Origin of the sequence: Shewanella sp. LC6, from assembly GCF_006385735.2 — a bacterium.
GTDB lineage: Bacteria > Pseudomonadota > Gammaproteobacteria > Enterobacterales > Shewanellaceae > Shewanella > Shewanella xiamenensis.
This window is the reverse complement of sequence record NZ_CP043902.1, coordinates 2,608,503-2,839,188: the sequence shown is the minus strand read 5'-3', so window position 1 is coordinate 2,839,188 and position 230,686 is coordinate 2,608,503. Positions and strand designations below refer to the sequence as shown.

Below are 230,686 nucleotides of genomic sequence, written 5' to 3'. Positions count from 1 at the left end.
CCGATGCCGCCCATGAGCTAAAAACGCCATTATCTGTGATTAAGTTACATCAACAGGGGTTAGAGGGATTAGTCGCAGATGAACCTGCTCAGCATATCCACCTTGCCGCGATTGATGCTGGTGTTAAGCACATGAGCCATACAGTAGAACAATTATTGTTGCTCGCTCGTGTCGATTCGATTGCCGAGTTGAATGTGCAATCCCATACCTTGTTATCTATGGTGGAGGATACGCTCAACCAACTGATGCCCCTGATCACTGAATATGAGTGGAATATTGACGTGGATGCCGGATTATCCATTATGTGTGACCGTTTTTATATGCTGGTGGTTTTAAAGAATATTATCGAAAATGCTTGTAAATACAGCCCAGTAGAATCTGAAATTAGTATTAGTGCAGCGCAAACCACCACAGGCGTTGAAATAAAGATCGCCGACCGTGGTCAAGGGATGACAAGTGAGCAAATTGCGAATGCCACCGAGCGTTTTTACCGTGTCAATGAAAATGAAGGTATAGGTGCGGGATTGGGATTATCCATTTGTCAGCATATTATTGGCTTACACCAAGGCCAACTAACCATCACTCCCCGTGAAGAGACTGGTTTAGTCGTCAGCCTATTTTTGCCTCGATAGTGTTAAGAGTGTAAGTCAATGAAGTCTCTCTCTGAATCACTTTTTGTATGCTTAGGCTCGCATATTAGCGACTATCACCTAAGATTATTGTCGGTGGCCAGTTTGTAAAACTAACTGATTTTATGTTCATTCTGCGAACTTGGCAGCACTTTATTAGCCTTTGTAACTTTTAAAGATCAATTTGGTATGTTAATTCGAATTTGATATTCTTTAAAGGTATAAGTATATTGCTAAATAGTATTGTGCAAAGGGAGTTAACTGCATCTTTATTTATGAGTTTTTTACTCCTTCTGATATCTTTCGCGATGTGTAACAGTCGGTGTTTTTTTTCGCTCAAACCGCAATAAAAAAATGTCACTGTACATATAAAAAACGTTGATTTCTTAGTTTATTTTTAGGTTACCTATCCTATGGTTAGCTTGTTGCGTTGCCAATCGTTTAAACCTTCTTCACTCATTTGCTCACTGGCGCTTAGCGCGGCGTTCGCCTTTTCGGGCACTGCATTTGCTGATGAGACCAAGCCTGTTGAGAATAAACCTACCACGCCCGTGGTGAGTCCACCCAAGGCAACTGCTCAGCCTGCAAACAAAACGCAAGTAAGATTCACCAAAACAGGCACTTTTGATGGTGAAACTGTGGTGAAATTGGCGCGTAAATTGGCCTCTAAGCCCTATGTCGTGTTAAAAGATCCACTGCCTGCTGGTCTTGCTAAGTTAACCTATGATGAATACCGCGATATTCGTTTTAACCCAGTATCGTCAATTTGGCGCGATCAAGGTTTACCGTTTCAAATGCAAATGTTTCACCGCGGGTTTTATTTTCAAGATTTAATTGAAATTGCCATCGTTGAAGCAAACCAAGCGACCCACTTAGCTTATGAGCCTAAGTATTTCACTGCGGGTGAGGTTATCTCTCAAGCATTACCTAATGATGATATCGGCTACTCAGGGTTTCGTATCCATAACCAATTAAACACTAACGGTATTTTTGACGAGTTGATGGTGTTCCAAGGCGCGAGTTATTTCCGCGCCTTAGGTAAAGGTAACTCTTATGGTTTATCTGCCCGTGGTTTAGCATTAAAAACTGCTGATCCAGAAGGTGAAGAGTTTCCGATTTTTCGCGCTTTTTGGGTTGAACGTCCATCCTACGACAGTAATCTGATCGTGGTACATGCGTTGCTCGATAGCCCGAGTGTTGCAGGTGCATACCGATTCTCGGTACGTCCAGGTGATAACACCCAAATCGACGTTGAAGCGACCTTATTCCCTCGTGTCGAATTAAATAAAGTTGGACTGGCACCTAGCACCAGCATGTTCCTGCATTCATTAAACGGTCGCCACGATACCGATGACTTTAGACCTGAAGTCCATGATTCAGACGGTTTATTGATGTTCAACGGCCGCGGTGAGCACCTATGGCGTCCATTGGCAAATCCACGTCAATTGCAGGTGAGTGCGTTTTCTGATAACTCACCACAAGGCTTTGGTCTTATACAGCGTGAACGTAACTATGCCTCTTATCAGGATCTTGAAGCCCAGTATGAGCGTCGTCCAAGTTTATGGATTGAGCCTGTGGGCAACTGGGGACAAGGTGCGGTTGTTCTGACAGAAATTCCAACAGAATCAGAAATTCATGATAATATTGTGAGCTTCTGGAAGCCGCGTCAGCCTATTCCTGCTGGTAGCGAATATCACTTCGCTTATCGCATGAGCTGGGGCGATGAACCAGTTGCGAAAACCAATTCTGTCGTGGTAAGTCGTACTGCAAGTGGTCGTGCTGACATTGCTAAAGCGACCCCTAGACGTTTGTTTGTCGTTGATTATCATCTAAATGGCGCTATGCCTGATGAGTTACCACTCGCGAAGGTTGAATCTTCTGGTGGAGTAATTTCAAATGTTGTCATCGCGCGTAATGCGGCAAACAATGGTTATCGCCTCGCGTTTGAGTTAGAGCCCGAAGATAAAGACCTTATCGAATTGCGTGCTGAACTCAAGTTCTCTACACCGCGTCAGGTTGAAACCTGGCTCTATCGCTGGACGCTTTAAGGTCCATGACGGAGCAACATAATATGACTGTATCCGAGAATTCGGTACTTGAGACTGAAGTACTCGTGGGTGGTAGCGCTATGCCTAATGAAAGGCCAGGCGCTATGGAGCCCCAAAGTTTAACCCAAATGCCTGAAGGATTTCCACGCCGTAGCACTGTGGCAAATGGAGTCCGTTCACGGGTTTCCCGTCGGGTGTTTGTTGTTGGTGGTGCCTTATTACTATCGGCCTTTGCTATCTATGAAATGGGCGCAGTTTTCAGTATTGGAGGGATTACTCCCCTCGAATATTTGATGTTGGCGTTATTTGCGATTAACTTCTGCTGGATTGCACTGGCGTTTTGTAGTGGTATTGCTGGCTTTTTCCTCCTATTGAAAAAGCCTAAACCAAACGAGCTTGCACAAACTGAGCTGCACACGCGCACTGCGATTTTAATGCCTACTTATAATGAATCTCCTGACCGGGTATTTTCAGCGGTATCTGTGATGGCTGAAGCATTATCGCAAACGGGTCATGGGCATGCGTTTGATTGGTTTATCTTAAGTGATACTACCGATCCTGAAATTGCGCTGTTAGAAGAACAGGCGTTTTTAGTTCTTCGCCAAGAAACCCATAAACATTCTCGTGTTTATTATCGTCGCCGCCGTAAAAACGTCGCACGTAAAGCGGGTAACGTAGCGGACTTTTGTCGTCGTTGGGGCTCGCGTTATGATCACTTGCTGGTCCTGGACGCCGACAGTTTGATGGAGTCATCCACTATCACGGGCTTAGCGCAGCGGATGCAGGCTGATCCTGATGCGGGTCTTATTCAAACGATTCCATCACTGATCAATGGCACCACCTTAATGGCGCGTTTGCAGCAGTTTGCTGCACGCATTTATGGTCCTGTGATCGGTACTGGTCTTGGTTGGTGGGTGCAAAAAGAAGGTAACTTCTGGGGCCATAACGCTATTATCCGGACTGAAGCCTTTATGGGCGCTGCGGGTTTACCTAATCTTAAGGGTAAGCCACCTTTTGGTGGTCATATCCTAAGCCATGACTTTGTTGAAGCTGCATTGATCCGCCGTGCCGGATGGAGTGTGGTCATTGCATACGATTTACCCGGTTCCTACGAGGAATGCCCTCCATCAATTGTTGACTTAGCGGTACGCGATCGTCGTTGGTGTCAGGGTAACTTGCAGCACTCGCGTATTCTGCCAACTAAAGGGTTGCATTGGGTTAGTCGCCTGCACTTAATGACGGGTATTATGGCGTATTTATCTTCGCCATTTTGGTTGTTATTGATTTTAACCGGGTTGATGCTCGCTTTGCAGGCCCACTTTATTCGTCCAGAGTACTTCACCGATCAGTTCTCATTATTCCCAACGTGGCCAATCATGGACTCGGATAGGGCATTGAGACTGTTCTATATCACTATGGTGGTGTTATTTGGACCGAAGATCTTTGGCGTGTTGTTGCTGTTAAAAGATGGCAAATTTGCCCGCAGCGTAGGCGGGCGCATTAAAGCGATGCTTAGTGTGCTATTTGAAGTCATTCTCTCAGCATTGATCGCGCCAATCATGATGTTCATCCACTGCGGTGCGGTAATGTCGATTCTGATGGGACGTGATAGTGGTTGGTCTCCACAGCGCCGTGACGATGGTAGCATGCCTTGGTTAACCCTGATTTATCGCCACCGCTGGCATATGCTGGCGGGCGTCATGTTGGGTTATGCCGCGATTTTGGACTCCTTAACATTGCTCGCGTGGATGAGCCCCGCCTTGATTGGTTTGTGGTTAGCGGTGCCCATTTCGGCTTGGACCGGTTCGATTAAAATTGGGGAGTTTTTCAAACGTATTGGGATCCTCGCCACTCCAGAAGAACGCAGTCCTGCGCCTATTTGTATTAGGGCACAAGAAGCACGTGCGGCTTACCAAGCGCATATCGAACAGCCTTGGACATTAGCGCAATTGCTGAAAGATCCTGCGCTGATGGAGCTTCACTTAGCCATGGTTGATAAACAGCCACTACGTGCCGCCGGAACGCCGATTGAACCAGTTGAAGCCATTGTGCGCGTCAAAGTACATGAAGCACAGTGTCAGCAAAGTGCCTTAGCACTCTTTAATCGCCAGGAAATGGCTTTAGTGCTGGCTAATCCTCTAATGCTGCGGAGTTTGCAAAAACTACCAGAACAGTTTGTGCCAGAGGATCTGGTCTCCTTCTGTTAATTACTTTCTATTACGCTAAATAGTAAAAATGCCACTGATGATCAGTGGCATTTTTGTTTTAGGTCGATAGTGAGCTGCATTTTACGAACAGCTTCAGCTATAGTGATCTTAATACTAATCTCGCTCTGGATAATAAATGTATCGCAAACAATTCGTTGCACGACTTACTGGATTGAATTGACTTGCTATAAGCTCGTTTTTTGCGCGTACATTTTCCTTGTTTTCAGCGCAAAGTGCAGTTTGAGATTAGGCATTTGATTTTTTGCTGTACTGATTGCATTTATCCATCTCTTAACCTACCTAAGTTACTGTTGTCAAAGGGAGATGTCTATGGTGTTTGTGACTCGTTTTGCGCGGTGTTATCTCTTGGGGTGTTGCACATTTCAATGGTATTTAAAAGCGCTGTTGATGGTGCTTACATTCGTTTCGAGTGCACCACAAGCCGCTGAGTCTACCGAATTAACACATGGTTATACAGAGCTAGACATTTCTATTACACAACTACTCGATCAGACATTGTTGCTTGATCTTGCCGATGTCAGTCCGGTATTTCGAGCTAATTATCAAAAACTCAGCCAATGGCAACATCGGCCCTTGAGTACTGATGAACAAGCCGAACTGCTTAAGATGCACCAACAACTTGAACGCTATTGGTATTACCTCGATCAGCAAGCGGAATGTGTTGAACCTTGTATCAGTAAGGTATTTACTCAACAGGACACTCATTACCGAGCTGTGCTCTTTACGCTTAAACAGCTCATGAGGTTAGAGAACATGACTTCATGGGATACGTTAACACAGGAAGAAAAACTAAATCCCGGGCAGCAAAGTCCTTTGATTTTGCCAATTGCAAAGCGACTTTTTGTATTAGGCTTTCTGCCAAATGAACTCACTATCGAATCTGCTGAAGAGGTGAGTAATGGGATGATTTATCGCGATGAACTAGTGATAGCCATTAAGAAATTCCAGCAGCAACACGGCTTACAGGCCGATGGCGTGATAGGGAAACAAACCCTTTTCTGGCTTAACCAATCGCCCCATACTCGGGCTAAGTTACTGGCGAAAAATATGCTGAGACAGTGGATATTGACACCACAGTTACCAGCACGCTACCTACTGGTTAATATTCCAGCATTTGAGCTCCAGTTAGTTGAAGAAGGGAAGGTGACTTTACAGTCTAAAGTGATTGTCGGTAAAGCATCGCGGCCAACGCCTTTATTAAAAAGTCAAATTTCCAGTGTTGTGATGAACCCTGAATGGCGAGTGCCACGCACGATTATTCAACGTGATATCCTGCCGCATATTCGCCATGATGGGCATTATCTTACTGAACGAGAATTTGATGCTTACGATTATGATGGTAAGCGCGCCGAGCATTCTGCAGAACAATGGCAAGTACTCGCTTCATCGCATTTTCCTTATCAGTTGGTGCAACGGCCAGGACCCAAAAATGCCTTAGGCCGCTATAAATTTCATTTCGACAATAGTTTTAGTGTGTATTTGCATGGAACTTCTGAGCCAAGTCTCTTTAAAAAGGCTAACAGAGCTTTATCATCGGGCTGTATTCGGGTCGAGAAGGTTGAAGAATTAGCACGCTGGTTTAAGAGCCATTTAGTCAATGATCAGCGCCTTTGGGATAAGTTAAGTTCAGATATCACCCAATCCCAATGGTTTTCCTTGTCTGATAAGTTGCCCATATTTATTGTCTATTGGACGGTATGGCTTGATGACGCTGGGGAAGTGCAATATCGGAATGACATTTACCAGCAGGAGAGTGAGCTGAGTTATGTGGTTTCGGCAACGATTTTTAACATGCTCTAATTGATTGAACTTTTGAAGGATTTTTTAATCTGATTGTTTGCATGTCGATCAAGACTTGATCTAGATGGCAATTCACGATAATTTGCGTTCTCAGTGTCCAAAAAACAAACAGAAGGTGATGATGTGACCTTACTTTGTCCTGCCCGTAGGCAGTTGTTGTTAGGCCTCAGTGGTGTGGCATTGTGTTCCTTAATTCCTTCCAAAGCGATAGCGAGCCGTTCAACCAAAGGTGTGCGTGAGCTTAGCCTGTATAATCGCCATACGGGTGAATATAACAATGGTAGCTATTGGGTCGATGGCCATTATCAGAATGAAGTGTTGGCCGATTTTAGCCACTTGCTGCGAGATCACCGTCAAAATGTAACAGCACCGATGGATAAACGCTTATTTGATCTGCTTTATACGCTTAAGACGACGTTAAATACTGATAATGAAATCCATGTGATTTCTGGTTACCGCTCACCAAAAACCAATGCGATGTTGGCAGGTAAAAGTGGTGGTGTAGCTAAAAAAAGTTACCATATGCAAGGCATGGCAATGGATATTGCGATCCCTGGGGTCAAATTAAAGACAATCAGAGATGCGGCTTTATCACTTAAGCTAGGAGGCGTAGGCTATTATCCTAAGTCTGGTTTTGTGCACGTTGACTGCGGTCCTGTGCGGCATTGGTAGTTTGTATCTTTTGCTCAGTGTTTAATGAGAGCTGCTGATAAAATTGCAGCTCTAGCGTTTGGATGTCCTGTAAGTAATACTCGAGTAGCGGCAAAAAAACTTGTCCCAGTTTATTCATCTCACGGTGTTGCTGCCAATCACTAACCTGCTTATTCAGACTTTGTGAAAACTTAAATTGCCTTAGTCTTTGGCTCTCAACTGCCGGTGATTCACAGATCTGCATTAGCATGAGTAAACTGCGGTTTTTTTGTTGTGTGCAGGCGAGCAGTTCCAGCAATTTTAACTCTATCGTGGTCTGCTGATAGGGGACAGTTTTAATGAGTGAGACCAGTTCACGGGCTAATTGGCAGGAGAGTCGATTTTCTTGTTGCAATAAATACAGCTCGTGACACATGTTTTACAAGGCTGAAGTGGCAAAATTTGCTCGAGCTTAACAGGCATCGAATGGCTTAAGTGTGATCAAGATCGCGTGTTTTTCGATTCAGATCAAAGGTGTTTCGCCTATGTAACAGCGCTAGAACAAGTTTCCCAATTCAATAAATACTCTTGTTAATTGATAACGATATCCCATTATTACCCCATTGCATTCAGAGTCTGGCTGTTCTTGTACCTGCTGAGTAACTGTGTTAGTATGCGCGCGCTTTATATGAGTCACCATTGGTCGAGAATGGTGATACTTTTTACTCTAAATTTAAGTGAGAAACACATGTCTTACACTATCCCAGCACAAACCCGCACTGAAATAGGGAAAGGTTCGAGCCGCCGCCTACGTCATGCTGGTAAAGTTCCTGCCGTTATTTATGGCGCAGGCAAAGAGCCAGTTTCTATTGTTTTTGATCATAAAGACATCATCAACATTCAAGCTAACGCTGACTTCTATACTTCTGTAGTGACTATCGTATTAGATGGCAAAGAAGTAGGCGTTCGTGCACAAGCTATGCAACGCCACGCGTTCAAGCCAATCATTGAACACGTTGACTTCGTTTACGCTTAATTGCGTAATTGAAGCAAAAAGCGCCTATATGGCGCTTTTTTTTGTGGCTGCTTTTCACTCATCAAACTCTGATGCTTGCAAGTTAAGTGACTTTAACCATCAAACAATTGCTGGTGTTTAATCATTTTGCCTGTGCACAGCGTCAATATCATCATCGGCATGTAGCTCACTATTGTGTCTGCGTTCTAGCCAAGCACTACTTGATATTGAAATTGTAATAGATATCGAGGGATTGCCCTAAGGTACCGGATACGGTTTCAAGATAGAGTTGGGATAACAGGTAATATCTGACAGTCATCTCATATCCAGGATTGAATACGCCAACACCGTATTTGACTATAAGGTTATCACCGATAAAACCACTGATGGCAACGCGGCCCTCATCATTAGTATCGAGTTGCACGTTAGAGAAACCAAATTCTTCGATAATGCCCGCTGCTGTATTTCCAATATTATTAATTGCGCCACCGCCACCAACCTGAGCACTGAGTCCCAGCGCAGCTCCCATCATCAAGGAGTTGTTCTGCTCATTATTGGTACTGTTGAACCCGCTGCCTTTAATAATATAAGACAGAATTTCGGCTTGTTCCTTGGCAGGATTAGAGAAAAGGGTGACCACCGGCCGAGTTGGAGTACCAGTGACGCGCACTCCCGCGACCAGATCTTCGCTCTTAATTTCCCGAATTGCTTCAATATTTAAATTAGGGACAGAAGGTGGGCCTACAAATTGCACTTCACCCGTACGGATTTTCAGCGTTTGCCCCATAAACTTATAGTTGCCTTGTTTGACCTTAATATCTCCAAATAACAGGGGTGGGCGAAACGCCTGTTGCTGAAGTTTTAAGGTTCCCTGTAGCTTACCTTTGAGGCCCATACCATCGATTTTAAGATCGTTGCCAACGTTAATATTCAGGTCGGCCACAATGGCATAGGGGCTGGCTTTAGGTTGCGCGGCGGCAATTGAGTCATTGAAAACGACATCCTCTGACAAGGCTACACCACCCTCAGCCAGTTGCACTATCTTAATATTACCCGAGGGAACATCGACTACCCCTTTGACTTCAAGTTGTTGGCTGCTAAAAGCAATCGTGAGATCGGGCGATACATCTAAGAGTGCGAGTGGTGGTTGGATCACCGCCAGTTTATCGCCTTTGACGGCAAGTTCTCCGCTAAACTGCCCTTGAGGCCAACGCATTTGTCCCGTAATTCGGCCTAAACCATTGCCCATCATCCAGCGACCTTTAAGGGATGCCTGCTGACCGCCAAGATCCATCGACAGATCAATTTTATTGATAAGGGTAGGGTTCGCTGTCAGTGCAAGAGCTCCTTGAGTGAGCGAAACATTACCCGATACTTCGGGGGCATCTAGGGTACCAGCAAAGTTTAATTTGCTAGTCAGTAAGCCTTCTAGGGTATTGAGCTGTGGGAAAAATTCGCCAAGAGGTTGAAGGTTAATTTGTGTGATATTGGCATAACCCGACAACGAGCGGTCAGGCGTCACGTTAACAGTGAGTTCACTTTGCCAGCTTGCCACGTCCTGTGACTCAAAGTTGATAGACGACATTAGTCGTTTGGCATCTAAGTTAGCTTTTAAAGCAAGTTGCTGATATTTAATGGTGACTTCGCGATTTTTGGCGCGTTTGAGTTTGATGCTACCGGGATCGAAGTTAAAATCGACATTCGCCGTGGGTTTTCGCCCTGCGGTCCAAGCAAAGTTTGCCAATAGCGAAGAGCGACCATCCCAATCCATATTGCTTGGTAATACTGGGGCTAAAAGTTTACCAAGATTACCAGCATAACTTAGTTGCACCTCGCCTTTTTTACCTAGCGAGATTTGATTATCTAAACAAATCTTACTGTTAGGGTTGACTAGACAGAAGGGACTGACATTGCCTTTGGTTGTATTTTGATCCCATGCAACAAGGATATCTTTATCTATTTCCCAGCGACCAACAGGAGTTGCCAAGTTAATTTTATTCACTTGAGCTTGTAGTCGAGATTTTTTCATATCGTATTGACTGGTCACGCCAAGCTCGAGCCCCAAATCCCCAGTGGCACTTAGGGTCAGTTTTTGGTTTTGAATATCGCCCTTACTGCCAAAGGTGACGGTATCTAGATTCTGTGAACCGAGTTGTAGCGCCTTAGACTTGAGCGATAGGGCAAATTCGTGTGCATCCAAAGGCTTATAGTAGGCTTTGAGCGTGGATTCCCTCAGCTTAATATTTTGGTGCACCAGATCGACCAGTTGCGCGGTTAACTCAAGCTGTGGATGTTTTTCATCCCCAGTGACATTGATATCGGCCTGCAATTGGCCGCTGGCTTGGGGTAGCCATAAACCAAAGTCGGGGACTTGCAGCTTACCCTTAATGTTCCAGGTTTTGTTGGTTTCTCCCGCTAAAGTTAAGGTGGAACCCAGTACCTTGGCATTGACCCCTTTGGCGCTGATATACAGTTTATCGTTGATACTGACATCGGCGGTGATATCAAATGGATATCCCTGCAAGCTGCCCGACAGTTGAGTGTCCGCTAGAGCAACTTGCCACTGTTTATCTAACAAACGTCCCGTGGTCTGTAATTGTCCAGAGATTAAACTGTTTGGCAGGCTGCTGCTTGCAGTGGCAGGCATCGCCTTATCGGTATTTGTGCTCGGTGTGTTCGTGTCCTTATTTGGCGTTGATTCTGGCATCTGCGCTATTTCTGGCAGGGTGATTTCCTGTAATTTCAGGTTATCGAGCAATACCTTGGCTTTCCAATTGATCGCCTTAGCGTAATCTAGCTCACCAGTCACATCGATCGAACCTAGCTCGCCCTTAGCATTAAACTGCTTAATATCGAGTTTCGCATCTTGATGATGGAGTTCACCGCTAATGGCTAACATTTTATGAAAAGGTGTGGTGACATTTCCTTTGAGTATTGCGGCTTGTTGAGTAAGGGAGCCTTGGCTGTCGAGGTTAAGATCGCTGACGAGATACTCGGCATGTTGCAGTGGCCACTGTGCGCGGGCTTTCTCCAGTTTGACCTTGTAGGGAAGCGTGGGATCTTTCAGGGTCAATTGCCCATTGAGACTAAAATCGACATCTCCTTTTGCAAGGGCTTGAATACCGAGTTGTCCGACACTTTGGCTAAGCGTGAGGCTTAATTGTTGATGTGTCAGCTCCGGCAACTCGGCAACCTGAGTCACATTGGCCTTAACCTCAAGCGCGAGCGGATAGTCCTGTTCGAGGGCGAGTTGGCCCACCACAGAAAGATCTCCATAACTGTGGCCAAGTTGCAGTTTATCAAGGGTTAACTGATACTTGGCAAATTGCCCCTGAAGCTCAATATGGCTAAACAGATCTTCGCGTGGCCCAATCTGCAAACGGCTGTTGTCTAAGCTAAGTTGCTTTACATCCACCGGAAAAGGCATAAACACCTGCGGCAAATGGGCAAGTGCCCATTCCTCTGTAGATGTTTGCTTATCGGCGTTTTTATCAATTTGCTTTTCAGCCTGGGTATTCGCTGGCGTTTGCGCCGTAGCTCCCTTATTAGCAATGGGCTTATCCGCTGAAGCTTTAGCACTTGCTGTCGCCGCTGCAGTTGCAGCTGTCTCGGCTGCCTTGGTGTCAGTGACTTGTGTGCCTGTGATTTGAGTATCTGTGACTTGAATACTTGCGCCTTGAGGATCTGTGGCCTGTGTGTCTAGCACAGGGCTGTCTTCGGTAGGAATTAACACAGCCAAGCCTTCACTGCTAAGCTGCTCAACCGTCAGTCCTTCGGCAAACCAAGTCGCGGCGGTCTGAATATGATTGGCCGAAAAGCGCATCTTATCGACCGCAATATTGATGTTGTTCAGTTCGGCGCTGTCGAGCTTTATCCCAAAGGGCAGAACCAGTTCACTCGGCTCATCATTTTCGGGGGTAACGTCGTCTTCAGTGGAACCTGAGCTTAAGGCCTCGGTATCGATATTGACATCGATTTGGCTCGCCGTTAAAGCATTCACACACAGTTGTTTTTGTAGCAAACAAGTGGGTTGCCACGCCAAATGTAAATTCTTGAGCTCAACGTTAATCCCTTCCATCGACCAACTGGCGTGGGCTAAGGTGAGATCCTTATTTAAGGAGCCTGAGGTGTAGGTGAGCGCCAGATCGGGCACAAATTTATCGGCTAAGCCGACACTGATCCGTGAGCCAATTTCAGTCCCCAGCAGTAATGCCATCATCACCAAGAGAGTTAAGGGGACGTAAACAATAATGCGCGTAAAGAGTTTAAATATTTGCCATAGGCGCAGCTTTAGGGTTTTAGGCGGAACACAAGTTGGGTTTTGTTCCACAGTTTGTGGCTCATGCGTTTGATTTTCATGTTGAGCGGATGTATTGGGCTCATGAATTGGGGGCTGACTCATAATTCTGTCCCCATGGTTAAGTGAATACGCCATGAGCGGTCGATAGTGTCTGTCTCTTTCAAACCTACCCCTAAATCCAACTTAATTGGGCCGATGGGGGATATCCAATGGATACCACCGCCTACGGCGATAACTGGCTCAAACTGATTGTTATCAAAAGCGTTACCCGCATCGACAAAGGTAGCAACCCGCCATGTTGGTGTAACGTAATATTGATATTCCAAACTACCAACCATTAAGTAACGGCCACCGATAACCTCCCGATTGACCTTGCCATCGGCATCGATATAGTCCAGATAAGGGCCTAACTCTTGATAGCCATAGCCGCGAATGGTTTGGTCACCACCTGCAAAGTAACGCAGTGATGGTGGGATCAAGGCTAACTCATTTTCATTGGCAAGGTTGGCGGCGAGATCCATACGCGCCACGATTCTGTGGTTATCAAAAAAGGTGTCAATCCACTTAAATTTTGCCTGCAAGCGGGCAAGGCGTGTTTCTGAGCCTAGATAAGGATCGGCATAATCTAGGCTGTATATTTGCCTAAAACCGGATTTGGGATCGAGGGTGTTATCGCCACGGGTAGTTTTAGAAAAGTTAATCCCCGCAAGGTAAAAACTGGGGCTGTAGTTGATATCTGACTGAGTATATTCTTCACGAATGGCATCGAGGGAATAGCTCATGAGCCATTGATTTTCCAGCCGTTGCTGTCTTAATAGACCGAGTAAATACTTGGTCGCTTCTAGCTGCCCTGTGTTGCGAAAATCACGATTTTCAGGCTCGTAAACTTGTGTAACCCCATATTTATCCCGCAACAATCCTAAACGAATTTTGAGTTGATCGTCTAAGGGATGCGTCAGTGGAATGGTATAAGTGGTTAAAAACTTGGGCCTGTCTGGCGACCACTCCAAACTGGTTTCTTGGGAATGGCCGTATTTATTGATCTGCGGGGTTCGCCAAGTAACACGCACCCTAGGATCGAAGGTCTTATCTGCGCTTTGGCCGATATCACCACCTAAGCCTAATTCGATGGAATGGCTGGCTTTATCGGTCAACTCTACCTTGACGGGCAGTTGATTATCTTTTGCCTGATCGAGCTGTGGGATCACTTTAATATTGGAAAAATAACCCGTATCCAGCAATTGACGGTTAAGGGCGCTGACTCTGCGAGTCGAATAGGCCGCATCTTCCTTAAAGGGGATAAGTTTGGTGAGAATATCCGGCTCTAAGGTATGACCTTCAAAACTGACTTGGCCAAAATGGTAACGTGCGCCAGAGTTAAAATGCAGGCTGATTTGGGCGGTGTTTAAATCGCGGTTGATGTTAATCTGTGATTCTGTAAATTCGCCATCGAAATAGCCTCGCGCGAGGGCGAGCGTCACCAGTTGAGATTTGACATCCGAATATATGCCGTGGTTTAGCGTATCACCGGGCTTAATATTGACCTCAGCAAGCCATTTGTCGAAGGCTCGGTCGTCAAGCATTTCGCCTGAAAAATTAATATCGACCCATTGAATTTTAACCGGTTCACCTGCATTGACCGTAAGCTTGAGTTCCCAAGGACCTTTCTCTTTCTCGACTAAATGTTCCTCCAACTCTCCATGGTAATACCCCATAGACTCGAGGGCGGTGGTAACATTGTCTTCCACATTAAATAAGAAGGCTCGACGCTGCACTTCGGAGTCAGGCATTGCACCTAAGTGGGCGAGAATATTACGTTTCAGGGCTTCGTCGACCCCATTGACTGAAAGCGTTAAAAAGTTATCAGCGGCCATAGTCGCTGATGCCACTAAACTTAGACTCAGTAGCAAATGAAGACGAAAAGATAATGAGGTAATTTGCAAGAATCGCTGCACTTTATAGTCCCTGTGATGTGACTTCATTGTCGCCAGAATAGCGTTAACAGGCAAGGAGATGATTGAAATTAGTCATTGAAATGGTTACAAAGGACGTTACTGTTTAAGGGGATGTAAATAATGAAAATAAAATTAGCCACCTTTAGTTTAATTCTCTCGAGTGCACTTTTTATGTCACAAAATACCCAAGCAAATGAAAAACCTTTTGCCATTGCGATCCACGGTGGCGCAGGCACGATTTCTAAAGCCAATCTCACGCCTGAACTGCGACAAGCCTATAAAGATAAACTAAAAGAAGCCGTCGATAAGGGCTCAAAAATATTAGAACAGGGTGGCGATAGCATACTTGCCGTACAAACAGCCATCAATGTATTGGAAAACAGCCCATTGTTTAACGCCGGTGTCGGTTCGGTTTACACCTATGATGGTGGTCATGAGTTAGATGCCTCTATCATGGATGGTAAAACCATGAATGCAGGCGCTGTGGCAGGTGTACGCCATATTGCTAATCCAATCGATTTAGCTATAGCGGTGATGAATAAGTCCGAGCATGTGATGCTCTCGGGCGCGGGTACTGAGGAGTTTGCCTTGACTCAAGGTTTTACGCTGGTACCTAACAGCCATTTTGATAGCGATGCCCGTTATCAGCAATTACTCGATGCCAGACAAAACTTGCAGGCGGCTGAAAAGTCCGAGCAAATTGCAGGCATTGAGATGAAAGATCTCGATTATAAATTTGGCACCGTTGGCGCAGTCGCTTTAGACAAAAACGGTAACTTAGCGGCGGGGACATCCACCGGCGGCATGACGGCTAAGCGCTTTGGCCGGATCGGGGATTCGCCAGTGATTGGTGCGGGCACTTATGCGGAAAACGGCGTTTGCGCTGTATCTGCAACGGGTCACGGTGAGTTTTTTATTCGCTACCAAGTGGCGGGCGATATCTGCGCCAAGGTGAAATACCAGCAAAAATCCATTATTCAAGCGGCGGATGAAGTGATTAATCAACGTCTTATCACGGCGGGCGGTTCTGGTGGGGTGATTGCGGTTGATCATCGAGGCAATGTTGCTACCCCCTTTAATACTGAGGGGATGTACCGTGCAACCCGCACCAATGGTGAACCCGCACAGGTAATGATTTGGCAGGATCAATAATGTGAGTCACCTGCGATCATCACAAAGAATAAGTGTCGCATAAGCGGCACTTATTATTTGTAAGACATTAGGGTGTGTTGACGTTTCGAGATTAAATGTTGATCGTTCCGGCAGTACGTGCTCGCGAAACGAGGAATGCTGTGTCGTTATTCTACTCAAATGACGAACGGCTCTTATGGCAGGAAGTAAGTCGAACCCTTGAGGAAGCATTTAGCTGGCGTTTCTGCCGCATTATCGTCCGTTTATGTAGAATAACTACACGGACTTTGCCTTGCATAAACGCCCGCCAAATTGCTGCAAAAATAACCCTAAAACGTCAACATACCCTAGGTATATCATGTATTGACAGGGCTGTTACTTTTGAGGTCCATATGCATTTTGATTAGATGCTCTTCCATATCGAAGGTCACCTTAAAGCCTAGGCTTTTAGCAAGACTTGCCATATTGCGGTTTTCAAACATGGTAAAGCCTGTAAGCACAGGGGTGTCATTGGCTTGATAGTATTTAATCAATTTTTCAAGCAGCAGTTTACCTAGCCCAATGCCTTGGTGATCCCCCCGTACCGCCATAGCAAATTCTGCCTCGGTATTATCGGGGTCGATGGAGGCCCTTACCGCGCCTAAGGTAATGTCATCACCGTCCGGTCCTTTGGCCGTAGCGATAAAGGCCATTTCGCGGGCATAATCGATTTGAGTCAATACCGCCATTTCCTCGTGGGTCATTTTCGAGCGTACGCCAAAATAGCGTTTATATCTGTCCTCATCGGAGAGGGAGTTATCAAAGGCCAAATGTTTAGGCTCATCCTCGGGAAGAATGGGGCGAAGCATCACTCTGAGGCCATTTTTTAGCTCGGCAAATTCTTCTAACTCTTTGGGGTAGGGCATGATGGCAAGTCGAGAGGGATTATCCGTATTGGCATCGTGTAGGCGGATATTCACATCGAGCAGGGTAATGTTTTCCCCCGCCGCCAGTACAGGGTTGAGATCCAGCGCCGCAATCTCTGGACAGTCGATAATTATGTGGGATATTTGCGTCAGCATCACGCATAGGGCGTTCATATCAAGCCCTAGTGGCAAATGCCGATCTTTTAACTTATGGGTTTTTAGGGCTTGGATGACCATATAACGGGCCAGTGCCATATTGAGTGGAGGCAAAGCAACCGCCGCATCCTGAGTCGGATCCCATTCTGAGCCGCCTTCACCCAAACAGATGGCTGGGCCAAAGACGGGATCGCTAATCACGGCGACACGGATTTCCTGCGCGCCCGCAGTCAGTGCCATCTTTTGTACTATCATGCCTTCGATAATGGCGTCCGGATTGGCCTGATGTACCCGCTGGGTAATTGCATTCGCGGCATGGCGAATGTCTTCCTCCGAGGTCAGATTAAGCATCACCCCGTGAACATCGGATTTATGCAAAATATTGGGTGATTGCACCTTGAGCGCAAGGGGGTAACCTGCCTCATTGGCTATAGCGACGGCCTCATCAGCATCTTTGACAAACCAAGTGTCGATAGTATTGAGGCCATAGGCGCGCAAAATCGGGCTGGCTTCATGGGTTTCGAGTACCGCTTTACCCTTGGCCTGCGCCGCTTGCAGCAATTTTCGCGCTGTTTGGCTATCGGTCGGAATATTGTCGGGGATCGACTGCGGCACTTCCTGTAGCAGTTTTTGATTGCGACGATATTCCACCATATGCATAAAGGCGCCTACTGCCCCTTCGGGGGTGCGATAGGTGGAGATGCCGCCCTTGGTAAAGCGTTTGCGGGCTTGATAGGCCGAGTCTTCACCGCTCCAGTTGGTGAGGATATTTAAACGGTTTTTCTTCGGATGCGCGTGGATAACTTTAATTAAGGCATCGGCAATCTCGACACTTTCACCAAGGGCTGAGGGCGAATGCAATACTAAAATGGCATCTAATTCCTCACTATCCATTAGGATGGAGAGCGCATTGGCATAGCGGCTAGCATTCGCATCACCGATAATATCCACCGGATTTTGCTTCGACCACGTCGAGGGCAGTACTGCATCAAGCTTAGCAAGCGTGTCTGGGGATAATTCTGCTAATTTCCCGCCGCGGAGGATCAGTTCATCGACGGCTAATACCGCGGGCCCGCCACCATTACTGATAATACCTAATCGCTCTCCCTGCAGTGGATTGGAGTGGGCAAGGCTTTCAACCGCGGCAAAAAGTTCTATTAAATCATTTACCCTCAGCATCCCCGCGCGCCTAAAGGCGGCTTCATACACAGCATCATTACCACCGATACCGCCCGTATGTTGTTTCGCGGCCCGTACGCCTTCGGCGCTGCGGCCCGATTTAATCACTAAAATCGGTTTATTACGCGAGGCTGCTCGGGCAGCAGAGAGAAAATGGCGCTTCTCATTAACTGAGTCGATATACAGCATAATGGCACTGGTACGGCTATCGCGGCCGAGATAATCGAGCAGTTCATCGAAGTTAATATCAGTGGCATCGCCAAGGGAAATAAAAGACGAAAAGCCAATCCCTTTGTTATTTGCCCAATCGAGCACTGTGGTGCATATTGCCGCTGATTGGGATACAAACGCAATTTTGCCGGGTAAGGCACTCGCATGGGCAAGGCTAGCATTGAGTCCTAAGGGCGGTAAAAGCATCCCTAAACTATTAGGACCAAGGATACGCATGCCATAACGTTTGGCATGTTGCATGGCTAGGTCGAGTAAGCTTACACCATCATCGTTGACTTCCTGCGCCATCCCAGAAGCCATAATAATTGCCACTTTACAGCCAAATTGCGCGAGAGTTTCGACAATCGCGGGTACACGGCTAGCACGAGTACAAATCACCGCGAGGTCGGGTTTTATCGGTAAGGCTTCAATGTTGGGATAAGCAAGCACGCCCATTACCGCGCGATATTTGGGCGTAACGGGCATGATGGGCCCAGAAAACCCGCTGGAGAGCAGGTTTTTCATCAGCACATTACCTGCACGTTTCTCGCTATTAGAGGCGCCAATGATGGCAACGGATGTGGGTTTAAATAAGGAATGTAGTGTACGTTGACTCATAAATGATCCCATCCCAGACGAAGACGCTGCCAGTGTAACCTACGCACGTGGGGCTGCACAGTTTTGATTCAGGTATTGCGCGGTAAGTTTATTAGTAAATCATTAAGTTAAATGCGGTAAACATCATATTTTTATCTTTAATGAAACATTTTTAGTAAGAGCGAAATCTCTGACTACAGAAGCGAAAACCTGTGGGCTTTGCGGAGATTTTGGCGGCCAAATGCTACAAGGCTGCAGATGGCAAACGTCTACTCCTTGCCTCTCGTCATCTGAGTCGACGTATTACGAGAGTATAAGCTTGCCAGAGCGAAGATAATCTAATCAAGAAATGTCAACACGCCCTAAACAAAGTAAAAATTTTCCGTATTTGTTTGAAAACCCCTGAATCTCAAACTACTTTTTACACACGGATAAATTATTGTGAAGTGTTTATGAGATACATGGATGGCATCATCGGAGTCTTTGCAATAGCAATAGGTTACTTGGTGGGGTCTATTACCCTTTGGCTCCTCAGTCCGGTGTTGGCGGTTGCCGTGATGTTATGTTGGCAATTTTACCGTCAGCAGCAATCTTCGGTGGTGTTTAGCACCTCTCAAGTAGAACAACGGGATGACGTCGCTCTTGGTTGGCAAACGCATCAACGCTTATACCAAGAGGCGATTGCGACTGTGAGTGAATGTGAAAATAATATCCATAATGTCCTGCGGGTTCAGGAGGATGCGGTTAATTTACTCGGAGATTCTTTTGATGGCTTAGGCCGGCTGATGACTGAGCAAACGGGATTTATCTCTGATCTAGTAAAAAGTACCGATGATGCTGAGATATTTCACTCCGAGCAGATGAAACAATTTGCGAATAATACGTCGCAAACGTTAGAACGCTTTATTCAATCCACCATAGAAATGTCTGCCTCAACAATGGAATTGCTTGAGAAAGTTAACCTTATTTACGAATCCATGCCGCAGGCGATGAAGGCCTTACAGGATATCGATCAAATATCTTCTCAAACAAACTTACTCGCTTTAAATGCCGCGATTGAGGCGGCGCGTGCTGGGGAAGCGGGCAGAGGCTTTGCGGTCGTGGCGGATGAAGTGCGTGCATTGTCTAACCGCAGTTCTGGATTTAGTGAAAGTATTCAAAAACAACTGAGATCCATTCAGAATCAGATTGAACAACTCACCCAGCACTGAAGAATCCCCTGATGATTTACAAATAAATCATCAAATTAGAGTGGAAGCGCATCTTGTTGCATGATCAAATGGTTTCGCTAAAAACTACACTTGGACAACAAGATGCGCGAAGCCAATATCCTACAACATTCTTTACACCAATACTGCCCAGAACTTCACCTAAAACGATTAAACAGCTTGATGCTGGCCTCTAAGGCACTGATTGAATGTAAGACACTGACCTTGACTGAGTTAGGTCGAAATTTACCAACCACGGCCCGAACCAAGCACAACATCAAGCGCATTGATCGTTTGCTCGGCAACACGCATCTGCATCAAGAACGGTTAGCTGTCTACCAATGGCATGCCAGCCTCATCTGTTCTGGTAACCCTATGCCGATTGTGCTCGTCGATTGGTCAGACATCCGAGAGCATAAACGCATCATGGCTCTGCGCGCCTCAATAGCCTTCAATGGCCGCTCTATTACCCTGTATGAGAAGTCCTATCCCCTATCAGAACAATGCTCTAAGGCCTCCCACAACGGTTTTTTAGCGGACTTAGCCAAGATTTTACCTTTGCATGTTACCCCTCTCATCGTGACTGACGCGGGGTTCAAAGTGCCTTGGTACAAAGAGGTTGAGGCGCATGGTTGGTTTTGGCTAAGCCGTATTCGCGGTACAGTTCAATTTGCAGATATTGGCGCTGAAAATTGGCGTGCAGTTCGCAGTACACATGACTTGGCCAACGGTCAAGCGAAGAGCCTGGGTTGTAAGACCTTGACCAAAACTAACCCTATCAATTGCCATCTCACGCTTTATCGTAGCAAACCTAAGGGGCGTACAAATCAGCGTTCAACGAGGACTAATTGCCACCATCCATCGGCAAAAACGTACTCAACATCGGCGAAAGAGCCTTGGGTGTTAGCCAGCAATTTACCACCAGAATCTCGGAGCCCAAAGCAGCTGGTAAACCTGTACGCCAAACGTATGCAAATAGAGGAAACCTTTCGTGACCTCAAAAGCCCGGCATACGGCTTTGGCTTACGCCAAAGTCGTACCAACAGTCCAGAGCGATTCGACATCATCCTACTGATAGCGTTGATGGTTCAATGCCTGTTGTGGCTAGTTGGTTTACACGCACAGCAACAGGGCTGGGATAAGCATTTTCAGGCCAATACCATTGGGCATCGAACGGTACTCTCAACGATTCGCTTGGGATTGGAGGTGCTCAGGCGGCCTGATTATCAAATCACGGAGAAAGAATTGCTGGCGGCCTGGGTATTATTCGCCAATCAGTTGCTCAAATATGGCTATGCTATGGCTGATTTATGAGGGGATCCTTCAGTGTATCGCCAGTAATACAGCTTGTTCGAATAGATATTACCGCATGGATCACTAGACACTTTTTCCCATGACATACTGTAATAGTGCCATGGTCTTATTTAAAAGATGGCACTTATACTGCTATTACCGTAGCAAAATTATGGTTATATGGCTAAATCTATAAAGGTATAAGTGATGCAAGAAGAGAAAATCACTGGTCTCTATTTTGTGGAAGAACAGCAACGTATCTGGATTATCTATACCCTAAGGTATCCAGAACCAATAGATGATGTTGACCTTGAGACATATATGGAGCTGCTTGAGAAAATAAAAAAGACTGATGGAACACGCTATGATTTGTACACCTATCTCCTATCAAAGCAAAACAAGTGCACAGACATTCTCCAATTTCTTAAAACACACACGCACTGAAAATCAACTTTCACAGGAAGATTTATGTTGTTTACTCAGGGAAAAAAGTTGTTTATTTGATGCTTTAGATGCGATTACGATTAGCCGTTGGGAGCGAGGAGTCAATATTCCATCGCTAGCAAAACAGGCAGAAATTGTAGAAATTTTTGGTTCAGAATTATTTGATATTTATCGGCAGGATAAAAGTTTTGTTAGTGAAGGACTCGCCTCGATTAATTTATTTGATTCGAGTGTCGAACGTAGCGAACATCCTTATTATCGTAATAAACCTTATCGTGTCGAATTTATTGATAACCATCATGATAACTTTATGACCTTACTACAGTTGAGCTTGGTGTATGAGAGTAACCCCCGGCTTTGTTTGAATAATTGCCAATTATCGCAACCCTTTTTTTTGGGATTATCGCTCGTTGTTGCATTTAGTTTTGGTGAGCAGATTGTTGGGCATTGTTTATTTTGCCGCACGCACGCTAAGGTCGCGCTCGAATTTATGAATGATGAAGTGGATTTGTTTGAGGTTATTAGCCATAACAGTCAGTCTAGCCCCGATACCTTAATGGTGTTTTCTTCTTTTGGTGTCACACCTCATATTGAAAACTATATGATGTCTGTCTACCTGAATGAAATGGCTTTATGTCGTTCGATAAAGTACTTAAGTTTCAGCATCTGTGATGAATCCTTAAAAAGGAAGCTTTCCCAATTCAAGTTACCTATTTTTAAAATTAGAACCTTAGAAAACAATCATAGATCTATAAAAAATTATTCCTTTTTCGCTAGTAGAACCGAAGTCATGGCTAATCGAAATTTGCTGAAATTATCGGTTATTCCTTCGGCTAAGTCTCAGACAATCGATCCTATTTTCTTTATGCAGCTAGAGACCAATATATGAATATACTCATTATTGATGATCAAAAATTTATCCGAGAAACGCTCAAAGCGGATATCAATAAATGTTTAGCCGAAAATGAAATTAATATTTATGAAGCCAGTAATGGCAATCAAGGGATTGATTTAATTATGGGGTTAAATGTATCACTCGATCTCATCATTATCGATTTGAAGATGGAGCAGGGCGATGGTATTGCTGTCATCAATATGTTGGCGACTGAGCCTCGGTGGATGTCGATTCCGATTGCCGTGATCAGTTCTTCCGATAAACGAACTCTTGAATTGGTAGACTGTATTATTCATACACTCAGGTTAAACCTATTGGGTGTGTTTGCAAAGCCTGTCAATGCCAGTGATATCTTAATGCCATTGCTTACGACCGACACCGAAGATGTGCCTGAGTCAACTACGCATCGTCATCGAGGTCACCGACATGCAAATATCAACGTTCAACAGTTACTTAAGGATGAACAGTTGATCCTCTGTTACCAGCCAAAGATTAATTTAAAAACCCAAGAAATTACTGGTTTTGAGGTGTTGTCTCGTTTATGTGATCGCCACCATGGTTATATTTATCCCGACGTATTTTTGCCTTTAATCAATCAGCAGGGATTAAACAGTATTTTTTCGCGGATGGTGATTTCTCAGGCATTGCAGTGTTGGCTACGCCAGCCTCTACTCACCCCATTTTCATTATCAATCAATATTACGGCAGATGATCTCACCTGTGAGGAATTAATTGAATACATTATCGAGTCTAGTCGTGCTCATACGGGGATTCACTTAATTTTAGAGTTAACTGAATCACAGGAAATCATTAATCAAGATCGAGTTCTTAATTCGATTGCCCGGCTCATTATTAATAATATTGATATTTCACTGGATGATTTTGGTAAAAGCTATTCGACCTATGATCGTCTTGATGCTATTCCTTTTAAAGAAATAAAAATTGATAAAAGTTTTGTCTCCGATATGGATATCAATCATCAACATTATTTAATTGTTGAGTCGACCATTGCCCTAGCGCAAAAGATGCACGTAAAAGTAGTTGCCGAAGGCGTAGAAACAGCCGCTATTGCCGCTATTTTGACAGCCTTAGGTTGTGATGTGGCACAGGGATATTTGTATAGTCCACCCATTGAAGGTCGTTACCTTATTAACTGGATAGGCCATTATCAAAGTGAGTGTTTAATACATGAATAATCATGGGCTTGAACACCAAGTGAAGCAAGCGCTGTCAGTTTTTTTGGCGCAATATCAACAGCCGCAGCAACAAGTGTTAAGGCGAGCTTTACTCATAGAGCTTGAACGCATGAGTCTGCAACTTATGTCACTCAACGCTGAAGAATGTTTTTCTGATCTTAGGCATGAGTTTTTGGGGATGACGAGTTATCTCGCCTTGGATGAGACGTTGTGTGTTTCAAATTTGGCTTCAGTATCGGCTTTTAACACCCAGATCCAATTTTTGTTAAATGCCGTAAAGGAGCAAGATAATGGGGAGTAAATATACTTCAAGCATGTACTTGCTTACCGGGTTATTTATTACGCTGATTATTATTTGCTTAACGCTTGCCCATTCAATTAATGAATTTAAAGCGGTTTATCAAAAAAAAGCTCAGGCAGTATTTTCATCATCCCAAGATATGTTTTTACAACACCGTATTATGTTAGATGCATTGCGATCGTTTTTTAATGCTTCCGCTGCGGTGACCACAAAAGAATTTGAAGTATTTGCTAAGGATTTGCTGAAGATCAAATCTGCTGTTGCCTTCACATTAACCCCTGAACTCGAACTGGCGTATATTTCTGATCCATCCATCTTGCCAGAACTTAAACCATTAACATTAAGTATGATGGACAACGGGAGTTTACACGCCAGGCTAATCAATTATACCCTTTTGACCGTTAAGATTGATGAACCTCAGATGCCTTATTTGATTTATGCCATTTCCCAAAAAAGGATTTTGACGCGTATCGATCAAGAGCAAGATGTATGCATTACGTATCAGTTCGAGCATTCAATTTTACGAAGCGCTTTCTGTGATATCCCAGCTGCAACGGGGATTTGGCGCTTATTTGCCTATTCAGATCGTCAGTTTATTACATTGAACGAATATCAGACCCGTTTCAATTTACAGGTTTATTATCAGGTACCTCGAGCGGAAGTGATTGAGCTTTTCGTTATAATCCTATCGATTGCGCTTCTTGGGCTAGCATTTTCGCTACTATGGTTTTTTAAAGCGAAACATCAACAGCTTATTGAACGCATCGAATGTGAAAATCGTTCGAAATTAGCGGTAATGGCCAGTATTAATCATGAGATCCGCACGCCAATAAATGCGTTGCTTGGTTATAGCCGGATGCTCAAGAAAACTCTTTCAATACCATCCGAGCCAGTGCAGCAGGGCACATCAAAACAGGAGCTAAGCCATATTGTCGATAAAATGATCTGGTCAGCAAATTTGCTTTATTCGGTTGCTGAAAACACATTAAATTACAGTAAGGCTGAAGTTGGAAAACTCACATTAGATCAGCATGCGATTAACCTCAGAGAATATGTTGGTCGCATTCAAGAATACTATCAAGCTTTCAATACTACTTCGGGTAAAACCCTCACGGTGTCGGTGAGTGATAGGTTACCTGACTTGCTTAAGCTTGATGGCACTAAGCTATTCCAACTTGTCACCAATATTATTAATAATGCTTTTAAATACAGTACTGGTGAGCAGGTACACTGTTATATGGATTTGCATCCTTCATTTAATCAAGCTTCAGCTTCACCTATGTTGAGGGTGTTGATCCGTGATTTTGGTGAAGGTATGCCTATGCAAGCAAAGCGGGCGTTAGATAGTCCCTTTATTTATCAATCACTGTCCAGCTCCTATGGTATTTCGGGAATAGGGCTTGGGCTTTATACCTGTAAGCGATTATTGGAGCAGATTGGCGGTAAATTACGGATACGCAGTCAGCAAGGACGAGGAACCACGGTATTAATGCACTTTCCGTGTCAGTTTTATCACCAGAAGCAGGAGCCAATACACCGTTATACCCAGCAACCATTACTATTGGTGGATGATAATCTGTTTAATCTTGAGATTTGCCGTGGAGCGCTCGAGTCCCATTTTGCCCAAATCCACTGTACAGATCAGGCTGAATCGGCGTTAAGGCTATTTAAAACGCTGCGGCCACGATTGGTGATTGTCGATTATCGGTTAAAGGAGACTGACGGATTAGTGTTAATCCAACAAATGCGCCAGCTTATCATTGAGATGGATGATAGTACTTGGGAATGCCAGTATTTTCTGCTTTCAGCCAATGATAGTGATGAGATCCCAGCACTTGGGCGATTTCCCGATGTGGTCTTTATCCAAAAGCCCTTTAGTTTAGAAGTGTTTTTGAGCAAATTAGCGGCAATTACGCCAGTATAGGATGGCTACTGGTTAACACTATAAATGTATTCGGCTTTCACATAGAATGGCCTTTATACATTACTTAATCGACGATTCTAACGGATTGTGCTAATCCATCAGCAATACCACCGTCATGGCCCCGATTATCGCTTTGGGGAGCAAATGACTTTTCTCGACGTGAAACAAACCTTTGGCTTTAGTCATGTGCGTGTAGGGCGTTGGGTTACGCGGGAAGAATCCTTAATTGCCGCTAATTTAGTGTTTGATTCGCTGGCAGACCTTGCCTTTATCCTGCATTTACCGCCCTTAACCTTAGGGCTAAGGCAAACCTTAAGTCTTGCCTTTGGTCATGGCGGGCAAAAGGGGGTGCAGGCCCATTATGCTCCCGCGGCTAGAGAGCTGGCATTAGCAAAAAATGCCGGCGCTGGCGCCTTGGCCCATGAGTTTTGGCATGCGTTTGACCATTATGTGGCGCCTAAGGCGTTTTCGCGAACCACGGGACGTTTTAAGTGCGCCAGTGATCTCTGGCTTGCGGATCTGCCGCTCATTGATCATCCGTTAAATCATCGTTTAGCAGAAATTTTTCGAGTGACATTACTCTCTGAGGACAATCTAGCGCCGAGCGATTATGTACGCCGTGCAATAGCATTAGATAAGCGTTATGGTGCGCAGTATTTTGCTAAACCCACCGAAATGATGGCTCGGGCCTTTGAAGCGTGTATCGAATCCTATCAAGGGATCCAAAATCCGTATTTGGTGTCTGGCACACGTTACTCTGCGCAGGCAAAGGAAGGAGCTTATCCCGATGAATCACATAGACAACGTATCTTTAATGCCTTGATAGCCTACTTTGAGCCATTAGGCATAGCGTTAGGGAAAGTAGGATAAGCGATCAGTGTTAATCGGCGAGTTGCTGCTGGCAGTAGGCAAGTTGGTGGCGAATGGCATCGAGCCATTGTGAGGCGTGGTAATCCATTAAATACCAAGGGCTGAGCTGTGTTTCGGGCTGATGATTAAAAAACAGCGACTCACATGCGATGAGTTTAGCTTTATCCGCACACTGCAACCAAATAGCGCTTGGCGTATGTGCTAACTCGGCTAAATGCTGCCGAACTCCTTGCTTGGTATCCTCATTTACACACTCAATGAGAAGATATTGTCTCAATAAATCCAGTTTGAGAAAGGGATCTTCACTTTCACAGATAAAGTTTACTTGGTGTGTTGCCTCCGTTGTTTGCTCCCAAGGTTTCAGCGTAAATTCAGCCCAGTCTAAGCGATCACAGAGTAGGGCTTTAGCGATTCTTCTTTCCCCTAACCAGTTATGAACCATGCAGGGGAGATGGACTGTCTCGGGCAGTTCAACACTGCGCCGTAAGCTGGGCAGTAGCGACATGCGCTGAACTTGTAGTTGTTGTGCCAAGGTCATCATAAGTACGATCGCTGTTAAGCCCGATGATGGCCAGCAACCGAGAGTTGCAGTGAGATCGGTGGCGACTTGGGTCAATGCCTTGGCCAGTTGCAAACCTTGGGGATGACCTTGAACTTCAAAAGCATATTGCGATTCGGCAAAACCGCCATTGGCAATCGTAACCACATGACCATGGGGCGTGAAATGCTGCGGACATTGCGTACCATTAAAAATAAAGGTGAGACCTTTAGCGGCAGGTTGCCATTCCCCTGACGCATTGCCAATGATGGTGACTTGCTCAAGCTTGAGTTGCTCGGCAAGTGCTTTGAGGGAAATCCTAGGTTGCGGCTTAGCCAATTGACGGTGCATATGCGTATGTGGCTGAGGCGCATCGGCTAAGGGGTGTGAATAGGGCATACTCGCAAGGACTCTCTAAAGCAAAGAGGGCTAGTGTACTGGATCTTCTGTGCTGACTAAAGAATTATTGCCGACAAGCTATCGGTAAAATAATTAATAAAATTTTATAATAACAGTACGTTACACTGTTTTGTTTATCAGTATTACTTATTCACTAATCATCATAAATACAGGTATCTCAGCAAGAAACCTATACCAATTGATCCAGTGTTTCATCTAGACGCGCCTTCGACAGGCTAGGGATATATGTCGATTTGAATCGGTGGTAATCAGCAGCATGCTATAAACATTTTCATTTAAACCTATCTCGCTTCATCCATCCTGAGCGCTGCTTGAGTTGAATATCCAGAGGCTGGCTGTCCCAAAATGTGTGACTCATCTTGTAAATATAGTAGATTACCCATATACCGTATTGATAATAATTCGTATTAACTTTACACTAACAGGATTTTAAAAGAGGTAGGAACAACTCCCCATGGCGAAAATAAGTAATCGCTTCTGGTTTATGTTACACGGCTGGGTATCATTGCCCATCTGGATTTTATTCAGTTTCATCTGCTTAACGGGCACGGTTGCAGTACTTAGTCATGAACTGACTTGGCTGACTAACCCCGCAGCCCGTGCGACCAATCCGAATGAGCTACCCGCGAAACCCGTTGATGAATTAATGCTGGTGGTGGAAAAGGCCTATCCAAATGCACAAGTCATGGGAGCAATGACCTTTGAGCCTTATATAGTCAATGCCATTACTTTTACCGATGCCGATAAGCCTTATGCTATCGCCTATGTGAATCAATATACGGGTGAGCTCCAGCAGATCAACGAAGGCATCACTTTTATCGGCTTTATGCGTTCATTACATGGTTGGCTGTTGTTTCCTTGGCAGGGCGGTTATAGCTTGGGGTATTACCTAGTGTGCTCTATGGCGCTCTTGATGCTTGTCTCATTATTGACAGGGCTCATTGTGTACAAACGCTTTTGGCGCAGCTTTTTGGTGCCTAAATTACGTCTAACGCAAGGAAAGAAGACCTTATTGTCGGATCTGCATAAGTTATCGGGTGTTTGGTCGATTTGGTTTATCGCGATTATGAGCCTCACTGGGCTTTGGTATTTAGTCCAAGCTATCTTCTGGCATGCGGATATTGATATCGAGCCCCATGCACCATTGATTGCTGCCGAGCAAGTGCCGCTAGTACAGGCTGGCGATTCAAAAGTGCCAAGCGCCAATGTCTCTTTTACCGAGGCTTTAAGTTTAGCCAAACAGCGCTTCCCCGATTTTCAACCAAGTTATGTGATGCTGCCTGAGCATCAACGGGATATGTATCATTTAAGCGGCAGCGGCGATCATATTTTTTATGATCAATATTCCTATAATCTCAGCATTAATCCATGGACCGGCGAAATCGCCAGTGTCAGCTCACCAGAAACTATGACAGGCATGCAAACCTTAATGCATATTGCTGATCCGCTGCATTACGGCACCTTGGGAGGGATTTGGACTAAGTTTATTTGGTTCTTTTTTGGTCTGGTGCTTTCTGGGATGTCAATCACTGGTTTTATGATGTGGGGATTGCGCCATGTTCGCGCCTTTAAACAGGCCGAAACCACAGATTTGGCCGCAGATATGATTGGGGAGGCTCGCTAATGGCAAAATCAGTATTTTGGTTAAAGCATAAATACAAGCTCAGTGGCTTGATTTTAATTTTACCCTTAGTGTTTCTCTATCAGTCGCTTAGCCCGAGTTTTCCACCCGCTTGGCCGAGTCAGCAACTAGGGGAGTTTAAGATTGCGCCTATGCCGTTAGATTTAAAGTCGCCCTATAAACACCACGATGATTACGTTAAAGATTTTATGTTGATCTTTGAGCAGGGAGATGTGGCCCATATTCGTCAAGCTTATGCCAATATCGGCCCAGTTGCTCTGCCATTAGAAGCGTTACAAAAAGGTGAAAATGGGGTGTTACATGGCAGCAAACATGGCCAGCATGTGCATGCGATTACGGGCGCTAAGTTAGCGGCAACGGACAGCTTGTGGGTGTCGATTCAAAATTGGCAGGGCGAATGGTTGGTTAGCCAATGGCCCGTGCCCGAGGCGGTGTTAATTCAGTAATAACGCTATAAAATTGTTTGTAGTAAAACCGCCCTCAGGTGCAAACTGTGCCTGAGGGTTATTTTTATCGGGTAGGTTTTACTGCGTAGGATGTGATATGGAATTTACTGAAACAGAACTCGCGTTAATCGCGGCCGCAACACAAAAAGTGCAAATGGCGCAGCGGGTGCGGATGGGGGTGATTATTTTGCTTATCTTAGGCATGCTTACGTTGCTGGCCGGATTTTGGAGTCACTCGTATGCGATTTATATTGCCTTTGCGCTGGTGGTCTTTGCGGTCGCGCTACCTCAGTTTGGCCAAGGGCCCAAATATGAAGAATTGCTAGCCCTATTGCAGCAAAAAGCCGCTCAAGCAAAATGATTAATCTGCATCAAAGTGCTAAGAACGGTGCTAACAACAGCGCGAATAACAAAAGGGCTTTCAGCAAAATATTCTCGAACCTGAAAGTATTCTCTAGCCTAAAAGCCCTTGTTACTTGTTTATTCCGTTAGTTAAAGCGCTTAACGACAGCCATATGGCGCCCTTATTCTTCGGGGTAGACCTTTTCTTTAAATTCGCAAAGATCCTCAATTATACAGCTGCCACAGCGCGGTTTGCGGGCCAGACAGGTATAGCGACCATGCAGAATAAACCAGTGGTGCACATCGACCTTAAATTCAGCGGGAACAACCTTTAACATACGCTCTTCGACTTCGACCACGTTTTTACCGGGGGCGAATTTAGTGCGGTTTGCGAGGCGAAAGATATGGGTGTCGACGGCGATGGTTGGCCATCCAAAGGCGGTATTGAGCACCACGTTGGCGGTTTTGCGGCCGACACCAGGAAGCGACTCTAGCGCTTCTCTGTCCTCTGGGACTTCGCCATTGTATTTTTCAATCAAGATCTCACAGGTTTTAATCACATTGATAGCCTTGTTGTTATACAGGCCAATCGTCTTGATATATTCCTTTAATCCTTCCACGCCTAAGGCATAAATGCTGTGGGCGGTATTGGCCACCGGAAACAGTTTATCGGTCGCCTTATTCACGCTCACATCGGTTGCCTGTGCCGATAACGTTACCGCCACCAGTAATTCAAAGGGACTGGAGAAATTTAGCTCGGTTTCGGGTTTGGGATTGTTTTCACGTAGGCGGGTGAGGATTTGGATGCGTTTTTGTTGATTCATAGTGATCCTTGTCAGTAGTGGGTTTAACGTTAAACCCACTACTTAAGCTGTTATCTCAATGAGGCTTAACTCACTTTGGTGATCCGCGCCCGTGTCACACTAGGCTGCGCTGCTGCTTGTGGCTGGCGCTCTTTAAGCTTTTTATCGACAATATTTTTCAGGGCGATAAGTAGGCCCATTACAATAAAGGCGCCGGGCGGTAACATCGCCAGCAGGAAGGGGGTATCGACTTGCCATACTTGAATGGTTAAAGCCTTTGCCCATGGGCCGAGCAATTGGTCGGCGCCATCAAACAGGGTACCTTGGCCAAGAATTTCCCGCGTAGCCCCAAGCACTGCTAATACTAAGGTAAAGCCTAGTCCCATCATCAAGCCATCGAAGGCCGAGCTAAAAGCATTATTACGCGAAGCAAATGCTTCGGCGCGGCCAATGATAATGCAGTTGGTCACAATCAGCGGTAAGAAGATCCCTAACGACATATACAATCCATAGGCGTAGGCATTGACTAACAGTTGCACCGCTGTCACCAGCGCCGCAATGATCATCACAAACACGGGGATTCGGATTTCCTTCGGAACATAGTCGCGCACTAACGAGACTAAAACGTTTGAGCCAATCAGCACCAGCATTGTCGCGATACCTAGGCCAAGGGCGTTGGTGAGGGTGGCGGTTACGGCCAGCAGTGGGCACAGCCCCAGCAGTTGCACTAACCCTGGGTTATTTTTCCACAGTCCTTGCCACGCAATTTCACGATAATTAGTCATGGTTGGCCTCACAATTCAGTGGTTGGCTGAAAATTTCTGTTTGATGCTGAGTAAAGTACCACACGGCGCGTTTAACGGCTTTCACATAGGCGCGTGGTGTAATTGTCGCGCCAGTGAATTGGTCGAAATCGCCGCCGTCTTTTTGCACCTGCCACTGCTTATCATCTTCAGATGTAAGCACTTTACCCACAAATTTGGTGACCCAATCAGATTTACGTAACTCGATTTTATCCCCGAGGCCCGGGGTTTCTTGGTGGGAAAGCGTACGAACGCCTAATACTTCACCTTGGGTGTTGATACCTACAATCAGCTTAATATTACCGTTGTAACCATCGGGAGCGATGGCTTCTAAGGCGATAGCGACGGGCTTACCCGCAGCAGTGGCGATATAGGCGGGCATGGCATCATCGGTGCCGAGTGCCTCTCTATTTTGTAGCAATGTGCACTGCGCAGTCAGCTCATTGTCATGGAGATCATCGGGGATCAGTTGATGTAAGATGCCCATCAGTTCTTTCTGCTGTTGCAGCTTTATTTCATCAAAGGTCTGTTGATTAACCACAGCCACTAAGCCGGTGCAGAGCAGGGCAAATAGGGCAAGTAGCAGACCATTTTTAATCATTGGGTTATTCAATTTTTTTCCTCAAGAGTCTTTGTTCAAGCTCGCTTGATTCTCTATTTCACAGGTCTAGCCCGCTGAGTGGCCATAGGCACGCGGACGCACATAATAGTCAATAAATGGCGCGCACAGGTTGGCGAGCAATACAGCAAAAGCAAATGCGTCGGGATAACCGCCTTGGGTACGGATGATATATACCAAGACACCGATTAAAGCACCGAAAATCAAACGGCCGCGTGGGCTGGTGGTGGCGGTGACAGGATCGGTCGCAATAAAGAAGGCGGCGAGCATGGTCGCACCCGAAAATAAATGGAACAGCGGACTTGCCTGCATATCGGGTGACAGTAAAAAGCCGATGCTCGATGCCACAAATAATCCCGCCAAGACACCAGTACTGATGTGCCAACGAATGGCTTTTAATTTAAGCAGCACTAACCCGCCAGCGAGATACGCCAAATTGACCCAAAACCAACCTACGCCAGTGCCGCCATCGAATATGCTTTTGGTCATACTTTCAGTGGTGGTGAGCCCTAGTGACAAATCGGTTTTGAGGGTATCGAGCGGCGTTGCCATACTGATACCATCAATCCCTAAACGGAATTGATCCATCCCACCATGGGCACCGAGATTGAAGATAAGTTGCAAGCTATCGATAACACTTGGGGTATTGAGTGCAACGGTACTTGGCGCAATCCAGCTGGTCATCTGTAGTGGAAACGACACCAGTAGCAACACATAGGCAGCCATGGCAGGGTTAAACAGGTTATGGCCTAAGCCGCCATAGAGGTGCTTAACAATAACAATCGCAAAGGCGGTGCCCATCACGATCATCCACCAAGGTGCCAGTGGCGGGATTGCAACCCCAATTAAAATTGCCGTCAGCATGGCGCTGTTATCGCTTAAGCTCGCTTTGATGCTGCGATGACGCAGTTTCATCACCGCTGCTTCACAGCTTAGGGCCACGATAATCGCCAGTAACACTTGAATAAGCGTGCCCCAGCCAAAAAAGGCACATTGCACCACAAGGCCGGGCAACAAGCATAAAATAACCCGTTGCATAACCGTTGAAGTATGCAAGTTACGGGTAACATGGGGTGATGAGGCTATTTTAAACGCCATTGTGATCCCTTTTATCTAATCTTGAGTCACTGATTTTTAAGCTAATCATTTTTAAAGCACTGAGGTTAAAACCCGCAGTGCTATTCATTTGCGTCGCTGATCGCATTCGCTTCTCTGGCCGCTTTTTTGGCTTTCGCACGGGCAACCGCAGCAGCGACCTTGGCTTTCTTCTCATCTTCAGGACTGAGTGGTGCGCTTGGTTCGGTGGCTGAGTCTGATTCATAGCCAGACTCTGGCTTAGCCTCTGTTACTAACTCGGGCTGAACCTCGGCAACCTCACTCGAATCCGCTTGCTGCGCGGCGGCTTTTTTGGCTTTCGCGCGAGCAACCGCAGCAGCGACCTTGGCTTTTTTCTCATCTTCAGGGCTAAGCGGCGCGCTTAGTTCAGCGGCTGAGCCTAATTCATTGCGTGATTCAACGTCAGAGCCTGACTCTTGCTTAGCGTACTCGGGCTGAACTTCGGCCATATCACTCAATTCAGCTTGCTGTGCGGCGGCTTTTTTGGCTTTTGCGCGGGCGACGGCAGCAGCGACTTTGGCTTTTTTGTCATCCGCCTCTGTGCTCGTAGCCGTTTCTGCTACTGGCTGATTCGCATTGACAGTCGCTTCAGTATCGCCATTGGTATCCGAGTCGGCCTTCAATGCCGTTTTTTTCGCTTTGGCACGAGCGATAGCGGCGGCGACTTTATCTTTTTGTGATAAAGACTCGGCTTGAACCGTTGGCTCGCTTGATTCAGAAGAGAATGCTTGCTTTGACGATTCTGCATCATCCGCCCCTTGAGCTGCCTTCTTGGCTTTAGCTCGAGCAATTGCGGCGGCAACAGCCGCTTTACCCTTAGGCGCTTCTGTGTTGCTCGTATCAGCAAAAACGACCTCGACCGTCGCGTTATCGGTTGTGGCTTCTGCCGCTGCTGCCTTTTTGGCCGCAATCCGCGCCATGGCTTCAGTTACAGCATTCTTATCCGTTGAGGTCATGGTCGCTTGGCGACGCGCAGCGGCTTCTTTAGCCTTGGCTTCGCGGGCGAGTTTTTCTTCTTCGAGGCGTTGAATACGCGCCTCGAAGCGCAGTTTGGCGCGCTCGGCTTGATGCTTCTCATCGGCGGCTTGTTTTAGTGCCGATTTAGCGATGCGGTAGTATTCCACCAGTGGAATATCACTGGGACACACATAACTACAGCAACCGCATTCGATACAGTCTTTTAGGTTGTAGCTGGCCGCCTTGTCATATTCTTCGGCTTTTGCATGCCAAAACAGTTGTTGTGGTAGCAAGAGTGCAGGGCAGGCATTGGCACATTCGCCGCAGCGGATACAGGCCTTTTCCTCTGGAGTTATCCCAATCTCTTGACTGCTCGGGACCAAAATACAGTTTGTGCCCTTTAAAATCGGTACTTGGATGGTTGGCAATGCGTGGCCCATCATTGGCCCGCCAATAATCACTTTTTGTTCGGCTTCGGCATTAAATTCAGTTTGCTTGAGCACATGTTCAACGGGCGTGCCTATGGGTAACCAATAGTTGCCAGGTTTACCCACATTTTGCCCGGTAACGGTTACCACACGTTCAATCAGCGGTTTTCCTTGGGTCACGGCTTGATGAATCGCAAAGGCGGTTCCGACGTTATGCACCACAATCCCAAGCTTAGCGGGAATGGCGCCCGAGGGCACTTCACGACCGGTGATGATTTGGATCAGCTGTTTTTCACCGCCAGAGGGATACTTGGTTGGGATCACCGTTACCCGAGTGCTGCCCGCAGGGAGCGTGGATTGACTGACCGCCTGTTGCATCGCCTTTATGGCTTCAGGTTTGTTGTCTTCGATAGCAATCACAATGCGTTTTGGTGACAAAAGGCGATGGATAATCGCAATCCCCGCCAGAATGTCTTGGCTGTATTCGCGCATTAAGCGATCGTCGGCGCTGATATAAGGCTCGCATTCCACGCCGTTGATTATCACTAATTCAATTTCACTGACGGGATTGAGCTTAATGTGGCTTGGGAAGGCGGCGCCACCCATGCCGGCTATCCCTGCACCATGGATTTTGGCAATCATCTCCTGATTGCTGAGCTCAATTGAGCCTGGCGTTAACTCGCACCAGCGGTCTTCACCATCGGCGGCAATCACGCAGGTATTGACCGGCAAGGCTGAGGCGTGGTTACTGGCTCTTGGCTCAATGGCGACCACAGTACCAGAGGTTGGCGCGTGCACGGGCAAATGCCAAATTGAGGTACCTTGAGTTAATGGCGCGCCTTTTAATACTTTGTCACCCACTTTGACTGCAAGGGTGCAGTTTTCGCCTACCTGTGGCACAGGCACAAGGTATTCCTGCGCTAATGGCAGTTGGCTAATCGGTGTAGTGTTGGAGAGGAATTTGACTTCAGGTGGATGAATGCCTCCAGGTGAGCGCCAAAGGGTTCCTTTATCTAATTGATCTAATAAAGTCTGCACCGCTTATCCTCTCTTTTCTTCGTGCGGGGTCTCTTGGATAAGAGTCACGGGAATGGCATTTAAGCGCCAGTTCCAGTTTTTCAGATTTTGGCCTACTGGGATCATATCGATACAGTCAACAGGGCAGGGCTCGACACAGAGATCGCAACCTGTGCAGTCTGCCGTGAGCACGGTATGCATGAGTTTGCCCGCGCCAATAATGGCGTCGACAGGACAGGCCTGAATACATTTAGTGCAGCCAATACATTCATCTTCGCGAATATAGGCGATTTTTTTGACTTGGGACTGAGCCTCGGCGTTGAGCGGCTCTGGCTCGACCCCCATTAAGCTGGCGAGTTTTTCCATGGTCGCAGTGCCGCCGGGCGGGCACTTGTTGACTTTATCGCCATTGGCAATGGCTTCGGCGTAAGGACGACAACCGGGATAACCACATTGACCGCATTGAGTTTGTGGCAGAATCGCTTCGAGTTCATCGACGATAGGATTACCTTCAACCTTAAATTTTAAGGCGGCAAATCCGAGTAATACCCCAAAGAACAATGCCAATAGGGTCAATAAGATAACGGCAATTAACATGGTGGACATCTATTTAACCAATCCTGTAAATCCCATAAAGGCCAATGACATCAGGCCTGCGGTGATCATGGCGATAGCACCGCCTTTAAACGGCATGGGCACATCGGCCGCCGCTAAACGTTCACGCATCGCGGAAAACAGAATTAACACTAAGGAAAAACCCACCGCAGCACCAAAACCATAGATAGCAGATTGAATAAAATCGTGTTTTTCGTTCACGTTTAATAGGGCTACCCCTAATACTGCACAGTTAGTGGTGATCAGCGGCAGATAAATTCCCAGTGCGCGATGTAGGGTTGCACTGGTTTTCTGCACTACCATCTCGGTAAATTGCACTACCACCGCAATCACCAGAATAAAGCTCATGGTACGCAGATAACTGAGATCAAAAGGCAATAATAGGTATTGATTCACTAGGTAACTGAGAATGGATGCCAAGGTCAACACGAAAGTGGTCGCCATAGACATACCGATAGCGGACTCCAGTTTGCTGGAGACCCCCATAAATGGACATAAGCCTAAGAATTTCACTAATACGAAATTGTTGACCAGTACAGTGCTGATCAACAACAGGAGATATTCACTCATCTCAATACTTGTCTAAACGGATCTTGGCCGTATTATCGACTTTTCCGTTTGCATAAACAACATATAGAATGCAGGGTTAACTATCTTTACTGTAAATATGCATGCTTGATTAACCCTGCATTGGTTTAAATTTGATCCGTTAGGGTGATGGCCTGTGGCTGGGCAATGTAATAGCCTTGGAGGCCATCAACGAGAAGTTTTTCGAGGGTTAATTTTTCTTCTTGGCGCTCAACACTGGTCGCAATTACGCGGATACCAATACGTCTGGCAACGTCTACCATCATACGCACAAAGAATTTGTTATTGCTGTCTTCATCGATCGCCGAGGTGTAGCTACCATCAAGCTTAATGTAGTCTGGGCGCACTTCGCTGAAGAATTTGAACGAGGTAAAGCTCATGCCAAAACGCTCAATTGATACCCTCGAACCTACGCTATGCACTTCACGTACAAACTTATAACTCGCCCCTAAATTGGCTTGCATACCGGATTCGTTAATCTCAAATACTAAGCGTGAAGCGATATATTTATGCTTGCCAAGAATATCCTTTAACCAGCCTACAAACAGTTCTTGATGCGCTGAAAAAGCACTGATGTTGATGCCAAAATTGCCGCTAATGGTGGGATTTTCTTTAAGCATTTTTAATGTAGTGATCACCACGAGTTTATCTAATTCTGTGCTCATTCCATGGCGCTCCGCCATGGCAATGACTGTGGTGGTCGGTAAAAACTTCCCTTCACTATTGTAGAAGCGTGCCAGCAACTCGCGATAAACCTCGACATCGTTACGGCAAGGTTGAATCGGTTGTTGGAAAAATTTAAGCGCTTGGCGGGTGATTAGGTCATTGATTGCCAGTTTCCAACGGTCGTCACCAAATTGCTGATCCGCATTGAGTTTCTCTTGAATATGATAACTATTAGGACCAAGGGTTTGCGCTATGCTGACGGCCGTATCTGCAAGGGATAGCAAATTGACGGGATCTGTCCCTTGTTGGTATGGGACAAGCCCGATATGTGCCGCGGATTCTGCTTTGATCATCTGTTGATATTCATCAAGGAAAATTTTCAGTTGATCTAAAAACTTAGGTCCATCCTTTAACACTAAATCGGGCAAAAAAATCGCAAAATCGGCACTGGAAACGCGGTAGCACTCTGCATCGGGATATTTTGAACAGGCTTTACGAATGCAATTAGCCACATTCGATAAATAATCGTCACCCGCTGAGCGCCCTTGAAGTTGGTTGATATGAGCTAGCTCAGTCGCCTTAACCATGGCCATTAATCCGAGTTGAGGAATCGCACGATTGTTAATACTTTCTAACTTGGAGGTAAAACGAGGACGACTGCCAAACCCCGTAATGGGATCTTGATAAGCCACTTTATGCAGTTTCTGGTTTTCCTGTGTGAGGCTATCGACTCGTGATTTTAACGTTGTTCGGCATTCCTCAAGCGCTAATCTGACGGGGGTCATTTCGCCATTCAGTCTAGAAGACTCTATGGCTGAAAAACTCAACTCCGGAACATGCATAATATAATCGGCAGCATAACGGATAGAAGATTTTAATTTATTGATAAGTAATAAAAAAACAACAACTAATACAATGTAAGCTAGCAGCAATGAGAATCCTAGCTGCTGGGTATTGGCAATGGCGTTTTCGATGGCTTGGTTAACACTTAACTTAACTTGTAACCGACCCGCAGGCAGCTTTTGTGTATGTGACAAATCTAAGGAAAATAACCCAGCAAGTGGGTGAGCCATTTGGACGTTGAGTTCACCTTGAGTGTAATTAAGTTGCCCATCAGTATCATCAATATATTGAAAAAATTGCAGAGGGTAATGTTCGGAGAGGCGTTGGTAAAGTTCGCTACCATTACCTTGCCACTGGTCAAAGTTGACCATGTATTGTTTGAAATTATTGAGTTCCTGCTGTTGTTCTGCCTGCAACTGGTGATTTTCGCTTTGATAAATCCAACCAAAAAGGCCTAAAAAGATCAGCAACAAAAAAATGGGATACGATTTAGACATCGCCATAAAATTCGCTCTCAATATGTCAAAGTATTTGCAATAAGATATTGCATGAGATTTGAAATAACACCGTTATCTGCGTGATGATACACGGTATTTTGGTTAACAAACTGCTCACAGTGTAACCGTATTTAAGGCAAAACAGAAATGAAAAGCGTGATCTATAAGCGTTAGATGTAGGATAAAAAACAGATGAAGTGAAATAAAATGGCTCCCCTGACTGGACTTGAACCAGTGACATACGGATTAACAGTCCGCCGTTCTACCGACTGAACTACAGGGGAGTAGAGGGTGCGATATTACTATCGACTTTGGATATTACGTTAAAATGGCTCCCCTGACTGGACTTGAACCAGTGACATACGGATTAACAGTCCGCCGTTCTACCGACTGAACTACAGGGGAGTAGAGGGTGCGATATTACTATCGACTTTGGATATTACGTTAAAATGGCTCCCCTGACTGGACTTGAACCAGTGACATACGGATTAACAGTCCGCCGTTCTACCGACTGAACTACAGGGGAATCGTTTTAACGTATCAGCTTGCTAACTAAGTGGCTCCCCTGACTGGACTTGAACCAGTGACATACGGATTAACAGTCCGCCGTTCTACCGACTGAACTACAGGGGAAACGTTAGTTATCTAACTGTATTCTCATTGATTTTCAATGATTAAAGAGTGGCTCCCCTGACTGGACTTGAACCAGTGACATACGGATTAACAGTCCGCCGTTCTACCGACTGAACTACAGGGGAATCGCTTTAATCGTCTCGATGACTCGTTGAGAACGGAGCGCATAGTAAAACGCTCTGTTGGAGGAGTCAACTCGAGTTACTAAAAAAAGTGTAATTATGCTGTTAAGTGCTCATCTAATGTGCATCATGGTGTAGAAATCAGCATTTTGATGAAGAAATAACTTAACTTTTCGCAAGATAGCGCTGTTCGGTACCATAAAATTTGCAATGAAAAGTGCTTAAAGGCTGGCTCATATCTTCAATTGCTTAAAGATCCGTCGCTTGAGCATCAAAATCACTACGGCATTGAATAAATACACGAAAGTGCAAAATTGGCTGAATGTTTACAGGAACTAATAGCAAACAAAGTCAATGCGGATGCCGGCAGATGCGAACCCTTACTCAGAAAAGATTTTGCCCGCATAGATAATCGCTTATCCCGTTAAAATATTGATGATGCTATTTGGGCTGAGTCTATTGCGTGAGTGGTAAGCACTGACGTTTAGGCGAATAGAGCCACAACTCGAGCATTATCCTCTTTCTAGTCACTAGATGAGCGCCGTTAAACATCAAGATGACCATTTGATTGCAGCAAAGTGAAACTTTTTGACTACGGCGTTTTAGTGCTCAAACTGACGATAAAACGCACTGAAATTCAGGATTAATGCCAAATTAATACACAAGGAGGGACTTTCATCTGCTTACAAAATTGCAACTTAAATTTATGCTAAAAAAGATAAGGCTTGCAATTGTCAACTATATGAAATTTAAGGATTAATATTTTTATCGCCAAAATAGTGCAATTTAAGTCCATCGCCCGCGCACCAAGGGTTTGCCGCTTGTTTTAAGTCGCAACTCACAGGGTTATCCACAGAATTTGTTGATAAGTCGAAATAAGCGAGAAACCATGCGGGATTGAGGAGTATTTTTCATCCCTAACATTGGGGATAAATGGTTTGTAATTTAATTACATTTGATAAAAGTTACTACTTGTTACATTGGCGTTTATGTTCAGTGTAGGCTGATTATAAGATAACTGCTGGAGCTTAATCTGTCTCTTGATTAGAATGGTTCGACTAACCACAAGGATATGTAGCGCGTGTCAGAATCTGTTTTTCAGCTTGAATCCCAATTTGCCCCCGCAGGTGACCAGCCCACAGCCATCGCTAAATTGGTTGATGGCCTCGAATCTGGCCTTGCTTGTCAAACCCTATTAGGGGTGACGGGCTCTGGTAAGACGTTCACCATTGCCAATGTGATTGCCAAGCTTGGGCGACCGACCATTATTATGGCGCCAAACAAGACTCTCGCCGCACAGTTATATGGTGAGATGAAAGAGTTTTTCCCCAATAATGCGGTGGAATATTTTGTCTCCTATTACGATTACTATCAGCCCGAGGCGTATGTCCCCGCATCCAATACCTTTATAGAAAAAGATGCCTCGGTAAACGCCCATATTGAACAAATGCGGCTCTCGGCAACCAAAGCCCTGCTGGAACGCAAGGATGTGGTGCTGATTGCCTCGGTATCGGCGATTTATGGTCTTGGCGATCCTGACTCTTACCTAAAGATGCTATTGCACCTGCGCCAGGGCGATACCATGGGACAGCGGGACATTCTTAAGCGCTTGAGTGAATTGCAATACACCCGCAATGATATCGAGTTGCAGCGCGGTACCTTTCGTGTTCGCGGCGAAGTGATTGATATTTTCCCAGCCGATTCAGACCGCTACGCGATTCGGGTGGAGCTATTTGACGATGAAATTGAACGCTTAAGCGAGTTTGATCCGTTAACTGGGCAGATTGTTAAACGTATCGCCCGCACCACAGTGTATCCTAAGACCCACTATGTGACGCCGCGGGAAAAGATCCTTGAAGCCACCGAGTTGATTAAACAAGAGCTGCGTGAGCGCAAACAATATCTGCTCGACAATAATAAGTTGATTGAGGCGCAGCGCATCCACGAGCGGGTGCAATATGATATCGAGATGATGGTGGAGCTAGGCTATTGCTCCGGCATTGAAAACTACTCCCGTTATTTATCAGGACGCGCCCCCGGCGAGGGGCCGCCAACGCTGCTCGATTACTTACCCGCTGATGGTTTATTGGTTATCGACGAATCCCATGTCACCGTGCCACAAATTGGTGCCATGTATAAGGGTGACCGTTCCCGTAAAACCACCTTGGTGGAATATGGCTTTCGTTTGCCCTCGGCGTTGGATAACCGGCCGCTGAAGTTTGAAGAGTTTGAGCAGTTAATGCCGCAGACGATTTATGTGTCGGCGACGCCAAACCCCTATGAATTGGAGAAGAGTGGCGGCGAGATTGTTGAACAAGTTGTTCGGCCCACAGGATTGCTCGACCCTGAGCTTGAGGTGCGCCCCGTTGGTATTCAAGTGGACGATTTGCTCTCTGAGGTCGCTAAACGGGTTGCGGTAAACGAGCGGGTGTTAGTCACCACGTTAACTAAACGTATGTCGGAGGATTTAACTGAATACCTCGACGAACATGGTGTCAAAGTCCGCTACTTACACTCAGATATCGATACCGTAGAGAGGGTGGAGATCATCCGCGATCTGCGCCTCGGTAAGTTTGATGTGCTGGTCGGCATCAATTTGCTGCGCGAAGGCTTAGATATGCCGGAAGTCTCGCTCGTCTGTATTTTGGATGCAGATAAGGAAGGCTTTTTACGTTCGGAGCGTTCGCTTATCCAGACCATTGGTCGCGCCGCGCGTAACGTTAATGGCAAGGTGATCCTCTATGCCGATCGCATCACCAACTCGATGGCAAAGGCGATGGGCGAAACCGAGCGCCGCCGTGAGAAACAGCGAGCCTACAACCTTGAGCATGGCATTGTGCCAAAAGGCGTGGTCAAGCGTATTACCGATGTGATGGATGTGGACGATGGCAGAGAGTCTGAAAAGGGTTATGGTCAAGCATCCCTTGGCAGAGTCGCTGAGCCTAAAGCCAAACGTTATCATGCAGATGCTGCGCAGCTGAGCCATGATATCGACAAGCTCGAGAAGCAAATGCATGAACATGCGCGTAACTTGGAGTTTGAACAGGCGGCGGCCTTGCGTGATGAGGTGAAACGCTTAAGGGAATTACTGATCAGCGCATAAATGAGTTTCTCGCCTAAGCAAGGCGTTGAGACTCGAAGCTGTGATGCTAACGTTCTGCCACTAAGGTGTTTTACTGAATAAAAAGCCGCTAACACAATGTGTTTAGCGGCTTTTTATTGGATTAGATCATCAAAGAAGAATCGAGACTTTATGCTTTTTCTTTGGTTAGCATCGTGCGTGGGAGCATAAAGAATAAGAGCGCGCAGATTAATCCGCAGATCAAACCAACTAAATGCGCCTCGGTCGCCACCCGCGCGCCGATCATTGCGGTTACATCATCACTGGCGCCATAGAACTGCTCATGGCCGACTTTGACTATCACCCCGAGCAGCAGCAAATAACCAGAGTACATTTTGCGGCGAATATCCTGCACTGCGCCATAGGCAAATAGGCCATGTAACATGCCGCTCAGCCCCACATAGCCTAATAATTGCGGATAGCCCAGATACAAGCCAATGCCTTCAAATAGGCAAAGTAGGATAAACAGCGCGGCTAATCCCTTAAGCTGGTAATGAAAGTGGTGCAAAAACAGCACTACCCATAATCCTGCGAGGTTCATCAGCAGGTGCCAATGATTGGTATGTAGCAGATTGCCTGTGATCAGGCGCCACCACTGGCCGTCACTGATATCGCTGCGTCGATAGGCGAGCAAGTTATCTATGCTCGGGGTAAAAAGTCCCGTAACATACAAGAGCGCGCAGAGCAGACTGACGATAAGCGCCAGCCAATAGGGGCCGAGTTTTGTTAACGTCACCAGTCTCACGCCTGCGGTTTACCCGTTTCAGTTGCCTTGTCGAGCGAGGCCATCACTGCGGATTTGTTTTGCAGATAATCCTCTAAGCCTCGTTTACGAAGATGGCAGGCTGGGCAGTCACCGCAACCATCGCCAATAATGCCGTTATAACAGGTCAGAGTATGGTGGCGAACTAAATCGAGCTGCTGATATTTATCGGCTAATGCCCAGGTTTGGGCTTTGTTGAGCCACATAAGCGGAGTGATGATGTTAAGTTTTTTATCCATGCCTTGCACCAGTGCCGATTCCATCGCGCGGACAAAGTCGTGGCGACAGTCGGGATAACCCGAAAAATCGGTTTCGCAGACACCGGTAATAATCGCCTCTGCCCCTAATTGGTAGGCGTAGATCCCCGCTAGGGTTAAAAACAGAATATTACGCCCAGGCACAAAGGTATTGGGCAGGCCGTTTTCCATCAACTCGTGGGATACGGGGATCGCATCCCGGGTGAGGGCTGAAATGGCTAACTCATTGAGTAAGCTCACATCCATCACTTTATGGCTAGTGATCTTTAAGCGCTTGGCGAGGGATTTGGCCACGTCAATTTCTTCACGGTGACGTTGACCATAATCGAAGGTGATCCCATGGACTTCATCATACTGTGTTAAGGCTTGAATAAGACAAGTCGTTGAGTCTTGTCCGCCACTGAAAACCACTACCACCTTTGAAACTGATGCTGCTGACATAGGATCCACTTAAATTGACACATAAAATAGGGCGTAAGTGTAACTCAGGCGCTAGGGCTTGCAAACTCTTTGCTGGCGCGTGGCGACGGGTATATCGCTCTTGGTATCACTCTGTCTGAGGCGGTAAAAACTTGCAGCTACAGCTAAAATCCTCTATAACTGCCGCCCCAGAAAAACGGAACGCAAGCATGAATTACCCAGTCAACGAAGTCTTTGAAACCATTCAAGGTGAAGGTGTCTTTACCGGAGTGCCCGCCATTTTTGTGCGTTTACAGGGTTGCCCTGTGGGATGTGCTTGGTGTGATACCAAACAGACTTGGGATCTGCTTGAGGAAAATAAGGTGTCACCCGAACAAGTGATTACCGTCGATGGCTCCGTGGGTCGCTGGGCAAACCATACGGCGAAGAGTCTTATCGAGGCGTTCAACGCTAAGGGATACACGGCGCGCCATGTGGTGATCACAGGTGGTGAACCTTGTATGTATGATTTGAATGAATTAACCCTCACGCTCCACGCTGCCGGCTTTGCCACTCAAATCGAGACCAGCGGCACCTTTGAGGTGAAGTGCGATGCTGATACCTGGGTGACTGTCTCGCCCAAGATCAATATGAGAGGTGGTTATAAGGTGTTAGCGCAGGCCTTGACCCGCGCCAACGAAATAAAGCATCCGATAGCGACCGAACATCATATCGACGAACTCGATGAGTTACTCAAAGGGATTGATGTGTCAGCGAAAACTATTTGTTTGCAACCGATCAGCCAAAAACCAAGGGCGACGGAATTAGCCATGAAGGTGTGTATTGCCCGCAACTGGCGTTTATCGATTCAGACCCATAAGTACTTAAATATCGATTAATCGCCACTTAGTGCTGTGCACTCTTCTTTAACGCTCCGAAAGGGGCGTTATTTATCAGCAAAATCTATGAATTAAAGACAATAGTTTTAACTAAGCGATAAAAATAATTTTGTATAAGGTGGAGTGCTAGAAAGAAAACTTAGGGAATAAAGCGGTATATAGCGTGAGATGAGAAAGAAGTGGTGGAGGGAGAAGGATTCGAACCTTCGAAGGCGGAGCCGTCAGATTTACAGTCTGATCCCTTTGGCCACTCGGGAACCCCTCCACATATTTTCTTCCGACTTTTAAGTTGCGCTTAAAAATCATCTTAAATCTTGGCCAGATTTAAGGGTAAAGCAAGTTTACAGCAGACTAACGATTGACGAACAACAGAAGATAAAAGTGGTGGAGGGAGAAGGATTCGAACCTTCGAAGGCGGAGCCGTCAGATTTACAGTCTGATCCCTTTGGCCACTCGGGAACCCCTCCACGAGTATCTTTTATAGCATCACTAATTGTTAGTGCAAATGGTGGAGGGAGAAGGATTCGAACCTTCGAAGGCGGAGCCGTCAGATTTACAGTCTGATCCCTTTGGCCACTCGGGAACCCCTCCTCAATTGCGGCCGCCATAGTAGTCAGAAACCTTAGGCATGTAAAGTCTAAATATGAAAATTTTCCTAAAGTTCTTGTTCAACTGGTCGATTAACTGACAACGAGTTGTTTTAGCGATGTTTTTTTATGCAAATCGATGTTCCTTTAATCAATGAAGCCCAAATTGGCTCCCGCTTAAATGCGGCAATCGAACACAACAGGCGAGGTGAGTTTGCCCTGTTGCTGTCGCTATTGTCTGCTGACGCGAGGGACATGGCGCAGTTTCAATGGCAAAAAGAACTCGATACTGCCGAAAAACTACAACGTCAGTTTGAATTACCACCAAAACAAACGTTAGTGGCGGATTTATCCTCAGACAATCATATTATCGACAATAGCGCCGTGTTTATGCAGCAAGGGGCAAGAGCATTTCAATTGCAACAGGCCTTGCGACCGGAAGCGTTAGTGATCCGAGGTGGTGAACCCATCGCCATGGCCGAAGCCTTAAGTAACTGTGAGTTTACAACTCGCTTGCGTCAGCGGGGGCAATTGCCATCTCCTCAAGTTGAAATCATGCACTTTGCCGATCAACTGGCGATCCAACGTAATTTGATCCCACGCTTAGCCAGTGCTTAGTGCTACTGAGGCTATTTATTATCAAAGGTATTATTTCGGGTAATAAGCGTGAGCAATACCAGAGTCTCTCTCATCATCATTCCCTATAATTAGTCGTTAGTGATATTAATGTTGAGTCGCTTATGTTGAGTTTTTAACATGAGACCATTAGAGAGGATAACCCTATGAAAGGTATCATTGCAGGACAAACCCCCACAGTAAACGACACATGTACCGATTGCGGCAGCTTTGTCGACATAGGCGCAGTGATTGATGAACAAGATACTGTACTTGAGTTGCAGTTTACGGGTGGCGAGGCGGAAAATGAGGCGGCAAAGATGGTTGAGCGTGCCCAGACACGTTTTCGACACACGCAAGCGAGCGTTACTCGAGGTGAAACGGGTGTGACGCTCAAACTGGTATTTGATGTCAGTGTCGAAAAAATGATTTTCCAGTTAGAGAATGGTCTATAGCGCAACCCCTGTGATACAAGTCGAGGTTAATTTGTAATAAAGTGTGGCCGATGTTGCTGTTTTAAATGTAGATCGTGTAATCTGCGTCAACAAAAACAATGATAAATCGGCTCCATTAACACTCCTATCTTTGGTGTGTTAGTCGCAGCATTATCGTTTTACCCAACACGAAGTTTTGTAGGGATCAGAGTGAAGCGACGTCAGCATCAACACTTATTAGAGTCTTTAGTCCATTCTACGGCAAAGCAGCAGGGTGATTTCACTAAGACGGCAGAGTTAGCGACAGAGCTACTGTGTCAGAATTTAGCGGTCTCCTTGGTGTCGGTGTGGATTTTTTCTGCCGAGCAAAACACCCAATCTCTCGTCGCCCAGTTTGGGGCGATGGCGCTGCAGGACATCTACCGTCCTAAACTGCTGCAAACGGTGCCGCGTTATTTAAATGAACTAAAAAATCACAGACATATAGATGCTGGTAATACGCTTATTGACCCGCGGTTGACCGAATTAGTCGATAGTTATTTTATTCCACGCCAAATTTTATCTAGTCTCGAAGTTGGCATCCGTATCAATGGCCATCTTGAGGGCGTGCTCTGCATTGAGCGCGCGCAGCTCACACACCATTGGCACGATAGTGAAATTCATCTGGCTTGCCAAATGGCCGATCAATTAGCCCTCACTCTTGCTACCAAACATGCTTACGATAAAGAAGAACGTCTCAGCCTTTTTCGCTGCGCCATAGAACAATCTCGTCAAATGACTATGTTGATTAACTTGCACACTGAAAAAGTGGAGTACGTTAACCAAGCCCATCAGGATATTAGTGGTATTTCTCGGAGCAGGAGCGTTGGCACTAATTTACGTGATTTAACTTTTTTCAAACAGCACAATGCGTTAGCTGAGCAGACCTTAGCAAAAATTTTCAGAGGTGAACTGGCAAAAGGTGAAGTGCAATTTAATCGTGCTGATGGTAGTCGTTATTGGCTGAAATATGTTGTGAGCCAATTTATCACCGATAGAGGCAATCATTACGCTTTAGTGTCGGGTGAAGAAAGTACGGATGAGCATAACTACAAAGCGGAGTTGGAACGTCTGGCGTGGCGTTGTAGCTTGACTGGACTGAACAATCGCAGTCACTTTAATCGAGTGCTCGAGCGAACAACACATGGGCTACTGTTGCTAGTCGATTTAGTCGCCTTTAAGCGTTTTAACGATACTTATGGTCATGAAAATGGCGACAGCCTGTTGATTGAGATTGGCCGGCGCTTAAAGCATTTTTCAGACATCAACAAAGCGACTGAAATCGCTCGTGTCGGTAGTGATGAGTTTGCGGTATTACTGACCGACGACAACGCAGTTTATGATCTGGACTATATCAGCACCCGCTTATACCAGCATTTAGCCATGCCGATATTAATTGGCCGTGAACAAGTGGAACCTAAACCCGCACTGGCCGTGGTTGATATTGCGTCGGTGGCAAATTTATTTGCACCACTGACCTGCGCCGATATTGCAGTGCAATATGCGAAGAAGAAAAAGGGCACAGCAATTCAAGTCTTTAACAGTACATTGCTGAGTGCGTTTAAGGAAGATGCGCAAATTGAACGCGATTTGCATAGTGCTATTCGCGGTCGACAATTTGAGCTTTATTACCAGCCCTTAAGGGATCTCGAACAGCAAACTTATATCGGTGCCGAAGCGCTTATTCGTTGGCATCATCCCAAAAGAGGCGTGCTATATCCCGGCGCGTTTATTGATATTGCCGAGCAATCGGGGATGATCAATGCGATAGGCAGTTGGGTATTAGAGGCGGCCTGTCGGCAATTGAATATTTGGCAGCATCACAATGCCGATCTTAGCATGCATGTTAACGTGTCTGCGCGGCAGTTTTTTAGTGGTAATTTGTATGAACAAGTATGGCAACTCTTAACCCGTTATCGTTTAAAGCCCAAAACCTTAATTTTAGAAATTACAGAGACGGAACTCATGGGCGATATTCGCCATGCGACCTTATTGTGTCAGGAGTTGGCTGAACTGGGGGTAGGCTTGGCTATCGATGATTTTGGGACGGGTTACAGCTCGATGCGCTACCTTAAACAGTTTCCTATCAGTAAGTTAAAAATCGATCGCTCGTTTATTTCAGATTTGACGATTAGCCGCGAAAGCCAAGAAATCGTCTCGGCCATTATTGCGATGGCGAGTGCGCTCAATATTTCCTTGACCGCAGAAGGGGTAGAAACCGTTGAGCAGGAGGCGTTTTTAGCCAAGAGTTTGTGTCATCAGGCACAGGGATATTTATACAGTCCAGCTCTGCGAGAACCCGAGTTTGCGCAGTTTTTGCTGGCCGCGAAACAATCGAGTTTTATCGCCCACTAAACCAGATGTTCGTATTGGTGTGATGAAAAAATAAAGGCAATCAATTGATTGCCTTTATTTTATGAGTCGATACTTTCATCAACAACTATCGTGTTAAGCAGCACTGTTTAAATTTCTTACCACTCTGGCAAACACAGGGATCGTTGCGCCTAGGGCGTTTGGCCTGCATTTGTTGTCCTTGGGTATAGTACCAACGGCCCTGTTCAAATATAAACTCAGATCGTTCATAGATTGCATCAATCTCACCCGCGAGTTTATACCAAGCTTTGAAGGTCACATTGCCGCGTTGAGTACCATCGGGATAGATTTTTTCATTCGCAGCTAAGACCTCAAGCCCTAACCAATGTGGATGTGGGCCTTGCTGTAGTTGTTCGAAGGTTAAGCCATCGAGAAAGTCTACATGGTGAGTTTTAATAATGTAATCAAAATTTTTCAACACAAATGCGCAGTAGCGTGAACGCATTAGTTGTTCGGGACTGGTGGCCACTTGAGTCCCTGAATCAACATTAAGGTGCAAAGTTTCACAACAGTGCTGATAAGGTTTTTGGCTGCAACAGGGACAATAGGCTTCTGGTGTCATGAGTGTAACTTGCTCAATAATAAAGATTATTACTTTGGTTTTTTACTGTCAGGTAATGGCGGAAACTGACGGCCATAGTAAAGATTTGGCACAGGCTTCGCATTCAAATAAAAACTAGGCTCGGCTCGATTGTTCATATCAAGGGTGACATTCCAGCGGTGCTGGGTGTCTTTTTGTGTGCCAATGACGAACTTGCCTGCAAATTCACTCACGGGTTCGCCAGTCTCTTCGGCGGGATAAAAACGCACTAAATAATAGCCAGTGTCGAACGCGCTGTTGCCTGATAATTTGCGGTTTAGCACCCGAAAGTCGATATCGATACGGGCCTTTTTGGTTCGGATTTTATCAAAAAAGCGCTGATAAATAGCGACAATATTATCACGGCCATAATAAATTTCTTTACTTTGACTTTCTGACAGATAACTTGCGTCTTTAGCATAAATCTCGGCAGTGACGTCGTGATTAAGTTCATTAAATGCTTGAGTAAACAAAGGATAATTCGCATTTATCAATTGATCTGTTGTCATGCTGGTCTTGGCTTTTGAGGGGGTCGCAAAACTCGGCAGCGACAATAGGCATATCAGGGCTAGCAGCAAAAATCTCATTACATTATTCTAATCAAGCATTCATGGCGCCACTATAATGGAGGCGCCCGCTGAACTAAAGGGGTGAATGTTTACAAAGTGTGTTTCTGTTGTAAAAGTGCACACTGAGTGTGAAGAGTGGAGGAGCTTGCCATGCTGGATAATGAATCGGCACTATTTTTTGAAGAAATGGCGGGAGTTGTGCCACTTAAAGGTGATGTCAAGGTGGTGAATTTACAACCTAAGGCATTAACGGATGAGCAAATTCAGCGCCGTGATGCGCTGCAACGTGAGGCTTATTTAGCTTGTATGCCGCTGGATTTAAGCTTGATCCCGGTTATGGCACCCGATGATATAGCCAGTTTTAAGCGTGAAGGGGTTCAGGGGGCTGTTTTTAAGCGCTTAAGGCTGGGGCAGTACAGTATTAAAATGGAGTTAGATGTGCATGCCTACCGTTTGAGTCAGGCCAGAGATGCGTTACTCAATTATTTGTTAGCGGCGCAGGCCCATGGTGAACGTTGTGTGATGCTCATTCATGGTAAAGGCCATAACAGTAAACCCGTGGCTGGATTGCTTAAATCAGCGGTATGTCACTGGTTATCTCAGCTTGATATGGTACTTGCCTACCATTCTGCGAAAACCGAGCAGGGCGGCACGGGCGCCTTATATGTGATGTTGACTAAATCCGAGCAGCTTAAGATTGAGAATAAAGAAGCAAATCGTAAGGGAATGGGTTGGCGTTAATGGATTTGCGAACGCATTGATTTCTCTGATTGTCGCGAGCGTTAGACGTTAATACTGGAGCTTAAAAAAATGCCCAACATCGTTGTAATGCCGATCAGTTAAGACAGATCGCTTGACGATCTCGCTGAAAAGATCAAAATCCGATGACCTCATGTCATCGGATTTTTTATGCAACTCTCAGAAGCACTCGCCCGTACTCATATTACCCGCCTAACCGAATTCACCTGCTTAGCAGATGTGTTAGAACCTGAGTTAATTCAATCTTGCCTAGACTCTCAGGGCGTTGCGACGTTAAGACGGCGTAAATTGCCGATGGACGCGATGATTTGGGCCGTTATCGGAATGGCTTTGTTCCGAGGGGAGTCTGTTCGGTCACTCATCAACAAACTCGACATTGTTTTGCCGCAAGAGATTGATTATGTTGCACGCAGCGCCGTGACTCAGGCACGTAAACGATTGGGCAGTGAGGTTATTAGAGAAGTATTTAACCGCAGCGCCAATACCTGGCACGCGAGAGCTGAACATCCTCATTGGTGCGGTCTTAACTTGTATGGTGTTGACGGTGTCGTGTGGCGGACACCCGATAGTGTCCAAAATCAAGCCGCCTTTGCGCGTACCGCCAACGCTTCAGGCGAAGCGGCTTATCCGCAAATTCGCATGGTTTGCTTGATGGAATTAAGCAGCCATTTGTTGGTCAACAGCGCCTTTGATTCGGTTGCCGAAAATGAAATGAACTTAGCGTCCCAGCTCATTCCTAGCATTCCCAATCACAGCCTAACCCTATTTGACCGAGGATTTTACTCGCTCGGCCTGCTGCACGCTTGGCAGCAAGCGCAACCTGATAGCCACTGGTTGTTGCCATTGAAGAAAGGCACTCAATATGAAGTAGTGCGAACGCTGGGGAAACATGACCAGTGGGTGAAACTCACCACGACACCTCAAGCCAGAAAGAAATGGCCGCAGCTCCCAGATACCCTTGAAGCGCGTTTATTGACTAAGACAGTGAAAGGTAAGTCAGTCGCCATTTTGACCTCGTTGACAGACCCGATGCGTTACCCCAGCGAAGACATCGTCGACTTATATGCCCATCGATGGGAAATCGAACTGGGCTACAGAGAGATGAAACAACATCTACTGGAGAGTCGTTTTACGCTCCGCAGTCAACTACCGGAGCTGGTGACTCAAGAGTTATGGGGCGTGCTACTGGCCTATAATCTCATTAGATATAAGATGTTGCTGATGGCTAAAAGCTTGCCATCGGTCCATCCCAATCAACTGAGTTTTCGGGATGCGGCGAGTTATATCATCTTCAAGTTGACACAACTGTCATCACAAACACCGGGGAATGTCCCGAGAGACGTATTGGATATAGAACGAAATGCACGGCAATTTAAGCTGGATGGTAAACGGGAAAGGGCATATCCACGAGTTCTTAAAATGAGCAAAAACAAGTTTCCGGTTAGACCAAAGAAAAATGCCGTTCACTCTTAAGTGAACGGCATTACAACATCGTTGGGCATTTTTATCGGTTTAGTTTAAGGCGTGGATATGACTCGCACCTGAGGCTTAATTACCAGCCACATTGACGATTCGCAGCTTTGTTCTGCTCATCAAGCCAGATTTTAAGCGGCGCAAAATAATCGAGCACGGCGTTCGCATCCATCATTTCCGTTCCTGTGACTTCTTTTAAGGCAACGGGCCAAGGTTGGCTTGCACCAAGCGCTAACATTTTATTGAGTTTTTCTCCTGCCGCTTGATTGCCGTAAATACTGCATCGATGCACTGGGCCCTTGTCTCCAGCCGTTTCACACAGCGCCTTATGGAACTGGAATTGCAGAATATGTGCGAGGAAATAGCGGGTATAAGGCACATTACCGGGCACATGGTATTTTGCACCTGGGTCAAAATCGGCTTCGCTGCGATCAGTCGGGGCCTTAACGCCTTGGTATTTTTCTCTTAATTCCCACCAGGCTTGGTTATATTGCGCAGGGGTAATTTCGCCACTAAATACCTTCCAACGCCATTGGTCGATCATCAAACCAAAGGGGAGAAAGGCGATTTTATCCAGAGCTTGTTTAAGCAGTAAGCCAATATCCTTCGAAGCATCGGGCACGTCTTCGAGCAAGCCAATCTGTTTTAGATAGCTCGGGGTGATAGATAGTGCAATCGTGTCACCAATAGCCTCATGGAAACCATCATTGGCACTGTTTTTAAACAGGAAAGGCTGCTGTTTATAGGCACGTTGATAGAAGTTGTGTCCAAGTTCGTGGTGAATGACGGTGAAGTCTTCAGCGGTTTTCTGGATACACATCTTGATGCGGATATCATCGAGGTTATCCAGATCCCACGCGGAAGCGTGACACACTACGTCGCGATCTTTGGGTTGTAAGAATAAAGAGCGGCTCCAAAAACTTTCTGGCAGCGGCGCAAAGCCCAAAGAGGTGAAAAAGCTTTCGGCTTGTTTCACCATTTTCTGCTCATCGTAGCCTTTCTGCTCAAGTAGCTCGGTCACATCATAGCCTGGATCGGCATCATTCGGGGCGACGAGATCGTACACATTCCCCCATTGCTGCGCCCACATATTCCCTAGCAAATGTGCCGGAATCGGGCCTGTTTTCGGCGCAATGGCATCACCGTATTCGTTATTCAGCTCGCCGCGAACATAACAATGCAGGGATTCGTAGAGGGGTTTAACTTGTCCCCATAAACGGTCTAATTCCTGTGAAAATTCATCGGGTTTCATATCGTATTGGCTGCGCCATAACTCGGACAGATTCGCGTAGCCTAAGTCTTTTGCGCCTTCGTTAGCGAGTTCAACTTCACGTTGAAATAGCGGACGCATTGGTTTTGCAATTTCACGCCAGCCTTTCCACGCTTCAAGTAATTTAGCTGGATCCCGCGATTCCGCCATCAGGGTAGACAGTTCAGGTTGCGTCATACATTTGCCATCGGCGAAGCAATATTTGCCTTTACCGTAGAGCCCATTGAGTTCGGAGCTAATTTGCGCTAGCTCAGCATTTTTGGCGGGATCCAGCGGCGCCGGTAACACAAGTGCACTGCGCAGAATATTCAGTTTGCGCGCATTGGCGGGATCGAGTTCCACATTGGCATACTTTGCGGCTTCAGTGGCAAACTTAACGGAAGCGGCGCTGACTTTTTCACCCACGGCGGCCGATAATGCTGCGGTATCTTCGGTAATAAAGTTGCTGTAAATCCATTCGGCACGATTCGCTTCGATGGATAACTGCGCCATTTGCGCTTCCGCATCTTGTATAAAGGCAATGGCCTGGGCTTTATCGGGCGCATTTTTGTTAGCTGTAGTAGCATCGGCCTTGCTTTGTGCATCATTACAGGCGCTTAAGCCTAAGGTTAGCGCAATGGTGAGCGCGAGTGTCGTGGGATGATTTAATCGAATAGTCATGTATTGCAATCCGCTGTTGTTTTTGTGTTGCACATTCTACCTAAGTGGATTGTATTTTGAATAAAACTTGATGGCTTTTGGCTCTTTTTTGCAATCACTGTGATTGGCTTGTTAAGCCTCGTTGTTGTGACGCAGCTTATTTGGTCATTTTTCGTTTGACAATGACCATACCAATGTTTAATTTAAACGAGTGTTTTAAATTAATTCAAGGTCACGGAATGGCAAGTCGATCTGATACAAAAACAAGAATACTTGATGCTGCAGAGAAACTCTTTGCCGAAAGAGGTTTTTCTGAGACGTCATTACGACTTATCACTAGCAAGGCAGAGGTCAATTTAGCGTCGGTGAATTATCACTTTGGCTCTAAAAAAGAGTTAATCCGTGCAGTGTTAGCCCGCTATTTAGACGTTTTTATGCCCGCAGCATCGACGGCTATAAAACGTTTACATACTGCATCCTCTCAGGCTTCGCTAGAGGATATTTTATCGGCGTTAGTCGATCCGTTATTGGATTTAAATGACTTGCGCACGGAAGGTACCACGATTTTCCTACAGCTACTTGGACGAGGCTATATCGAAAGCCAAGGGCATCTGCGCTGGTTTATCACCACCCACTATGGACAACATCTAGATACCTTTGTGAAGGCGGTGTCGGCTAGTGCTCCCCATATTCCTCAGGCAGAAATGTTTTGGCGCTTACACTTTACCCTCGGCACAATCGTTTTCACTATGGCTTCAGCTGACGCCTTAAACGATATTGCTGCGGCCGAATTTGGCGAGCACAACGATATTGAAGCCGTGATCCGTAAAGTGATCCCCTACATGGCCGCGGGCGTATCTGTTCCCGTAGCTTCTTAATAAAAAGGTCTTGATTATGTTGACGATTATAATTATTGCCCTGATAGCTGTTATTGCGCTGTTTGCAGTAAAAAGCCTCAGAATGCAATTTATCACCCAGCCAGTTTTCCATTTTTTCAAAAAAGTGTTACCGCCATTATCCGATACTGAGCGCGAAGCGATGGAAGCGGGCGATGTATGGTGGGAAGGGGAATTATTCCGCGGTAACCCGAACTGGAACACGCTGCACAGCTACGGCAAGCCAACGCTGACGGCAGAAGAGAAGGACTTTATTGATAATCAGGTCATGACGGCCCTGACAATGATCGATGATTTTGACATTGTCCATAATCGTAAAGATTTGCCGCCAGAGCTGTGGGATTATTTCAAAAAAGAAGGCTTCTTTGCGCTGATCATTCCGAAAAAATTTGGTGGTAAAGCGTTTTCGGCTTATGCCAATTCGACGATTGTGAGCAAGTTAGCTAGTCGTAGCGTGAGTGCTGCGGTAACTGTGATGGTACCTAACTCATTAGGCCCTGGTGAATTATTAACTCACTATGGCACTGAAGAGCAAAAGGAACGTTGGTTACCTGCATTATCGAAAGGCGATGAAATACCTTGCTTTGCGTTAACAGGCCCAGAAGCAGGCAGTGACGCGGGCGCAATCCCTGATGTGGGCATTGTGTGCCGTGGTGAGTTTAACGGCGAAGAGGTATTAGGCCTTAAATTAACCTGGAATAAGCGTTATATCACCTTAGCACCTGTTGCAACGGTATTGGGTTTAGCCTTCCAGATGCGCGATCCTGACGGTCTATTAGGTGATAAAAAGAATCTTGGTATTACCTGCGCGTTGATCCCAACGGATCATCCTGGCGTGGTGATTGGTCGCCGTCATAATCCGCTTAATATGGCGTTTATGAATGGTACAACCCAGGGCGATGAAGTCTTTATTCCGCTCGATTGGATCATTGGCGGTCCAGAATTTGCGGGCAGAGGCTGGCGCATGCTGGTTGAATGCTTATCAGCGGGTCGCGGTATTTCTCTGCCAGCGCTGGCAACTGCTTCAGGCCATATGGCAACCAAAACCACCACAGCGTACAGTTATGTGCGCCACCAATTTGGCATGGCGATTGGTCAGTTTGAAGGGGTGCAAGAAGCCCTTGCTCGCATTATTGCCAATACCTACCAGCTAGAAGCTGCACGTCGTTTAACCACCACAGGCATTGACCTTAAAGTCAAACCCTCAGTGGTGACAGCTATTGCGAAGTTCCACATGACCGAACTTGGCCGAGCTGTTATGAATGATGCGATGGATATTCAGTCGGGTAAGGGGATCCAATTAGGACCTAAAAACTACCTCGGCCATCCTTATATGTCGAATCCAATTTCGATCACCGTAGAAGGCGCGAATATTCTTACCCGCTCGTTAATGATCTTTGGTCAAGGCGCAACCCGTTGTCATCCTTACGTTCTGGCCGAAATGGAAGCGGCAGCTATGGAAAATCAGCACGAGGCGCTTGCGCGTTTTGACTCGTTGCTAATGGGTCATATGGGGTATGCGACGCGTAACGCGTTCAGTGCATTATTTAGTGCCTTAACTGCGAGTCGTTTTGGTAGCGCCCCCGTAAGTGGCGAAACCAAACAGTACTACAAAGATATGTCTCGTTTGTCTTCGGCGCTGGCCTTTATGACGGACATTTCAATGTTGATTATGGGCGGCGATTTAAAACGCAAGGAAATGTTGTCTGCACGGATGGGCGATGTATTGAGTCAGTTGTACTTAGGCTCTGCAACGCTAAAACTATTTGAAGACAATGGTCGCCAACAGGATGATTTACCTGCGGTACGTTATGTAATGGCTAATCGCTTGCACTTAGCGGCGAAAGCACTAGAGGACGTGATCCGCAACTTCCCCAATCGTCCAGTTGCTTGGTTATTGCGAGCACTCATTTTCCCGATCGGCAATCATTTTAATGCGCCGAGCGATAAAATGGCGACTGAGCTTGTCTCTGGCATGTTAAAACCAAGTCCTGCCCGCGAGCGCATTACCTTCCTTTGTCCTGAGTTTGAAGGCGATGTGGGTGGTATTGCTGAAGTAGAACAAGCGTTTGTAGCACAGTATGCCTGTAAAGAGATTTACAAAAAGCTCAAAAAAGCACAGCGCAGCGGTGAGTTACCTGCAAAAGTACCAAACTTGGTTCTATTTGCTAAAGCGTTAGAGCAGGGCACGATTAATAGCGAAGAACATCAAACACTATTGCATGCGGATAAGTTACGTTTAGCCGCTATCAATGTGAATGATTTTGAAGCCTTATAATCTGATTTGCTAGCACGACTACAATAGTTTCTCACCGTTACAAGAGATAAAAAAACCACCTCAACTGAGGTGGTTTTTGTTTTTAAGTTTAATGACTTTTAGCCTAACTTTTTCGTCTAACGAAAGCCAATCAGCAAAGATTAAGCGACGATTAGCACTTTACAAGTGTTCGTGCCACCGATGGTTTCCATCGCATCACCTTTGGTCATTAACACTAAGTCACCGCTGTGCAAGTAACCCGCTTTGGTTAATGATTCCAACGCTTTTTGCGCGAGCTCATCGGCTGGATAGATCGTTGAGTCGAAGTAAATCGGTAATACACCACGGTACAGAGCCATCTTCGCCAGTGTTGTGTCATGGCGAGATAGGCCAAGGATTGGTAAAGATGAACTGATACGCGACATCAGTTTAGGTGTTGCACCTGATTCTGTTAAAGCAATAATCGCTTTAACACCTTCTAGGTGGTTTGCCGCATACATAGTCGATAGGGCGATGGTTTCTTCAACTGAAGTGAAACGTGCATCCAATCTGTGTTTAGAGACTTTCACACTTGGGTGAGATTCTGCACCAACACACACATTCGCCATTGCTTTAACCGTTTCTTCAGGGAAGTCACCGGCAGCGGTTTCGGCTGATAACATCACGGCGTCTGTACCATCAAGCACGGCGTTTGCCACGTCCATCACTTCTGCACGGGTTGGCATTGGGCTTGAGATCATTGACTCCATCATTTGGGTCGCAGTGATGACGATTTTATTGAGCTGACGTGAACGGGCGATGAGTTTCTTTTGCACTGCCACAAGTGCAGCATCACCAATCTCAACCCCTAAATCTCCACGGGCAACCATGACAACGTCAGAGGCTAAAATCACATCATCCATTGCTTCATCGCTAGCAACCGCTTCTGCACGTTCAACTTTCGCGACGATCAGTGCATTGCTACCAGCCTGCTGTGCTAAAGAACGTGCGTATTCTAAATCGGCACCGCTACGTGGGAAGGAAACGGCTAGATAATCCACTTGGATCATCGCTGCGGTGAGAATGTCAGCCTTGTCTTTTTCGGTCAGTGCCGCAGCGGACAAACCACCACCTTGCTTGTTGATCCCTTTATTGTTTGATAAAGGACCAGCAACCGTTACCGTCGTATGGACTTTACGACCTTCGACGCGCTCAACACGTAGTTGGACACGGCCGTCATCGAGCATCAGGATGTCGCCAACATTCACATCATCAGGTAATTGCTTATAGTCGATACCGACTTGATTCTCATCGCCTTCACCTTTGGGGAGTTCAGCATCAAGAATATAAGCTTGGCCTAATTTCAGTTGGACTTTCTTGTTGTCTTTAAAGGTAGAAACACGGATTTTAGGACCTTGTAGGTCACCTAAAATCGCTACATGTACACCTAATTCTTTTGCAATTTCGCGAGCTTGAGTCGCGCGTTTGAGATGATCTTCGGGGGAGCCGTGGGAGAAGTTAAGACGAACAACGTTTGCACCTGCCGCGATAATGCGGCGTAAGTTATCGTCACGGTCAGTGGCGGGGCCCAGGGTGGTGACGATTTTGGTTCTGCGGAACATAAGATACTCCGTTAAAGTTAAAAAAATCTTGTGACTATATTAGCATGCAATTCCAAATTATGTAGTAAAGTTACAATCAAATTGATCTGAAGTTATGTTTTAAAATTGTGAGGTATCGCTGAAATTTGCTTTAAAAAAGGCTAGACGTAGGGTTTGCGCTAGCCTTTTTAAAGATAGGAAGTGAATTACAGTATCGGATCTTTATTGATACGAGACTCTTTCAACACTTCTTTTACCCGTTTTAAATTATCACGAAAACGAGGGCCGCGGCGTAGGGTAAAACCCGTCGCCAATACATCTATAGTCACCAATTGCGCTAAACGCGAGGCCATAGGTAAATACATATCTGTATCTTCTGGCACCTCCATCGTCACAGGCAGTGTACATTCCATCGATAACGGCGAGTTACGAGCCGTAATACCAATAACGGCAGCGCCGTTTTCTCTTGCTAAACGTGCTATTTCAATCAATGACTTAGTGCGGCCTGTGTGGGAAATTAAAACCACAACATCGCCTTCATTGCTGTTGATACAGCTCATGCGTTGCATCAGAACATCGTCAAAACAGATGACAGGCACATTAAAACGGAAAAATTTATTTTGTGCGTCATGGGCGACTGAGGCTGATGCTCCTAAGCCAAAGAATGAAATTGTCTTGGCCTGAGTCAGAATATCAACGGCTTTATTGATGGCCGCTACGTCTAAACTTTGACGTGCTGTATCTAAGGAAGCCATTGAAGATTCGAATATTTTTGTTGTGTATGATTCGGGAGAATCATCTTCTTCCACATGGCGACTCACATAAGGCGTGCCGTTTGCGAGACTTTGTGCCAGATGTAACTTAAAATCAGGAAAGCCTTTAGTATCTAAGCGGCGACAGAAACGGTTCACAGTAGGTTCACTGACATCTGCCATCTTAGCGAGTGTGGCGATACTGGAGTGAATAGCTGTTTGCGGAGAGGCTAAGATGACCTCTGCAACCTTGCGTTCTGACTTACTAAAATGGGTGAGGCTTTTTTGAACCTTTTCTAGGGTATTCATACGCGTATGTCCGCTAAATTGAGTATGTAATTTTATTTTTTTTTGTTTAGTGCCACAGATCAGCTTGACGATCCCACTAATCAAGATTGCTTAAGTAAGTTTTACGTCGGTTTTTGAAATAAGAATTTACTATCATCAGTAATTTAAGCACAAAAATCATATCAGATTTATGCCTTAGGTGCCTAGTTAGCTAGAATGTTAATATTGATAAAAAGAGATGCATTTAACAAATTCTGTTGTTATATTACAACAAAAGTGTGGATTCCTTCATTAGCATGAAGGGACACGACATACAAAGGAGAGCGTAACGCAATGGGCAAAACATCATCAGGCGCCAAAGCTTGTGACTTCGTACTCTTTGGTACTAAAGGCGACTTGGCAAGACGCAAGTTGTTACCTTCTTTATACCAGTTAGATAAGGCTGAACTTCTCGACAAAGATACTAAGGTGATCGGTGTCGCAAAAGATGAATTTAGTCAGGATGAGTTTAGAGAGCTAGTCATTCTTGCGTTAAACACCTTCGTCAAAGAACCCCTCTGCGAAGAAACGCTTAACCGATTCGTGTCCCGTTGTCATTATGTCGGCACTAATTTTACTGATTCAGCAGGTTACAGCGCCTTCCATGAATTGCTCAAACCAGAAGAGCGTGTCATGGTCAGTTACTTTGCCACTCCACCGTCGATTTTTGGGGATATCTGCCGCTGTTTACATGAACAAAATCTGATCCACAGCGACTCGCGCGTCGTTCTCGAAAAACCCATTGGCTCTGATCTCGCATCTTCCCGTGTGATTAACGATCAAGTTTCTGCCTACTTTAAAGAAAGCCAAGTCTACCGTATCGACCATTATCTCGGTAAAGAGACCGTTCAAAACTTAATTGCGCTGCGTTTTGCTAACTCCTTATTTGCCTCTAAATGGGATAACCGGACCATTGACCATGTCCAGATCACGGTTGCCGAAGAAGTGGGTATTGAAGGCCGTTGGGGTTACTTCGATAAAGCTGGTCAAATGCGCGATATGATCCAAAACCACTTACTGCAAGTGTTGACGCTGGTTGCGATGGATCCACCTGTTAACTTAGATGCTGACAGTATCCGCGATGAAAAGGTGAAAGTACTGAAGTCGCTGCGGCCGATTAATGCTGACAATGTGTATGAAAACACCGTCCGTGGTCAGTACAGTGCTGGCTTCCTCAAGGGCAGTCCAGTGCCTGGTTATTTAGAGGAAGAAGGGGCGAACGTACACTCGCATACTGAAACCTTTGTGGCGCTGCGTGTCGACATTGATAACTGGCGTTGGGCTGGCGTGCCGTTCTATCTGCGCAGCGGTAAGCGCATGCCGTTTAAGAGTTCTGAAATTGTGGTGTATTTTAAAAATCCACCGCATAACTTGTATCGCTCTAGCTACCGTAACTTGCCACCTAACAAGTTAACCATCCGTCTGCAACCACACGAAGGGGTTGAGATCCAGATGATGAACAAGGTGCCAGGGTTAGAGCAAAAACAACGTTTGCAAACCACCAAACTCGACTTGAGTTTCTCTGATACTTTCAAAAACGAGCGCATTGCCGATGCCTACGAGCGTTTATTGCTTGAAGCCATGCTCGGTAATCAAGCCTTGTTCGTTCGCCGAGACGAAGTGGAGCAAGCTTGGACATGGGTTGATGGCATCATCCAAGCATGGGAACAGAGCAATGAAAAACCGAAACCTTATCCTGCGGGCACTTGGGGCCCCGTGGCTTCCGTCGCGCTGATCACCAAAGACGGTCGTTCGTGGGATGAATAGGGGGCTTTGATGATTAAAGAAACCGTATTTAAATCCTTTGATACACCTGCTGCGCTCGAGCAACAGTTAGCGAATAAGATCGCTAGCCAGTTACAAGAGGCGGTGGATGCCCGTGGTAAGGCGAGTTTAGTGGTCTCTGGCGGCTCAACGCCGCTGAAACTGTTTGAGCTACTTAGCATGAAATCTATCGACTGGAGTGATGTTTACATTACGCTTGCCGATGAGCGTTGGGTCGATGTCGAAGATAGCGCCTCTAACGAACGTTTAGTGCGCGAGCATTTATTGCAAAACCGCGCGGCCAATGCCAAGTTCCGTGGATTGAAGAATATGTTTTCCACCGCCGAAGCGGGCGCAGATATGACCGCCGAGTTGCTGTCTAACTTCCCGCGTCCCTTCGATGTGGTGGTGCTCGGGATGGGCAACGATGGTCACACTTGCTCATGGTTCCCTTGCAGTGCTGAGTTAAACGATGCCTTAACTACTCAAGCTTTGTGCGTGGCAACCAATCCCACCACGGCGCCCCATGGTCGGATCACATTATCTAAGAATGCGATCCTCAATAGCCGTCAGATTTATCTGCATTTGGTTGGGGAACAGAAATTATCCGTATATCGTCAAGCCTTAGAAAATGATGATGTTAATGCTATGCCTATCAGAGCCGTATTAGCGCAGCGTAAAACGCCCGTTGACGTGTTCTGGAGCGCTTAAGGAGTCACTCTCATGCACTCAGTCGTTCAATCTGTTACCGACAGAATTATTGCCCGTAGCAAAGCATCACGTGAAGCATACCTTGCTGCATTAAACGATGCCCGTAACCATGGCGTACACCGTAGCTCGTTAAGCTGCGGTAACTTAGCCCATGGTTTTGCGGCTTGTAACCCCGATGATAAAAACGCATTACGTCAATTGACGAAGGCCAATATCGGGATTATTACTGCATTCAACGATATGTTGTCAGCACATCAACCCTATGAAACGTATCCTGATTTATTGAAAAAGGCCTGTCAGGAAGTGGGTAGTGTTGCGCAGGTGGCCGGTGGTGTTCCCGCCATGTGTGACGGCGTGACTCAAGGGCAACCTGGGATGGAGCTGAGCTTACTGAGTCGTGAAGTGATTGCCATGGCAACCGCGGTTGGCTTATCCCACAATATGTTCGATGGCGCCTTACTCCTTGGTATTTGCGACAAAATCGTGCCCGGTTTATTGATTGGTGCGTTAAGTTTTGGCCATTTACCTATGCTGTTTGTGCCAGCAGGCCCGATGAAATCGGGTATTCCTAACAAGGAAAAAGCCCGTATTCGTCAGCAATTTGCCCAAGGTAAGGTCGATAGAGCACAACTACTCGAAGCGGAAGCCCAGTCTTACCACAGTGCGGGTACTTGTACCTTTTATGGTACGGCTAACTCGAACCAACTTATGCTCGAAGTGATGGGGCTGCAATTGCCAGGTTCATCTTTTGTGAATCCAGACGATCCACTGCGTGAAGCGTTAAACAAAATGGCGGCGAAGCAGGTTTGTCGTTTAACCGAACTGGGCACTCAATACACGCCTATTGGTGAAGTTGTTAACGAAAAATCGATAGTGAACGGCATTGTTGCACTGCTGGCGACTGGTGGTTCAACAAACTTAACCATGCATATCGTGGCGGCGGCGCGTGCGGCCGGCATTATCGTCAACTGGGATGATTTTTCTGAATTATCCGATGCGGTGCCATTGCTGGCTCGGGTTTATCCAAACGGTCACGCGGACATTAACCATTTCCACGCCGCGGGCGGGATGGCTTTCCTTATCAAGGAATTACTCGATGCGGGCTTACTGCACGAGGATGTCAACACAGTTGCAGGTTTTGGTCTACGTCGTTACACCCAAGAGCCCAAATTACTCGATGGCGAACTGCGCTGGGTCGATGGTCCAACCGTCAGCTTAGATACCGAAGTATTAACCTCTGTCGCTACGCCTTTCCAAAACAACGGTGGTTTAAAACTACTCAAGGGCAACTTAGGCCGCGCGGTGATAAAAGTGTCTGCCGTTCAACCGCAGCATAGAGTGGTGGAAGCGCCCGCTGTGGTGATTGACGATCAAAACAAACTCGATGCGTTATTTAAATCCGGCGCATTAGACCGAGATTGTGTGGTGGTGGTGAAAGGCCAAGGGCCGAAAGCCAACGGTATGCCAGAGCTGCATAAACTAACGCCGCTTCTAGGTTCACTACAGGATAAAGGCTTTAAAGTGGCGCTGATGACCGACGGTCGTATGTCGGGCGCATCGGGCAAAGTACCCGCAGCAATTCATTTAACCCCAGAAGCGATTGATGGTGGGTTAATTGCAAAGGTACAAGATGGCGATTTAATTCGTGTTGATGCACTGACCGGCGAGCTGAGTTTATTAGTCTCAGACACCGTGCTTGCAGCCAGAACTGCCGCTGAAATTGATTTACGCCATTCTCGTTATGGCATGGGTCGTGAGTTATTTGGGGCACTGCGTTCAAACTTAAGCAGTCCAGAAACCGGTGCGCGTAGTACTAGCGCCATCGATGAACTTTACTAATACAAAGGAAGAATAACGCAATGCTTGAGAATAACTGGTCATTACAACCACAAGATATTTTTAAACGCAGCCCTATTGTTCCTGTTATGGTGATTAACAAGATTGAACATGCGGTGCCATTAGCCAAAGCACTGGTCGCCGGTGGGATTAGCGTGTTAGAAGTGACATTGCGCACGCCGTGTGCTCTTGAAGCGATCACCAAAATCGCTAAGGAAGTACCAGAGGCGCTAGTCGGCGCTGGGACTATTTTAAATGAAGCCCAGCTTGAGCAAGCGATTGCTGCGGGCGCGCAATTTATTATCACCCCTGGTGCAACAGTTGAACTGCTCAAAGCGGGGATGCAAGGCCCGGTGCCGTTAATTCCTGGCGTTGCCAGCATCTCCGAAGTGATGACGGGTATGGCGCTTGGTTACACCCACTTTAAGTTCTTCCCTGCTGAAGCGTCTGGTGGCGTGGATGCACTCAAGGCTTTCTCTGGCCCGTTAGCTGATATCCGCTTCTGCCCGACAGGTGGTATTACCCCGAGCAGCTATAAAGATTACTTAGCGCTGAAAAATGTGGATTGTATTGGTGGCAGTTGGATTGCGCCTACTGATGCGATGGAGCAGGGCGATTGGGATCGTATCACTCAGCTCTGTAAAGAGGCGATTGGCGGACTTTAATCCGCTATTTCACGGATTAATTCGCGAACAAAAAACCACCTTTTCGGTGGTTTTTTATTACTAAATCAAAAGGCTACATTTCTTTACTCAACTCCACGTTTGAGCCAGCCTTAGGGCTAAAGAGTTGTTGATAGAGCCGTCCGGCAAACTCGTCCGTCATCCCTGATATATAATCGGCTAAGACTCTGTGACTGTTTAGACCCTGTTGTTCGCTTGCGCGCCACCGCTCTTGAGTGTTAAGCGGTAACAGGCGCTCGGGATCGGAGGCAAATGCTTCAAATAACCCCATCACAATTTGTTGCCCTTTGTATTCGAGCATTTGGATCTCGGGTTTACGGATAACATATTTATACACTAGCTGTTTTAATACATTGAGCGCATGGGCAAAGTCGGGTTCAAGGCTGGCATTAAACCGCAGCAACGGTTCCTCGAAAGCCGGATCGTCATTGATGATAATGGCGGTGACAAAGCCATTCACTAAGGTACCTATGGCATCTTTACGCAGATGATGCTCGTGGGAGAACAGTTTAGTACCGATATCGGCCAATTCTTGGCGGATCCAGAGATCATTACTGTGCTCAAATGTTGGCGCCACATCTTGCTGCCATTGTGAGGCCGTCACAATCCCCATGACGATGGCATCTTCAAGATCATGTACTGCATAGGCAATATCGTCCGCCAGCTCCATGATGGAGCAATCGAAGGATTTATATTGGGTACGCAGGTGCGGGTAGTTGGGCTGAACACTTGGTTGGACTGAGGTAAAGCGAGTTCTATCTGCCGCAGATAATGGCTCAAGCACCCAGTCGAAGATGTCATTATCATCGTCGAATATGCCTTTAACTGGCGGCCATTGTGACGGTTTAAGTTGTCTGTGGTTGGTGATTTCAGGATGATTGCCTGCGACAAACAGGTGCGATTGTGGTGCGGGATATTTTAAAATTCCTAACATGGTTCTGCGACACAGATTCATCCCAAAATCTAAGGTGTAGGGCTCGAGTTTAGAGAGAATACGAAATGTCTGGCCATTGCCTTCAAAGCCTCCGTGGTGGCGCATCATATAGTTAAGGGCAACTTCACCACCATGACCAAAGGGCGGATGGCCAATATCATGGGCAAGGCATAATGATTCCAGCAAACTCATTGAGTCTAATAAGGGCTTATGCTCGGGATATTTACGACTTAGCTGAGCGGCGATCCCCGTGCCGATTTGTGAGACCTCTAGTGAGTGGGTTAAGCGCGTGCGATAGAAGTCATTCATCCCCACGCCAAGCACTTGGGTTTTTGCTTGCAGTCGACGAAATGCAGCAGAGTGGAGGATCCGCGCCCTGTCCCTTTGGTATGGGCTGCGATGATCATTACGTCTTTGTTTATCTTCACCATGGCGGCGTTCTTGCCAAACACTTGAGGTCATATGCATTCCTAGCGGGAGTGGTACATCAGAGCATCTTGTTTATTTCGTCTAAATTCAAGGTAAAACTGGGCACAAAGCAATCCATAAAATATTTCACGGCAGGATTAGGGTTGGACTCGAGCATGGCTTCGAGGCGTTTTCGTGCGGTGTTAAATTCAGTATTGCCAGCGCGATTTTCCTCTAAACACTTCAGGTAAGCACACAGGGTATCGGCTGATTTAACTATGGCTTTGTAGATTGGATCGGCGTTATCGCTGATAAACAGGCTGCGATAATCCTCTTTAAATTCATCGGGTACCATATCGAGCATGCGCTGCTCGGCAATGGCTTCAATTTTTTTATACTCGGCTTCAATTTCTTTATTGAAATACTTCACCGGGGTGGGTAAATCGCCAGTTAAGATCTCACTGGCATCATGGAATATGGCCAAACTGGTTGCTTGATGGGCATCGAGAGTCGTGCCAAATTTCTTATTACTGATGATGACTAAGGCGTGTGCCACCATGGCGACTTGCAGAGAGTGTTCCTGAACGTTTTCGGTGCGCACGTTGTACATTAAAGGCCAGCGCTGGATGAGTTTCATGCGGGCAAGGTGGGCAAATAAATGACTCATAAGGCTCCTTTAAATGAAGGCTAAAAGGCGCGTCACTCGACTCTGAAGATAAGTGAAAAGCAAAGTGCAAGTACGGCTATTGAGCGTAAGCCTAACACTTATCGCAAGGATAAGTGAGTGAAATAATGGTAGGATTTACAGAACAAATACAAAAATAAAGCGATCTTGTTGATCGCTTTATTGCCTAGGTTTGCTAAGTAAGCGTGATGCTTAAACCCATTTATTGTTTATAGGCTTCTAAGAAGTTACCAAATTCAGTTAATGCCTTCGTTAGATCTTCTTTATAGGGTAAAAACACCACACGGAGATGATCAGGTTCCGGCCAATTAAAGGCCGTGCCGTGCACTAATAGGATTTTTTTATCCCTTAATAAATCGAGTACTAGGCGCTCATCATCCCTGAGATTGAACTTTTTCATATCCAATTTGGGGAAAGCATAGAGTGCGCCCTTAGGCTTTTTCACGCTCACGCCTGGGATTTGATTCAACAGCTCGTAACAGGCGTCTCTTTGGACTGTGAGGCGGCCATTAGGCAGTATCAGCTCGTTAATACTTTGATAGCCACCGAGTGCGGTTTGAATCGCATGTTGATTGGGCACGTTGGCACACAGGCGCATCGAGGAGAGCATCTCTAACCCTTCGATATAACTCTTTGCAGCCTTAAGATTACCAGACAACATCATCCAACCAACACGAAAGCCCGCAGCGCGATAAGCCTTAGATAGCCCATTGAAGGTAACCGTTAAAATATCGTCCGACAGACTAGCCGCAGGAATATGCTTGGCTTCGTCGTATAAAATTTTGTCGTAAATTTCATCAGCAAATAAAATCAGGTTGTGTTCACGGCAAAGCTCGATAACTTGTAGCAGTAATTCTTTGCTGTAAACCGCACCCGTAGGATTATTCGGGTTGATTAGTACAATACCACGGGTGCGAGAAGATATTTTGCTCTTAATATCATCAAGATCGGGAAACCAATCCGCTTCTTCATCACAGCGATAATGTACGGCTTTACCGCCGGCTAAGTTAGCGGCGGCGGTCCACAGTGGGTAATCGGGTGAAGGGATCAGTACTTCATCAGCGGTGTTCAATAAGCCCTGCATGGCCATCATGATCAGTTCTGACACGCCGTTACCAATATAGACATCTTCGATATCAACGCCATAGATACCCTGCGCTTGATAATGCTGCACGATCGCCTTGCGGGCTGAGAATAATCCTTTTGATTCACAGTAGCCCTGGGCACTCGGGAGATTAAGGATCACATCGCGCACAATTTCTTCGGGTGCTTCAAAACCGAAGGGAGCAGGGTTACCAATATTGAGTTTGAGGATCCTGTGGCCTTCGTCTTCTAAACGTCTGGCTTCCTTGTGAACTGGGCCGCGGATGTCGTAGCAAACAGTATCCAGCTTATTGGATTTGATGATAGGGCGCATTTACACCTCGAAACATGCAGTTAATTTTGGCTTAAGTTTGTGCACCATAACGAAATTATCAGGTTTAAGGAAGGGGCATTGAGCACAAATATCATGTTTTTTTTATTAAACGTACTAGTTAAATATGCTTTAACCTGGCATTAAATAAATTTATACAAGTTATATGTGCCGTTATTGTGTCTAATTTTGAATTTTTATACTGCATCTTGTTATGGGGTTAGCCTTTGTACCTATCAATTAGGCTGCATTGGCTCATGCACTCTGTTTTACTACAACCGCATTACCCTAGGGGCAAGATGTTAGTAAAAATGTTAATCAGTGTTTGCTTAACTGCTGATTTATCACAGTTGATTTAAGTTAATGTCGCATTATCCTGCATTCGGTAATTTTTCGATATTTAGGCAGATTAACTGAATGCTTATTAAGCATTTAGGTTGAAATAAAAAATTCATCACACTCTAGTTATTTTGTTTAAAATCAAGTTGATAAATCGTTTTTTAATTCAAGATGAAAAATTATTTAGCGCTAGCATAAATTTATAGTTGACTCGATATTCGATGCGCTTTATTTTCTGCGCGATGTTTTCGGCAGGGCACCTAAGATAACAAGCTTTTAGCAGGTTTTATCAGCGGAGTTAGTCATCATGAAGCAGCAATATTGGCGTCCGTTATCGAGGTGATTTCAGGCGCTGTTCTAAAAACTTTTGCCTTTTAGGCGACTTATTTAGAGGACCTAAGTGCATGTCTGAACCGACAGCGTTAAGTCTTATTCCACCTTTGGTGGTATTGGTGTTGGCCATTTGGTTACGCCGCCCCATTTTATCTTTGATCATTGGTGCGGTAACGGGTTTTTTGTTACTTGATCCAACGCAAGTTTTAAATAATTTTGCAAGTACTTCATTAAAAGTCATGGCCGATGAAACTATCGGTTGGTTGATTTTGGTGTGTGGCTGTTTTGGTGCCTTAATTGCGCTGTTAGTACGTACTGGCGGTGCTTTGGCATTTGGTCGAAATGCATTGAAATTTGCAAAAGGGCCAAGATCTTCCCTGTTTATGACCTTTATTCTGGGGATTGTGATTTTTATTGATGACTATCTGAATGCGCTAACTGTGGGTGAAACCATGAAGCGTGTAACGGATAAGTTTAAAGTCTCCCGCGAAATGCTGGCTTATGTGGTGGATTCCACAGCGGCTCCTGTGTGTGTATTAGTGCCGCTCTCCACGTGGGCGGTGTTTTTTGGTGGCTTACTGGTCGATAACGGGGTGGCCGCTGAAGGTCAGGGCATTAGCGTCTACATGCAAGCTATACCCTATATGCTTTATGCTTGGTTAGCCGTCGCGATGGTATTACTGGTTGCATTGGGCGTGGTACCTGCTATTGGCCCGATGAAAAAAGCCGAGCTGCGCGCAGCAAAAGGCGAGCCCGCTGAAGCGCAAGTCGATTTAGACCAAGTGCAAACCTCTGATGAATATGCCATCGCGGCAATTGAAGAAGAGTTTAAGCATGCTGACAATCAAGGCAAATTGCATAACTTTTTAGTGCCAATTTTATTACTGGTTGCTTTTACCGTTTATTTTGATATCGACGTGTGGAAAGGATTATTAGCGACGCTGGTTATCACGCTCCCTTACTATGCAGTTCAGCGTTTGATGCCTCTCTCAGAAATGATGGATCAAATGATTGATGGTTTTAAGAGCATGTTGCCAGCTATTGGTACTGTCATTGCGGCATTTGTGTTTAAAGATGTGTGTGATGCGCTATTACTGCCACAGTACGTGATTGAATCTTTAAGCCCATTTATGACGCCTAAGCTGCTACCTGCCGTGGTATTCCTATCAATGGCGATTTTGGCCTTTGCGACGGGTTCTAGTTGGGGAATTTTTGCAGTAACTATCCCAATTGTGATGCCACTGGCGCAATCGGTGGGTGCGGATATTCCATTAGTGATTGGTGCGCTGTTGTCGGCTTCTTCTTTTGGTAGCCAAGCGTGTTTCTACTCTGATTCAACCGTTTTAGCTGCCCAAGGCTCGGGTTGTAACTTAGTAAGCCATGCTGTGACTCAGCTACCTTATGCGCTAATTGCCGCGGTTATTGCATTCTTTGGCTTTATCCTGATTGCTTAATACGTGACTTAATACATAAAAAACCAGCTTCGGCTGGTTTTTTTATGCGCGAATGTTAATTGTAGCTTTGTGCTAACCGCTAGTTTATGGATGAATCACTTGAGTTCGTTTGTTACAAAATCTGAAGTAGGATTTAAAGGGATGGTAAGAAATGCAAAAAGGCGCCGATGCGCCTTTTTGTGAGGGGAGATCAAGATGAATGTTAATCTTAGTCTATTTGGACTGATTCGAAGACTTATCTGGATTTTGCGTTTCGTTACCATCGGCTTCGTGTGGAGGCTGAGTCATGTCGGATTTTAGTTGTTTCTCTTTATCGTGCTGACCAAACTGTGGCAGTTTGAATTTGGCACTGTATTTCAGTGCGGCAAGATTGCTGGCAATCACACCTACCACCAAAATTATAATGATCCACACTTCTAAGCTCGACATAACAACTCCTTATTGAGCAACACCCTGATTAATCAACGGCTAAACGCTGCTCACACTTACGAATATCTTCTGGCGTGTCAACTTCGATTGAGTCGAAGGCACTGATAGCGACTTTGATCTTATGGCCATGTTCTAGGGCGCGTAGCTGCTCTAACTTTTCAAGATCTTCGAGGCGGCCTAATGGTAGGGCTGCAAAGGCTTGCACAAATCTGCGTGTGTAAGCATACACGCCTAAGTGCTTGTAAACTGGATAATCTTTGGTATCGCGACCGAAGGGAATACGCGCGCGGGAGAAATACAGCGCGTAATAGTCGTTATCGAACACCATCTTCACATGCATAGGATCGTCAAGTTCGGCCTTGTTGACAATTTCATAGCCGAGGGTCGCCATTTCAAACTCGCCTGGGTGACGTTCGAAGAGGCTGATCACTTGCTCGATGGAAGTCGGGTCGATTAGGGGTTGGTCGCCCTGAAGGTTGATGACCAGATCGTCATCCTTTAAACCTAATTGGTTAATCGCATCATTGATACGGTCTGTGCCCGATGCCGCATCAGGGCTGGTCATGACCACTTTGCCGCCAAAACCTTCAACAGCGCTTTTAATACGCTCATCATCGGTTGCAACGTAAATATTGGTGAGGCCTTTGGCTAACGACGCGCGTTCATACACGTGTTGGATCATCGGCTTGCCGTTAATCGGGGCTAAGGGCTTGCCCGGGAAGCGGCTTGAACCATAACGCGCCGGGATTAACAGAGTCACATTCATTAAATTATCCTACTTTATCAGAGATATGCAGTGTAGATAGACAAAAGGGCTCACAATGAGCCCTTGTCATCTGCTTGAGAGCTTAAATGCGACGGAACAGAGCAGTCAACATTTCGTCAGTGACTTTCTCTTCCCATGTTGGGCCGTACACGTTTGCCCATAATGGACCCATGCTCTTAGTCACGGCAACCATTTTCGCGATGGTTTCATCTGGCAGATCTTTACAGATGTTCTTCGGCAGAGTGATGTTGTGTTTCTTCATCATCTGACGGAACTCTGCCACACCTTCTGGGTAGAATTCTTCTAACACGTCAAAGGCGATACAGTTACCGATACCATGGTGGTAGCCGAGGATGTAAGACAGACCATAGGATACCGCGTGGCATGCACCTACTTGGCTGTAAGCGATACTCATACCGCCCATAAATGACGCCATCATCAGCTTGTCGTCTTTTTCTGGGTGATCTTCTAAGTACACTTGGCGGCAAAGCTCCATGGCTTTTTCGGCATAGGCTTTAGAGAATTCGTTTAAGAAGGTACCTTCTAAGGATTCCACACAGTGGATATAGCAATCCATACCGGTGTAGAACCACTGGTCAGTTTCAACGCCATCGATTAACTCTGAGTCCATGATGATTTGGTCGAACACTGTATAATCTGAGTTCAGACCCAGTTTACGCACTGGACCACACAATACCGCTGTGCGTGATGCTTCAGCACCGGTACCAGAAATTGTTGGAATACCAATGTGGTGTACCGCTGGTTTTTTGATTAAATCCCAACCTTGGTACATGGCTGAGCCGCCTGGATTGGTCAGCATTAGTGATACCGCTTTCGCTACGTCCATGGTTGAACCGCCACCTAAACCGACGACGCTCACTGGCAGTTTGCTATTGAAAGCTTGCACTTGTTCGGTCAGGGCATCGATTTGAATCGTGCTTGGCTCTTCATCAACGTTAACCCAAATCAGTAAGTCTTGGGCTTTGACTGGGATGCGTGCTTCGAGTGGTTTGCCTTGGTGAACGTCATCGACTAAAAATACCACGTAGTCATCGTCGGTTTTACGCTGGGCAGCTAAGACGTCGTCTAACTGAGCGAAAGAGCCACGACCGAAGATCATCTTTTCAACTACTTTAAAATTTTTAAAACTCATTGCAAAAACTCCCGTTTAATTATTGGGCAAATGCTTTCTTAATGTTTTCAATACGCTCGGCAATCTGAGCATCGGTCCAAGACAATTTAATGAGCATAGAAATAGTGCGGCTCATAATGGCATCAGATTTCGGCACAGAAATTTGAGTATAGTCAGGTCGGTCGGCGATTAATGTGATTGGTAACGCAGCAGGGGCCTTAAGCTCCTGAATGTGTTTCCAGTTTTTCAGATAATGCCAGTTGTTCACGTACCAGTAGAAGCAGCCATCTACACCATTTGCAGCTAATTTCTTGCTGATTTCTTGGGTACGGGCTTCTGTTGGTAACATAAAGCTTAAGAAGCCAGCTGAATCACCCTCTGGATCGGGGATTTCGCGGAAGCTGACTTCAGGAATGCTCGCCATAGCTTCTTTAATGGCTTTTTTGTTTTTACGTTGAATGTCGATAATGGTATCGAGTTTACGTAACTGGGCTAACCCTAAGGCCGCATTCATTTCAGAGATACGGAAATTCAGACCCATAATCGGGTGTGACTCGGCGCCACGGTCTTTACCAATATGGTCATGGCCGTGATCGGAGAACTGGTGGGCGTTATCGTAAATTTCGGTATTATTGGTGATCACCGCGCCGCCTTCACCACAGGTGATGGTTTTAACAGAATCGAAAGAGTAACAACCTACATCACCGATAGTACCAAGGGCTTGGCCCTTGTAGCTGCCGCCAATGGCTTGGCAAGCATCTTCTAACAATACTAAGTTGTGCTTTTTACAAATGGCTTTGATTTCGTCCATCTTGGCCATAGAGCCACACATGTGTACTAAGTTTACCGCTTTAGTACGTGGAGTAATTGCCGCTTCAATGCCTTCTGGTGATAAACACAGGGTTTCGTCGATTTCGGCAAAAATCGGTACTGCACCGGCCATGAAAATCGCTTCTACAGACGCTACGAAGGTAAAAGGTGGCACGATAACTTCATCGCCAGCGCCAATGCCCGCGGCCATCATCGCCGTTTGCAGCGCGGCGGTACCGCTTGATAACAGATGAGCATGCTTAACATTCATTTTCTCGCAGAGCAGTTGCTCCATATCGCGAGTCTTCCAGCGATCATTACGCATATGGTCGAAGTTATAACGGAAGGTAAAGCCGTGCTCCATCACATCGGCAACTTCTTGTTTTTCTTCTGGACCAAATAATTCAAAACCGGGCATGGAAGGTATCTCCTTAGAATTTGTGGCGCATGGTCGCGCTGCAATTAACTGGCGGATTATAACTGGGCTAAAGATCCCTTGCGATGTTTTCTTGATGAAAATAAGGTCATGTTGAGATTTCGCGCTTAGTTTTTGCTCACTTAGCAAGACTAGATGAATGAAATGATAAATGTTGTCTAACGCGATGAAGTGAAATGGTCTCCTTGAGATAGATTTGGGTCATTCCTCGTAAATGAATAGCGAGTCTTTGCCTTTAGGGCGTAAAACCAAAAACCTGCACAGTGGCAGGTTTTTGTGGCGTCAGTTGGGCCGTTAATGGCACATCATACGACGAAAGACTTACACGACTTGTGCACGGTCTACCGTAACATCAAGATCCGTTAATAGACCATTATCGATACCGTAAATCCACCCATGGACAGCCAGTTCTTGGCCGCGAGACCAGGCTTCTTGCACGATAGTACTGCTGGTCACATTGGAAACCTGTTCAATCACATTGAGCTCACACAGGCGATCAAAACGTTTGGCTTCATCCATTTGCATTAATTCATCATGATGTAGGCGATAGACATCGCGCAAATGGCCGAGCCAGTTATCGATAAGTCCAAGGCGCTGATTACCCATTGCGGCACGTACACCACCGCAGCCGTAGTGACCGACGACCATAATATGTTTCACTTTAAGCACATCGATGGCGTATTGCAGTACTGACAGGCAGTTAAGATCGGTATGGATCACCATGTTGGCAATATTGCGGTGAACAAAGACTTCGCCAGGCATTAAATCGATGATTTGGTTAGAAGGGACTCGGCTGTCTGAACAACCAATCCAGAGATACTCAGGGTTTTGCTGTTTTGCCAGTTGTTCAAAAAAATCAGGGTGTTCTTGACTGATGCGTCCGGCCCAACGGCGGTTATTATCGAATAAGGGTTTGAGTAGTTTCATTTTAACCTATTGTTTTATAGACATATTAAAATGTCTTTTGCCCTAAATGATGCAAGCCGCATCTTTTTTGCGATTGAGTATACCAGCAAAATCGTGGCCTCTGGTCTATCCAATTAAGTTTAAACTCAGGTTTGAACGTGACTTAATTCCATCAACAGTTAAATAATTTTGTCTAATGCTTTGAATTTTTGGACAAAATTTATTTAGCCTGCGCCTAAGAGCTCAATGTTACTGTTGGCAAAAGAGGGAACACGGGAATGAATGGGTAAATCTGTTATTGCGCATGGCGCAATCACGCAGAACTTTTCGTTAAACTTAGACCGGGTTTGTATATATCTATATGATTTAAATGCTTAATGTAAAAATTCGATGCCTTCTTATTGAAAGAAGGCATCAATAGGTACAATCAGGTTAATCCCTAAAACTTACCTACAACTTTGACATTGGGCGTCACTTCTGCTGCATCCACAAAGCCGATCATATTTGGATTGGCGGCGACGAGAGTAAGAATCTCAGCACTGGATTCGACCACTTTAGGCGGTTGTCCTTGTCCAGAAAATACGAGTTTTGACCAATAGGCTTTTAACTGACTTTCTGTTTTATTGAGGATTTGTTTTACAAAGGCTTCCCTGACAGGTGAGCCTTCCGCTTGATCGAGTGCGACAATCGTGCCTCCTGTCGAAAAGGTTTTAAGCTTTCCCGAATAAATTCTTGAAATATCGGCAGCTGATATCTCTGAACTGTTCGAAGGGTGAACGATTACGGCGATTTCCGCTTGAGCCCATTGACTGAGCAATAGGAGTGCACACAAGCTGATTGGCTTGACGATGTATTTAGCAATGTGAGGTAAATTCATAAATGACTCCTTAGAAAACAAGATCAACAGCCATGCTTAAGAGTTGTTCGTCGGAGGTCGGCTTATCATTACTGTAATTGGTGTATTCCAGTTTTAGCGCCGCAGAGGGATGAAAATCCCAGCGGGTTCCGATGATGTAATAGGAACTATCCTCTTGTTGTGCTTCTAATGCGGCTTTCGTTCCCATCACTAATGGCGCGAGAGCTGCTTGATTGGCCGGTGGTAGGGCGTTGTAGACAGGCAACATTGCATCATAGGCATCATATTGTGGGTCACCTTTATCAATGCCATAGGTTAAATGAAAGGTAAAATCATGGTAACGAACACCCGCTGAAACAAAGGCAGAATCTTGAATATTAAAACTGCTAGGGTCGACATCTATTCGGGTGTATTCCGCTAATATAAACCACTTTCCTGCGTCATATTTCACGTTAGCGCCAATAAGTAAGGCACTATCCTCTATCGCTAATAAGTCATTTACAACTTGATCATCGAATAAACCTGTTTGGGAAATGGCTTCACCCAAACTAAGTAGTGCTGGCAGTTCATATGAGAAATCCGTGACTATCCCCACATTTAAACCGTACTCAAATCCAGCGGTGCTAAAATTGAAGTTCATAATATGGCCCTTGGCGGAAAAGGGCGCTGGGGGCGTTGATGAACCGACAGGCGCATAGTCAGATACCGATGTCGTAATATATTTATAGGTTAAGCCAACTTCAGTATTGCCCCATAAATCTGAATAAACTAAACCAACGCCTTCGCCAGAATTAAAGGGGAGCGAATAGACTCCCCTTGGTGGCGTTATCCAATGGTAGGCATAGCCAACATCGATATAATCGGAATATTTGTAAAGATTAAATCGTTGTCTTCCAGCCATTAGCATCAACTTATCGCTAATGTCATAGGAAATATAAGCCCACTCAAACTCTGCACTATAATCGTCACTGCCACGGGAGAGGACTTGTGCGGTTGCGCGTAAGCCGCTCCCTAAATCTGCAGCAAATTGTAATGCGACTTTGGAGTCATTATTAAAGTCGATTTCTTTATCATAACCGTAGTAACTTTTATCATCGGATAAACTTGAGCCAGCAACAATGGAGGCAAAGCCGTTTATTTCAACATTCGCGTGAAGGGATGGAATATAGAGTGCGGTCAACACACCTAATGCAACTGTACTTTTTCTCATGTTAGGAAACCTTTTTGAGGGAATACAGTTTAAAGGTAGTTGAATTTTTGGTGTTTTCACGATTTTGCAACATTTTTAAGGGCAGTTAACAAATCGATGTTTGTTAAGCCTCAAGTGGGATAGCACTCCAAGATTATTGGAAAAGGTTTCGAGTAATAGGCAAAAGACTCATTCTTATTGAGGGTTCTAGAATATGAATCTGTTGGAGCATGGGTGACATGCTCTAACCATCATGGTGCGTATTAAGCGTATTGGCTCAGAAATGCTAATAATTGCTGATTAACAAATTCGGCTTGTTCTAGACTTGAAATATGGCCAGCATTTGGAATATGCACTAATTGGCTGCCATTGATGGCATCACTCATCAAATAACTTTCTAAAACACTGCGCGCCTTGTCTTCTACACCCACCATGATTAAGCAAGGTAAGGTAAATTGTTCGGCAAATTCTAGGGTATCGCGCCGACCAAAAATAATCCGTCCAAGTTTTACTATGTCGGGAATGCGTTCTGGCGTTAGCGCAGCTAAGTCGCTTTCAAAACGTTGCACTAATTCGGGATTATTCGTTTTGGCATTATCTGCAAAAAACAGCGGTGAAATTGCATTGATAAGTGCTGGCGGAATACTGCCAGCGGTTTGGATCATGTCTAACATCCCAAAATATTTGGCACGGGTGATTTCTGGCTCAAAACCAATAAAACTGTCCAGCATGGCAAGCGTCTTGACGCGAGCAGGCGCCTTAAGCACCAGCTCTGCCCCCCACATGGCGCCCACGGATAAACCGATGAGGGAAAATGTCTCAATCTCAAGGGCGTCCATCAGGGCTAACATATGCTCACTAATGTCTAGCAGACTATGGCAGTTTTCCGGTACGGCTGCTGATTGGCCGTGTCCCCAGAGATCGGGTACGATACAGCGGTAGCTTTTGCTTAAGAGCGCAATTTGTGGTGCCCACATGGCGCTGTCCCACAGGTAGCTGTGGCCAAATAACAGGGCAGGGCCTGTGCCAATATCAAGGTAACTAAGTTGGCTACCCGCGATGCTAATTTGTTGTCTGTATGATGATAAATCCATAAAACCTACTTAATCTATAAAACCAAAAACGGGAAGGGACGTCGGCTAAAACGTTCAGAAAAAGCCATTAAGGCTGCGCAATCCGATGTACATATTCCGCTACTAACTCGGGTAAACGCCGGATCACGGCGTCTTTTAGCAACATATCGCTCTGCTGGATAACCTGCGCTAAGGCCTGCTCCTCAAATTGGGGTAACAGGGTTTGAGACACGGGGAAATAGCTAATATGCCAAGGCTCTGCACTTACCGCGCTTTGGCCTTTCTGGAACGGAAAATAAAACCCAAAATCCTTGGCATTAGCCACTAGCCACTGGTGCAAGTGGGCGCAGGGGCCGCCGTCACGGTATTCGGCGTCCACCAGACGCAGGGATTTGACCTCAATTTGCTCGGCATCAAATACATCGATATCCGTTCCCCAATGGTGACGCGAAGCACCAGGCAGTGCCGACCAGAGTAAGATCAAATCGACTAACTCATCATCGCTGAGCGGCGCGATATCCACGGGCTGCTCATTGATATCCAGGACCACTCGTTTACCGCTGGCCTTGGCATTCCAAATGGCGAGTTGCCGATCGAAGGGGCGATAGGCAGAGCAAATCGCTAGCTTAATACCGTCTTTGGCGGCACTGTCGGCCATTGCCTGAAAGGCAAGGGCGGTTTGTGACTCTAACTTAAACCGCGTTTCTCGCTGATGATAGGGGCTGAGTAACTCAACGAGCACTAAGTCGCTCATTGAGTCAGAGTCTAGATCCGCTGTTAAACCTGTCTCTCCCCTTGGCTCTAGACCATAGAGCAGGGCTTTTTTTGCCGTGATAGCCATGGTATTTAACACAGTAACTGTTCCAAAATCACTTCATAACACAGCGCTAATTGCTCTAGATCGTCTACCTTCACGCACTCGTTCACTTTATGGATTGTGGCGTTTACTGGGCCAAGTTCCAACACTTTGGCGCCCGTTGGCGCAATAAAGCGCCCATCGGAGGTGCCGCCGGTGGTTTGTGGATCGGTATCATAGCCCGTGACTTGACGAATAGCATGGCGGGTCGCGTCTAACAGTGGGCCTTCGCCGGTTAAAAAGGGTAAGCCATTGAAAGTCCAACTAATGTCATAATCCAGTTCGTGGGCGGTTAATAAGGCTTCCACACGCTCGATGAGTATCTCGGCGGTCACTTCGGTGGAATAGCGGAAGTTAAACATCACCTCCAAGGCGCCTGGGATCACGTTCGATGCGCCTGTGCCGCCGTTAATGTTGGCGATTTGCATGCTGGTGGGCGGGAAGAATTCGTTGCCATTATCCCAATGGGTTTGGCTTAACTCAGCTAAAAAGGGGGCGGCTTTGTGGATAGGGTTATCCGCAAGGTGCGGATAGGCCACATGGCCTTGAATACCTTTAACGGTTAAGTTGGCGGTGAGACTGCCACGGCGGCCATTTTTAACCACATCACCGAGTTTTAAGGTCGACGAGGGTTCACCCACCAGCGCCCAAGTGATTTTTTCATTACGGGCTTCTAAGGTATCGATAACCCGTGTGGTGCCATTGATAAAGGGGCCTTCTTCATCGCTGGTGATCAAAAAAGCGATCGAGCCAGAATGATTTGGGTGCTTAGCCACAAAACGTTCGGTTGCGACGATCATGGCGGCGAGCGAGCCTTTCATATCGGCAGCACCGCGACCATACAGATAACCGTCAATAATGGTTGGCTCAAAGGGTGGGGTATGCCAGCGGCTTAAATCGCCTGTTGGTACGACATCGGTATGGCCGGCAAAACAAAATACCGGGCCTGTATTACCTCGCCGCGCCCACATATTGGTGGTGTCTTCAAAGACCATGGGCTCAATATTAAAGCCTATGGCGGCAAGACGTTCGGCCATTAAGCTTTGACAGCCTTCATCTAGCGGTGTGACCGAAGGACGAGCGATTAACGCTTTAGTCAGTTCGGTAACCGGGTGAGTGTTCGAAGCGAGCGTCATAGGGAAAACACCTTCTTATATTCGGCTTCGTTAAAGCCCACTAGCACTTGTTCACCCAAAACCAGCACTGGCCGCTTGATCAGTGTCGGGTGAGTGAGCATTAGTTGAATGGCTTTGGCTTGGTCGATATCCGCTTTATCGGCATCACTTAAGGCGCGAAAACTGGTACTGCGTTTATTAAAGACGGTTTCCCATCCGGCAATTTGACACCAATGCTGCAGATCCTTTTCTGCTAATCCATCTTCCCTAAAGTCATGGAAGTTGACCGAAAGTTGATGGGTTTCAATCCATTTACGTGCTTTACGCACAGTATCGCAATTTTTAATACCAAAAAGGGTCAAGATGATGCTCCTATCGAGGGGCGCCGTTGGCACGTATTGATTTTGCTCGCATTGTGGCATTGTGCGCTGGATGCTACAAGGGGATATTGCCTAGGGTATGTTGAGAATAAGGTAAGATAGCCGCAAAGATTTGATAGGTGGTCGATGTAGGTAAAAGTGAAATATTTGATGTTAATTTGGGTATCAGTATGCAAATAAAAAGCCGAGCAAATATGCTCGGCTTTGTCTTTGGAAATGTTTTTAATTAAAAGTTCATTTCCAGAGCGAGGTAATACTCACGGCCTACTACGTTGTAGTAAGAACGTGGATAATGTGGCCACGATGACTGGGTTTGATCAATCTCAGGGCCAGCATCAAACAAGTTGTTGATGCCGGTTGAGATTTTTAGTGCATCGTTGACAAGATAACTTGCTGACCAGTTCACTTCAACATGGCTGTCGATCGTTACGCTGTAATCTGCGTCCAGACCATTTTCGACAAAGTAATCCATGCGATCGCCATTCATGCTGTCAGTGTATTTGAACAATAAGTTAGTCGCAAAATCGTTATAGCTCCAACCTAAGTTCAAGTTACCGCGGATTTTAGGCGCTGAACCTTCACCATCAATAAGATCTAATGCCTCTGAATCTGGGGTTAATTGCTCTTCCCATTTCAGTAAGTAGGTGCCTTCTAAGCGGGCGGTTAAATCACCTAAGTTGGCAGTTTCATAGCGATAACCGATAGAGAAGTCGATACCAGAGGTTTTTTGTGATGACATGTTAATCGCTTGGGTATTCACCTGGATTAACTTGCCATTCGCATCACGTATAATTTTGTCTGTAAATGCATCTGAATGATCCAGAATATATTGAGCGCTAGGATCATTCACTAGGTTATCGATTTCAACAATCCAGTAATCTAATGTCAGATTGAGATCGTTGTAATCCCATACCATACCAAGGTTATAGTTTTTACCTGTTTCAGCTTCTAACTCAGGGTTAGCACCAATGGTAATTGGCAAGGATTCGATCTTATCGCAAGCAGGACCAGGGCCAGAGGCTTCACAAGTAGGAGTATCAATCACAGTACTATAGGCTGACGTGGGTTCTCCAAATAAACGCTGCATATCTGGAGCACGGAAAGTCTCTGCATATAGACCACGTAGCAGTAAGCTGTCGATAGGACGGTATTCTACAGCCACTTGAGGACTGAATTGACCACCCACATCTGATTCGTCATCGTAATAGTCGTAACGGCCAGCTAAGGTCACTGTGAGGTTTTCAATCACAGGAACAGCCACTTCAGCGTAGCTAGCATATTGTTCACGTTCACCTTGAGCGCTGCTACCGCCTTTACCCATGACACCGCCGTTAGTGGTAAAGCTATCGGATTTGTCATAAAACCATTCTTTGCCATATTCGATACCAGCAGCATAAGCTACGGCGCCTGCTGGTAATTCAAAGACTTCGCCACTAATACCGGCGTTAAAGCTTGATAGGGTTGATTGACCTTTTTTACCACCTTGATAATCCAGCATGGCGGCATCTTCATTGGAAATAACATCCAATAGAGAATGACCATTGGTTCCTTCGGTCAAATAATCCCACATACTTTGGTAAGTTGGTGAACCCGTTGTGGTAGATTCTACGGTTTAGCGGGCAATAGACCAAGATGTGTCATATTCGATGCCTTCAGTCAGATAACCTTTACCACCGATCAAGAACGAGAAGTTATTGGTTTCAAAATCGGAAGTACGTGGACCTAACTCTGACATACGACGAGTGTAGAAATATTCTCCGTCGGCTGCGCTGGCAAAATCACCGCCAAAGGCTGATGATTTTTTGAAGGTTTGTGAGAGGCCTTTTGACTTGTTGTAGATAGTGACATCATCGCCAACTACTTTATATTTAAAGTCATCACCGACAGTTGCTGACTCAATTTCGGTAAAAGTTGAGGCATGTGTATAGTCAATTCGGGAGTAGAGCTGATGGTCATCATTCAGTTCTTTGGTGAGGTTCACCATAGTTGAATAGCGTTTTTGTTCTGGAGAGAAATCCCGTTGTGGCGAGCGATCAAAACCGCAGCGACCATTGGACATCACTTGATAACCACGTGCCTCACATTCTGCAGCAGATAAGGTTTTAAACAGTTTATTATCGCTGGTGACAATGTTCGCACCATATGAACTGTAAGCCGCATAAGGGTTGCCCGGAACGATATCTGTTCCCCATTCTGGGCGATCTGTTCCTTTTAAGGCTTGACGGTCTTCGTATTCGGCGAAGAAAGTTAGGTTCGCTTTATCGCTGCTTACGCCCGTCATAAAGGAGAATTGGTTGTTTTGTAAGCCACCATCAACGGTATCGGAGAAGCGATATTTCAAGGTGCTTTGCTCAACATCTTTTTTCAAGATAATGTTGATAACGCCGCCCATGGCATCCGAGCCGTAAATGGCTGATGCACCTGTGGTTAAGATCTCAATGCGTTCAATCGCTCCTAACGGAATGTTTGCGGTATCGACAAAACTATCTGTACCACCGGCCCCAAAAGGATATTTAGGTACGCGTTTACCATTGATGAGGGTGAGAACGCGTCCAGCGCCAACACCACGAAGATTTACAGCAGATGCAGCTGGGGTGAAACCATGAACTTCTTGCTGAGTCATGGAGCCGCCAGAGTTTTGCGATAGGTTACCTAAAACATCTTGGACTGAGTTAAACCCGCCTTTTTCAATGTCGGCTGCACTGACAACCACTACAGGTGAAGCATTCTCAAGATCGGTACGCTTAATACGTGAACCAGTTACTTCGATACGCTCAACTTTATCCTCGGCAACCGCGGTTTCATCAGCTGCGAAAACCAATGGTGATAAAGATGTTGATACTAAAGCAAGTAAACTAAAACGAACCGCACGTGCAACGGTTGTTTGCGTAATCATATTTTCATTCCCTTAACAATGCCGTGATGATCAGGAAGGGTTTCATCAAGGCTTATATTTTATGTGCAACTGCCCTCCATAGTCGGAAAACTATCATTAACAACTTTAATATCAACAGCTTAATTGTTTGTTTTGTGTTAATCGCATGTTGCTAATGTAAACTTGCAGAAGCTAATTAAGGTTGGCTTGAAGTAATAAGATGCGGTGCTGCATGTGAAAAAGGCTAGATTGTATCGCAATGTAACGTAACATCATCTTTACAATGTCAATCTTTAGGCTGAATGTTTTGTTTAGGTCAGTTTTGAATAATGTGATCGCTATCAATTTAAGATTAAAGGTGTTAATAGCATGAATCTTATTAGATGTTGAAATATAGACCATTATTGACTGTGTTTTAGCGGATTTAACAAATGGAACAGCTCTAGCATATTATTTCGTTGTTCATGCTTATGGCTTATTTTATTATCGGAATATGTCTCCATTGGGTAGTGTAGCGGGGAGAGAGTTGACCACGCTTCATTCTCCAATCGGCATTCAGTCCTTGTCCTGCAAATTGAATACTTCCTTTACCACTGTGATTGATACCATCAAGCAGTTTCATCAATTCTTTACTTTTAGGTTGTGGTTTGGCCTCGTCAAACAAGCCTAATTGAAACACGCCTGGCGCATAAAAATCTCCTAACATGACACCAGCTTTAGCATAGGCGGGACCTGTACGCCAAAGCCGATGCAATAGCCGCTGCGCTAACTCGATAAAATCACGGGTATCGTCACTAGGAGACACAAGATGTCCAGTCAATGCTTGGCTATATTGGGGCTGATGTTGAGTGAAATAACTGCTGCGAATAAACACTGATAAGGTGCGGGCAAACTGCCCCTCCGCTCGCAATTTCTCGCAGGCCCTAAAGGTATAGTCACTGATAGCCTGCTGCATCGCTTCAAAGGTGGTAATACGTGCGCCAAAGGAGCGCGAGCTGATGATTTGCTGCTTTGTCGCTACCACCTGCTGAATATCATCACAGGCAATACCGTTAAGCTCGTACACCGTTCGCTCAACCATGACGGAAAAATTGTCTCGGATAAGTTTAGGATGGGCATCTGCAAGCTGTAGAGCGGTATGGATGCCCATCAGTTTTAAACGTTGCGCAATTTTTCGGCCAATGCCCCAAACTTCATCAATGGGAGTGAGTGCCATTAACCGACGTTGGCGTTCTTTATCGCGTAAATCGACAACGCCTTGGGTGGCGGGATACTGTTTGGCGGCATAGTTAGCTAGCTTGGCTAAGGTTTTGCTCGGTCCAATTCCTACGCAGACACTGATGCCAATCCATTGCTGGATCCGCTGACGAATATCCGTGGCTAACTGGTTAATATCTTGACATTTATCGAGCCGAGACAGGTCCAAAAAAGCCTCATCGATTGAGTAGACTTCTACCCTAGGCACCATTTGCTCAAGTGTGGTCATGACGCGATTTGAAATATCAGCGTAAAGGGCATAGTTGGACGAAAATACCGCCACATTATGGGCGCGGATCATCTCCATCACTTGATAAACCGGCACGGCCATTTTTATGCCTAATTGCTTTGCTTCCGATGAACGCGCGACGACACAACCATCGTTATTTGACAGCACAACGATAGGTTTGCCCTGTAGATCGGGCCGAAACATACGCTCACAGGACGCATAAAAATTATTACAGTCTACGAGGGCGAATAAGTTGGCGGTCATTTGAGTTTTTTCACCACACAAGTCACGACACCGAATAGGTCTAACTCTGACTCGTGGCTGAGTGGAATTGCACTGTAGGCCGGATTACATGGCAATAATTGCACCACAGGACGTAATTGCAATTGCTTTACCGTAAATTCCCCATTGATGGCCGCCACTACAATATCTCCATGGGTGGCTTGTAAGGCTCGGTCAACCACTAATATATCACCAGAGGAAATTCCGGCATCGACCATCGAATCGCCTTGAACTTTGACAAAAAAGGTTGCGGTGGGGTGTTTGATACAAAGCTCATTTAGATCAAGCGATTGCTCAATATAATCATTGGCGGGAGAAGGAAATCCCGCCGCCACCGATGTGCTAAAGAAAGGGTATTGGATTTTTGATTGTTCAGGAGTAACCATGATCATATGCATCTAGATACTGTACATATACACAGTATAAGCTAACTTTAGCACATGTCGAAGGCGTTTATGTCATGTATTTGCTTAAGTAAACAATCACCCTATTGGAGTCTCGTGATCAAGCTGACTGACTTATGTAAGTCAATTTTTTATTGAAGTAACGGCAATAAAAACAAGTATTCACATAAAAACAGAGAATGCTTTTACGGTGCGCAGAATGGATGATGTGGGGCAAATTAAAGGTATTAAGTCGGTGCTGAATGATATGCCGCTTGTGATCATAAAGCCCGCAAAACTGAGGTTTTGCGGGCTTTACTCACAGGTATCAGCCTTAAAAATTATTTCAACGCCTCAGGGACGATGGGGTAGTTATCCCATACACGGCCGTCGCTCATTGAACGTACCAGCTTGATATATTCAGCATGGGTCCAGGCGAGCGGGGTGGCGGAGTTAGTGCCTTGGCCGAGTTGATATTGGTAACGAGTGGCGTTACCCACACCGTCCCATGCTTGTTCGGGGAGCATTAGACCCGCGTTGGCGAAGGTTTCCATCCCTTGCACATAGGTATTGATAAGTTGCTGCTTGGTTTGCTGTGCGTGAGCACCGCTTAGCTCTCCCTTGGCGCTGGCAAGGGCCAATTCAAAATGCCCACGCTCGCCAGTAAAGAAGGGCCAGACGCGGCCGCGTTGGTTGTCGCTATTACTGCCCGATTCGGCGTAGTTTGCGCCGGTTATAGTGTCTTCACCGTAGCCATCGTTACCGTAACGTCTAAAGCCTGGAACGCTGCTGCCATCCTTTGCCATAAAGTTGTATTTGAGGCGTAAATTGTCCTCAAGCTCGGTATTATCCACCAGCGCTAGGCTTTGATTAATCAGCTTATCGGTGGCGCCACGCACGCCATAGCGCACCAGTTCTAAAAAGCCGCCATCGAGGATCTGACGTTGATCTAATCCCGCACGGCCATTATTGGCGGCGAGTTGCTCGGCGCTGTTTGGCTCACCGTTGGGGCTTAATCGCAGATAATAAGGCGCCTTAATACCTTGGCTATCCGTGAGCAAACCTTGGGTCGTCACTAAGTGTTTTTCAAGTTGTTGATTAAGCGTTTTAGCGGTCGCGAGATAACGTTGACTGGCATCGCTGTCGTTTACTGCCTTGGCAATATCACTCGCGGCCACTAAGCCTGCGATCACTGCGGCCGTGGTGGAGGGCGAATAACCTGCCTGTTCTTCCCAACGTTCTTGTTGGGTTTTTGGTGGCGTAATTTGGGTGTGATTCCAGTCAAGATTGACTTCGCCGCCGCTGACTAAAAAGTCCGCCGCAGCTTTTAACATCTCTTGATACCAATGGTTAAGTTCAGCTTGACTGAGTACGCCTGCCTGCCAGAGTTTCCAGCCGAGCATGATAGGCATCGCCGTTTGGTCGAGCTGTACGCCCACCCATTCAATTTGGCCGTCCACATGGGTCTTTTGTAAAAACCAACCGGGTGTGCCGCTAAAGCCTGGGGTTTTATCGCTCACTTGCACCTTTTTAAGGTATTCAAAGGCGACTTTAGGCGTTTGGGTATCGCCCATGGCGAGAAATGCCATGGCGCATTGATAAAAGTCGCGCGGCCAAACAGCCTTGTAGCCCGTGCTGGGTGTGACAGCAGGGACGGTATCGCCCCAAGGATTAGAAAGCGAAGCGATAAGGGCGCCCGCGTAGGTTTTATCTTCCTGCGCCTTGAGTACCATGGCACTGGTATACAGCAGCTTGCCATTATCTGTTGTGCTTTGCGCCATAGCTGGCATCGCGGGCAGCGATTGTAAATAACTGTGCCAACCAGCGTTGTATTGACTCAGCACTGCGTCATACCCCGCCGTTAAGCTGGCGTTGGCATTGGCTAAACTGCTGGCCTCATCCTGGCCAAAACCAATCGCCAAATTCACATTAAGAGCTTGATTCGCTTGGAGTGCGGGATAACTGGCGGTAAAAGCAATGTTGCCTTGAGTCGGATTTTCGGCGCTGCTGGTGGCCTGATACAGCGTATCGAGCTTACCGTTATCGGCTAAATCGGCCAAACCGTCGGATACACCGACAAAACCGGTGGTCGCCTGCGCAAAGTCGATATCCGATTTCACCGTCATCACGCTGCTGTGGGGATTCGCCGTACGAGCGATAAGGGCTTGATGATCGATTCTGCCAATATCATTCGCGCCCGCATTATCGATATGGGGATTAACGTATAAATGCGGTGTGATGCCCGCTTCAAAGGCGGTAAACGTCACGCGCATCATCAGCGTATCGCGGTCGGGATCGGTAAAGATATGCTTTTCTATCTGATACTTACCTTCAACGTCGCGATTGATAATCTTATAGGCCAAGGATTGTGGGCGACCGTTAGCATCGGTATCTAAGTATTCAATGCTGCTGATCGTGTTGTCTTTTTCGGTATCGACGAAGCCATTGCCGGTGATCACAAATTGCAACTCTTTGAGCTGAGCGTTGTGAATAAGGCCATACATGGTTTCGGTTAAAATCCCCTGCGCGATGGAGAACCACACGCGGCTAATGGGATTTTGCGCGCTATCCTGGTATTGCCCTTGAGTATAAGGCTCATAGGAAGTGCCGATACCGGTTTTGCCGGAGAACGCCCAGGTCGGGGCTTTGCCGGGGGCGCCGGGGGCAATTTGTACGTCTGTAGCTTTGGTGACGGTCGGTGTTGATGTGTCTGCATTGGGGGCCGAGGGGGAGCAGCCCATTAAGCTGGTAACGCCGATAAGGCTTGCGGCAATTGCGAGTGCAATCGGCTTACGAGTTAAGCTGCGAGCCTGCTGCAAAGGTACTGTTGTCGATGCCATATTCATCAAAATCTCCCCAATTAATAGATGGTGCTAATTGCGATTTATTCTTGTTGTAAGCTATGTGGCTATACGTATTGGCGTTTAGCTGCCCAAACGCCAAGAGTGCCGAGTTGTAGGATCTGCGATTTACGCTTGAGTGTGCTGAGTATTCGGCTGCTCAACAAAGAGCACGGCAATCCCGGCGCAGAGCATGAGGACGCCGCCGGTGATCAGGGCATAGATGGGTTGACCATCAAATAATCCATTGAGGATTACGCCTAAGACGCTGGCGGCAAGGAGCTGTGGGATCACGATAAAGAAGTTAAAAATTCCCATATACACGCCCATTTTTTTCGGCGGTAAGGTGCTGGATAACATCGCGTAGGGGATAGATAGAATTGAGGCCCAGGCAATACCCACCCCTATCATCGGCAGCCATAGCAGGCTGGGATCCTTGATAAAATAGAAACTGATTAAGCCAAAACCACCGCAGAACATATTGAAGGTATGGGTGAGTTTGATCCCGATCCGTTTGGCAAGTAGCGGAATAAACAGCGCCGCAATGGCCGAAAATCCATTGTAGGAGGCGAATAGTACGCCCACCCAATCGGCACCATTATTGTAGGCCGGGGATAACACATCGCTGCTGCCAAAGTGATAAGACGTCACCGCCGAGGTGGTGTATATCCACATCGCAAAAAGCGCGAACCAAGAGAAAAACTGCACTATCGCTAATTGATGCATGGCCTTAGGCATATGGAATAAATCATCGACCACATTAAAGACAATGCCCAGTTGCGAACGTTGTGAGGGCGTTGATTTACCTAAGCGCAGGGCGCAGTAAAGTTGCAATGGGCCAAAGGCAAAAATCCCTAAGGTTAAAATATACAGCTGCTTATCTAAATCCTGCGTCCACACCGCAAGCGTTAGTAGCGCGCCTACCGTCATCCAAACGATAGCGGCAAATTGATAATTCTTGTGGGTGCGAGTGCGATGTTGTTGCTCATCTATGCCTGCGTCAGCATTGCTATGGAAGGCGGCAAGTTCATCGGGGGAATATTCTTTGGTGGACACAACAGTCCAAGCCACACTGAGAAACAGCACGGCGCCACCAAAATAGAAGGCATAACGCACCGAATCGGCTATTTCGCCCGCTGGCGCGGTGTTGGCGACAGCAAAGAAGTTACTGAGAATATAGGGCAGGGCCGAGGCCACAACTGCACCGATGCCAATAAAAAAGCTTTGCATGGCATAACCTTGGGTGCGCTGCTTGGGAGGCAAATTATCCCCCACAAAGGCACGGAAGGGTTCCATGGCGATATTGATTGAGGCATCCATAATCCACAGCATGCCCGCGGCAATCCATAACGTAGGGGAATGCGGCATCACAAATATCGCAAGCGTCGTACAAATAGCGCCGATTAAAAAATACGGCCGACGGCGACCTAAGCGCCCCCAAGTATTATCGCTCAGATAACCAATAATAGGTTGAACCAGCAGACCAGTTAACGGTGCGGCAATCCACAGGATGGGAATTTCATCGATAGAGGCGCCAAGGGTTTGGAAAATGCGACTGACGTTGGCATTTTGCAGGGCAAAACCGAATTGGATCCCCAAAAAACCAAAGCACATATTAAAAATTTGCCAGAAATTTAGCTCGGGTTGTAGCTTATGTACGGCGCGATGCACCATCTTGGGTGAGACACTTTTTAATGGGGTAATCGTTTGTTGATCCGTGGACATGCAACTTCCCTTCAGTAGCGGACAGCAGTGCTGCCTTGAGTCATTTATCGTTATAATTTGAAAGCTTAATCAATAGCTTTGGCTCAGTTTACGCATTATTGTGCCAGTTCGGTTTGGTCGCTATAAAGGTGTGTTTTGATGCTAAAAAATAGCGAATATACCTCTCCCTCAGAAGCATATTCGCCAATAAATTCATTTTCATACTCTATGATGCAAATGCTCAGAAGCAGAAAAGAACCTAAGCCTGACAGCTATCCTCAAAGGCAACCACCAGAAACGACCTCACAGTGTTCAACCCCACAAGCAGAGGGTGGAACTAGCGAATTTATAGTAGCCGCAGCGTCGATTGACGCACAACCGCTTACATACGTATTCATCATCCATTGATAACTCAAGTTAAACAGCCGTGTAACCTAATAGCAGCCTATTTTACACTCCTATGGGGTTGTGTGGGTATCCAGTCAGTGGCTAAAGTGTCAGCAGCAGTGAGCAATAGACGCATTATGCGATTGATACTGCAAAAATAATGGAACAGTATGTCAGCAGATGCTCTCATGTAATCATGGTTAGCACCTGTCAAAATCGATTATGTTTTGAATAAAGGATATCTATGTTTGTTATCACCTTAACCTACAAAAAGCCGCTGGCAGATGTTGAGTTACATTTAGCTGCTCATATTGATTATCTTGATGCGTATTACGCCAAGGGCGTTTTTATCGCTTCGGGCCGTAAGGTGCCACGCACGGGCGGTGTGATCTTCGCTAAGGCGGAGTCGCGTGCAGTACTCGAGGCTATTTTGCAGCAAGATCCTTTCTATACCGAAGACGTGGCTGAATTTGATGTGGTGGAATTTGTACCAACCAAAGCCGCCGCAGGATTCGAGCAACTCATTGAGACACTTTAGTGATTTTTGCAAATTGTAAAATACAGATATTTATACCAATGATATTTGCTATAAATGCAATAATTGCGGGTGTGGTGCGAGAAATAAAATGAAAACACGGTCCGATGATTTAGAAATACTGCTTGCTGTCGTCGACAGTGGTGGTTTTTCGGCGGCAGCTGAACTGTTAGATATTCAAGTTGCCCGCGTGTCTCGGGCGGTGAGCAAGGTTGAAAGCCAAGTTGGCGTTTCTATTTTAAATCGCACGACTCGCCGGATCGAATTAACCGAGGAAGGTCGCCAGTTTGTTGAAGCCATCCGAATTGGCTTATTACAGATCCAGCAAGCTGAAGAGGAGATCATCACTCGTGGAGAGCTACCGAGAGGCCGTTTACGTGTCGATGCCGCAAGTCCCTTTGTGTTTCATCAATTAGTGCCGCTTATCCAGCCATTTAAGCAAACCTATCCCGATATTGAATTGGAACTCACCTCCAACGAAGGTTTTGTCGATTTGCTTGAAAAGAAAACCGATCTCGCGATCCGCATTGGCAACTTAACGGATTCGACTTTGCATGCTAGGCCACTTGGGAAAAGCTTGCTGTACATTGTAGCCTCACCAGATTACCTATCAAGGCGCGGTTTTCCCAATAAAAGCAGCGATCTTATTCACCACGATTTGCTGGGATTTTCTACCCCTAAAACCCTCAATGATTGGCCACTGAACGGATTTACTCGGTTTACACCTACATTAACCTCAAGTAACGGTGAAACGTTAAGGCAGCTTGCATTAACGGGTAATGGTATTGCCTGCTTATCGGGATTTATGGTGAAAAAGGATATCGCTGAGGGGCGTTTAATCCCCTTATTGGAGAGTGAAAAAATCACCAATACCGGCCGAGAGCAGATCAATGCGGTGTACTATAAATCTTCTACCGTCGCGAAACGTATCTCGGCCTTTATTGATTTTATTCAGCCTAAGCTAACCCTGTAAGCGGTAGGGCAACACTTGTCGTATTGACGTGTTAGTGAACATTTTTGCATTTACAACAAAAATCATTTGTCTTTATTGCGCTCAATGTCTCTTGTTGAGTTTGCTAGTATGTTTGCAACGAAATGAGAGGGTTATATTATGACGCAATCACTGTTTCAACCGATCACCTTGGGTGCATTAACACTCAAAAACCGCATCGTTATGCCGCCAATGACTCGTTCAAGAGCCAGTCAGCCAGGCGATGTGGCCAATCATATGATGGCAACCTATTATGCTCAGCGTGCGAGTGCGGGGCTCATTGTCTCTGAAGGCACACAGATTTCTCCAACTGCAAAAGGGTATGCTTGGACTCCTGGTATTTATACTCCCGAACAGATCGCGGGCTGGCGTATCGTCACTGAGGCAGTTCATGCCAAGAACGGAGTGATTTTTGCTCAGTTATGGCATGTAGGCCGAGTCACCCATCCTGACAATATTGGTGGGCAACAACCGATTTCTTCATCCGCATTAAAAGCGGAAAACGTAAAAGTGTTTGTCGATAACGGCACTGATGAACCTGGTTTTGTTGATGTCGTTGCGCCTCTGGCAATGACGAAGGCTGATATTGCGCAAGTGATCGCCGATTATCGTCAAGCAGCGCTCAATGCTATGGCGGCTGGCTTTGATGGCATTGAACTCCACGCCGCTAATGGCTATTTGATCAACCAATTTATTGATTCCGAAGCCAACAACCGTAGTGATGAGTACGGCGGTAGCCTTGAAAATCGCCTACGTTTTTTAGACGAAGTGGTTACGGCATTGGTCGATGCTATTGGTGCTGAGCGAGTGGGTGTGCGTTTAGCGCCCCTTACGACCCTCAATGGTACTGTGGATGCGGACCCGATTTTGACCTATACAGCTGCCGCTGCGTTACTTAACAAACATCGCATTGTTTATCTACATATTGCCGAGGTGGATTGGGATGATGCACCTGATACGCCACGCTCATTCAAACAAGCATTGCGTGAGGCTTATCAGGGCGTGCTGATTTATGCCGGACGATACAACGCTCACACAGCGGAGCAAGCTATTAACGATGGTCTGGCTGATATGATTGGTTTTGGACGACCTTTTATTGCCAATCCGGATTTACCCGAGCGGCTAAAACACGGCTATCCGTTGGCTGAGCATGACCCAACAACGCTGTTTGGTGGTGGCGAAAAAGGGTTAACTGACTATCCAACTTATCAAGCCTAGGGGAAAGTATGTTCAAGGCATTCAAAGGTCATGTGTTAGAAACCAAAAACCGTATTGTGATGGCTCCAATGACTCGCTCACGTAGTACTCAGCCGGGGGATATTCCGAACGAGATGATGGCCACCTATTATCGCCAGCGAGCAAGCGCAGGATTGATTATTACCGAAGGCGCACCCGTATCAGCGGTGGCGAGAGGCTATTCAATGACCCCAGGGATTTATACTCCAGCACAGATTGAAGGCTGGAAAAAAGTCACTGAAGCGGTGCACCAAGAAGGTGGGAAAATATTTATCCAACTCTGGCATGTTGGTCGTCGCAGCCATTCGAGTGTGTCTGGCGCTGAGCCTCTTGCGCCATCGGCAATAAAAATACCCGATCAGGTATTTGGTCCATTGCCTGAAGGTGGCTTTGGCATGATTGAAACCCAGCAGCCAAAGGCGATGAGCGAACAAGACATCCAAGCGACTACCAGCGATTTTGTGCAAGCAGCACAAAACGCGATGTTAGCCGGTTTTGATGGGGTTGAAGTGCATGCAGCCCATGGCTATTTATTTGATACTTTTTTGCGCTTAGAAAGTAATCAACGGCAAGATCGCTACGGTGGCAGCCAAGAAAATCGGTTGCGTTTTTTAGTCGACACCTTACAAGCCCTTACACAGACCATTGGATCAGGGAGAGTCGCTGTGCGGATATCTCCCCATATTGGCGAGGGATTTACCGGTGACAACCCTGACATCATCCAATTAACACTCGCCTTGCTACAACACCTACAACCGATGAATCTTGCCTATGTGCATTTTTCTGAAAACATCTCGCGCTATGTGGAAGTGTCTGACGCGTTTCGTCAGCAAGTGCGCAGTGTGTATCAACATCCTATAATGGTGGCGGGGAAATTAACCAAGCAATCTGCTCAGCGTTTACTCGACCAACACTATGCTGATTTTGTGGCCTTTGGCACGCCGTTTGTGACCAATCCGGATTTAGTCGCGCGCTTTGCCCATGACTGGCCATTAACCGAGTTTGATGCGGATGCAAGGCTTACCTTGTATGGCGGCGGTGAAGCTGGCTATATCGATTATCCCGTTTATCAGGCATCGTTTTAGTGACATAGTCTAGTGGTGTCGTTTGCGGCTACTAATGGTGTAGGCGCTAAGGGAAGGGGTGAGCCAAAGGGGCTGCCTCACTTAGTGCCTTAAGCTAAAACGGCTCCGCTTGCATAGTCTGTAATTGGATACTGGGGGAATTTATCCGATATTTTGTCGCTGAGTTTGCTATCATGCCGTTTTCCCCTTGAAACCTTACGCAGGTTTCCGCTGTATGAGTCCCGCTTTTTATGTCTATTCAAACGCTGTTATCGACGGCTTTAGCTAAACGCCATGATTTTTTACTACAAGCAGAACAAGATCATACCGATTGTTTTCGGGTGTTCCATGGCACGGTCGAAGGTGTCAGTGGCTTGAATGTCGATCGCTACGGCGATAATTGGTTAGTGCAGAGTTTTCACCACACCTTAACCGCTGAGGAATTAGCTGAAGTAGTGGACGTGCTCACCCAAGAAGTAGCCCTGCCGGTAGTGTATAACGACCGCTCCGCTGGCCATTCGCGGGTGCTCAATGCGCTAAGCCCTGAACTGGATGATATTGCCAGTGCCGAGTTGGTGATGCAGGAAAATGGGATTAAATTTACCACTAAGCTACGCCACGAAGGACAAGATCCGCTGCTATTTCTTGATATGCGTATTGGCCGCGAATATGTGCGTGCACACAGTCAAGATAAAACCGTACTGAATTTGTTTTCTTACACCTGTGGTATCGGCACTGCTGCGGCCATGGGCGGCGCAGAACGGGTTGTGAATGTCGACTTTTCCTCCTTTGCACTCGCCGCAGGGCGAACTAATGCCGAATTAAACCAAGTGTCAGAGGTATGTGAGTTTGTGCAGAGTGATGCGTTTCCGGCTTTGCGCCAATTAGCTGGTTTAAGTGTGGGAGGGCGCCGCAACCAAAAATTACCCAGTTACCCCAAATTGCCGCAAACCCAATTTGATTTGGTATTTCTTGATCCGCCTCGTTATGCCAAGAGTGCCTTCGGGATTGTCGATTTAGTTAATGATTACCAAGGGTTATTTAAACCCGCATTATTATCAACCAAGGCTGGTGGCACCATAGTGTGTTGCAATAATGTCGCCAAAGTAGACCGTCAAGATTGGTTTGATAGTCTAGTTCGCTGCGTTGAAAAACAAGGCCGAGGTGTGATTGATCACACTTGGCTCGATCCCCATGAGGATTTTCCGTCATTCGATGATAATCATCCCCTTAAAATTGTGGCGTTGACCTTAAATTAACCTGAGCTCGGGATAAGTAGCGCCGCTGAATAGGCATCTTTTCGAGCCTCTCTGCGTTGCTCTGTCTCACCATAGCTCGCTATGGCGTACGACAGAGCGCCTTGATATGCGCAAAAATCTGCGCATTCAGTCGGGAAAAAGATTTTTTTATTCAAAATAATCATCTATGGCATTGATTTTGTTTGTTAAATTTAGACTTTTCGACACTCGTTATCCCGAGTTCAGGTTAAATTAATCGCATTGCAAACCTAATAGGGCGACCATCTTGGTCGCCCTATTACTTTGCTTAATTTAAAGAGCCTTAAAGCGGATCGCTGTGCCACCACTGCTGGCGAGGGCTAAGGTTAGGCTGTCTTTGGCGCTGACCTCTTTGGTTTCAATCACATAATTATAGGGATTGGTTTTCCAATCGGCTTTAGCGCCATCACGGTAGATCTGGGCTTGATAGCGTTTGTTTGGATCGAGGAAATCCAGTTTAACCTTGATCTGACGGGCATTTTCATCGGTCAGCGCCCCCAAGTACCAATCCTGCTGATCCTTGGCTTGGCGGGCAAACACCACATAATCACCCACTTCGCCAGCCAGTGCGATACTTTGATACCAGTCTGTTGGTACATCGCGAATAAACTGGAAGGCATCTAGATGTTTTTGATAATTGCGTGGCAAGTCGGCGGCCATTTGGATTGGGCTGTAGAGCACCACATACAGGGCGAGTTGCTTCATTAAGGTGGTTTGCACACGATTTTCGGCATCTAATCCCTTAGGCGCCAAATCAAAAATCCCCGGGGTAAAGTCCATTGGTCCAGCCAGCATGCGGGTAAAGGGCAACATGGCGGTATGTTCTGGGCTATTTGGTGGGCTGCCCCAAGCATTGTACTCTTGGCCGCGGGCACCTTCGCGGGAGATCCAGTTAGGATAAGTGCGGCGCAGCCCAGTATCTTTAATCGGCTCGTGGGTATTAATGCTGATATGGTGCTTGGCTGCTTCGGTAACGCTGTGAAGATATTCGCCCACCATAAACTGACCGTCGTGCCATTCGTGACGGGTGATGCCATTTTCATCGATGCGTTTGATTTGTCCACCGTCAGCGACATAACCGGTTTTGACTTGGGTCACGCCATGTTTTTCATACAGGGCGAAGGCATCATTCATTTGCTTGCGGTAGTGGGTGACTGAGCCTGCGGTCTCGTGGTGACCAATCAGGCGCACGCCTTTTTTCGCGCCGTAGGCGGTAATGGCGGGTAAATCGAAATCATCATAGGCCTTAGTAAAACTGAATTGATCGCCATTATGGAACCAATCGCCATCCCAACCTTGGTTCCAGCCTTCGACCAAGACACCATCAAACTGGTATTTGGCGGCGAAATCCATATAACGCTCTGTTTCGCTGGTGGTTGCGCCGTGTGTTGGACCCGAGCCCCAAGTGTTTTCATTGAGGTGCATCCCCCACCAAATGCCGACATATTTACCCGGTTTAACCCAAGAGACATCCCCCAGTTTATTGGGTTCATTCAGGTTGAGTATAAGGTGAGAATTAAGCAGCCCCGTGGCCTTGTCGGCGATTTGAATCGTGCGCCATGGGGTATAAAAGCCCGCTTGGGTTTTAACGCGAATACCATCTGACCAAGGGGTGAGATCGGCCTTAAGCTTGCCATCGCGCTGTTGATCGAGGGTCATCGAGGCAAAATCAACTAACGCTGCCTCGTGAATGCTTAAATGGGTGCCATCGATCAGTTTAAAGGTAAAAGGAGTATGGGCTCGGTCGACCTGATTGAGCGCGCTGGTGCGATACAGATATTCGTAGCGGTTCCATCCGCGAGAAGGGATCCACCAGGCGGTGGCCTTATCACTCTGACCAATATTAAATTCGGTAAGTTCATCGGTGATGGCAAGCGGTGTATTCGCTGGTAGGGCGTTTTGAGTCGCTAAGTGATAACGAAAGCCGATGCCATCGTCAAAGGCTTTAAACTCGAGGTTTAAGTCGATTTTACCGTCGGTTAATACCACGCTCAGTTGATTGTGTTGATCCTTAATCCACTCTTGCTCACCCCAAGGTTGCTTCCATTTTTTATTGGCACTGGCGGGGTGGCTCGATTTGATACGTAGACCTTGGCCTAATTCGCCCAGTGAGGCAAAGACTAACCCTAAGCGGCTCGGTTCGATAACGGTTTTGCCATGAAAATGGATTTGGTATTCGGGGCGGCCCGTATCATCACTCAGACTCAAGACGATTTGCTTATCGGGGGAGCTCAGGTTGAGGGTTTGCGCCGTGGCACCTGTACTCAACAGGCTGCTAATGCTGAGTGCTAGCAAGCTGGGCGTGAATAAAGTGTGTCGATTTCGCGTTGGCGAGTTGATGTGGCGTGCGTGGGTAAGAAGATTGCTGAACATTCCCTGATCCTTGTTTTTATAGTGAATATGGGTCAATGCATACTAGTGGTGATGGCTTTTTACTCGCAATGGGTTGCATACGTATTCACCGGTGTGGCCTAGAGGCTGGCAGCCTGATAGTCAAACCTAAAGAGATGGGTTTTAACCGCTGACTCGGGTAGAATGCGCGGCTTATGGCGCTCAAGCATGTATGGGCGCGATTTTTGAGGCGTCAGCGGTGAAAATCAGTCAGCGATTACAGCAGATCAATCAGATGGTAGAGCAAGGATACGATCATATTTGGGACTGCTGCTGCGATCATGGTTTACTCGGCATGCTGTTACTGCAAAGAAATGCCGCGCCTAAAGTGCATTTTGTCGATTGTGTGGCGCCCTTAATGCAGCAACTCAGCCTTGAGTTAGCTCGGTTTTTCCCCCGGCAGCCTATCTCAAACGCTCAAAACGAAAAAGAGCAAACCACCCATGCCCAGAGTGAATGGCAAGTGCATTGTCTGGATGTGGCGGCGTTGCCACTGGCGCATTACGGCAAGCAAGCCAAGCACTTAGTGATTATTGCGGGTGTGGGGGGTGAGTTATTGGTTGAACTGGTGCGCAGCATAGTGTCGTGTTATGGCCAGTATCACAGCGACAATCACAACCATTCTTATCATTCCAGCCCGCTCGAGTTTATTTTGTGTCCCGTGCATCATAATTATCATGTGCGCAGCTCACTTGCAGAGTTGGGATTATCCCTTAAGCAGGAATATTTACTCGAAGAAAATCAGCGCTTCTATGAGATATTGCATTTAACCCATTCGAGTACAGCTTCGAAGCGCAATGACGTGGCACCCTTAAGTTCGACTGGCTCAATTATGTGGCAAGGGTTAGATGCGGATAAAACCAGCCAGGCTAAGCGTTATCTTGTGCAGACAATCAGCCATTACCAACGTATCCCCGAGAGCCGCTTGCCAAATAAGGCGCAAATAGTTGCGGCCTATCAGCAAATCTTGCGGCAACTAAGCAACTGAATTAACCCGTTTCAAGTGTACGTATTGTTGTGCGTGTTGCTTGAAAACGGTTTTGCTCTATAAATCCATAAAGTTGGTTTATGCTAATAGGCCGTTAATCTTGAGTTTTTCTATGCGTTTATTGAAGTCCACCCGAGCCGCCAATATCAATTTGAAACAGGCAAGGATCTTTTATCGCCAAGCCGCCCGCGCCATTGTGCTGTCGGGGGAAGATATTTTGCTGCTCTATACCCAAAAATATCGAGATTACGGCTTGCCCGGCGGTGGTGTGGATAAGGGCGAGAGCATCGAGGTTGGGCTTATTCGTGAGTTACAGGAAGAAACCGGCGCCATTGCAGCTAACGTTATTGCACCCTTTGGCCGCTATGAAGAATATCGACCTTGGTTTCGCGAAGGCGCCAACATAGTACATATGGATTCCTATTGCTACCTGTGTGAAATCGATATGACTTTAGGTAACCGTGGCTTAGGTGAGCCAAAGCTTGAAGCCCATGAAGTGAAAAACGGTATGCGCCCTGAGTGGATCAATATCCATCAAGCCATTGCCCATAATGAAGAAATTCAGCGCACCTTCGCCAACAAAGGCCAATCTATCGACAGGGAAACCTTTTTGCTGAAACAGATAGTTGCAGAATTATTGTAGATAACGCTTGGCTGGCGACTTTATCACTTAGCCATAAAACTCAGTCTCAAAGCATTGATATAAAAAAGCCACCCAGAGAATGGCTTGTGTGACTCAGAGTGCGTGAGATGCTAGATCACTGTTAAATAAATACAGAAGAAATGACTCATCGCGCCAGCTAGCACAAACAGATGCCAAATCGCGTGATTGTACGGAATACGTTTGCCGACATAAAAGATCACTCCAAGGGTGTAAAACAACCCGCCCAATAGCAGTAGATTAAATCCAAGCGGTGACATTGCTGCTGTCAAATCGCCAATCACCGTCATACAAAGCCAACCCATCGCCAGATATAACACAAGACTGAGTTTTTTAAATCGGTGAATAAATAAGGTCTTAAATAAAATCCCACCAATAGCCAAAGACCAAATCGCCGTCAGGATAATGGTTGAAAGCTGTCCATGCAGGCTGATTAACATCAGTGGGGTGTAGGTGCCCGCAATTAAGCAGTAGATAGCACAATGGTCGGCAATCTTAAGTTTATGTTTCCAGCCTACATGCGTCACGCTGTGATACAGGGTAGAACTTAAAAACAACAGGATAAGGCTTGTACCATAAATAATAACACCTGTAAGTTGAATATTGGTGAGATGATCTGCGCCCTTAAGTAGCATAAAGATTAAGCCCACTACACCTGCAATCACCCCTAGGCCATGGCTGATACTATTGGCAATCTCTTCACTAAGGCTATAGCTACTGATGTTCAATGGTTTTTCATGACTCATTTGCGGCTCTATCAAACTCTGGCTTGGCATGCTGTTGATCCACTCGATGACGATAATGATTGAGTCTATCAGTAGATAAAAGGGAAAGCTACAATTGGCTTACACGTGTAAGCTGATTTGTTTTGCGTGTTCTTGCCATTGGCTATAACACTGATGAGTTCTGTTGTCCTTGTACAAGATTATGGTACTGGTTTACAACTGAATAATGTCACTGCTTTGGAACTTTGTTCGACTCACTTTCTCTAATTCTCCGTAAGATGTCATGGATTTGTTAAGTACTTTATTCATTAAGTACTAAGGGATTGATTTTGCCTGTTCGATCGAATATAGCCCCAGAAGATGATCTTAGTGTTGATGTGCTCGGCCGCGTTACAAACGATGAGACCGCACCATTTTCCGCTTTGCCTTTTTGTGCAACGTTTTTAAGTGCTACAGCCCAAGGCGCTACAGATTTGAACACTAAGCCTTTTAGCGCTTTAAGTGTTCATGTCGAGTCTTGTGATAACAATCTACACCTCAATTTAAGTAAAGCAGACCAAAGATCAATCGATAGCGCATTTAAAACATCTTCAAATCTAAGCGGGCTAGAGCGGCCACATTATTTCAATCTTAAGCTATTGCTTTGGGTCATGTTTGGCCATGGCTTACTGCTGTTTTTATTAATTTTTTTATGGCGAACCCAGTCGGAACACTTAGGGCTGCATTTTACTGAATCATCTGCTAACGCACGGACTACAACCAAAGCGTTAAAGGCATATTTTATTTATGCGCCGCCAACGCAAACTGCTCCAGCGGATTCTGCTCAAGATATCTCAGTGGAAGAGTTTATTAACACTAGCGAGCCGATAACCTCACCGCCTAATACCGTAAAGCCGGCAGCTGATATTGAGCAGTCAGCGAAAGTGTCACCAAAAGTCGCAGTAAAGCTGACGCCAAAACCCATGGAGCAGATAGCCAAACCTCCAGAAGTCAGCGCCCAAGAATCAAAAGTAACAGAATCAAAAGCATCAGTACCAAACACATCTGTGCCTAACACCTCAACGCCGAACACCTCAACTCAGGGCCAAACCCAGCAGAGTGCAAAAGAGGCTGTTAAACCGAAAAAGGCAGAAACCCAATCAAGCTCGGTTCAAGCGGCAAGTACTGAGCAGTCTGCGGCTAGTGGGCAAAGCGGTGGGGCGGGCAGTGTGGGATTATTTACCCAGCGTTATTTTGAACGACAGCGTGAGCAAGCTTTAGATGATTTAGTGTTAGAGCAAGCAAATCATTACTCTAAACGGTCGAATATGTCTGAAATGAGCCCTGAGATGGAGGTACTGATTGTGCCCAATGCCGACGATTTTAGCGGCCCCACCAGTTTGGATTTAGAACTGGATCCGAATCGTATCGTTCGTCAAGGTAATACCTGTTATCGGGTCGTCAAAGTAGGCACCCCAATTAATCCCTATGCTGAGAACTTAGGTTTCCCCTTCGATTGCAGTGGCAAGAAAATGAACCAAGAAATTGACGATGCCATTAAGGCGCAGCTTAATAAAATGATGGTAAAGCGGCCAAAAGGCTAAAAAATAACGATGATAAATTTTCACTCAAAATAATGATTTTAAAAGTTTAATAACATTGAATGCTATAATATACAGTGATTTATGAATTCTTTATTTTTGATTGATATCTAGGTTTTTGTCCTTAAATTACGCTTGTTTGTTCGCAGCGCTTCTGCCTATACTTTTGCCCATCTTGTCGGAGTGCCTCTTGGCTGAGACCGTTTATTCGGGATCCGTTGAACCTGATCAGGTTAAAACCTGCGAAGGAAACAAGCATAATAACTTCCATTAAATCGTATCAGCGGCAATCTTTTGCCGTCTATTAACCCATCGATTTAGTCGTTATTGAGTCAGTAAATCCACTTAAGGTTTACAAGGCTCAGCTCTCAACACTCAAGCCTCCAGACAAGCAACCCCATTTTTAGTTAAAGTGAGATTGCTTATGTCCAGTTTAGAATCGTCCTCAGAATCACTTGCCGTGAACACTCATGGGCAAACTAGCCGCCGTGCGGCGCGCGCCGAGGCACAAGCCTTTATCGATACTCTTAAACCATTACAACATCCTAATTCGCAAAAGTTGTATTTGCAGGGAAGCCGCGAGGATCTCCGTGTAGGAATGCGGCAAATTCTGCAAACCGATACGCGGATTGGCGGCACTGCGACCGCGCCGATAGTCGAGAAAAATCCTCCCATTCCGGTGTACGACTGCGCTGGCCCGTATTCCGATCCGGCTGCGCAAATTAACGTGCGTCAAGGACTAGCCAAACTCAGATTACCGTGGATTATTGAGCGCCAAGATACCGAAGTGCTCGATTGTGCAACCTCAGATTTTACCCAGCAACGCCTGAAAGATGATGGGCTCGATCATCTGCGTTTCGAGACCGGCTCAAGTGCGATTGTTCGTCCTCGCCGCGCCTTACTGGGTAAACGCGTGAGCCAATTACACTATGCCCGCCAAGGGATTATTACCCCTGAAATGGAGTATGTGGCGATTCGGGAAAATATGGCGCTCGCCGAGGTGCAAGATGAAATCTTAAACCGCCGCGGCCAAGGTGAATCCTTCGGCGCGGTAATAGGTAAACCGATTACCCCTGAATTTGTCCGCGATGAAATTGCCCGTGGACGCGCCATTATTCCGTTAAATATCAATCATCCAGAAGCTGAGCCTATGATTATTGGCCGTAACTTTTTAGTCAAAGTGAACGCCAATATCGGTAACTCGGCGGTCACGTCTTCCATCGAGGAGGAAGTGGAAAAGCTTGTTTGGTCAACCCGTTGGGGCGCGGACACTGTGATGGACTTGTCCACTGGCCGGTATATCCATGAAACCCGTGAATGGATTATCCGTAACTCGCCAGTGCCGATTGGCACAGTGCCGATTTATCAAGCACTGGAAAAAGTGAATGGTGTTGCTGAACACCTGACCTGGGAAGTATTTCGCGATACCTTGATTGAGCAAGCGGAGCAGGGCGTCGATTACTTTACCATCCACGCGGGCGTGTTATTGCGCTATGTGCCCATGACCGCTAAACGGGTGACAGGGATTGTGTCCCGCGGCGGCTCAATCATGGCCAAATGGTGCTTGAGCCACCATCAAGAAAACTTCCTCTATACCCATTTTCGTGAGATTTGCGAGCTGTGCGTGGCCTACGATGTATCGCTGTCATTAGGCGACGGTATGCGACCAGGCTCCATTGCCGATGCCAATGATGAGGCGCAGTTTGCCGAGCTTGAAACCTTAGGCGAGCTGGTCAACATCGCCTGGGAATACGATGTGCAGACCATTATCGAAGGGCCTGGGCATATCCCGATGCAACTTATCAAAGAGAATATGGATAAGCAGCTTATCCACTGCGCCGAGGCGCCGTTTTATACCCTAGGGCCTCAAATTACCGATATTGCGCCGGGTTACGATCATTTCACCTCCGGGGTCGGTGCGGCGATGATCGCATGGTATGGCTGCGCCATGCTCTGCTATGTGACGCCGAAGGAGCACTTAGGTTTGCCCAATAAGCAGGATGTCAAACAAGGGCTGATTGCCTACAAGATTGCCGCCCACGCTGCTGATATTGCCAAAGGCCACCCAGGCGCGCAGATCCGCGACAATGCATTATCCAAGGCGCGTTTTGAATTCCGCTGGGAAGATCAATATAACCTAGGGCTCGACCCTGATACCGCCCGAGCCTATCACGATGAATCCCTGCCACAGGAGTCGGCCAAGGTCGCGCATTTTTGCTCTATGTGTGGCCCTAAGTTCTGCTCAATGAAGATCACCCAAGATGTGCGCGACTATGCGGCAAGTTTAGCGGCGGGTACGTTGTCAGTGGCTTCGTCAAGCCAAAATGTTGTGAGCGCTGAAGCGCTTGCATCGATAAACCCTGCTCAACAAGGGCAATCAAACACAGAAGCAATCCAGCAGATCAGAGTCAAAACTCAAGATGAATTAGCGGTGGCCATGGCGCAAAAATCGGCTGAGTTTGCGGCCTCGGGCGCCAAACTGTATCTGCCGCTGGGCGATGCTAATACAGCTAAAACTGCCAATGAAGCGGCAAAGCATCAGGATGGGGCAGAGCTCAAACCAACAGCACAGGTTGCGGAGGTTTGATAATGACCTTTGCTAAAGATATTAGCCAGGTGGCGCCTAAACCTATCGTCTGGACCATTGCGGGTTCAGACAGCGGTGGCGGCGCGGGGATCCAAGCCGACTTGGCCACCATCAAGGATTTGGGCGGCCATGGATGCAGCGTGATCACCACGTTAACGGCCCAAAGTTCGGTGGTGGTAGCGTTAGTTGAGCCTGTGAGTGAGGCAATGTTACTCACACAGCTTTCGACCCTGTTAGCTGATTTACCGCCTCAGGCGATTAAAATTGGCTTACTCGCAAATCAGCAGCAAGTGCACTTAGTTGCCGATTGGTTGGCTGGTTTTAAAACCCAATTTCCACTCGTCCCCGTTATTCTCGACCCTGTAATGGTTGCCAGCTGTGGGGATGAGCTCGGCGATAAGAGCACTGCAAGTAAACCTCTGGATTTTGCACCCTTTAAGGGGTTGATTAGCCTGATAACGCCGAATGTGCAGGAGTTGGCAAGGCTTACTGTCGCCACAGACAAACGAGCGTCAGCCATTCATACAAAAGCAGAATTCGCCGGTGCGGCAATGCAACTCTCTGCGCAATTAGCGTGCAGCGTATTAGCCAAGGGCGGCGATATTGATTTTGCGGCTCAGGCAAGTGCTGGCATTAACACCAGTGATGTCTTAAGCGATCAAAAAAGCGATATCACAAGTCATCGCATCGCTACAGAGAATCAGCGTTTGGCGGAGGATTTGTTGATTTGTCATCAGGTTACTGGCTGCTCACCGCTTGACGAGAATGGTGGTTTTTGGCTCAGTAGTGCGCGGATAAACACGCGCCATAACCACGGCAGTGGTTGTACTCTGTCTTCAGCCATCGCCTCGGTGCTAGCCTTTGGCTTTGTATTGCAGGATGCGGTTGTGGTAGCAAAAGCCTATGTCAATCAAGGCTTAACTTATGCAGTCGGGATTGGCCAAGGCCCCGGACCACTCGCGCGTACCGCATGGCCGCACAGCTTAATGGCGTATCCTTACGTCACTTCTTACACTAAAAATAGCTTGAATGAATCCAGTGATTTGCAATGCGGCGCGTTTAAGCGCCTTGATCCTGACTTAGGGATTTATCCCGTTGTCGATAACTTACTGTTACTCGAACAATTATTGGCGGGGGGCGTGAAGACGGTACAGCTCAGGATAAAGTCTAATGCGCTAAAGTCTAATGTGCTGGCGTCGGACGAACTTGAGGCACAAATCCAAACCGCGATTGCCTTAGGTAAACACTATGATGCGCAGCTTTTTATCAATGATCATTGGCAGTTAGCGATAAAGCATGGCGCATTTGGGGTACATCTTGGACAAGAAGATCTAGCGGTGACGGATCTAAACGCCATTCATGGCGCGGGATTGGCGCTTGGCATCTCTAGCCACGGTTATTTCGAGTTGCTGCGTGCCCATCAACATGCGCCATCTTACATCGCCCTTGGGCATATTTTCCCGACGACGACCAAGCAAATGCCATCGGTGCCACAAGGGTTATTCAAGTTAGCGCATTATGTTGAACTGTTAAAAGCGCATTATCCCTTAGTGGCAATTGGCGGCATCGGGCCTTCGAATCTTGCCCAAGTCAAAGCCTCTGGGGTGAACAATATTGCCGTGGTGCGGGCGATTACCGAATCAAGCGATCCAATAATTGCCTTTGCCGAATTGACGCGAGCTTGGGAGTCAAGCTTATGAGCATGACACAAGAGCAGGCGCAATCCCTTGCCGATAAAGACTTTATTCGTTATTCGCGGCAAATATTTTTACCTGAGGTCGGCGAGACTGGCCAGTTGCAGCTTAAACAGGCTCATGTCCTTATCGTAGGCCTCGGCGGCCTTGGGCAATTGGCTGCGCAGTATTTAGCCTGCGCCGGTGTTGGGCGCTTAACGCTTGTCGACGGTGATAGGGTGGAATTGTCCAATCTGCCAAGGCAATTACTCTTTAATGACGACGATATTGACCATCACAAAGCCCTCATTGCTAAACAGAAATTAGCCGTGTTGGCGCAAGGTTGTGAGATTGATGCCTTTGCCGAGCAATTGACTCTAGAGTCTGCGAGCGATGTATTAGCTCACCTGTTAACCCATAGCGAAGAAACTCGGTTAGTACTTGATTGCACGGATAATCTTACTGCGCGCCATTGTATCAATCGGCTGTGTATCGAGCATGCCTTGCCTTTGGTGAGCGCCTCGATTGCAGCCTTTAACGGCCAACTGTTTGCCGTTGATCAACAGCGTTTCCCTATGGGAGGCTGTTATCACTGTATCTTCCCCTCGAATACTCGCGCGCCACAAAACTGTAGCAGTCAAGGAGTGCTCGGCCCCAGTGTCGGCGTGATGGCATCGATGCAGGCGCTGCTAGCGATGCAATTGTTGCTCTTAGCCACGCCGCCAACTTCTACAACAAAACAAACGGGTAATCAGTCTTTCGAAGAGACAAGTCACCCAGTCACCTCCACGAGAGCGCTACTTGGCCGATTTTGGCGTTTCGATGCTAAGTTACTCCAATGGCATTCGGCCGCATTAACCCGTGATCCCGAGTGCAAGGTGTGCGGATTAAAGCCGAGTGCATTAATGCAATCAACCACAGCTGCTTCATTCAAATCTGTCCCTAATCGAGGTTTGTTATGATTTTAATTCATCTCAATAATGTGCCCCAAACACTTCAACAACCGCTCAGTTTACAAGCCTTGTTAGAAGCACAAAATATTAATCAACAATCAGTCGCATTAGTGCTAAATGAGGCCGTAGTGCCAAGGCATAGATGGTCATCTATCCTCTGCCACCATGAGGATAAGATTGATGTATTTGCCGTGGTCGCGGGAGGTTAAGATGTTAACGATTGCAGGTGTGGAATTTGAGTCACGATTATTTACGGGCACGGGAAAATTCAGCTCAAGTCAGCTGATGCTGGAGTCAATTAAGGCGTCTCAGTCGCAGTTGGTGACCGTTGCGATGAAAAGAATTGATTTAAAAACAGGGGCTGATGATTTGCTCTCGCCACTTCGGCAAGCGGGCGTGCGACTCTTGCCTAATACCTCGGGCGCGCGTAATGCTAAGGAAGCGATATTCGCCGCGGAATTAGCGCAGGAAATGCTGGGAACACAATGGGTTAAACTTGAAATTCATCCCGATCCCAAATACCTGATGCCCGATGCAGTCGAGACGTTAGCCGCAGCCAAAATCCTCTGTGAACGTGGCTTTATTGTGATGCCCTACGTGCATGCCGATCCCGTGCTGTGCCGGCGTTTAGAGGATGTTGGCTGCGCCGCTGTGATGCCTCTGGCAAGCCCAATTGGCACCAATCAGGGGCTGGTGACGGAGCCTTTCATCAAGATGATTATCGAGCAAGCAAGGGTGCCGGTGGTGATTGATGCGGGAATTGGCGCGCCATCCCATGCAGCGCACGCGATGGAGTTAGGTGCCGATGCCGTGCTGGTTAATACCGCCATTGCCAGCAGCGCATCTCCCATTGAAATGGCGTTGTGCTTTAAGGATGCGGTAGATTGCGGGCGACGCGCCTTTGAAGCTGGGCTTGGCCGGGTGCAAACCCAGGCTGTGCATACCAGCCCATTAACGGGATTTTTGCAGCAATGAGTTTTGTCGATCAATTTACCCGTATTGAACGGGATAAGTTATTGCTGGCGTTATATTCCTGCACGGCGGTGGAGGTTGAGCGTGCCCTGATGCAACCCGAGGGTAACCTACGGAGTTTACTCGCCTTGCTGTCTCCTGCGGCCGAGCCCTATATCGAAGAGATGGCACAGCGCTCGGCAGCGCTCACTCGGCAACGCTTTGGGGCCAATATCGGATTGTACTTACCACTGTACTTGTCCAATCTTTGCGCTAACGAATGTGATTACTGTGGTTTTAGCATGAGCAATAAGCTCAAGCGTAAAGTGCTCAATGAGCAGGAACTTGCTGCCGAAATGGCGATTATAAAATCCCGCGGCTTTGATTCTATCTTGCTAGTGTCGGGAGAGCATGAAACTAAGGTTGGAATGGATTACTTTCAGCGGGTTTTACCGTTGGTAAAACAGCAGTTTAGTTATGTGGCTATGGAGGTGCAGCCGCTTGAGGAGATTGATTATCGCCAGCTTGTTGAGCAAGGGCTGGATGCTGTGATGGTGTATCAAGAAACCTACCAAGCCGCAACTTATGCTAAACATCACACCCGGGGCAAAAAACAGGACTTTGCCTATCGGCTTGCCACGCCCGATCGCGTTGCCCGTGCGGGTATCGATAAGATAGGCCTCGGTGTGTTACTAGGATTAGATGACTGGCGGCTCGATGCCTTACTGATGGGCCACCATTTGGACTATTTAGAACGACATTACTGGCGTACTCGTTTTAGTATTTCTCTACCACGTTTGCGGCCTTGTACTGGTGGCATAACACCAAAAGTGCATTTAACCGATCTTGGACTGGTGCAAATGATCTGTGCCTTTAGACTTTTTAATCAACAACTTGATATCAGTTTATCGACCCGCGAGGCACCATCGCTTCGGGACAATTTACTGCCTCTTGGGATAACGCAAATGAGTGCGGGCAGTTCAACTCAGCCCGGAGGTTACCAAGCACCTGATAGTCAGCTCGATCAGTTTGAGATCAGCGATGAGCGAACTGTTGAGCAGGTCATCAGTCAAATGCGACTCAAGGGATTTAACCCCGTCTTTAAGGATTGGGAATCGGCTTGGATAGCCTGTTAAAAAAGGAGCTGAAAATGAGCAAAAAAGCTGTCCATAAGAGGGATAAATCTGTACATCAAGGTAGGTTTGGTCAATAATTAACCTAGTGTTCACCAGATGCAGGAATCCCTTTATGCAAATCCAATCTGCTTATGCTTCCGGTCTGCAAGGCTTGCAAACGGCTCAATCAGGCTTAACACAGGCTACGATTGATGTGGCTAAACCGAGTCCTTCGCAAAGCGCTGCACCCACAGAAACCGCTAAGGCGGTAGATGAAACCGATAAAACTTCAGCATTAGTTGCTGCCAATTCATCATTGCGACAAGGCGAAGCATCGACTGAGGTACTAGAGAGAGAATCTGAAACTATAGGTTCGATTATTAACATCAAGGTGTAACTATGTCGGTCATGGCGCTGTCATCTCAGGTTGGCGCGCCATCCAATTCGTTTTTGAGTGCTGATAAGCCGATTGAGCCGCTAAAAGGAGCAAAACCTCAAAGTGGACTGGTTTATCAAGGTGACAATAGTCAGACGGTTGCTAACCATAGCGCTTCAACGGCTAGCCTTCATGCACCAAAATCCGAAGTGAGTGGGGCACTTGAACCGTCTTTAAGTAGCTTTACTGCTGCTTCCAACCAAACTTTGCCTTTCACTGGGACTCGGCCTGAGTTATTGGCAGGCACTAAATCGAGTTATGCGAGCCTTTCTTCTAGCGCGAATAATGTTGATGCGAGTGCGATACAGAAAGCTATTGTAGATTTAGGCGTAAACGCTTCTGCTCAATTACATTCAAACCCCTCTGCTCCAAAACTGATAGATTCGACTTCACAGTTTTCAACTAATAAAAGTTTTAGTTTACTCACAGGACCTCGTTCCATAGGTGGAATGAGAGGTGGGCAAATTGCTGCCTCTCAGACAGCCGTGTCAGTGTTGAGTGCTCCTGATATGGGGCTTTCAGCATTGAATGGTGCCGTTAATCCTCTGGTTTCTTTGGCGCCAAGCACAACCGCTTACTCAACTGAAAGCGATATCGGTAGTATTACTTCGTCAAATTCGGATTTCGCCAATATATTCCCGACTTCAGATCCCATCACAACGAGTGTTGCACCTTTGGGACAACAAAAGGCCACTAGTACAGCAATGAGTCCTTTTGCTACTGAGTTTTCTTCGGGGACCCGCGATTCGGTGGTGGCTAACGTTGGTGATAGAACCTCGCCTCAGGCAAACAGTTTGAGTGAGCAGTTTAGTCATATCTTTGGCCAACCTGCCGCGACCAAGGAACCAGTTGGGAGTGAATCGGTAGCAGGCGAACTTTCTCACATTCAGCAAAATCAAGCTGAACAAGTTCGTGATGAGCAAGCTAAGCAAGCAAGGGAAAAGGCTATACAAGAGCAGGAGCAAAAACAACAAGCATTAGCCGAAGCCTTTGCTAAAGCCGATAATAGCCAACAAGCTCAGCAGACACAGGTCGAACAAACTCGCCAGCAAGACTTAGCGAAAGAGCAAGTCAAACAGACACAAGAAAAGGCGATAGAGCAACAAAAAGCCCAAATTGATGAATTAAAAGCAAGGGACACAGAAGTCAAAGCTCACGAGCACGCTCATGCCAGCGTGGGTGGTCAATATGCCCAAAGCCCCAGTTTCAAGTATGAAAAAGGTGCTGATGGCCAACGCTATGCCACCGACGGTGAAGTACAAATCGATGTGTCGACAGTACCAGGCGATCCTCTGGCGACCATCAATAAAATGAAGCAAGTCTATGCGGCCGCGATGGCGCCAGTTGACCCATCTTCTGCCGATATTCGCGTGGCGGCGCAAGCACTGCAGAAAATGAATGAGGCCAAGGCTAAACTTGCTGAAGAACGTCAACAGCAGATTGTTGACCAGTCCACAACGGAAACCTTAGTAGGTGCCGAGGCGCAACTTGAAAACTTGCCACCGCTCAAAGAACGTCAAATTCAAGTCACGGGTAAGGTTGATGCCGATGGTAATATCACGGTCCCCCAAGACGAGCCATCGGCTCCTGTTACCGAAGTGATTGATAAGATTAAGCAAGCTATTGCGGCGCAGGTTGCATCGAGTGATACCTCTGATGCCGTAAATGCCATAGAGGTTGAAAATAGCGATACAATTGAACCTCCAACAGCAACCTTGGCCGTTGGTTCTGTGCAATCAAACCAAGCTGAAAATCCGCAGATTTCCTCACAGCGACTCGAATCATCCGCTCGCTTATTCAACAAGGGTGCATTGAATCTTAACCAAAGGGACAGCAATGCGGTTCGTTTCTATGATGCGGTAGCCGTAGCAGCGCTAGCCAGTAATCAAAACTCAACACTAGTGCACAATGAGTCGAGTGTTGATGCACATCGTGGGGAGATAGCAGAACCAATAGACGATTCTGCATTGGCGTCTAGCTCGACTGTTTATGGGGAGAATAGTCTTATTTCCAATGGATTAACACTTGACTCATCAAACCGCCAAGACACTCGCGGCCTGTTCAACCCTCAAACTTTAGCACTGCATCGTCCGCGTTTCTTAGATGTGAATGTCTAGGGCGTGTTGACGTTTCGAGATTAGATTTTGTTCGTTCTGGCAAGCACGTGCTCGCGAAACGAGGAATGATGTGTAGTTATTCTACTCAAATGACGAGCGGCTCTTATGACAGAAAGTAAGAGCAAGTGCTTGCTAGGCGAACCCTTCGGGCAGCATTTGGCTGGCTTTTCTGCCGCGTTATCGTCCGTTTATGTAGAATAACTACACAGCACGGACTTTGCCTTGCATAAAAGCCCGCCAAATTGCTGCAAAAATACCCCTAAAACGTCAACACGCCCTAGCCTCTAATTCTCGATATTCTCGCAAATATTAACCGAGTAGCGTTTGCCCATTAAGGCCTATCGCTTAATCGTGCTCTGTTTGCAAGTTTGTAGCTATAAATCAAATAACAGTGATTCTCGATTTGCCAAGCACTCATTTTGCCGTGCTAGAGGAAACAACCTTAGCGTTATCAATCGGTAGTGCTCACACCATGGTGCTTTAGGATATAAGAGGCCAGCAGTTTCGAGGCGGGGCCTTGGTGATCGCGGTTGGGTATCACAAGGCTAAGCATTATCCGTCGTTTCTGGCTGCCTTGCAGGTGTAAACGCACCAGTTTACTCGCGGCTAATTCTTCTTGGATAAGGAAGGATGGGATCCAACAAAAACCAATTCCCTGGTTTAAAATAACTTTCGCCTCATGGAAGTTAGATACTGTCCAGCGCTGCTCGGCTTTGAGCCAGCCGATATCAATGTTAGATTGCACGCCCGTGTCTTTGATCACTAATTGCAGATGCTGTGCCAACAGTTTGTCGTCATCTAAAGTGCCAATGTCGGCTAAGGGATGGCTCGGGTGGCAAACCAGATGCAGCTCTTGTTCACATAGAGGCTCGGATAAATAGCCTTTGGGTGGGATGCCTGCACAAATGGCGATATCGACTTTATTCTGCAAGATCAGCTCCTGCGTCCCAGTGATCACTGAATCAAGCATAATAATGCGAGTACCACGGCTATGGGGCAGAAAGTCACTTAGCGCACATACAAGGCTTTCCATCGGATAGACAATTTCACGGGCAATGGTCAGCGTTGGCTCCCAACCTTGCTCTAGGTTGCTAGCAAGTTGTTCTAATTCATTCACAGATTGAGTGACATGGCGTGAACGTCGCAGTAACACTTCGCCCTGTGGTGTTAGGTAAGCTTTGCGGCCTCGAACTTCGAGTAGCTCAATTCCCAATTGATGTTGCAACTTGGCGACAGCATGGTTGAGAGACGATTGGCTCTTGTTGAGTTTTTCTGCCGCCTGCGCATAGCCGCCATAATCGACGACGGCCTGTAAAATACGCCATTGCTCAAGGGTGGATTTAGCGCGAGTCATGGAGATCCTAATGTCTAACGACAGTTTTCTAAAAAAACGATAGGTTTAGCCCTATAGTGGCGAGTCATGATCGTTTATTCAATAGTATCGGTGATTTAATTGGGAGACGATAATCGCGGCGATGTGCAGCGGTATGATTATTACTGACGGTAAGATTACGCGTGGATATTGTTTGCTGGTGTGTGCAAATCACCGTTCCCATTGTGTTAAGCCGCTAAAAAGCACAATTGCTTGCGTTAGCGTGCGATCCTAAGACAACGATAATCCTCTGGATAAGCGATGCCGCATCAACGGGATCGCCAATAGTAGCGTGTAGTTGCTCACTTAAGGTGAGTGCAGCCTCATTGACTACCAACAGATTAAAAAGCCCAAGTTTATCTTGGCAGTCTTGTGTGGATAAATAGACAAATTTAGCTAATTGCGTTTGCCACAGGGATTGATAATAGCGTGGGCCTTCATTAGCGATTGCATTGAAACTATATGCATAGTCAATTGGTTGTTCCCAATTTGCGCCAAAACTCTTACTGAACTCTGCTTGTAGATCGGGATAGCTTTTCTGTTTTAAAGACTGATAAAAATTAAGCGCCACTTTAGCGCGAAACACATTAAGTTGTTTGGTATAGGCCTTGGCGAGTATCTCCCTTGGCGCTATATGTTGAATATCATATTTTGGAAAGAGTGTTTCGTGTAATACATTGGCTAGCCAAAGGCTTGGTAACTGATTTGAATCGAGACTCGGGCCTAAGGTATTGTTTAGATAAAAATGGCTTCCCCGTGCAAGTGCTACAACAGCTTGGGCTAACGCATTGCAAAAACGTTCAATATCTTTGTCACTGTTGAGTGTGGGATTAAGCTCGAGTGCCTGTTGACCAAACTGTTGGCCAATTACACTTTGTCTGAGGGTATGTTGACTGGCACTGGCATGCCGACTATTTACGTCAAGATACACTTCACCAAGCAAACGATGTTGGTGGTAAACCCGGATGATTTGTTGCTGCCGTTGAGCCGCGGTTGATGCAATATGCCCATCTATCACTTCAAAACTCAATCCATACTCACCGAGAATAGCAAAAGCATTATCGAGCACTTCGCCAGTGTGTAAGGAAATCTGTTTGGCACTACTTAGCTGCGATAATTTACGGCCGACATCCCAAGGTGCGACTCCAATTGATTCAGTTTGGCTGTCGAGAAACTGTTTTACTAACGCAGGAGAATTGAGTTGCTGTTCAGCCAAGCTGTAACTGGCAAAATCGATAAAGTTTGCGTCATTTGCCATTTGTTGACGCAATTCTGCAATACGATGCAATGCGAGTTGGTTATGCTCGCGGGCACGACCTTGATAGGCCTGCCACAGAATTTGCCGACAGTGGCGATCGGGTTGTTTTAAGAGATAACCGACAATCGTGCCGGAAAACGTTGTATTTGATGTTTCTGTGGCGTTGTCGGCTGCATCAACGGCGACATTTTCTGTGTTGGCAGTAGTAACCTCAGTTGGCAGTTGGCATTGGGTTGCTTGAACCGCTAAATGAAATTGTTGACTGCCTAATCCTTGTCGAATAGTGGCTTGTGCTGTGTGCAGTTTGGCCTTATCAAGGGGGGATTGATGCTGACGTAGTAATGCGACTAATTGTTCACCGAATAAGAGTTGATCTTGGGTGAGATGCTCATCATTGCTATGTTTATCAGCCGCATCAGTGAGCTCATCGACAAGTTGGTTGAATGCAGCTTGGCTCAGCAGGTCGTTTAGGATATCGGCAAGGCGCAACTGACATTGCAGTAGTCCTTGGCGTTCTTCGCCCGAGAGAGATAAACCTCGATAGTAGTTGAGTCTATCATTAATGTTATTAAGCCCTATGGTGTGTTGCTCTAATACCAAGGCTTTATCTGAGAGCATTAAAGTGGGCAAATTATGTGTATTGGCATAGCGGCTAAAGGCGCTAGTCAAGTCAATATTAGGATGACGTAAACACTGTTCCACCAGCAGAGGTACAGGGCTTGGTGCAGCAGAGGCTGCACCAATAGAGGATAATAAACACCAGCCAAACAGGCTAGCCGTAAACAATGTTTTTGGCATAGGCAACGGGGCTGTGACCCTCATGGTATGGGATGACATGGCTTTAACATGCCTAAGTGTATCATGCTCTAGTTCAAATCTTGATTCGGTTGATTTTTCACAGCAATAATCGTTGCGCGTTTTGGCGCAGGGTAACCCTCGATAGTTTTAGTGATATCGTTAGGATCAAGATATTCAACCAGTGATTCATTTGGCATCCAATCGGTTCGGCGCTGCTCGGCAAGGGCGGTAATATCGGTATCGACACAACGTATGTCGGTGAAATCACATTTTTTAAGCCAGAGCATCAGTGCCGCAACGGATGGAATAAACCAAACGTTATTCATTTTGCCATACCTATCTTGCGGGACGAGTACGGCGTTTTCATCACCATCAATCACTAACGTCTCTAATACTAATTCTCCCCCCATACGTAACTGATCGCGTAATTGCAACAAGTGATCAATGGGTGAGCGTCTGTGATACAAGACGCCCATGGAGAATACTGTATCGAAGGCATCCAATGGCGGAAGTTCTTCAATACCAAGTGGCAACAGGTGCACAGGGTGATTCTCACCACTCAAGCGTTTAACCGCTTCAAATTGGCATAAAAACAGCGGGGAAGGGTCGATACCCACGACACGCTTAGCGCCGGCCCCTAACATACGCCACATGTGATAGCCGCTACCGCAACCTACATCGAGTACTGTACGGTTTTGCAGGGGCGAAATATGCGGTTTAACCCGATCCCATTTCCAATCGCTGCGCCATTCGGTGTCGATATGAATGCCGTGAATATGGAATGGACCTTTACGCCAAGGCATAAAGAGCCGCAGTAAATTCTCGAGTTTTTCCTTTTCGCCTGGCGTGAGCTGCTCACCCGTGCCTATCGTGACACTATCAACAAAATCGACTTTATCTGGGCTTGGATAGTGCAGTTTATTAAGCACTTTTTCCCATTTCGGGAGGTTGCCGTGTTTGTGTTCTCTTTGCCATTTACCGAGGATTGCTGGCAAGGTTTCAAGCCAATGTTGTAAATTTGAGTCGGCGATTTGTTGATAAAAGGAGCTAAAATTAATCACTTGATGGCCACCATAGAAGCAAAGTTAAAACATTGGAACCATGTACTAAAGTGACTAAACCCTTGGCGAGTTAAGCGCTGTTGATGCGTACTTAAGGTATCTGGTTTCATGACATTTTCCAGCGCACTACGTTTTTGACTGATTTCGAGCTCGCTATAGCCATTGGCTCGTTTAAAGTCGAGATGCAGTTCTTCAAGTACACTTTGAATTGGCGCATCATCAAAGCGGATTTTTTCCGAGAGTACTAAGATCCCTCCTGGATTTAAGCCTTGATAAATCTTGGCAATAAGTGACTCTCTGTCCTCGGGAGGTAAAAATTGTAGCGTAAAGTTGAGCACCACTAAGGAGGCGTTTTCGATGTGAATATCGCGAATATCACCGCAGATCAGCTCAACCTCAGTATCACTGACATAGGCATTGAGGTTTTCTTGGCAGCGCGTCACCATAGACTCACTATTGTCTACGGCAACAATTCGGCAGTCACGGCCTTGGATCTGGCGGCGAATGCTCAATGTTGCAGCACCTAAAGAGCATCCTAAGTCGTAAATCTGGGTATTAGGTTTAACAAAACGATCCGCAAAATCGCCGATAGTATTGATAATTTGGGTGTAACCAGGCACTGAGCGGCGGATCATGTCACTAAAGACACCCGCAACACGGCTATCAAACTGGAAATCGCTAATGTGCTCGCTCGCTTGAGCGTAGATAGTATCTTGGGAAGCGTTCATTTGGGAATGTCTCGAAAGTTCAACCCCGCATTTTAACGAATCCCGTTGACTAGCAGCAAGTCTCGGGCTAGTAATTTGCCAGAAATTTCTGTCTAATATGCGATAAATAACAAAGTATTTACATTGTACATCAGGTACTAGGGACCCCAGTTGAAGTTAGTGTTCCAGCTTATTGTGATCCTGTGTTGTGTTTTTTCGAACAACACAGTTAATGCCAGTCAAGGACCGACTGATTCGCTTATCGTGGTGATGGGGGAAGACAGCTTTCCCTATCAATTTGTGGATAACGAGGGCGAAGCCACGGGGTTATTAGTCGATCTTTGGAAGGAGTGGGGTAAACGCACCGATACCTCACTTGTTTTTGTTGCGCGACACTGGAATGAATCCCTCGCACAGTTACAACAGGGAAACGCCCAAGTGCATATTGGCATGGGTAAAACCCCGGAGCGTGAACAACTATTTGATTTTGCCGATCCGATTGCTGATGTTCGCACCTATTTGTATTTACATAAATCCTTGCAGGGCAAAAAAAACATTAAAGAATTGGTGCCTTACCAGATTGGAATTGTGTCCGGTTCTTCCCATGAAGCGGAATTACGCCGTATCGAACCTGCGTTAGTATTTAAATATTATGAAAGCCGTGAAAAGCTACTTGCAGGTGTGGCGGCGGGTGACACAGTGGTGTTTGCTGGGCTCGACGGTTATCTTCGCGACCCTTCCTCTAACCAAACGATCGCAGCAAATTTTCCTCTCAATATACGTATCCCCATCAAAGCGATGCAATTTGTGCCTGCGGTGATGAAGCACAATACCGCCTTACTGAATAAAATTAAGGCGGGCTTTAATGCTCTTGACCCTAAATTTATCCAACAAACTGAGCGTCGCTGGTTGGGTTACCACGGCCAAAAAGCGGGACTGATAGTCGCGATGCAACTGGGAGTTGAACCTTTTGTTGATTTAGGTGTTGATGGTTTACCCCATGGTTTTTATGTAGATCTTTGGCGACTATGGTCGGCTAAAACGGGGATTGATGTCGATTTTATCTCAGGCGATATGAACGGCAGTGTTAACGATGTACGTCAAGGGTTAGCCGATGCTCATATTGGTTATCCCGAGAGTGATGACATGAAAACGGGGTTAACTCGCGCGTGGCACTTGTATACGGTAAAGAGTCGACTGTTTTTGTATCAACAGCAATTAACTGATTTACATCGCTTAAAAGGTAAACGTATTGGTGTTGTGCCAACGGCGCCATATTTAGTCCAGTTACGCAAAGCACTGCCGGATGTGTCATTGCGTTACTATGACAGTATGGATGCGATGGTCGCTGGTGCAAGAGCGGGGGAGATTGTTGGGTTTGTTGCTGCGGGAGCATGGACTACCCATTATCTTCTGCAAAACAAAGCATGGGCCGATTTTAATCAATACCCTGAGCTGGAATTTCCTACCGATATCTATGTATTAACTCGAAGCGATGATCCTGGACTGACTCAACGGATCAGCAATGGATTTCACAGCATTAGCATGCAGGAATTTGCTGATGTTGAACAAAAATGGATGCTTAACCCTAAAGACCGTATTTTTAATCAGGCAGGCTTACGCAGTATCCAACTCTCAAGCAGCGAACAAAACTATCTTTCACAATTGGGTGAACTCAAACTGGGTTATCTTAAGCAGTGGCCGCCCATGGAATTTAGCGATGAACAAGGGCAATTCGCGGGCATTAATAGTGATATCGTAAATATGTTCGCCCAGCAATTGCATCTTAAGATCCAACCCGTTGCGTTTGATGATTGGCAGTCGCTTATTCGCGCATTGCGCACAGGAGAGATTGCACTGGCGGGCAGTATTGCTAAAACCGCTGAGCGGCAACAGCATGTGGTTTTTAGTGATGCCTATTGGCCATCGCCATGGGGGCTAGTATCGCAGCTTGAACAAGTCTCTGTTTTTAATTTGGCACAATTGGCAGGTCAGAGAGTGGCCGTGGTTGAAGGCTATCATCTTGTCGCTCAACTAATGATGCTACAACCTTCGCTGAAGCTCGTGTTGGTACCCGATACGCACTCAGGGCTTTTAGCGGTAAATGAAGGTAATGCCGATGTGTTTATTGATAAGGTGGTGACGCTAGCCTCTGAGTTAAAAACGGGCCAGTATCCTTTACTTAAAATCTCACTCTTAAGCGATTTAGCCGACCAACATAGTCATTTTGGCATAAACCCGCAATTTACCCCATTGGCACCATTAATCAACCGAGTATTAGCGCAGATCGATCAGCAAAAGCAGCAACAAATCTATTCCCATTGGGTGAATTTCGCGATTGCCACTGACGATGGGCAATACTTGCGTTGGATCCGCTATTTATTGTTTGGAGCGTTGAGTTTATCGGTGGTGATGATCGCGGTATTAGTGGTTAATCGTCGTCTAAATCGTGAGATAACTCGTCGTATTGCCGCAGAAAAACGTTTGCAATACGTTGCGAGCCATGATGCATTAACCCAGTTACCTAATCGAGGCTTACTCGATGATCGATTATCGCAGGCACTATTAGCCCATCGTCGCGATCAGAGCCATTTTGCGCTGCTGTTTATTGATTTAGATGGATTCAAACAAATCAATGATCAGCATGGGCATCCAATAGGTGATGCCTTGCTTCTACGGGTGGCGGGATTACTGACGCAAGCCGTTCGCCATTCTGATACTGTGGCTCGATTTGGCGGCGATGAGTTTGTTATCCTGCTAAATCGTGTGCAAGATCTCGATGCCGCGACCCAAGTTGCTGATAATATTCTGCACTCGCTTTCATCGCCCTTCACTTTTGAAGGCGTAAAGGTAGAAATTGCTGTGAGTATCGGTGTGGTGATTTATCCCCGCGATGGTGATACGGCGATTGAATTATTAAAAAAAGCGGATCAATTAATGTATCAAGCCAAAACGGCGGGTGGGCGTTGCTACCGCGTGGCTTGATGTTTTTTTGTACGTTTATGCATAGATAGTGCGTTCGCCTCTAGTCAAGGGCGTAAAACTGTTTGATACTTCACCGCCTAAAAGTGAAGTACTTTGGTAATCGGCATTATTTGACTATAATGCCGCTTTTATCTCGTTTTGATTATTTCCAAAGCACCGGTTTCCGGATAAAGGATAGAGTTAGATGCGCAGTCATTATTGTGGAGACGTCAATAAGTCTCACGTTGGACAAGAAGTTACCTTGGTAGGTTGGGTTAATCGTAGCCGTGATTTGGGTGGCGTAGTCTTTTTAGATTTAAGAGACAGAGAAGGTCTGGTCCAAGTGGTTTACGATCCAGATTTACCTGAAGTGTTCAATGTGGCTAGCACACTGCGCGCTGAGTTTTGTGTGCAGGTAAAAGGCGTGGTTCGTGCACGTCCTGATAGCCAAGTTAACGCACAAATGAAAACTGGCGAAATTGAAGTGTTGGGTAAAGCACTAACTATTATCAACAGTTCTGAGCCACTGCCGCTGAGCTTAGATAACTATCAAAACAACAGTGAAGAACAGCGTTTAAAATATCGTTATTTAGATTTACGTCGCCCAGAAATGGCACAGCGGTTAATGTTCCGCGCGAAAGTGACCAGTGCTGTGCGTCGTTTCCTCGACTCAAACGGTTTCTTAGATATTGAAACGCCGATCCTGACCAAGGCAACCCCAGAAGGTGCCCGTGACTATTTAGTGCCGAGCCGTACATATAAAGGTCAATTTTTCGCACTGCCACAATCACCACAGCTATTTAAACAGCTGCTGATGATGTCAGGCTTTGACCGTTACTATCAAATCGTAAAATGCTTCCGTGACGAAGATTTACGTGCTGATCGTCAGCCAGAATTTACTCAAATCGATATCGAAACGTCTTTCATGAGCTCAGAGCAAGTGATGGCGAAAACCGAAGAGATGATGCGTGGTCTGTTCCTTGAGATGCTGAATGTCGATTTAGGCGAATTCCCGCGCATGACCTACAACGAAGCCATGCGTCGTTTTGGTTCAGACAAGCCCGATTTACGTAACCCATTAGAGCTGGTGGACGTGGCTGACTTGCTCAAAGAAGTAGAGTTTGCGGTATTCTCAGGTCCAGCCAATGATGAAGAAGGCCGTGTTGCGGCGCTGCGTATTCCTGGCGGTGCAAGCCTGTCTCGTAAGCAAATCGACGATTACACTAAGTTTGTTGGCATCTACGGCGCCAAGGGCTTAGCGTGGATGAAGCTAAACGACCTTACTCAAGGCCTAGAAGGCATTCAATCGCCTGTGCTTAAGTTCTTGAATGAGAACATTGTTAACGAAATCATCAGCCGCACTGGCGCACAAACGGGCGATATTATTCTGTTTGGTGCTGATCAAGCGACTGTGGTTGCCGAATCTATGGGCGCACTGCGTCTTAAAGCCGGTGAAGACTTTAATCTGCTTGAAGGTCAATGGCGTCCATTGTGGGTGGTTGACTTCCCAATGTTTGAGAAGATCAACGGCAGCTTCCACGCGGTTCACCATCCATTTACCGCTCCGCGCGGCGTGACACCTCAAGAGCTAGAAGCCAATCCTGCTAACCGTGTGTCAGATGCCTACGACATGGTATTAAACGGCTGTGAATTAGGTGGTGGTTCGGTACGTATCCACAACCAAGAGATGCAGTCTGCGGTATTCCGCATTCTTGGCATTACCGATGAAGAAGCGAAAGAGAAATTCGGCTTCTTACTCGAAGCGTTACGTTACGGTACGCCACCACATGCAGGTTTAGCCTTTGGTTTAGACCGCATCATCATGCTGATGACGGGCGCAAGCTCAATCCGTGATGTGATGGCATTCCCGAAAACCACCACAGCGGCGTGCCCGTTAACCAATGCGCCAGGTTTTGCTAATCCACAACAATTAGCTGAACTAGGTATTTCCGTGGTGAAAGCCGCGAAGACTGAAGACTAATCTTTAGCGATTATCGAGTACCGAGGCGCAAGCCTCGGTCTATTTTTATCCCGTCATTTCATTTCTTATCAATATCTGCGTTATCGACGTCACTGAACTTGCCGTCATTCACTGTGTAAAGGAACATTGAGTAAAGGCGCCTTATTCGAGGCACCGTCAAGGTTACCTTAGGCTATTGATAAGATGTGCAATGGCTACATGTAGAGGAGAACTCCCATGGCTGGTCATAGTAAGTGGGCCAATATTAAGCACCGCAAAGCAGCGCAAGATGCCAAGCGCGGTAAACTCTTTACCAAATTTATCCGTGAGTTAACGGTTTCAGCCCGCGAAGGCGGCTCAGATCCCGATTCAAATCCGCGTCTGCGAATCGCCATCGATAAGGCGCTCGGCGGCAACATGACCCGCGATACCATTGAGCGCGCGATTAAGCGCGGTGCTGGCGAGCTTGAAGGTCAGCAGCTCGAAACCATTATTTACGAAGGTTACGGCCCAGGCGGCACCGCGGTGATGGTGGAAACCATGACCGATAACCGTAACCGTACCGTCAGCGGCGTACGTAATGCCTTTAGCAAATCGGGCGGTAACTTAGGAACCGATGGTTCGGTTGCCTATTTGTTCACTAAACGCGGAGTATTGTCCTATGCGCCTGGCACCGATGAAGATGCCTTGATGGATGCGGCGCTCGAAGCGGGCGCCGAAGATGTGGTGAGTTACGATGATGGTGCGATTGACGTATTTACCGAACCGACCGAGTTTTACGGGGTGAAAGATGCCCTCGATGCCGCAGGGTTTGTCAGTGATAACGCCGAAATCGCGATGATAGCCTCGACCAAAGCCGAGTTAGATGCCGAGACTGCCGAGAAGTTTATGCGCCTTATCGATACCCTCGAAGAGCACGATGATGTGCAAGAGGTGTATCATAATGCCGAAATTTCTGATGAGATTATGGAAAGTTTGGGTTAAGCCAACTTGGGGAGGTACAAGTGTTTGCAAGCTAGATGCTGAGTAAGACAACGTGTCTCCTTTGGTTGAATGAACGCGAGCAGGTTTTGAGTGGTTCTTTAATGGTTCTTTAATCAGTCATGATTTGGTTGAGGCGCTGTTAAGACGCAAATCGACCGATTTACGTAAGGCGCACGCATAAGGAAACAATGGCAATTATTTTAGGTGTAGACCCAGGTTCGCGGATCACAGGTTACGGCGTTATCCAATGCCAAGGGCGGCAGCAACTTTATTTAGGCAGTGGCTGCATTCGTACCTCGGGTGATGATCTGCCGTTAAGATTAAAGCAGATCTTTGATGGTATAAGTGAAATTATTCGCCAATATCAACCCGATGAGTTTGCCATTGAACGGGTATTTTTGGCTAAAAATGCCGACTCAGCCTTAAAATTGGGTCAAGCCCGTGGCGCAGCAATTGTCGCAGCAACCGTAGCCAATTTACCTGTTGCAGAATACAGCGCAACACAGATAAAAAATGCGGTGGTAGGGACGGGACGTGCGAAAAAAGAGCAAGTACAACACATGATCCAGCAATTGCTAAAGCTTCCAGCCGCACCACAGGCAGACGCCGCGGATGCACTCGGCGTTGCAGTATGTCATTATCACACCAATCAAAGTTTGGTTGCCTTAAGCGGCCGAGCAACAACAAGAACATATGGACGGTACAGATGATAGGTCGTTTACGTGGAGTGTTAATTGAAAAGCAAGCGCCAGAGGTGTTGATTGATGTCAATGGCGTGGGTTACGAGTTACAGATGCCCCTCACCAGCTTCTATGAACTCCCCGAGGTCAATCAACCGACCACAGTGTATACCCATTTTGTGGTGCGTGAAGATGCCCAGCTGCTTTACGGCTTTATCACTAAACAAGAGCGCTCACTGTTTCGTTTGCTTATCAAAGCCAACGGCGTGGGCCCTAAACTGGCGTTAACCATTCTTTCTGGCATGACCGCCAGCGAGTTTGTGGGCTGTGTCGAGCGCGATGATATAGTGACGCTGGTAAAATTACCTGGTGTTGGTAAAAAGACCGCCGAGCGGTTATTGGTAGAAATGCGCGATAAACTTAAGAGCCTGATGGAGGCGTCAGTGGGCTCCGAGCGTGAGTTTGTGCTGCAGTCTAATTACTCACCTGCACCTATGGTCAACAGTGCTGAAGAGGATGCCATTTCAGCGTTGATCTCCCTCGGCTATAAACCGCCACAGGCGAGCAAAGCGGTTTCAGCAGCCTTTAAAGAAGGCATGGACAGTGAGACCTTAATTAAGGCCGCGTTAAAATCGATGCTCTAATGCATGGTTTTGATTGAGGCAGTTTATTGCGGTGCATGATTTTTGCAGCCAAGCAGGCTGCAACTGCAGCAAAATAGCAAGTACCGTATGTCAAGAATGCAATGCGGTAACAGGAATAGGTAAATGATTGAAGCAGATAGACTGATACAGCCACAGCTGCAAGGTCAAGATGATGTTATCGATAGGGCAATGCGCCCTAAATTGCTCGATGAATACACTGGGCAGGATGATACGCGCGCTCAATTAAAGGTATTCATTCAAGCGGCCAAGAATCGCGAAGAAGCCTTAGATCATATGTTGATCTACGGTCCGCCAGGTTTAGGTAAAACCACCTTGGCGATGATTGTCGCCAATGAAATGGGCGTCAATATTAAATCGACCTCGGGTCCCGTGTTGGAAAAAGCAGGGGATTTAGCGGCGCTGCTGACTAACCTCGAAGCGGGTGATGTACTTTTCATCGATGAAATCCATCGATTAAGTCCAGTGGTTGAGGAGATCTTGTATCCGGCGATGGAAGACTATCAACTGGATATCATGATTGGTGAAGGACCTGCAGCGCGTTCCATTAAGCTCGATTTACCACCTTTTACTTTAGTCGGCGCGACCACGCGGGCGGGGGCCTTAACCTCTCCGCTAAGGGCGCGTTTTGGCATCCCGCTGCGACTTGAGTTTTATAATGTCAAAGATTTAAGCACCATTGTGACCCGTTCTGCCCAAGTGATGGGATTAGCCATTGATAGTGAGGGCGCAACTGAAATTGCCAAACGTTCGCGCGGTACACCAAGGATTGCCAATCGATTACTCCGGCGGGTGCGTGATTATGCCGAAGTGCAACACGATGGTGCTGTGACTCAACATGTTGCTGAGCTGGCGCTCAATTTACTCGATGTCGATGGCGAAGGCTTCGATTATATGGACCGCAAATTGTTGCTCGCGATTATCGATAAGTTTATGGGCGGCCCAGTGGGCCTTGATAACCTTGCGGCAGCAATTGGTGAGGAGCGCGAAACCATTGAAGATGTGCTCGAACCTTTCCTTATTCAACAAGGTTTTATCCAACGCACTCCCCGTGGCAGGATCGCAACGGCCAGAGCGTATTTACACTTTGGAATGATAAAACCAGAGTGATCGCTAAATAGTGTTATCTATTGCTTAATATAAAAGCGACTTAGGTCGCTTTTATATTTTTTGAATAGAAATAGATGAAACCTGGATTTAATTTAATCCTTATTGTTTTTATTAGCTTTTTACGTAATCTCTGCAAGTAATTTAAGTGATGCGTTATTGAGTGTTGTTTGATTGTATATCATCTATCTTCTTCGTATTTTCGTTATCTTAATGCATTTTTGTCCCTTAACGATTGTCCCAATAGCAAATTAGTTCTCAATTTATAAATTGACAATTAATTGTTGCATTTGTGTTTAAAATTCCCTGGGTTTGCATAAAAACCACACCTTATTCATTTTGTATCCATTAACTCACCAAAACTACTTATGTTTTCCCAATTCTTAGTATTGTAAAGATTGCTAATATGCATATTTTCTCATAATTAATCGATACATTATTCTGTGCGCAAGACTGTTTACCTTTGATAAAGTGTGACATGTATCACACTTTTGAAGTGTTTAGATGTTTTTTAAATGTTGCATTGTTAACAGTTGTTGTGTCTATATGAAATCAGTTTTATTGGTGTTTTATGCTGAATAAATCTAAAAGAAAGTGCACACGATCTTTTTGAAACAAATAAAAAACAAAGTAACTAAATAAATTAAACATTTTGATTTTTAAAGTTAAAAAAAATGAACGTTGACTGAATGAAAGTGAATCCTCAGTATCAAGCGCAACAGTCGTACAGCAATAGTTGTACATACTGTAAGCATAAAAATAATAGTAAGATCTAGGGAGCATTCATTCATGATAAAAAGAACCAAAGTTGCGTCGGCTATCAATTTAGCTGTCGTTAGCTCAATTGCTGCTGGTACCTTCGTGGTATCAAGCGCATTTGCAGCTGAAGAGACTGCAAAAGTCGAGCGTATTGAAGTCACGGGTTCACGTATTCAACGTCAAGATATGGAAACAGCTTCTCCTGTTACCGTTATTGATGCTGCTGCAATCAAAGCCGAAGGCTTTACCTCTGTAGACCAAATGCTACAAGTACAAACCTCAATGGCAGGTGCTGCGGTAGGTTCAACCACTAACAACGGTGCTGACGGTGTTGCCCAAGTTGACTTACGTGGTATGGGCTCGCAACGTACTCTCGTACTATTAAACGGTCGTCGCATGGTGAACTCAGGTTCAGGTGCTGACAGTTCTGTGGATTTAAACTCTATCCCTGTTGCGATGATCGCTCGCGTTGAAATCCTGAAAGACGGTGCTTCAGCGGTATACGGTTCTGATGCGATTGCTGGTGTAGTGAACATCATCACCAAAAAAGATTTTGAAGGTTTCCAATTAGACTTCAACGGTAGCGGCACCGACAAGGGTGACGGCGAAAACGGTGATGTGAGCGCACTGTATGGCTTTAACACCGATGGTGGTAACTACACCTTTGGTGCAGCTTACTCTGATCGTCGTGGTGTAATTCAGGGTGATCGTGATTGGTATGACCCTGCAGAAAACTCAAGTTCGATAATCCCAACAGGTAGCTTAAACACGACTGATAACAGCGTTCAAAGAGTTCTAGATGCTAATGGTAACTGGGTAAAACGAACTGAACGTTATGATTTTTCTGATGATGTTTATTTCCAAACACCTAGTGAGCGCAGAAGCTTATTTGCAAATATGACGCAAGAGTTAGGCAATGATGTTGTTCTGACTGCGGATGCAATCTACACAAACCGTCGTTCTAACCAACAACTTGCAGCACAACCTGCTCAAATCAAGTTAAACGTGTGTGGTGATCCAAGAGTGACAGACCCGAATGCTGGTTGCATTAATCTTGACCAAAGTATGGTTGATGCGGGACTTGAAGCTGATGCTCGCGGACAAGTGCAATACAACAGACGTATGAAGGATGTTGGTCCTCGTGTTTACAGTCAAGATACTGATACTTGGCGTTTATCAGCTGGTTTAGCGGGTTCTTTAGACGTTCATACTGGTATGAATTGGAATGTGGACTACACCTTTGGTAAGAACGAAGCTAAGACTGGGGTTGCTAACTCTATTAATGCAACATTAATGGCTAATTCAATCTATGCAGATCCATATGCATGGTTTGAAGGTTCTCCCCTGACGGATGAAATGCAGGATGTTTCGTATCAAGAGCAATCTACTGGCGGTAACGAACAACAAACGTTATCAGCAGGCTTAAACGGTGAGTTATTCGACCTAAGTGCTGGTGCAGTAGGTTTCGCTATCGGAGCAGAATACCGTCGTGAAAGTGGTTTCTACAATCCTGATGCCGTTGTTGTAGCTGGTGATAGTACAGCAGCCCAACAAGATCCAACCAGTGGTAACTACAATGTTATCTCTATTTTCGAAGAAGTAAGTGTACCGTTTACTGAAAAACTAACGGGTGAATTTGCACTTCGTCTAGATGATTACTCTACCTTCGGTAAAGCGACTACTTGGAAAATTGGTTTAACCTACACAGCGACAGATGAGCTGATGGTTCGTACTGTAGCTGCGACTGGTTTCCGTGCACCAAGCGTTGCTGAACTCTATGGTGGTAACTCAGGTTCGTTTGACTATTTAACTAATCCTTGGTTACCGACTAGTGCACAGACTGGGCAGATTCTAGTTAATCGCACATCAGATCCAGATTTGAAACCCGAAGAGTCAGAGTCATACACTGCTGGTTTAGTATACTCACCAAACTATATTGATGGTATGTCAATTACTCTTGACTACTGGCGTTTCAAAGTAACGGATGCAATTGCTCGTGCAGACGTGCAAGTTGGCTTAGATGCCTGTCATGCTGGTGATGCAGAAGCGTGTAGCACATTCAATATTACTGCGGATGGTGACTTGTTCAACTTAACAAGTGCACTGACTAACGTAGGTTCACAAGATACTAGCGGTATCGACTTCAACTTAGCCTATAACTTCGAGTTATTTGGGTTAGATTGGAAAGTGAGTAACGATACGACTTACTTGATTAAGTTCGAGCAGGATGGTGAAAACTATACTGGTACAATCGACGGTAATATGGGAGCTTATGCTCGCGTACGTAACAACTTCAGCATCTCTGCAGGTCAAGATGATTGGAGCGTAATGTACTTCAACCGCTATATCAGATCGATGACAGATGTTTACACTGATTATGATGCAAACGACAATCCATTCGTTGCTACAAGAGGTGTTGATTCAATTCTGTATCACAACATTTCTGGTACCTATCATGTAACTGATAACACCACTGTTAGCTTAGGTGTGAAGAACTTGACTGATGAGAAGCCTCTATACGTTACTAACGGTAGTGATGCTGGTACTGTTCCAGAAGTTTACGACACTATCGGCCGTACCATTTACGGCGGTGTGACTGTTAAGTTCTAATTTTAATTTGAACCCACTCTAAAAAGCGCCTTCGGGCGCTTTTTTGTTTTGGTGCAAAAGGTTACAAGCGTTATCTATCGCTGCCAACTTGATCACAATTAAGTAAATACTGATTTTTAATCTTCTTCTTATACTAGAGCCAAACATCTAGGTATGGTAATATAAATGATATTGATTATCGTTTGGTGTTTTGAGATGAGTAGAATACTGTTAGTCGATGATGATCCATTATTCCGAGTGTGGTTAACTGATGTGCTCCGAGCACAAGGACATGAGGTTGAATGTGCCGTTAACGGTGTTGATGGGCTTTCACGCATTCGCTCCTTCGCGCCCGAGATTGTTATGCTCGATCTGGTGATGCCGCAAATGGATGGTTTTGAGCTTTTACAGGCAAGGGATTGTTTGACGCCGATAATGATGTTGTCAGCCCGCGATAATGAAGAAGACAGGATCAGAAGCTATGAACTCGGTGCGGATGACTTCTTAGCTAAACCCTTTAGTATTAAAGAGTTATTGGTACGTTTGCAGGCGATTGAGCGACGGTTAGTGCAGCGGCATAAGCCACTAATGGCGATAGATCAAACCGCAGCCATTCAATCGATTAAGTTTGACGAAACCGCCTACAGGATAACCATCGACAAGCATGCCGTGGAGCTAACCCAAACTGAGTTTAGGTTATTTAAGTACCTGTTTGAACGAAAAGGGCAAGTGATCACTAAGCAAGAGCTGCAAAAGTCAGTTTTGCAGAAGGACTTAGGGCGGTTTGATCGTAATTTAGATATGCATATCAGTAATACTCGGCGAAAACTCGCTAATACTCGCTTACCGCGTACCTTAATCAATACTGTTCGCGGTCAAGGATATAGTTTTAGCGCTTAAATGATGATTGCCCTAGGCACTGATTAATTAAAGCGTGACTGATGGCTTCTTAGGCAATTTTACTCGCTTTCATTTTCCCCTGATACGGATTTGGTTTATTCTAACGGGCATTATAGTAGATGCGTATTTTGCATCATTACCCTCACATGAATAACTAAGTAGGAATCAGTATGCGGATCAGTGCCAATTTTGATGGCGGAAATATCCAAGTCATTAATCTTGATAATAAAGACGATATTCAACTGGCTATCCGTCCCGATGCGGGCGGTGAGTTTTATCAATGGTTCAACTTCCGATTCGAAGGTGAGGTGGGAAACCAGTACACCTTAAATATTATCAATGCGGGCACCGCTTCCTATCCTAAGGGTTGGCAGGATTACCACGCAGTCGCCAGTTACGATCGTCAGCATTGGTTCCGTGTACCAACTCAATATATTGATGGCAAACTCAGTATCCAGCTTGAACTTGATTGTGATGCGATTCAAATCGCTTACTTTGCGCCGTACAGCTATGAGCGTCACTTAGATTTACTCAGCAACGCACAATTGCATCCCGATGTAAATCTTGAACATTTAGGCTTAACCTTAGATGGCCGTGATATTACCCTGATGAAAGTGGGCGATGGCAATCCTGATAAACGCAATATTTGGATCACCGCAAGGCAACATCCCGGTGAGACCATGGCGGAATGGTTAGTCGAAGGCTTAGTGAATCGTCTGCTGGATAATGATTGTCCAACCGCAAAAGCGTTGCTCGATAAAGCGAACTTCTACATAGTGCCTAATATGAACCCGGATGGCAGCGTAAGAGGCCATCTGCGTACCAATGCGATTGGGGTTAACCTTAACCGTGAATGGCAAACCCCGAGCTTAGAAAGAAGCCCTGAGGTCTACCATGTAGTGCATAAGATGCAGCAAACGGGTGTAGATTTATTTTACGATGTTCATGGTGATGAAGGTCTTCCCTATGTTTTCCTCGCGGGTTGTGAGGGTGTACCAGCTTACAATGAGCGATTGGCGCAGCTGCAAGCGGACTTTAGTCAGGCATTAACCTTAGCCAGTGCCGATTTCCAAACCGAGTTTGGGTACGCTAAAGACGAGCCTGGTCAAGCCAACTTGACCGTGGCGTCTAATTGGGTGGCGCAAACCTTCGATTGCTTGTCGAACACCTTAGAAATGCCTTTTAAAGACAACAATAACCTGCAAGATCCGTTTGTGGGTTGGTCACCTGAGCGCAGTATTTATTTAGGCGAAGCGTCATTGATTGCCATGCTCGCCGTGGTTGATAAGTTAAGATAGGTGCGACTATGGCATTAATCGAATGTCCAATCTGCCGTAAACGGATGTCGAGCAAAGCGCCAGCTTGCCCGCATTGTGAGGCAAAAACCAATGGTGATAATAGCTCGCTCGTACGGATCAGTCATATCCAAAAATCCAGCAGCTTAATGAACCAAAGCTTTGTTGCCATGACGCTGTTTATTGCGGGGGTGGTGATTTGGTTTTGGGGTGGAGAGCCCGCCGAAGGCGTACGCGCGACCATTGGCGCCATCTGTTTTGTCTTTGGTTTTGTGGGCTATTTAATTACCCGCGTTAGAATCGTATTACATAAGCGAAAGAGTGTATGACCGACATTAATCAAGTAATCGACCAAATGCCTGAAGAAGTCTATGAAAGGCTGCGTAGCGCTGCTGAATTAGGCAAATGGGAAGATGGCACAGTATTGACCGAAGCCCAGCGTGAATCGACTCTTCAAGTGGTGATGCTCTATCAGGCGCGCCGCTTAGATCAAACGGAGCATTTCACCATAGGTGCTGGCGGAAAATTAAATGAGCTGTCAAAGGCGGAGTTGAAGAAACAATTCCGTGGAGAGTCGATAGCCGAGTTTAAAGCTGACGACCTGTAATCCCAGTTGACGCAACGTAGTAAAAAGCCCACTAATGTGTAATGCCGATCAGTTAAGACAGATCGCTTGACGATCTCGCTGAAAAGATCAAAATCCGATGACCTCATGTCATCGGATTTTTTATGCAACTCTCAGAAGCACTCGCCCGTACTCATATTACCCGCCTAACCGAATTCACCTGCTTAGCAGATGTGTTAGAACCTGAATTAATTCAATCTTGCCTAGACTCTCAGGGCGTTGCGACGTTAAGACGCCGTAAATTGCCGATGGACGCGATGATTTGGGCCGTTATCGGAATGGCTTTGTTCCGAGGGGAGTCTGTTCGGTCACTCATCAACAAACTCGACATTGTTTTGCCGCAAGAGATTGATTATGTTGCACGCAGCGCCGTGACTCAGGCGCGTAAACGATTGGGCAGTGAGGTTATTAGAGAAGTATTTAGCCGCAGCGCCAATACCTGGCACGCGAGAGCTGAACATCCTCATTGGTGCGGTCTTAACTTGTATGGTGTTGACGGTGTCGTGTGGCGGACACCCGATAGTGTTCAAAATCAAGCCGCCTTTGCGCGTACCGCCAACGCTTTAGGCGAAGCGGCTTATCCGCAAATTCGCATGGTTTGCTTGATGGAGTTAAGCAGCCATTTATTGGTCAACAGCGCCTTTGATTCGGTTGCCGAAAATGAAATGAACTTAGCGTCCCAGCTCATTCCTAGCATTCCCAATCACAGCCTAACCCTATTTGACCGAGGATTTTACTCGCTCGGCCTGCTGCACGCTTGGCAGCAAGCGCAACCTGATAGCCACTGGTTGTTGCCATTGAAGAAAGGCACTCAATATGAAGTAGTGCGAACGCTGGGGAAACATGACCAGTGGGTGAAACTCACCACGACACCTCAAGCCAGAAAGAAATGGCCGCAGCTCCCAGATACCCTTGAAGCGCGTTTATTGACTAAGACAGTGAAAGGTAAGTCAGTCGCCATTTTGACCTCGTTGACAGACCCGATGCGTTACCCCAGCGAAGACATCGTCGACTTATATGCCCATCGATGGGAAATCGAACTGGGCTATAGAGAGATGAAACAACATCTACTGGAGAGCCGTTTTACGCTCCGCAGTCAACTACCGGAGCTGGTGACTCAAGAGTTATGGGGCGTGCTACTGGCCTACAATCTCATTAGATATAAGATGTTGCTGATGGCTAAAAGCTTGCCATCGGTCCATCCCAATCAACTGAGTTTTCGGGATGCGGCGAGTTATATCATCTTCAAGTTGACACAACTGTCATCACAAACACCGGGGAATGTCCCGAGAGACGTATTGGATATAGAACGAAATGCACGGCAATTTAAGCTGGATGGTAAACGGGAAAGGGCATATCCACGAGTTCTTAAAATGAGCAAAAACAAGTTTCCGGTTAGACCAAAGAAAAATGCCGTTCACTCTTAAGTGAACGGCATTACACTAATGTGGGCTTTTTAATACGCAAAGTTGCGCTCCTTAATCGGGGCTGAGCTCACCAACTAAGTTTTGCAACATAGCAGCCTTAATTTCGCTCGGCTTTAAGTTTTTCGACAGCAGATAATGCAACTTAGCCAATGCAGCCTCAATGGTCATATCTGCGCCACTGATCACGCCTGCTTTAGCGAGGGCATTTCCCGTTGCATAACCGCCCATATTCACTTTGCCTTGGAAACACTGAGTCAGGTTCACTAACACAATTCCCCGTTCATCCGCTTGCTTTAGGGTATCAAGTAATGCCGTATCTTGCGGTGCATTCCCTACACCAAAGGTCAGTAAAATGAGCGCCTTAACGGGTTGCTGTAGAATATTCTCAAAAATCTGCGTGGAGATACCAGGGTATAGGGTGACCACACCGACAGGCTGAGGGCTGATATTAGCGACTTCTAACGGCTTATCGCTTGGCGTGGCAATTTTACCTGCGCGCAGATTAATTTTGATCCCCGCTTCAAGCAGTAAGGGGAAGTTTGGTGAGGCAAAGGCATCGAAGCCATCGGCGTGGGCTTTGGTAGAACGATTGCCACGGAACAGTTTGTTATTAAAGAATAAGCAAACCTCAGCCACTGGATAATTAGCAGCGATATACAAAGAGTTGAGCAGGTTGGTTTGGCCGTCGGAACGCAACTGCGCCAAGGGGATTTGTGAGCCGGTGACGATAACTGGCTTTGATAGGCCTTGAAGCATAAAGGATAAGGCTGATGCAGTATAGGCCATGGTATCAGTGCCGTGGAGGATCACAAAGCCATCGTACTTGTCGTAATTGGCCTTGATATCATCGGCAATCATTTGCCAGTCGGTCGGTGCCATGTTTGATGAGTCGATGAGCGGGCAGTACTCGTGGATCACAAACTCAGGCATTTCAGCATGGTAAAACTCGGGCATGGATTGGACGCATTGGGTCAAAAATCCTGCTACTGGTGCAAAGCCATTATCGGTTTTTTGCATGCCTATGGTGCCGCCCGTGTAGGCGACATAAATGGAGCGTTTAGTCATTCTTGTCGTTATCTTAGCTTCACGTGGGCTAATTATACGATTTTGCTGACATAAACCCAATAAAAAAGCCCGAGGTATCGGGCTTTTGTGTCTTTCATCTTGAGTCTGCGCTAGTTGATCGCACAGCTGTCACAATATACATACACATGGTTAGGGTCGTTAAAGGCCGCGATAGTCTTTAAGCTACCTGTCCATTGGCTCAGCATTTGCTCTAGCAGCGTTGAATGGCTGAGTGAAGCGGGTAAATAAGCCGACACTGAAGCAAACATTTGCTGCACAAAACGCTGCTCAGGCGTGAGTTCTTGCTCAATCACACGGGTATCGAACAGGCTTAAATCCGCCAGTTTTGCTGCTTTCGCGACAGCTTGGTCTATATCACCTAGTTCGTCAACTAAGCCTAATTCTAGAGCTTTTTTACCACTCCACACACGGCCTTGGGCGATGTTATCCACTTGTTCTAAGGTCATTTTTCGTTCCTTAGCCACCAGTGAAATAAAGTCTAAGTAGCCACGCTCAATATGGCGCTGGATTACCGATTCAATTTGTGGCGAGAGGGTGCGCGTGACTGATAAACCCGCCCATTCAGAGGTTGATACGCCGTCGGTATGGATGCCTAAACTGGCGAGTGAATCTTCGAAGGTGGTGATCATCCCGAAGATGCCGATAGAGCCCGTCAGTGTTGTTGGTGTCGCGAAGATATAATCGGCACTGGCCGAAATCCAATAACCGCCGGATGCCGCAAGGCTACCCATACTGACCACCACAGGTTTACCCGCCGCTTTGAGGGCGAGTAATTCTTGGCGGATTTGCTCCGAGGCAAAGGCGCTACCGCCAGGGCTGTCAACTCGTAACACCAGTGCTTTAATATGTTTATCAAATCGCGCCTTACGAATGAGTTCAGCCGTGCTATCGCCACCAATCTGGCCGGCGGGTTGGCTGCCATTTAAAATAGTGCCGCTTGCAACGATAATACCAACACTGTCTTGCTCAACAAAGCTTGGCAGAGGTGTCACTAGGGTTAAATAGTCGTAAAAGCTGACCTGCTTAAAGCTGTCACCCGACTTTTCTTTACCCACGGTCTCAAGCATAACTTTGCGGAAATCTTCATCGGTCGCTAGGGTATCGACCCATTTCATATTGAGGGCCATAGTCGCAGAATCGCCCTCAGCCTTATCGAGTTGCGCGAGGTAATTTGCCGAGTCTAAAACCAAGGCTTTGGTATCAATTTGGCGATTTGTCGCCACCGTTTGAGTGTAACTTTGCCAAACATCAGCAAGTAGGACGCTGTTCGCCTCTCTGGCCGCATCTGACATATCGTCACGCATATAAGGTTCTACTGCGGATTTAAACGTCCCAACACGGAAAATATGTGCTTTTATCTTGAGTTTTTCGAGGGCGGATTTGAAGTATTGGTTATACATACTTAATCCCTCAAGTGAGACGCTACCTTGAGGGTTGAGATAGATGGTATCGGCAAAACTGGCAAGAAAATATTGGTTTTGTTCGTAATAGTTACCAATCGCTACAACCTTTTTGCCGCTTTCTTTAAAACGATTTAAGGCGTCGCCAATGGATTGTAATTTGCTGATCCCCGCACGCTTTAGCTCTGCCAAGTCTAAGACTATAGTGCTTATCCTGTTATCGTGCGCCGCATTATCAATCACATAGATAATATCCGCCAGTAGGATTTCGCCATCGCTGCTGCCGTTATTACCTTGCTTGAGTGCGGCTTCAAGTGGGTCGACCTGTTGTTTTTGATCAACAATCGATCCCGCAAGATTAAGTACCAGTGCCGAATTATCTTCGACCTGAATATCTTCACTACTGCCAATGACAATCAGAATCATGGCGAGGAGGCCAAAAAAGATCAGGTTGAGTATGAATTTACGGATCCCGTTAAGGGCGTTCCAAATGAATAAGCATATTCTCTTGAAAAACGATGGGTTAGCGGACATTAGCCACTCCTTTGCATATCGAATGTGCCAATGCTAACTGAAAATCTCTTCACTGGCTAAACACAATTGTAAAGGTTTTTAACTTTTAACCCGTTAGCAACAGTTGAGCTTACATTTGACTCAAGGTATGCTCATTTAAATCACTTGTTTAAAAAGGATGTTTGAATGTCGTTTCCCCATTTATTAGAACCCTTAGATCTGGGATTTACCCAGCTCAAAAACCGTGTGTTGATGGGCTCCATGCACACGGGGTTAGAAGAAGAAAAGGGCGGATTTGAGAAACTGGCAGCGTTTTATAAAGAGCGCGCGTTGGGCGGTGTAGGATTGATCGTCACTGGCGGAATTTCACCAAACCTACGTGGTCGATTGACTCCCCATGCTTGTCAGTTGAGTTTCCCCTGGCAAGTGGGCAAGCACTGCATTGTGACTCAAGCGGTGCATGAAGCCGGAGGTAAAATCTGTATGCAAATCCTGCATGCTGGCCGCTATGGTTATCATCCTTTTTCGCAGGCACCGAGTAAAATCAAATCGCCGATTACTCCCTTTACGCCTTCTGCCATGTCGAGCCGTCAAGTACGCGCCACCATTAAGGATTACGCCAGTTCAGCCGCCTTAGCGAAAAGAGCAGGGTACGATGGCGTTGAAGTGATGGGCTCTGAGGGGTATTTGATCAACCAATTTATCAGTTCCCGGACCAATACGCGCACCGATGAATGGGGCGGCAGTTTTGAAAAACGCGCGCAATTTCCGCTAGAGATTGTGAATGCCATTCGCGCCAAAGTGGGCAAAGACTTCATCATTATCTTCCGCTTATCCATGCTCGACTTAGTCGATAACGGCTCCACTTGGGACGAAGTTGTGCAACTGGCCAAATGGCTTGAAAATGCGGGAGTGTCTATTATCAATACTGGGATTGGCTGGCATGAGGCCCGCGTGCCAACCATTGCGACTAGCGTGCCCCGCGGCGCCTTTGCTTGGGTAACTGAAAAACTTAAGAAGTCGGTTTCAGTGCCCTTGATTGCCACAAACCGTATTAATACGCCTGAGATTTGCGAGCAAATCATCGCCTCTGGTCAAGCGGACATGGTATCTATGGCGAGGCCGTTTCTGGCCGATCCTGAGTTTGTGAATAAAGCGGCGGCCAATACGCCAGAGCTGATTAATACCTGTATTGGTTGTAATCAGGCCTGTTTAGATCATACCTTCTCTCTGAAACGTGCCACTTGCTTGGTCAATCCTCGTGCCTGTTATGAGACCGAAATAAACTTTTTACCTACCAATAAAAAGAAGCGAATTGCAGTGATGGGCGCGGGTCCCGCAGGCATGGCATTTTCGGTGTATGCAGCGATGCGTGGTCATGAAGTCGTGCTTTTTGAGGCGAAATCAGAGGTGGGTGGTCAGTTTAATCTGGCACGTAAAATCCCAGGAAAAGAAGAGTTTAACGAGACAATCCGTTATTTCCTCAATCAAATCAAACTGTATAAAATTGATCTGCGCTTAAATACCCGCTTGGATGCTAAGGTACTGGAAACCGAAACGTTTGATGAAATCGTCATTGCTTCCGGCGTGGTCCCGCGCGAGTTGAGCTTGCCAGGATTTGATAGCCCCAAAGTGGTGGATTATCAACAGGTGCTGACGGGCCAAGCTACGATTGGCAACAAAGTGGCCCTGATTGGTGCTGGCGGTATTGGCTTTGATATGGCGCATTACCTCTGCGAATCTGAGTCTAGCACCCTCAATCCTGAAAAATGGTTAAAGCAGTGGGGTATAGACAAGCAATATCAGCATGCGGGTGGATTAGCCGAGCCTGAAGTGGATAATAGCGATCACAGACAAGTTTATTTGCTGCAACGTAAGACCTCTAAGATGGGCCAAGGTTTAGGTAAAACCACCGGTTGGATCCACCGTTTAGTGTTAAAACAGCACAATGTGAAAATGAAAACCGGCGTCAACTATGAAAAGTTTGATGACGCTGGCCTACATATTCGGGTTGGTGAGCAAACTGAAGTGCTAGCCGTGGATAATGTGATCCTCTGCGCCGGACAAGAATCAAACCGCACCTTAGTCGATGAGATGAAAGCAACGGGTATTCCGGTGCATTTGATTGGCGGTGTCGATGTTGCCGCTGAGCTGGATGCAAAACGGGCCATTCGTCAAGGCGCCGAGCTTGCTATGCGGCTGTAGTTTTTAAGCGGTTTCACCAATAAAAAGCCTGAGTCTGACTCAGGCTTTTTGTTGATTGATATGAAGATAAGCGCTTATCTATATGAGTGGGCCATTTGCTTAGTTGGGTAAATGCCCATAACTGACGACTCGAGTGACTTGCCTCTGGCCATTGGTGTGTTGCCAGACCATTAAAAATTTGGCTTTGCCGTTAAACTGCCAGTTTCTTGGCTGCAAAATTTATGTACACCCTCTGTTATCGCGCCAAAGTCCTTGATGGGATAGGGGCTTGAAAGCTTTCTTAGACGCGAGTGAGCGTGAGTATTGACCGCAGGCAAAGTTTTTGGTGTTGTTGATCATCGACTCGCGAACCCAAGTCACACCCGAAAATGCCTAAGAGTTTAAGACAACTATTTTAGTCTTCAACCACTTCTTGCTGTGGCACGGCTTTGAGGTTGGCGGTTTTACGTGTAGATGTAGACTGAGCGCGGGTGTGGCAAGAATAGGTCACCACGGCAGCGCCTTCGGGCGATAAGTCGAGTTCTAAATCTTCGCTGGGTATACAGCAGCAGGGCAGACATTCGTCGGCATTGAGAACGGCTAGAGGCTCGGTTAAATAGCTGACACGACCACTAAGCACTTTTGTTTTACAGGCACCACAAAAGCCACTACGACATTCAGAGAAAATTCTGACTTTTTTGGCTTCAAGAGCTTGCAGTAAAGAGCCGTGCTGCGGGGTAAATAGCAGCACAGGTTGCCCTTGCAGGCGCACAATGGGCGCCTTGGCAAAGGGATTATTCAATGGATGGCTCTTTAGCTGGTTCGACTTAGTCATTTCGTAATCTAGTCATTTCACAATCAAAAGTGATTAGAGATCGAAATCAAGAAATTCATCACTGTCGACGGCTGCATCGATTTGGCCGACCAGATAGGATGACACTTCCACTTCTTGCGGAGCAACTTGCACTGCGTCACTCTCTAACCAGTTTTTCATCCATGGCAGTGGGTTAGTTTGTTCTGCATAAGGTAGCGGCAGGTTAACTGACTTCATCCGTTGGTTGGTAATGTACTCAACATATTGGCAGAGGATCTGCTCGTTTAGACCGATCATTGAGCCGTCTTTGAACAGGTATTTCGCCCATTCTTTTTCTTGTTCGGCGGCTTTTAGGAACAGGTTATAGGCTTCCTGTTGGCATTCTGCGGCAATCTCGGCCATCTCAGGGTCGTCTTTGCCGCCCTGCATAATGGTTAAGATATGCTGAGTGCTGTTTAAGTGCAGCGCCTCGTCACGGGCGATAAGACGAATAATTTTCGCGTTACCTTCCATAAGCTTACGCTCAGCGAAGGCAAATGAGCAGGCAAAGCTCACGTAGAAGCGAATGGCTTCGAGCGCGTTAACTGACATCATGCACAGGTACAGTGCTTTTTTCAGGGTGCGGGTATTTACCTCTAAAGGCTCACCATCAATCACATGGGTGCCTTCACCGAGTAGATGATATGTCTGGGTTAATTTGATGAGGTGATCGTAGAACTCTGCAATGTCTGTGGCACGGCGCAGGATCTCATGGTTCACCACGATATCGTCAAAAATCACTGAAGGATCGTTGACGATATTGCGAATAATGTGAGTGTATGAGCGCGAATGAATTGTCTCGGAGAATGACCAGGTTTCAATCCAGGTTTCTAACTCAGGCAGTGACACTAATGGCAAAAAAGCTACGTTAGGCGAGCGACCTTGAATTGAATCGAGCAGCGTTTGGTATTTCAGGTTCGAAATAAAAATATGCTTTTCATGATCGGGTAGTGAGTTGTAGTCGATTTTATCGCGGCTCACATCGACTTCCTCTGGGCGCCAGAAGAAAGACAGCTGCTTTTCAATTAGTTTTTCAAACACTTCATATTTTTGTTGGTCATAACGTGCGACGTTTACCGATTGTCCGAAAAACATGGGTTCACGGGTGGCATCGTTGGGTGTTTGGCAAAAAGTAGAGTAGGTCATGGTACGAGTATTCCAATAAGTCGGGATCCCATTGGGATCCCGCAACCGTTAACATTGAAGATTAGATTTTGCAAGCGCCGCCAGCACAGCCGTCATCTTCTTTCTCTATGTTGGTAATGTCATCGTGTTGATCCGATGCTCCATCGCGAGTGTTATGGTAGTACAGCGTTTTTACACCTAACTTGTAGGCATTGAGTAAGTCTTTTAGCAGGGTCTGCATTGGGACTTTACGGCCCTCAAAACGCGCTGGATCATAGTTTGTGTTGGCCGAAATCGCTTGGTCAACGAACTTTTGCATGATACCCACAAGCTGTAAGTAACCTTCGTTGCTTGGCATTTGCCATAACAGCTCGTAGTTGTATTTCAGCTCATCGAAATCAGGCACTACTTGTTTTAACTGGCCATCTTTACTGGCTTTCACACTGATCAAGCCGCGTGGCGGTTCGATACCGTTGGTGGCGTTTGAGATCTGTGATGAAGTCTCAGACGGCATCAGTGCAGACAATGTCGAGTTACGTAAACCATACTCTTTAATGTCGTTACGCAGCGCTTCCCAGTCTAAATGCAATGGCTCACTGCAAATCTTATCTAGGTCACGTTTGTAGGTATCGATAGGTAAAATACCTTGAGCGTAAGTCGTCTCATTAAATAATGGGCACGCACCTTTTTCTTTCGCCAGATTCATTGACGCTTTGAGCAGATAAAACTGAATCGCTTCAAAGGTCTTGTGAGTCAGATTGTTCGCGCTACCATCGGAGTACTTCATACCATTCTTCGCTAAATAGTTAGCGAAGTTGATAACACCAATCCCTAAGGTACGACGGTTCATCGACGAAATCTGCGCCGCTTTGATTGGATAATCTTGGTAATCCAGCAGGTTATCTAAGGCTCGCACGGCTAAATCAGCTAATGGCTCCAATTCCGCTAAATCGGTAATTGTCCCTAGGTTTAATGCCGACAGTGTACAAAGAGCGATTTCGCCGTTTGGATCGTCAATGTTATTCAATGGCTTAGTCGGCAGCGCGATTTCAAGGCAGAGGTTAGACTGTCTGATCGGTGCAACTTTTGAGTCAAATGGACTGTGGGTGTTACAGTGATCCACGTTTTGAATGTAGATACGGCCCGTTGAAGCACGTTCTTGCATCATCAATGAGAACAGATCCACCGCTTTTAATGTCTTTTTGCGAATGCTGCCGTCTTGCTCATATTGCAGATATAAACGCTCAAATTCAGCTTGGTCTTCAAAGAAGGCATCGTAAAGACCGGGTACGTCCGATGGGCTGAACAGGCTGATATTTTCACCTTTGATCAGACGTTGATACATCAGTTTATTCAGTTGCACGCCGTAGTCTAAATGACGGATACGGTTATCTTCAACGCCACGGTTATTTTTCAGTACTAGCAGCGATTCAACTTCTAAGTGCCAAATAGGATAGAAGAGGGTGGCTGCACCGCCGCGCACGCCGCCTTGCGAGCACGATTTCACCGCAGTTTGGAAATACTTGTAGAAAGGTAAGCAACCCGTGTGGAAGGCTTCGCCACCACGGATTGGGCTTCCTAATGCACGGATACGACCGGCGTTGATACCGATACCAGCGCGTTGGCTCACGTATTTTACGATAGATGATGCTGTCGCGTTGATTGAATCCAAGCTATCGCCACATTCAATCAGTACGCATGAGCTAAACTGACGAGTCGGGGTACGCACTCCCGCCATGATAGGCGTTGGCAGTGAAATCTTAAAAGTCGATACTGCGTCGTAAAAATCTTTGACGTATTGCAGACGCGTTGCCTTTGGATAGCGGGCAAACAAACAGGCCGCCACCAGAATATAGAGGAACTGGGCGCTCTCATAAATCTCGTGGGTGACGCGGTTTTGAACCAGATATTTACCTTCAAGCTGTTTAACGGCTGCGTAGGAGAAGTTCATATCTCGCCAATGGTCGATATAAGTATCCATAATATCGAGTTCTTCGCGGGTGTAATCCTGCAGAATATGCATATCATACTTACCCAACTCTACCAGCTTAGTGACATGGTCATATAACTTGGGTGGCTCGAACTGACCAAAAGCCTTCTTACGCAAATGGAATACGGCTAAACGCGCAGCCAGAAACTGATAATCGGGTGACTCAGGGGAAATTAAATCCGCCGCAGATTTGATGATCGTTTCGTGGATAGCTTCGGTTGGGATCCCATCGAAAAACTGTAAATGCGTGCGAAGTTCAACTTCAGAAACAGAAACGTTTTTTAACCCCTTGGCTGCCCAAGTAATTACGCGGTGTATTTTGTCGAGATCAATTGTCTCACGTGCACCACAGCGTTTTGTAACTGTCATATTGCTATTCATTGAAGAGAGGCCTTGGTTCTGATATCTGTTCAGGTGAACTAAGTCACCGTACGTTTCCTTGTAAAACAATCAACCTGAAAACCCTTAATACTGTTGACTATGGTGAAAATAGTCGATTTAGCGGGGAACTTCTAGTGTGTCTGATTGCTACCTATACACAAGATATGGTGTTTTAAATAATCTGAGATACAAGATAGTGAGGTTTGCTATTATTTGCAAGTCTCAATTTAGGGGGTATCTTGTGGATATCTTGAGGATAAAAAAATGCGTTAGTAATGACTAACCCTGTAGCTCAAATTGAGATTAGCGTGCGTCTGATATGGCGAATTTTTATTCCGATCCCGCAGTGTGATCGATCGCTAAAATAAGCAGCGATCACGATCGCGGGGATTGACCCATAGCGTTAATTCTATTAATAGCTATCAGCACGAATCCTGATTCGTGCTTATTTTGTTAACGCTTGGCTTAGTGCCGAATGTAAATTCGAAGGCGTCGTAAACTGTGCATAGGCAGGCCATGCATCGGGTGTATCGTCCTCGCCCAAATATCCCCACAGCGCTACACCGCCGAGCATGCCCGCCGCTTGAGCCGCCAGTAAATCCCGCTCAGCATCACCTAAGTAAAGGATTTGCTGTGGCTTGCACTGCAACTGCTGCGCGCCCAATAGCATAGGTGCGGTATGGGGCTTAGGGTAACGGGTCGAATCGCCGCTGATCATCACTGGCATACGCGAGCTGAGCTTAAGCTTATGTAACAGGGGACGAGTAAAGCGGGCAGGTTTATTGGTGATGACTCCAAATGGCACGCGGCATAACTCGAGCCAGTCAAGCAGTGGAGAAATACCTTCAAACAATTGGCAATGGTCGCCATTGATCCTTTGATAGTGGGCAAGGAGTCCTTGCTGGACTTGGGTGCGTAGCACCTCATCTGCGCCTGGAATGGCCGCATCGACTAAGGCAAAGCTGCCATGGGAGGCGGCGCTACGCATGTCTGCAAAGGGTTTTGCTGCAATACCGACATCAGACAAACTGAGGTTAAGGGCCTGAACCAGATCCGGCGCGGTATCGGCAAGAGTACCATCAAGGTCGAATAAGACCCCTTTAACCTCAGCTAAACTCATCTTAATCTGCCTTTTGCGTTGCAATCATATAGTTTACATCGACCTTAGATGTGTACTTAAAAATCCCTGTTAACGGGTTATAAGTGATCCCAAGGGCGTCTTTACAGATGAGGTCGGTGTTATCGACTAACTCAATCAATTCGGAAGGTTTAATAAACTTATTATGATCATGAGTGCCAATCGGTAACATCTTCAGTAGATATTCAGCACCGATAATGGTTTCGACAAAGGATTTAACATTGCGATTAATCGTGGAAAAAAACACAAAACCACCGGGTTTTACCATATCGCAGCAGGCTTGGATCACTGATTGGGGATTGGGTACGTGTTCGAGCATCTCCATGCAGGTCACCACATCATAGTATTCGCGGTGATCTTCCCTATGAGCCTCGGCGGTGTTTTTCACGTAATTGATGCTCACACCGGTTTCCAGCGCATGCAAGCGTGCAACTTCTAACGGTTCTTCACCCATATCAAGACCATCAACCACTGCACCGATGCGCGCCATGCTTTCGGATAAAATGCCACCGCCACAGCCGACGTCGAGCACTTTTTTACCAAAAATCCCGCCAGCAGTTTGATCGATATAGTTTAAGCGAAGGGGATTTAATAGATGCAGCGGTTTAAACTCGCCATTGAGATCCCACCAGGTTTCGGCCATACGTTCAAACTTTGCGATTTCCTGTGGGTCTACGTTGGTATTCTGTTGCATGCGATTACCTAAAGCGGCTGAATAGTGCGGCTATTATAACGACAATGGTGGATAAACACAGTATTGGCTGATTCTAAGTCTTTGTGGTTGAGTGAAATTTCAGCAATTATCATTAATTCTTAAACACTTTGTGAAGCTGAGCGGTTTTTCTGCTCGGATATTAATCAAGTCTTGGACTCAATTTCGCCATTAACAACCGATTTTATCGGGTTTAAAAGTGCAAATTGACAGTGTTTTCATCTATTAAGCCACATCCTTCTCAATTCGCGCAGGATAGGTCTGGCGACATTAAATAACTGTGTTAGAATGCCAAATCACGTTTTTGGGCCGCTCAATGATACGGATTATGCGTTGTCGGCTAATTTTCAGGGGAACGAGCAGTTTATGACTGATCTGGCATCATCTATTTCGCCAATTAATATCGAAGACGAACTAAAGAATTCGTACCTTGATTACGCCATGAGCGTCATCGTAGGACGTGCATTACCAGACGTGCGTGATGGCCTTAAGCCTGTACATCGCCGCGTGCTGTTTGCCATGAGTGAATTGAAGAACGATTGGAACAAGCCGTACAAAAAGTCTGCCCGTGTGGTCGGTGACGTGATCGGTAAATATCACCCCCATGGTGACTCGGCGGTATACGACACTATCGTGCGTATGGCTCAGCCTTTCTCACTGCGTTACACCTTAGTCGACGGTCAAGGAAACTTCGGTTCGGTTGACGGTGACTCTGCCGCGGCAATGCGTTATACCGAAATCCGGATGGATAAGTTAGCGCACCAGCTCCTCGCCGATCTTGAAAAAGAAACCGTTGACTATGTGCCAAACTACGACGGCACAGAACAAATTCCTGCGGTATTACCGACACGCGTACCTAACCTGTTGATTAACGGTTCATCGGGTATTGCGGTGGGTATGGCGACGAACATCCCACCACACAACTTAACTGAAGTGGTTAAAGGCTGTTTAGCGCTGATCGCCGATCCTGCGCTGTCGATTGAACAGCTCATGGAATATATTCCTGGCCCTGATTTCCCAACGGCGGCGATCATCAATGGTCGTAAGGGCATTATCGATGCGTACAAGACGGGGCGCGGCCGCGCCGTTATGCGCGCGCTGGCTGAAGTCGAAACCGAAGATAACGGCCGTGAACGTATTATCGTCACCGAAATTCCTTATCAGGTGAACAAGGCGAAACTCATCGAGAAAATCGCTGAGCTAGTTAAAGATAAGAAGATTGAAGGCATTAGCGGTCTGCGCGATGAGTCTGACAAAGACGGTATGCGCATCGTTATCGAAATCAAGCGTGGCGAAGTGGGCGAAGTTGTTCTGAACAACCTCTATGCCCAGACACAAATGCAATGTTCTTTTGGTATCAACATGGTGGCTTTGACCAATGGTCAGCCTAAGTTGTTCAACTTAAAAGAAATGCTCGAATGCTTTATCCTGCACCGCCGTGAAGTGGTGACTCGCCGTACCGTATTCGAACTGCGTAAAGCGCGCGAACGCGCCCATATTCTTGAGGCATTAGCGGTCGCGCTGGCCAACATCGACCCGATTATTGCGCTGATCAAAGCTTCGCCAACGCCAGCAGACGCTAAAGTCAAACTGGTTGAGCAGGGCTGGGCGCTCGGTCATGTACAGGGCATGCTTGAAAAAGCGGGTGATGATGCGGCGCGTCCTGAATGGTTAGAACCAGAATATGGTATCCGTGACGGCTTATATTATCTGACTGAGCAACAGGCTCAGGCGATTCTAGAGCTGCGTTTACACCGTTTAACCGGTCTTGAGCACGATAAGATCATCGCTGAATACGAAGAGCTGCTCGAGTTCATCGCAGGTCTGCTGTTTATTTTGCGCAGCCCTGAGCGTTTGATGGAAGTGATCAAAGAAGAGCTGGAAGAAATTCTTGCTGAATATGGCGATGCCCGCCGCACGGTGATCAACGCCAACGAAATTGATATGAGTCTTGAAGACTTAATCAACGAAGAAGACGTGGTTGTGACCCTGTCGCACTTAGGTTACGCCAAATACCAACCGCTGAGCGATTACCAAGCCCAGCGCCGTGGTGGTAAGGGTAAAGCCGCAACTAAGGTGAAAGACGAAGATTTCGTTGAAAAACTGCTGGTTGCGAACACCCATGATACGATTCTGTGCTTCTCAGATTTTGGTAAGATGTACTGGCTCAAGGTCTATCAGTTACCGCTGGCGAGCCGCACTTCCCGTGGTCGTCCGATTGTTAACTTGCTGCCGCTGGCCGATGGCGAACGCATTACTGCGATTCTGCCGGTGCGTGAATACGCTGAGGACAAGTACATCATCATGGCGACCTCTAACGGTACCGTGAAGAAGACTGCGCTGACAGCTTACAGCAACCCACGTGCTAACGGCATTATCGCTGTTAACCTCAAAGACGGTGACCAACTGATCGGTGTCGATATCACCAATGGTGATGATGAGATCATGTTGTTCTCGAACGAAGGTAAAGTGGTTCGCTTTAAAGAAGGCGAAGAAGTGGCCGTCCTCGATGAAAATGGCAACCCAGTGCTGGATGAAGAAGGCAATCCACAAATCAACTTCAAGGGCGTGCGTCCAATGGGCCGCGGTGCGACTGGTGTTCGCGGTATCAAGCTTGAAGAAGGCCAAAAAGTGGTGTCTCTCATCGTACCTAAGGGCGATGGCGCTATCTTAACCGTGACTGAAAACGGCTATGGTAAACGCACTGAACTGTCTGAATACCCATCGAAGAGCCGCGCGACCAAAGGTGTGGTATCGATCAAGGTGAGTGAGCGTAACGGTGCAGTTGTTGGCGCGGTACAAGTTGGCGGTAATGACGAAATCATGCTGATCAGCGACAAAGGTACCTTAGTGCGTACGCCGGCGAACGGTGTGTCTATCATCGGCCGTAATACCCAAGGTGTGACCATTATCCGCACCGCAAGTGACGAGAAAGTGGTTGGTCTGCAACGTATCGATGAGATCCAAGGCGACGAAGATGACGTCGAGCTGGATGAAAACGGTATGCCAATCGTCCCAGTTGTCGCTGAAGGTGACTCTGTTCAACAAGAGCCTTTAGAGGAAGAGGATGAACTGGAAGAAGAATTAGACGAAGATGAAGAGCTTGACGACGAGCAAGACGAAGACTAATTCGAAAGCATAAAAACGAGCGTCCAATTGGACGCTCGTTTTTTTCATGGCAACGTTTTATTTTATGAATTCTAATATCATGGTTTGTAAATAAGGAGAGTGGCAGTGAGCGCGATTTATAATTTCTGTGCAGGTCCTGCGATGTTACCCGCAGCGGTAATGAAAAAAGCACAACAGGAATTACTCGATTGGAATGGGCTAGGTGTCTCCGTGATGGAAGTCAGCCACAGAGGTAAGGAATTTATCGCGCTGACCAAGCAAGCTGAGGCGGATTTACGCGAGCTGATGCACATTCCACAAAACTATCATGTGTTGTTTATGCACGGCGGTGGTCGCGGTCAGTTCTCTGCCGTTGTGAATAATTTTTTAGGCAACCAAGGCCGAGCCCTGTATTTAGTCAGTGGCCAATGGTCTTCTGCGGCATTAGCCGAAGCCCAAAAGCTGGCGGGCGACGCGCAAATTGATAGCCTTAACATTATTGAAAAACATAATGGACTCAATGCAGTAGTGCTGCCTGATCTGCATAAGATTGATGCCGATTACCGTTATGTGCATTACTGCCCAAATGAGACAGTTGATGGTATCGAAATTTTTGATGAGTTAGACAGTCCATGGCCGATTGTCGCCGACCTATCATCTACCATTATGTCTCGTGAAATTGATGTCAGCCGTTACGGCTTAATCTATGCTGGCGCACAGAAAAACATTGGTCCTTCGGGCTTATCCATTGTGATCGTGCGTGATGATATGTTGAAACTGCCGAGTTTACCGCAGTCATCCATTATGGATTATCGTTTAGCGGTTGAACATGATTCTATGTTTAACACGCCACCGACCTTTGCCTGGTACTTAGCGGCCGAAGTGTTTGCTTGGCTTAAATCGATTGGTGGAGTGGCCAGTATCGCGAAAATCAATCAGCAAAAAGCGCAAATGCTATATGCCTGTATCGACGCCAATCCTTTCTATAAAAATGGTGTGGTGGCTGCGAACCGCTCACAAATGAATGTGACCTTTCAACTGGCTGATGAATCCCTTGATGGCGCCTTCTTAAAAGAGGCCGAAGCGGCGGGCTTAGTGGCTTTAAAAGGGCACCGAATTGTCGGTGGTATGCGTGCAAGCCTATACAATGCAATGCCACTGGAAGGTGTTGCCGCGTTGGTGACATTTATGAACGAGTTTGCAGTTAAACATCACAAGATTTAGTCCGCGCTCACCCTAGAGCACATAAGTTTTAAGCTGTTATACGCAAAAAGCGAATGCACATGTGCATTCGCTTTTTTGTTAGTTGAATTACGCCAAGTTTCTTACCCTGATAAGCTTGCGGCAATGGCACTTGTACCGAGCAAGCCTGTGAGCCGGCACGCATAACAGACCAATATACATAGTAATCTATGGGTAAGTTTTATCTTATTGTTTATCATCATTAAAAGTTGATATTTTGTTTTTTACCATAAGATAAATTACCAGGAAACCACTGATGGATTTAGCCAAGCTTTCGCGTATTAGTATGAAGCACTTAATCACTTTACACGTGATGCTCGATACTCTGAGCGTTACCGCCAGCGCTGAGCGCTTATGCTTAAGCCCTTCATCTGTCAGTAAAACCTTAAGTCAGCTTCGAGACAGTTTGAATGATGAACTGTTTTACCGTAATGGTAATTCACTGGTTTCAACACCTTTAGCCAAACGATTAGGCCCAAGCGTGCAACAAATGATCAATGATATGAATCAGATCATGAGTCAAGATGCGTTTACCCCAATAAACTATGAGGGACGTTTTTCGCTTGCAATGCGTGAAAGCACCTTTGAACTGCTGGCCGCCAAACTTAGCGCCCATATTTTGAGTTTGGCGCCCCATATTCATCTCGATATTTACAGCAAAGACAATATTGGTTTTGATGGACTCATTAATGGCTCGTTAGACTTTGTACTGTTACCCCATGATTTGAGTCAGCCTAATCCTTCGCAAGATGATCTAGTGTGGGAAACCTTGTTCAGTGATGAAATGATTTGCTTAATGAATGCATCCCATCCCTTAGCCAAACAATCGCATATCAGCTTTGATGACTACCTAAGCTACAGCCATATAGGCATCACAGATACGGATCTGAGTACACCTTATTTTGATATTTTACTCGCTCAACAATCTAAAAAGCGTGCCGTCCCCATTTCAGTGCCAGACTTTGGCAGCGCGGCGTTAATGTGTCACAACAGTGAACTGCTGTTTACCTGCTCGCGCCGCTGGGCATCCATCGCGAGCCAAGCCAAAGGCTTAACCGTGAAACCGTTACCCATCGAATATGGAAAAGTGGCTTACAGCCTCGTTTGGCATAAACAAAGTATGAAGGATCCCGCGCTACGCTGGCTGTACGAGCAGATCCTACTTTGTAGCCGTTAAAGGTAGATGGACGGTAACACGATATTTGTTAAACCTCGCTGGGTAAGAGAGGCCGCTAAGGCTTCAATATCCGTCTGTGTGCAACTAGGCCAAGTTAACGCTTCATCAACCACGCCATGGTGGTGAAAGGCGTTTAATTTCACCCGCGTATCGGCACCGAGTCTCAGTAAATAGCAAGATAGCGCGTCTATTTCCTGTTCAAAATCCGTAATGCCTGGAATATGCAGCAATCTTACTTCATACAGTTTTTGCTGCTGCGCCAAAAGTTCAATTGATTTGAACACCGCATGGTTATCTCTCCCGGTAATGTACCTATGGGTATCTCGTTGCCACGCTTTAAGATCCACCATAGCGCCGTCTAAAAAGGGCAGCAGTTTATGCCAGCCCGTGAAGCTCAAACTGCCATTGGTATCAAGCATACAGGTTAACTGTGATAACTGCGGTGAGGCCTTAATCGCTTTAAATAATTCAATAATAAATGGCAGTTGTAGACTTGCTTCACCACCGCTCACTGTAATGCCATTAATAAAGTGACGCTGATGGTGAAGAATCGCCAAGATTTCTTCAACAGTGTATCGGGTGACTTTGGGATTGGCTTGTTGTGGACACACAGCAAGACAAATATCGCACTGGCTACAACGTTCTTTATCCCAATGGATTTGATGCTTATTGTTAGCCTTTATCAATGTCAGCGCCTTGTCAGGGCAGGTGGCAATACAATCGCCACAGCCATCGCATAATCCGATGGTATGTGGGTTATGGCAGTTTTTACATTGATAGTTGCAGCCCTGCAAGAATAACACGAGCCTGCTGCCAGGTCCGTCGACGCAGGAAAACGGCAATAGCTGACTAACTATTGCCTGTTTATTTATGGCCGATTTATTGAATGACACAGGGGGAGTGCTCATGGGCAATAACGCGTGCTTGGCGTTGCAATATTCCGGTATTTTGTGCTGCTTCTGCCCCTAAACCCGTGGTATTAAGGCGCGAGCCGCATTGTTTAAATGCTTCAATATCAGAGCGTTTTACCATATAGCCAGTGACGCGCATTAAATCGTTAGAGGCCACATTGGCGGTAAACTCCCTAAAACCTAGCTCAAGCGCCGCTTTACACAGCTGGAACATCGCTTGAGGATTCGATTTGACAGTTTCATCGATAGTCAAAATATCGCTGATCCCCGCCGTATAATACTGGTGATGCTGCGCGAGGGCTTGAATATGAGCGATGGGATTGGGTTCCGTGCCATAGGGAATACGAACACCTGGCGTCACGTCTTTATCGAGGCTAATACCGCCCTGTGAATGCAGCAGCGCTCGTCCATGGTAGCCATAGGTGACGGGCGTGGATTTTACTATGGAATCGAGGGCGGCAGAAATACGGTAGCCAAGTTGGTTTGCATCCATGCTAAGGCCATAACCTGTGGGTTTGTTTGATTCAGATAATTTGTCTGTCTCACTTGTCATCTGAGCTTGCAGAATATTCACCGCTTCAGCCATACCGTAAATACCAAACATGGGGGCAAAGCGCGATTCATCAATCAATTGTTCTTTAACTAAAAAGCTATCAAAGAAGTGCGACTCTTGATGTAAAAATGCTGAGCGCGCCTCGATAAGTTCGAAGGTGAGTGAGCAGTAATAGGGCAAGACACACTCAAAAAAGTCATTGATTGATGTGGCCTTTAATGCCACTTCTTTCAGATTGAGTCTAACTAAGGTATTAGCACCGCCTGCTAATGGTAAGGCATTGTAGCAACTCACAATACCAAAGCCGCGTTTGTCAAATGCACTGGCATGCAGAGGATAGTTGGCGATATGCGGTTTACTGCACTGACAAATATTGGTGGCCGCAATTTGCAATAATTCATCCGGCGTGACGGCGGGGTCATACATAAAGGTCAAATTGGGGGCAACTTGTTTGAGCTCGGCATCAATACGCAGTAGGGTACGGCAAACAATGTTGTCTGTCGGGCCAATATTGACGTGCATAAAGGCGTCGGGCAGGGTTCTGTCGAGCATTATCCAGAACAGCTTTAGTTTACGATAAAGGGCATCCGCATCCATTCCTTCCACGAAAGGCATCAAAGTATCGTCCAACTGACCCAAATACACGGGGATATTGGTCACCGATGGCACATGGTGATACAGAATCGTTAAGGCATTGAGAGCTTCATCTAAATCCTGTGCAGGTGAAAGTTCTAAATATTCAGAGCCTTGCTGAAGATAACGGGCATAATCTGGCAATACATAGCGTGGTTTAAACGGTGTATGGCCTTCAAACATATCGCAGATCACGCCATCATTCATCGCCGCGTTTACCTCAGTCGATATCGGCATGTAGGGCAAACTTGCCTCAGCCTCCAACGCTAAATAGTTAGATTTTTGCTTAGGTGAAAGCTGCGAGTTCGTGACGATTTGCATTAATTTATCTTGTAATAACATGGCGGAATACCCACAAGTTCAATAATGACGATTAATCTACTCAGCAGCTTTGGCTTTAAAAAGTGAAAATTACCGTAGCCCCGATTGATAAAATGGAAATCCGCCGATTGAGATCACAACGTGCGGTTTATTGTGATAAGACCGTGGAGTCAACATCATTCAAATAGGGTTTTACGATTGAAAATAAATGCTTAAAGGGTGACGATGGCGTGGCTTATGAGGTTTTTTGGGGAGAAACGAAAAGGAAGACTCGTCAATCCAAACTAAATAGAACTTGAGTGTAATATTTACAAGCGATAGATAACTCTGCTGCATCCTAGATAGAGAATACAGCAGAGTAACTAGATGGTTAAAAAGTACTAAATCGCGTGTATTTAAAGCACTTGTATTTAAAGCGTGTATTTAAAGCGTGTATTTAAAGCACTTTGGCAATCGACTTAGCTAAGTAATCCACATTGTCTTCGCTAATGCCTGCAATGCTAATGCGGCTTGAACCCACCATATAAATGCTAAATTCTTTCTGTAGACGCGCCACTTGCTCTGGATTAACTCCAAGGAAGGAAAACATGCCTTTTTGGCGAGCGATAAAGCTAAAATCGCGCTCAACGCCATTGGCTTTGAGTTTTTCAACTAAAATCGCGCGGTTACCATTGATGCGATCGCGCATCACTTTGAGCTCATCAAGCCATTCTTGAGTTAATTCTTTTGATCCTAAAATCGTCTCAACAATCGCCGCGCCGTGGGCTGGCGGCATGGAGTAGAGGCAGCGAACCACATAAAGCAGTACAGATTGCGCGATATTGGCGGTATTGGCATCTTTGGCAATCACAGAGCAGGAACCAATACGCTCACGGTACAGACCGAAGTTTTTCGAGCATGAGCTGCACAGGATCATATTATCGACCGCGGCAGCCATTTTACGCACGCCGTAGGCATCAATATCAACACCATCACCAAAACCTTGGTAAGCCATGTCGATAAGCGGGGTAAAACCTTGCTCTTTGGTGAGGGCAACCACTTTGTCCCATTGCTCAGTGGTTAAATCCATCCCACTTGGGTTATGGCAACAAGCGTGAAATAACACCACGTCATCAGGACTCACTTGCGATAATGCAGCAAGCATCTCATCAAATTTCAATGATTTACTATCGTAGTCATAATAGGGATAAGTTTTTACTGTGATCCCAGCAGCTTCGAATAAACCGGTATGGTTAGCCCATGTAGGATCGCTGACCCACAATACCGCATTAGGATTGCAGCGCTTAATAAAGTCACCCGCAACACGCAGGGCGCCTGTACCGCCGGGTGTGGAAACTGTACGAATACGGTTAGCGATAATCGCGCTATGATCACTGCCAAAGGCTAATTGTGTCATCAGGGTATTAAACAGAGGCGAGCCGGTTGGACCGATATAGACCTTTGTCGTCTCCGTTTCTAAACGAAATTTCTCGGCTTTTTTTACACAATTGAGAATGGGGGTGTTTCCCGCGGGGTCTTTATAAACACCGACACCTAAGTCTACTTTCTGTGGATGTGTGTCTTCGCGGTACTGGGTCAACAAGCCGAGGATCGGATCCGCAGGCATTGCGATGAGTGAGTTAAACATAGCTCCATCTACCTTTCTAGTTATTAAGCGACAGCATGAATCACATAGGATGTGCGTGATTTATCGATTGAAACCTAGGATAACGTGAATAGATGAAAACTTTAAAGTAAAAATGGTGTTTAGAGACCAATTAGTCTGGCAAAAAAGCCTGCCGAAAAAGCGTTTAGATCACAATTTCACCCATTATATTTAGTATTTTTGTTATTTTTAGGCTGACTTGAGTAAATTTCCGGTTTCAAAAGCCATTTTTTAGTAAAAAACGGTTGAATCCTGCGTCACTATCGGTAATTTTATAACGACGAAGCACCAACAAGGTCCCCAATCTCCTTTTATTAGTAACGTAAACTTGACGTCCTGTAGCGTGAAGTTGCCATTAGCCTATTCAGTTCGCGTGATGACATCAATCACGCCCAAAGAGAAAGAAGATTTATTCATGAAGCAATTACGTCTTGAACCTGTTGTGCAAGTCCGCGGTGAGATCAATATTCCCGGCTCAAAAAGTATTTCAAACCGCGCTTTATTATTGGCGACCTTAGCCAAAGGTACCACCACGCTCACCAATCTGCTCGACTCCGATGATATTCGCCACATGTTGGCGTCTTTAAAGCAGTTAGGGGTTGAATACCGTCTATCGCAAAACAACACTGTCTGTGAACTCATAGGGTTAGGTGGGACGATTTCGGCAGACAGCGCGCAAACGCTGTTTTTAGGTAATGCGGGCACGGCAATGCGGCCATTGTGTGCTGCGCTGACCTTGGGGCGAGGCGAATTTACCTTAACCGGCGAGCCGCGCATGGAAGAGCGTCCTATCGGTGACTTAGTCGATGCCTTAAGGCAACTTGGTGCCAATGTTGTGTATTTAAAAAATGACGGTTTCCCGCCTCTAACCATTAATGCGACAGGTCTTAATGGTGGCGATGTGGAAATTGCCGGCGATCTGTCTAGCCAATTCTTAACGGCGTTGTTAATGGTTGCGCCCCTTGCGAAAGGTAGCGTGAATATTCATGTTAAGGGAGAACTGGTTTCTAAGCCTTATATCGACATCACCTTAGCGCTGATGGCGCAGTTCGGGGTTAAGGTCATCAATCATGATTACGCACGCTTTGAGATCCCCGCCGGGCAGCAGTATGTGTCACCGGGTAAAGTGTTAGTAGAAGGGGATGCCTCTTCCGCATCTTACTTTTTAGCGGCGGGTGCCATCAAAGGCGGTGAGGTGAAAGTCACTGGTGTTGGCCGTTTAAGCATTCAAGGCGATGTGAAATTTGCCGATGTGCTGGAAAAAATGGGCGCTGATATTGAGTGGGGCGATGATTATATTATTGCCCGTGGCGCGCCGTTAACTGCGGTTGATTTAGACATGAATCATATTCCCGATGCGGCGATGACCATTGCTACCGCCGCCTTGTTTGCTAAGGGCACGACTACCATTCGTAACATTTATAACTGGCGCATTAAAGAGACCGACCGTTTGGCGGCGATGGCAACTGAGCTGCGTAAAGTCGGCGCGTTAGTCGAAGAGGGACATGATTATATTCAAATCACGCCGCCAGCTGTGCTGAATACCGCAGAGATTGACACTTATAACGATCACCGCATGGCCATGTGCTTCTCCATGCTGGCCTTTGCCGATTGCGGGATCACTATTAATGATCCTGACTGCACCTCGAAAACCTTCCCTGACTATTTTGCTCAATTTGCCAGTCTGAAGGCCTAACGTTTTCAGCTAACAGATTGACTTCTGACCATATCAAACAAAAGAAGCCGCATTTGAGCGGCTTCTAAACTTCATAAAAAATCCACGGATTTTATTTGTATATTATTGTACAATGCGGCGCGCTCATTTTCGGGGCTCTACTTATGAACTCACGGATGATGATTATTTTTTGCGGAGGAATGTATGTCTGAACGGGCTCCTGTAGTTACAATCGACGGCCCAAGTGGTGCTGGTAAAGGGACAATTAGCCAATTATTGGCTAAGCATCTAGGTTGGCAACTGCTTGATAGTGGTGCAATTTATCGAGTACTTGCACTAGCTGCCATTCATCACGACGTAGAATTGGAAAATGAAGAGTCCATCACCTTGCTAGCTTCACACCTCGATGTGAAATTTTTAACGGGCAATGAGAAAGACCCCGTTCAAGTGATCTTAGAAGGTGAAGACGTCACCACAGCGATACGTACCCAAGAATGTTCAAATGCTGCCTCTAAAGTGGCGGCGTTTCCCCGTGTTAGGGAAGCCTTATTGCGTCGCCAACGAGCCTTTAGAACGGCACCGGGATTGATCGCCGATGGCCGCGATATGGGGACGGTAGTTTTCCCAACAGCATCGGCTAAATTATATTTAACGGCATCTGCACAAGAGCGGGCTCAAAGACGCTATAATCAGTTGCAGGACAAGGGCTTCGATGTTAATATCGAGCGCCTTTTAGCTGAAATTATCGAACGTGATGACCGCGATATGAATCGTCCTGTGGCACCATTGGTCCCAGCCGAGGATGCGCTCGTTATCGATACAAGCGATAAAGGTATTGATGAAGTACTGGAGCTTGCGCTCAACTTTATCAAGCAAAAATTATCCAGCACTAACTAAAATTATTGCTCGGGTAGGTATTCGTATTAAGGATGATACGGATAATTTGACTGACTCCACGTCTAGGATTGACTGTGGTTTATTACATTAAAGTAACTTAAACATGACTGAATCTTTTGCTGATCTATTTGAACAATCCCTTCAAACTCTGGAATTCCGTCCAGGCTCTATCGTTCGTGGTACTGTAGTTGCTATCGAAAACGGTATGGTTCTGGTTGATGCAGGTCTGAAGTCTGAAAGCCCAATCCCAGCTGAACAATTCAAAAACGCTCAAGGTGTTTTAGAAATCGCTGTTGGTGATGAAGTTGACGTAGCTCTTGACTCTGTTGAAGACGGCTTCGGTGAGACTCAACTGTCTCGCGAAAAAGCGAAACGTCACGAAGCTTGGATCGTTCTGGAAAAAGCTTACGAAGATGCTGAAACTGTAATCGGTATCATCAATGGTAAAGTGAAAGGCGGTTTCACTGTTGAATTAAACGGTATCCGTGCCTTCTTACCAGGTTCTCTAGTTGACGTGCGCCCAGTTCGCGACACCGCTCACTTAGAGTACAAAGAATTAGAATTCAAAGTTATCAAACTAGACCAGAAGCGTAACAACGTTGTTGTTTCTCGTCGTGCAGTTATCGAATCAGAAAGCAGCGCTGAGCGTGATGCACTGTTAGAAAACCTGCAAGAAGGTCAAGCAGTTAAAGGTATCGTTAAGAACCTGACTGACTACGGTGCATTCGTAGATTTAGGTGGCGTTGACGGTCTGTTACATATCACTGATATGGCATGGAAACGCGTTAAGCACCCATCTGAAATCGTCAACGTTGGTGACGAAATCAACGTTAAAGTACTGAAGTACGATCGTGAGCGCACTCGTGTGTCTCTAGGTCTGAAACAACTTGGCGAAGATCCATGGTTAGAAATCAGCAAGCGCTACCCAGAAAACACTAAGTTAACTGGTCGCGTAACTAACCTGACTGACTACGGTTGTTTCGTTGAAATCGAAGAAGGCGTTGAAGGTTTAGTTCACGTTTCTGAAATGGATTGGACTAACAAGAACATCCACCCATCTAAAGTGGTTAACTTAGGTGATGAAGTTGAAGTTCTGGTTCTGGACATCGATGAAGAGCGTCGTCGTATTTCTCTAGGTCTGAAGCAATGTAAGACCAACCCATGGGATGACTTCGCAACTCGTTACAACAAAGGCGACAAGGTTTCTGGTAAGATCAAGTCAATCACTGACTTCGGTATCTTCATCGGTCTTGACGGCGGTATCGATGGTTTAGTTCACTTGTCTGACATTTCTTGGAACGGCACTGGTGAAGACGCAGTATCTGAGTACAAGAAAGGCGACGAAATCCACGCAGTGGTTCTGTCTGTTGACCCAGAGCGTGAGCGTATCAGCTTAGGTGTTAAACAAACTGAAGACGACCCATTCAACGCTTACTTAGCTGACAAGAAGAAAGGTACTATCGTACACGGTACTGTTTCTGCTGTTGATGCTAAAGGTGTGACTGTTGAACTGGCTGACACTGTTGAAGGTTACATCCGTGTAGCTGACATCAGCCGTGAGCGCATCGAAGATGCATCTACTGTTTACTCAGTAGGTGACGCAATCGAAGCTAAGTTCATGGGTGTTGACCGTAAGAACCGTTCTATCAGCCTGTCAATCAAAGCGAAAGACGAAGCTGAAGAAAAAGAAGTAATGGCGACCTTGAATAAACAAGAAGACGCTGTTATTAGTAATGCAATGGCTGAAGCGTTTAAAGCAGCTCGCAAATAATCGCCTGTTGTATGGGGAGATTTTCTCCCCATTAGGTGACTGTGTTTGGCTTGATAATAGGGGATAGCTAGGATGACAAAATCCGAACTGATCGAAAAACTCGCCACCAGGCAGTCGCAGCTGTCGGCGAAAGAGGTAGAAGGCGCAATCAAAGAGATGTTGGAGCAAATGGCATCAACATTAGAAAGCGGTGATCGTATTGAGATCCGTGGCTTTGGTAGTTTCTCGCTTCATTATCGTGCGCCGCGTACTGGCCGCAATCCAAAGACGGGTTCATCCGTCGAATTGGAAGGCAAATACGTCCCGCACTTTAAGCCAGGCAAAGAACTGCGCGAACGCGTTGACGCTGTCAATGTTTAATTGACCGCATTGCAAAAAGCCTCCGCAAGGGGGCTTTTTTATATCTAATGTAAGGCAAAGCTGGTCAGCTCAGTAAATTTCTTGGATAATCAGAAAATTGAAAGGCGTTTAAGGGAGTGCGACGTGAAATCTTTTGTAGCGACAGTCCTAGTGGCACTGTTATTTATAGTGGCTTTGATTTTTGGCGCACGTAATGAACAAGTCGTGACAATCAGCTACTTTGTGGCACAAGGGGAGTACCGTTTACCCGTTGTGTTAGCGATTGTTTTCTTTGCAGGCTTTATGCTTAGTTGGCTGGTAGCGAGCTATTATATTGTTAAACTTAAATTGGCTTTAGCGGCAACGAAAAAGAAATTAACGGTTCAAACTGCTAAAAAACCTCAAGGTGTAGACGCCTAATATGCTTGAGATCCTCTTCCTGTTGCTTCCTATTGCTGCCGGTTACGGTTGGTATATGGGGCGGCGGAGCATAAGGCAAAATCAGAGCAATCAGCGTAAACAATTAAGTCGTGATTATTTCACCGGCTTAAATTACTTATTGTCTAACGAGTCGGACAAAGCGGTCGACTTGTTCATCAGTATGCTCGATGTAGACGATGAAACCATCGACACCCATCTCTCCCTCGGTTCCTTATTCCGTAAGCGTGGAGAGGTTGACCGCTCGATTCGTATCCATCAAAACTTAATTGCCCGTCCCACGCTCACCAATGAGCAGCGCGATATCGCCATGATGGAGCTGGGCAAAGACTATCTTGCCGCGGGATTTTACGACCGTGCTGAAGAAATTTTTCTGAATTTGGTGAGTCAAGATGACCACAGTGAAGAGTCTGAAACTCAGCTGATTGCGATTTACCAAGTGATAAAGGAATGGCAAAAAGCCATCGATATCACCAAACGTTTAAGCCGTAAACGTCAACTCGTACTCAAACCGATAACTGCCCATTTTTATTGCCAACTTGCCGATGAAACCAGTGATGATGCTGAGAAGGTCAAGCTACTGCAACAAGCCTTAAAACAAGATCCCAAATGTGGCCGAGCCTTATTGACTCTTGCCAAGAAATTTCTCGATGCGAAGGATTACAGTCAGTGTAAATCCATGCTGATAGCATTAAAAAAGGCCGATATTGAGCTTTTTGCTGATGCCCTGCCGACGGCTAAAGAAGTATATCGCGATACTCAAGATAAAGAGGGCTATCAAGAGTTATTAGCTGGCGCTATGGCTGAAGGTGCTGGCGCATCCGTAGTGGTGGCGCTTGCCCAACATATGATAAGCCTTGATGAGATTAAAGCTGCTGAAAACATGGTGCTCGATGCGCTTTATCGCCATCCGACCATGAAGGGTTTTCAGCACTTAATGCAAATGCATCTACGCCAAGCAGAAGAAGGGCAAGCTAAACAAAGTTTGACAATGCTTGAGCAACTTGTTGAACAACAAATTAAATTCCGGCCAAGCTACCGCTGTAAAGAATGTGGTTTCCCATCCCATACACTATATTGGCATTGTCCTTCTTGCAAAAAGTGGGGCACCATTAAACGGATCAGAGGTTTGGACGGTGAATAACTTTTTAAAATATCTAGTTAGTGTAACCCTGTTGGAGAGATGATGACGACTAAACCTATCCTCGTAGCGCTTGATTACGATAATAAAAACCACGCTTTACAATTGATAGATCAACTCGATCCCAACATGTGTCGCCTGAAAGTTGGCAAAGAAATGTTTACCCTATTCGGCCCGCAATTGGTTAAAGATATCCATGACCGTGGCTTCGATCTTTTCCTCGACTTAAAATTTCACGATATCCCTAATACGGTTGCTAAAGCGGTTACTGCTGCAGCGGAACTTGGTGTGTGGATGACGAATGTCCATGCTAGTGGCGGCTTAGCGATGATGGAAGCGGCGAAAAAGGCTTTGCAGCCTTACGGTAAAGAGGCGCCAATGCTGATTGCTGTGACGGTATTAACCTCTATGAGCGATGACGATCTGAAGCTCATCGGCATTGATGTGCCAGCATTTGAGCATGTTCAGCGTTTAGCTAAATTGACTAAACAGGCCGGACTTGATGGTGTTGTCTGTTCAGCCCAAGAAGCGAGTGTGCTTAAATCTTTATTAGGCCAAGACTTTAAACTTATTACACCTGGTATTCGTCCTGTGGGTAGTGAGGTTGGCGACCAACACCGTGTGATGACGCCGCCTGAGGCGCTTGCTGCCGGTTCTGATTATTTAGTGATTGGTCGTCCGATCACTAAGGCGACAGATCCTCTGGCTACGCTGCAGGCGATTCACCAATCTTTGCTTTAGTATACTGAACAGTACACTATTTAGCTGTTAAGGTTTGTATTCGCGACAAACTTTAACCGTTCACGGAGAACGTCCATGCTCAATACTACGATGTTTCATTATCAGGGTAAGAATGTTGTCGTTGTCGGTGGTACCAGTGGCATAAACCTCGCAATTGCCATTGCGTTTGCCCATGCGGGAGCCAATGTGGCGGTGGCGAGTCGCAGCAAAGATAAAGTCGATGCTGCGGTGTTACTGCTCAAACAGGCGAATCCAGATGGGATCCATCTTGGGGTGAGTTTTGATGTCAGGGATTTAGCCGCAGTAGAACTGGGCTTTGAAACCATCGCCTCAGAATTTGGTTTTATTGATGTATTGGTGAGCGGCGCTGCGGGCAATTTCCCTGCAACTGCCGCTAAGCTTTCGGCGAATGGTTTTAAAGCCGTAATGGATATTGATTTATTGGGCAGTTTCCAAGTACTGAAAACAGCTTATCCTTTACTGCGTCGCCCACAGGGGAATATTATTCAAATTTCTGCGCCACAGGCATCGATTGCGATGCCAATGCAGGCCCATGTTTGTGCGGCAAAAGCGGGGGTTGACATGCTGACGCGAACCTTAGCTATTGAATGGGGCTGTGAAGGCATTCGAATTAACTCCATTATTCCAGGCCCGATTACAGGCACCGAAGGCTTTAATCGTTTAGCGCCGAGCGCTGCACTACAGCAACAAGTGGCACAATCGGTACCGTTAAAACGTAATGGGGAAGGGCAAGATATTGCCAACGCAGCGTTATTTTTAGGCTCTGAGCTGGCATCCTATATCACGGGTGTTGTCCTTCCCGTCGATGGAGGTTGGTCACTGGGCGGTGCCAGTATCGCGATGACTGCCTTAGGTGAATTAGCAGCAAAGAGCAGTAACTAAATAGTTATAACTCATTTATTTAATAGAAAATCGGGTGAAAATCCATGGCGAATGCATTACAAGAGCAGCTACTGAAAGCTGGACTTGCCAGTAAACAAAAAGTGCGTGATGTAAAAACGCAAAAGCGTCGCGATAAAAAGGCGCGGGTTGACGATGGCTCAAGCGCGTTAAAACTTGAGATTGCCGAGCAAAAACGCTTACAAGCTGAAAAAGACAAAGCCCTCAATGAACAACGCTTTGCAGAGGCAACGGCCCGAGGACAAGTGCGAGGATTAGTGAGTGAATTCACGCAATTTGCTATCAAGATCCCAAGTCATGCCGAGATCAAATTCAACTATACGCTCGACAATAAAATTTACTCTGTCTATATCGATGAGAAAATTCAATCCGAATTGCTTAAAGGCCAATTAGGGATTGTTCGATACGAAGATAAGAGCTACCTCGTCTCCCACAAGCTTGCCGAACGTGTGAATCTATTGGTGCCACAATGGTGCGGCTATTTGTGGCAACAGGATGCGGGTAAGGCCGTAGAAGTCGAAGATGACCCTTATGCTGATTATGCGATCCCTGACGATTTAATGTGGTAATCAATACGTTAATCGTGAGCTAAGCCGACGACAACCAAGTTTACTTCTCGCTACACTATAACCCTTAAGGTAACTTAAGGGTTTTTTATTGCCCGTTCTTCACTCTGTTATGTTGCGTAGATTAGTGCTTAGCATCAAAGTGAATTTGTAATGAGATTGTTTTCTGTATAGAACTGGTATAAATTAAAACAACTGTTTAAATCCTACGTTTAAGAGTCTCCCAATGAATCCTTACCAAGCCCCGTTAGCAGATATGCGTTTCTTACTGGAACAGGTTTTTGATGCCCCAAATACGTGGTCACAATTACCTGAGATTGCAGAAATGGTTGATATGGATACGGCCAATGCAATCCTTGAAGAAGCGGCAAAAATCAGTGCTGAATTAATCCATCCGCTAAACCGTGCTGGTGATGAGCAAGGCGTTTTACACCAAGATAATGGTGTGATTACCCCTGAGGGGTATAAAGCCGTATATAAGCAATATTCTGAAGGTGGTTGGGTAGGCCTATGTGGTGAGCCTGAGTTTGGTGGTATGGGCATGCCCAAAATGCTTGGTGTATTAGTGGATGAAATGGCCTACAGTGCCTGCAACGCGTTTACACTTTATGGCTCATTAACCGCGGGAGCTGCTTTGTGTATCAATGCCCACGGTAGCGAAGCATTAAAACAAGCTTATTTACCCAAGTTATATTCTGGTGAATGGGCTGGAGCGATGGATATGACAGAGCCACAAGCTGGCTCTGATCTGCGTAATATTCGCACTCGCGCAATTCCATTGGAGGATGGCAGTTATGCGATCAGTGGCAGCAAAATTTTTATTACTGGTGGCGATCACGATCTAACTGAAAACGTCATTCACTTAGTGCTGGCAAAATTACCAGAAAGCAAAGGTATTTCACTGTTCCTCGTACCCAAAATCACGGTTAATGATGATGGCAGCTTAGGTGAGGCTAATGGTGTTAGCGTGGGGTCAATCGAGCACAAAATGGGCCTTAAAGGCTCAGCAACCTGCGTGATGAATTTTGATGAAGCAAAGGGTTATCTGATTGGCCAGCCTAATCGTGGCTTGGTTTGTATGTTCACCATGATGAACTACGAACGTTTAGCTATTGGTATTCAAGGGCTTGGCAGCGCACAAGCCGCATATCAGATGGCCGCCGATTATGCTAAAGAGCGCAATCAAGGCGTTGCAGCCGGTGGCTCACCCACGGGGAGCGATTCTGATCCTATTATCGTCCATGGCGATGTGCGCCGTATGCTACTGACAATACGCGCGATGACAGAAGCGGGACGTGCCTTATCCATATTTACCGGCAAACAGCTCGATTTGGCGAAATATGCTCAAGATGAGGTTAAAGCTAAAGCTGCCCGTTACGTGGGGTTATTAACACCCGTTGCTAAAGCGTTTTTAACTGACCGTGGTTTAGACGCGACTATCATGGCGCAGCAAGTCTTTGGTGGACATGGTTATATTCGTGAAACAGGCATTGAGCAATTGGTACGTGATACCCGCATTGCGCAAATCTATGAAGGCACAAATGGTATTCAAGCCATTGACTTCCTTGGTCGAAAAGTCACTGGCGACAACTTAGCGACGCTAAAAGAGTTTGTGGCCGAATTAAAAGCACAAATGCGTGAATTTACACAGGTCGACGGTGTAAAAGTTGCCGCCGTTTGTGCTCGTTTAGATGCTTTAGTCCATGTGGCCGAATCGATCAATGAGCAAAAACTGACTCAACCTGCGTTAATCAATGCTTGTGCAGTCGACTTTTTAGATGCCTTTGGTTACAGCTTATATGGTTTTTATTGGCTAGCCATGTTGGATAAGGTCCCTAGTGCAGAGGATAAAAACTTTGCCGAGCAAAAAGCTTACCTCGCTAAATTCTATTTTGATAAGTTATTGCCTAAGGCCGATTATCATTTAGCGCAAGTGCGTGCGGGTGATGCCAGTACTATGGCAATGCCAGCAGAATTATTCTAAGTTTGGATTGGTGAGATAAATGATGTAAAAAGCACTGATTTATCAGTGCTTTTTAGTTTTGTCAGTCAATTAATTTAACCGTGTTGAGTTCTTTAGTCGATGTTTGGTTTGTTTGTGCCTGTTGCTCAACCGTAGTTATGAGACGAGTCAAAAAGTCAGCGCTAAACGCAGGCGTGCGTTGTTTTTTCGTTTCAGGACTAATGCCATTCTCAAGAACCACAAATAAGATATCCCGCTGTGGTATTCGAATAAAACCAGCTAAATTGGCAACCCCTTGCATTGAACCTGTCTTGGCAAAAACACGGTTTTTGAGCGGTGGTTGAGTGTAACCTTGTCGATATTTTAGCGTACCGCTGACTCCCGCCTCGGGCAAACTGTCAATCAGACTGTGAAAGCGGGCATCTTGATAAATTAGTGTAAGCACATTGGCTAATTGCCTTGCGCTCAATAAGTTATAACGAGAAAGCCCTGAACCATCGACGATATTGGCGTGGGTTAAATCTACTCCCAAATCGCTAAGGATATGGCGCATGGCCGCCGCACCATTGGTAAAATTTCCTTGGGTTTTGTAATAGCGTTGTCCGACTAACTTAAACAGGCTGTCGGCGATCAGATTATCCGACTTAAGCAACATAGTCTTTAACAACTCCGGCAAAGGCGCACTACTGTGACTGGCGATAAGTTTTGCCTTTGAAGGTATTGCGTTGCCAATTTTAACTTTACCCGAGAGCGACATTTCCCCCTTGAGTGTGGCCGTTAACGTATCCATGGCGAATTTTTCAGGATCGGTTATTGCGATAGCGAGGGGAATAGCCTCACTGCCAGGATAACATCCCCGAAGGTGATATTGATTTTGCCCAAGTCGCACTAAATCGAGCTGACAAAAATCATGGCTAGCTTTGGGAGAGAATATCGCGTCACTGCTGACCTTTACCCCAAAACTAGATACCCTTAATTTGACCTCAGAGGAATGCTTGCTCGAGCTTGGAACGAATTGCCCATAAACACAGTTTTGATTGATGATGTAACTCGACACCGGCGCCGCAAAACAAATGCCGAGGTCGTCCCACACCCAGCCAGGAGCTTGTAATTGCTCTTGTTTATCACCAATAAGATAAAGATGCCCGTCAATACTGTTGATACCCTGTTTTTGTAGGTGGGCAAACAAGGCCTTAAGATCGTCTTGAGTGAGGGTAGGATCGCCACTAAAGCGCAGATAGACACTTCCCGCAATATGGCCTTGGCGAATAGGGGCATCGCTCCACAGCTCCGTCACATAACGAAAATCGGCCCCAAGGTTGGCCAATGCTGTGACGGCAGTAAGGACCTTTTGTGTGCTGGCGGGGATAAACAAGGTATCAGCTTGCTGGCTATAAAGCTGTTTACTGTTCGCCATATCCAGTGCTAGCAGCGCAATTTGCGAGTGACGTGGTGCAATATCATTAATTTGTTGACTCAAGATCGCATGTTGAATATCTGCAGTCGTAGCCCACAGCTGATGTGGTAATAGGGCTGTTGCTACTACCGTTAGCAATATGCCTGCCGAACGCTGTAAATTGAATAATGGGGAGAACGTTTCCATGTCTGTTGTATGTTTACTCTCTTAATTAGCGGTCATGACTGCCATCATCTTTTTCCATCAGACGATACAACCTTAGGGTAACAAATAAAACCAAGCCAATAAAAAGTGGCAAAATGAGTAATCCAAGTTGCGCTTTAAAATGAAAAATGCCCCACGCTAAAGCTAAAGTCAGTGCGAGGGTTAACAGGATTTTTTTATTCATAGCGTTTTGCAGTGTTGACTGGTGACGTTTTAGTTTACGCTAAAACACGTAAAACGGGCACGCTTACATTAGTAGCAACCAATATTTTGTGATTAAACTACCATTTTGGGCACCCTATGTAGATAAGCAAAATGAGCAACCGATAAAGAGTGCAAGCGTATTTGGTTAGTCGTTGAAGTCGGCATGTCTGCTCGTATATATTTAGGCTGAACCGACGTAATTTTACACTTATTATTGCCAATGACTTGTTTCAGCTCAAATTACCAGCAAAATAGGCGTTACGCCGCGCTCTTTTCATCGAAAAGTCTTGCCGAGTTGCAGTGAAGTCGGTAATTTCTACCCCTTACGATTTTAGGATCTTAGGTAACCACTAAAACCATGCCTCATATTAGTATGCGCGGCTTACCCCAGGCAGTCGTTGCAGAGCTTAGCCAAACATTACTGCAGTCTTTGGCGGCTATATGTAAAGGTAAAGCAGAGAGTTTTACATTAGATTGGATCCCCAGCATCAGTTACCGTAATGGTAGAATTGATCAGCGTTTTGTCCAAATCGAATTGCTTTGGTTTCCGGTAGACCCTGATATTCATCTTAAAGTAGAACAAACAATCAGGCTGGCAGTGACAGAAGCCTACCCAGAATTAACACAGATTGCTGTGATGTTTTTGTCACTGACCCCAAGCGCTTCCTATCGGGGTGGTCAGCATGTTTAAAGGAGGATGCCTTGCTAGATAAGCTTGGTGGAATAGCCGTTCAACCCGAGGCTTTAACGTGGTTGCTTACGCCATGCCGATTTAAGGCAGAGTTACTTACTCGCATCGAAAATGCCAAGAACAGCATCTACATCGCTGCACTCTATTTAGAAGATGATGAAGCAGGGCGGGAGATTTTACAGGCCTTGATGACGGCGAAGGCTAAAAATCCTGCGTTAGATATCAAAATTTTGGTCGATTTTCACCGTGCTAGACGTGGCTTGATTGGTCATAAGGGTGATAGCGGTAATTATTTGATGTACCGCAAAGTGATGGCTGAAGCTGAATATCCTATCGAGATTATGGGCGTACCAGTCAAATCCCGTGAATTTATGGGTGTATTACACCTTAAAGGCTTTGTAATTGATGATGCCGTGATTTATAGCGGCGCAAGTCTTAATAATATCTATCTACAGCAAAACGATAAATACCGTTTCGACCGCTACCATGTGATTGAGTCAGCAGAGCTGGCACGCAGCATGCGGGCAATGATCCAACGTTATATCATTGCCGATCCAGCAGTGACATCACTCACTCAAGATCCGCAGCAGGAAGTGTTACCGCCTAAAACCGATGTGCGCAGCTTTAAATTACGTTTGTCACAGGCACAGTACGAGTTTAACGCAACTCGAACGGGTAATCGGGTAACACCATTACTGGGCTTAGGCCGTAAACATAATTTATTGAATAAAGCGGTTATTGCGATGGTTGAGGAGTCAAAAGATAGACTCTTTATCTGCACACCTTACTTTAACCCTCCTTATATTTTGGTCCGTGCCTTAGCTAAACATCTGCGCAACGGCAAACGGATTGATATTGTCGTCGGCGATAAAACGGCGAATGACTTTTATATTCCGCCTGAGCAAGATTTTTCCACCATCGGTGCCTTGCCGTATTTATATGAACAGTCGCTGCGTAAATTTGCCAAACGTCAGCAGTGGGCGATTGATAATGGCCAGCTCAATATTCACCTGTGGAAGCATGGGATCAACAGTTACCACCTCAAAGGTATCAGTGCCGATGGGCGTAAGCATTTGATCACAGGCTCAAATCTAAACCCTAGAGCATGGGCGTTGGATTTAGAGAATGGGCTCTTGATCCACGATGAAACGGGTAGCTGGAAGGCGCAATTTGAGGCCGAGCAAGCGCATATTCTTGAGCATACACAGAGGTTATATCACTATAGCCAAGTGGATACCTTGCAAAGCTATCCCGATCCGGTGAAGAAGATTATGAATCGTATTAGAAGATTAAAAGCAGATTTTTTACTAAGACGGATCCTGTAATCGATAAGCATCAGAAAAACTAAAGCCCACATAAGTGGGCTTTGTTATTTTGATAGAGCAACCCTCAGGTTTTTTGCGGCAATAGTGTTTGATGGGTATCGTTTTGATCTCGGGCATAATGTAAGGCCACAATCACTAAAAGCACCATCAGCGCGCTCAGTAAACCGATACTTAACTGGCCTCCCATAGGTACGAGCGACATGGTTAATGCCGCCAGCCCTGCGCCAAAGTTTTGTAAACCACCGAGCAAAGCCCCCGCAATGCCCGCTTGACGCGGAAAAGGTTCTAACGCAGCCGAGGTTAATGTCGGAAATAACATGCCGGCGCCGCTGAAAAATAAAATTGAGCCTATCAACAAACTCCAGCCTACAACCAGTTGAAACAGCCCTGGGATCAACATAAACAATGCGCCAGCACCGAGCAAGGCAACACCTTGAAATACAGTGCGTTGTGCTTGTTTTTGTCTTCCTGCTACCAGTGCACCGAGTAAATAACCGGGGATAGGCGCCACAAAATAACAGCTCACCATAAAAGATGAGAGTTGCAAATATTGGCCATAGAGCACGCCCGCAATGGCTTCAAAGGCGGCAATCCCCGCAAAGGTGGCGATTAATGAAAATAGATATGCCCTAAAACTGCGGTGGCGTAGCACATGGCGATAAGAGGCTAACACTGGTTGTTGTTCTCGTTTGTCTTTTGGTAAAGACTCTTTAAAACCAAAACAAAGCAGTAACCAAACAAAGACGCCAAATCCAAATAACACCCAGTAAACGGCTTGCCAACCTAAGTAGGCTGAAGCAAGGCTCCCTAAGAAGGGCGCCACCAAGGGTAAAAACACCACCGCCATGGACACATAGCTATTAAATTTAACTAAGTTATCGCCAAAATAATGATCCCTAGGAATACTGCGGCACAGGGCGCCAGCACTGGCTGTGCCTAGGCCTTGAAGCAGACTCGCGCAAATTAACTGATTAAAGCTTGTGGCTTGTGTGGCAATTAACGCGCCGATCATAAAAATCCCAATACCAACCAACAGTGGGAGTTTTCGCCCATAGCGGTCAGATAATGGGCCATAGATAAATTGACATAAACCGTAGGCGAGCAGATAACAGGCCATGACTGCTTGTAGCTTGCTTGCATCGACGGCTAAACCTTGGGCAATCAGCGGGAGTGCTGGCACAAAAATCGTTTGGGCCATCTGTCCACAGGCCACCATAAAGACCAGCATAAAGAGCAATCGAGTGGTACTTCCTGCTGATGAAGCCGACGCTTTTGATGAGATTGAAGACGGTTTTTCGCCTGACATCATAATTCCGTAAAAAAGCACAGTTGAACAATGGCGCGCATCTTACGCCCAAAATTGAGTAGTTCAATGGCTAATCGTCTTGATTTTCAGGAATATTTTTTCATCCAACTCATAAGTTTTTCTATGCTTTTATGGCTGTAAAACTAAGCTTACATTTGGTTTTTATCTTGTTAATCAGGTTTTATAATTGATAAAGGGTGGATTCTTAAGTCAACAATATAACGCGTTTGTTAACATGGGTTTTGATCAATAACGAGATATTCGTAACAGAGAAATTGAATGGAGAGAAAATCTCTCCATTTTGGCAAGCGCGGTTTGGGCTGAAATATGATGACGCGATATTAATTTTGCAGTATTTCTAAGCCTGTTAATATCTGGTAACCCGCGGTTACCCGTGGCGGCACGGGATAATTTTTATTACTCAATAACACTAATGCCAGCTTTTTAGCTGGAATATAAGCCACATACGCAGCAAAACCACCCGTTGAGCCAGTCTTATTTATCCAGACATTTTGCTGTGGCGCTTGGGGTGGTGTAATGGCTTTCACTGGCATGCTGCCAAACACTACATCTTGAGTATGTCCAGTGAGGAGCTTATCAAGGGCAATCGGATAGGGATATTGCTCCCAAATCATCGCTTGAGTCATCATGCCGACATCAAAATAGCCCGTATGGGTGGTATCAATGGCACGTTGCAACCTTGCAGGCACCGCATGCTGCTGCATATTGGTTTCAACAAAACGGAGCAGATCTACAACCGTCGTTTTTATTCCGTAGGCCTCATCGGCTAACACACCGGGATTGAGGCGTACTGGCTGATCTTGCTTATTGTAGCCTTGGGCGTAGTCAGTCATTTTATTTGTTGGAACCATAAAATAGCTGTTTGTCATGCCAAGTTGTCGAAAGAGAGTTTGCTCTACGGCCTCAGGAAAACCTTGACCAAGCTGCTTTGCCGCGATCACACCGAGAAGACCAATGCTGGGATTGGCATAATTGCGGTGAGTACCTGCGGCATAAGCTGGTTGCCAGGCTTTTAAATAGCTTATTAACTCAGCATTATTGGTTATATTATCAGGGACCTGCATGGGCAGATTTCCCGCTGTATGGGTGGCTAAATGAATAAGATTGACCTGGTCAAAATGGCTACCGGTTAATTCAGGCAGATATTGGCTTACCTTATCTGTTAGCGTCAGTTTACCCTCAAGTTGAGCGTATGTTGCGAGGGTCGCGGTAAAGGTTTTACTGATAGAACCAATCTCAAATAGGGTATTTTCATTCACCTTTTCCCCTGTCTTTTTTGAACTGACACCATAAGAAAAGAAGTACTGTTGTCCATTGATACTTACCCCGATTGCAATCCCAGGGATCCCATATTCGTTCATTAAAGGATTAACAGTAGAATCGATAAGGGCTTCTATAGTCTGGGCATTCGGAGGGAAGCTGACGCCCCGTTGTGGCGCGGCATTTACCATTAATGGTGTCACTGCTAGCAATATTCCGCCAAAAATGATCGAGCCTACGTTGTGTGAACTTAATGGTGTAGATAACAAAGCGAAGCGGGTGAGCTTTACCGCTTGCAAGATAGACGTGGGCATATAATTCCTTGCATTTTTGTTGGGGCCTGCAAATGGCACTGATTCAACATAGATTGATGAATGAAAGATTTAGCACGATTTAAATCAGATTGGCTACAAATTTAGCCTAAGCGGTTTGATCTTCGGTGATCGTTTAGCAAAGCGTAACCAATTAGTTGGCCTATGGCAGCGTTCTTTTCGGTACGCAGCTTTTTCTACAATGTTTATGCCCCAAAGCGAGATAAGTTTGTCGTCAGGTGTGTAGGATGAATTGTCACTGTTTCCCCAGTGACACGCCGTCCTTTTATTTTACAAGAAGTATCCCTATAGGCTCGACGGCGACATCCATGTCGCCAACGGTCACTGTTGCAACAATGTCAATTTTAATGACCATTGAACTGTTCATCTGGCTAAAAAGCTAATACCCCTTTCAATGTTAGCAACATGGCATCGAGCTAACTTCAATATCAGAACCTTGCCCCAATTCTAGTAATGCTAAAGCGTTCTGGCCTTATTAATTATCAACCGTAATCACGTTAGCCTATGAGAAAGTTACAAAATATCAAGTGATTACCCATCAAACTGTATAAAAACCGCTACCCCAAAAAAGCAAATTCCTATAGCATCATTAATACCAATTGACATGGATGTGGCAGCGGCCAAGTCCAACAAGTGATTTATGCCCTGCAAACAGCGCAGCGCATAAATACTAAGACGTTACATGGCTAAATAAAAAAACCATTTAATCAAGGAGTTGATGTGCATAAAATTGATTGGATTAGAATTCGTAATTTTCGATCTTGCTCTGATGTTCGTTTGAATCTAGAGGCATATTCTCCACTAGTTGGATACAATAATGCGGGGAAATCAAACATCCTGAAAGCCATTCAGTGGTTTTTGAGACCTACAGGATTGCAAGACAAAGATTTCAATGACAGTGAAGAAAAAGTAATAATCTCTGCAAAAATCAGCGGTATCAGTAATGATTTGCTTAATTCATTAGATGGCAATCATAAATCAAGTATAGAACCGTTCATTTCAAATGAATCATTCTTTGTGAGAATGGAGCAAAGTGAACCTGGCGGAGCCAAAGGGCTACGAAAGCTATATGTTTCTGCTGGTAATGAAGTTCAGGATGAAGACTCTTGGGACTGGAGAGTTAATCCAAATGGACTTCAAGAGGCATTGCACGATCTTTTCCCAGAACCCATATTTGTTCAATCAATGGACAACGCAACAGATGATGTCTCAAAGTTTAAAACGACTTCTACAATAGGTAAGTTATTACAACTACTAAGCGCGCAAATTGAGAATGAACAACATGAACTTGTTGAAGCTCTTGAAACCATAAGTAAAAAATTGAATTTTAATGGCTCAGAGCGCCTTGAGGCACTAAACCAGTTTGATAACTTTGCAAATAACCGTGTTCAAGATTTCTTTCCTGGTGTAACTCTAAAAATTCATATTCCAACGCCATCGCTTAGTAAATTGTTTACAGACGGCACAATTAAAGTACAAGAGCCAGGCCGAGAGATGGCTGACGTGGATTCTCTAGGACATGGTGCGCAACGCTCAATTCAAATGGCGCTTATCAGGCTTCTGGCAGAAGTGCGAACGGCAACTGATTCGGGACAAACAACTTTATTGCTCATAGATGAGCCTGAGTTATATTTGCATCCGCAAGCAATTGAGCTAGTTCGAGAAGCTTTAAAATCACTCAGTAATTCCAATTATCAAATTGTCTTTTCGACGCATTCATCATTAATGGTCGAACAAGAGGATGTTCCGTATACCAACATCATTAGAAAGAGCACTGGTGAAAACACTGTTGCGTGCGAAAGAATTTCAGAAGCGATTGAAGCCGTAATTAATGGAAACATTAATCAAGCAAGAATACTTTTCGAAATTTACAATATGAATCAAATCCTATTCGCTGATAGGGTATTGATTGCAGAAGGCGCTACTGAACAGTCAGTATTGCCCGAATTATTCAAGTCATTGGATAGGCAGTTTAGTACACACAAAACTGCTTTGGTGATAGCTGACGGTTGTTCTGGGATTCATAAGATGGGAAGAATTCTTGATAGAATTGGTGTCCCATATAAGGCATTAGTTGACCTTGACTATGCGTTCACAACCGCAAGGTCAGCTAATTTACTAGCAGATGATGATGAAACATTATCTGCTGCTATATCTCTGCTTTCTGCTTCTGCTTTACAGAATAATTTCGAGTTAGAAGGTGGCGTTCTACCTAAAAAAACTGGCGGGATTAAAGCTTGTGTTGCCTATGAGCTTTTTGCTGACGAGGACTCGGCACAAGAGGTTATTTCTACTTTGCATGATAAGCTCAAAGAAAAGGGTTATTGGCTCTGGACAAAAGGCGCCATTGAGAAGCATCTTTCACTGCAAGCAAAAACAACTAACGACTGGGTGTCATTTAAGCTTTCGTTGAAAGCTCATGGTGCAGAGCAAGTGTTAGATGATCATGAAACTGTTAATAATATGGCAATCTGGGCTACAACGTAATCGCCATGTAACAAGTGGTTCCAGGTGACGCCTACGGCGCACCGGAACTAAGCGTTATATCCATAGAAATTTTAATCCGAAACTCAATAATTAGAGTTGGGAATCTAACATGCTTTTGTCCCAAAGCGTGTTTCGTATTTCTTTAAAACTTACAGATTACGCTAATGCTAAAAAGGCTAGCCATGGTGATTAGCGAGACGGCCGTCCACCACATGGACGGGGCGGTCGAGCATCCACGGATGGACTTGCTGCGTGTCGGTGAGTGAACACCATGGCAAGCCTATATTAGTGGATATCAGCCAACGAATCTAATCAGGTTGCCATAAGTTTGATAATGCTATGACTCATCTTTAGTGCATTAAATCTAACGCGCTTTAATGTCCCAAAGCGAGTTGCCTGAGTATGAGACTTTATTGCTCTTCCACAATTGCACCTTTATCGGCCAAAGGATACACTGCGCCTCCGCGACATAATGGCGTACCTTGTGTACAGCCTTTTAAAACGAGTTTGATTGAGAATTGGTTGCTATGGCTCTTGCCCCACACGCTGTACATCGCTTATATGAATATCGCAAATCCATTTCGACTAAGCCTTTTGGCGCTCGCGGCAAAAAACTCATCCGTTGTCCTTTGTGTTTATTAGGTGCGCAATTTTGTACTTGTTCGCTGCGCAGGCAGTTAACCACTCAGGCTAGCTTTCTGCTGATCATGTATAACGACGAGGTCATCAAGCCAACCAATAGTGGCCGCTTAATTGCGGATCTGATCCCTGATACCTATGCGTTTCTGTGGTCGCGCACCGAGCCAGCAGCTGAGATGCTAGCACTGTTAAGCAATGAGCATTATCAGCCGTTTTTAGTGTTTCCCGCCCAATATGCTAACCCAGGCCAAACCGTATTAAGCCAAGTCCCCATGGCTACGCTGGCGAACGGTAAGCGCCCTTTATTGATTATGCTCGATGGCAGTTGGCGAGAAGCCATTAAAATGTTTCGTAAAAGCGCTTATCTGCAAGATTTACCTATCTTGTCTTTTGATCCTAATACGTTAGCGACTTACGCACTACGTAAGGGCAGTCACGATTTTCAATTGGGGACGGCTGAAGTTGCTTCACTGGCATTGGCTGCGATGGGTGAAGAGGCAAATGGTAAAGCATTAACCGCATGGTTCGATCTGTTTGTCGAGTCATCTTTACTTGGGCGCAATCGTCGCTGCCGTGAAGATATTCTACCGATCAGCGAGTTTACCGATGCCTTTGAAGCGGCGTATCGCGCTGCGACGTTGGAGTTGTGATTTACAGAAAATCCCCTCGAGTGAGGGGATTGATGTGCTTTATCTGATGTTTTAGTCGATAAATTAAACGGCGACTTCTTTGCCATCGAGTTTACGGATCACCACAGTGGCCGCGCGAGGGCGAAGCACGACACCAGTTGGCGTGACTTCAGCAGCGTTGTTTGAATAAGGCCAGTTTCCCGGATGCTGGATGTTGGCAAATACCGAGGTATAATCAGGGCTTATAGCAAAACCTGTGACTTCACAATCGTTGGGACCTACAAAAAAGCGTTTTAACTCCATTTGGTTATTGCTCGTTAAACTCGCTTGCTTATTGGCACTATCAAGCAGCGTCGAAGGGACAATCGCCAGCATTTGATCGTTCGTTTCTTCGGCGACTTCTTTAGCACCATTATCGGTTTGTACCCATAAGATCCCGCGTTTATCAAAGGCAAGACCATCTGGGCTGGCAAACTGGTTTAGATCTGTTAAGCCAGATAAATTAGTCTCGGCATTACCATCACTTGGCGAGCCAAAGACAAAAATATCCCAGGTAAATTCAGTCTCTTTCTCAGCTTCATCCCAACGAATAATATGTCCAAAGTTATTTTTCAATCTTGGATTTGCGGGGTTTGCTTCGGTACGTTTCGAGTTATTTGTCAGTGTTAAATAGGCTGAACCTGTGAAAGGATCGACTGCGCACCACTCTGGACGATCCATCGGTGTCGCGCCCAGTAAGTCTGCTGCTCCAGCGGTATTGAGAATAATCTCAGCCAGACTTGCAAAGGTGTCACCTAAGGTTTTGCCATCAGTCGTTTGGCTAGCTAAGGTCAACGGTAGCCAAACACCAACGCCATTTTCACTAAACTTAGCCGCATATAATGTGCCTTCATTCATATATTTATCGCCAACTTCAAGGCGATTGCTGCTGTTGGCATCTTGTGGGTCCCAAGGTGCTGCCGACACGAATTTATAGAGGTACTCAAAACGCGCATCATGACCAGAATAAAATACCACGGGTTTACCTTCGCTCAACTTACCAAAAGTACAACCTTCGTGACGGAAACGCCCTAAGGCAGTGCGCTTAATTGCGCGGGATGTGGGATTGTATGGATCTATTTCGACGATATAACCATGGCCATTGGCTTCATTGCGATAATCGTCCTGCGCGCTCGTTCCCTTTGGGGTCACATCAAAGCGGCTAAATTCATCAAGGCGTTCTTCATCTTGGCCGGCAAGATCATCCCAGCCATAACGACTGGAGGTTTTACTGATCCCAATGCGAATTTGATCTGGAGTGAGAGAGCCACGGTTAACAAAATATTCAGGCCAATTTTCCTCACATGTGAGGTAAGTGCCCCAAGGGGTATAACCATTACCACAGTTATTTAAAGTACCACGAGCTTGGCTACCATCGGGGGAGTATCGGGTTTCAAGCAGTGAAGAATAAGCTAGAGGACCGGCGATATCCATTACTGTCGCGCCGGTAAAACGGCGATTATGGCGATCGTTATAAATTACTTCCCATTGATTATTCGTCAATTTGATTCTAACCACTGACACTCCATGGGCATTAATTTCCTTGCGAACTTCATCGACAATGGTTCGTAATCCCGTTGTTGCATCGACCGTTGGACCATTGGGATGTAGGGCTATTTCATCAATATATTCATGGTTAATACACAATAAACCATCATCACCAGCGTCATTCAATGGGAAAAAATGCATTCCGTCATGGTGCATACCGACAGCGTTGGCTTGGTCATCTGCGGTATTACTGCCATCCGCTTTCCAAGGTGCAGCTTTAGAATTTAATGGTGTCCCCCAAGGTGCAAGGACTTGGGCGGTATACCCCTCAGGTACGACTACAGCATCTAAACGTGCGCCTTTGACTGAGGTAAAATTAAGCTTAGCGCTACTTTTGCTAGGTGGTAATGGTGGCACGGGATCAACTGGGGTGGGGGAGGAGGAATTGTCAGAACCACATCCCGTCAATCCTATACCTGCAAAGGCGGTCATGGCCCCTAGACCTAATCCACTTTTGACAAAATTACGACGAGATAAATGTTTATCCAACACTTGGTTAAAAGGTTCGTTATTACTTTTATTATAGCGTGTAGGATCAAAGGTAGCCTTGCTCATATTTTACTCCAGCTAGTACGGATAATTAATTTCGTGACTTAGCCTAAAGTACTTATATGACACCAAAACGGCATTTATATTACAGGAATACTGCAATGACTAACCATAAACATTTGCAAGACTTAACTTAAAAATATCTTAAATACAGTATTGTGAATTATGGACTAATAAAATGGTTAATCTTCTTTCGGTTTTAGATAATGGCGCAATGAACGCGGATCCGTATGACCAGTTCGTGCCATGATATATAGTGTATCCTTATTGTTTTCATGTAGTTGTGTTACGCATCCGCTGCGTAAACTATGTGCGCCGTAGTATTGAGCGGGTAATCCTGCTTTTACGCAATATTGTTTGATAATTCGATAAATATCGTCTCCATTTAAGAATCCACTATTTCGGTTAAATGTGGTATTGGACTTGTTATTATCTTTCACTTGATAAGGTCTTAAGGTTTTTCCATCACGAGAGATAGAGCGAAATAAATGCCCATCATTAATCTGACTTTCATGTAACCATGCTTTTACTGCATGATAAGCGGCGAAAGGTTCAGAATCAGGTAAATTTTTCCATTCTCTTAATCCTTGCTGATTACTTTTAGAAAATGGCAGGCGTACTTTTAATTTATCCCGCATAAAACTTAAATATTGCACCTTCAAATTCGCCAACTCAGAACGGCGAAATCCTCCTTGTAAACCGAGTTGAATAATAGCCTTATCCCTTGAACGCAGCAGAGGATGAGGTTGTTGCTCAACAGCTTGGAGCAGTAACTCTACTTCATCGTACATTATCGGTTGTTGATCATAATCTTGCACTCGGCGATTGTGATTACGACTCAAACCGCGCATGACTCGGAGCACCAGCGGGTGCTCCGTGGGTGACGGAAAACCCGCTTGTATGTGATAGTAACGAATCGCGGCTAACCGAGTGGTTAAGGTTTGCTTGGAAAGCTGCATCCCAGTGTCGGCCATTAACAATTCTTTTTGATGACCAATAAAAGAAATAACGCTTCTGGGATCAGTCGGTAATGATTGTAATCTGTGTTCTAAGCAATATTGTGCAAATAGACTGAAGCTCGTTTGGTATACACGGCGAGTATTGCTGGATATTTCAAATTCAGTTTCGGCTGCTGCATTATAAAAGTCATTATGCACAGATTGGGGAAGTGCACTTTCTTCAAAAAATGCATTATCAGCTTGTGTAAGTTTTTTTGTTAAATGAGTGTTTACCCCTACGGGTTGCTGATTAACATCTATTGGATAAAATCGATTCGTTTTTGACATTAGAGCGATTTTCACTGCCGATAAAACTGGCGCAATTATACGTAAATCTTTGCTATTACTACCAGTGATAATCGTCATTATCACTGGTAGTCGAGCTATATGAGGTTAAAATGAACAAATAGGTTATAAATAAAACAGTTTAGAGAGGGCTAGGGCAAAATAGAGTGAAATTTATTTTTATATGAAAATTCAACCATCATTTACTGTGATTCACATTATTGCTTAAATATTATTCCATAAATGGTGTTGAACTTAGTGTTGGCGATAAAACACTCTATTTGATATTTAATGCTTGCCATAAAGTAGTAAGGATTAATTAAAATATTTAAATATGGTTACACCATTTTATTGATGATTAATGTTGACTAAATTTAAGACAGAATGATTGTTGGTGCTGAGCTGGTTAAAATTTAGTCTTGTAAAAACATAATATTAGCCATGATTACCAAGATGAACCTCAGCCTTAACCGTACAGCTTTTAAGCGAGAAGAAGGTTATAGCAAAAACGGTCGATAAAATGGTGTAACCATTCTTTTATTTTATGGTGTTTGTCGTTATCATGGGCTTATCCGTTAACAACAGGTTTTGCATAAATGACGACAGCCTATTTTTGGGAATATCATCAAGAAGCACCAACCTCGGGGCGAAAATTACGGTTATTGGATAAAGCAGAATTAGTATTTGCCTTACCGTTAATTTATCGTATGGTTCATCCTGATGTGGTTGGGGAAAAGGCAGGATGGTTTAACTTATTGATGCATTCACCTGCAAGTTATACTGAGTTAATCGCTAACATAAATATACTGGTTCAATTACGTAAGAAAAATCAAACTGTAGATGTTCAATTACAGCAAGTGAATCGAATGCTGAATCAATATTTTAGTGATTTAGGATGGCGCATGGTTCGCAAAGAACTTTCCCAGATAAAAAAGCGTCAGAAAAAGTCCCACATCGAAGTTAGCAAGGATATTATCTTACGCTTAAAGCGTTATATGGAACTTGAGCGTTTAGATAGTTTTGATCAAGCACTTGATACGTTATTATCTGAACATGCCGCTACTGTTTCTGCCGCAAATGAAGAAGAAACCTTTTAAATAATGTTCATATCAACCAACGGCTATGTTTACCATCTTCAATACGTGACTTTTTGGTTTAGTGACGTAAACTAAACTGAAGTTAGCGATGACGCTGGCGTTAATCGCACAACGTTGGACAATGCTTCTAGCAGAAGTGTGTGACATAAGGAAATAATATGCCAAAAAAGCTATCAGTACTTTGCCGAGTTGAACCTGGTTGTCTCGGGCCAGATGGCCGCGAACATATTGAAGCTTTTTGTACCTTAGCACAGCAGGCCATGAAGCATTTTGCTGTTGATTTAGTGACGTGGACCTTAGTGCCTCGTTACGATAAAACCATGCCAGAAATGGAATACACGGTTGATCATAAAAATTTGTCACGTTCTCAAGTTTCCCAATACTTCAATACATTAGGTCAAGATCTCGATACATTTGAAGAGGTCTTTAACGATAAGCTCACCGCATTTATCAATTTATATTTAGCCAGAAAGTCATAGCGACAAGGTCTAATCGTTCTCAGCATTTCTTCAGTCGCAGACCCTGTCTATATGATAGGGTACAAGGATTTTTCAATGTCTTATTCAGCACCTCAGCCAGATGATGTACCAGCTTTGATACCACTATTACAGCAACAATTTGGCTTTGCAGGATTTAGACAGGGTCAAGGTGAGGTTATCTCTCAGCTATTAGCTGGCCAGTCGAGCCTGGCGATTTTTCCTACTGGCTCAGGAAAATCGCTCTGCTATCAATTTGCCGCGCTACAACTTCCCCATTTAACCTTAGTGGTTTCGCCATTGTTGGCTTTGATTAAAGATCAATTAAGTTTTTTACAACAGAAAGGCATTAAAGCGGCGAGTATTGATTCGACCTTAACACCAGAAATGACTCAACAGGTGATGCGTGAGGCTCGCTCAGGCGAGTTAAAATTGCTAATGGTTTCGGTGGAGCGATTTAAAAATGAGCGATTTAGGCAATTTATTCAATCAATTCCGATCTCTATGCTAGTTGTTGATGAAGCACACTGCATCTCAGAATGGGGACATAATTTTCGCCCCGATTATTTAAAACTCCCCGATTATCGGCGCGAACTAGCGATTCCATTGGTGCTGTTACTCACTGCTACTGCAACACGTAAAGTAAAGCTTGATATGGCGGCGCGTTTTGATATTAAGCCACAACACATTGTTCAAACAGGCTTTTATCGTGCTAACCTCGACTTGACAGTACTACCTGTAGCAAGTCAACACAAGTTGGCCGCACTACAACAGCAGTTACAACATCTTATCGGTGCAGGAATTGTCTATGTGACTTTGCAGCATACGGCAGAGGAGGTGGCCGCTGAACTTTGCCGTATGGGATTTGAAGCAAGCGCCTATCATGCTGGGTTTGAGGATGAGAAACGCCAGCAAATTCAGCAGGACTTTATGCAGGGCCATATCAACATCGTTGTTGCGACCATCGCCTTTGGAATGGGGATTGATAAAAGCAATATTCGTTTTGTGATCCACTATGACTTACCAAAATCTATTGAAAATTACTGCCAAGAAATTGGCCGCGCAGGGCGTGATGGACAACTTTCCCATTGCGTCACTTTAGCCAATTTGGATGGGATCAACACTGTCGAAAACTTTGTTTATGGTGATACGCCTGAACAGGCAAGTATTAAGGCTGTAATTAATAACATTCGCGAAGAAACCCACAATGGACGTTGGGAACTGCAACTTCATCAACTGTCAACTGTGAGTAATATTAGACAACTCCCTCTGAAAACGTTACTCGTGCAGCTTGAAATGCAAGGCATCATCAAACCACTTTATGCCTATTACGCCGATATTCGTTACCGTTTTATTGTGCCGCAAGAGCAATTTTTGCATCAGTTTTCACCCGAACGACAGGCATTTTTAACCGATATTTTCGCCCACACTCAAATGAAGCGCATTTGGGGCAGTTTGGATTTTTCTTCACTGTATCAGGCTACGGGGGCTGAACGGACTCGAGTAATGGCTGCGTTAGAATATCTTGCGAGTCAGCAACTCATTGAATTAGAAGCAAAGCAAGTCACCGATGTCTATCAAGTCGATGAAAAAGGCTTAGTACAGGAAAACCGAGCTGAGCAGCTCTATCAATACTTTGCTGATAAAGAAGTAAAAGAAATTGCTCGCATTGCACAGTTAGTACGATTTTTTGAGCTAACGACTTGCTTAAATTACAATTTAGCTCGCTATTTTGACGATAATGCAGCACCCAAATCCTGTGGTTATTGCAGTGTTTGTCGTGGCCGAGTGGCTAAATTGACCTATTCTGAAGAGCCAATATGGCCTGATGATACGCAAATTTGTGCCGATTTAAACGAGTTAAAACTCGCAGCAGAAGCCAAAGGCTTAGCACCTTTGTCCTTAGATACCCAATGCCAGTTTTTAGCAGGCCTGACTCAACCTATCTTGACTCGTTTGCAAGCTCGCAAACTCCAGGGCTTCGGACGTTTGGAAAAATGTAGATACGCCGATATCAAGCAAAAGCTACAAAAAGCGGGTACTTAAGGGGAAATGATTGAAGGCATATATGCTATATACCTTTAGTCATCAGATGCATTTAGCTGGTTTAGGCAATCCTGCGATTTTTGTCGCCTGTTTAGCCGGGCCAACGGGAAACAGCGTATAGAGGTATTTGGAATTGCCTTTATCTGGGCCTAAGGTTTGGCCAATGGCTTTAACTAACACCCTAATCGCAGGGCTGGTTTTATATTCCAGATAAAAATCCCGAACAAAATTGACCACTTCCCAGTGAGCACTGGTCAGTTCAATCTGTTCTTCATGAGCGAGCAGCGGCGCCATATCGGGGTGCCAGTCGGCGATATTCTTCAAATAGCCTTGATGGTCGCGTTCAATTTCGACGCCGTTAAAAATAAGCGGATTTACCACGTGATCACCTTATCATGCTGTAGAGCTTGAGTGACAAACTCGTTGTAATCAATTTGACTAATATTATTAAGACGTTCCGTTAAGCCGCGAGCGATAACATCGTCTTTCAGCACCATTACCTTAAAGGGTGATAGCGCCATGGCCCATTGGCGCAGTAATAATGCATTTACGCCATCACTCGAGAGTAAAATCGCATCCTCTTTACATGCATAACGCAGGCAAAGTTTGAGGGCATTGTCTCGGCTGGGCGAGGTTTGAATATGATGTAAAATCATTAGAATACTAAGACCTCATCGACAGCTTTTAAGTGAGCTGAAATCGCTTCATCGTTTAAGATTGTCACCGGAATCGACAGCAAACCATGGCTTAAGCCGTAGTCACCTAAAGATTGTTTGCAGGCGAACACTGATTCGATGTCGTACAGCGGGAGCGCTTTTAACGCCGCGAGGTAATCTTTACCACCGATAAGTTCGGGTTGTTGGTCTTTAAGCAGATGAAGCACGCCTTCATCGACAAACACTAAACTCACTTCTTGCTCAAAACTGGCGCTTAACAGGGCAAAGTCTAAGGCCTCGCGGCCTTTAGTGGTGCCATGGGGCGCGCTTCGGAACAATATACAGATTTTTTTCATAACATTTCCGAAGCTTAAAAGCAGATCAAACGATCGGCTGATTCAATTCCCGTGACCAGTTCACCCAGTCCACCCATAATAAAAGAACGTTCCACATTCCAGTGGCTTAGCCCGTTCTCTTGTGCCTCTTGCTGCGAGACGATGCCGCGCCGTAATGCCGCTGAGACACAGTTCACTAACGAGACTTGATTCTCGGCCACCAGTTGTTTCCAGCCTTTAACCACATCATATTCATCGGATGCGGGTAAGTTAAAGTCCGTGGAGTTATACACGCCATCCTGATAGAAAAACACGCAGACAATCTCATGTCCGCTTTGCAGGGAGGCTTGGGTGAAACGTAGGGCATTCACACTTGCCGACGTGCCATAGGCTGGCCCGTTTACTTGGATAATAAATTTGCTCATCATAAAAAAAATGGCCCTAAAAGTAGGGCCATTTTAGCGTAAGTTTCCCGAAAAGGGGATTAATCATCGTTACCAATGCCAAGCAAATGCAAAATGGCAATAAACAGGTTTAAAAAGTCCAGATACAAGGAGATCGTGGCGCGGATATAGTTAGTCTCGCCACCATTCACGATACGGCTAGTATCGAACAGGATAAAGCCGGTCATTAACAGCGCAAGACCTGCGTTAATCGCCATAAAGGCAACGCTGTTACCCACGAAAATGTTAATCAGCGCAGCGGCGATCACCACAATTAATCCTGCGAACAAGAACCCACGTAGGAAAGAGAAATCTTTCTTAGTCGTTACCGCATAGGCAGAGAGCGCAATAAAGATAACCGACGTTAAACCAAGAGCTTGCATGATAAGCTCAGAGCCATTCGTCATACCAGCATAGTGGTTAAGCATGTAACCTAATGATGCGCCTTCCATACCGGTAAAGGCAAAAACCCAGAAGATGCCTGCCGCTGAATCGGCTTTGCGTAAGGTTACAAATAGCAGTACTAAACCGCCGATAGATAAACCGAGTGACATCAGTGGGCTGATGTTGAGCGCCATAGCTAAGCCTGCACACAATGCAGAAAAGGCGAGGGTCATGGCCAGTAACAGATAAGTGTTTTTAAGAAGTTTATTCACTTCTAAGGTGGATGCACTCGTTGAGTACAGGGTTTGCTGAGTCATATCTTTCTCCATTAGCTTTTGAATCCAAACTGATCATTTTGATTTTTAACGGGCACGAGAGTTCCCATTAATCTCGCAAATCCAGTAATCCTGTTTGCATAGTAACTAAAACAGCGCTTGGCTTAAAGGATTCACGCCACAAATAACAAGTTGTAAAGGCTGATTTTTCTGTGTTGTCTGATGATTCAGCCGTATTTCGTTACAACAGTGCAACACAAAGACTTTAAAACAAGCTTAATCCTGTGATCATACGGCAATATTACGCCAGCCATTCACGGTGTAATTTATCGGTATCGCCTAAATAATCCAGCACCCAAGCCAGGGCGGGCGACATTTTGTCGGCATTCCAAGCCAGACAGCAGGGGCTGGTCAGCTTAGGATTTTCAAGCTGTTTTTCGACCAAGGCGCCAGCTTTGATAAAGACGCTGGCCAAATGAACTGGCATATAGCCAATGCCGAGGCCCTCTCTAAAACAGTTAATCGCGCGGATCCAATCCGGCACCACGAGTCTGCGCTGATTCTCCAATAACCAGGTCATGCGTTTCGGAATTTCCCGCGAAGTATCTTCCAAACAGATGGAGGGGAAGGGTCGCAATTCATCGTCGGTTAAAGGACGGTCAATATTGGCTAAGGGATGGTTTTTACTCACCAAAAACGCCCATTGAATATCGCCCATGTCTTTATATTGGTATACGCCACCTACGGGAATGGCGGTGGTTGCACCAATGGCGATATCACTTCGACCGGTCGCAAGCGCCTCCCACACCCCGTTAAAGACCTCGATGCGGATGATAAGCTCAATATCGTGGAAATGACGGTAAAAGTCGGCGATTAATACGCTAATTCTGTCGGCGCGGACTATGTTATCTAAGGCGATAGACAGTGTGGGTTGCCAACCATTTGCCACACGTTGAGTGCCACGTTTCATCTCATCCATTTGAGTCAGCAAGTTTCTGGCTTGCTTAACAAAATGCTCTCCCGCAGGGGTTAAGGTCACGCTGCGGTGGTGGCGCTCAAATAACACTACGCCAAGTTCTTCTTCGATTTGCTTAACGGCATAACTGACCGCTGAAGGGACCTTGTGCAGTCGATTGGCTGCCGCCGTAAAACTCCCCACCCGGGCCACGATATCAATGAGTTCTAACGCTTGTTCCGAGAGCATAGTTGACATCCATTGTGATGAAAATAATTGATAGCATCTGTCAAAAATAAACGTTTCCAATCAAATTAACAAGTATTTAGACTGCACGCCTTAAGTCTTTTGACATGATTATTTTATGAAAACATCTAGTAATATCTTTGTAAATATGAAGTTTTTTATATTCTTATTCTATTTAGCCTTGTTAAGCATGTTAGGCTTTATTGCCACAGACATGTATTTACCTGCTTTCAAAGAAATTGAAAGTTCGTTCAATTCTTCACCTTCACAAGTGGCGATGTCGCTCACCTGTTTTCTGGCTGGTTTAGCCTTAGGACAGCTGATTTATGGCCCTTTGGTCAGTAAACTCGGCAAACGTTATGCCCTGATCCTCGGCCTTGGCATTTTTGCCGCGTCCAGTGTTGCAATTGCCAATAGCGACTCGATACTGATGTTGAACATCGCTCGATTCTTCCAAGCCATTGGCGCCTGTAGTGCTGGCGTTATTTGGCAAGCGATTGTGGTCGAACAGTATGATGCCGAAAAAGCTCAGGGGATCTTCAGCAATATTATGCCATTAGTGGCATTGTCACCCGCATTAGCACCAATCCTTGGCGCTTATATTCTGAACGATTTTGGATGGCGTGCAATCTTTATCTCATTGTGTGTGATTGCCTTTTTATTGGTGCTGATGACCTTATACTTCGTGCCGAGCCATGCAGCGCATCAGGATGCTAAGCCAAGCGCAGTTTCCTACAAGCAGATTTTGAAAAATACCCGTTATTTAGGTAACGTAGTGATTTTTGGTGCGTGTTCAGGTGCGTTCTTTGCCTACTTGACGGTATGGCCGATTGTGATGGAGCAGCATGGCTATCAAGCAACCGAGATTGGCCTTAGCTTTATTCCGCAAACCATCATGTTTATTGTGGGCGGATACGCGAGTAAGTTATTGATAAAACGTATTGGTGCCGACCGTACACTCAACGTATTACTGGCAATGTTTGGACTCTGTGTTATCTCAATTGTATTTTTCACCTTATTAATGAAGATGGAAACTATTTTCCCACTGCTGATTTCGTTCTCGATACTTGCAGCGGCGAACGGGGCGATTTATCCCATCGTCGTGAACAGCGCCTTGCAACAATTTACCCAAAATGCGGCTAAAGCGGCAGGATTACAGAACTTTTTGCAAATCACTATCGCCTTTGGCGCCTCAAGCTTAGTCGCACTCTGGGCAAGCTCAGGAGAAGTTGCCATAGGTTGGGCCATTTTGAGCTGTTCATTAGTGGTGATCTTGGGTTACCTGTTAAAAACCGAACAAACATGGGCCGATTTTGCCAAACACTTTACTGCGCCGGATCCTGCTCGCCTTGGGATCAATGTGGATAAGAAGCAAAATCAAGCAGATTGAATGTAATACGAGCAGTTAGCGCAAAATTATCAGTTAGTGCTTTACAGTCAGTAAACTAACTTATATTATGCGCATCGTTCGGAGGGGTGGCAGAGTGGTTTAATGCACCGGTCTTGAAAACCGGCGTGGGTTTATAGCCCACCCAGGGTTCAAATCCCTGCTCCTCCGCCATATTCTACGGAAAAGCCATCAGCAATGATGGCTTTTTTGTTTTTGGAATTTCGAAAGTTGAACCCTAGGGTTCCTAATTCTAAGCGCCGCTCCTTGGCAATATTCCACAGATAACCCATTAGTAATGATAGCTTTTCTGTTTTGGAATTACGGGAGTTGAACCCTAGGGTTCCTAACGCTAACCGCAGTTCCACCACCAAATTCAGTCAAAAAGGCCGCTGATGACTTAGCGGCCTTTTTCTTTCGCAATAGATTTAATTTCCCATTAGCTAGGATTTTCAAATAGCAAAGCAGCTTAGGATAAGTAAGGCTAGGCTAAGCTAAGTGAGCTTATGCCTGATAAGACTTAGCGCAAAAGCTTCATAGGCAGGAACCGTTTCATTCCCCACCCATGTACTGTAGATGCAGGCAGGTTCGCTCAATATGAGTCCAAGAGCATCAACATAGTCGGCGCCGTTGACCACCAAGAACTGCTTTTTATAGGGCAACAACACCATCTGCGGTGATTGCTTTAAAAAAGCCTGCGCCTCATCAAAACCGCTTTACCAGTGATTGAGCAAGGTATCGCAGCGCCTGCTATGGAATAGGGTACCTAAGTCTTCACCGATGTGTGCTTGTCCCGATAACACTCTTTGACAGTGATTAAAATCAGTAAAACCGAGCTCACGAGCCAATAGGCTTTGGCAATGCTTAAGCTGAATATCCTGTTGCGTAAAACCTTGCTTATTCATCAAGGGGGCGAATTTATCCAGCGCCATTGCATCACCAGCGTGGCAGGCTTTAAGGCGCTTTTTAGCGAGGATTTTGACTTCAGTTAAGGCGCGTGCTGCTGGGGTAATTTGTTGTATCACAAACAATTCTCCTAAGTTTTATTGGCATCTCCGCTAAGCCAAACCTAATCAATTGTTGTGTCATACATTTGATGCGTACATCGAGATATGAGTCAGAGTGATGTCATCTTCTGCGGATAGGTGTCTCTGCAACCTGGCGCCATTATTCGACTTCTTACCGTTTGAGTCAAGCTAAGCGCAGCTTAGTTTTCCACACTCTTCCCCACCTAATCGTTACATGCTCAGCCTTAATGTTAAAAATTTTATCACTCAACAACTAAAATAATATTGTATTACCATTAACTCGTAGTAATATTGTAGTATGAAATGATATTCACTCTACCTGCGTAAACCGAATAGGGCGCAGACAAAATGAATGGGGATGCAAATGTCGAATGTTTTAGGGGCTTACGCGTTAGGGCTTGATTACGGCTCTGATTCAGTACGCGCGTTATTGGTGGATACCCAAACGGGCGCAGAAGTAGCAACCAATGTGGTGTACTACCCACGTTGGAAGAAGGGGCTGTTTTGCGAGCCCGCGAAGAATCAATTTAGACAACATCCCCTCGATTACATCGAAAGCCTTATCGAGGTAGTGCAAGGATTATGGGCAAAAGCCCCCAGTGGCGCCGCGCAAAGAGTCTGCGGGTTGAGTGTTGATACCACAGGTTCAACTCCCATTGCCGTCGACGAAGCTGGCGTTGCCTTAGCCTTAAAACCAGAGTTTGCGAATAACCCCAATGCCATGTTTTTGCTTTGGAAAGATCACAGCGCGATCCTCGAAGCTCAGCAAATTACCGCCGCAGCAAACAATGCAAGCGAAAATTACTTGAAATATGAAGGAGGGATTTATTCCTCTGAATGGTTTTGGGCCAAAGCGCTATTCGTACTGCGCCACGACACAGAAGTCAGACAAGCCGCCTATAGCTGGGTCGAGCACTGTGATTGGATCACCGCATTAATGACGGGCACCACACATCCAAAAGTCTTTAAAGCAGGGCGCTGCGCCGCTGGTCACAAAGTGATGTGGCATGAGTCATGGAATGGTTATCCGCCGAATGACTTTTTCGTTGGCATCGACCCTTTACTCGATGGTTTAAGAGACAAATTACCCCTTGAAACCTGCACATCCGACACGGTTTGTGGCCAGTTAACCCCTGAGTGGGCGCAGCATTTAGGACTATCGACCGAGGTTATCGTGTCTTTTGGCTCATTTGATTGCCACGCAGGCGCCGTTGGGGCCAATGTTAAGCCCTGCGTCTTAACTAAGGTGATGGGCACCTCTACCTGCGATATTACGGTCGCCAGTTATGAAGATATTGGAGAGCGTTGTATCAAAGGGATTTGCGGTCAGGTCGATGGTTCGGTATTGCCCGGCATGATTGGTCTTGAAGCGGGTCAGTCCGCCTTTGGCGATCTCTACGCTTGGTTTAGGGATCTCACCGCATGGCCGATGCAACAGCTCGACACTTCAGCGCTGTTTGATGACGACACCAGAGCCAAACTTATTCAGCAACTCGAGGCTGAAACCTTAACCGTGCTGGGCAATGCGGCCGCGAAACTCCCCGTTGGCGAGACGGGTATTGTCGCGCTGGATTGGATTAATGGACGTCGCACGCCCGATGCTGATCAATCCGTTGCCATGGCTATCACAGGCTTAACCATAGGCAGCCAAGCACCGCAAGTCTTCAAAGCCTTAGTGGAAGCCAGCGCCTATGGCGCACGGGCCATTATCGAGCGCTTCAAGCAGGAAGGCGTTTGCATTGACCATGTGGTCACTATAGGTGGGATCTCGAAAAAATCCGACTTTATTATGCAAACCTGCGCCGATGTGTGGAATTGCAACATCGACGTACTCGAGAGCGAGCAAAGCTGTGCTCTTGGCGCCGCCATTTATGCCGCAACCGCAGCCGGGGTTTATCCCGATGTGTTGAGTGCCCAAGCCGCGATGGCCTCAAGCGTTGCGAAAACCTATCAACCGAATCCTGAAAACGCACAGAAATATCAAGCGCTTTATCAAGCGTACTTAGCCCTTGGCCACTATGTTGATGGAGCAAAATGAGATGTCTTTTTTAGAGCTAAAACGCGAAGTCTACGAAGCCAACATGGAGCTTGAGAAACGCAAACTGGTGACTTACACCTTTGGCAACGTTTCACAAATTGACCGTCAACTGGGCGTGATTGGTATCAAGCCCAGCGGCGTGCCCTATGAAGATTTGAAGGTTGAAGACATTGTGATTGTTGACCTTGAGAATCAAATCGTAGAAGGGCGCATGCGTCCTTCATCCGATACCAAAACACACACCTATTTGTATCGCCAGTGGCAGAGTATTGGTGGCATTACCCATACCCATTCGACCTATGCCACCGCCTGGGCGCAGGCGCAGATAGCGATTCCCTGCTTAGGCACGACACAGGCCGATTATGTGTACGGTGAAATCCCATGCACAGCAGTGATGCGCAACGATCAGATCAGCCGCGACTACGAAGAAGAAACCGGCGTGCAGATCCTCGATTGTTTCGCCGACCGAGATCCCAACGAGTCGCCCATGGTGATAGTGGCAGGCCACGCGCCGTTCACTTGGGGCGCGAATGCAGCTAAATCTGTGTACCACGCCGTGTTGCTCGAAGAAATCGCTCGGATGGCGTATCTCACCAAAACCTTATCACCAGGTATCAGTCAGTTAAAACAAGAGCTTATTGATAAGCATTATTTGCGTAAGCATGGAAAAGACGCTTATTACGGCCAAAGCAAGTAATTGCCAGTCGGGTCTCATTTCAAACTAGAGAGAGTAATATGAAAGCCTTCAAACAAAAACAAGTGTGGTTTATCACAGGGTCACAGGATTTATACGGCCCGAAGGTATTAGAGCAAGTCGCTAAAAACAGTGAGCAAATTGTTCATGGCTTTAATGAATCATCCGCCATTTCCATCGAAGTGGTGTATAAGCCAACCGTAAAATCCCCACGGGAAATTCACGCCGTATGCCAAGCGGCCAACAGCGATGAAAACTGTGTTGGCGTTATTCTGTGGATGCACACTTTCTCTCCCGCCAAGATGTGGATTGCTGGCCTTAATGAATTAAGCAAGCCATTCATGCACTTACACACTCAGTTCAATGCCGAGCTCCCTTGGAGCGAAATCAACATGAACTACATGAACACCCATCAAAGTGCTCACGGTTGCCGCGAATTTGGTTTTATAGGCACTCGTATGCGTAAAGAGCGCAAAGTGGTTGTGGGTCACTGGCAATCGAGCGATGTACAGGCACAAATCGATGATTGGTGCCGCGCAGCGGCGGGTTGGCACGAGAGCCAAAACCTGCGTATCGCCCGCTTTGGTGACAACATGCGTCAAGTGGCCGTGACCGAAGGCGACAAGGTTGCCGCACAAATTCAATTCGGTTACGAAGTGCACGCCTATAGCTTAGGTGAACTTAATGAAGCGATTGCAGCTATTGCCGAAGGCGATGTAACCGCACAGCTCGATCGTTACGCCAGTGAATACCAAGTGGGTAACGAACTTTTTGGTGATGAATACCAATTAGACCGTTTAAGAAAAGAAGCCAAGATTGAACTCGGCTTAACCCAATTCTTAACCCAAGGTCAATTTGGTGCCTTTACCAACTGCTTCGAAAACCTGACTGGTATGACAGGATTACCGGGACTCGCTACCCAACGTCTGATGGCGAACGGTTTCGGTTACGGCGGCGAAGGTGACTGGAAAACGGCTGCCATGGTGCGCATTATGAAGGTGATGGGCCAAGGCCGTGCCGGTGGTACTTCATTTATGGAAGACTACACCTATAACTTTGGGGCGACTGACCAAGTTCTTGGTGCCCACATGTTAGAAGTCTGCCCATCCATTGCCGCGGCAAAACCGCGTTTAGAAGTTCACCGCCATACCATTGGTGTGCGTTGTGACGTGCCACGTCTGTTATTTACTGGTAAAGCGGGCCCAGCAATCAACGTATCGACTATCGATTTAGGCAACCGTTTCCGCATCATTATCAATGAATTAGATACAGTGACACCACCACAGGATCTGCCAAATCTGCCTGTCGCGTCTGCGCTATGGGAGCCTCGTCCGAATTTAGCAGTTGCCGCAGCAGCTTGGATCCACGCCGGTGGTGCTCATCACTCAGCTTATAGCCAAGCCATCACCACGGATCAGATTGTCGACTTTGCCGAAATGGCCGGCGCTGAACTGGTTATCATCGATGCCGACACTAAGATCCGCGAGTTTAAGAATGAACTTCGCCAAAATTCCGTTTATTACGGTTTAGCAAGAGGGTTATAATTCTTGCGCAGGAACAAAGCCGCCCTCGGGCGGCTTTCATTTTTCTGGAACCATTCATTTCATAGGGTTAACACAGATGTATACAGAATTTGACGGCATTATCTTCGATATGGATGGCACCTTAGTCGACAGTGGTCAGTTGCATGAACAGGCATGGCGACAAACCTTAAAGCACTTTGGGATCCCGGTAGAGCCAGCCTTGATGCGCTCGTTAGCGGGCGTGCCTACTATTGGCACCTTAGAGATTCTGATCGCCCATTTTGGCGTCACGCCTACGGCCAGTTGCGAAGCCATGAACGAGTATAAAGAAGCCCTAGTGCGCGACACTATGCATTTATATGTCAAACCGACGGCATTAGCCGAATTTGCCAAGCAGAATCAGGGCAAACGCCCAATGGCGGTCGGCACAGGGGCCTACACAGAGGAAGCCATTCAAATCTTAACCCTGTGTGGATTGTTGGAATTAGTCGATTATGTGGTGGGGGCTGACCAAGTCGCGTCACCCAAACCTGCGCCTGATACTTTTTTACGCTGCGCCGAGCTGATGGGCATAGCGCCAGAGCGCTGCATCGTATTTGAAGATGCGAAGGCGGGCATCCAAGCCGCCGAAGCGGCGGGGATGTTTGTGGTCGATGTGCATGCTGAATTACAGATTGAAAATGACTATTTTCTAAGCGCTCAATAGCCGTTGCGAGCTTGTCCAATCACTGGCTAAAACGCAAAATTAGGCTTTACAATGTAAAAGTTTGGGGTAAGGTAGGGACAATGAGTTTGAGGAAATCCCCATAAATTCTTAGCGTTAACAAAATTTTTATTACCTTTAGCATGAAAGGTAGTATCATAACATTTGTTTATCAGCGTTAAGTACCTTATCCAGCTGATTGGATTGAGCACAGAGATAGAGAGTTAAAGAGGGCACTATGGCAAATCAGGCAAATAACCGTCCGCAGAATATCCATAACTGGGTGGCAAGCGAATTAGGTTCCCGCATTGTGGGCGGCTTTTATGCGCCAGGTGAATATATCCCTAACGAAAATGCTATCTGTGAAGAGCTGGAAGTATCACGCACCTCTTTAAGGGAAGCCTTTAAGGTGCTCACAGCAAAAGGGCTTATCGAGTCTCGCCCTAAGCTTGGCACTCGAATTCGTGAGCGTCGCCACTGGAATATGTTTGATCCGGTGATCTTAAACTGGTTTTCCCAATCGAAACCTTCCCCTGAGTTTTATACTTCGCTCTATGAAATTCGTGCCGTGTTTGAACCCGCTGCGGCGGAACTGGCTGCCAAGAAACGCACCCCAGAGCAGCTTGAGGTGATTGCGGCTGCTTATGCCAAGATGGAAGCGGCCGAATTAGGTACGGATGAAGTGTATACCTCGGATATCGATTTCCACATGGCGATTTTAGATGCGACCAATAACGAGTTTATGGTATCCCTCGGCGTGTCGATTCAATCTGCGTTGCTCGAAATCTTTAGACTCAGTAGCACAATTCAGGATGACTTTATCCAATCCCTCCCTGGCCACAAAGCCATTTACACTGCGATTGCCGCAGGGGACAGTGAAGGCGCGAAAGCCGAGATGAATAAATTACTCTCGACGTCTCAAGATACAGTGCATAAAAATATCGTGCATAAATAACGGCTTGCTTCAATTTTTAACGCCGCTTTACTGCAAATATAAAAGGTGAACTTAGGTTCACCTTTTTTACTTTGGAGCGAGTAAAAAATAGGATTACTGCGGCTCGTTGATGCCTTCGCTTGTCATATGAATACGCTGTAGGGTGCCATCGGCATTGTAATGCAGCGGGTCAATTGCCACCGAACGTCTAAACTCACCGCCGCCATCCTGCGATGCGCCGGTATGGTAGATAAAGTAGGATTTACCTTTAAATTCAATAATCGCTTGATGGTTTGTCGGCGAGTTGCCCGCCACTTCATTTAAGATGCCTTGGTACTTCCACGGCCCCTGAATGCTATCACTGGTCGCATAGGCAATTTTTTCAGGGAAGCCTGAAGCGTATGAAAGATAATAGGTTTTATCTTTTTTATGTACCCAAAGTGCTTCGGTAAAGTTTGGAATATCAATCGAGTGAATTGGGCCATCGAGTTCAATCATATTGGCTTTTAACTTGGCAAATCTTGGCTTAGTGTTGCCCCAAAACAGATAGGCTTGCTTATCATCGTCGATAAATACCGCAGGGTCGATATCATCCCAATCAATCTCAGTATCTGTGGTCATATCATTGGTGATAATGGCACTGCCGCGGGCATCCTTGAAGGGGCCGAGTGGACTATCTGCAACCGCGACACCTATGGCAAAACCATTGATTTTGTTGTGCCTTGCCGTGACATACCAGTAAAACTTACCTTCTTTTTCAATCACATGGCTTGCCCATGCATCTCCTTTTGCCCAGCTGAAATCCTTCACCGATAACTTGCTACCGTGGGCCGTCCAGTTGTGCATATCCTTAGAGCTAAAAACGAGCCAATCATGCATTTCAAAGAAGGTACGATTGTCCTTTGCAACATCATGGCCAGTATAAAGATAGACAGTATCTTGGTGCACTATAGCGGCAGGATCGGCGGTAAATACATCCGTAAACAAAGGGTTAGCAGCAATTGCCGCTGTACTGGCCGTGGTGATCAATGCCAAACAAGCACTCACACAAATACTAGAAAATGCCTTTTTCATACTTCCTCTATTGTTTTTTGATATTTTAGTATTATAGTAATACCAATACTTTTACGTGCTAGCAATATTAAAGTACAAATTGTTAACTCAGGGCATAGCGTGCGTTTGATCTTAAAAAGCTGAGTATTGTACGAATCGCTCAATAGGTCGGGCAGGGCACGTGCTTTGGAAGACGAAGGTGTCATATGAATAATAAAAAACCGAAAACACTTCGTTCGGCAAGCTGGTTTGGTAGTGATGATAAAAATGGCTTTATGTACCGCAGTTGGATGAAAAACCAAGGCATACCAGAGCATCACTTTCAAAATAAGCCTGTGATTGGTATTTGTAATACCTGGTCAGAATTGACGCCCTGCAATGGTCACCTGCGGGAACTGGCCCAAAGAGTAAAGAATGGCATTCGGGAAGCGGGTGGCATTCCGGTGGAGTTCCCCGTGTTTTCAAATGGCGAGTCCAATTTGCGCCCTAGCGCCATGTTAACGCGTAACCTTGCGGCTATGGACACGGAAGAAGCCATTCGTGGCAATCCCATCGACGGTGTTGTGCTGTTAGTGGGCTGCGATAAAACGACTCCGGCTTTATTGATGGGCGCGGCCAGTTGTGATTTACCGACGATAGTCGTCACGGGTGGTCCCATGCTCAATGGTAAGCATAAGGGCAAGGATGTGGGTTCTGGCACACTCGTGTGGGAACTGCATCAAGAATATAAAGCAGGCAACATCAGCCTCGCCGCATTTATGAATGCCGAAGCGGATATGTCACGCTCAACGGGCACCTGTAACACTATGGGTACGGCATCGACTATGGCCTGTATGGTGGAAACCCTCGGCGTGAGTTTGCCACACAATGCCGCCATTCCTGCGGTGGATTCTCGCCGCCAAGTGTTGGCCCATATGTCGGGAATGCGAATTGTTGATATGGTCAAAGAGGATTTGACCTTAAGTAAAATTTTAAGCCGTGATGCTTTTATCAATGCCATCAAAGTCAATGCTGCCATTGGTGGTTCAACTAACGCCGTTATCCATTTAAAGGCCATTGCCGGCAGGATAGGGGTTGAGCTGTCACTCGATGACTGGCGCCATGGTTACACTGTACCGACCATAGTGAATCTTAAGCCTTCGGGTCAGTACTTAATGGAAGACTTTTACTACGCAGGTGGGCTACCCGCAGTATTAAGGCAGCTGTTTGAGCATGATTTACTGAGTAAAAACACGCTCACCGTCAATGCTGCTAGCCTCTGGGACAATGTTAAAGAGGCGCCTTGTTATAACCAAGAGGTGATTATGTCACTTGAAAATCCCTTGGTTGAAAATGGTGGCATTCGCGTACTGCGCGGCAATCTCGCGCCTCGCGGCGCAGTAATCAAACCCTCCGCCGCCAGCGCGCACCTGATGCAACACCGTGGCAAAGCGGTTGTGTTTGAAAGTTTTGATGATTACAACGCCCGCATCGGCGATCCGGAATTGGATATCGATGAAAACAGCATTATGGTGCTTAAAAACTGTGGTCCTAAGGGATATCCGGGCATGGCCGAGGTCGGCAATATGGGACTTCCACCTAAGCTGTTGAAAAAAGGAATTAAAGACATGGTGAGGATTTCTGATGCGCGCATGAGTGGCACCGCCTTTGGTACCGTTGTTCTCCATGTTGCGCCAGAAGCACAAGCCCTTGGGCCGCTCGCCGCAGTACAAAATGGTGACATGATTGAACTGGATACTTTTGCAGGAAAGTTACAGCTGGAGATCAGTGACCAAGAGTTACAGGCGCGCCTAGCAAAACTCGCGACAGTGAAATCCATTCCAATCAATGGTGGTTATCTCTCGCTCTTTAAAGACCATGTGCTCCAAGCGGATGAGGGATGTGATTTTGATTTTCTCGTGGGATGTCGAGGTGCAGAGATACCCGCACATTCCCATTAAATATGAACTCGTTTTCTTTTATAATGAAACCAAATAATTATTTTAATAAAAGGTTGAGTTATGAAGTTGACTAATCAATACCCGAGTTTACAAGGTAAGACCATTTTTATCAGTGGCGGTGGTACGGGTATTGGGGCTTGCTTAGTACGGTCTTTTTTAGAGCAGGGCGCTAAGGTGGCATTTGTCGACATTTTAGTTGAGGAGTCGACTCAACTTGTCACAGGCCTTAAGCAGACTCAGCCTGACGCCAGTGTGAAATTTTATCACTGTGATCTTGTCGATGTAGTTGCGCTTAAAAGCGTCATTGCTCAGGTTGAAGACGATTTAGGCCCTATCTCAGTATTGATTAACAATGCCGCGTGCGATGAAAGGCATAGCATAGATGAAGTCACGCCAGAATATTGGGACCAATGTTTAAATACCAATTTGCGGCACTACTTTTTTGCCGTACAAGCGGTCAGGCCGCAAATGCAGCGGCTCGGCGGGGGTTCTGTTATCAACTTTGGCTCGATGAGTTGGCACAATCGTCAAGCGGGAATGGCAGGATATACGGCCTCAAAAGCTGGTGTCATGGGCTTAACTCGAGGTTTAGCCGCCGATTTAGGCAAAGATAAAATCCGGATTAATACCTTAACGCCGGGTTGGGTGATGACAAAACGTCAACTCACACACTGGGTAGATAAAGATACGGCAAAACATATCGAAAATAACCAATGTATTAAAGAATATGTAATGCCCGAAGATATTGCTGCTATGGCGTTATTTTTAGCAGCAGATGATAGCAAACTCTGCACCGCACAAAATTTTATTGTCGATGGTGGTTGGATTTAAATATCACAATAAAATTTCAGTTCATTGAATAATGAGGTGAGTGCTGAGTTTATTTTTAAATAAAAGGTAAAGCACTCACCATGCAACTCTCCGTCTCTAAAAAAAATGTAAAACATGCCGCATTTGCGGATGAATTACAATTAGTCACCCTTACCAATAGCCACGGGCTTGAAGTGGTTCTATCAAATTACGGCGCTAGCATTTGGTCGGTAAAGCTTTATGGCAAAGATGAGCAACCTATTTCATTAAGTCTTGGCTATCAAGATATTAAAGATTGGGCGACTAATCCGTATTATTTTGGTATTACTGCCGGCCGTGTCGCGAATCGTATTGGTAAAGCACAATTTCCTTTAGCAGGTAAAACGATTCAATTAGTAGCCAACGAAGGCAATAACCAACTTCACGGCGGACCTAAAGGATTAAGCCATTGCACTTGGCAGGTTGAGACTTTGCAGAACAGTGACAGTGTGGTGGCGGTTTTCAGCATTACCAGTCCCGATGGCGATCAAGGATTTCCGGGTAATCTTGCCATTAAGCTAGAATACCGCCTCAATGAAAACAATGAATTAATCCTAAGTTATCACGCCTCTTGCGATCAAACCACACCCGTCTGTTTAACCAATCATGCCTACTGGAATCTTGCCTCAAACAAACAGCAAGGTATTTTGGAGCATGAGTTAACCATCCATGCCAGCCATATTCTTGCCCTAGATAATGAACAGATCCCAACCGGCGAATTAATCTTAGTCGACGATAGCGCCTACGATTTCAAACAACCAAAGGCAATTGCCGCAGATATTAAGCAATTAGCTAATGGTTATGATCATTATTTTGTGATGGATAGAAATCCTGACAATAAAAACAGTTTGCAGACAATTGCAGTGTTAAAAGATCCGCTTTCTGGCCGAGAACTCGAAATTAGTACCACGGAAGTCGGCGTGCAATTTTACAGCGGTAACTTTCTCGATGGCAGCCATATTGACGATGAAGGTTATAGCATTAATCAATTCCATGGGCTCTGTTTAGAAACCCACGGTTATCCGAATGCGGTCAATATTGATCATTTTCCGAATGTCATGCTTGAGGCAAATACTCAATATCAACAAATTACGGTACATAAGTTTAAGAATATTTAATTCAATAAAGGCGAAATAATATTTATTTATACGAGTTAGCCTGCTGATTTTAGCAGGCTAGGGGATCTCTGTTACCTAAAGTTATAAAGGGAATAATAATGAAACATAATAAAATCATTACCGCATTGGGATTATGGGCTGTAAGTGCCACTTGTGCCTACGCCACTACGGTAGGCTTTTCACAGGTTGGGTCTGAGAGTGGTTGGCGAACGAGCTTCAGTGAAGCTGTTAAAGCTGAGGCCAAACAGCGGGGTATAGATTTAAAATTTGCCGACGCTCAGCAAAAACAAGAGAACCAAATCAAAGCCGTGCGTAGCTTTATCGCCCAAGGCGTGGATGCCATTATTATCGCGCCTGTAGTGGAAACAGGCTGGAAGCCAGTGCTGAGAGAAGCGAAACGCGCCAACATCCCTGTAGTGATAGTAGACCGTAATATCAAGGTCGATGATGATTCCCTATTCCTCACCCGTATCGCCTCCGACTTTACCGAAGAAGGCCGCAAGATTGGCCAATGGCTCATGGATAAAACCCAAGGCAACTGTGATATCGCCGAATTACAGGGCACAGTCGGGGCAACCGCAGCGATTGATCGCGCCACTGGTTTTAACCAAGTGATTGCCAATTATCCCAATGCCAAGATTGTTCGCAGCCAAACCGGCGAATTTACCCGTGCTAAGGGTAAAGAAGTGATGGAAGGTTTCCTCAAGGCCCAAAACGGTCAGCCACTGTGCGCCGTGTGGGCGCATAACGATGAAATGGCCCTGGGTGCCGTGCAAGCCATTAAAGAAGCAGGTTTAAAACCGGGCAAAGATATTCTGATCGTCTCCGTGGACGGTGTGCCCGATTACTTTAAGGCCATGGCCGATGGTGATGTGAACGCCACGGTTGAACTTAGCCCTTACTTAGGTGGCCCAGCGTTTGATGCTATCGATGCGTACCTTAAGGGCAATAAGGAGCAGCCTAAGCTTATCAGCACCACGGGTGACGTATTTACCCAAGAAACCGCTGCCGCCGAGTACGAAAAGCGTCGCCATCAATAGTCAGATTGACGCTTTCTTGGGGAATAGCTATGAGCCTTATTTTAGAACTCAAGCAGATCAGTAAGCACTATCCGGGCGTAAAAGCCCTTGAGGATGTGAGTTTGCGGTTATTTGCGGGGGAAGTTCACGCCCTGCTCGGCGAAAACGGTGCGGGTAAATCGACGCTGGTGAAAGTGATGACAGGCGCCCAGTCAAAAGATATGGGCGACATCCTCTTTCTTGGCGAGCCGCAACATTTCAACACACCAATGGATGCGCAAAAGGCAGGGATCAGCACGGTTTATCAGGAGGTGAACTTAGTGCCTAACCTGACCGTGGCACAAAATTTGTTCCTCGGTTACGAACCGCGCCGTCTTGGGCTGATCCATTTCAAAAAAATGTATGCCGATGCGCGCGCAGTGTTAACCCAGTTTAAGCTGGATATCGATGTTAGCGCGCCGCTGTCGGACTATTCCATCGCGGTGCAACAACTCATTGCCATCGCCCGCGGTGTTGCCATGTCGGCCAAGGTATTAGTGCTCGATGAGCCTACGGCGAGCTTAGATGCCACAGAAGTCCAAGTGCTATTTGGGATCTTAAACCAGCTCAAAGCCAAGGGTGTGGCTATTGTTTTTATCACACACTTCCTCGATCAGGTTTATCAGATAAGCGATCGCATTACCGTACTGCGTAATGGGCGATTTATCGGCGAATATCTGACGGCCGAATTACCACAGCCTAAGCTGATTGAAGCTATGCTCGGGCGTTCTTTGCAGGAGCAATTGATTGATAAACAGGAAAAGGAGCGCACCGTCACCCGCGCTGAGGCTGTGCTCTTGTCCCTCAAAGATGTGTCGGTAAAAGGTTCAATCCAATCGATGAATCTTACCGTACCTAAGGGGCAGGCGGTCGGGCTTGCGGGTCTTTTAGGATCGGGGCGCAGCGAAGTCTGTAACGCCGTATTTGGGCTGGATTTAGTCGATAGCGGCAGTATTCATTTGGCGGGGCAGAAACTCAAGTTGTCGCAACCCGTGGATGCGATCAGCGCCGGGATCGCCCTGTGCCCTGAAGATCGTAAGATTGACGGCATTATCGGCCCTTTGTCTATCCGTGAAAACATCATCCTCGCGCTGCAGGCACGTATCGGTTGGTGGCGGTATTTATCTAAAGCTCGGCAGCAGGAAATTGCCCAGTTCTTTATCAATAAATTACAGATTGCAACCCCAGATGCGGATAAACCCATAGAACAGTTGAGTGGCGGTAATCAGCAGAAGGTGATCCTCGCGCGTTGGTTAGCCATAGAGCCGATTTTATTGGTACTGGATGAGCCGACCCGTGGCATCGATATTGGTGCCCACGCTGAAATCGTCAAGCTTATCAGAAGCCTGTGTGATGACGGCATGTCACTATTGGTCGCATCGTCCGAGCTTGATGAGCTTGTGGCCTTTTCAAATAAAGTCGTGGTGCTACGCGACAGATATGCAGTACGTGAACTTTCAGGCGCGGAACTGACCTCGCAACATGTAATGCAAGCGATTGCGGAGGGATAAATGAAAAACTCTGTCCAAACCCTATCGACCGAATCATTTTCGCCTGAGTCGAACTCATCTGAGCGACAACGGATGCAGGAAAGCCACAAAACCATGGTTCAAGAAAAAAATGCCCGTTACCAAGCGGGCAAGTCGACCTCCATTGGTCGATACCTCTGGCCACTCTTGGCTTTAGGTATTCTGTTACTTGCCAATCTGTTTATTGATAGCAGTTTCTTTAATATCAGCTATCAAGACGACAGACTCTATGGCTCTTTGATTGATATCTTAAATCGCAGTGCACCCGTGGCGCTGCTCTCCATTGGCATGAGTCTCGTGATTGCCACTGGCGGTATTGACCTGTCGGTTGGTGCCGTGATGGCGATTGCGGGCGCCGTTTGCGCGAATCTACTGTTAGTGCCGGATTTAAGCTTAGTCATCGTCATTGCTGCAGGCCTGAGTATTGGGCTCTTAGCCGGTTGTATTAATGGCGGTCTGGTGAGTTTCTTAGGCATTCAACCGATTGTCGCAACCTTGTTGCTTATGGTGGCAGGGCGCGGTGTTGCTCAGCTTATCAACCAAGGGCAAATTATCACCTTCCAGCACCCAGGCTTTGCCGCTATTGGCGTGGGCCAGTTTTTAGGCCTGCCGATGCCAGTGTGGATTGTGATTGGGATGCTGATCTTTAGCCAATTACTGCTACGTAAAACCGCCTTAGGGCTGTTTATCGAAGCGGTGGGCTGTAATGCCAAGGCGAGTCGTTACCTTGGGATCAACGATAAATCCATCAAACTGTTTGCCTATGCCATTGCGGGTCTGTGCGCGGCATTGGCCGGCATGATCAGCACCGCCGATATCCAAGGTTCAGATGCGAATAATGCCGGACTGTGGCTTGAGCTCGATGCCATATTAGCAGTGGTTATTGGCGGCGCCGCACTCACGGGCGGGCGTTTCTCCTTGATTCTGTCGGTCGTCGGCGCGCTGATCATCCAAACCTTAGCGACCACCATTATCGTCAGCGGTTTACCCGCTAAATTTAACTTGCTGATCAAGGCCATCGTTATCCTGACCGTGCTGCTGTTGCAATCGGCTAAATTTAGGCGCCAATTGTCGGCGCTATTCAAATCCAAGCGCCAAGCGGATGCAAAACCAGCAGAAAAGGGCACAAGTGCAAAAGTCAGCACAGCGACAGGAGAAAAACCATGATAGCAAGACGTTTTATCCCGCTGTGGATCACCGCCTCATTGCTGCTGACGATGTTTCTGGTCGGCACCTTTCAGTTTGACGGTTTTGCCAGCGGCCGAGTAGTCACCAACCTGTTGCGTGATAATGCTTTTTTACTTATCACCGCATTAGGCATGACCTTAGTGATTATCTCCGGGGGCATTGATCTTTCAGTTGGCGCCGTCATCGCCTTAAGTGGGGTTGTCAGCAGTTTATTGATCACTGAGTACCAGTGGCATCCATTGTTGGCCTTTACGGTTATCTTGCCCCTTGGCACGCTGTTTGGCGCACTCATGGGCAGCATTATCCATGTGTATAAGTTGCAGCCTTTTATCGTGACGCTTGCGGGCATGTTCCTTGCGCGGGGCTTAGCGACGACGCTCAGTGAAGAGTCGATTGCCATTGACCATCCATTTTACGATGCGGTGGCCGAGATAAGCATTGCACTACCAGGCAATGCTGCGCTCGATTTAAGCTCACTGATCTTTATTCTGTTTTTTGTGATTATCGCCATTGTGATGCATTACAGCCGTTTCGGCACCAATGTGTATGCCATTGGTGGCAATCAACATTCTGCTGAACTAATGGGGATTTCCATCGCTAAAACCACTATCAGTATTTACGCCATCAGTAGCTTTCTGGCAACGCTGGCGGGCATTGTCTTTACCTTTTACACCTTCTCTGGCTATGCGCTTGGCGCCATTGGCGTCGAACTGGATGCCATTGCGGCCGTGGTCATTGGCGGCACGTTACTGACGGGCGGCAGTGGATTTGTGCTCGGCACTGTACTTGGAGTGATTTTGATGGGGGTGATCCAAACTTATATCACCTTCGATGGCAGCTTAAGCAGTTGGTGGACCAAGATTGTTATCGGACTCTTATTGTTCTTTTTCATCCTATTACAGAAACTCTTGAATGGACGCAAAAAACAACATGGATAATCGTCAACCTAACCTGTCGGTCTTTCGGCGCTTGCCTTTGACCTGTGGCTTACTCGCCGCATTGGCACTGCCATTAGCGCAAGCCGTGCCTGTGCTTGAGATTAGCCGCGCACAATCCCACAGCGCCACGGCGCAAGCCCTCGATGCGAAGGCGCCCTTTATCGAGAGAAGGGCGGATCCTTGGGTGATCCGCGATGATGACGGCAGTTACTACTTTATTGCCTCTGTGCCTGAGTTTGACCGCATCGAACTTCGCCACGCCAAAACCATAGATGGTTTACGCCAAGCAACGCCTAAAACCCTGTGGCGCAAGCATGAAACTGGCCCCATGAGTATCGATATTTGGGCGCCAGAGCTGCACAAAATCGATGGTCGCTGGTATATCTATTTTGCGGCCAGCAATAAGGATGTGCGTTTTCATAACCGCATGTTTGTCTTAGGCCTTGAGGGTGACTCGCCGATGACGGGCCAATGGCAAGAGCTAGGTAAATTACAGTCGGCGCAGGATGCCTTTTCCCTCGATGCGACCAGCTTTAGCCTGAAGGGCGAGCGTTATTTTATTTGGGCGCAGCAGGATAAGGCCAAGCGTTACAACACCGGTTTAGTGATTGCCAAAATGCTCTCACCAACTCAACTCTCTGATAACGAAGCCATTATCAGCGAGCCCTTATTGGATTGGGAACGTTTAGGCTTTAAAGTCAACGAAGGCGCTGCGGTGTTGGTTAAAAACGGTAAAGTCTTCGTGACCTATTCCGCCAGTGCCACGGACGACCGTTATGCCATGGGGCTATTATGGGCCGATGAAAATGCCGATTTACTCGATCCCAAGAGTTGGCATAAATCGCCAAGCCCAATCTTTACCACTGAGCCTAGCCTGAATCGTTTTGGTCCTGGCCATAATAGTTTTGTGCTGGCAGAGGATGGTAAAACCGAGCTGATGTTTTACCATGCTCGTAATTACCTTGAGCTGCAGGGGACACCATTGACTGACGGTAATAGACACACATACTACCGCGCCATTCGCTGGTCGGCGGACGGTTTCCCAGTATTTGATAATCAGCAGAGCGATAGCCAAACCCTGCATCAGCAAGACACGCAATCCCGCGAATAAGCGAAATGCGTTTAACAGACACGAACCGCACACTTAAGTAATCGAAATAGACAGGTTTTCCATGATAAGAGCAACAAACAGCCCCCTAGTCGAGCAGCGCGCCGATCCCTTTGTGTATCGACATAGCGACGGTTATTACTACTTTACGGGCTCTGTTCCGACCTACGATCGGATTGAACTGCGTAAATCCAAGACCTTAGACGGCTTGAAAGACGCCCAAACCTTCGATATCTGGTTTAAACACCAAAGCGGCCCGATGAGCCGCCACGTATGGGCACCCGAGATCCATTATATCGACGGCAAATGGTACATCTACTTTGCGGCCAGCGAAGAAGAAAATATTTGGGCCTTACGCCCCTATGTGCTTGAGTGCCAAGGGCAAGATCCCTTGAATGATGAATGGATTGAACTTGGCATGATGCAGGCGGCCGATGGTGATAATAAGTCATTTATCGACTTTTCCTTAGATGCGACCATTTTTGAAAACAACGGTAAGCGTTACTTCTGCTGGGCGGAGAAAACCGGCGGTCAATTTGCGGCATCCAACCTTTATTTAGCGGAAATGGCATCGCCCATCAAGTTAAAGACGGCGCAATTCATGCTCACCACCCCAGATTACGATTGGGAACGAGTCGATTTTTGGGTTAACGAAGGGCCTGCAGTGCTTAAACATCAGGGGAAAATTTTTATTACTTTCTCGGCCAGCGCCACAGGTGCTTGTTATTGCATGGGTTATATGGAGGCCGATGAGCATGCTGATTTGCTCGATCGTAACTCATGGAAGAAAACCCGCCAGCCAGTGCTGTGCACTGATGTCGACAAGCAAATCTTCGGCCCTGGTCATAACAGTTTCACCGTGGCTGAAGATGGCGTAACGCCCATCTGTGTGTACCATGCCCGTGATTATGAACATGCAGAGGGCGACCCAAGTGTGGTACCTAACACAGATACCCGTCCATTAGCGCAAATAATTAAAGATCCACTCTATGATCCCAATCGCCATGCGCGAACGTTAGCGGTGTCATTTGATGAGAGCGGGCGTCCCTTGTTCAACCTCTACTAATTGATTTGCCACCACATATGATGTGATACCCGCGGGGCATGCTTCAGCAGCCCCGCTTTTTTATGCCTGACTGAAGCGCTATTGCTGCTTAGGTGAAGCGCTATTGTTTAGGATCGCACGCAAAACAAGCTATTCCAATCACTTAACCGATGCAACCTTTGAACCTATTGATGTTATATTACCGCCCGAGCATTCACATTGTGGGCAGAAGTACTGCCTGCGTGTGAAAGTGAATGTCAGTGATGATGATTTTGCCAAGTTCGAGGAGTAGGGAAATGGCGATAAACAAGGACAAACTTAGTGCAAATATTGAAGCAAGAATGGATGAATTTACTCAGGAAATAACACAGGCACTTGCGAAATATTACGATTGGTGGCTGTCAGAATATCCGGCGCAGACCCTCTACGGTTTTTGCTTGTACAGCACGCCCTTAGTGGAATATTTAGGCGTCACCCTTTTCACCGAGGAAGGCCTGACGGCCGTCGCAGAGCAATATCAAAACGCTCATCGTTTTCGGCATAAATCCCTCGCACAGCTTAAGCAAACGCTGCGCTGGTCGGCCTGCGACTCTCCACATCACAATGAAAATGAAGACATTTTTGAGGCAGTTAACGACAAACTTCAATTGCTGCTTGAGGACGCTGAAGCGCTTGAGTCCGAAGAGGCATTTGATGCTTACCTTAAAGCCTTGTACGCCATATTAGTCAGGGCGCTCAATGAGGTTAAAGCCATGCGCCCGCTAAACCCGCAGGCAATATTGTTCTCCGTCTGGTTTGGCGATCAAAGCGATGTTGATATCGATTATTTTGTTCAAAGTTGCAATAACAAAGAGATGGCCGCTAGTTTTTATCAGCAATGGCGTTGAATATTGCTAACAAAAATTTTCAACACAACTTGCTTATTTCGTCTGTTACCTACGAGGTCCCACTCAATATTGACAGGTAGTGGCTGATATTTACGGCGAGTCGCATAGGCCACCAGCAAACATCAGGTAGTGCCAAGCGTAGAAACTCTGGGTAAGGGGATAAAAACAAGGGAAAGCGTTTCACTTTCCCTTATCTGAATCAGTGTTTTGAGCCCGAGTTTTTATATGAGCTCGGGATGCTCGCTTACTGAGTCGAGGTTGGCTCGCTTTTTAGCAGGCGCACCTCATATAAACCGCCAGCAATCGAGCCCGGTTTTGCCACAAATTTCACCCTGAAGGGCACTGTACTATCCAAAAGCATATCGGCGGGAATAGGGTAGTCGACACTATAAAATGTTGGCCCCTTATCGGCAGGCAGAGTGACTTCGGCAAGGCGTTTATCGTTGATCAAAATATCAAAACGTCGCCCTGCATCCAAACCAAAGTAAGTTAAGCGCAATATGGGTTGCGGTTCACCTTTGGCATCGAGTTGATAGCTAAACCAATCCTGGGCATGGCGCCAATGGCGATTACCATTAAGGCCCGCTTCACTCTTTGATGCCTTAAAGAAATGATCCGACTCAGGTTGCTGCTCACCGGGCTGCACACTATCTAAGGTTTGCGCCATCAGCTTGGCTTCCATCTGGGCTTTTTGAGCTAACGCTTGCTGTTTCTGCTGCCATTCATCGGGAGCGCTCTGGCCAAAATACAAGGTATAGCGGCTGTCATGCAGACGAAAGAAGGGGATCAGCGTGATTGGGCTCGCTTGATTTGTACGAGCTTTCCCGGTGGTAAATTGCAACTGACTCATGGGCTCACGGCGGATATCGGTTAAAAAGCGGGTACCATCGCTGATAAAAATCGGCGCCTGACTGGGTTCGCACATAGGGCCACTGGCAATATGCCCAATGCGACTGGCATCACCGATAAAATTTAAGGCTTCATTGGCGATAGGCGCGGTTTTTGCCGCTAACACAATTGGCCCATAGAGTACTGAGTAATAGGCGGTTTTATCAGGCAGCTGCTCGAGACTAATGTCCATCGGTAAGGTGATGGTCACGCTATCGCCCTTACGCCAGTGCCGCGTTAAGGGAATATATTGCCCTTGAGTCGTTTTAAACCTTTGTGGCTCGCCATTAATACTCACGGCCACATCACCCTTAGCCCATGTGGGATAGCGCAGATTGAGGGTAAAGTCCGCCTTCTGATGGATAATCACCTGCGAAGTATTGTCATCGGGAAACTGAGTTTTTTGGCTAAGGCTGATGCCCTTGGCTTTCCAGTTGACCTCGGAATCGACAAACAGGTTCACAAACAGATTGTTGTCCTCCTCGGCATAGATGAGCTCGCCGTATTTAGCATGGTTTTCGATACCGGAACCAACACAACACCACATACTTTCCTGCGCCGAGGAATAGACGCGGTAATGGTCTGGGCGCATTGGCGTAAAATACACTAGGCCGCCAGTTTGCGGATGCTGGGACGAGAGAATATGGTTGTAGAGCGCGCGCTCGTAGTAATCGATATAACGTAAATCACGTTTGTTTTCATAGAGTAATTTAGACAGTTTCAGCATGTTGTAGGTATTGCAGGTCTCAGGGCCTTCTACCGAATCGAGCATACTGCTGAAGTCTTCGCTAGGATGAAAATGCTCGCGCACACTGTTGCCACCGATGGAAACGCTGCGCTGGTGAACCACTTGCTGCCAAAAGTAATCGGCGCTCTCTAACCACGCCTTGTTATGACTCAGCGCGGCAATACGTGCCACTCCCACAATTTTAGGAATTTGTGTATTGGCATGTAGGCCCGTCAGTTTATCTTGATGCTGCAACAGGGGTTGTAACAGGCTTTGATCCGTATAGCGATTCGCAAGATTTAAGTATTTGTTTTGACCTGTAATGCTGTACACATCCGCTAAGGTTTCATTTAAGCCACCGTATTCGGTGCGCAGCATAAGCTGCAGCTGCTCATCAGTTAGATTGCGACTTAAATCCAGCATCCACTCGGCAAAACCGACGAGCATTTTCTTCGCCGTAGGATTTTGAGTATAAAGATAGGCATCCCGCAGGCCGGCAAATACCTTATGCAGGTTATACCAAGGCACCCATGATTGGTTGAGCGTAAACAGATCCGCTTCAATATGACCAGCGGCGACCTGCTGCCATAATTTATCTCCATGGGGGACACCGCCCACGTAACCATTGCCATGGGCCTGTTGACACTTTTCCAACTCGGCCACCATGTAGTTGAGTCGTTCAAGCACCGCCTGATCGCCCGTAGCAGCATACATTAAGGCCAATGCCGATAGATAATGCCCACCGATATGGCCATCAAGGCCCGTATTTTCCCAATTGGGGTAGTTGTCGGCGGTAGTCGCGATTCCCGCTTCCTTACGGTAAGGAGCCAGTAGTCGCTCGGGATCCATCGACATGATGTAAGCCAAATCGGTCTGCTGGGCATGCAGAAACGGCCCGGCAGTGAGACGCACATCGTTTAGGGGAATGGGGGTAAGGCTAGCAAAACTTAGCTGGGATACGAATGGGCAAGTTAATGGCAATAACAGGCAAAGGCCAAACAATCGGGCAGTGTTCATCTTGGCTCCCTTATTATACGGATTGGAGTTTTACGTTTGGATTAACTCAGTTTTTGCGTGATAAAAAAGCCCCTGGGTAGGGGTTTATGGTGTTATCGCAGATAGATTACGCCGATACTTGAGGCGCAGCAGTCTTAGACGTTATGGCCTTAGAGGCTTCAGTGCTAGAGGCTAGAGCCTTAGACGTCAAGTTGGCGTCCGTTTGGCTTGAATGGGCCTGCTCGGGTAAAGCCTGTTTGATTTCTTCATACACGCGGTCAGAAATCTTATATTTGAACATCAGTAAGCCCATCAGCGCGTGGAATGCGCCAGGGATCACCGTCAACATTAACGAAATGCCGGTCAACGCAAACTCGCTTTGGGTTTCACCGGGTTGATAGTTGAAGTAGGTCAGCAGCATACCGACCACAAATCCCGCCGCGCCCATTCCCGCTTTTTGGGCGAATGAGATCCCGCCAAAGGCAAGGCCAGAGACCCTGTGGCCCGTTTTGACTGTGCCATAATCCACCGACTCGGAAATCACCGACCAGAAGACAGGCGCATGTAAATCCACCACAAATGAAATCGCAAAATAGAGTACGAAGGCCAGCACTATGTCCCCCGGTTGCACGGCAAAGAACATAATGACGCTTAAGATCCCAACCGCGATCTGGCTGTAACGGAAGAGTTTAAGTTTGCAGTAACGCTTAGTGATCCAAGTCGAAGCCACCATGGCCAGAATCGCTGCGCCCACACCGGTCGATAGAAATGCCGAGAGCATTTTGGCATCGCCGCCCAAGTAGTAGGTGGCGTAGTAGGCAGCTACCGAGCCGCGGATCACATAGCCAATGGTGCCAATCACACAAATCGCAGTTAACACTAGCCATTGATCGTTTTTAAACAATAATCGCAGTTGCATGGCGACAGGCTTAGTTTCAACCTTATAAGCCACGCGCTCTGTGGTCGTGAAAAAGCAAAATAAAAACAACAGTGTTGCCATTAATGCCATCACGCCCATGGCTTTTTGATAACCCGCGGCAATGTTATCACCGCCCCAAGACGACGCTAACATAGGCACGATAATGGTCACTAAAAAGGCGGCAATTTTGGCGAAGAACAAACGATAACCATTGGCGGATAAACGCTCTTTCGGATCGTCGGTGATCACACTGATAATCGAAATATATGGAATAGTGACGGTGGTAAAGATGATAGTGACCAGAATATAGGTCGAATAGGCCCAGATAAGCTTGGCATTGTAATCCCAATCCGGGGTTGAGAAGGTTAAGAAGACCGAAATACCAAAGGGAATCGCCATAAACAGGAAGTAGGGGCGATATCTTCCCCAGCGGGTGGTCACTTTATCGTTAATAATGCCCATTAAAGGATCGGTAATGGCATCGATAAGCCGGACCAGCAGGAACAAAATCCCGACATCGGCGGGCTTTAACCCAAAAATATCGGTATAAAAGAAGGTAATAATTAACATCATTGACGAAATCACCACGTTAACGGCCATGTCCCCGGAGCCGTAACCGATCTTTTCAATGACTGACAATTTATGAGAACTCATCAGAAATCCTTATTATATTTATTATAAACAGTGAGTTATTGTGTTATTTTGCGATTTACCGCATCCGCAATGTTAACACATTTTTCTCCTGTTAATTTTTTTGCATTTGATTGTTACTTCCTTGTCCGATAGTATGATAACTTGATTCATCATACAATAGCATAATAGCTATTTTATTAAATAGGATGAGGTAATAAGGAGAATTAATGCCAGCCATAAGAATCACACCGAAAACAGCTCTAAAACGTCACCTTAAGATGCTCAATTGTGCGCTGCTGGGCATATTGGGAACCCTAGGCCAAGTAAGTGCCAAGCAGGTGAGTATTCATGATCCTGTGATGGCGAAAGAGAACGGGCAGTACTATCTCTTTAGCACTGGCCCTGGCATTACCTATTATTCCTCAAAAGATAAAATCCATTGGACGCTGGCGGGTCGAGTATTTGAGACCGAACCTAGCTGGGCGAGTGAGGTGGCATCAGGGTTTAATGGCCATTTATGGGCACCGGATATTATTGAGCATAACGGCTTGTTCTATCTGTATTACTCAGTATCAGCCTTTGGTAAAAACACCTCTGCCATTGGCGTGACAGTCAATAAAACCCTCGACAAAAACTCAAAGGACTATCAGTGGGCAGATAAGGGGATCGTTATTCAATCAGTGCCAAATCGTGATGCATGGAACGCGATTGATCCCAATATTATTGTCGATGAAAAGGGCACGCCTTGGATGAGCTTTGGCTCCTTTTGGCAAGGGTTAAAACTGGTCAAGCTCAACCCAGACTGTATCTCCATTGCCAAGCCTGAAGAATGGCACACGCTAGCCAAGTTAGAACGCCCCGCGTTAGTTGCCGAAACGGAGCCAGGTCCTGCACAAATCGAAGCGCCTTTTATCTATAAAAAAGATGACTATTACTATCTTTTTGTCTCCTATGGCCTTTGCTGCCGTGGGGATGACAGCACCTATCACTTAGCCGTGGGCCGAGCCAAAACGGTGACTGGGCCTTACCTCGATAAAGAGGGTAAAGACATGGCACAGGGCGGTGGCTCAGTATTACTGCATGGCACTAAGGACTGGCCTGGATTGGGCCATAACAGTGTTTATAACTTCGATGGTAAAGATTACTTAGTCTTTCATGCCTATGAATCCGCCGATAATGGCTTACAAAAACTCAAGATGGCGGAACTGAGCTGGCGCCAAGGTTGGCCCGTGGTCGATCCTAAGGTGCTCAATCAATACCAGAGCGTATTAGTTGCACCCGAAGGAACAAAATAATAATGACTCACACAATCAACAAACGAATGGCTACGCTTGCGTTGGCCATGGGACTTAGTGCGACCTGCTTGGGGGCAGGTAACCTACATGCAGCGGAAAGTGTGAAAGGCGCGGATGAAAACCGCATTACCGCAGCGACCTTTGCGAATCCGTTATTTCGAAATGGGGCCGATCCTTGGCTCGAATACCACAATGGTAACTATTATCTGACCACTACGACTTGGACCTCAGAGCTGGTGATGCGTAAATCGCCCACCATAGCTGGGCTTGCCGATGCGCCGGCCCACAATATTTGGAGCGGCACCGATAAGTCCAACTGCTGTAACTTTTGGGCATTCGAATTCCACCCTCTACAAACTGCGCAGGGACTACGTTGGTATGTGATTTACACTTCGGGCGTGGCAGAACACTTCGATGGCCAGCGTAACCATATCCTCGAGAGTGAAGGCAGTGACCCCATGGGGCCATACAAGTTTAAGGGCACGCCAATGCCCGATCACTGGAATATCGACGGCAGCTATTTGGAGTATAAAGGCCAGTTATATTTTCTCTGGTCCGAATGGCACGGCCAAGATCAAGTGAACTTGATTGCCAAGATGAGCAACCCTTGGACCGTCGAGGGCGAACATAAGGTGATTACCGCACCTATTCACGACTGGGAAAAATCAGGCTTAAACGTCAATGAAGGCCCAGAGATCATTCAGCACGAGGGCAGAACCTTTTTAGTTCACTCGGCAAGTTTTTGTAACACTGAGGATTATTCCTTAGCCGTGGTCGAACTCACTGGTGACGATCCCATGGATCCCGCCGCATGGACTAAGTACGACAAGCCTTTCTTTAGCAAAGCCAATGGTGTCTATGGCCCTGGGCATCATGGTTTCTTCAAGTCACCCGATGGGAAAGAAGATTGGCTTATATACCATGGCAACTCCTCGGCTTCCGACGGCTGTAGTGGCACCCGTGCGGCACGCGCTCAACCCTTTACATGGGATAACAAAGGCTTGCCTAAATTTGGTGAACCGATGGCGGATAAAAAGCAATTGCCTGTCCCAAGTGGCGAGTTTGGCCCGATAACCACTCAAGTGGAAGGCGTGAAATACCGCATTGTGAGCCGTGAAGTCGGTCAATGCCTAGTGACCAATGCCAAGGGCCAGGTCAGTGTCGGTAAGTGCAACGATGACAACAGCCAATGGGTAATTGATCCGAGTAACGATGGCCTATATCGCTTTGCCAATGTGGGGCAGGGAACCTTTTTAACTCAGGCTCAGTGCCAAGATGAGTCTTCAACGGCACTGAATACAGCGCCTTGGGTCGCCTCCCGTTGTCAGCGTTGGTCGGTGGATTCGACTCGTGAAGGCTGGTTCCGCTTTGCAAACGATCGCTCCATCGGTAATTTACAGGCGAAAAATTGCAGTAAAAAGGCCGGTACCGACGTGATTGCGGGCGAAAACCGTGTCAGTGAATGCACCGATTGGCGGATTGAGCCAGTCTCAACATTTGCCATAGTCAACGCCCATAGCGGCCGAGTAGTCAGCGCCGAACAATGTCAGCTTAAACCGAATGCCAATGTTGTTCAGTTTGAATACACCGGCGATGCCTGTCAGCAGTGGCAAGCAGTGCCGACAACTGATGGATTTTACCGTTTGCAATCCATCCAACTTTCAAACAACAAGGCGCAACAATGCCTTGTGACCAACGAAGGTAATCTGGAGCTAGGGGCTTGTAATACAATCGACAGTGAGTTCCGCAGCGAATTGATGCCCAATGGCTCATTAAGGCTGGTGTCCCGTAAGGGCGGTTCATCCATGAAAGTGGCCAATGGCTCCTATGCCAACGGCGATAACATAGTGGAAGACGTGTGGAAAAACACCATTTCACAACAGTTTTACTTTAGAGAGGTGAAATAATTCATCCCTTTGAAATAACTGAGCATCACCACGGCGGTGGTCATACCCAAACAACCTGAAGATATAGGATTCAGCGGGAGTTTAACGCACTTTAGGCAAGGCGGTTATTTGAGAACCTAGTGAACTAAGTTAAAAATAACCAACACAGCATAAAATACGTTAAAACCCGCCGGGACGGAGAGCCTAGGGCACTCCATTTCTGTGTTACATCAATTCAAAAGGTGGTCGATTTTTTCATTGATGCGCCTTGAATTGAAGCCCCTAGGCACTCTGAAACTCGTATCTTCAGGTAGCTTGGGTATAAACGCTTGCTTGTAATGTCGTTTAAGTTGAGGTCGCTTAACGGCATCTTGGTTGAGCCTAGTTTGCTCGGCACCAGAGCAGTAATTGTGTATGCAATTACTGCTCTTTTTTATCCCGGCTCTTTTTATCCAGTCATGGCCTGCCATAACAGTCGTATAGCCAGTAGCGTGAGAATCAAATCAAAAGCTAAATTGAAATGTTTGTCTGTTACTCGAGTAAGCATCTTAAAGCCTAGCCATGTTCCAATACCGCCACTGATAATCATACAAACGAACAGTGGCCACCATGGGAGTATGGGGATATCAACACCCTCAAAAACGATAATTTTCATCCCATGTTGTAAGGACATAACCATTGCAAAAGTGGCTACGGTACGAAATCGATCAATCTCTAACTGCTTGATAAACGCCGCAACCAAAGGGCCAGTTGCCCCAACGAATAATGAGATAAAGGTCGTTATCCCACTCGCAATTAACATGCCCATAGTACCCAGTACTACACGAGGTATTTTGGGGCCCCAACAGGAGTACAAGATAAATAGGGCAATGGTGAGATACATCACCGTAGGGGGGATCGCCACTAAGACTAAGCTGCCCAGCGCGGCACCAATGAGCGCCCCCGGTAAGAATACCCTGATAATTCGCCATTGAATATGTTGCCATCCCAATAGGGCTCGTCCTAAGTTAGAGCCCAATTGCACTACGCCGTGTAGGGGAATAATCACTTGAGGCGGAAGCACTTGCGCCATCACGCCCAATAACATCACACCACCGCCAATACCAAAACAGGCGGTAAAAAATGCAGTAAAGGCCGAGCCTAAGGTTAACAGCGTGAATATATCGATAGGGATCAGATTAAAATCGAACCAAGCGGTGTGCATAGCCAATATTCAAGGAAGAAAAGAAAGATAAACTAGCAAAGCTTGGGCTCAGACAAAAGCAATTTGATGGATAAGCATTAGAAAGATCGAGTAAAAATCTCGCCATTTATTTGATATAAAAAGAAAAAGCTAATCACTGGATTAGCTTTTTCGGTTTAAACAACAGTGGTCAATTAGAAGGAGTAACGCGCACCGAGGGCAAACGTTCGGGTGTAGATACTATTCGTGCGGTTATAGAGTACTGAGTCTTCATAGTATTCTTGATAGATATCATCAAGAATATTTGTCGCATCGAAGGTTAGTACAAATTCATCTGTTACGTTATAGCTAAATTGGAAGTCAAGCGATTGCTCCGGCTTACGATAAATGCCACGAGGCATTGCGAAGCTACCTGCGTCATAAGCAGATAAGAATTTGTCACGCCAGGTGTAAGAGAGGCGAGCACTATAAACGTCTTTATCATAAATCAATACAGCACTCATTGAGGTATCTGATACACCAAATAAATCTCGTGTTGTAGTTGCAATTTGCTCACCACTTTCACTATCAAACTCTGGGATGTCTTGGCTAGAATCTAAGAAGGTTGCACTCACTTGAGTACCTAAACCATCTAGGTAACTAGGCATATTTTTAGGGAAATACACCGCACCAAGTTCATAACCACTTAGTTTTCCATTCGAAGAGTTTTCTGGTCGGCTTAAAAGATATTTTTTTGTTTCACCATCAACTTCACGAGTGATAGTCGATACTGAGTTAAATACAAAACCTTCAATATCACGACGGAAATAAGTACCGAAAATAGAAGATCCCTCACCAAAGTAATATTCCAATGAGAAATCATAGTTTTGTGAAGTAGTTGGTTCTAACTTAGAGTTACCACTTGAAGCTTGACCGAATCCAAGCTTTGTTAAGTCTTCTGTATAGGAAATCGCAGTGGTTAAATCACCAAAGGCGGGGCGACGAATCGTTTCAGTGTAGGCAAAACGTGCAACCAGTTCATCCGTTAACCAGAAGCGTACCATTAAGCTTGGTAATAACTCCGCACTTCCATTGGTATCGGTGTCATGCACGAGATAATATCGAATGTCATCAACGACATCCTCAGTAGCATATTTTTTGCGTTCCCAGAAATCCATATCAGCATCGGCTTTCTCGTAACGTAGGCCGATTTGACCATCGACTTGCTTACCCCATAACTCAGTTTCAAAATCACTTTGGATATACGCAGCGTATGATTTTTCAGTGATGTCATAGTTAGTATACATAGCAAGAGCTTGTTCATCTGCACCGTACATCGTTTCAATAGCAGAACGATTAGCATACAGATAGTTACCGTTAGCGATAGCCCAGCTAGTTGGTACATTTCCACGGCCATCAAAGAAGTCAGTAGTTACGGTAAACATGTTCGGGTCAAGATCACTAAATAGAACATTAGTGTTTAGTGAGCCTGCATCGTACAATCCGTGTTTTGCACCACGTTGCTCAGCACGTACACCAAACTTCATCTTAGTGAAGATACCGTAGTCGAGGTAATAGTCACCATCGAGTGTCCAAGTAACTGAATCCCCCTCGTCTTTGGCACCGCTATCGTATACGTTTGCAGTTTGCCACAAGGATAATTGCGTTAAATCAGATTCATTAATAGCAGTGTCAGGGTTATCTAAATAAACCCAGCTAGGGACACCACCACTTTTGTCGTTATAGTCAACATCAACGCCGTAGAAAGTTTGAGTGCTATTCGCGCTTACACCACGCATCGCCAGAAATTGTGATTCATAGGTACTGGTTTGATAGACAACTTCAGACTTTAAGATCAAATTGTCAAAGTCCCACTTACCTCCTAAGGCAAATACGTAACTATCTGTTTCGTTGTGGCTATGATCTGAACTGCTAAAGCCGCCAACGTTATATGCAGTTCGCGATTTTACCACGTTGGTACCATCATAAACTTCGATACCATCTTTGATCACTTGCTGCCAATTAGCCGAGGAATCAACATTGCTAAAGAGCATAGAGTTGAAGTTATCATTGCGATAACCGTTATAGAATGCTTCAAAAAGGTACTCGGAAGTGTCAGTTGGTGCCCATTGCAATGAGAAATTTAGTGCTGGACGCTCACGTTCACCGTTATTCATATTTTGAAACACAGCATCACGCATGAGCAGATATTCTTGACCGTTGATCAAGGCTCCTTCAGATGTATCAAGACCATGAGCTAAACCGCGGGTCCAATAAATATCAGGGATTTGTGTACCCGTTTCTGCGTAATAGGGCAAGGACGCACCAGGAGCGACAACTTGATCGTTGTAATTGGTACGAATATAAGAAACGTTAACTAATGCACCGACTTCACCGATGCTGGTATCCCAGCGGTCGCTAATTAAAGCACTGAAATTGGGATCGATAGTGTCAGGCTGATCAGAGTAAATCCCTTTGGCTGCTACCGAAATTTTTTCTTCTTGAAAATCAAAAGGTCTATGGGTACGAATGTCAATTTGGCCTGCGATACCACTGGCGACTTGAGAAGAGGAGCGTGTTTTAAAGACTTCAACACTGCCGAGTAATGCCGCTGGTACGTCTGCAATTGCCACTTCACGGCCTGCGGCGGTGAAGATTTGGCGGCCATTCACTGTGGTTGTCACATCCGTTAAACCCCGAATGCTTACAGTATTGGCTTCACCTGAGGCGCGGTCGGTGACTTGAACACCCGTTACCCGTTGTAAGGCTTCAACGACGTTATTATCTGGGAATTTGCCAATATCTTCGGCAATGATGGCATCAACAACTTGAATATTTTGACGTTTGAGTTCTACCGCCTTATTTAAACTACCGCGGATCCCCTGAACCTGAATGATCTCCATCTCTTCGTTATTTTGCGCTTTACCGCTAGAAGAGGGCTGTGCCGTTTCTTCCGCCTGAGGCGATTGTGTCGCTTCAGGTTCTGCTGCATACGTCGCTTGACTAGCAAGAGCAAGCAGAATCGCACTTGCCAAATAAGTCTGTTTAAACATCTAGTTAATCTCCGGTAGTTTTATTATTTGACCCGGTAGCCTAAGACACCATCTGACGTCCCGGTCTTTTTTATTCCACTTCAGAGTCACGGACATCCCCACAGTGTCCCTGAAAATTTAGAATTTTGTAGCGTACTTTGCACCATGGCATCTGATGATGCTTCAAGTGCTCAATTAAGATCTTATTAAAGTGTTAAAATCATATTGTATGACTATTAGCCTGTCAACATTGCTATTTCATTTTGATAATAAAGAGAGAGTGCATTTCTTAGAATGAATTATGGACAAGGAAAAAATTAAATTTTTAAAACAAAACAGAGAGATAGTTTACTGTTTGACGGTAGGTAAATTGGTGAATATGCGGCAAAATCAATATAAATCGCATTGTATATTTAGCTTTAATGCCTAATTTCTTGCAAAAAATCATAAATCTCTTTCACAAGATATTTACTTCTTTCGTCAGAGTGCTAATGTAATTTTAGTGTTACAGTAGTATTGTATTACCAATATGTAATGCATTGATACACGATTAACCTCTAACTATCCAACACAACAATAAAAGGAACGACGCTCATGGTGCTTAAACGCTCATTCGTGTCAGCAAGCTTGATCATGGCACTTGCCGCCTGTGGTGGGGACGACAGCAGCTATAGTGCTAACGACACAAATACCTTTACACCTCCCGCTCCAGTGACTTCGGCGGATCCGACAATAGCAGGTGAGGTGAGCTATAAAAATGCAGTGGTCCATGATCCATCGATCATTAAAGATACTGATGGTACTTACTATGTTTTTGGCTCCCACCTAGCGGTGGCCAGCTCTACTGATTTAATGAACTGGACACAAATTGCTTCGGATGGTGCCGCCACGAGCAGCTTGTTTAATACCTATGCGTCAGAAATCGCTGAAGGCACGGCATGGACGGGCGGCTTTGTCGGTTCGTGGGCGCCGGATGTGATAAAGCTTGCTGACGGTAAGTACCATTTCTATTACGACTTCTGTGGCGGCCCCGATAAGATTGATTGCGTATCGCGCTCCTATTTGGGGATGGCGACTTCTGACAATATTCTCGGTCCCTATGTTAACCAAGGCTTGATCTTGAAGACTGGGCATATTGGGGCTGAAAACCCAGGCGCAAACGGTCAAATTTACGATGGCAATGTCGACCCTAATGCTATTGATCCAGCCGTGTTTTACGATAAAGATGGCGGCCTGTGGATGACCTATGGTTCCTATTCCGGCGGGATCTGGGTGATGCAGTTAGATCCAGCAACGGGTAAACCGCTCGCTGGACAAGGTTATGGTACTAAGATCATGGGGGGCAATTACAGCGCGATTGAAGGGTCTTATGTTATCTATAGCCCTGAATCCGAATACTATTATATGTTTACCTCCTTTGGTGGTTTTGCCCAAAAAGACGGTTACAACATTCGTATCTCTCGCTCTAAAAATCCTAACGGTCCCTATGTCGATGCAGCTGGGCTCGACATGATTGGCGCAACGGCCGCAGGCAATATCGCAGACTATGGCGTCAAACTGATGGGCGGTTTCCAATTTGTGGCCCACCCTGGCGATGTGGGTCATGATCACGGTTATCTGTCACCCGGCCACAACTCAGCTTTTTATGATGCACAAACGGGCAAATACTTCTTGGTATTCCATACGCGCTTCCCCGATACCGACGAAGGTCACAGCGTGCGCGTGCATGAGCTATTTCTCAACAGCGATGGTTGGTTAGTTGCCTCACCACAGCGTTATGCACCGATCAACGGCGATAACATTGTCGATGAAATCGATGTCACTGGTGATTATCAATTCATTAATCACGCAAAAAATATTAATACTGCGGCACATAAATCAGTCCATGTGAAGTTATCCCGTACTTGGACCAATAAAGGCACTGTATCTGGCGATGTGACTGGTACTTATCAACAGGGTGATGACAATAAAATCAGCTTAACGCTAGACAATTTAGGCACATTTGAAGGCGTACTCGCCTGGCAATGGGATCCTGAACAAAACAAACTTATGCCTACCTTTAGCGCCATTTCTAATGATGGGGCGAGTATTTGGGGCGTGAAGCTCACCAATAAAACCACTGAGGAAATTTTATCGGCATCGGCAAACGGCATTAGCCTGCCGACCGAAGTCACCGAAGGCACGCTCGCCTTACCGATACAAGGTACCCGTGGGGCAACTATCGAGTGGCATTCGAGCGACGAATCAGTGATCCGTGCCGATGGTACCATTATCCGCCCCAACGTGGGCGAGGGCGATAAGGTCGTCACCCTAACCGCGACGATTATGGTCAATGGTAAGAAGGTGACTAAAACCTTCAAAATCACCGTATTTGCCCATAAAACCTATAACCGTATTGCCCTGTACAGCTTTGAGAATAACCTCAAGGATTCCTTGGGCTTATTTGGTGATGGCCAACCCACTGGCGATAGGATCTTCAAAGCGGGCGATGCCATTGGCTACGCCACAGGCTTTGAAGGACAAGCCCTGTCACTCGATGGTACCCATGGGGTGTTACTACCATCGGGCATTATCTCCAGCTACGAGTACACAGTGTCTTTTTGGGCAAGTCCTGCGGTTATTACAGGGTTTACCACGGCATTCTTCGGCGCAGTTAACGAGCAAACCGCTGAAGATGGTAGCAAGTTCTCCAATACTTGGGTCAGCATGCTGCCACAGGGTTGGGACGGTAATACCATGTTCTGGAGTCACAATATTGATACCAGCGGCAGTGCGGCGGTTGAAAGTTGGTTTGATGGTGTAACCGGCGAGCGCATCGCTGAAAACACGTGGTCGCATCTGGCGTTCTCAGTCAATAAAGGGCTAGTTAAAGTCTTTATCAACGGGGTTGAGCGCTTTAGCCGCGGTAACCTTGCGAACTACTTTACGGGTGCTCAGGGCGTTTTCGGTCTTGGCGTTAACTACTGGGATCTGCCATACAACGGCCTAATTGATGAACTCAAAATCTATGAAGCGGCATTAACGGCTGAAGAAGTCAAAGCCCTCGATATCGACAAGTTAGCCGACAGTGAACTCTTGTCCTCAGCAACGGCCATTCTGGAGCTAGGCGACTTATCGGCGGTGCGTAAAAATATCGAACTGCCAGTAACGGGTCCTTATGCTGCGGCGATTTCTTGGGTATCTTCAGATCCAACGACTATTGATACCCATGGAAGCGTAACGCAACCTGCACGTGGTGAAGAAGACAAGGTGGTCACCTTAACGGCCACCTTAAAACTGGGTAATGCGACTCAAACCAAAGTCTTCACCGCAACCGTAAAAGCTAAGAATCCACCAACACCTGTAGCGGTTTACAGTTTCGAAGATAATCTTAACGACAGTACCGCTAACTTCGGTGCGGGCACTTTAGTGGGTAACCTGATTGGTGTCGAAGGCGGTAAAATCAGCTATATAGACGGCGCGGTAGGCAAGGCGGCGGTCTTTGATGGTGCCTCTGGTATTGTATTGCCGAATAACCTTATCAAAGACTACACCTACTCAGTGTCGATGTGGCTCAATCCTGAGCAGCTGAATAAGTACACTACAGCCTTGTTTGGTTATGCGACCGATTCTAGCTGGACCAGCGTCTTACCTGGCGGTCAAAATGATTATGAGCGCATGGTATTATGGTCAGGCACAGCATGGTACGACGGTAGAACCGGTTTTGTGATGCCAAAATCCCAATGGACACACCTTGCGTACACAGTGAATGGCGGCGATGTGAAGGTTTATATCAATGGTGAATTGAAGTTTACCGGCGCTAACTTCCCGAACATCTTCTCAGTACCGACCACTAAGTTTGCGGTCGGGGTCAACTTCTGGGATACGCCTTTCAAAGGGGCAATCGATGAAATCAAGTTCTATGACGAAGCGATTACTGAACAAGATGTGGCTGATTTATTTAGCGAATCTAATCAATAACTGATCAGTTAAGCCAGATCGCTTGACGATCCCATTCAAAAGATCAAAATCCGATGACCACTCGTCATCGGATTTTTTTATGCAACTCACTACCGCGCTTGCACTGGCCGGAACCATTCCTAAAAGAATTGATAGTTTAATCGCAGAAACAGAGCAACATATACTACCGATACAACGAGAATTAAGGGTTTATCCTCGATGTGTCATAGCGAAACCAAGGAAATACCCAGTCAAAAGAAAAGGCCAGTCAGCTCTTAACTGATTGGCATTACTCTCAATGGTGCATTTAAATCAATGTCTTAAGATATTTAAATCTTGGCGATTATGAAGGTCATTTATCGACTATTATCGCGATAACCCGACAGCTAAAAGAACCACAAGCTATATTCACGTTTTACCCTTGCTTCATCCCATAAGTTGTTTAAGATTAAGCCTTTCTTGATTACAGAGTTTATTTCTGAGTAACGCAATGCAAACGGTCACGGTTGGCGAGCTGTTGATGACGATCCCAGTAGGAAACCTCCTTGGAGAAGGCGTATTATGGGATGAATTACACCAATCCATTTGGTGGACTGACATTCTCTCCTCTGTGATTTATCGTTTTACTCTCGCCACCCGCACACTAGATACTTTCTCCATGCCGCACCGCGTCGGCTCCTTTGGCCTCACGGCAAAGCCTACAACACTGATCGTCGCATTCGATATCGGTATTGCGACTTATAATATTGAAGATCAAAGCCTGACATGGTTGGCGCAGCCAGAATCTCATTTTGCCGGCAATCGCTTTAATGATGGTCGCATCGATAGGCAAGGGCGTTTTTGGGCCGGCACTATGGTTGAGCGACGCGATACTTTGCAACAAACGGCAGCCCTGTATTGTCTGGATGAGAATGGGCATTGCCACCAGCGCCTCTCAAATCTCGAAATCTCCAACGGCCTATGCTGGAGCGTGGATGGGCGAACGCTCTACCATGCTGATTCGCCAAAACACCAAATCTATCAATATGATTTTGATATTGAGCAGGGGCTATTGAGTCGTAAGCGCCTCTTTGCGAGCACGAGCCATCACATTTTCCCTGATGGCGCCGATGTCGATGCGGCGGGTTATCTTTGGAATGCCCAGTGGGGCGGTGGCCAAGTGGTACGCTATCGTCCAGACGGTAAAGTCGATCTTATCCTCAAATTGCCCGTTACAAACACAACCAGCATCGCCTTTGGCGGCGCAAAATTAGATTTACTTATCGTGACCAGTGCTAAACACTCACTTGACGCATCGCAATTAGCTCAAGAGCCGCAAGCGGGGGATGTGTTTATCTATCAATTACAGGGTATTTATGGCGTAACCGCCCCACGTTTTTGCGGTTAGATCTAAGTAAACATCAGCGTTTTTAGCGCAAATTTTGTTATCAAATCCACTCACCAATCCCTTAGTCAAAAACGATTTACCGCGCTTTCAGGCAAAATCGCCGCTTATCGCCCCAATCATTTACCTTAAATTGTGATCTTGCTCAAAAAGCGGCTAATCGGTATTTTCACTCATAATTTGAGCAACTAACGCCATTTTTGTGACGCGCATCAACAATAAGATTTACAGCTATCAGAAATTGGTACAAAGTGGACAAAATGACTAATCAAAATGTCCATATCAATAAAATAGTTAAATCCTGAGAAATAACATTATTTAAAAATATTAATTCAACAATCACAATAAAACTTACATATATCAGGATATTATTCCATTGAAAGCTTAATGTGATTTCGATCACCTGTCGGAAATTGTCATTATTAGTCACTTTTTTATACTCGCACCTTGAGTAGGGTTAAGTTCTCTACTCAAGCATGCAGCGTATTCGCTGCAACTTGTGAGCACATAAAAGAGAGTGTGTGAAATGACAATGAATAGACGACAGTTTTTTAAACTCTGTGCTGTGGGAGCCGCGACTTCTGCTATTTCTGCACTGGGGTTGATGTCCGAAAAGGCATTTGCATCCGTCAGAGGTTTTAAATTGCTACGCGCAAAAGAGACGCGTAACAATTGTTGCTACTGCTCTGTGGGTTGTGGTTTGTTGATGTACAGCCAGAGCAGTAATGGGAAAAATGCGGAGCAGAGCATTTTTCATATCGAGGGCGATGCCGATAATCCAATTAACCGTGGAGCTCTGTGTCCTAAGGGCGCTGGCTTGGTTGACTATGTGAATAGCCCGCACCGTTTAAAATATCCTGAAGTGCGTTTACCTGGTTCGGATAAATGGCAGCGCATTAGCTGGGATGAGGCCTTTAAGCGTATCGCAAGACTTATCAAAGACGAGCGTGATGCCAATCTGATTGAAAAAAATGCCCAGGGTCAAACCGTTAACCGCTTAGTCAGTCTAGGCATGATGACTTCATCGGCCCAAGCAAACGAAGGCTGCTACATTACCCATAAATTTGGCCGTGCCATTGGCATGTTAGGCATAGATAACATCGCCCGCGTTTGTCACGCTCCGACACCTGCTGCGATGGCGCCCACCTTTGGCCGCGGCGCTATGACTAACCACTGGGCAGATATGAAAAATACCGATCTGGCCATTGTGATGGGCGGTAACGCTGCCGAAGCGCATCCCGTCGGTTTTGGTTGGGTGACAGAAGCGATGGAGCACAACAATGCCAAGTTGATTGTGGTCGATCCGCGCTTTAACCGCAGTGCTGCCGTCGCCGATTTATATGCGCCTATTCGTTCAGGCACCGATATTGCCTTCCTACTCGGCATGATCCGCTACCTGCTCGAAGCCCAGCAAATCAACCTTAACTATGTCAAAGCCTATACCAATGCCTCGTTTATCGTGCGGGAAGACTTTGAATTTAATGAAGGTTTATTCAGTGGCTACGATGAAGCTAACCATAAATACGACCAATCTACTTGGTTCTATGAGTTAGATGAAGAGGGCTACGCTAAGGTCGACACAAGCTTAAGTCATCCTCGTTGCGTGATTAACCTGCTGAAAAAACACGTTGATCGCTACGATCCCGACACAGTTTCCAGTATCACTGGGACGCCTAAAGAAACCTATCTTGAAGTGTGTAAGCAAATTGGGACAACCCATTTTGACCATAAAGCCGCCACCTTCCTGTATGCCCTCGGTTGGACACAGCACAGCGTCGGCGCGCAAAACATCCGCACCATGGCGATGATCCAATTGCTGCTTGGCAATATGGGGATCATGGGCGGCGGCGTGAATGCACTGCGTGGTCACTCAAACGTTCAAGGCGCAACGGACTTAGGGTTATTGTGCCAAGCCTTACCGGGTTACCTTAAATTACCTCAAGATAAAGATGTTGATTTACAAAACTATTTAGCCCATTACACCCCAAAAGCCTTAAGACCAAACCAAACCAACTATTGGCACAATTACCCAGCCTTTACCGTGTCGTTGTTAAAAGCCTTCTTCGGTGAACATGCGACGGCAGAGAATGATTATGGCTATGACTGGCTGCCAAAGTGGGACCAACAGTACGATATCAACAAGCAAATCGACATGATGGTTCACGGTGAGGTCAATGGCTACTTTATCCAAGGCATCAACGCGCTTAACTCTCAGCCCGATAAGCAAAAAGTGTCTAAGGGCTTATCGAATCTGAAGTTCTTAGTTGTGCTGGATGCACTTGCAAACGAAACCTCCACTTTCTGGCGCAATGCAGGTCAGTTTAACGATGTGGATACCGCCAGTATTCAAACTGAAGTCTTCCGCTTACCCACGACCTGTTTTGCTGAGGAAAGTGGTTCAATTGCCAACTCAAGCCGCTGGTTACAATGGCACTTTAAGGGCGCAAATCCACCCGGCGAAGCCTTGTCTGATCCTGAAATTCTTTCTGGCATCATGTTGGAATTAAAACGTTTATACCGTGAAGAGGGGGGTCGTTTACCTGCGCCAATTGAAGCCATTAAATGGGACTATGCGATCGAACATGAACCTAGTTCAGAGGAAATCGCGCGGGAGATGAATGGTTATGATCTCACTACCGGTAAGTTACTCAATGGTTTCTCCGAGTTAAAAGCCGATGGATCAACCTCATGTGGTGTTTGGGTTTACTCAGGCATGTGGACCGAAGCGGGCAACTTGATGGCGCGTCGCGATAATAGCGATCCATCAGGCAAAGGCATTACCCCAAATTGGTCATTCGCTTGGCCAGCAAACCGGCGCATCTTGTACAACCGCGCCTCCTGCGACGTGCAAGGTAAGCCGCGCGATCCAAGCCGTGTACTGCTCGAGTATAAAGACAACAAGTGGCAGGGCATTGATGTGCCAGACTTTAATGCCAAATTGAATGCCGAAGAATCGGCCCATCCTTTCATCATGCAAGCCGATGGCGTTGGCCACTTATTTGCGCTGCGTGACTTAAAAGATGGCCCATTCCCAGAGCATTACGAGCCGTTCGAATCACCACTGGCGAGTAATCCGCTGCACCCTAAGGTCACCAATAACCCAGTGGCGCGGATGTTCAAAGGCTTACGTGAAAGCTTTGGTACCAATGAAGAATTCCCCTATGTTGGCACCACTTACTCAATGACGGAGCACTTCAACAACTGGACCACACATTGTCACCTTGCTGCGATTACCCAGCCACAGCACTTTATCGAAATCGATGAAACCTTGGCGGCGGAAAAGGGCATCAATAACGGTGATTGGGTCAAGGTGAGCTCTAAGCGCTCGCATATTGTCACTAAGGCCTATGTCACTAAACGGCTCCAACCCATGATGGTTCAGGGCAAAAAAGTCCATACCATTGGTATTCCACGCCATGGCAGCTACGAGGCCTTGACGCAGAAGAGTTATATCGTTAACGAACTAACTTCATCTGTGGGCGATGCCAATACCCAAACCCCTGAATACAAAGCATTCCTTGTGAATATTGCCAAAGCGGAGGGCTTCTAATTATGGCTTCTCAAGATATTATCCGCATCTCAGGCACCACGGACATCACCCCAGCGTCTCAAGGACGCATTGGAGCGGTCCAGCAGGTGACTAAGCTGTTTGATGCGACGAAATGTACCGGCTGTAAGGCCTGTCAGGTTGCCTGCTCCGAATGGAATGACCTTCGTGAAGATGTCGGTACTTTCCAAGGCAGTTACCAGAACCCGATGACACTGTCACCGGAAAGCTGGAACATAATGCAGTATCACGAAGTGATGGATAACAATAAGTTGCGTTGGCAATTTACCCACACTGCCTGTATGCACTGCGCCGATCCAGCCTGTTTAAAAGCCTGTTCAACCAGCGGAGCGATTGTGCAACATGCCAATGGCACAGTGGATTTTGACTCGAACAAGTGTATTGGCTGCGGCTATTGCGCCAGTGCCTGTCCTTTCAATGTGCCTAAGATCAGCGCCAAAGATAACAAAGCCTATAAGTGCACTCTGTGCTCAGATAGGCTCGCCGTTGGCCTCGAGCCTTCCTGCGTTAAAACCTGCACCGTGGGAGCACTGCGCTTTGGTACCCGCGAAGACATGTTGTTCTATGCCGAAAAACGCGTCGAGCAGTTAAAGGAACGTGGCTTCAGCAAGGCGGGACTTTATAACCCAGAGGGCGTTGGCGGAACGCATATGATGATGATCCTCCACGACATCACGCAACCCGAAAGCTATGGCATGCCCAAGGATCCGCAAATCCCTGCGGCAACCGAATGGCGTCAAGATTGGCTCAAACCGTTGGGCACCGCAGGCCTGCTCGCAACGGCGGCGTTCGCCCTGATGCACCGCATTGCGGTAGGGCGCAACATCGTCGAGGAAGATCAGCCTGGTTATATTGATGCCGGCGTCAAAGAGGAGGAAAAACTATGAGTCATAAAGAAATGATCGTGCGCCATAAGCTCGTTGACCGTCTGTGTCACTGGACCATAGTCTTTGTTGGCCTAGTGACCTTTCTAACGGGGTTCTCGTTTTTTTATCCCTCGTTCCAGTGGCTCAGTAGCATTGTTGGCACACCACAACTGGCAAAAGTGATGCATCCATTCTTTGGAATTGCCATGTGTCTGCTGCTGGCGGTGATGTTAATCCGCTACTACCAGCACAATAAGTGGAATAAATACGATTTGCCCTGGATGAAAGCCGTGGTGTGGGTGTTACTGCAAAAAGAAGAGAACATTCCGCCCGTGGGCCACTACAACCCAGGTCAGAAAATGTTATTCCGCGCCTTTGTGGTTTTTGTACTGGCGTTTCTGATCAGCGGCATCATGATGTGGCAACCTTATTTTGCCCCCATGTTCTCGGCAGAAGCCGTCAATTGGGCCACCTTAGTCCACTCGGCCTGCGGCATATTAATGCTGTTATCACTAGTGGTACACGTATGGATGGCCTGCTGGATTGAAGGCTCTATCACTGGGATGCTCTACGGCAAAGTCTCTAAGGCTTGGGCCCGTAAGCACCACCCAGCCATGTTAGAAGAACACGAGGAATAATAGCAATGAAGATGGCCAGCGATATCCCGTTAAGTTTTGTTGATAAATCTCCCTTAGCTTTGAAACCGCTAAAAGCAGCAGATCCTGAGAAAATTTATCAACATAGAGCACGTCGTTTAGCCCAATTAGCGCAGGATTCTCCGCTGGCGGATTATCTTAAGCTCTGCCAAATCCTAGTGTCTGCGCAGCAAAAACTGGCGGCAACGGATATGGGCTCAGCACCAATGATTGACGTTGAGGCGCCATATCCGTTGTCCCTAAGCCAAACTCAAACGGCTCAGGATTGGTTACAACCATTGCAAGCATTGCTGACAGAATTGTTATCCCAAGTGCCCGCGCATTTAGTGCCTGTTCTCCGGGAGCTACTGGAGCAATCGCCAGTCCAATTGCTCCAGTGGGGCAATCAACTAAGGCAAGGGCAGTTTAGTGCCGTACCCGCACAGTTTAGCTTATTTATTTGGGCGGGTTTGTCACTCTATTGGTCCCATTGGGCGCCCATGGTGATTGCGCGTATGGATACCAATAGGGTTAAGCAGTCCAGTTTATGCCCTGTATGCGGCAGTCATCCTGTCGCCAGCATGATTGTCGATAAACCACGCGAAGGGCTGCGTTATCTACATTGCAGTCTGTGTGAAAGCGAGTGGCACTATGTGCGAGCCCATTGTACCTGCTGCGAACAATCCCGTGAGATGTCTATTTGGTCGTTTGACGATCATAAGGCTGCCGTACGGATTGAGAGCTGCGAGGCGTGTAAAGGATATACTAAGATGTTGTTTATCAACCGTTTGCCATTGTTAGATGCGGCAGCGGATGATATCGCATCGATGGGATTGGATGCCGAGCTCAATACAAAGGGCTATGGTGCGACAACTGTCAATCCGCTATTGCTGGCCCATGAAGCTTAGAAAACGTAGTTAACAGGAGATGCGTTGATGGTTGCTGATAATTCTTTCCCTAATTCAGTTGTTACAGCCGATGTGACTCGATTTAGCACGGCAGGGAATGTTGAACAAACTGAATTACTCGCCAATGAGGTAAGAGTGGCGTTGGTGTATAACGGATTGGCGCACACAGTCATGATGGCAAGCCCACAGGACTTGGAAGTGTTTGCGATAGGTTTTACGCTTTCGGAAAGAATTGTCTCAACCATTAATGATATAAAAGATATTGAACTTGAATATGTTTCTAATGGCGTGATCATTAAGATAGAGATTAATCAACGCTGTTTCAATGAGTTAAAGGAGCATCGCCGTAGCATGGCGGGACGCACTGGCTGTGGTCTCTGTGGTGTTGCACAGCTTAAAGATGCTGTAAAACCAGTTCAAGTCGTCGGATCCGATATCAGATTCAACATTGCCCATCTCGACCCGATTTTAGTCCGAGTCAAACAACTACAACAGACTTTTGCTTTAACTGGTGCAACCCATGCTGCAATTGGTGTAAATGAAAACGGGGAGGTGATTTATCTATTTGAAGATATTGGCCGACATATCGCTTTAGATAAATTGATCGGGGCGATGTCTGTACGGTATGCAGCAAAACCCGCTGCGGTATTGTTAACCAGCCGCGCCAGTTTTGAAATGGTACAAAAGGCGGCAAGTGTCGGTATTCAAATTCTGTTTGCTATGTCAGCCGTGACGGCGTTGGCTACTGAGATTGCGGAGCAAAGCAATGTGACTTTAGTCGGTTTCTGCCGTGATGGTCGAGCAAATATTTATAATCATGGCTATCGACTTCAAGGAAGCCAACTGTCACAACCAGCCGTGGTCGGGCTTTAAGATTTGACCGTAGGCAAATGAAGAGATTGATTGGCAAAATAAAAAGTCGATCCAAGTAATAATAGACACCAACATCATGATATAAAACGCGATGCTATGTGAATTCTTTAGCACTATGCGGAGTAATCTCTGCAAACATTCACGTAGCAACGCGATATAAGCAATAGCATTTCTTCCTTAAACCAATAAATC

General features: G+C 46.3%; 180 protein-coding genes, 9 tRNA genes and 1 riboswitch (1 of these 190 running past the window's edge). Of the genes, 107 read left to right on the top strand and 82 right to left on the bottom strand.

The window, feature by feature from the left end; translation table 11 throughout:
• The 5 genes from FJD32_RS12830 to FJD32_RS12810 all read left to right on the top strand — a co-directional run.
• A protein-coding gene (locus FJD32_RS12830; protein WP_037417968.1) for an ATP-binding protein crosses the window boundary here: on the top strand, positions 1 to 632 show its final stretch. The gene continues 763 nt to the left of window position 1, outside the view; the window shows 632 of its 1,395 coding nt (coding positions 764-1,395); the start codon falls outside the window, past its left edge; its stop codon occupies positions 630 to 632.
• 410 nt (positions 633 to 1,042) lie between these two features.
• Complete coding sequence (locus tag FJD32_RS12825) at positions 1,043 to 2,677, top strand: glucan biosynthesis protein G (RefSeq protein ID WP_037417971.1); 1,635 nt, start codon at positions 1,043 to 1,045, stop codon at positions 2,675 to 2,677.
• Positions 2,678 to 2,700: 23 nt separating this feature from the next.
• Entirely contained in the window at positions 2,701 to 4,884 is a 2,184-nt protein-coding gene (gene mdoH / locus FJD32_RS12820; RefSeq protein ID WP_140907350.1) for a glucans biosynthesis glucosyltransferase MdoH, read from the top strand.
• A 408-nt stretch (positions 4,885 to 5,292) separates the two neighbouring features.
• Positions 5,293 to 6,705, top strand: coding sequence for a L,D-transpeptidase family protein (locus FJD32_RS12815; RefSeq protein WP_240199955.1), 1,413 nt, complete (start codon positions 5,293 to 5,295; stop codon positions 6,703 to 6,705).
• A gap of 123 nt (positions 6,706 to 6,828) precedes the next feature.
• Positions 6,829 to 7,377: a DUF882 domain-containing protein gene (locus tag FJD32_RS12810; RefSeq protein WP_037417980.1), complete on the top strand. Its 549-nt coding sequence runs from the start codon at positions 6,829 to 6,831 to the stop codon at positions 7,375 to 7,377.
• Here FJD32_RS12810 and FJD32_RS12805 read toward each other — a convergent pair.
• Positions 7,328 to 7,771, bottom strand: a complete 444-nt coding sequence (locus FJD32_RS12805) for a hypothetical protein (RefSeq protein ID WP_037417982.1) — start codon at positions 7,769 to 7,771, stop codon at positions 7,328 to 7,330. The genes FJD32_RS12810 and FJD32_RS12805 overlap by 50 nt on opposite strands.
• A 312-nt stretch (positions 7,772 to 8,083) precedes the next feature.
• On the opposite strand from FJD32_RS12805, the gene rplY reads away from it, so the two are divergent.
• Positions 8,084 to 8,371 carry a 50S ribosomal protein L25 gene (gene rplY / locus FJD32_RS12800; RefSeq protein ID WP_037417983.1) on the top strand — a complete coding sequence of 96 codons (288 nt, stop codon included), beginning with the start codon at positions 8,084 to 8,086 and terminating at the stop codon, positions 8,369 to 8,371.
• A 196-nt stretch (positions 8,372 to 8,567) separates the two neighbouring features.
• On the opposite strand, the gene FJD32_RS12795 is transcribed toward rplY, so the two are convergent.
• Positions 8,568 to 12,752, bottom strand: coding sequence for a translocation/assembly module TamB domain-containing protein (locus tag FJD32_RS12795; RefSeq protein WP_088585662.1), 4,185 nt, complete (start codon positions 12,750 to 12,752; stop codon positions 8,568 to 8,570).
• On the bottom strand, positions 12,749 to 14,605 hold the full coding sequence (locus FJD32_RS12790) for an autotransporter assembly complex family protein (RefSeq protein ID WP_037429113.1): 1,857 nt from the start codon (positions 14,603 to 14,605) through the stop codon (positions 12,749 to 12,751). Before FJD32_RS12790 ends, FJD32_RS12795 begins: the two co-directional genes overlap by 4 nt.
• A 120-nt stretch (positions 14,606 to 14,725) precedes the next feature.
• On the opposite strand from FJD32_RS12790, the gene FJD32_RS12785 reads away from it, so the two are divergent.
• Positions 14,726 to 15,757 carry an isoaspartyl peptidase/L-asparaginase gene (locus FJD32_RS12785; RefSeq protein ID WP_055648380.1) on the top strand — a complete coding sequence of 344 codons (1,032 nt, stop codon included), beginning with the start codon at positions 14,726 to 14,728 and terminating at the stop codon, positions 15,755 to 15,757.
• 335 nt (positions 15,758 to 16,092) lie between these two features.
• Here the strand turns inward: FJD32_RS12785 and FJD32_RS12780 are convergent, their stop codons facing one another.
• A complete protein-coding gene (locus FJD32_RS12780; RefSeq protein ID WP_055648381.1) occupies positions 16,093 to 18,804 on the bottom strand; it encodes an acetate--CoA ligase family protein in 2,712 nt (903 codons plus the stop codon).
• Positions 18,805 to 19,235: 431 nt separating this feature from the next.
• On the opposite strand from FJD32_RS12780, the gene FJD32_RS25250 reads away from it, so the two are divergent.
• From FJD32_RS25250 to FJD32_RS12745, 7 genes are all read left to right on the top strand, one after another.
• Positions 19,236 to 19,994 (top strand): methyl-accepting chemotaxis protein, encoded by a 759-nt coding sequence (locus FJD32_RS25250; RefSeq protein WP_140907348.1) that lies wholly within the window; start codon positions 19,236 to 19,238, stop codon positions 19,992 to 19,994.
• Between the two features lie 102 nt (positions 19,995 to 20,096).
• Entirely contained in the window at positions 20,097 to 21,305 is a 1,209-nt protein-coding gene (locus FJD32_RS12770; RefSeq protein ID WP_001206290.1) for an IS4-like element IS10A family transposase, read from the top strand.
• A gap of 343 nt (positions 21,306 to 21,648) precedes the next feature.
• Positions 21,649 to 22,617: a helix-turn-helix domain-containing protein gene (locus FJD32_RS12765; protein WP_047537563.1), complete on the top strand. Its 969-nt coding sequence runs from the start codon at positions 21,649 to 21,651 to the stop codon at positions 22,615 to 22,617.
• Positions 22,614 to 23,819 carry an EAL domain-containing response regulator gene (locus FJD32_RS12760; protein ID WP_140906683.1) on the top strand — a complete coding sequence of 402 codons (1,206 nt, stop codon included), beginning with the start codon at positions 22,614 to 22,616 and terminating at the stop codon, positions 23,817 to 23,819. Before FJD32_RS12765 ends, FJD32_RS12760 begins: the two co-directional genes overlap by 4 nt.
• Positions 23,812 to 24,120 (top strand): hypothetical protein, encoded by a 309-nt coding sequence (locus tag FJD32_RS12755; RefSeq protein WP_055648259.1) that lies wholly within the window; start codon positions 23,812 to 23,814, stop codon positions 24,118 to 24,120. Before FJD32_RS12760 ends, FJD32_RS12755 begins: the two co-directional genes overlap by 8 nt.
• On the top strand, positions 24,110 to 26,044 hold the full coding sequence (locus FJD32_RS12750) for an ATP-binding protein (protein WP_140906682.1): 1,935 nt from the start codon (positions 24,110 to 24,112) through the stop codon (positions 26,042 to 26,044). Before FJD32_RS12755 ends, FJD32_RS12750 begins: the two co-directional genes overlap by 11 nt.
• 87 nt (positions 26,045 to 26,131) lie before the next feature.
• Positions 26,132 to 26,914 carry a CLCA_X family protein gene (locus FJD32_RS12745; protein WP_140906681.1) on the top strand — a complete coding sequence of 261 codons (783 nt, stop codon included), beginning with the start codon at positions 26,132 to 26,134 and terminating at the stop codon, positions 26,912 to 26,914.
• Between the two features lie 10 nt (positions 26,915 to 26,924).
• Here FJD32_RS12745 and FJD32_RS12740 read toward each other — a convergent pair whose 3' ends face one another.
• Positions 26,925 to 27,851 (bottom strand): hypothetical protein, encoded by a 927-nt coding sequence (locus FJD32_RS12740; protein ID WP_140906680.1) that lies wholly within the window; start codon positions 27,849 to 27,851, stop codon positions 26,925 to 26,927.
• A gap of 475 nt (positions 27,852 to 28,326) precedes the next feature.
• On the opposite strand from FJD32_RS12740, the gene FJD32_RS12735 reads away from it, so the two are divergent.
• From FJD32_RS12735 to FJD32_RS12725, 3 genes are all read left to right on the top strand, one after another.
• Positions 28,327 to 29,496 (top strand): PepSY-associated TM helix domain-containing protein, encoded by a 1,170-nt coding sequence (locus tag FJD32_RS12735; RefSeq protein ID WP_140906679.1) that lies wholly within the window; start codon positions 28,327 to 28,329, stop codon positions 29,494 to 29,496.
• Positions 29,496 to 29,960, top strand: a complete 465-nt coding sequence (locus FJD32_RS12730) for a hypothetical protein (protein WP_140906678.1) — start codon at positions 29,496 to 29,498, stop codon at positions 29,958 to 29,960. Before FJD32_RS12735 ends, FJD32_RS12730 begins: the two co-directional genes overlap by 1 nt.
• Before the next feature lie 97 nt (positions 29,961 to 30,057).
• Positions 30,058 to 30,321: a hypothetical protein gene (locus FJD32_RS12725; protein WP_140906677.1), complete on the top strand. Its 264-nt coding sequence runs from the start codon at positions 30,058 to 30,060 to the stop codon at positions 30,319 to 30,321.
• A 163-nt stretch (positions 30,322 to 30,484) separates the two neighbouring features.
• On the opposite strand, the gene nth is transcribed toward FJD32_RS12725, so the two are convergent.
• The 13 genes from nth to FJD32_RS12660 form a co-directional block, all read right to left on the bottom strand.
• Positions 30,485 to 31,126 (bottom strand): endonuclease III, encoded by a 642-nt coding sequence (gene nth / locus FJD32_RS12720; protein ID WP_037418655.1) that lies wholly within the window; start codon positions 31,124 to 31,126, stop codon positions 30,485 to 30,487.
• A 65-nt stretch (positions 31,127 to 31,191) separates the two neighbouring features.
• Positions 31,192 to 31,890, bottom strand: coding sequence for an electron transport complex subunit E (locus FJD32_RS12715; RefSeq protein ID WP_037418658.1), 699 nt, complete (start codon positions 31,888 to 31,890; stop codon positions 31,192 to 31,194).
• Positions 31,883 to 32,521, bottom strand: coding sequence for an electron transport complex subunit RsxG (rsxG, locus tag FJD32_RS12710; RefSeq protein WP_140906676.1), 639 nt, complete (start codon positions 32,519 to 32,521; stop codon positions 31,883 to 31,885). The genes FJD32_RS12715 and rsxG overlap by 8 nt, the downstream gene beginning before the upstream one ends.
• 54 nt (positions 32,522 to 32,575) lie before the next feature.
• Positions 32,576 to 33,625 carry an electron transport complex subunit RsxD gene (rsxD, locus tag FJD32_RS12705; RefSeq protein WP_140906675.1) on the bottom strand — a complete coding sequence of 350 codons (1,050 nt, stop codon included), beginning with the start codon at positions 33,623 to 33,625 and terminating at the stop codon, positions 32,576 to 32,578.
• Positions 33,626 to 33,705: 80 nt separating this feature from the next.
• Positions 33,706 to 36,066, bottom strand: a complete 2,361-nt coding sequence (gene rsxC, locus FJD32_RS12700) for an electron transport complex subunit RsxC (protein WP_140906674.1) — start codon at positions 36,064 to 36,066, stop codon at positions 33,706 to 33,708.
• A gap of 3 nt (positions 36,067 to 36,069) precedes the next feature.
• A complete protein-coding gene (gene rsxB / locus FJD32_RS12695) occupies positions 36,070 to 36,651 on the bottom strand; it encodes an electron transport complex subunit RsxB (protein ID WP_140906673.1) in 582 nt (193 codons plus the stop codon).
• Positions 36,652 to 37,230 carry an electron transport complex subunit RsxA gene (gene rsxA / locus FJD32_RS12690; protein ID WP_140906672.1) on the bottom strand — a complete coding sequence of 193 codons (579 nt, stop codon included), beginning with the start codon at positions 37,228 to 37,230 and terminating at the stop codon, positions 36,652 to 36,654.
• Positions 37,231 to 37,355: 125 nt separating this feature from the next.
• Positions 37,356 to 39,260 (bottom strand): GGDEF domain-containing protein, encoded by a 1,905-nt coding sequence (locus FJD32_RS12685; RefSeq protein ID WP_037418674.1) that lies wholly within the window; start codon positions 39,258 to 39,260, stop codon positions 37,356 to 37,358.
• A 202-nt stretch (positions 39,261 to 39,462) separates the two neighbouring features.
• Positions 39,463 to 39,538 (bottom strand) — tRNA-Asn (locus FJD32_RS12680).
• A 45-nt stretch (positions 39,539 to 39,583) separates the two neighbouring features.
• Positions 39,584 to 39,659: transfer RNA gene (locus FJD32_RS12675), tRNA-Asn, on the bottom strand.
• Positions 39,660 to 39,704: 45 nt separating this feature from the next.
• A tRNA-Asn gene (locus FJD32_RS12670) sits at positions 39,705 to 39,780 on the bottom strand.
• Positions 39,781 to 39,811: 31 nt separating this feature from the next.
• Positions 39,812 to 39,887 (bottom strand) — tRNA-Asn (locus FJD32_RS12665).
• A gap of 49 nt (positions 39,888 to 39,936) precedes the next feature.
• Positions 39,937 to 40,012, bottom strand: a tRNA-Asn gene (locus FJD32_RS12660).
• A gap of 1,078 nt (positions 40,013 to 41,090) precedes the next feature.
• On the opposite strand from FJD32_RS12660, the gene uvrB reads away from it, so the two are divergent.
• On the top strand, positions 41,091 to 43,112 hold the full coding sequence (gene uvrB, locus FJD32_RS12655; protein WP_037418677.1) for an excinuclease ABC subunit UvrB: 2,022 nt from the start codon (positions 41,091 to 41,093) through the stop codon (positions 43,110 to 43,112).
• A gap of 148 nt (positions 43,113 to 43,260) precedes the next feature.
• On the opposite strand, the gene rrtA is transcribed toward uvrB, so the two are convergent.
• Both rrtA and queC read right to left on the bottom strand, forming a co-directional pair.
• The gene (gene rrtA / locus FJD32_RS12650) at positions 43,261 to 43,875 is read right to left on the bottom strand and encodes a rhombosortase (RefSeq protein ID WP_140906671.1); all 615 of its coding nucleotides are present in this window, start codon (positions 43,873 to 43,875) and stop codon (positions 43,261 to 43,263) included.
• Entirely contained in the window at positions 43,872 to 44,591 is a 720-nt protein-coding gene (gene queC, locus FJD32_RS12645) for a 7-cyano-7-deazaguanine synthase QueC (protein ID WP_140906670.1), read from the bottom strand. The genes rrtA and queC overlap by 4 nt, the downstream gene beginning before the upstream one ends.
• Positions 44,592 to 44,779: 188 nt before the next feature.
• Here queC and queE point away from each other — a divergent pair, with 188 nt between their 5' ends.
• On the top strand, positions 44,780 to 45,448 hold the full coding sequence (gene queE, locus FJD32_RS12640) for a 7-carboxy-7-deazaguanine synthase QueE (protein WP_140906669.1): 669 nt from the start codon (positions 44,780 to 44,782) through the stop codon (positions 45,446 to 45,448).
• Between the two features lie 180 nt (positions 45,449 to 45,628).
• On the opposite strand, the gene FJD32_RS12635 is transcribed toward queE, so the two are convergent.
• From FJD32_RS12635 to FJD32_RS12625, 3 genes are all read right to left on the bottom strand, one after another.
• Positions 45,629 to 45,713 (bottom strand) — tRNA-Tyr (locus tag FJD32_RS12635).
• Between the two features lie 117 nt (positions 45,714 to 45,830).
• Positions 45,831 to 45,915: transfer RNA gene (locus FJD32_RS12630), tRNA-Tyr, on the bottom strand.
• 39 nt (positions 45,916 to 45,954) lie between these two features.
• Positions 45,955 to 46,039 (bottom strand) — tRNA-Tyr (locus FJD32_RS12625).
• A gap of 125 nt (positions 46,040 to 46,164) precedes the next feature.
• On the opposite strand from FJD32_RS12625, the gene FJD32_RS12620 reads away from it, so the two are divergent.
• The 3 genes from FJD32_RS12620 to FJD32_RS12610 all read left to right on the top strand — a co-directional run bounded on the left by FJD32_RS12620 (position 46,165) and on the right by FJD32_RS12610 (position 49,478).
• Complete coding sequence (locus tag FJD32_RS12620; RefSeq protein WP_088585641.1) at positions 46,165 to 46,653, top strand: VC2046/SO_2500 family protein; 489 nt, start codon at positions 46,165 to 46,167, stop codon at positions 46,651 to 46,653.
• 164 nt (positions 46,654 to 46,817) lie between these two features.
• On the top strand, positions 46,818 to 47,105 hold the full coding sequence (locus FJD32_RS12615) for a DUF406 family protein (protein WP_037418691.1): 288 nt from the start codon (positions 46,818 to 46,820) through the stop codon (positions 47,103 to 47,105).
• 189 nt (positions 47,106 to 47,294) lie between these two features.
• Entirely contained in the window at positions 47,295 to 49,478 is a 2,184-nt protein-coding gene (locus FJD32_RS12610; protein WP_037418694.1) for an EAL domain-containing protein, read from the top strand.
• 85 nt (positions 49,479 to 49,563) lie between these two features.
• Here the strand turns inward: FJD32_RS12610 and FJD32_RS12605 are convergent, their stop codons facing one another.
• Together FJD32_RS12605 and FJD32_RS12600 are read right to left on the bottom strand one after the other, a co-directional pair.
• The gene (locus FJD32_RS12605) at positions 49,564 to 50,058 is read right to left on the bottom strand and encodes a YchJ family metal-binding protein (protein ID WP_140906668.1); all 495 of its coding nucleotides are present in this window, start codon (positions 50,056 to 50,058) and stop codon (positions 49,564 to 49,566) included.
• 29 nt (positions 50,059 to 50,087) lie between these two features.
• Entirely contained in the window at positions 50,088 to 50,663 is a 576-nt protein-coding gene (locus FJD32_RS12600) for a hypothetical protein (RefSeq protein WP_037418700.1), read from the bottom strand.
• Between the two features lie 132 nt (positions 50,664 to 50,795).
• On the opposite strand from FJD32_RS12600, the gene smrA reads away from it, so the two are divergent.
• Both smrA and FJD32_RS12590 read left to right on the top strand, forming a co-directional pair.
• Positions 50,796 to 51,386, top strand: coding sequence for a DNA endonuclease SmrA (gene smrA, locus FJD32_RS12595; RefSeq protein WP_140906667.1), 591 nt, complete (start codon positions 50,796 to 50,798; stop codon positions 51,384 to 51,386).
• 168 nt (positions 51,387 to 51,554) lie between these two features.
• Positions 51,555 to 52,877, top strand: coding sequence for an IS4-like element ISSba6 family transposase (locus FJD32_RS12590; protein ID WP_205403009.1), 1,323 nt, complete (start codon positions 51,555 to 51,557; stop codon positions 52,875 to 52,877).
• Between the two features lie 79 nt (positions 52,878 to 52,956).
• On the opposite strand, the gene FJD32_RS12585 is transcribed toward FJD32_RS12590, so the two are convergent.
• A complete protein-coding gene (locus FJD32_RS12585; RefSeq protein WP_140906665.1) occupies positions 52,957 to 54,807 on the bottom strand; it encodes a M2 family metallopeptidase in 1,851 nt (616 codons plus the stop codon).
• Positions 54,808 to 55,025: 218 nt separating this feature from the next.
• Here FJD32_RS12585 and FJD32_RS12580 point away from each other — a divergent pair, with 218 nt between their 5' ends.
• Positions 55,026 to 55,664: a TetR/AcrR family transcriptional regulator gene (locus FJD32_RS12580; protein ID WP_037429545.1), complete on the top strand. Its 639-nt coding sequence runs from the start codon at positions 55,026 to 55,028 to the stop codon at positions 55,662 to 55,664.
• 16 nt (positions 55,665 to 55,680) lie between these two features.
• On the top strand, positions 55,681 to 57,960 hold the full coding sequence (locus tag FJD32_RS12575) for an acyl-CoA dehydrogenase (RefSeq protein WP_140906664.1): 2,280 nt from the start codon (positions 55,681 to 55,683) through the stop codon (positions 57,958 to 57,960).
• A gap of 140 nt (positions 57,961 to 58,100) precedes the next feature.
• Here the strand turns inward: FJD32_RS12575 and pyk are convergent, their stop codons facing one another.
• Together pyk and FJD32_RS12565 are read right to left on the bottom strand one after the other, a co-directional pair.
• Positions 58,101 to 59,540 (bottom strand): pyruvate kinase, encoded by a 1,440-nt coding sequence (pyk, locus tag FJD32_RS12570; protein WP_037418713.1) that lies wholly within the window; start codon positions 59,538 to 59,540, stop codon positions 58,101 to 58,103.
• A 185-nt stretch (positions 59,541 to 59,725) separates the two neighbouring features.
• A complete protein-coding gene (locus tag FJD32_RS12565) occupies positions 59,726 to 60,580 on the bottom strand; it encodes a MurR/RpiR family transcriptional regulator (RefSeq protein WP_011072455.1) in 855 nt (284 codons plus the stop codon).
• Between the two features lie 312 nt (positions 60,581 to 60,892).
• On the opposite strand from FJD32_RS12565, the gene zwf reads away from it, so the two are divergent.
• Genes zwf through FJD32_RS12545 form a run of 4 tightly spaced genes read left to right on the top strand, consistent with a single transcriptional unit; the run spans position 60,893 to position 65,574 of the window.
• Complete coding sequence (gene zwf / locus FJD32_RS12560) at positions 60,893 to 62,365, top strand: glucose-6-phosphate dehydrogenase (protein ID WP_037418717.1); 1,473 nt, start codon at positions 60,893 to 60,895, stop codon at positions 62,363 to 62,365.
• Between the two features lie 9 nt (positions 62,366 to 62,374).
• Positions 62,375 to 63,073, top strand: coding sequence for a 6-phosphogluconolactonase (gene pgl, locus FJD32_RS12555; protein WP_037418721.1), 699 nt, complete (start codon positions 62,375 to 62,377; stop codon positions 63,071 to 63,073).
• Between the two features lie 12 nt (positions 63,074 to 63,085).
• A complete protein-coding gene (gene edd / locus FJD32_RS12550; RefSeq protein ID WP_055648242.1) occupies positions 63,086 to 64,912 on the top strand; it encodes a phosphogluconate dehydratase in 1,827 nt (608 codons plus the stop codon).
• A gap of 20 nt (positions 64,913 to 64,932) precedes the next feature.
• Complete coding sequence (locus FJD32_RS12545; protein ID WP_055648241.1) at positions 64,933 to 65,574, top strand: bifunctional 4-hydroxy-2-oxoglutarate aldolase/2-dehydro-3-deoxy-phosphogluconate aldolase; 642 nt, start codon at positions 64,933 to 64,935, stop codon at positions 65,572 to 65,574.
• A gap of 73 nt (positions 65,575 to 65,647) precedes the next feature.
• On the opposite strand, the gene FJD32_RS12540 is transcribed toward FJD32_RS12545, so the two are convergent.
• The 3 genes from FJD32_RS12540 to FJD32_RS12530 form a co-directional block, all read right to left on the bottom strand.
• Positions 65,648 to 66,988, bottom strand: coding sequence for an anti-phage deoxyguanosine triphosphatase (locus FJD32_RS12540; protein WP_069455006.1), 1,341 nt, complete (start codon positions 66,986 to 66,988; stop codon positions 65,648 to 65,650).
• Positions 66,989 to 67,013: 25 nt separating this feature from the next.
• The gene (gene yfbR / locus FJD32_RS12535; RefSeq protein WP_037430288.1) at positions 67,014 to 67,601 is read right to left on the bottom strand and encodes a 5'-deoxynucleotidase; all 588 of its coding nucleotides are present in this window, start codon (positions 67,599 to 67,601) and stop codon (positions 67,014 to 67,016) included.
• A 220-nt stretch (positions 67,602 to 67,821) separates the two neighbouring features.
• Positions 67,822 to 69,036: a pyridoxal phosphate-dependent aminotransferase gene (locus tag FJD32_RS12530; RefSeq protein WP_037418735.1), complete on the bottom strand. Its 1,215-nt coding sequence runs from the start codon at positions 69,034 to 69,036 to the stop codon at positions 67,822 to 67,824.
• A 740-nt stretch (positions 69,037 to 69,776) separates the two neighbouring features.
• Here FJD32_RS12530 and FJD32_RS12525 point away from each other — a divergent pair.
• The gene (locus tag FJD32_RS12525) at positions 69,777 to 71,159 is read left to right on the top strand and encodes a Na+/H+ antiporter NhaC family protein (protein WP_140906663.1); all 1,383 of its coding nucleotides are present in this window, start codon (positions 69,777 to 69,779) and stop codon (positions 71,157 to 71,159) included.
• Positions 71,160 to 71,372: 213 nt separating this feature from the next.
• Here the strand turns inward: FJD32_RS12525 and FJD32_RS12520 are convergent, their stop codons facing one another.
• The 17 genes from FJD32_RS12520 to FJD32_RS12445 form a co-directional block, all read right to left on the bottom strand.
• Positions 71,373 to 71,588: a DUF2897 family protein gene (locus FJD32_RS12520; protein ID WP_037418741.1), complete on the bottom strand. Its 216-nt coding sequence runs from the start codon at positions 71,586 to 71,588 to the stop codon at positions 71,373 to 71,375.
• 28 nt (positions 71,589 to 71,616) lie between these two features.
• Positions 71,617 to 72,354 (bottom strand): 8-amino-3,8-dideoxy-manno-octulosonate cytidylyltransferase KdsB, encoded by a 738-nt coding sequence (gene kdsB / locus FJD32_RS12515; RefSeq protein ID WP_011622622.1) that lies wholly within the window; start codon positions 72,352 to 72,354, stop codon positions 71,617 to 71,619.
• Between the two features lie 82 nt (positions 72,355 to 72,436).
• Positions 72,437 to 73,507 carry a 3-deoxy-alpha-D-manno-octulosonate 8-oxidase KdnB gene (gene kdnB / locus FJD32_RS12510; protein ID WP_140906662.1) on the bottom strand — a complete coding sequence of 357 codons (1,071 nt, stop codon included), beginning with the start codon at positions 73,505 to 73,507 and terminating at the stop codon, positions 72,437 to 72,439.
• Between the two features lie 19 nt (positions 73,508 to 73,526).
• The gene (gene kdnA, locus FJD32_RS12505) at positions 73,527 to 74,714 is read right to left on the bottom strand and encodes an 8-amino-3,8-dideoxy-alpha-D-manno-octulosonate transaminase KdnA (protein WP_037418748.1); all 1,188 of its coding nucleotides are present in this window, start codon (positions 74,712 to 74,714) and stop codon (positions 73,527 to 73,529) included.
• A gap of 339 nt (positions 74,715 to 75,053) precedes the next feature.
• Positions 75,054 to 75,659: a carbonate dehydratase gene (gene can / locus FJD32_RS12500; RefSeq protein ID WP_037418751.1), complete on the bottom strand. Its 606-nt coding sequence runs from the start codon at positions 75,657 to 75,659 to the stop codon at positions 75,054 to 75,056.
• A gap of 418 nt (positions 75,660 to 76,077) precedes the next feature.
• Positions 76,078 to 76,515: a substrate-binding domain-containing protein gene (locus FJD32_RS12495; protein WP_037418757.1), complete on the bottom strand. Its 438-nt coding sequence runs from the start codon at positions 76,513 to 76,515 to the stop codon at positions 76,078 to 76,080.
• Between the two features lie 10 nt (positions 76,516 to 76,525).
• Entirely contained in the window at positions 76,526 to 77,704 is a 1,179-nt protein-coding gene (locus FJD32_RS12490; protein ID WP_140906661.1) for a porin, read from the bottom strand.
• 242 nt (positions 77,705 to 77,946) lie between these two features.
• The gene (locus tag FJD32_RS12485; RefSeq protein WP_140906660.1) at positions 77,947 to 78,777 is read right to left on the bottom strand and encodes an alpha/beta hydrolase; all 831 of its coding nucleotides are present in this window, start codon (positions 78,775 to 78,777) and stop codon (positions 77,947 to 77,949) included.
• A gap of 67 nt (positions 78,778 to 78,844) precedes the next feature.
• Positions 78,845 to 79,510 (bottom strand): M15 family metallopeptidase, encoded by a 666-nt coding sequence (locus FJD32_RS12480; RefSeq protein WP_240200019.1) that lies wholly within the window; start codon positions 79,508 to 79,510, stop codon positions 78,845 to 78,847.
• 92 nt (positions 79,511 to 79,602) lie between these two features.
• On the bottom strand, positions 79,603 to 80,748 hold the full coding sequence (dapE, locus tag FJD32_RS12475; protein WP_140906659.1) for a succinyl-diaminopimelate desuccinylase: 1,146 nt from the start codon (positions 80,746 to 80,748) through the stop codon (positions 79,603 to 79,605).
• A complete protein-coding gene (locus tag FJD32_RS12470) occupies positions 80,745 to 81,149 on the bottom strand; it encodes an ArsC family reductase (protein ID WP_140906658.1) in 405 nt (134 codons plus the stop codon). Before FJD32_RS12470 ends, dapE begins: the two co-directional genes overlap by 4 nt.
• A gap of 184 nt (positions 81,150 to 81,333) precedes the next feature.
• The gene (locus FJD32_RS25090; RefSeq protein WP_240199954.1) at positions 81,334 to 82,665 is read right to left on the bottom strand and encodes a TonB-dependent receptor; all 1,332 of its coding nucleotides are present in this window, start codon (positions 82,663 to 82,665) and stop codon (positions 81,334 to 81,336) included.
• 54 nt (positions 82,666 to 82,719) lie between these two features.
• Positions 82,720 to 84,003: a TonB-dependent receptor plug domain-containing protein gene (locus tag FJD32_RS25085; RefSeq protein ID WP_240199953.1), complete on the bottom strand. Its 1,284-nt coding sequence runs from the start codon at positions 84,001 to 84,003 to the stop codon at positions 82,720 to 82,722.
• Between the two features lie 454 nt (positions 84,004 to 84,457).
• Positions 84,458 to 85,732, bottom strand: coding sequence for a translesion error-prone DNA polymerase V subunit UmuC (umuC, locus tag FJD32_RS12460; RefSeq protein ID WP_140906657.1), 1,275 nt, complete (start codon positions 85,730 to 85,732; stop codon positions 84,458 to 84,460).
• Complete coding sequence (gene umuD, locus FJD32_RS12455; RefSeq protein WP_229777742.1) at positions 85,729 to 86,136, bottom strand: translesion error-prone DNA polymerase V autoproteolytic subunit; 408 nt, start codon at positions 86,134 to 86,136, stop codon at positions 85,729 to 85,731. Before umuD ends, umuC begins: the two co-directional genes overlap by 4 nt.
• Positions 86,137 to 86,474: 338 nt before the next feature.
• Positions 86,475 to 88,973: a glucan 1,4-alpha-glucosidase gene (locus tag FJD32_RS12450; protein ID WP_055648303.1), complete on the bottom strand. Its 2,499-nt coding sequence runs from the start codon at positions 88,971 to 88,973 to the stop codon at positions 86,475 to 86,477.
• Between the two features lie 129 nt (positions 88,974 to 89,102).
• A complete protein-coding gene (locus FJD32_RS12445; RefSeq protein WP_231640409.1) occupies positions 89,103 to 90,647 on the bottom strand; it encodes an MFS transporter in 1,545 nt (514 codons plus the stop codon).
• A 661-nt stretch (positions 90,648 to 91,308) separates the two neighbouring features.
• Here FJD32_RS12445 and FJD32_RS12440 point away from each other — a divergent pair.
• From FJD32_RS12440 to FJD32_RS12420, 5 genes are all read left to right on the top strand, one after another.
• Positions 91,309 to 91,602, top strand: coding sequence for a YciI family protein (locus tag FJD32_RS12440; RefSeq protein WP_037431416.1), 294 nt, complete (start codon positions 91,309 to 91,311; stop codon positions 91,600 to 91,602).
• Between the two features lie 88 nt (positions 91,603 to 91,690).
• A complete protein-coding gene (locus FJD32_RS12435; RefSeq protein WP_055648290.1) occupies positions 91,691 to 92,572 on the top strand; it encodes a LysR family transcriptional regulator in 882 nt (293 codons plus the stop codon).
• Positions 92,573 to 92,710: 138 nt separating this feature from the next.
• Positions 92,711 to 93,808, top strand: coding sequence for an alkene reductase (locus tag FJD32_RS12430; protein ID WP_140906656.1), 1,098 nt, complete (start codon positions 92,711 to 92,713; stop codon positions 93,806 to 93,808).
• Between the two features lie 8 nt (positions 93,809 to 93,816).
• Positions 93,817 to 94,911 (top strand): alkene reductase, encoded by a 1,095-nt coding sequence (locus FJD32_RS12425; protein WP_109277882.1) that lies wholly within the window; start codon positions 93,817 to 93,819, stop codon positions 94,909 to 94,911.
• A gap of 230 nt (positions 94,912 to 95,141) precedes the next feature.
• Positions 95,142 to 96,149, top strand: coding sequence for a class I SAM-dependent methyltransferase (locus tag FJD32_RS12420; RefSeq protein WP_037431613.1), 1,008 nt, complete (start codon positions 95,142 to 95,144; stop codon positions 96,147 to 96,149).
• Between the two features lie 291 nt (positions 96,150 to 96,440).
• Here the strand turns inward: FJD32_RS12420 and FJD32_RS12415 are convergent, their stop codons facing one another.
• The gene (locus FJD32_RS12415; RefSeq protein ID WP_140906655.1) at positions 96,441 to 98,540 is read right to left on the bottom strand and encodes a glycoside hydrolase family 97 protein; all 2,100 of its coding nucleotides are present in this window, start codon (positions 98,538 to 98,540) and stop codon (positions 96,441 to 96,443) included.
• Between the two features lie 217 nt (positions 98,541 to 98,757).
• Between FJD32_RS12415 and FJD32_RS12410 the strand changes: the two genes are divergently transcribed.
• Together FJD32_RS12410 and FJD32_RS12405 are read left to right on the top strand one after the other, a co-directional pair.
• Positions 98,758 to 99,546 (top strand): tRNA (adenine(22)-N(1))-methyltransferase TrmK, encoded by a 789-nt coding sequence (locus FJD32_RS12410; protein ID WP_037419037.1) that lies wholly within the window; start codon positions 98,758 to 98,760, stop codon positions 99,544 to 99,546.
• Between the two features lie 112 nt (positions 99,547 to 99,658).
• Positions 99,659 to 100,189 carry an NUDIX domain-containing protein gene (locus tag FJD32_RS12405; RefSeq protein ID WP_055648294.1) on the top strand — a complete coding sequence of 177 codons (531 nt, stop codon included), beginning with the start codon at positions 99,659 to 99,661 and terminating at the stop codon, positions 100,187 to 100,189.
• 110 nt (positions 100,190 to 100,299) lie between these two features.
• Here FJD32_RS12405 and FJD32_RS12400 read toward each other — a convergent pair whose 3' ends face one another.
• Positions 100,300 to 100,983, bottom strand: a complete 684-nt coding sequence (locus tag FJD32_RS12400; RefSeq protein ID WP_055648295.1) for a hemolysin III family protein — start codon at positions 100,981 to 100,983, stop codon at positions 100,300 to 100,302.
• Between the two features lie 278 nt (positions 100,984 to 101,261).
• Between FJD32_RS12400 and FJD32_RS12395 the strand changes: the two genes are divergently transcribed.
• The 9 genes from FJD32_RS12395 to FJD32_RS12355 all read left to right on the top strand — a co-directional run bounded on the left by FJD32_RS12395 (position 101,262) and on the right by FJD32_RS12355 (position 112,344).
• Positions 101,262 to 102,515, top strand: coding sequence for a hypothetical protein (locus FJD32_RS12395; RefSeq protein ID WP_140906654.1), 1,254 nt, complete (start codon positions 101,262 to 101,264; stop codon positions 102,513 to 102,515).
• 166 nt (positions 102,516 to 102,681) lie between these two features.
• A riboswitch (TPP riboswitch) is annotated at positions 102,682 to 102,780 on the top strand.
• A 156-nt stretch (positions 102,781 to 102,936) separates the two neighbouring features.
• Positions 102,937 to 105,099, top strand: coding sequence for a phosphomethylpyrimidine synthase ThiC (gene thiC / locus FJD32_RS12390; RefSeq protein WP_140906653.1), 2,163 nt, complete (start codon positions 102,937 to 102,939; stop codon positions 105,097 to 105,099).
• Positions 105,100 to 105,101: 2 nt separating this feature from the next.
• Entirely contained in the window at positions 105,102 to 106,799 is a 1,698-nt protein-coding gene (thiE, locus tag FJD32_RS12385; protein WP_140906652.1) for a thiamine phosphate synthase, read from the top strand.
• Positions 106,796 to 107,734 carry a HesA/MoeB/ThiF family protein gene (locus FJD32_RS12380; protein ID WP_055648299.1) on the top strand — a complete coding sequence of 313 codons (939 nt, stop codon included), beginning with the start codon at positions 106,796 to 106,798 and terminating at the stop codon, positions 107,732 to 107,734. The genes thiE and FJD32_RS12380 overlap by 4 nt, the downstream gene beginning before the upstream one ends.
• A complete protein-coding gene (gene thiS / locus FJD32_RS12375; RefSeq protein WP_037418815.1) occupies positions 107,731 to 107,934 on the top strand; it encodes a sulfur carrier protein ThiS in 204 nt (67 codons plus the stop codon). Before FJD32_RS12380 ends, thiS begins: the two co-directional genes overlap by 4 nt.
• Before the next feature lies 1 nt (position 107,935).
• The gene (locus FJD32_RS12370) at positions 107,936 to 108,700 is read left to right on the top strand and encodes a thiazole synthase (RefSeq protein ID WP_140906651.1); all 765 of its coding nucleotides are present in this window, start codon (positions 107,936 to 107,938) and stop codon (positions 108,698 to 108,700) included.
• The gene (gene thiH / locus FJD32_RS12365; RefSeq protein WP_140906650.1) at positions 108,697 to 109,812 is read left to right on the top strand and encodes a 2-iminoacetate synthase ThiH; all 1,116 of its coding nucleotides are present in this window, start codon (positions 108,697 to 108,699) and stop codon (positions 109,810 to 109,812) included. The genes FJD32_RS12370 and thiH overlap by 4 nt, the downstream gene beginning before the upstream one ends.
• A 112-nt stretch (positions 109,813 to 109,924) precedes the next feature.
• Complete coding sequence (locus FJD32_RS12360) at positions 109,925 to 110,188, top strand: hypothetical protein (protein WP_037418823.1); 264 nt, start codon at positions 109,925 to 109,927, stop codon at positions 110,186 to 110,188.
• A gap of 2 nt (positions 110,189 to 110,190) precedes the next feature.
• Positions 110,191 to 112,344, top strand: a complete 2,154-nt coding sequence (locus FJD32_RS12355; protein ID WP_140906649.1) for a putative metalloprotease CJM1_0395 family protein — start codon at positions 110,191 to 110,193, stop codon at positions 112,342 to 112,344.
• Between the two features lie 451 nt (positions 112,345 to 112,795).
• Here FJD32_RS12355 and FJD32_RS12350 read toward each other — a convergent pair whose 3' ends face one another.
• The 4 genes from FJD32_RS12350 to cmoA form a co-directional block, all read right to left on the bottom strand.
• Complete coding sequence (locus tag FJD32_RS12350) at positions 112,796 to 113,698, bottom strand: LysR family transcriptional regulator (protein ID WP_037418830.1); 903 nt, start codon at positions 113,696 to 113,698, stop codon at positions 112,796 to 112,798.
• Positions 113,699 to 113,912: 214 nt separating this feature from the next.
• The gene (locus tag FJD32_RS12345; RefSeq protein ID WP_240199952.1) at positions 113,913 to 115,811 is read right to left on the bottom strand and encodes a M3 family metallopeptidase; all 1,899 of its coding nucleotides are present in this window, start codon (positions 115,809 to 115,811) and stop codon (positions 113,913 to 113,915) included.
• 29 nt (positions 115,812 to 115,840) lie between these two features.
• A complete protein-coding gene (gene cmoB / locus FJD32_RS12340; RefSeq protein ID WP_037418833.1) occupies positions 115,841 to 116,833 on the bottom strand; it encodes a tRNA 5-methoxyuridine(34)/uridine 5-oxyacetic acid(34) synthase CmoB in 993 nt (330 codons plus the stop codon).
• A complete protein-coding gene (cmoA, locus tag FJD32_RS12335) occupies positions 116,830 to 117,561 on the bottom strand; it encodes a carboxy-S-adenosyl-L-methionine synthase CmoA (RefSeq protein WP_037418836.1) in 732 nt (243 codons plus the stop codon). The genes cmoB and cmoA overlap by 4 nt, the downstream gene beginning before the upstream one ends.
• Positions 117,562 to 117,711: 150 nt before the next feature.
• On the opposite strand from cmoA, the gene FJD32_RS12330 reads away from it, so the two are divergent.
• From FJD32_RS12330 to FJD32_RS12275, 12 genes are all read left to right on the top strand, one after another.
• Complete coding sequence (locus FJD32_RS12330; RefSeq protein WP_140906648.1) at positions 117,712 to 120,525, top strand: transporter substrate-binding domain-containing protein; 2,814 nt, start codon at positions 117,712 to 117,714, stop codon at positions 120,523 to 120,525.
• 184 nt (positions 120,526 to 120,709) lie between these two features.
• On the top strand, positions 120,710 to 122,485 hold the full coding sequence (aspS, locus tag FJD32_RS12325; RefSeq protein WP_037430590.1) for an aspartate--tRNA ligase: 1,776 nt from the start codon (positions 120,710 to 120,712) through the stop codon (positions 122,483 to 122,485).
• Between the two features lie 216 nt (positions 122,486 to 122,701).
• Positions 122,702 to 123,448 carry a YebC/PmpR family DNA-binding transcriptional regulator gene (locus FJD32_RS12320; RefSeq protein ID WP_011622670.1) on the top strand — a complete coding sequence of 249 codons (747 nt, stop codon included), beginning with the start codon at positions 122,702 to 122,704 and terminating at the stop codon, positions 123,446 to 123,448.
• Between the two features lie 188 nt (positions 123,449 to 123,636).
• Positions 123,637 to 124,158 carry a crossover junction endodeoxyribonuclease RuvC gene (gene ruvC, locus FJD32_RS12315; RefSeq protein ID WP_037418845.1) on the top strand — a complete coding sequence of 174 codons (522 nt, stop codon included), beginning with the start codon at positions 123,637 to 123,639 and terminating at the stop codon, positions 124,156 to 124,158.
• Positions 124,155 to 124,772 (top strand): Holliday junction branch migration protein RuvA, encoded by a 618-nt coding sequence (gene ruvA / locus FJD32_RS12310; protein WP_140906647.1) that lies wholly within the window; start codon positions 124,155 to 124,157, stop codon positions 124,770 to 124,772. The genes ruvC and ruvA overlap by 4 nt, the downstream gene beginning before the upstream one ends.
• 123 nt (positions 124,773 to 124,895) lie before the next feature.
• On the top strand, positions 124,896 to 125,900 hold the full coding sequence (ruvB, locus tag FJD32_RS12305) for a Holliday junction branch migration DNA helicase RuvB (RefSeq protein ID WP_037418848.1): 1,005 nt from the start codon (positions 124,896 to 124,898) through the stop codon (positions 125,898 to 125,900).
• Between the two features lie 786 nt (positions 125,901 to 126,686).
• Positions 126,687 to 129,266 carry a TonB-dependent receptor gene (locus FJD32_RS12300; protein ID WP_069454982.1) on the top strand — a complete coding sequence of 860 codons (2,580 nt, stop codon included), beginning with the start codon at positions 126,687 to 126,689 and terminating at the stop codon, positions 129,264 to 129,266.
• Between the two features lie 195 nt (positions 129,267 to 129,461).
• Positions 129,462 to 130,145 carry a response regulator transcription factor gene (locus tag FJD32_RS12295; RefSeq protein ID WP_037419044.1) on the top strand — a complete coding sequence of 228 codons (684 nt, stop codon included), beginning with the start codon at positions 129,462 to 129,464 and terminating at the stop codon, positions 130,143 to 130,145.
• A 170-nt stretch (positions 130,146 to 130,315) separates the two neighbouring features.
• Positions 130,316 to 131,443 carry a M14-type cytosolic carboxypeptidase gene (locus tag FJD32_RS12290; RefSeq protein WP_037430581.1) on the top strand — a complete coding sequence of 376 codons (1,128 nt, stop codon included), beginning with the start codon at positions 130,316 to 130,318 and terminating at the stop codon, positions 131,441 to 131,443.
• 8 nt (positions 131,444 to 131,451) lie between these two features.
• Positions 131,452 to 131,769, top strand: a complete 318-nt coding sequence (locus tag FJD32_RS12285) for a hypothetical protein (protein WP_037418858.1) — start codon at positions 131,452 to 131,454, stop codon at positions 131,767 to 131,769.
• Positions 131,766 to 132,047: a DUF1315 family protein gene (locus tag FJD32_RS12280; RefSeq protein WP_037418861.1), complete on the top strand. Its 282-nt coding sequence runs from the start codon at positions 131,766 to 131,768 to the stop codon at positions 132,045 to 132,047. Before FJD32_RS12285 ends, FJD32_RS12280 begins: the two co-directional genes overlap by 4 nt.
• Positions 132,048 to 132,169: 122 nt before the next feature.
• Positions 132,170 to 133,492, top strand: a complete 1,323-nt coding sequence (locus FJD32_RS12275) for an IS4-like element ISSba6 family transposase (RefSeq protein ID WP_205403008.1) — start codon at positions 132,170 to 132,172, stop codon at positions 133,490 to 133,492.
• Positions 133,493 to 133,543: 51 nt separating this feature from the next.
• On the opposite strand, the gene ansA is transcribed toward FJD32_RS12275, so the two are convergent.
• Both ansA and sppA read right to left on the bottom strand, forming a co-directional pair.
• Positions 133,544 to 134,557, bottom strand: coding sequence for an asparaginase (gene ansA / locus FJD32_RS12270; RefSeq protein WP_037418865.1), 1,014 nt, complete (start codon positions 134,555 to 134,557; stop codon positions 133,544 to 133,546).
• A gap of 110 nt (positions 134,558 to 134,667) precedes the next feature.
• Positions 134,668 to 136,512, bottom strand: coding sequence for a signal peptide peptidase SppA (sppA, locus tag FJD32_RS12265; RefSeq protein WP_055648356.1), 1,845 nt, complete (start codon positions 136,510 to 136,512; stop codon positions 134,668 to 134,670).
• A gap of 165 nt (positions 136,513 to 136,677) precedes the next feature.
• On the opposite strand from sppA, the gene FJD32_RS12260 reads away from it, so the two are divergent.
• Complete coding sequence (locus FJD32_RS12260; protein ID WP_055648355.1) at positions 136,678 to 138,696, top strand: NADPH-dependent 2,4-dienoyl-CoA reductase; 2,019 nt, start codon at positions 136,678 to 136,680, stop codon at positions 138,694 to 138,696.
• 394 nt (positions 138,697 to 139,090) lie between these two features.
• Here the strand turns inward: FJD32_RS12260 and yfaE are convergent, their stop codons facing one another.
• The 5 genes from yfaE to ubiG all read right to left on the bottom strand — a co-directional run bounded on the left by yfaE (position 139,091) and on the right by ubiG (position 144,856).
• Entirely contained in the window at positions 139,091 to 139,510 is a 420-nt protein-coding gene (gene yfaE, locus FJD32_RS12255; RefSeq protein WP_055648354.1) for a class I ribonucleotide reductase maintenance protein YfaE, read from the bottom strand.
• Positions 139,511 to 139,543: 33 nt separating this feature from the next.
• Positions 139,544 to 140,674, bottom strand: coding sequence for a class Ia ribonucleoside-diphosphate reductase subunit beta (gene nrdB / locus FJD32_RS12250; protein ID WP_037418877.1), 1,131 nt, complete (start codon positions 140,672 to 140,674; stop codon positions 139,544 to 139,546).
• A gap of 61 nt (positions 140,675 to 140,735) precedes the next feature.
• Complete coding sequence (nrdA, locus tag FJD32_RS12245) at positions 140,736 to 143,024, bottom strand: class 1a ribonucleoside-diphosphate reductase subunit alpha (RefSeq protein WP_055648353.1); 2,289 nt, start codon at positions 143,022 to 143,024, stop codon at positions 140,736 to 140,738.
• Between the two features lie 445 nt (positions 143,025 to 143,469).
• The gene (locus FJD32_RS12240) at positions 143,470 to 144,144 is read right to left on the bottom strand and encodes an HAD-IA family hydrolase (RefSeq protein WP_055648352.1); all 675 of its coding nucleotides are present in this window, start codon (positions 144,142 to 144,144) and stop codon (positions 143,470 to 143,472) included.
• A gap of 1 nt (position 144,145) precedes the next feature.
• Positions 144,146 to 144,856 carry a bifunctional 2-polyprenyl-6-hydroxyphenol methylase/3-demethylubiquinol 3-O-methyltransferase UbiG gene (ubiG, locus tag FJD32_RS12235; RefSeq protein ID WP_037418885.1) on the bottom strand — a complete coding sequence of 237 codons (711 nt, stop codon included), beginning with the start codon at positions 144,854 to 144,856 and terminating at the stop codon, positions 144,146 to 144,148.
• A 384-nt stretch (positions 144,857 to 145,240) separates the two neighbouring features.
• On the opposite strand from ubiG, the gene gyrA reads away from it, so the two are divergent.
• From gyrA to FJD32_RS12220, 3 genes are all read left to right on the top strand, one after another.
• Complete coding sequence (gene gyrA, locus FJD32_RS12230; RefSeq protein WP_140907336.1) at positions 145,241 to 148,003, top strand: DNA gyrase subunit A; 2,763 nt, start codon at positions 145,241 to 145,243, stop codon at positions 148,001 to 148,003.
• A 105-nt stretch (positions 148,004 to 148,108) separates the two neighbouring features.
• The gene (gene serC / locus FJD32_RS12225; protein WP_055648351.1) at positions 148,109 to 149,206 is read left to right on the top strand and encodes a 3-phosphoserine/phosphohydroxythreonine transaminase; all 1,098 of its coding nucleotides are present in this window, start codon (positions 148,109 to 148,111) and stop codon (positions 149,204 to 149,206) included.
• A 274-nt stretch (positions 149,207 to 149,480) separates the two neighbouring features.
• Positions 149,481 to 150,401, top strand: a complete 921-nt coding sequence (locus FJD32_RS12220; RefSeq protein WP_055648350.1) for a LysR family transcriptional regulator — start codon at positions 149,481 to 149,483, stop codon at positions 150,399 to 150,401.
• On the opposite strand, the gene FJD32_RS12215 is transcribed toward FJD32_RS12220, so the two are convergent.
• From FJD32_RS12215 to FJD32_RS12205, 3 genes are all read right to left on the bottom strand, one after another.
• Positions 150,398 to 151,309, bottom strand: coding sequence for a YjjW family glycine radical enzyme activase (locus FJD32_RS12215; RefSeq protein WP_055648349.1), 912 nt, complete (start codon positions 151,307 to 151,309; stop codon positions 150,398 to 150,400). The two genes, FJD32_RS12220 and FJD32_RS12215, sit on opposite strands and share 4 nt — an antisense overlap.
• Entirely contained in the window at positions 151,281 to 152,840 is a 1,560-nt protein-coding gene (locus tag FJD32_RS12210; RefSeq protein ID WP_055648348.1) for a YjjI family glycine radical enzyme, read from the bottom strand. The genes FJD32_RS12215 and FJD32_RS12210 overlap by 29 nt, the downstream gene beginning before the upstream one ends.
• 415 nt (positions 152,841 to 153,255) lie before the next feature.
• Positions 153,256 to 154,446 (bottom strand): amino acid aminotransferase, encoded by a 1,191-nt coding sequence (locus FJD32_RS12205; RefSeq protein ID WP_055648347.1) that lies wholly within the window; start codon positions 154,444 to 154,446, stop codon positions 153,256 to 153,258.
• A 433-nt stretch (positions 154,447 to 154,879) separates the two neighbouring features.
• On the opposite strand from FJD32_RS12205, the gene aroA reads away from it, so the two are divergent.
• The 10 genes from aroA (at position 154,880) to FJD32_RS12155 (ending at position 164,937) form a co-directional block, all read left to right on the top strand.
• Complete coding sequence (gene aroA, locus FJD32_RS12200) at positions 154,880 to 156,160, top strand: 3-phosphoshikimate 1-carboxyvinyltransferase (protein ID WP_055648346.1); 1,281 nt, start codon at positions 154,880 to 154,882, stop codon at positions 156,158 to 156,160.
• A 183-nt stretch (positions 156,161 to 156,343) separates the two neighbouring features.
• Positions 156,344 to 157,036: a (d)CMP kinase gene (gene cmk, locus FJD32_RS12195; protein WP_037418896.1), complete on the top strand. Its 693-nt coding sequence runs from the start codon at positions 156,344 to 156,346 to the stop codon at positions 157,034 to 157,036.
• Positions 157,037 to 157,139: 103 nt separating this feature from the next.
• Complete coding sequence (rpsA, locus tag FJD32_RS12190; RefSeq protein ID WP_011072381.1) at positions 157,140 to 158,807, top strand: 30S ribosomal protein S1; 1,668 nt, start codon at positions 157,140 to 157,142, stop codon at positions 158,805 to 158,807.
• Positions 158,808 to 158,879: 72 nt separating this feature from the next.
• Entirely contained in the window at positions 158,880 to 159,167 is a 288-nt protein-coding gene (gene ihfB / locus FJD32_RS12185; RefSeq protein ID WP_037418898.1) for an integration host factor subunit beta, read from the top strand.
• Between the two features lie 123 nt (positions 159,168 to 159,290).
• Entirely contained in the window at positions 159,291 to 159,566 is a 276-nt protein-coding gene (locus FJD32_RS12180) for a lipopolysaccharide assembly protein LapA domain-containing protein (protein WP_037418900.1), read from the top strand.
• Between the two features lies 1 nt (position 159,567).
• Positions 159,568 to 160,728, top strand: a complete 1,161-nt coding sequence (gene lapB / locus FJD32_RS12175; RefSeq protein WP_037418905.1) for a lipopolysaccharide assembly protein LapB — start codon at positions 159,568 to 159,570, stop codon at positions 160,726 to 160,728.
• Between the two features lie 42 nt (positions 160,729 to 160,770).
• The gene (pyrF, locus tag FJD32_RS12170) at positions 160,771 to 161,466 is read left to right on the top strand and encodes an orotidine-5'-phosphate decarboxylase (RefSeq protein WP_140907309.1); all 696 of its coding nucleotides are present in this window, start codon (positions 160,771 to 160,773) and stop codon (positions 161,464 to 161,466) included.
• Positions 161,467 to 161,541: 75 nt separating this feature from the next.
• The gene (locus FJD32_RS12165) at positions 161,542 to 162,369 is read left to right on the top strand and encodes an SDR family oxidoreductase (RefSeq protein WP_140907310.1); all 828 of its coding nucleotides are present in this window, start codon (positions 161,542 to 161,544) and stop codon (positions 162,367 to 162,369) included.
• A gap of 44 nt (positions 162,370 to 162,413) precedes the next feature.
• Positions 162,414 to 162,956 carry a DUF2058 domain-containing protein gene (locus FJD32_RS12160; RefSeq protein ID WP_140907311.1) on the top strand — a complete coding sequence of 181 codons (543 nt, stop codon included), beginning with the start codon at positions 162,414 to 162,416 and terminating at the stop codon, positions 162,954 to 162,956.
• A 223-nt stretch (positions 162,957 to 163,179) separates the two neighbouring features.
• Positions 163,180 to 164,937, top strand: coding sequence for an acyl-CoA dehydrogenase family protein (locus FJD32_RS12155; RefSeq protein WP_037428085.1), 1,758 nt, complete (start codon positions 163,180 to 163,182; stop codon positions 164,935 to 164,937).
• Between the two features lie 61 nt (positions 164,938 to 164,998).
• Here the strand turns inward: FJD32_RS12155 and dacB are convergent, their stop codons facing one another.
• On the bottom strand, positions 164,999 to 166,519 hold the full coding sequence (gene dacB / locus FJD32_RS12150; RefSeq protein WP_037428084.1) for a D-alanyl-D-alanine carboxypeptidase/D-alanyl-D-alanine-endopeptidase: 1,521 nt from the start codon (positions 166,517 to 166,519) through the stop codon (positions 164,999 to 165,001).
• Between the two features lie 25 nt (positions 166,520 to 166,544).
• Positions 166,545 to 166,721, bottom strand: coding sequence for a hypothetical protein (locus tag FJD32_RS12145; RefSeq protein ID WP_037418920.1), 177 nt, complete (start codon positions 166,719 to 166,721; stop codon positions 166,545 to 166,547).
• Between the two features lie 378 nt (positions 166,722 to 167,099).
• Between FJD32_RS12145 and FJD32_RS12140 the strand changes: the two genes are divergently transcribed.
• Both FJD32_RS12140 and pssA read left to right on the top strand, forming a co-directional pair.
• A complete protein-coding gene (locus FJD32_RS12140) occupies positions 167,100 to 167,432 on the top strand; it encodes a DUF1904 domain-containing protein (RefSeq protein ID WP_011072371.1) in 333 nt (110 codons plus the stop codon).
• A gap of 11 nt (positions 167,433 to 167,443) precedes the next feature.
• Entirely contained in the window at positions 167,444 to 168,757 is a 1,314-nt protein-coding gene (gene pssA / locus FJD32_RS12135) for a CDP-diacylglycerol--serine O-phosphatidyltransferase (RefSeq protein ID WP_140907312.1), read from the top strand.
• Between the two features lie 64 nt (positions 168,758 to 168,821).
• Here the strand turns inward: pssA and emrD are convergent, their stop codons facing one another.
• Both emrD and ampC read right to left on the bottom strand, forming a co-directional pair.
• A complete protein-coding gene (emrD, locus tag FJD32_RS12130) occupies positions 168,822 to 170,066 on the bottom strand; it encodes a multidrug efflux MFS transporter EmrD (RefSeq protein WP_088585599.1) in 1,245 nt (414 codons plus the stop codon).
• A gap of 338 nt (positions 170,067 to 170,404) precedes the next feature.
• Positions 170,405 to 171,535: a class C beta-lactamase gene (gene ampC / locus FJD32_RS12125; protein ID WP_240200018.1), complete on the bottom strand. Its 1,131-nt coding sequence runs from the start codon at positions 171,533 to 171,535 to the stop codon at positions 170,405 to 170,407.
• Between the two features lie 861 nt (positions 171,536 to 172,396).
• Between ampC and FJD32_RS12120 the strand changes: the two genes are divergently transcribed.
• Together FJD32_RS12120 and FJD32_RS12115 are read left to right on the top strand one after the other, a co-directional pair.
• The gene (locus FJD32_RS12120) at positions 172,397 to 174,163 is read left to right on the top strand and encodes an AAA family ATPase (protein ID WP_140907313.1); all 1,767 of its coding nucleotides are present in this window, start codon (positions 172,397 to 172,399) and stop codon (positions 174,161 to 174,163) included.
• A gap of 527 nt (positions 174,164 to 174,690) precedes the next feature.
• Positions 174,691 to 175,452, top strand: a complete 762-nt coding sequence (locus FJD32_RS12115) for a DTW domain-containing protein (protein WP_140907314.1) — start codon at positions 174,691 to 174,693, stop codon at positions 175,450 to 175,452.
• A gap of 63 nt (positions 175,453 to 175,515) precedes the next feature.
• On the opposite strand, the gene FJD32_RS12110 is transcribed toward FJD32_RS12115, so the two are convergent.
• Entirely contained in the window at positions 175,516 to 177,573 is a 2,058-nt protein-coding gene (locus FJD32_RS12110; RefSeq protein ID WP_140907315.1) for a PhoX family phosphatase, read from the bottom strand.
• Between the two features lie 176 nt (positions 177,574 to 177,749).
• The gene (locus tag FJD32_RS12105) at positions 177,750 to 178,853 is read right to left on the bottom strand and encodes a tyrosine-type recombinase/integrase (protein WP_052184068.1); all 1,104 of its coding nucleotides are present in this window, start codon (positions 178,851 to 178,853) and stop codon (positions 177,750 to 177,752) included.
• Positions 178,854 to 179,446: 593 nt separating this feature from the next.
• Between FJD32_RS12105 and FJD32_RS12100 the strand changes: the two genes are divergently transcribed.
• The 3 genes from FJD32_RS12100 (at position 179,447) to FJD32_RS12090 (ending at position 182,469) form a co-directional block, all read left to right on the top strand.
• Entirely contained in the window at positions 179,447 to 179,947 is a 501-nt protein-coding gene (locus tag FJD32_RS12100) for a hypothetical protein (protein WP_037418942.1), read from the top strand.
• Between the two features lie 158 nt (positions 179,948 to 180,105).
• Positions 180,106 to 180,426, top strand: a complete 321-nt coding sequence (locus tag FJD32_RS12095) for a hypothetical protein (protein ID WP_037418945.1) — start codon at positions 180,106 to 180,108, stop codon at positions 180,424 to 180,426.
• Positions 180,427 to 180,501: 75 nt separating this feature from the next.
• Entirely contained in the window at positions 180,502 to 182,469 is a 1,968-nt protein-coding gene (locus tag FJD32_RS12090) for a RecQ family ATP-dependent DNA helicase (RefSeq protein ID WP_140907316.1), read from the top strand.
• A 42-nt stretch (positions 182,470 to 182,511) separates the two neighbouring features.
• Here the strand turns inward: FJD32_RS12090 and FJD32_RS12085 are convergent, their stop codons facing one another.
• The 6 genes from FJD32_RS12085 to punR form a co-directional block, all read right to left on the bottom strand.
• On the bottom strand, positions 182,512 to 182,850 hold the full coding sequence (locus FJD32_RS12085; protein ID WP_037418950.1) for a TusE/DsrC/DsvC family sulfur relay protein: 339 nt from the start codon (positions 182,848 to 182,850) through the stop codon (positions 182,512 to 182,514).
• Positions 182,844 to 183,125, bottom strand: coding sequence for a sulfurtransferase complex subunit TusB (gene tusB, locus FJD32_RS12080; RefSeq protein ID WP_037418953.1), 282 nt, complete (start codon positions 183,123 to 183,125; stop codon positions 182,844 to 182,846). The genes FJD32_RS12085 and tusB overlap by 7 nt, the downstream gene beginning before the upstream one ends.
• Positions 183,125 to 183,481 (bottom strand): sulfurtransferase complex subunit TusC, encoded by a 357-nt coding sequence (gene tusC, locus FJD32_RS12075; RefSeq protein WP_011622737.1) that lies wholly within the window; start codon positions 183,479 to 183,481, stop codon positions 183,125 to 183,127. Before tusC ends, tusB begins: the two co-directional genes overlap by 1 nt.
• Positions 183,482 to 183,495: 14 nt before the next feature.
• Complete coding sequence (tusD, locus tag FJD32_RS12070) at positions 183,496 to 183,885, bottom strand: sulfurtransferase complex subunit TusD (protein ID WP_181159852.1); 390 nt, start codon at positions 183,883 to 183,885, stop codon at positions 183,496 to 183,498.
• A 59-nt stretch (positions 183,886 to 183,944) separates the two neighbouring features.
• Complete coding sequence (locus FJD32_RS12065) at positions 183,945 to 184,604, bottom strand: Bax inhibitor-1/YccA family protein (protein ID WP_037418955.1); 660 nt, start codon at positions 184,602 to 184,604, stop codon at positions 183,945 to 183,947.
• A 259-nt stretch (positions 184,605 to 184,863) separates the two neighbouring features.
• The gene (gene punR / locus FJD32_RS12060) at positions 184,864 to 185,766 is read right to left on the bottom strand and encodes a DNA-binding transcriptional activator PunR (protein WP_037418958.1); all 903 of its coding nucleotides are present in this window, start codon (positions 185,764 to 185,766) and stop codon (positions 184,864 to 184,866) included.
• Positions 185,767 to 185,881: 115 nt separating this feature from the next.
• On the opposite strand from punR, the gene punC reads away from it, so the two are divergent.
• Both punC and FJD32_RS12050 read left to right on the top strand, forming a co-directional pair.
• Positions 185,882 to 187,153 carry a purine nucleoside transporter PunC gene (gene punC / locus FJD32_RS12055; protein WP_140907318.1) on the top strand — a complete coding sequence of 424 codons (1,272 nt, stop codon included), beginning with the start codon at positions 185,882 to 185,884 and terminating at the stop codon, positions 187,151 to 187,153.
• 80 nt (positions 187,154 to 187,233) lie between these two features.
• Positions 187,234 to 187,324 (top strand) — tRNA-Ser (locus tag FJD32_RS12050).
• Between the two features lie 542 nt (positions 187,325 to 187,866).
• Here FJD32_RS12050 and FJD32_RS25080 read toward each other — a convergent pair.
• Positions 187,867 to 188,175, bottom strand: a complete 309-nt coding sequence (locus tag FJD32_RS25080; RefSeq protein ID WP_240199951.1) for a hypothetical protein — start codon at positions 188,173 to 188,175, stop codon at positions 187,867 to 187,869.
• Positions 188,176 to 188,542: 367 nt separating this feature from the next.
• Here FJD32_RS25080 and FJD32_RS12040 point away from each other — a divergent pair, with 367 nt between their 5' ends.
• The 5 genes from FJD32_RS12040 to FJD32_RS12020 all read left to right on the top strand — a co-directional run bounded on the left by FJD32_RS12040 (position 188,543) and on the right by FJD32_RS12020 (position 194,091).
• On the top strand, positions 188,543 to 190,216 hold the full coding sequence (locus FJD32_RS12040; protein WP_140907319.1) for a ribulokinase: 1,674 nt from the start codon (positions 188,543 to 188,545) through the stop codon (positions 190,214 to 190,216).
• Between the two features lies 1 nt (position 190,217).
• Positions 190,218 to 190,913: an L-ribulose-5-phosphate 4-epimerase gene (locus FJD32_RS12035; RefSeq protein ID WP_011626173.1), complete on the top strand. Its 696-nt coding sequence runs from the start codon at positions 190,218 to 190,220 to the stop codon at positions 190,911 to 190,913.
• Positions 190,914 to 190,951: 38 nt separating this feature from the next.
• Positions 190,952 to 192,454: an L-arabinose isomerase gene (gene araA, locus FJD32_RS12030; protein WP_140907320.1), complete on the top strand. Its 1,503-nt coding sequence runs from the start codon at positions 190,952 to 190,954 to the stop codon at positions 192,452 to 192,454.
• A 76-nt stretch (positions 192,455 to 192,530) separates the two neighbouring features.
• Positions 192,531 to 193,139, top strand: a complete 609-nt coding sequence (locus tag FJD32_RS12025; RefSeq protein WP_140907321.1) for a beta-phosphoglucomutase family hydrolase — start codon at positions 192,531 to 192,533, stop codon at positions 193,137 to 193,139.
• Between the two features lie 235 nt (positions 193,140 to 193,374).
• A complete protein-coding gene (locus FJD32_RS12020; RefSeq protein ID WP_140907322.1) occupies positions 193,375 to 194,091 on the top strand; it encodes a FadR/GntR family transcriptional regulator in 717 nt (238 codons plus the stop codon).
• 93 nt (positions 194,092 to 194,184) lie between these two features.
• Here FJD32_RS12020 and FJD32_RS12015 read toward each other — a convergent pair whose 3' ends face one another.
• Positions 194,185 to 195,144: a glycoside hydrolase family 43 protein gene (locus FJD32_RS12015; RefSeq protein ID WP_140907323.1), complete on the bottom strand. Its 960-nt coding sequence runs from the start codon at positions 195,142 to 195,144 to the stop codon at positions 194,185 to 194,187.
• A gap of 185 nt (positions 195,145 to 195,329) precedes the next feature.
• Here FJD32_RS12015 and FJD32_RS12010 point away from each other — a divergent pair, with 185 nt between their 5' ends.
• From FJD32_RS12010 to FJD32_RS11960, 11 genes are all read left to right on the top strand, one after another.
• Positions 195,330 to 197,063: an IlvD/Edd family dehydratase gene (locus FJD32_RS12010; RefSeq protein WP_047536277.1), complete on the top strand. Its 1,734-nt coding sequence runs from the start codon at positions 195,330 to 195,332 to the stop codon at positions 197,061 to 197,063.
• A 60-nt stretch (positions 197,064 to 197,123) separates the two neighbouring features.
• Entirely contained in the window at positions 197,124 to 197,894 is a 771-nt protein-coding gene (locus tag FJD32_RS12005; protein WP_140907324.1) for an SDR family oxidoreductase, read from the top strand.
• 80 nt (positions 197,895 to 197,974) lie between these two features.
• Positions 197,975 to 199,030, top strand: a complete 1,056-nt coding sequence (locus FJD32_RS12000) for an aldose epimerase family protein (protein WP_140907325.1) — start codon at positions 197,975 to 197,977, stop codon at positions 199,028 to 199,030.
• A 98-nt stretch (positions 199,031 to 199,128) separates the two neighbouring features.
• Positions 199,129 to 200,070 carry an ABC transporter substrate-binding protein gene (locus FJD32_RS11995; RefSeq protein WP_037431307.1) on the top strand — a complete coding sequence of 314 codons (942 nt, stop codon included), beginning with the start codon at positions 199,129 to 199,131 and terminating at the stop codon, positions 200,068 to 200,070.
• A gap of 29 nt (positions 200,071 to 200,099) precedes the next feature.
• The gene (locus tag FJD32_RS11990) at positions 200,100 to 201,599 is read left to right on the top strand and encodes a sugar ABC transporter ATP-binding protein (protein ID WP_109277740.1); all 1,500 of its coding nucleotides are present in this window, start codon (positions 200,100 to 200,102) and stop codon (positions 201,597 to 201,599) included.
• Positions 201,600 to 202,784: an ABC transporter permease gene (locus FJD32_RS11985; protein ID WP_140907326.1), complete on the top strand. Its 1,185-nt coding sequence runs from the start codon at positions 201,600 to 201,602 to the stop codon at positions 202,782 to 202,784.
• The gene (gene yjfF / locus FJD32_RS11980; protein WP_140907327.1) at positions 202,781 to 203,743 is read left to right on the top strand and encodes a galactofuranose ABC transporter, permease protein YjfF; all 963 of its coding nucleotides are present in this window, start codon (positions 202,781 to 202,783) and stop codon (positions 203,741 to 203,743) included. Before FJD32_RS11985 ends, yjfF begins: the two co-directional genes overlap by 4 nt.
• On the top strand, positions 203,718 to 204,854 hold the full coding sequence (locus FJD32_RS11975; RefSeq protein ID WP_088585585.1) for a family 43 glycosylhydrolase: 1,137 nt from the start codon (positions 203,718 to 203,720) through the stop codon (positions 204,852 to 204,854). Before yjfF ends, FJD32_RS11975 begins: the two co-directional genes overlap by 26 nt.
• A 61-nt stretch (positions 204,855 to 204,915) precedes the next feature.
• On the top strand, positions 204,916 to 205,917 hold the full coding sequence (locus FJD32_RS11970; RefSeq protein ID WP_088585584.1) for a family 43 glycosylhydrolase: 1,002 nt from the start codon (positions 204,916 to 204,918) through the stop codon (positions 205,915 to 205,917).
• Between the two features lie 103 nt (positions 205,918 to 206,020).
• Positions 206,021 to 206,188 (top strand): hypothetical protein, encoded by a 168-nt coding sequence (locus FJD32_RS11965; RefSeq protein ID WP_181159853.1) that lies wholly within the window; start codon positions 206,021 to 206,023, stop codon positions 206,186 to 206,188.
• 4 nt (positions 206,189 to 206,192) lie between these two features.
• On the top strand, positions 206,193 to 206,783 hold the full coding sequence (locus FJD32_RS11960; RefSeq protein ID WP_088585583.1) for a DUF4303 domain-containing protein: 591 nt from the start codon (positions 206,193 to 206,195) through the stop codon (positions 206,781 to 206,783).
• A 244-nt stretch (positions 206,784 to 207,027) separates the two neighbouring features.
• On the opposite strand, the gene FJD32_RS11955 is transcribed toward FJD32_RS11960, so the two are convergent.
• Both FJD32_RS11955 and FJD32_RS11950 read right to left on the bottom strand, forming a co-directional pair.
• Positions 207,028 to 209,415 carry a glycoside hydrolase family 127 protein gene (locus tag FJD32_RS11955; RefSeq protein ID WP_140907328.1) on the bottom strand — a complete coding sequence of 796 codons (2,388 nt, stop codon included), beginning with the start codon at positions 209,413 to 209,415 and terminating at the stop codon, positions 207,028 to 207,030.
• A gap of 106 nt (positions 209,416 to 209,521) precedes the next feature.
• Complete coding sequence (locus tag FJD32_RS11950; protein WP_140907329.1) at positions 209,522 to 210,967, bottom strand: MFS transporter; 1,446 nt, start codon at positions 210,965 to 210,967, stop codon at positions 209,522 to 209,524.
• 206 nt (positions 210,968 to 211,173) lie between these two features.
• Here FJD32_RS11950 and FJD32_RS11945 point away from each other — a divergent pair, with 206 nt between their 5' ends.
• Together FJD32_RS11945 and FJD32_RS11940 are read left to right on the top strand one after the other, a co-directional pair.
• Positions 211,174 to 212,241 carry an arabinan endo-1,5-alpha-L-arabinosidase gene (locus FJD32_RS11945; protein ID WP_088585580.1) on the top strand — a complete coding sequence of 356 codons (1,068 nt, stop codon included), beginning with the start codon at positions 211,174 to 211,176 and terminating at the stop codon, positions 212,239 to 212,241.
• A gap of 2 nt (positions 212,242 to 212,243) precedes the next feature.
• The gene (locus FJD32_RS11940; protein WP_088585579.1) at positions 212,244 to 214,148 is read left to right on the top strand and encodes a family 43 glycosylhydrolase; all 1,905 of its coding nucleotides are present in this window, start codon (positions 212,244 to 212,246) and stop codon (positions 214,146 to 214,148) included.
• A 427-nt stretch (positions 214,149 to 214,575) separates the two neighbouring features.
• Here the strand turns inward: FJD32_RS11940 and FJD32_RS11935 are convergent, their stop codons facing one another.
• Together FJD32_RS11935 and FJD32_RS11930 are read right to left on the bottom strand one after the other, a co-directional pair.
• Positions 214,576 to 215,331, bottom strand: a complete 756-nt coding sequence (locus FJD32_RS11935; protein WP_088585578.1) for a sulfite exporter TauE/SafE family protein — start codon at positions 215,329 to 215,331, stop codon at positions 214,576 to 214,578.
• Between the two features lie 173 nt (positions 215,332 to 215,504).
• Positions 215,505 to 218,342 carry a TonB-dependent receptor gene (locus FJD32_RS11930; RefSeq protein ID WP_140907330.1) on the bottom strand — a complete coding sequence of 946 codons (2,838 nt, stop codon included), beginning with the start codon at positions 218,340 to 218,342 and terminating at the stop codon, positions 215,505 to 215,507.
• Positions 218,343 to 218,915: 573 nt separating this feature from the next.
• On the opposite strand from FJD32_RS11930, the gene FJD32_RS11925 reads away from it, so the two are divergent.
• The 7 genes from FJD32_RS11925 (at position 218,916) to fdhD (ending at position 230,494) form a co-directional block, all read left to right on the top strand.
• On the top strand, positions 218,916 to 222,281 hold the full coding sequence (locus tag FJD32_RS11925) for a LamG-like jellyroll fold domain-containing protein (RefSeq protein ID WP_122040735.1): 3,366 nt from the start codon (positions 218,916 to 218,918) through the stop codon (positions 222,279 to 222,281).
• A 469-nt stretch (positions 222,282 to 222,750) separates the two neighbouring features.
• Positions 222,751 to 223,647, top strand: a complete 897-nt coding sequence (locus tag FJD32_RS11920; protein WP_088585576.1) for an SMP-30/gluconolactonase/LRE family protein — start codon at positions 222,751 to 222,753, stop codon at positions 223,645 to 223,647.
• 529 nt (positions 223,648 to 224,176) lie between these two features.
• Positions 224,177 to 227,194 carry a formate dehydrogenase-N subunit alpha gene (gene fdnG / locus FJD32_RS11915; RefSeq protein ID WP_140907339.1) on the top strand — a complete coding sequence of 1,006 codons (3,018 nt, stop codon included), beginning with the start codon at positions 224,177 to 224,179 and terminating at the stop codon, positions 227,192 to 227,194.
• A gap of 2 nt (positions 227,195 to 227,196) precedes the next feature.
• Entirely contained in the window at positions 227,197 to 228,099 is a 903-nt protein-coding gene (fdxH, locus tag FJD32_RS11910; RefSeq protein WP_088585575.1) for a formate dehydrogenase subunit beta, read from the top strand.
• Complete coding sequence (locus FJD32_RS11905) at positions 228,096 to 228,716, top strand: formate dehydrogenase subunit gamma (RefSeq protein WP_088585574.1); 621 nt, start codon at positions 228,096 to 228,098, stop codon at positions 228,714 to 228,716. The genes fdxH and FJD32_RS11905 overlap by 4 nt, the downstream gene beginning before the upstream one ends.
• Positions 228,717 to 228,721: 5 nt before the next feature.
• On the top strand, positions 228,722 to 229,621 hold the full coding sequence (gene fdhE / locus FJD32_RS11900) for a formate dehydrogenase accessory protein FdhE (RefSeq protein ID WP_140907331.1): 900 nt from the start codon (positions 228,722 to 228,724) through the stop codon (positions 229,619 to 229,621).
• 27 nt (positions 229,622 to 229,648) lie between these two features.
• Complete coding sequence (gene fdhD / locus FJD32_RS11895) at positions 229,649 to 230,494, top strand: formate dehydrogenase accessory sulfurtransferase FdhD (protein WP_082389649.1); 846 nt, start codon at positions 229,649 to 229,651, stop codon at positions 230,492 to 230,494.
• The last annotated feature ends 192 nt before the right edge of the window (positions 230,495 to 230,686 follow it).

Coding starts and splice junctions, on each gene's coding strand:
- FJD32_RS12240 (WP_055648352.1), bottom strand. CDS start 144,144: ATGAGTTTAGCTGAGGTTAAAGGGGTCTTATTCGACCTTGATGGTACT.
- FJD32_RS12400 (WP_055648295.1), bottom strand. CDS start 100,983: ATGCCAAGCCAGAGTTTGATAGAGCCGCAAATGAGTCATGAAAAACCA.
- fdhE (WP_140907331.1), top strand. CDS start 228,722: ATGAAGATGGCCAGCGATATCCCGTTAAGTTTTGTTGATAAATCTCCC.
- thiH (WP_140906650.1), top strand. CDS start 108,697: ATGAGTTTTGTCGATCAATTTACCCGTATTGAACGGGATAAGTTATTG.
- FJD32_RS12450 (WP_055648303.1), bottom strand. CDS start 88,973: ATGGCATCGACAACAGTACCTTTGCAGCAGGCTCGCAGCTTAACTCGT.
- FJD32_RS12760 (WP_140906683.1), top strand. CDS start 22,614: ATGAATATACTCATTATTGATGATCAAAAATTTATCCGAGAAACGCTC.
- FJD32_RS12730 (WP_140906678.1), top strand. CDS start 29,496: ATGGCAAAATCAGTATTTTGGTTAAAGCATAAATACAAGCTCAGTGGC.
- tusD (WP_181159852.1), bottom strand. CDS start 183,885: ATGAGCAAATTTATTATCCAAGTAAACGGGCCAGCCTATGGCACGTCG.
- emrD (WP_088585599.1), bottom strand. CDS start 170,066: ATGATGTCAGGCGAAAAACCGTCTTCAATCTCATCAAAAGCGTCGGCT.
- rsxB (WP_140906673.1), bottom strand. CDS start 36,651: ATGTCCACCATGTTAATTGCCGTTATCTTATTGACCCTATTGGCATTG.
- tusC (WP_011622737.1), bottom strand. CDS start 183,481: ATGAAAAAAATCTGTATATTGTTCCGAAGCGCGCCCCATGGCACCACT.
- sppA (WP_055648356.1), bottom strand. CDS start 136,512: ATGTCCGCTAACCCATCGTTTTTCAAGAGAATATGCTTATTCATTTGG.
- FJD32_RS12020 (WP_140907322.1), top strand. CDS start 193,375: ATGGCAAATCAGGCAAATAACCGTCCGCAGAATATCCATAACTGGGTG.
- ruvA (WP_140906647.1), top strand. CDS start 124,155: ATGATAGGTCGTTTACGTGGAGTGTTAATTGAAAAGCAAGCGCCAGAG.
- FJD32_RS11920 (WP_088585576.1), top strand. CDS start 222,751: ATGCAAACGGTCACGGTTGGCGAGCTGTTGATGACGATCCCAGTAGGA.
- FJD32_RS12220 (WP_055648350.1), top strand. CDS start 149,481: ATGGATTTAGCCAAGCTTTCGCGTATTAGTATGAAGCACTTAATCACT.
- FJD32_RS12565 (WP_011072455.1), bottom strand. CDS start 60,580: ATGAATACCCTAGAAAAGGTTCAAAAAAGCCTCACCCATTTTAGTAAG.
- ampC (WP_240200018.1), bottom strand. CDS start 171,535: ATGGTAAATGCCGCGCCACAACGGGGCGTCAGCTTCCCTCCGAATGCC.
- cmoA (WP_037418836.1), bottom strand. CDS start 117,561: ATGAACGCTTCCCAAGATACTATCTACGCTCAAGCGAGCGAGCACATT.
- FJD32_RS12755 (WP_055648259.1), top strand. CDS start 23,812: ATGAATAATCATGGGCTTGAACACCAAGTGAAGCAAGCGCTGTCAGTT.
- FJD32_RS12350 (WP_037418830.1), bottom strand. CDS start 113,698: ATGACTCGCGCTAAATCCACCCTTGAGCAATGGCGTATTTTACAGGCC.
- FJD32_RS12425 (WP_109277882.1), top strand. CDS start 93,817: ATGTTCAAGGCATTCAAAGGTCATGTGTTAGAAACCAAAAACCGTATT.
- edd (WP_055648242.1), top strand. CDS start 63,086: ATGCACTCAGTCGTTCAATCTGTTACCGACAGAATTATTGCCCGTAGC.
- FJD32_RS12815 (WP_240199955.1), top strand. CDS start 5,293: ATGGTGCTTACATTCGTTTCGAGTGCACCACAAGCCGCTGAGTCTACC.
- FJD32_RS12805 (WP_037417982.1), bottom strand. CDS start 7,771: ATGTGTCACGAGCTGTATTTATTGCAACAAGAAAATCGACTCTCCTGC.
- FJD32_RS11935 (WP_088585578.1), bottom strand. CDS start 215,331: ATGCACACCGCTTGGTTCGATTTTAATCTGATCCCTATCGATATATTC.
- rplY (WP_037417983.1), top strand. CDS start 8,084: ATGTCTTACACTATCCCAGCACAAACCCGCACTGAAATAGGGAAAGGT.
- FJD32_RS12600 (WP_037418700.1), bottom strand. CDS start 50,663: ATGAGATTTTTGCTGCTAGCCCTGATATGCCTATTGTCGCTGCCGAGT.
- FJD32_RS11945 (WP_088585580.1), top strand. CDS start 211,174: ATGCCAGCCATAAGAATCACACCGAAAACAGCTCTAAAACGTCACCTT.
- FJD32_RS12210 (WP_055648348.1), bottom strand. CDS start 152,840: ATGTTATTACAAGATAAATTAATGCAAATCGTCACGAACTCGCAGCTT.
- FJD32_RS11990 (WP_109277740.1), top strand. CDS start 200,100: ATGAGCCTTATTTTAGAACTCAAGCAGATCAGTAAGCACTATCCGGGC.
- FJD32_RS11985 (WP_140907326.1), top strand. CDS start 201,600: ATGAAAAACTCTGTCCAAACCCTATCGACCGAATCATTTTCGCCTGAG.
- FJD32_RS12280 (WP_037418861.1), top strand. CDS start 131,766: ATGACCGACATTAATCAAGTAATCGACCAAATGCCTGAAGAAGTCTAT.
- ruvC (WP_037418845.1), top strand. CDS start 123,637: ATGGCAATTATTTTAGGTGTAGACCCAGGTTCGCGGATCACAGGTTAC.
- FJD32_RS11955 (WP_140907328.1), bottom strand. CDS start 209,415: ATGAACACTGCCCGATTGTTTGGCCTTTGCCTGTTATTGCCATTAACT.
- FJD32_RS12100 (WP_037418942.1), top strand. CDS start 179,447: ATGACGACAGCCTATTTTTGGGAATATCATCAAGAAGCACCAACCTCG.
- FJD32_RS12300 (WP_069454982.1), top strand. CDS start 126,687: ATGATAAAAAGAACCAAAGTTGCGTCGGCTATCAATTTAGCTGTCGTT.
- FJD32_RS12360 (WP_037418823.1), top strand. CDS start 109,925: ATGCAAATCCAATCTGCTTATGCTTCCGGTCTGCAAGGCTTGCAAACG.
- FJD32_RS12105 (WP_052184068.1), bottom strand. CDS start 178,853: ATGTCAAAAACGAATCGATTTTATCCAATAGATGTTAATCAGCAACCC.
- FJD32_RS12000 (WP_140907325.1), top strand. CDS start 197,975: ATGCAACTCTCCGTCTCTAAAAAAAATGTAAAACATGCCGCATTTGCG.
- FJD32_RS11930 (WP_140907330.1), bottom strand. CDS start 218,342: ATGTTTAAACAGACTTATTTGGCAAGTGCGATTCTGCTTGCTCTTGCT.
- ubiG (WP_037418885.1), bottom strand. CDS start 144,856: ATGCAACAGAATACCAACGTAGACCCACAGGAAATCGCAAAGTTTGAA.
- nth (WP_037418655.1), bottom strand. CDS start 31,126: ATGAATCAACAAAAACGCATCCAAATCCTCACCCGCCTACGTGAAAAC.
- FJD32_RS12445 (WP_231640409.1), bottom strand. CDS start 90,647: ATGGTGCATCGCGCCGTACATAAGCTACAACCCGAGCTAAATTTCTGG.
- FJD32_RS12795 (WP_088585662.1), bottom strand. CDS start 12,752: ATGAGTCAGCCCCCAATTCATGAGCCCAATACATCCGCTCAACATGAA.
- pgl (WP_037418721.1), top strand. CDS start 62,375: ATGATTAAAGAAACCGTATTTAAATCCTTTGATACACCTGCTGCGCTC.
- FJD32_RS12290 (WP_037430581.1), top strand. CDS start 130,316: ATGCGGATCAGTGCCAATTTTGATGGCGGAAATATCCAAGTCATTAAT.
- pyrF (WP_140907309.1), top strand. CDS start 160,771: ATGACGACTAAACCTATCCTCGTAGCGCTTGATTACGATAATAAAAAC.
- FJD32_RS12145 (WP_037418920.1), bottom strand. CDS start 166,721: ATGAATAAAAAAATCCTGTTAACCCTCGCACTGACTTTAGCTTTAGCG.
- dacB (WP_037428084.1), bottom strand. CDS start 166,519: ATGGAAACGTTCTCCCCATTATTCAATTTACAGCGTTCGGCAGGCATA.
- FJD32_RS12165 (WP_140907310.1), top strand. CDS start 161,542: ATGCTCAATACTACGATGTTTCATTATCAGGGTAAGAATGTTGTCGTT.
- nrdA (WP_055648353.1), bottom strand. CDS start 143,024: ATGAATAGCAATATGACAGTTACAAAACGCTGTGGTGCACGTGAGACA.
- FJD32_RS12260 (WP_055648355.1), top strand. CDS start 136,678: ATGTCGTTTCCCCATTTATTAGAACCCTTAGATCTGGGATTTACCCAG.
- cmk (WP_037418896.1), top strand. CDS start 156,344: ATGTCTGAACGGGCTCCTGTAGTTACAATCGACGGCCCAAGTGGTGCT.
- FJD32_RS12725 (WP_140906677.1), top strand. CDS start 30,058: ATGGAATTTACTGAAACAGAACTCGCGTTAATCGCGGCCGCAACACAA.
- FJD32_RS12750 (WP_140906682.1), top strand. CDS start 24,110: ATGGGGAGTAAATATACTTCAAGCATGTACTTGCTTACCGGGTTATTT.
- aspS (WP_037430590.1), top strand. CDS start 120,710: ATGCGCAGTCATTATTGTGGAGACGTCAATAAGTCTCACGTTGGACAA.
- FJD32_RS12620 (WP_088585641.1), top strand. CDS start 46,165: ATGCAAATCGATGTTCCTTTAATCAATGAAGCCCAAATTGGCTCCCGC.
- FJD32_RS12440 (WP_037431416.1), top strand. CDS start 91,309: ATGTTTGTTATCACCTTAACCTACAAAAAGCCGCTGGCAGATGTTGAG.
- FJD32_RS12420 (WP_037431613.1), top strand. CDS start 95,142: ATGTCTATTCAAACGCTGTTATCGACGGCTTTAGCTAAACGCCATGAT.
- FJD32_RS12110 (WP_140907315.1), bottom strand. CDS start 177,573: ATGAGCAAGGCTACCTTTGATCCTACACGCTATAATAAAAGTAATAAC.
- dapE (WP_140906659.1), bottom strand. CDS start 80,748: ATGACGCTCGCTTCGAACACTCACCCGGTTACCGAACTGACTAAAGCG.
- FJD32_RS25085 (WP_240199953.1), bottom strand. CDS start 84,003: ATGATTACGCAAACAACCGTTGCACGTGCGGTTCGTTTTAGTTTACTT.
- punC (WP_140907318.1), top strand. CDS start 185,882: ATGAAAACATCTAGTAATATCTTTGTAAATATGAAGTTTTTTATATTC.
- FJD32_RS12355 (WP_140906649.1), top strand. CDS start 110,191: ATGTCGGTCATGGCGCTGTCATCTCAGGTTGGCGCGCCATCCAATTCG.
- tusB (WP_037418953.1), bottom strand. CDS start 183,125: ATGATTTTACATCATATTCAAACCTCGCCCAGCCGAGACAATGCCCTC.
- fdnG (WP_140907339.1), top strand. CDS start 224,177: ATGAATAGACGACAGTTTTTTAAACTCTGTGCTGTGGGAGCCGCGACT.
- FJD32_RS11905 (WP_088585574.1), top strand. CDS start 228,096: ATGAGTCATAAAGAAATGATCGTGCGCCATAAGCTCGTTGACCGTCTG.
- yjfF (WP_140907327.1), top strand. CDS start 202,781: ATGATAGCAAGACGTTTTATCCCGCTGTGGATCACCGCCTCATTGCTG.
- umuD (WP_229777742.1), bottom strand. CDS start 86,136: ATGGTTACTCCTGAACAATCAAAAATCCAATACCCTTTCTTTAGCACA.
- thiE (WP_140906652.1), top strand. CDS start 105,102: ATGACCTTTGCTAAAGATATTAGCCAGGTGGCGCCTAAACCTATCGTC.
- FJD32_RS12540 (WP_069455006.1), bottom strand. CDS start 66,988: ATGACCTCAAGTGTTTGGCAAGAACGCCGCCATGGTGAAGATAAACAA.
- FJD32_RS11995 (WP_037431307.1), top strand. CDS start 199,129: ATGAAACATAATAAAATCATTACCGCATTGGGATTATGGGCTGTAAGT.
- aroA (WP_055648346.1), top strand. CDS start 154,880: ATGAAGCAATTACGTCTTGAACCTGTTGTGCAAGTCCGCGGTGAGATC.
- gyrA (WP_140907336.1), top strand. CDS start 145,241: ATGACTGATCTGGCATCATCTATTTCGCCAATTAATATCGAAGACGAA.
- fdhD (WP_082389649.1), top strand. CDS start 229,649: ATGGTTGCTGATAATTCTTTCCCTAATTCAGTTGTTACAGCCGATGTG.
- can (WP_037418751.1), bottom strand. CDS start 75,659: ATGAAACTACTCAAACCCTTATTCGATAATAACCGCCGTTGGGCCGGA.
- fdxH (WP_088585575.1), top strand. CDS start 227,197: ATGGCTTCTCAAGATATTATCCGCATCTCAGGCACCACGGACATCACC.
- FJD32_RS11940 (WP_088585579.1), top strand. CDS start 212,244: ATGACTCACACAATCAACAAACGAATGGCTACGCTTGCGTTGGCCATG.
- FJD32_RS12370 (WP_140906651.1), top strand. CDS start 107,936: ATGTTAACGATTGCAGGTGTGGAATTTGAGTCACGATTATTTACGGGC.
- yfbR (WP_037430288.1), bottom strand. CDS start 67,601: ATGAGTCATTTATTTGCCCACCTTGCCCGCATGAAACTCATCCAGCGC.
- FJD32_RS12585 (WP_140906665.1), bottom strand. CDS start 54,807: ATGACTATTCGATTAAATCATCCCACGACACTCGCGCTCACCATTGCG.
- FJD32_RS12380 (WP_055648299.1), top strand. CDS start 106,796: ATGAGCATGACACAAGAGCAGGCGCAATCCCTTGCCGATAAAGACTTT.
- FJD32_RS12485 (WP_140906660.1), bottom strand. CDS start 78,777: ATGGATTTATCATCATACAGACAACAAATTAGCATCGCGGGTAGCCAA.
- smrA (WP_140906667.1), top strand. CDS start 50,796: ATGCTGGATAATGAATCGGCACTATTTTTTGAAGAAATGGCGGGAGTT.
- FJD32_RS12015 (WP_140907323.1), bottom strand. CDS start 195,144: ATGAAAAAGGCATTTTCTAGTATTTGTGTGAGTGCTTGTTTGGCATTG.
- rpsA (WP_011072381.1), top strand. CDS start 157,140: ATGACTGAATCTTTTGCTGATCTATTTGAACAATCCCTTCAAACTCTG.
- FJD32_RS12205 (WP_055648347.1), bottom strand. CDS start 154,446: ATGTTTAACTCACTCATCGCAATGCCTGCGGATCCGATCCTCGGCTTG.
- FJD32_RS12530 (WP_037418735.1), bottom strand. CDS start 69,036: ATGCGCCCTATCATCAAATCCAATAAGCTGGATACTGTTTGCTACGAC.
- ansA (WP_037418865.1), bottom strand. CDS start 134,557: ATGACTAAACGCTCCATTTATGTCGCCTACACGGGCGGCACCATAGGC.
- FJD32_RS12285 (WP_037418858.1), top strand. CDS start 131,452: ATGGCATTAATCGAATGTCCAATCTGCCGTAAACGGATGTCGAGCAAA.
- FJD32_RS12785 (WP_055648380.1), top strand. CDS start 14,726: ATGAAAATAAAATTAGCCACCTTTAGTTTAATTCTCTCGAGTGCACTT.
- FJD32_RS12065 (WP_037418955.1), bottom strand. CDS start 184,604: ATGACTCAGCAAACCCTGTACTCAACGAGTGCATCCACCTTAGAAGTG.
- FJD32_RS12010 (WP_047536277.1), top strand. CDS start 195,330: ATGAATAATAAAAAACCGAAAACACTTCGTTCGGCAAGCTGGTTTGGT.
- FJD32_RS25250 (WP_140907348.1), top strand. CDS start 19,236: ATGAGATACATGGATGGCATCATCGGAGTCTTTGCAATAGCAATAGGT.
- FJD32_RS11970 (WP_088585584.1), top strand. CDS start 204,916: ATGATAAGAGCAACAAACAGCCCCCTAGTCGAGCAGCGCGCCGATCCC.
- FJD32_RS12780 (WP_055648381.1), bottom strand. CDS start 18,804: ATGAGTCAACGTACACTACATTCCTTATTTAAACCCACATCCGTTGCC.
- FJD32_RS12040 (WP_140907319.1), top strand. CDS start 188,543: ATGTCGAATGTTTTAGGGGCTTACGCGTTAGGGCTTGATTACGGCTCT.
- punR (WP_037418958.1), bottom strand. CDS start 185,766: ATGCTCTCGGAACAAGCGTTAGAACTCATTGATATCGTGGCCCGGGTG.
- FJD32_RS12825 (WP_037417971.1), top strand. CDS start 1,043: ATGGTTAGCTTGTTGCGTTGCCAATCGTTTAAACCTTCTTCACTCATT.
- FJD32_RS12320 (WP_011622670.1), top strand. CDS start 122,702: ATGGCTGGTCATAGTAAGTGGGCCAATATTAAGCACCGCAAAGCAGCG.
- pyk (WP_037418713.1), bottom strand. CDS start 59,540: ATGTTCCGCAGAACCAAAATCGTCACCACCCTGGGCCCCGCCACTGAC.
- FJD32_RS12770 (WP_001206290.1), top strand. CDS start 20,097: ATGCGCGAAGCCAATATCCTACAACATTCTTTACACCAATACTGCCCA.
- FJD32_RS11950 (WP_140907329.1), bottom strand. CDS start 210,967: ATGAGTTCTCATAAATTGTCAGTCATTGAAAAGATCGGTTACGGCTCC.
- FJD32_RS12025 (WP_140907321.1), top strand. CDS start 192,531: ATGTATACAGAATTTGACGGCATTATCTTCGATATGGATGGCACCTTA.
- ihfB (WP_037418898.1), top strand. CDS start 158,880: ATGACAAAATCCGAACTGATCGAAAAACTCGCCACCAGGCAGTCGCAG.
- FJD32_RS12685 (WP_037418674.1), bottom strand. CDS start 39,260: ATGGCGATGTCTAAATCGTATCCCATTTTTTTGTTGCTGATCTTTTTA.
- kdnB (WP_140906662.1), bottom strand. CDS start 73,507: ATGAGTTTTAAAAATTTTAAAGTAGTTGAAAAGATGATCTTCGGTCGT.
- FJD32_RS12470 (WP_140906658.1), bottom strand. CDS start 81,149: ATGCCACAATGCGAGCAAAATCAATACGTGCCAACGGCGCCCCTCGAT.
- rsxD (WP_140906675.1), bottom strand. CDS start 33,625: ATGGCGTTTAAAATAGCCTCATCACCCCATGTTACCCGTAACTTGCAT.
- FJD32_RS11960 (WP_088585583.1), top strand. CDS start 206,193: ATGGCGATAAACAAGGACAAACTTAGTGCAAATATTGAAGCAAGAATG.
- FJD32_RS12765 (WP_047537563.1), top strand. CDS start 21,649: ATGATTTGTACACCTATCTCCTATCAAAGCAAAACAAGTGCACAGACA.
- ruvB (WP_037418848.1), top strand. CDS start 124,896: ATGATTGAAGCAGATAGACTGATACAGCCACAGCTGCAAGGTCAAGAT.
- FJD32_RS12090 (WP_140907316.1), top strand. CDS start 180,502: ATGTCTTATTCAGCACCTCAGCCAGATGATGTACCAGCTTTGATACCA.
- FJD32_RS11925 (WP_122040735.1), top strand. CDS start 218,916: ATGGTGCTTAAACGCTCATTCGTGTCAGCAAGCTTGATCATGGCACTT.
- FJD32_RS12545 (WP_055648241.1), top strand. CDS start 64,933: ATGCTTGAGAATAACTGGTCATTACAACCACAAGATATTTTTAAACGC.
- FJD32_RS12345 (WP_240199952.1), bottom strand. CDS start 115,811: ATGTCATCCCATACCATGAGGGTCACAGCCCCGTTGCCTATGCCAAAA.
- FJD32_RS12740 (WP_140906680.1), bottom strand. CDS start 27,851: ATGCCCTATTCACACCCCTTAGCCGATGCGCCTCAGCCACATACGCAT.
- rsxA (WP_140906672.1), bottom strand. CDS start 37,230: ATGAGTGAATATCTCCTGTTGTTGATCAGCACTGTACTGGTCAACAAT.
- FJD32_RS12140 (WP_011072371.1), top strand. CDS start 167,100: ATGCCTCATATTAGTATGCGCGGCTTACCCCAGGCAGTCGTTGCAGAG.
- FJD32_RS12590 (WP_205403009.1), top strand. CDS start 51,555: ATGCAACTCTCAGAAGCACTCGCCCGTACTCATATTACCCGCCTAACC.
- FJD32_RS12405 (WP_055648294.1), top strand. CDS start 99,659: ATGCGTTTATTGAAGTCCACCCGAGCCGCCAATATCAATTTGAAACAG.
- lapB (WP_037418905.1), top strand. CDS start 159,568: ATGCTTGAGATCCTCTTCCTGTTGCTTCCTATTGCTGCCGGTTACGGT.
- FJD32_RS12435 (WP_055648290.1), top strand. CDS start 91,691: ATGAAAACACGGTCCGATGATTTAGAAATACTGCTTGCTGTCGTCGAC.
- FJD32_RS12520 (WP_037418741.1), bottom strand. CDS start 71,588: ATGTCGAGCTTAGAAGTGTGGATCATTATAATTTTGGTGGTAGGTGTG.
- FJD32_RS12160 (WP_140907311.1), top strand. CDS start 162,414: ATGGCGAATGCATTACAAGAGCAGCTACTGAAAGCTGGACTTGCCAGT.
- FJD32_RS12115 (WP_140907314.1), top strand. CDS start 174,691: ATGGCTCTTGCCCCACACGCTGTACATCGCTTATATGAATATCGCAAA.
- FJD32_RS11975 (WP_088585585.1), top strand. CDS start 203,718: ATGGACGCAAAAAACAACATGGATAATCGTCAACCTAACCTGTCGGTC.
- araA (WP_140907320.1), top strand. CDS start 190,952: ATGAAAGCCTTCAAACAAAAACAAGTGTGGTTTATCACAGGGTCACAG.
- FJD32_RS12715 (WP_037418658.1), bottom strand. CDS start 31,890: ATGACTAATTATCGTGAAATTGCGTGGCAAGGACTGTGGAAAAATAAC.
- FJD32_RS12095 (WP_037418945.1), top strand. CDS start 180,106: ATGCCAAAAAAGCTATCAGTACTTTGCCGAGTTGAACCTGGTTGTCTC.
- FJD32_RS12490 (WP_140906661.1), bottom strand. CDS start 77,704: ATGAGAAAAAGTACAGTTGCATTAGGTGTGTTGACCGCACTCTATATT.
- FJD32_RS12580 (WP_037429545.1), top strand. CDS start 55,026: ATGGCAAGTCGATCTGATACAAAAACAAGAATACTTGATGCTGCAGAG.
- yfaE (WP_055648354.1), bottom strand. CDS start 139,510: ATGACTAAGTCGAACCAGCTAAAGAGCCATCCATTGAATAATCCCTTT.
- FJD32_RS12480 (WP_240200019.1), bottom strand. CDS start 79,510: ATGAGCGACTTAGTGCTCGTTGAGTTACTCAGCCCCTATCATCAGCGA.
- FJD32_RS12525 (WP_140906663.1), top strand. CDS start 69,777: ATGTCTGAACCGACAGCGTTAAGTCTTATTCCACCTTTGGTGGTATTG.
- FJD32_RS12575 (WP_140906664.1), top strand. CDS start 55,681: ATGTTGACGATTATAATTATTGCCCTGATAGCTGTTATTGCGCTGTTT.
- FJD32_RS12295 (WP_037419044.1), top strand. CDS start 129,462: ATGAGTAGAATACTGTTAGTCGATGATGATCCATTATTCCGAGTGTGG.
- FJD32_RS12615 (WP_037418691.1), top strand. CDS start 46,818: ATGAAAGGTATCATTGCAGGACAAACCCCCACAGTAAACGACACATGT.
- thiC (WP_140906653.1), top strand. CDS start 102,937: ATGTCCAGTTTAGAATCGTCCTCAGAATCACTTGCCGTGAACACTCAT.
- FJD32_RS12495 (WP_037418757.1), bottom strand. CDS start 76,515: ATGAATTTACCTCACATTGCTAAATACATCGTCAAGCCAATCAGCTTG.
- queC (WP_140906670.1), bottom strand. CDS start 44,591: ATGTCAGCAGCATCAGTTTCAAAGGTGGTAGTGGTTTTCAGTGGCGGA.
- FJD32_RS12035 (WP_011626173.1), top strand. CDS start 190,218: ATGTCTTTTTTAGAGCTAAAACGCGAAGTCTACGAAGCCAACATGGAG.
- FJD32_RS12155 (WP_037428085.1), top strand. CDS start 163,180: ATGAATCCTTACCAAGCCCCGTTAGCAGATATGCGTTTCTTACTGGAA.
- FJD32_RS12735 (WP_140906679.1), top strand. CDS start 28,327: ATGGCGAAAATAAGTAATCGCTTCTGGTTTATGTTACACGGCTGGGTA.
- mdoH (WP_140907350.1), top strand. CDS start 2,701: ATGACTGTATCCGAGAATTCGGTACTTGAGACTGAAGTACTCGTGGGT.
- FJD32_RS12605 (WP_140906668.1), bottom strand. CDS start 50,058: ATGACACCAGAAGCCTATTGTCCCTGTTGCAGCCAAAAACCTTATCAG.
- thiS (WP_037418815.1), top strand. CDS start 107,731: ATGATTTTAATTCATCTCAATAATGTGCCCCAAACACTTCAACAACCG.
- kdsB (WP_011622622.1), bottom strand. CDS start 72,354: ATGAATGTGACTCTGTTAATCCCGGCGCGTTATGGTTCAAGCCGCTTC.
- FJD32_RS12275 (WP_205403008.1), top strand. CDS start 132,170: ATGCAACTCTCAGAAGCACTCGCCCGTACTCATATTACCCGCCTAACC.
- queE (WP_140906669.1), top strand. CDS start 44,780: ATGAATTACCCAGTCAACGAAGTCTTTGAAACCATTCAAGGTGAAGGT.
- FJD32_RS12215 (WP_055648349.1), bottom strand. CDS start 151,309: ATGAGCACTCCCCCTGTGTCATTCAATAAATCGGCCATAAATAAACAG.
- FJD32_RS12430 (WP_140906656.1), top strand. CDS start 92,711: ATGACGCAATCACTGTTTCAACCGATCACCTTGGGTGCATTAACACTC.
- FJD32_RS12005 (WP_140907324.1), top strand. CDS start 197,124: ATGAAGTTGACTAATCAATACCCGAGTTTACAAGGTAAGACCATTTTT.
- zwf (WP_037418717.1), top strand. CDS start 60,893: ATGGGCAAAACATCATCAGGCGCCAAAGCTTGTGACTTCGTACTCTTT.
- kdnA (WP_037418748.1), bottom strand. CDS start 74,714: ATGCCCGGTTTTGAATTATTTGGTCCAGAAGAAAAACAAGAAGTTGCC.
- nrdB (WP_037418877.1), bottom strand. CDS start 140,674: ATGACCTACTCTACTTTTTGCCAAACACCCAACGATGCCACCCGTGAA.
- umuC (WP_140906657.1), bottom strand. CDS start 85,732: ATGACCGCCAACTTATTCGCCCTCGTAGACTGTAATAATTTTTATGCG.
- FJD32_RS12415 (WP_140906655.1), bottom strand. CDS start 98,540: ATGTTCAGCAATCTTCTTACCCACGCACGCCACATCAACTCGCCAACG.